This window comes from Spirosoma radiotolerans, from assembly GCF_000974425.1.
GTDB lineage: Bacteria > Bacteroidota > Bacteroidia > Cytophagales > Spirosomataceae > Spirosoma > Spirosoma radiotolerans.
In genome coordinates this window covers 6,356,691-6,587,376 of the sequence record NZ_CP010429.1, presented here as the reverse complement: position 1 = coordinate 6,587,376, position 230,686 = coordinate 6,356,691, and the positions used below count along the sequence as shown (strand labels likewise).

Genomic DNA, 230,686 nt, shown 5'->3' with positions numbered 1-230,686 from the left:
GGCCCAAAAGCTGGTCGACGATTTTGTGAATGAAAATAAGGTACCGGCAAAAGGGACGGTGGTTTAATAGTAGTAGGAGCGAGGAGCGAGAATGGCTGGCGCGTTAAGGGCTTAGCGTACATTTTTTCTCCTCGCTTCTCGCTTCTAATACTTGCTATGAAAATCGGCTTATTTTTTGGCTCCTTCAATCCCATTCATGTTGGTCACCTGATTATTGCCAACACAATGGCCACGACGACTGATCTTGACCAGGTTTGGTTTGTGGTGTCGCCCCAAAATCCTTTCAAAAAGACCAAAAGCCTGTTGCATGAATTTGACCGTATGGATATGGTTGAACGGGCTATTGCGGATAATAGTCGCTTAAAAGCAACAAACATCGAGTTTTCGATGCCTAAGCCCAGCTACACCATCGACACGTTGACCCGGCTTAATGAGAAATACCCACAGCATACATTCCGGCTTATCATGGGTGAGGATAACCTCGAGCAGTTTGCTAATTGGAAAAACTACGATAAGATTCTGGAATATTACGGCTTGTACGTATATCCGCGACCGAAAAGTAAAGAGAGTACGTTTAAAACGCACCCAAATGTTCGGTTAGTCGAAGCGCCCTTATTGGACATTTCGGCGACGTTTATTCGGGAAAGTATCCGGGCCAATCGTTCCATTCGATACATGGTGCCAGATGTAGTCGAGGAGATGATCGAGCGGAAAAAGTTTTATATATAATGTACCCATGGGCTTTAGCCCGCGTTTTTATGTGTGCAAACACGGGCTAAAGCCCGTGGGTACATAAGTTCCTTTCATGGAATCCCGTTCTGGAACGTAATTTCGGTGGCCAGACCAATGGCACTCATTCGAATGGCCACTGACCGGCTCATTGATTTGCCGCCGGGTTGATCGCAATGGGGACCTTTTTCGAGAAAATAAACGTAGAATTTCTGATTTCGGTCGGCAATCTGATTAACATCGGGCCGGCCGAGTAATTCGCCAATCGTATTTGCTGTTTTCCCTTTTAGGTTTTGAATCTCAGCCCTAAAATCGGGTTCAAGGGTTCTTCGGACACCAGTACATCCACCCCGGTCGCCACGCCATTTTTTTAGATTTAGCTTACCAAACTGGTCAGGAGCTGGCGAACAGCCACTAACTAGTGCAGCCGCAAGTAGTACGTATAAGAATCTCATAATCTGTTCATGCAGCAGAAAGGCCCCGATCAATCGGGGCCTTTCTGGTTAGTATTACTGTTCGTTATAAAGCACCTGAAGCAGCGTTTGACCGACCGCCTTAAGTGTCCCCCGATCAATGTTGCTCATGTTGTCTTCAGCGGTATGCCAGGCGGGGAAGAAACCGCCCGTACCGATGTTTGTGTGAATGATGTCAATCATCGGAATCTTGGCAATGGTGTTCGGCGCTACATGGTCGTCCGTAATTTGGCCACCGGGCGAATCAACGAAATACTGGCTATATCCCGCCCGACTGGCCGTTTGCCAAACGTTGTTCACAACCGTCGGCGCGAACTGCACGGAAAGACCTTCTTTCGCAAAAGTGGCTCCCTTAGCACCAACCATGTCTAGCAAAATACCGTAATAGGCCGAATAGCCGGGCTTATGCAGGTTTTTGGCCCAGTAGCGTGATCCCAGGCAAAACCCAATGTAGTCGAACTGGTTGCCGCTCTCTTTCTCAAAATCGTTGCTGGCTTTTTCTCCGTTTCCCCAGTCTTCAGCATCGAAGAAAACGATGTCGATGCCCACGGTTGGCTTTTGCTGGCTTTGCTGGATGGTGCGGGCCAGTTCGAGTAAAACACCAACACCACTGGCTCCGTCATTGGCCGCCGTGACGGGTTTCTTTTGGTCGGCCACGTCGGCATCCTGATCGGCATGCGGGCGCGAATCCCAGTGCGAGGCCAGAACAATACGCTTGGTTGCTTTAGGATTGATACTTCCAATAATGTTTCGGGCGTTCAGTTTCTTACCATCCCAGGTAGTTGCCACAAACGATTGCTCCGTTACCTCACAACCAAATTGCTTCAGCTTAGCCGCCAGGTAATTTCCCGTTTGTACGTGAGCGGGCGTATTAGGCACTCGCGGCCCAAAGGCCACTTGGCGATCAACATAACTATACGCAGAATCGGCGTTAAAGGCCGGGGCCGAGACAGTAGCTGTGGCCGGTTGCTCCGTCGTCTGCGTGGCGTCGCTTTGCGATTGCTTGGTTCGACAGGCGCCTGCCGACAGCAGCAACAAGGCTGGAATAAGAAAATAATACGATTTAGTCATTCAAGTAAGTCTGGGCCAATCTCCAGATTAACCCGTCATTTTTCTACTTAGGCCAGGCTGGAGCTTGGCCCAGACGCTACTCTTCGTAGGCCCAGTCAATCTGATGTTTCATGTCTTTGATAGCCAGTCCCTGCGCTTTAAAATACGAACGAATCTGGTCTACCTTGTCGTATTGCCGCTGTTCCTTATACTCGCGATACAGAGTCAGCAAGCCTTCCAGCACAGGTTGATTATCGGTACCTTCTTCGAGTAAGCCAAGCACATCGTGCATAAACGTGATAAATGACTCCTTCAGTAAAGTAAAAACCTCTTCGCCTAGAGCCGACGCCTGAAGCTGATTGAGGTAAAGCATGTTGATGTACTTCAGCAAGGTAAACAACTGCGCAATGCCGACGGCCGTGTTGAGGTCGTCATTCATGGCATCGTAAAACTGTTGAACAGCTTGCCGAATGTCCTGCTGTTTGGCGCTGTCAACGGCTCCTTCACCAGCTTGAAAGGTCATCGCTTTCACAACTCGCAAGCCATTGGCTAACCGCCGATAGCCCTTCTGGGCTGCCTTAAGAGCGTCGTTCGAAAAATCGAGTGTGCTGCGATAGTGCGACTGTAGCATAAAGAAACGCACCGTCATGGGGCTATAGGCCTGTTCGAGCAGGTAGTGGCTACCCGCGAAAAGCTCCGCCGGTAAAAACGAATTGCCCAATGACTTCGACATCTTCTGGCCATTTACGGTCAGCATGTTGGAGTGCATCCAATACCGGACCGGATCATGTCCGGTAAGGCCATCACCCTGCGCAATTTCGCACTCATGGTGCGGAAACTTGAGGTCCATGCCACCCCCGTGAATATCGAATTGTTTGCCCAGGTATTTCGTACTCATGCAGGTACACTCCAGGTGCCAACCGGGGAAGCCTTCGCCCCAGGGGGAGTTCCAGCGCATCAGGTGCTCGGGAGATGCCCGTTTCCAGAGAGCAAAATCCAGGGGGCTCCGCTTCTCCGACTGACCATCCAGCTCACGGGTCTCGTTCAATAAATCGTCCAGAATCCGGCCCGAAAGTTTCCCGTAATTACCGCCCCGCTTATTATATTCTTCAATATTAAAATAAATCGAACCGTTTGATTCATAGGCTAATCCATTGGCCAGCAATGTCTGAACGGCTTCGATTTGCTCAACCATGTGTCCTGTGGCTGTTGGTTCGATACTAGGCGGAATGGTATTGAACTGTGCCATCACGGTATGAAAATCATTCGTGAAGCGCTGTACGATTTCCATAGGCTCGACCTTTTCTAGCTTGGCCATCCGGCCAATCTTGTCTTCACCCTCATCGCCATCGCCGACCAGGTGCCCTACGTCGGTAAGGTTGCGGACGTAACGCACTTTGTACCCAATAAATGTTAGGTAGCGATACAGCGTGTCGAAGGTCAGAAACGTGCGGACGTTGCCCAGGTGAACATAGTTATAGACAGTAGGGCCGCAAACATACATGCCCACATAAGGGGCGTTGAGAGGCTCGAACAGTTCTTTTTTGCGCGATAGGGTATTGTATACCTGAAGTGGCTGCATTCTCTTTTTAGTCATGTTTTCCATTCGCCTGATCCGACGAAGGAAGAATCTTTTTGCCTTTTCTTGTCTATTTCTGAATGGGATTCCTCCGTTTGACGGACCCGTAACAGATAAAAACGAGTGCCCAAAGTTAGGGATTGTTCGTTGGAAAACGGTAGCCCGAATGGTTTTGGCTATATTCGCGTTTTGTTTTGATAATAGACCCGTTCCGGTTCTGAAATGCAGGTAGTTGAGGTAGGCGAAAATGCCCGGTATAAGAAAGAATTCATTCAGTTTCCCGTACGTCTCTATCGGGCTGACTCCTGCTGGATCAGGCCACTGGATACCGATGTCGAAGAAGTGTTCGATCCCGTACGCAATAAGCGATTTGAGCATGGCGAATGCGTTCGATATTTACTGCTGAACGACAAAGGGGAAACCATTGGCCGGGTGGCCGCTTTCATTGACCATGAAATTGCCAATCTCGACAATGATCAGCCTACAGGAGGATTAGGTTTTTTTGAGTGTATTGACGATCAGACGGCCGCTTTCAGGCTATTCGATGCCGGGAAAGCCTGGTTGCAAAGCCGGGGTATGGAAGCTATGGATGGGCCCATCAATTTTGGCGACCGTGATCGCTGGTGGGGGCTGCTGGTGGATGGGTTCGACAGAGAACCCAACTATTGTATGCCCTATACCAAAGCCTATTACATTCCTTTCTTCGAGAGTTACGGGTTTAAAGACTATTTTAAGCAATACACATTTGGTATTCCGACCACCTGGTCGAAACTAGTAGATATGTCGCAGGCCGTAAAAGACCGGGCCCAGCGTATTTTTCAAAATCCGGATTACAGCTTTCGTACGATTGATAAAAAGCAACTGCCCGCAGCCGCTGAACAGTTCAGGCATATTTATAATGCCGCCTGGGGTGGTCATAGTGGCGTAAAAGAAATGTCGGCTGCACAGGCGCAGTTACTTATGCAGAAGCTGAAGCCGGTCATCGACGAAAAAATTATCTATTTTGCTTATTATCAGGGCGAGCCCGTTGCTTTCTTTGTCTGTTTGCCCGAACTCAACCAGGTATTCAAACACGTAAACGGTAAGCTGGATTTAATAGGCAAGCTGAAGTTTCTGTGGCATATGTTGCTAAAAACCAACCATAAGGCTTTTGGCGTTGTGTTTGGTGTGGCGCCAGAGCATCAGGGGAAAGGGGTTGAAGCCGCTATTGCCTTGCGAATGCCTCACGAAGCCGATAACAATCCCAACTTCCAGTATACGGAGCTGGAAATGAACTGGGTAGGTGATTTCAACCCGATCATGGTGCGGTTTGTGAGTCAATTAGGCTCAAAAATTGTGAAGACGCACATTACCTATCGTAAGTTATTCGACGAGACCAAACCATTCAAGCGCTGTCCTGTCATTGGGCGGAAGAAGTGAAGTTAACCAGTTTGTGATTTTTTGTTCATAATCAGGGCAGATAGCCACAAACCACAAACCAAAATCTGTAAAAATGAGCTTACTTACCGTTGGTTCCGTCGCATTCGATGCCCTGGAAACCCCATTTGGCAAAACCGACAAAATTATTGGTGGAGCCGCTACCTACATTACCCTCTCGGCTTCGTACTTCACGAAAGACAATAATCTGGTGGCTGTCGTTGGTGACGATTTTCCACAGACAATGATCGACGACCTCAATCAGCACGGAATCAATACCGAAGGGTTAGAAATCCGGGTAGGGGAAAAGACATTCTTCTGGTCGGGTAAGTACCATAATGACATGAACACCCGCGATACGGTGGAAGTGCAACTAAACGTGATGGAGGATTTTGATCCGAAAATTCCTGAATCGTATCAGGACTGCACGTATTTAATGCTGGGAAACACAGCTCCGTCCATTCAGCAAATGGTTATTGAGCGCTTAAACGAGCGACCTAAATTAATCGTGCTGGATACAATGAACCTTTGGATCGAAATTGCCAATCCTGACCTGATGAGCCTGCTTAAGCTGGTCGATGTGCTGGTTGTTAATGACGAAGAAGCCCGCCAGCTGACGCGGGAATATTCGCTGGTAAAGGCTGCAGCAAAAATCCAGACAATGGGTCCTAAAACCGTCATTATCAAAAAAGGTGAGCACGGAGCGCTCTTGTTCAGTGAGGGCAAAACCTTCTTTGCTCCAGCATTGCCACTCGAAGAAGTATTCGATCCAACCGGCGCAGGCGATACGTTTGCAGGTGGTTTTATCGGCTACCTGGCCCAAACGGATGATATTTCCTTCGACAACATGAAGCGGGCGATCATTTATGGCTCAGCGATGGCGTCGTTTTGTGTCGAGAAATTTGGTGCTGAACGAATCATGAATCTGACGAAGGAGGAGATCAACCAACGCGTGAACGAGTTCGTGACCTTGTCTGCCTTTGGTTTGTAGCTTCTATTTTATAAAAGCCAAGAAGCCGCTGATCATCTGACCAGCGGCTTCTTGCTTATAGAGTATTCGTGTCCGTTAGGCCAGGAAAGGCGTAACAAGCGCTAGAACGTCAGATTTGCTGAGCGGTTCATCAAACGCCTGGCTAACCATTTGAGCCGTGACGCGCGAATCGCCAGCCAGTGCTGTTGCCAGGTTTACACCAGCCTGCGTCAGGTTTTCCTCACCTTTATAGTTGCCTTCTACAACTAAAGGAAGCCCTTGCAAAGCGGCAGTGCCACCCGTGATCCATCCTTTCTGACCCCGCATATACCGTACGTTTGCTGCGTGAGCGGCTTCGGTAGCGTGAATTTGAAGCGCAACCTGCAGAATGGCGGGTGCTGGCATCAAGTTAGGGGCCTGACCTTTGTAAGCGCGAACGCCTGTATCTTCCAGTGTCTGAGCAATGGCCGAGAACGTAGCGAAGTTGCTGAACGTATCATTAAATGTGCCTTTAGCCGAGAAGTCAAACTTAGGTTCCGCTACGGCATCAGCGCCAAGAACTGATTTCAACAGACGTACGTGTACTTGTTCGTGCTGACGGATCAGTTCAAACGCAGCTTTGTAGTCGTTCGGGATCATCGACAAGTTACGACCTGCGTCATAAAAGCGGTACTCCAGATATTCTAAAGTAAGCGCGAAGTTGAGTACGTCTTTTACGCCCTGTGGTAGTGAACTCGACTGGCCATAAGCCTTCGTCAGTGCAGAAGCCATAATGGCTGGAGCAGCTGCGGCAATGGTTTTCTTTGTTAGGGAGCTAAATAGACCCCGACGCGAGACGTGGGCTAAGCGATCAAAAATCTCGCCATCCACTTTCTCAATTTCGCTAAGTATGTTCTGTAAGTTCATTGGAGTTGAGTGGTTTATGCGAGGCTGCTTACTAATGCGCTTGCGTCGATTGTTTCAAAGATGTATTTCTGTGCGATTGGCAATACGAACGTTGGCTCGTAAGCAAGGTGCAGACCGGTATCGCTCGTAACGATCGTTGGGCCAGCAAACGCATCTGAATGAGGGTATTGCAATTCGCGCAGGATTGAATGGTGGCGAGTCTCAACCGAAACGATTTTACCGGCCAGCGTCAGATAATCTGCATTTTTGATGTACTTACCAGCGCCGTTATAAGCACCTACGCCTACTTTCTCGAACGCTTCAGCAGCCCCTAATACAGAGGCACGGCTGTTAAAGTCGATGCTCGAGAAGTCGAATGTCAATTGTGGTACCAAGGCACCAACCGCAGCTTTGAAAAGGGCGCGGTGGATAATTTCATGGCCACGGATATCCATCCACAACATCTGATCCGCCGATGACATGTTTGGGTAAGGTTTGGCAAGCACCATTTCGTAGAAAGCAGCCTCAAGCTGTTCCAGTACGTAAGCAAAGCCAAGGATACCATTGTCTCCTGTTGGTAATGAAACCATTGGACCAGCGGCACGAGCGCCACTAGCAGGTACTACAGAAGTTTGATCCGCATTGGAGCAAGCTGTTAGCAAGCCACCTGTTACGGCTGCTGCTCCTGCTACTCGCAGAAACGACCGACGGCTGGCAGCGGCCTCCGAAGTTGTCGTCTCAGGCCGATTTGTAACGTTTTCCATTGAGTATAACTAGTTAAGTGTAAGCCTGGCTATTTGTCAACCAAGACGCTCATATCTACGCGAACCATGAAACTAAAGATTTTTAATAATAGACAAACAAATTTTAATACTAATGAATGTTATATCATTACATTGAAAATCAGCAGGTTGTGTTGTAAATATTTGAAATATTCATAGAAAAAGACAATCTGTAAATTTATAAAACAATAGTAGGTGTCTACTTAAGAATGGTGCTAACAGCTAGTAGTGTTGATGATTATTGTTCAGAAAAATCAATAGTGAAATTTTTAGGAAAATATTCATTAGTTATAAAATACTGTTAATTTGAGCGTGAACTACCGTTGACGAAGCAACAATAACATGTCGGATTTTACAAAGCAGGTTGCCTTCATTACGGGGGCTGGGTCAGGCATTGGACGAGCAACGGCACTGGCGTTCGCAAAGGCTAAGGCCCGCGTAGTGGTTGCCGAAATAAACGAAACGAATGGCCAGGAAACAGTTAAGCAAATGGAGCAGTTGGGAGCGGAAGCGCTATTTGTTCGGTGCGATGTGGCCGATCCCGCCCAAATCGAATTCGCTATCAGGCAAACCATTAAAGCCTTCGACCGACTGGATATTGCCATTAATAACGCGGGTATTGGAGGGAAATACGGGCGATTTGTTGAGCAAACGCCGGACGATTTTAACCAGATGATGGCCGTTAACGTGGGTGGGGTATTTTATGGTATGCAGATTCAAATACGGCAGATGCTTGCTCAGCAAGCCGCCGAAAAATCGAGAGCTGGTAGGTCTATGACCAGCGGCAAAATCGTGAATGTGTCCAGTATTGCAGGAGTTCGGGGAATGCCAATGGGGGCACCTTACAGTGCTGCCAAACACGCTGTTATTGGATTGACCAAAACAGCCGCCCTGGAATACGTACGGCAAAACATTCACATTAACGCCGTTTGCCCGGTATATACTCATTCTACCATGTTCGATGAACTCATCACGACCGCACCCGGCCTGGAAGAACGAATGCGCCGGATGATTCCTATGGGCCGCTTTGGGCAGCCGGAAGAAATTGCCCAGACAATTTTGTGGCTTTGTTCTACTGAAAACACCTTTTGTACAGGTCAGGCGATTCAGTTGGATGGAGGTATGACGGCGGGTTAAATGGTTGCTTTACAGCCTGTTTCCCTGCATCAGCTACTACTTTTCCTTACAACATTTGCTGGAGTTGTTTTAACCATTCATCTTCTTTGGCGCGCATTTGGGCTTCTTCTCCATCGGTTTTGTCGCCGTAACCGCACAGGTGCAACATGCCGTGGGCTAGTACTCGATGCATTTCCTGCTCGGCTGTAACGGCTAACTGGCTGGCATTGTCGGCAACTCGATCAACGCTAATAAAAATATCGCCCTCTAGTATGTCTTCCTCTTCGCTTTGATCAAAGGTGATAATGTCTGTGTAATAATCGTGTTGCAGGTAATCTCGATTAACCTGTAGCACATGCTCGTCGGAGCAAAAAATGTAATTTAAGTCCCCAACTTGATAGCCTTCCTGTTCTGCCTGCTTTTTCAGCCATTGAGAAATTACCCGCTTCTGAGTGAGTTTGTAAGGAACGTCTTCGTTAAAAAAACGAATCATAAGAGATAGTCGTTGTCTATGTAAGTAATGTATTTATAGCTGGCCACACATACCGGCAGGCGTCTGATTGACCGCCATCCGGACTTTCCAGAGAAACCAGTTCCTGGTTAACGGCACCTAACTTTTCGTAAAATTTTCGGGCACTATGGTTTTGCGGTAATACCCACAAATAAAAACCTGAATTCGGGTTTATAGAGGACGCCCAGCGAGCCGCCGATTTGATAAGATGCGTGCCAATTCCTTGTCCTTTCAGGTTTTTAAGAACGTGCAGGTTATCGAGTAACGTTCCCCAAACGGCGTCATTGTCTACATATACGCAGGCGAATCCACAAATTGATTGGTTAGCTTCCGCAACAATAACATGCTGATTAGCCGCTGGCTGGCTCAGGCGGTGCTGCCAGACCGAGCGCCGATTTTCGAGTACATTGCCATCCAGAAATTCATCTTTCCAAATACCCCTGTAGTTTTGCTGCCAGCTCAGGCTATGGAGCTGGGCAATAGGCTCCGTATCATCAATACTTGCCTTTCGATACGTTATCATTATCGACTTACGTTGTTTAATCTGCACAAAAGTCAGGTATTTCGTTATAAATTCATCTCCTAGTTTACGCATCAGCTCATGAAAGCAATTTTGCTTGCCGAAAAGAATCAGCCAGTACAACGTATTGATGCACCCATGCCCACGGCTGGGCCCGGTGAAGTCCTTGTGAAAATAGACGCAGCGGCTTTAAATCACCGCGATGTATTTATTCAGCAAGGGTTATATCCAGGGATCAAACTGCCCGCTATTCTGGGTTCCGATGGCGCAGGTACCGTGATGGCCGTTGGCGAAGGCATGGATACGGCCTGGCGTGGACAGGCCGTTGTTATCAATCCAGCTATGCATTGGGGCGATAATCCACGATTTTATGGGCCTGATTTTCGGATTTTGGGTATGCCTGATCAGGGCACATTTGCCGAATATATAGTGGTCGGGAAGGCCTATATTCACCCTAAGCCTGCGCACTTGTCGTTCGAGCAGGCGGCTGCTCTGCCGTTGGCGGGGCTGACTGCCTGGCGGGCACTCATGACGCGGGCGGCCCTGCATACATCTGGCACACCCGAAAAGGTACTCATCACAGGTATTGGTGGCGGAGCGGCCTTATTTGCGTTGCAATTTGCCGTTAGTGCAGGCGCCGAAGTTTGGGTAACATCAGGGTCTGAAGAGAAGCTGGCAAAGGCGAAGGCACTAGGGGCTACGGGTGGCGTCAATTACCGCGACCCAGACTGGGCTAAAACGCTTATGTCCCAGGCGGGCGGAGCTAGCAGCAATTCAGTGATGAGTGGCTGTTTCGACGTTATTATTGATAGTGCTGGTGGCTCAGGCTTCGCTAAGTTGATCAATGTGGCCGCACCGGGAGGGCGGATCGCGTTCTTCGGAGGAACAACCGGAAATATTACCGACATTCTTCCACCCAAAGTGTTTTTCAAGCAACTGTCTATTTATGGGTCAACGATGGGCACTGAACATGAATTTGCCGACATGCTTTCGTTTGTCGATACGCATAAAATTGTGCCTGTTGTGGATGAGGTTTTGCCGCTCGATGAGATTGAAGAGGCCATGAAAAAAATGGATTCCGGTAAGCAGTTCGGAAAAATAGTGCTTAAAATCAATGGCTAGCAAGTTGATAAGTTAATTTGTAAATAAGTTTTGGGCCTAATTCGTGTACATTTTTTGGCGAATAAGTCTTTATTTCCTAGTTATCCACAATTAGATTGTGGATAACTAGGTACTTACGCACATTTTCGTGATTGATGGTAAATTGTAGTCAACCCTTCCTGTGTGCGTTTTACCTTTGTGGCTATGCTTATAGGGACACGCTCAATAAACCAAACCTTATCAGAACGAATAGCAGCTTATCAGCAGGCGGGTTTGCTACGGCAGCTCCGAACGGCTGATGAATTTGTCGACTTTTGTTCCAACGATTACCTGGGTTTCGCCCGATCTGCATCGCTCAGGCAGGCTATTCAACAGGCGGATCTACACAGCGATGTTTTCCGTACGGGTGCCACGGGTTCGCGATTACTGGCGGGCCAGTCAACGCTGGCCGATGAGGTGGAGCAGGAGCTAGCTCAATTTTATCGGACAGAAGCAGCTCTTATTTTTAATTCAGGCTACGACGCCAATATTGGCTTGCTGGCCTGCCTGCCGAAAGCGGGTAATACGCTGCTGACGGATGAGCTGATCCACGCCAGTATGATCGACGGAGCACGGCTTAGCTATGCCACACGTGATCGATTCAAGCACAATGATCTGGCCGATTTGACCCTAAAGCTTCAACAGGCAGCCCGGCAGGATGGCCAGATTTTCGTGGCCGTGGAGTCGGTTTATTCGATGGACGGCGACAGGGCTCCGCTAACTGACTTGGCTGACCTCTGTGATCAGTACGGAGCGGCTTTACTTGTCGACGAGGCCCACGCAACGGGTGTGTACGGGTCCGGGCCAAATGGCCAGTGGGGAGAAGGATTAGTGGTGGCGATGGGCTTACAGGACCGTGTCTTTGCCCGGGTGCATACCTTCGGAAAAGCCCTGGGCGTGCATGGGGCGGCTGTCGTCGGACCGGCTATACTTCGGCAGTACCTTATTAATTTTGCCCGGCCTTTTATTTACACCACTGCGCTACCTCCTCATAGCCTGCTGGCCATTCGCTGTGCGCATGCACACGTAGAACAGAATCCCGGTGCTTCGCATCAACTCCACAAACAGCTTGCTTATTTTCGCCAGCGTGTAGGAGAGGTGTTACCCGATACAACCTGGACCGATAGCCAGTCGCCGATTCAATGTCTGCTCATTGCGGGAAATGAGCGGGCTCGGGCTGTCGCTGCTGAAGCGCAACGAATCGGGCTGGATGTACGGGCTATTCTGAGCCCTACGGTTCCGGCAGGACAGGAGCGGCTGCGCCTGTGTATTCATGCGTTCAATACAACAAACGAAATAGATAACCTGCTGGCTATTCTAAAAAAGGCCTTAGCAGATAACTCAACCAATGACTAAGCAGACATTAATTGTTGCCGGGATTGGCACGGAGATTGGGAAAACCATTGCTTCGGCGGTGCTGGTTGAAGCCCTGCAGGCCGATTACTGGAAACCAATTCAATCGGGGGGGCTGGATGATTCAGACACGGATACGGTGCGCCGGCTGATCAGTAATCCAACGACGTATTTCCATTCGGAAGCGTACCGACTTACGCAGCCATTGTCGCCCCATGCTGCGGCTGAGATAGACGGTGTCACTATTGAACTGGAAAAGCTTACTGTTCCGGAAACCCAGAATGCACTGGTTATCGAGCTAGCCGGTGGCCTGATGGTGCCGCTTAATAACCACGACCTATCGATTGATTTGGTGCAGAAACTAGGTTTGCCCGTCGTACTCGTATCGCGAAATTATCTGGGTAGCATCAACCATACACTCCTATCGGTTGATGCCTGTCGAGGTCGCAACATTCCGCTGCTGGGCATTCTGTTCAATGGTCCGACCGTTCCGGCTTCAGAAACGTTTATTTTAAATTATACAGGTCTACCCTGTCTTGGCCGCATTGGTCAGGAAGCGCACATAACGAAAGAAACGATACAGAAATACGCCCGGCTTATAAGGGATTCCTTTGAAGAAGATCCCTCTAAGGTCTAAGCATTACCAGGTTTTCACTAGCTCATCGAAGCGTTCCAGCAAAAATTTAGCTTTTGGCCCAACGTAGCCATCACCAATGGTCAAATCACCAATTTGAGTGATGGGCAGCACTTTTTTGGTCGAACTGGTTGTAAATGCTTCGTCGGCGTCGTAAAGTTCAGACAAAAGTACGGGTCGTTCATCGACCTGAAAATCGCTTTGTGCGAGTTGAATGACCGTTTTTCGGGTAATCCCATGCAGGATGTGCCGGTCTGGCGTAATGAGCCGATCACCTTTCACAATGAAAAAGTTGCTTCGGCTCAATTCGCTGATTTCACCGCCTTTCTGGTACAGCAAATCGGAGGCTCGGGCGGCCCGAATGGCTTCGGCCATAAGAATAACCCGTTTATAATCAGTACTTTTTACTTCGGCCATCTCCCGAACATACTCATCCAGAATCACCTTGATACCCTGCTCATACTGAATAGTGGGCGTTGGATGAATCATTTCCGCCAGAATAAGTAAGTTGGGTCGTACCACACTGATGCTATCGGCTGAGTATCCGCCGGTCAGGATAAACCGAAAGGCCAGATCATTGAGGCTGGTCAGACCGGTTTTCAGGCTCGCTTCGTTGCTACGCTCCACCAAATTCATGACGATGGCGTATGTTTCATCCTTGCTCAATGGCAGGGGCAAATGCATCCGAGAAGCAGAGTTCTGGAACCGCTCCCAATACCAGTCCCACTGAAACGGGCGACCGTTATAAGTCAGAAAGTAATCAAACAGCCCATAGCCCCGAAGCAGACTGAGATCAGTAACGCCAACGGCAAGCTGGTCAGTAGGGGCAATCGTACCATTAAAATAGCCGTAATACATGGGAGATGGGTTGGGTAAACTCATGGTCAAAGATACACGAAATGAACTAACTGCACCGGTGGTAAGCTGGATTAGCCGTTTTTAGCCTACGTCTTTAACAACCAATTGCACCGTGTAGCGGCTTTTTTGTTCCAATAATAATTTTTTGTTGGGTAGCACGCGCTCGATGGTTCCCTGGTCGTAGTAGCGAATGGTAATCAATTCAAGCCCATCGTTATAGCTGACCCGAAAGTCTTGTTTTAGCAAATCCAGTAAAGCGGGCACCCGATCTGGATTGTTATCGACAACGACCGAAAAGCTAATGGCCGTATTCTGCATCAGATTTATTTTGACGCCTGCCTGAGCAAATCGCCCGAAAATACGGCTCAAATTGTCTTCAGCTATAAACGAGAAGTCGTTCGGGTGAAGCGAAATTAACACCTGATTGACCTTGAAAATAAACGACGGAATAGTAAGGTGACGTTCGTAGTTGCCAATAACGGTTCCGGGTGCACCAGGCTTCAGAAACGACTTGACATAGAGCGGAATACCCTTGTTTTGCAGGGGCTTGATGGTCTTCGGATGGATGACTGTGGCGCCGTAATAAGCCAGTTCAATAGCGTCCTGATAGGTAAGCTTTTCCAGTAAAACAGTCTCATCGAACCATTTGGGGTCGGCATTTAACACGCCGGGTACATCTTTCCAGATGGTTACACTTTCTGCCTGCAGACAATAAGCAAAGATGGCGGCTGTGTAATCTGACCCTTCGCGGCCAAGGGTCGTGGTTCGATTATCGTCTGTTTGCCCAATAAACCCCTGGGTTATATGAATCCTGTTTTTGCCAACGGCTTCTTTTATCCGTCGATTGGTTACCTCCCAATTCACGCGACCTTCCCGAAATGTCGTATCCGTTCGTATCAGCTGCCGGGCGTCGAGCCATTGTGCCGATAGTCCCGTTTGCTTTACATAAGCGGCAATAATTTGGGTTGACAAGAGTTCGCCCAGTGAAACGATCTGATCGTAAACTTCATCATAGAGGCCACCGACAGGTTGCTCAACGTAGGTTTCGAGATGAGCAAATGTCTGGTCAACCGCGCTAAAGTCGCCCGTTAACTCGCTCATTATGGTGTAATGATAGGCCTTCAGGCTCTCAATCTGGCGATGAACACTGTCTGTGTTGCGGTCCGCATAAGCGCGGACGATGCTTTCCAGGGCGTTGGTTGTCTTTCCCATTGCGGAGACAACTATTACGGCATTCTGACCCTGTGATCGGACGATTTCAGCCAGATTACGCACACCGGCGGCATCTTTTACGGAAGCGCCACCAAATTTGAAAACTTTCATAAACGCTACACGATAAAAACGCGGGTTAAACAGATTCAGCAGATGTTGGCGGATAGCTAGTCCGTTTCGATCCTTTAAATCTGTTTAACCCGCGTTTTAGTAATTTAAATCGTTACCGTCCGACCTGTAAAAAGCAGTTGACGAACGGCATCAGCGATGCCCTGCGGATCAAATCCACACTCGTGGTGTAACTCAATTTGTTCACCATGCTCAATAACGGCATCCGGAATACCCAGCCGCTTAACACGAGCCATATAACCGTGATCGGCCATAAACTCTAGTACGGCGCTACCAAATCCACCCATGACACAACCATCTTCAACCGTTAGGACTCGGTCGAAACGGCTAAAAATCTGGTGTAGTAAGGCCTCATCAAGCGGTTTCACATACCGCATATCGAAGTGAGCCGGTTTGATGCCTTCTTTCGCCAACATGCGCGTGGCTTCAACGGCGTAATTGCCGATATGGCCAATTGTTAGGATCGCCACTTCTTCGCCATCAGCAATCATCCGGCCTTTGCCGACAATCTGTTGCTCAAGTGGGGTGCGCCAGTTAGGCATCACGCCCTCGCCACGGGGGTAGCGAATGGTAAAGGCCTGTTTGCCTTGTTGAATCGTATCGGATTGGGCTGTAAACATCATGTTGCGAAGCTCCTGTTCATTCATGGGAGCGGCCACAATCATGTTTGGTATACAGCGCATATAAGCCAGGTCATAAGCACCGTGGTGCGTAGGGCCATCGGCCCCAGCAAAACCGGCCCGATCAAGGCAGAAAATAACCGGCAGTTCCTGAATACAGACGTCATGAATAACCTGATCATAGGCCCGCTGCATGAACGTCGAGTAGATGTTACAGAAAACCACTTCGCCCTGCGTAGCCATACCCGCCGAGAAAGTAACGGCGTGCTGCTCAGCAATGCCCACATCGAAAGCCCGCTTTGGCATGGCCTTCATCATAATATTCATTGAAGAGCCGGAGGGCATGGCGGGCGTAACGCCGACAATGCGAGGATTCTTCTCAGCCAGCTCAACGAGGGTATTACCAAAAACGTCCTGATATTTAGGTGCCTGTGGCGTATCGTAAATTTTCTTCTGGATAACCCCCGTCACTTTATCAAACAGACCCGGCGCGTGCCATTTAGTCTGGTCTTTCTCGGCAGGCGCATAGCCTTTGCCTTTTACGGTAAGAACATGCAGCAGTTTTGGGCCGGGAATGTGCTTCATATCGTCCAGAACACTGACCAGATGATCGATGTCATGGCCGTCGATCGGTCCAAAATAGCGAAGGTTAAGCGATTCAAATAGATTGCTCTGTTCGAGCAGCGAGCTTTTAATACCCGACTGAACCTGCGAGACCAGTTCCTGGGCCGTTTTTCCCAGCTTATCCATTTTCCCGAGCAAGTTCCAGACTTCATCTTTCACCCGGTTATAGGTTTGCGAAGTCGTAATGTCGGTCAGGTATTCGCGCAGGGCACCCACATTAGGGTCGATACTCATGCAATTGTCATTGAGTACAATGAGCAGATTGCTATCCGTAGCACCGGCGTGATTCATTCCTTCAAAAGCTTCGCCAGCGGTCAACGCTCCATCGCCAATGACGGCAATGTGATTTCGTTGCGAGTTGCCCTGTAGCTGTGAAGCAACAGCCATGCCTAATGCTGCCGAAATTGATGTGGACGAATGCCCAACGCCAAAGGAGTCGTATTCGCTTTCTTTCCGTTTCGGAAAGCCGGAAAGTCCTTTATAGAAACGGTTTGTATGGAATTTCTCCCGCCGACCGGTCAGGATTTTATGGCCGTAGGCTTGGTGACCTACATCCCAAACCAACTGGTCATCCGGGGTATTAAAGACATAATGAAGGGCAACGGTTAATTCTACCACCCCCAGGCTTGCACCAAAGTGACCACCAAAAACAGATACATCGTCAATGATAAACTGACGCAATTCATCGGCGACCTGAGGTAAGCGGGATTTATCGAGTTTACGAAGATCTTCGGGAGTAGTAATGGTGGCAAGGAGACTGCCGGGGGTAATCAGCATGGTGGTAGCAGATAAGCGTCTGTCTTACAACAACACACGTATATAAACCTTTGTTCTATTGGCAGCTTACCAACAGTATTTTTACAACGAAGCTACTACAAATTTTAGTAATTATAAAAAATCTAAGCCCGCAGTTGCCTATATACATACGTAGGCACTCAAGGCTTAGATTTTTAAAGGAGGGGTAAGTACTTTTTTCAGAGCGTACCCTGTATGTGTAAACGTATAAACAACTAGCTGCCAGCGTTACTTCATTTGTTAATTCCGCTGGCTAGCCCGAAAAAGCTTCTGTTTTTCTTCACGAGTAAGGCTTTCATAACCAGATCGAGAAATTTTGTCCAGAATGGTATCGACTTCATCCTGATCGGGCGTCGAGGCCGTCGAAGCGGTAGATCCAGATGGCGATGCATATGTACTAGCTTGGGTATTGGCGTTGCTCCGTTGCCGATACGACACCTTGACGGCTGGTTTAGGCCTTAACAAATTACTCCAGCCATCAGCAAGCCAGTAAATTGGTCGCCCAAGGTCAGTGCCATTCTGTAATAATTTGACGTAGGCAAATCCCATAAATGCGCCACCTAAATGGGCCAGATTACCACCTGCGTTGGTCCCGGCTGATTGGGCAACGGACAGAATAATAAAAAAGAAAACGATGTACTTAATACGTACCGGACCGAAGAACAACAAATGGAACGTATAGTTTGGTAATAGCGTCGCAGCACCAACGGCTACGGAGAAGGCAGCCGCGGAAGCGCCGAGCATCCGGGCGGTATCGGCTTGGGCCTGAAAAAAAGGAACCAGGGTATACATGGCCAGATACAGAAGGCCACCGGCTATCCCACCCATAATGTACAGGCCCATAAGCCGACGATTACCGAGATACTCGTCAATTAGCCGGCCAAACCAGTACAGAAACAGCATGTTGTAGAGAATATGAAAGATCTCTTCATGCGTGAAAAAATACGTAAACAGCGTCCAGGGTTTGTGCAAAAACGCATTTACATCACCTGGAATCAATAATTGTGACATGATGAAGCCATATCCTGAATTCTGGGCCATTGTCAAGCTGACTTTGGTCACCAATAGAACCAGAAATATGACGACATTGACTAATATCAATTGCACCAACGTGTTGTTGGGCTTATTGAATTCGCTCCGAAAATCATCGAACAACCCGCTCATCCCTAATAAAACGTTTTTCGTTGTGAACCCCAGTATTTCACCAATATAAATGCAAACAACATGCCACCGATATGGGCGAAATGAGCAACGTTGTCAGCTTGTGCCCGATAAACTCCCGAGTAAATTTCAAGGGCTCCGTAAAAGATAACGAGATACTTGGCCTTCACCGGTATAGGTGGAAACAATAAAAACAGTTGAGTGTTCGGAAACAATAAGCCGAAACCCATAATCACACCAAAAATTGCGCCTGATGCCCCGACCATTGGTTCATCGACTTGGTTGGTGAAGATCCGATTGATAATGGTTACGCTATCCTGAATGTTGTTACTATCGGTTGGATAGACCCTGAATTTTTCAATAAATGGCGCCAGTCCATCGTAGTAGGATCCTGCATGCTGATCCACAAACGACAGGAAGCTCTCATAACCAGGGTTCGCCCGATAGGTCTGAACTGTTTCATATACGTCGTGCATCTCGAAATAGTTTACACCGGAAAATAATAATGCCGCACCTAAACCCGTAAAAAAGTAAAAGAACGTAAACCGCTTGGGTCCCCAGTACCGTTCCAGCATAGGGCCAAACACGATCAAGCCAATCATGTTGCTGAAAATGTGGTTGAAGCCACCATGCAGAAACATATGTGTTAATAACTGAATCGGATTGAATTTATCAGACAGAAACGAATGTAATCCAAATAGTTGAATTACAGACTCGTTTGTAACAAAAAAAACCAATACGTTTATTATTAACAGAACGCGAACTACCGGAGTAAGTGAAAACATGTTGTATTGACAAGTTAGGCTGATTAACTCAATTATCAGCGAAAAAGCCCCGCAATTTTATCCAACGATAACACAACCGTCACAGGTTCACCAGTTGGTGTATAACTTGGATTTGCAGAGGCAAATAATTGATTGACTAAAGCTTTCCGTTCCGTTGGGCTCAGGCGGTTTACATAACGCATAGCTGACCGGCGGGCCAGCGAACGCGCCATCGACTCAACACGATCTAACTTAAGTCGGCCTGTATCTGCCCGCAGTTGAGCCAGCAGGTTGGCAAACAGTTCTTCTTCATTTTCGCCCATAATCAGGGCCGGTACACCCCGAATAACGAAGGTATTAGCACCCAGTTCGTCGAACTCAAATCCCAGATTTGTCAGATCATCACGCAACTCAAGGGCCAGTTGAAAATCGACCGGCATCAGCGTAATTGTTTTTGGAAACAATAGCTGCTGAGACGCGCCATTCCGCTTTGTCAGGGCTGCGTGAAACTGATCATACAAAATACGTTCATGCGCACGCCGTTGGTCAATCAATAACATACCAGACTTGATAGGCGCCAGTAAGTAACGATTTTGAATCTGAACAATGGTATCATCATCAACGAATACGGGTATGTCTTGTTCGGGGAGTTCCAGACTAACTTTTAGTTGGTTGGCCCGGCTCCCCAATGTAATCGGCTCACCGTCGGTCGATACCTGTTCTGGCAATGGGGTGGCCTGAGTTGTCTTTCCTAACCAATCGCCCCCTGCTTCGGATGGATCGGGCGAGGTGACTGATCGGTCGCTGGGAGTAGGTGTGGCAATGCCGTCGTATAAGGCCTGCCAATTATTGACAGAAGGTTTTTTGGGAATGTCAAAACTATGGCCGGCGGCTTTATCCAGCGAGTCATTGCGCGATGCGCTTCGCTCATTAGTCGGTTGGGGCCCGCCAGATGCCCATGATGGGGTCATAGGCCGGGCATTTGCTGCTGACTGAGTTGTTGACAAAACGGGACTGTCTGCTTTACTTTCTGAAGCCTCAGATTTGGCCGTACCCGGACGAACACCGGCCAGAAAATTCACATCTGAGTCAAAATCGAGCGAAGGGGAGAGGTTATAGAGGCCTACCGCTTTCCGAACAGCGGCCATCATGATCGCATATACCGACCGTTCGTCGTCAAACTTTATTTCTGTTTTGGTCGGGTGAATATTGATATCGATGTGCGATGGATCAATATCGATAAACAGCACATAGAACGGATGGCTGCCTTCGGGCAAGGTGCCCTCGTAGGCACCAACGACCGCATGGTGCAGGTAGTTATGCCGGATGAATCGGTTATTGACAAAGAAGAACTGCTCATTTCGGGCTTTCTTGGCCGATTCCGGCTTACCAATGTAGCCATGTACGGTTACGTAAGGTGTTTGCTCCTCGCAGAAATTAAGCTGTTCACGGTAACTTTTGCCAAACATGTCAACAATCCGACGGCTTAGTTTCCCGGCCGGAAGGTTATAAATTTCCTGGTCGTTATGGAAAAGAGAGAAAGCGACTTCCGGGTTGGCCAGCGCTACCCGCTGGAACTCGTCGATGATATGCCGCATTTCTACCGAATTCGACTTCAGAAAGTTACGCCGGGCCGGTACATTGAAGAATAGATTTTTAATCAGCAGGTTTGTGCCGGGTAGGCATGATATGGATTCCTGCGCTTTAATATCTGAGCCCTCAATCCGGATCAAGGTACCTAGTTCCTCTTCAGCCCGGCGGGTTCTCATTTCAATTTGGGCAACCGCAGCAATAGAGGCCAGGGCTTCGCCCCGAAAGCCCATCGTTCGGATACGGAACAAGTCGTCGGACGTGCGAATCTTAGACGTTGCATGTCGTTCAAAACTCATGCGCGCGTCGGTTTCAGTCATGCCGAGGCCATCATCCACAATTTGAATCAGATTACGACCAGCTTCGCGAATAATGACCTGTACTGACTTCGCTTTAGCATCTACCGAATTTTCGAGTAATTCTTTTACCACCGAAGCTGGTCGCTGGACAACTTCGCCAGCGGCTATCTGGTTAGCAATCGAATCGGGTAGTAGCTGAATGACATTTTGCATAACGGATAAAATCTCCCTGAACGGCTGTCTGCCGGACTAGACAATATACAAAATAACCCCTTAAAAGCCCTTATAATTCAACAGAATCTGAGGGAAATTTACCAGATACAAAATGCCGCCAGTGCGAAACGGATTAGGTCTCGTACTGGCGGCATTAAAGGCCTTTAGCCGGAAATCGTTAGACTTTGATTTCTACATCAACACCACTAGGGAGTTCGAGCTTCATCAGCGCGTCTACCGTTTTAGCACTGCTGCTGTAGATGTCTACTAACCGCTTGTACGTGCAAAGCTGGAACTGCTCCCGAGCTTTTTTGTTGACGTGGGGCGACCGCAGTACGGTGTAGATTTCTTTGTTCGTTGGCAGAGGGATGGGGCCGCTTACGATAGCACCCGTTGATTTAACCGCTTTCACGATTTTCTCAGCCGACTTGTCAACCAGCATGTGGTCGAACGACTTTAGCTTAATGCGAATTTTTTGACTCATTGTGTTTTGGTTCGTTATGTGAACAGGGCCGCCGAAAGAACCATTTACTCCGACGACACAAAAAAAAGGTAGTCGACCGGTTCTGACCGACTACCTAATATCGATTAAGACGTATTACTTGCTACCTTTCTCTTTCGCTACAACTGTATCCGAGATGTTCTGCGGTACCACTTCGTAGTGAGCAAATGTCAGGTTAGCTGTAGCACGACCCGACGACATGGTGCGTAGGTCGGTTACGTAACCAAACAGTTCAGACAGAGGAACGTCGGCTTTAATTACCTGCGAACCGGCTTTCGTATCCATGCCTTTCATCACACCCCGACGACGGTTCAGGTCACCTGTGATTGGGCCTGTGTATTCTTCTGGTGTCAGCACTTCAACGGCCATGATTGGTTCGAGCAATTTCGGACCAGCCTGACGGGCTGCTTCACGGAAGCCTAAACGAGCGGCCATTTCGAACGACAGCGCATCGGAGTCAACATCGTGATACGAACCGTGGAACAACCGAACTTTCATGCTTTCGAGCGGGAAGCCAGCTAACGGACCGTTTTTCAGCGACTCGTCAAAGCCTTTCTGAACGGCTGGAATAAATTCACGGGGAATAACACCACCGACAATGCCATTCACAAACTCTAAGCCTGGCTGAATCACACCCGTTTCGTCTTCGCTCCGTGGTCCAAGTTCAAACACGATGTCCGCGAATTTACCGCGACCACCCGTTTGTTTCTTGTACACTTCGCGGTGCTCAACGTTTTTGGTCAGCTTCTCTTTGTAAGCTACCTGTGGAGCGCCTTGGTTTACTTCAACCTTAAATTCACGACGCATCCGGTCGATGATGATCTCGAGGTGAAGTTCGCCCATACCCCGGATAATGGTCTGGCCGGTTTCTTCATTCGATTCAACTTTAAGGGTTGGATCTTCTTCGATCAGTTTACCAATTGCTTTCGAGAAGTTGTCCTGGTCGGCTGATTTCTTCGGCTCGATTGCATAACCGATAACGGGATCGGGGAATACCATCGACTCCAGAACGATTGGGTTCTTTTCATCAGACAGCGTATCGCCCGTCTTGATGTCTTTGAAACCAACCACAGCACCAATGTCACCGGCTTCCAACCGCTCGATCTGGTTTTGCTTGTTGGCGTGCATCTGGAAAATCCGCGAAATCCGCTCTTTGTTGCCTGAACGGTTGTTCAGCACATAAGAACCTGATTCCAGAACACCTGAGTATGAACGCACAAAGCAAAGACGACCAACGTAAGGATCAGTGGCAATTTTGAATGCAAGGGCTGAAAATGGCTCGGTTGATGAAGGTTTCCGGGAAATCTCTTCACCTGTGTCCGGGTTCGTTCCTTTGATGCTTTCTTTGTCCAACGGCGATGGCAGCAGAGCCATTACGTAGTCGAGCATCGTTTGTACACCTTTGTTTTTGAAGGACGAACCGCAAAGCATTGGAACGATTTTCATCGCGATGGTTGCTTTACGCAAAGCCGCCAGGATTTCATCTTCCGAGATCGATTCTGGATCTTCAAAATATTTTTCCATCAGCGAGTCGTCGAATTCGGCAACGGCTTCAAGAAGTTTTTCACGCCATTCGGTGGCTTCGTCCAGCATATCGGCCGGAATAGGCACAACCTCGAAGGTCATGCCTTTATCGGTCTCGTTCCAGACAATGCCCCGGAAATTAACCAGATCAACTACCCCTTTGAAGTTTTCTTCTTCGCCGATTGGCAACTGAAGAGGAACAGCGTAGCTTCCCAGCATTTCCTTCACCTGCTTGCACACGTTCAGGAAGTCGGCGCCAGAGCGGTCCATTTTGTTAACGAAGCCCAGACGAGCGACGTTGTAGTTATTTGCCAGACGCCAGTTGGTTTCTGACTGAGGCTCAACGCCGTCAACGGCACTGAACAGGAACACCAGACCATCAAGTACACGGAGCGAGCGGTTCACTTCAACGGTGAAGTCAACGTGGCCTGGCGTGTCAATAATGTTGATGTGGTACTTATTCTCGCGGTAGGTCCAGTCAACAGTTGTAGCGGCTGAGGTAATGGTGATACCCCGCTCCTGCTCCTGCTCCATCCAGTCCATCGTGGCGGCACCATCGTGTACCTCTCCGATCTTGTGGCTTACCCCTGCGTAATAGAGAATTCGTTCGGTTGTGGTCGTCTTACCCGCATCAATGTGGGCAGCGATACCGATGTTTCTCGTGAAATTTAAATCGCGAGCCATTAGCTTGTTATACTGATAGTTATGTTTTTCTAAAATCGAAGGAAGAAGCCACTACAGTTGGCAGAGGGCTCCTTTGCGAATCAGGACGCAAAATTACTGAAAGTCAACCACAAATCAAATTGAAACTCAAAAGAATATAGTAGCCGTGATTGCTTGTAGTATCAGGATAGTATACTAATTTCGTTAACTTAAAGTATACCGTAACTTGAAAATCATGAAAAATCCGTATGTAGCTCTGCTGCGTACTGCCTGGACGTATGCCCGGCACGAAAAACGCCAGTATGTATTTGTTTATTTTCTATTTGCACTGGCCAACATTGCGAATGCCGCAAATCCGCTTCTGTTTGGTTGGTTTGTTGGCAAGTTGCAGGAGCAGCATACCGATATACCGAAACTCATCTGGATGTATGTCGGCGGCTACATGGGGCTGATGTTGCTGGAATGGGCCTTTCACGGCCCGGCGCGCGTTATGGAACGTCGGCTGGCGTTCAACCTGAGTCGCAATTTTTTGGATGAGCTGTTTCACCAAACCCTGCATTTACCGGTGGGTTGGCACAAAGATCATCACAGTGGGGCTACTATCAACCGGATCCGGAAGGCCTACGATGCGCTAAAAACGTTTTTTCAGGGCGGATTCGTGTATTTGCATGCATTCTCGAAACTGATATTCTCGTTCGGGGCGATGTTGTATTTTTCTCCTCTGTTCGGTTGTATTGGTCTGGTGTTAGGTGCGCTGACTGTCTGGGTTATTCTTCGCTTTGACCGTCCGTTTATCAAAGCACTGGACGAAACCAACGAGCGGGAACATGTCGTTTCGTCGACTCTTTTCGATAGCCTCTCGAACATCATCACAGTAATCACCTTGCGGTTGGAGCAACGGGTTCAGGCCAGTTTCGCCCAGAAAGTAGCCACTGTTTTCCCGCCCTTCATGCGGCAGGTGCGAATCAATGAATGGAAATGGTTCGTAGCCTCTACCCTGGTCGCGCTCATCTACATCGTTCTGGCAACGGGCTACATTTACCAGCACTATGTTCCGGGACAGGTTTTCCTGATTGGCGGCCTAGTGACGTTACTGGGTTATGTCAATCAGTTTACGAGTGTGTTTCATGACGTGGCCTATCAGTACACCCAAATTGTGCAGTTTAATACCGATGTACAGACGGTGCGTAATATCAGCGACGCCTATGCACAGCACGAACGCCCGGAGGACGAACTAATGCCTGCCAACTGGCAAACCATTGATATTGCCAATCTTAATTTCTCACACGGTCGACTTCAGAATACGCGGCATAAAATTCCTAATCTGAGCAATTTGCGGATCTGCCTGAACCGGGGCAAGCGGGTGGCGTTTATTGGTGAAAGTGGTTCGGGTAAAAGCACACTATTGACGCTCTTGCGGGGATTGTATCAGCCAGAACCAGGCCTGACCGTATGGATCGATGGGAAGGAGTCGCACGATTTAAACGCTGTGACGAACACCGTGACGCTCTTTCCGCAGGAGCCGGAAATTTTTGAAAATACGATTGCCTACAACATTACGCTTGGCCTACCTTTCAGTGATGAGGCCATCGACGAGGTTTGCCGGGTAGCCCATTTCAACGATGTTGTTCGGCATCTGCCAAATGGTCTGGAAACAAATATTCAGGAAAAAGGGGTGAACCTGTCGGGTGGACAGCGCCAGCGGTTAGCGCTGGCGCGTGGTGTGCTGGCGGCCCGCACCAGCGATATTGTGTTGCTGGATGAACCGACAAGCAGCGTAGACCCCAAAACAGAACTAGCGATTTATCGGGAGTTGCTGCATGAGTTTTCCGATAAAGCGGTTGTCTCGACGTTGCACCGGCTTCATTTATTACCCATGTTCGACTACATCTATATTATGGAAAAAGGCAGAATTGTGGATGAGGGCAGTTTTCCCGAACTACGTCACCGAAGTGTCATTTTCCAGGAGATGTGGGCGCACCAAAAAGAAGTGATGCATCAGGAGGAACTGGTTGTTGTGTAAACCAGACTTTATTACGTAAAACGGCCGGGCTATTTGATTGAGTAGCCCGGCCGTTTTGTATACTATAAGTTCTTATTTTCCTATTCCACAGGAGCTTCCACAATGGCCACAATTTTCCAGAGCGCCCGAATATCCTGCAACGGAACAGTTACATTGCCGCCATTGGGGTTGTCGGAGTGAAGCGTCAGGTATTTACGGGTCAGGAGCTCATTATCCCGAATACGTTTGACAACAAAATAATCCCGGTACATAACAGCATACACCCCGCCTGACTGGTATTCCCAGTTGTTTTCACTAACGGGTATCGCCAGTACTTTGGCACCGTGGGTTAGTTGAGGGCTCATACTGCTGCCCGAAATCTCCAGAACAACACCATTCTTGTGTCCTTTCATGATGGGTTTTCGAACACGAAATGACTCTACATCATTCATGCTAATGCCATCACTGAAACTCTCGACGAAGCTGGCATAAAATTTTACTGGCACAAAAGGCACCTCAATCGTATCATCGTCTGAAGGCATAATTCGGGCGTTTGCCTGCGGAGCATTCAAAACAGGCATAATACCCCGAATCAGGTAATCGGCACTGATCTGAGGATAGCAGGCCAGCAAACTCATGATGGTGTCATAAGAGGGCTTGGCCCGGCCGTTCAAAATATTATAAAACTTTGATGGGTTTTCGCCTAACTCCTTGGCAATCTGATAGATGGTTATGCCAAGGGCATCAAAAACCTGCTTAAGTCGATCTTGGACGGTCACGGAGCTTAGATTTTCATTTAGACAATTTTTAACCATTGTCGTCTGGATAAGTAGTATATATAATACAAGTAAAATATATTGCGCTTGTATTACAGCAAACATAGTCAAAATATAAACGAGTTCATGTGCCTGAGGGTACTTTCTTACCGAAAAATTAATGAACCATAATCGACTCTCTACCCATACACTGCCAACCGTTCTGTTTGTAGATATGAACAGCTTCTTTGCTTCCTGCGAACAGCAGGACAACTACTGGCTGCGTGGGCGGCCGGTTGGGGTATGCGTTTATACGGGGCGGAAGGGTTGCGTTATTGCTCCATCTATAGAAGCAAAGTTACGCGGTATAAAAACGGGTATGCGGCTGGACGAGGCCATGACGCTGTGCCCGGAACTAGTCCCTATAGAAACCCATCCGGCGCGCTATCGGGAGTACCATGTCAAAATCGTTGATGTGCTGCGTACATTCTCGGAGGATGTTGTCCCGAAAAGTATTGATGAGGCTGTCGTTGATTTAACAAATTATCAATTGGTCTATAAAGACATGCAGCAGACAGCCCTGGCGATTAAACAGGCTATCAGGCAAAAGGTGGGTGATTGGCTGCGTTGTTCGATTGGTATTGCCCCGAATGTTTTTCTGGCTAAACTGGCATCAGATATTCAAAAGCCGGATGGGCTGACGGTTATCACCCCCGAAACAATCGACCAGGTATTACAAACGCTCCGACTAACGGACTTGCCGGGTATTGGGCACCGCATGGCCGAGCGGCTTGAGGCAGGGGGCGTACATACTCCGCTTGAGCTTAGGTATGCTGCGCCAGAGCACCTCCGGGCTGTATGCAAAAGTATTATTGGCTGGCACTGGCACCTCCGGCTCAACTTTGGTGGCGAGGTGGATCTGGATACCAACCCCGATAACAAAAGTATGTCGGCCATGCGCACCGTTTCGGCCGATCAGCGCAACACCAGCGAACGTCTGGAGGAATTAGTCCAGTCACTCTGCCTTACTCTCGAACGACGAATGGTACGTCAGGGCGTTTTTTGTCAAGATATGTCCTTTTCCTGCCGCTACCAGAACGGGAAAACCTATAATTACGAAGTGCATTTTTCGGAGCCAAAGCAGGATGGCCCTGAACTGTTTACCCTTATTATGGAGCGTTTGGTAAAGTTTCAGAAGGCGCATCAGTGCGAGCCTGTTCTGAACGAGCACTTGCGTAGTGTGTCCGTAGCCGTGTTTCGATTTATACCGTCGGAAGTGGTGCCGCTACGTTTGTTTGGAAACGATACACGGAAGGATAAATTTCGCAAGGCGCTTTATGACTTGAAGACAAAATTTGGCTCCGATAAACTACTCCGGGCTACCGAACTGCGTGACAATCCCGCTTACCGGGACGTCATTGGCTTCGGAAACATAAAAGACCTATAACGTCAGGGCCAAACCCAGCGTTTAGCCCTGACACACTACTTAATTTAGAACACCCATTTTGCCCGCTTGAAAATCGCTGAAGGCTTCCATAATTTCTTCCCGGGTGTTCATCACAAACGGGCCATATACGGCCAATGGCTCCCGAATGGGCTCTCCAGCCAGAATAAGTACTTTCATCCATGACGTAGTTGCCAGATTAACGGTGTCGCCATCAATTTCTGTGAGAATCACCTGACCACGCTCAATTGGTTTACCATTGATTGTTCCCAGACCACTCAATACATAAACCATCAAACTATGATTGGCGGGAACCGTAATTGGTTCGGCCTGGCCATCGGTTAAGGTCAGATCGGCGACAATAATCGGACTGAACGTGTTGGCTGGGCCTTGTAAACCAGCTAGTTCACCCGCTATAACGCGTAACTGACCACCGTTGGATAGCGTACCAGTCGGAATACGTGAGGATGCAATATCCTGATAACGCGGTGGGCTCATCTTGTCCTTGGCCCGTAAGTTGACCCACAGTTGAACAAAGTCGAGCTTGCCTCCCTGCTGGGAAAACGCCCGTTCGTGTTTTTCTTCGTGAATTATACCCGAGGCTGCGGTCATCCACTGCACATCACCAGCAAACAGCTTTCCGTGATTACCCGCCGAATCACGATGCTCCAGAGCACCGTCATAAACAATGGTTACTGTCTCAAAGCCCCGGTGGGGATGCTCATCCACCCCTTTCGGCCGATCAGAAGGCTGCACCTGCATAGGCCCATGATGGTCTAATAATAAAAACGGATTGAATGGCCGCGATCCCTGCGGATGAAAAGCATTCAAACCAATGAAACCATCCCCAACGCTGTTAGGGGTGGCAGTGCGTATATCGGAAATTGTACGTTGCGTTGCCATAATACGTGTAGCTACATGTAATTTGAAAACCAACTTATTTCCCGACTAGTTCATTTCGGTATGGGTTGCTGCCAATAGCCGCTTAGCGGAGCTCAAAGCTGCGGAAGACGTTGTTCGTTCGGACAAAAGAAGGTTGTTCGGCCACCCACTACGGAGCGTTCGATGCGGGTATGGCAACGGGGACAGAACTTGTGTGCTTCAACGTCGTCGTAGGGAGAATCGTCCCACTCCCGAACATGGATCAGAAAGCTATTCGGAAAATCACGATAGGTAGCTTCGTAGCGGATTGCCGTCTCAAGAACAAGCCAGATAGCGTTGTGGAGCGCGGCCATCTGCGCATCCGTAAGGGTGTCGGCTCGCTGTTCGGGGTGTATGAATGCCTGAAAGAGTACCTCATCGACAATCCAGTTACCTAATCCAGCAACTACACTTTGGTCAAGTAGAACGGGTTTGATAAAGGCTTTTTTACGTCGTACCCGATTGGTTAGAGCGTCCAGTGAGATGGCCAGACCGTCTTCTCCAATCTTTTTACGAACCAGAAACGTAGGTATATCGTCTACTAAGCCGACACGTTCAAATTTACGAGGGCATAGAAAGCCAAGATTGAAGCCGTTGGTGAATTCAAAAACGATGCGGGCAAAGCGGGGCCGATCGAGCGAATTGTGGTAATAGGCCAGATCACCTGTCATACCAAAATGCATGTGTACGATGGTGTCGGGTGCGTCGGTCAGAACAAACAGGTTCTTGCCGACACGTTGTGTTGCTGTAAATTGCCTACCGATTAGTGCAGTTTGGAGCGTCGATAAATCGGTTGTCAATAGCTTTTTGTCTTCAACCTCAATATGGCTTATTGGCTGATAGAGTGATGATGTCTCAAGGTATTGGCGTCGGATTTCAACTTCTGGCAGCTCTGGCATCGTTGATGAGTTTGGAAAACAACCGTTGGTTAAGAGGAGTTGTTTTTCACTATTTATTCGCCAAGATAGGTGGAGTGATTAGCATTGTTAAAAAAAAGTATTTATTTTGCGGTGTATTTGTCTGATAGTCAGAAGGTGTTTTTGGTATAATTAGGGGTTAGATTAAAAACATTTCTAGAGGGCTATACGTTGTAGGAAGGCAATAGGTTAACCTGGTTGACGTTCAGTAAAAAACATAGGCGGGCTTAGCCCTCGTTTACATAGCCGACTTTTATTTTCTTGTTTACTTAAAAATCTCAGATGTAACAACCTCTACACAACCGCGGAAGCGGCTTTTTTTACAAGTCTGTGCATGTTCAATTGTTAAACTGAAAATTTTCAATGGAAAATAATTCGCAAAGGTCCAAAACAAACGGCGCTCTTCTGGCAGCTCTCATCATTATGACTGGCCTGGCTGGCGTATCGAGTTATCTGTACTTCGATCAGAAAAAAGTCTCTGAAAATCAAGAGGTAACCATCTCCGAGCGTGTAGAAGAACTGTCCACAACCCGTGTCAAGCTGGATTCGATCTCAACGGCTCTGGATGCCAAGATTGCTGAAGTACAAAAACTGGGTGGCGACGTTTCGGAACTGGAAAAAATGAAAGTGCAGTTGGAGCAGGACAAAGCATCACTGCGCAAAGGAAACCGGATCTCTATGGCTAAGTACGAAGCTAAAATCAAGCAGTACGAAGCGTTTCTGGTCGAAAAAGATACGCTCATCGCTAATCTTCAGCGTGAAAACGTAACCCTGGCATCGAACGTAAAGGTGCTGGATGAAGAGAACACGGGCCTTAAAACGGAGCGTCAACGCTTGACCGATTCCGTCACAACGGTTGTTTCTCAAAATCAGGAACTCTCTACCAAAGTTACCCGGGCGGCTGCATTGAAAGCGCAAAATGTGAAAGTGTTTGCGGTCAACGCTAAGGGTAAGGTTAAGGAAGACGATTCTTACAAAGCCAAGCGGTTAGATAAAATCAAACTGGTTTATACACTGCTTGATAATCCTCTGACCAAAGAAGAGCCTAAAGATGTGTTTGTTCGGGTACTTGATCCATCGGGCGCTGTTGTATCGGACATGGCTAATGGATCGGGCACATTCTCTGTAGATGGTAACGAAACTATCTACACCACCAAACAAACGGTAAATTATACCAGTAATGGTCAGAATGTTGAACTGCTTTATACCCGTGGCATTCCATATAAGCCAGGTAAGTATACGGTAGAACTATATTCAGAAGGATTCCGCATTGGCTCAGGTGAGTTTGCGGTTCGCTAATACCACATTGCTCTTACTAAAAAAAGCGCGGTACCCAATGGTACCGCGCTTTTTTAGTAAGAGCAATGTTCTGTCGTTTATTCGCATTTGTAAGCTGAAAACGCCAGGGGGTATTTATTGCTTTACACCGGCAAAGGTGAGAAAATCCTGCGAATCGCTCTCTACATCAATGCGCAACAACTTGCCCTGCTTTTCCATACCATTGTCAGTAAAAACCCGGTCGGTTTGCAAGGTGCCGATGTTCGCATTGGCAAGCCGTAACTGAACACCGTTAGCCTGACGGCTTAGGCTGACATTCTCAATTAAACGACTGGTTTTAACCGGAGAGAGCCTGGTATAAACCAACGTAACCACGCTGTCCGACTGTGCTTTCAGTTCAGCATACGGCATTTGGCCGGCCGAAATGGCCACGCAGGAAGGGTCGAGGTAGAAGTTGGTTCGATAAGTGCCGACTACTTCACTGGCCAACGAGGTCGAATTAGGTTGAATATCGCCCTCGTGCTGGCAGGCAGTCAGCATTCCTAGCAAAGAGCAGAAAAGCAGTCGTTTTTTCATAGGTATTAGCTATTTAATTAGGAGACCCAGCTGAGTTTGAAAGGGTTGGAGCCTCATTCGCTTTTTTTTCATTCTCCGCAGGCTCTACATGAACGGCGTCGACCCAGACGTTCATATTATTCAATGTCATTTGACCAAACTGAGTTGTAAAAGCCACATCGGCGGCATCGCGCCCATAAGCCACCGTAATGCGATTCCCTAACGGTTTTGCCTGTGTAGCATCGAACGTAAACCAGCGGCCATCTACATACGCTTCGAACCAGGCATGAAGATCCATGGGATTGAGCTGATACAAATAACCAACAACCATGCGGGCCGGAATATTCAACGCCCGGCAAAGTGATATGCCCAGATGCGTAAAGTCCCGACAAACGCCAATTCGGCTAGCGGCCGTATCGACTGCCGATGTACTGGCATTGCTGGTTCCGTACTGGTAGGTTATCGTTTCATGGATCCATTTCCGGATCGCTTCGGCCTGGTCATAGCCTGACGCCACATTTTCTGTAATCTGGGTGGCTAATTCCCCCAACTGATCTGACTGGCAATACCGGCTTGGGAGGGTATAATGCAACACATCATCGGGTAATTCTTCAACTGGCGTATAAGGCGCACCGGGAGCTGTATCAATCAGGTCGGCTGTTTGAACCGTTGCCGAGAAATGAATCGAAAATGGGCCTTCCGGGGCCACTACCCGTTGGCAAAGGTTACCGTACATGTCCGTAAACTCAGTAACATTGACCGCAGGCGTAATTTGGTATTCTTCCCGGATGATCCACTGCCCCGCACCGGATCGGGGACGAAGCATTAAGATAAGCGGAGTTGGAGTTTCGGCAAAAAAAGAAAGTTCGCAGCCGGCATTAAGTTGCATTTCTGGTAATAGTAAAATGGATGGGGAGTTCGTTTGACATATAGATTAACTCACAGTGAGGATGATAGTTAGTGAATCGTGAATCTTTATTTACTCACTTTCGTACAATCACAAACTCTACACGTCTATTTTTCTGGCGCCCTTCGTCGGTGTCATTTGTGGCAATAGCTTTCGATTCGCCAAATCCCTTACTGGCTACCCGGTCGGGTTCAATCCCTTTGCTGATGAAATACTCGCGGACGGCGTCAGCCCGATCCTGCGAAAGCTTGGCATTTATTTCGTTGGAGCCGGTGTTGTCGGTATGGCCACGCACTTCAATAACCATTTTCGGGCTTTCATTCAGCGTTGTCACAAGCCGGTCGAGCTCCGGTCCCGACTCCGGCCGAAGCTCCGATTTGCCAGTGTCGAAAAAGATGTTGTTCAGGCGAACAACGCTTCCGCTCACCAGGGGAATCATGTTGAGTTGCTTGCCGGTAATCTCCTGAAACCCCTTGGATTGCGTTAGGTCAATGTTATCACCTTCGGCAACGAAATCTTTCGCGATTGCCCGCATCGTGTATTTCTGGCCATACGGCAGCACAATCTTGTATTCACCCGTAACAGGGTCGGATGTAGCTTCGCCCACTTCGGCACCATCGGGTAAGGTTTGGTAAATAATTCGGGCCTCTACAGGCTTACCCGTCGTCTGATTAATGACCTTGCCGCTGATGAGCGCGACGGGGTCAGGACGAGGAGCCTCCGTTTTGTTAGCCACATCATCGCCACCGCCACCCAGTCTGCCAGGTTGATTAGCAGGCTGGATATCGCTGAGCTTGACACGAACAATATCACCCTTTCCAAGCGTGTTCTTGAATGTGGTTAGATAAGCGTAATCACCTGACGCACTGAGTGTATAATATGCATCGTACCCATCCGTATTGACTTTTGGGCCGAGGTTAACCGGCTTCGACCAGTGCTTCCAGGTTTTGTCTACGCGCTTGCAGACATAGACGTCATTGCTGCCCAGGCCGCCTTCCCGATTGCTTGAGAAATACAGCGTAGCGCCATCGGGAGCCAGAAAAGGCGTTGTTTCCGTAAACTTCGTATTCACCTCAGAACCAAGGTCCATTGGCTTTGTCCATGACCCGTCTTTCTGCCGAAAGCTGACGTAAATATCATCTTCTTTACTATTTTTCTTCTCGCTAAACGCCATGAGAAGTACCTTTCCATCAGCCGACATAAAGCCGCAGTCAAACTGGCCTTTGCTCATGTTGACGTAGCTGGGAATATCCATTTTTTGCGGAGGTGACCAGCCGCCGGGTGTTTTCTTACTCAGCGAAAATCCCCGGGTTTCGTAGGTTCCGTTGTTGTATTGCCCTTTTATGAGCATACTGTTGCCGTCGGGCGTAATGCTGTAAGCGCAATTGTATTCGTCTTTATTGAGTGGAAAACCCATCCGTCGGGCGGGCCCCCACTTACCACTGGCTGGGTCGAGTTCGGAGTACCAGATATCCTGACTGCCTTTGGTGCCGTGTGTGTTGTTTGGATGGCTGATTCGGGCAAAGTAAAGTGTTTTACCATCCGGTGAAATCATCGGATTAATCTCGTTATACTCCGAGTTAACCTGGTTGCCCAGGTTTTCGACCCCCGAATTTGTACCAGCCGTTTGGGTTGAGTCTACCTTGGGTTGCCCGTTTGTACACAACGAGATATGCAGTAAAAAACAGGCTACAAAAGCGCCGGAAACATTCATGGATCTAACAAGGGACAGTGGGGTGCTTATAGAAAGAACGCTGGTGACAGCCGGTTTTGTATGAAACCGGTTCTGCTACACCACCCGCAACTTTGCAAAGCTAAGTAGCAGCACTTTTTCGCCTGCTTTCTCAAAGGCAATCGTCGCTTTTCGCTCGGTTCCATTCACATCTACAGCTTTAACCGTGCCAAAACCAAACTTGGCATGTTCAACGCGCTGGCCAGCCGCCAGATCAGCTGTGCTGCTTGGCGCAAAATCGGCCGAAGGCGTATGCGATACCAGTGGCTGTGGCGCCTGCGAACGAGCCGTTTTCTGCGCCAGTGACCTGACAAAGCTCATCGAACCGGTTGATGTACTTTCACTCCGATCCCGTTCCGGCCGGTCAAAGTCCATCCGGCTGGGCGCCGACCGCTGTTTGGACATCTTCAGGTATTGCTGGTCCATTTCCATCAAAAAGCGGCTGGGTTCGCACATCTTCAGGCGACCATAATGGTAGCGCGTTTCAGCATACGACATGGTCAGGCGTTTTTCGGCCCGAGTGACGGCTACGTAAAACAGGCGTCGTTCTTCTTCCAGGTCGTTGCGACTTTCGAGCATCATCTGGCTTGGAAACAGATCTTCCTCCAGACCTACAATGTGTACATTCTTGAACTCCAGCCCTTTGGCTGCGTGAATAGTCATCAACGTCACTTTGTCATTGTCGCCATCATCCTCTTTCTCGTCGGCGGTGGTGAGCAGCGATACCGATTGCAGAAACGCACTCAGACTCTTCTCTTCGTTGTCTGGATTATCGACAAATTCCTTGATCGCATTCAGCAATTCCTGTACGTTCTCGTAACGGGCAAGTCCCTCAACGGTTTTGTCGTCATACAATTCCTTGAGTAGTCCCGACGCTTTGGCAATGTGCGAAGCTACTTCGAACGCATCTTTCTGATCGAGCAGAAGTTTGAAGCTTTTGATCAGATCGGCAAACGCTTCAATCGCAATCGCCGACCGACCAGCTACGTGCTTCGTTATTTCGGCGACAATTTCCCAAATCGAATCCTGTTTCTCGGCCGCAATCACGCTAAGCTTGGCAATGGTCGTATCACCAATACCCCGTTTGGGTAAGTTGATGATTCGTTTAAACGCTTCTTCGTCCTGTTGGTTGACTGTAAAACGCAGATACGCAATTAAATCCTTGATTTCTTTGCGCTGGTAGAACGACAGGCCACCAATAATGCGGTACTTGATGCTCACTTTGCGCAAGGCCTCTTCAAAAGCCCGCGACTGGGCGTTGGTTCGGTAAAGAATGGCAAAGTCGTTGTTGACCAGCGAACCGTTCATTTTGGCTTCAAAAATGGACGAAGCCACCAACCGTCCTTCTTCGTTATCGGATGATGCCTTGATTACATCAATCAGCGTACCGTCTTCATTATCGGTGAAGACGTGTTTCTCCAACTGATTTTTGTTCCGGGAGATAATGGAGTTGGCCGCCTGGACAATCGTTTTGGTGGACCTATAGTTCTGCTCCAGCTTAACGATCTTGACGTTTTCCTTCCCATAGTCGCGCTGGAAGTTAAGAATGTTTTCAATGTTGGCTCCCCGGAACGCATAGATGCTTTGCGCATCATCACCGACAATACAAATATTCTGATGAACAGCGGCCAGCTTGCGGGTGATAAGGTACTGAGAGACGTTCGTATCCTGAAACTCATCGACCATCACGTGCTGAAACTTGTGCTGGTATTTATTCAGAATATCCAGATGATCGCGGAATAAGACATTTGTGTTAAACAGCAGATCATCAAAGTCCATGGCGTTGGCCGCAAAGCAACGTACCGCATACTGCTTATAAATCCGGCCAATATGGGGCATTCGGGCTGCCTCGTCATCGGCCAGAATAACCGCGTTGTTCAGGTAGTCTTCCGGACCGATGAGCCGGTTTTTTGCACCGGAAATACGGCTAAAAACACTGTTAACCCGATACACTTTATCATCGAGCCCCATCTCTTTAACAATACTCCGCAGCAGCGACTTGGAGTCATCGGTGTCGTAGATCGAGAAGTTACTGGTGTAACCAATGGCTTTGGCTTCGATCCGTAGAATCTTGGCAAAGACCGAGTGAAACGTACCCATCCAGATGTTGCGGGCTTCTGTGCCAACAACTTTCTCGATACGGCTCCGCATTTCGCCAGCCGCTTTGTTGGTAAACGTCAGCGACAGAATCCGAAATGGGTCAACCCCGGTTTCAATCAGGTGAGCAATCCGGTAAGTCAGTACGCGGGTTTTCCCCGAGCCGGCTCCGGCTATAATCATTAACGGGCCGCTGCCGTGCATAACGGCCTCCCGCTGAGGGTCATTTAATCCAGAAATATAATCAACCATTCCGCTCGTTTCTCTTCCTTCTATAACAAGTAAAAGTAAGAAAAAATTTTGTCGAGACAGCCAGGAAGACGACCAATACTCACACCATCGGCCCCAGATCAACGCCCATCAGATCTGATACTGACGAAGCCGTGGCTGCTCCACCATCGCCTTTGCGGTAACGGAACCACTCGCGGCTCTTGTAGTTGTAAACAAAGCCTTCGAGAATGCCGTAGTCGTCGTCCTCAATTAACCGAATGACTTTTTTCAAGTCATTATTGATACCTCGATTGGTGCAAACTTCAATAATGACCCGAGTCTGCTCCATCTCCTCATCAAAAAGGATTACATCAGGTACGGGAAAACCAGGGCCCTCGTCCAATGGCGTTTCTGGTAGCGGAATGAATTTTATTGTCTTTTTATGATAATACAATACACCCAGTTCGACAGTCAGTTTGCTAATGATGCGCTGATGGCCAAATGGCGAATTGGCACCATCGTCATGCACCAGAAACGGGGAGTTGTAGTTTTGTTCGTACATGAGCCGTGAGCGACGTTTTCCTGAAAAATACCTTGCCTTAAAGAAACTCATTTAGATGGATCGGATCCCCATCAATTCGGATACCGATGAGGTTGTGGCTACTCCACCATCGCCTTTGCGGTAGCGGAACCACTCGCGGCTCTTGTAGTTGTAAACAAAACCTTCAAGGATGCCGTAATCGTCGTCCTCAATAAGGTGAATAACTTTTTTTAGGTCGCGCTGGGTGGTTCGTGGTTGGGCGACTTCTATAATGATGCGGGTCAACTGAACCGTATTATCAAATAATAAAACGTCGGGAACCTGATGCCCCGGCCCTTCGCCCAGCGGTGTTTCCGGCGAAGGCTCAAGGGTAATGAGTTTTTCCCGATAAAATAAAACGCCTAGACCGACGGTCAGCTTACTGATTACCCGCTGGTGTTCGAGGGGCAAATTCGTGCCATCATCTTCCTGAACCAGAAACGGCGAATTGTATCGTTGTTCGTACATAGGCATCAGACGGATTTATCTCCCTAAGTTACAGAAAAACAGCGTGTAAGCAGAGCGTCGGCAAAAACGTTTAAAATTTCTTAATTATTGTGCAACGTTCTTTATTTTCCCGTCTCTTTCTCTCGTTAACAGACTAAACAACGCTGAGACGCTGAACCTGTTGGAACCAAATCAAAATCGCAACGGCGCACCGGTCGGGCCGCCATATCCAGACCGCCATGCCGACCTCGTCAAACGCTGCCAACAGGGTGAGCGACGAGCGCAGTATGACTTGTATCAGCAGTACGTTAAGGCAATGTATAATGTTTGTCTGCGAATTGTAAACCACGAGGCCGAAGCTGAAGATGTGTTGCAGGAGGCTTTCATGGATGCCTTCAGTCACATTAACTCATTTCGGGGCCAAAGTACGTTTGGCGCGTGGTTGAAACAGATTGTTGTCCATCGGGCCATTAACCATCTTCGTAGTAGACGGTTGGAACTGGTAGATATTGAAGCGCATCGGCTGGGCGAAGATGACGGCCTCGACTATGCTGATACGGAGCCCTACGATGAAGAAACTACCCAACTGGAGGTTGAGCGGGTTAAACGGGCCATGCAGCAACTGCCGGAGGGCTATCGGGTAGTGTTATCGTTATACTTGTTTGAAGGCTATGACCATGAAGAAATCGGTAACGTTCTGAACATAAGTGAGACCACATCGCGAACACAATATTTGCGCGGTAAAAAACGATTGCTGGAATTGTTATAAGTCCAGTGTGGACAACAGTAAAAAAGAGTACAACTAACAAATACGAACGACGAATCAACAGATTCGACACCATAAAAATGAAAAAAGATAATCTTGAACGCTTCGTCCGCGATAACCGCGAAGCCTTTGACGACAAGGAGCCACCCAATAACTTGTGGCAACGGATAGAAAGTGGGCTGGATAAGCAACAACCCAGTCGGGAATCGCCGTTTCTTCAGATTCATAAAAACCCGGACCAAACCCGAGCATCTGAGGGAAAAGGGTCGCGGGTGAGCGGTCGGCAGATTGGCTGGCCCACACTCGATTGGCGTGTAGCGGCATCCATTGCCGTATTACTCCTGGCCGGCGCTTTCATATACATGAATCAGCAGTATGGCGTTACGCACCAGCCCGATGTAGTAGCTGCCAGCCCTACGTATGCTAAAGAAGTTGTGCAATATACCCGTATGATTGATGATAAACGGGCTGAACTGAAACAGATGACCGAAGATAATCCGGCGCTCTATCAGGAGTTTGCGACCGATCTTATTCGGCTCGAAAAGTCATATAAATCGTTAAAAGCCGATTTGCCTCAAAACCCGAATCAGGAAATGCTTATTCAGGCCATGATACAGAATTTGCAACTCCAGATTAACCTGCTCAATGAACAGTTGCGCGTTATTCAGCGCATTAAACAACAAACTCATGAAAATCCTGTGTAGTCTATTGTTGTGCTTGCTACCAATGCTTACCTGGGCCGAGGAACAAGTAGGGTTTAGCACAATTGAAAAAAAGAAAACCATTATCAAGCTGTTCGACGTGAGCAGCAATGATAACTTATTGATTGATAACCAATTCGGCCAGGTATCGGTTGGATTATGGGACAAGAGTGAAATTCGCGTTCAGATTACAATCGTTGCCAATTCCGATTCCGACGAACGCGTTCAGAAATTCATAGACGCCGTTACAATTGAAGAAAAACGTACGGGCAATCAAATCATGGTTCGTACAAACTTTAGCCAGAGCAGCGTTTCGAACTGGAGTTTTGGCAAGTGGAAAGACGGCGGAGAACGCAACTTTGTCAAGATCAACTATGAAGTGATGATGCCCCGGCAGAATGCGCTAAGTGTGCGAAACAAGTTTGGCAATACGAACATCCCGGCGTTTCAGGCTCCTTTAACGGTCTATAGCCGCTACGGTAACTTCAGTGCTGATGAGCTTACCAGCCGTCAGAACGATATTGACGTGGCCTATGGAAAAGCCGATATTGGTAACTTTGGTCAGGGTAAGGTGGATATGGCGTATGGCGATCTCGAGCTCTCACGAGCCAACGTACTGGTACTGACTAATAAATTCGGTAAGATGAGTATTGGTGATGTAGGAAAGCTGGATGCCGACATCAATTATTCGGGTGCCAAAATTGGTACGTTGCGCGAATCAGGTAAAATCAAGATTGAGTTTTCGAGCGGCTTCCGAATCGATCAATTACCCAAAACGGCCGAGAATCTAAACATCCAGGCTGCCTATTCGTCTGTTGGCTTACCTCTGGATAGTGATAACGACTGCGACTTCGATGTGACGGTAAGTTACGGCAACTTCAATTACGGATCAGGTTCGGCCATGCACTTTACTTCGCAGCCCAGCGATAATGATAGTCACCGTGGTCCACGGCTCACCAAGCAATACATTGGCAAAGTAGGAAGTGGCTCGGGCACCAAGGTACGGGTTGTCTCAAAATTTGGAAACGTAAGTTTTAGGTAAGGTCTGAACCTGGATGTATGAGATTATTCTGATTGATTCGCTTTCGTAGAATACTGGCTGGCAAAATCAGATCAATCAAAAGAATCACATGTATCCAGGTTTAGCTAACTTCTCAATTACCTGCCTGTGTTGTGGGAATTCATGAAATAAGTCTTCCTGACTGGCCATCTCAAAGTCGGTAAAGTCGAAGCCGGGAGCTACCGTGCAGCCTACCAAAGAGAAGTCGGTGCCCGGCGCAGGCTTTGAGCCAAACCAGCAACCCGCTGGCACAACAGCCTGATATACCTCACCCTGTTCTGGCTTGTTACCTAAGCAAATAACGCTTAATTCACCAGTTGGGGTGATAACAAAAATGTCAAGCGTTCCTCCAGCGTAGAAGTGCCAGATTTCGTCGGAGGCAATGCGGTGAAGAGCCGAAACGTGGTGGCTTTCAAGGAGGAAATAAATAGCGGTGCCAAACGAACGCGCGCCACTGAACCGGCCGGGCAACGCGGCTTTCGGAATTAACTCGGCAGAACGATACGTTTCAACAAAGTAACCGCCCTCAGGATGGGGCTGCATGGAAAACTTATCGACGTAATAAGCAGCTGTCATGATTAGTTTTGGATAATAGAATGCCTGAATAATTAAATAGGTACATACTCCAGCTATTCAATCATTCAGGCATTCTATCATCCAACATTAAAGTTTATTGCGCAGCTTTCACTACAGTCAGAAAATCACGGGATTTGAGGGAGGCTCCGCCAATGAGGCCGCCATCCACATCGGGGCGAGCGAAAAGCTCTTCAGCATTTTGTGCGTTGGCGCTGCCTCCATACAAAATCGTTGTATCCTGCGCTACCGTGTCACCATATTGGCTGGCAATATGCTGACGTAATTCAAAGTGCATGTCCTGGGCCTGTGCTGACGAGGCCGTCAAGCCAGTGCCAATAGCCCAGATTGGTTCGTAGGCAATAACGATATTGGCAAACGACTCCGCCGAAAGATGAAAGAGACTTTCGGTAATCTGGTCTTTTACAAAGCCGATGAAATCGCCGTTCTCGCGCAGATCGCGGGATTCTCCGCAGCAGAAAATAGGCTTCAGGCCATTCTCAAGAGCTACGTTTACTTTCTCCGCCAGTTGTGCATTCGTTTCGTTAAAATATTGCCGCCGTTCGCTATGACCCAGAATAACGTATTCAACGCCAATGGATTGGAGCATAGGCGCCGAAATTTCGCCGGTGTAGGCACCCGATGCTTTCTCATGGCAGTTTTGGGCACCCAGCGCAACCTTGCCACCTGCTGTTACGTATTGCCGGGCAGTAGCCAGGTATAAAGCTGGAGGACATAGTACGACTTCCACATCGCCCGTAACCTCATCTTTCACCATATTGATTACTTCCGATAGCAGCGCTTTCGCTTCTTCGGATGTCTTGTTCATTTTCCAGTTGCCAGCAACGATTTTCTTACGCATAGATGATTAATAATGAGGTCAAAATCAGATTCTTAAACCCACTAGCAGCATTGCTTCATGGGTATTTTTAGGCGAAATTAGGGCTTTTCAGTCGAACACCTTCCCCCGAAGACACTAAATTTTGATTACCTATTAATAAGTATAAACCGCTATCTGAAGAAAGCCTAAACTAACTTTATGGTTATTGTGTTATTTGGATAAAAAAATGAGTAATTTTAATGTAACAAATCTACTGTATGAAAACGCTGGCATTGATAATCGGGCTATTAGGCATGTGCGCCGTTGCCTGGGGAGATGATCAGGAGCGCAGAGCCGCCAAAGCGAAGGATCGTACACCGGATAAGGAGCGTTATGGATTTTTCATTGCCGACAATCGCTCCTGGACGCGAATTCCGTTTCAACTCCATTCGAACCTCATTATCGTTCCAGTTAGTGTCAACGGATCGGATACGCTCCGATTCATCCTGGATACGGGCGTTAGCAATACCATTATCACTGATCCTGGCGCTTTTCGTAAAAAGCCGCTCACACTGACACGCAAAGTCAAAATCAGTGGAGCCGGAGAGGGAGGGAGCCTAACAGCCTCTATTGCTATTGATAACGTATTGATGATGGGTGGCCTACGGGCAGCACACCATAACCTGGTAATTCTGGATGAAGATATTCTAAGGTTATCGGAGTACGTAGGGACGCCTGTCCACGGCATTTTTGGCTACGAGATCTTCGCCAACTTCGTCGTAAACGTGGATTTCCAACGGCGCGAAATAACCTTGATGAAGCCGGAGAAGTATAGCTACAAGAAGCGTAAAGGTGACCGGTATCCAATCACTATTCAGGATACAAAAGCCTACACAGATGCGCTGTCTGTATTTGACGGGGAAAAGAATCTGCCGCTACGGGTTGTGCTGGATACAGGCGCCGGACATGCGCTGTTGCTTGATCGCTCGCGGAGTACGGCCTCTATGCCCATGCCTGTAAAAAGTATTCGGGCACAATTGGGGCGGGGCCTCAACGGCGTCATTAATGGCGTCATGGGACGAATTCAGAAAGTCCGGTTTGGTCGCTACGAACTGGATAATATTCTGGCATCGTTTCCCGATAGCCTCGGATTTGGTATGAAGCTGGTCGATATGCCCGAGCGACAGGGAAACGTGGGCTGTGAGTTACTCCGCCGTTTCAACGTCACCTTCAACTACCCAGATCGTTATATCGTCATGAAGCCCATCAAGCGGCTTTTGAAAGAGTCCTTCGAGCATGACATGAGCGGCATGGAGCTACGTGCCAAAGGCGAACGGTTCCGTAATTATTACGTAGATAAAGTTGTGGCGGGGTCTCCTGCTGATCTGGCCGGTTTAGTGGAAGGTGATGAAGTATTATTTGTCAATAACAGCTCCGCCAATGAGTTGACCGTTAGTGACATCTATAAAATACTTCAAAAGGGAGAAGGCAAAGAGGTGTCTATTCTGGTTCGGCGCAACGGCCAGATTATCGTGACCAGCTTTGTACTAAAGCGACTGATCTAAGTTCGGTTAGTCCATCCGTTCCAGCTTAAACCGGAATGTGGTGCCGCGATCTACTTTGCTCATCACGGAAATCTTGGCTTTATGGGCGTTTAGAATATGTTTGACGATTGCCAGGCCCAGGCCCGTGCCGCCCCGATCTTTAGAGCGGCTCTTTTCAACCCGGTAGAAGCGTTCGAAGATACGGCTCAGGTGTTCAGGCGGAATACCGGGCCCGTCGTCGCGGATGGATACAAGTATAGACTTTTTGTCGTCTTCGAAATTCACCTGAACCCGGCCGTTTTCATTGCCGTATTTTACTGCGTTTTCGATCAGGTTTGTCATTACCTGCGTAATTCGCTGTGCGTCGGCTTTTACCCATACGGGTCCAGCGTGAAAGCTTTTTAACTGAAGCGACGTCTGTTTAGCATGCGCAAACTTCTCTAACTGCTCAAAAATATCCTGCGTAATGTGCGTCAGGTCGACCCGTTCGAAGTTCATGCGCACTTCCCCCGTTTCCAGTTGGGAAAGGGCGACCAGGTCTTTGACCAGCGCATCGAGACCATCGAGGCTTCTGGCGGCTTTGGCCAGAAACTTGTCCCGCACTTTTTCATCGTCTACGGCCCCGTCGATCAGGGTATGAATAAAACCCTGAGCGGCAAAGATCGGCGTCTTTAATTCGTGCGATACATCGGCCAGAAACTCCCGCCGGAAGAGTTCCAGCCGCTTTAATTCGTCAATTTCCTTTTGCTTCCGGGCCACATACACAAAAATTTCATCGTTGAGTTTCTTGAACGGATTTGTATTCTTGATGATCGACTTCCGGGAGATGTTAAAGTCGCGAATTTTTAATTTATGAATGGTCTTGTACATCTTGTTGACTTCCCGAAATACAAGGAGTTCAATGGCGTAGAAGACCAGAAAAAAAGAAATAATAAACGACGAAATACCTACCACAAAGAGCATGGTGCTGGTAACGCCCTCCACAAACGTCAGAAACGCCAGGGTCAGTGCCGAAATCAGGCAGGCCAGCAACAGTGCAATCAGGCGGGGACTTAGGGACATGAGGTAAAGATAAAAAGGTGAAAGAGCGAAAGAGTGAAAGAGCGAAAAACATACCGGTGTAATTCGCTCTTTCACTCTTTCATTCTTTCACTCTTTATTCAGGTTGGTCGGTAAACATATACCCAACGCCCTTCAGGGTACGAATGTGGGTATCACCGATTTTTTCGCGAAGCTTACGGATATGAACGTCTACCGTGCGTTCGAGCACGTAAATATCGGCACCCCATATTTTTTGTAGCAACTCCTCCCGGCTACAAACTTTATTGGGATGTTGGGCCAGAAAAAACAGGAGTTCAAATTCCTTCTTTGGCAAAATCACCGATTTGTCATTCTGACTAACGGAATAATTTTTGCGGTTGATCAGCAGATCGGCAATGGCAATCTGTTCGCCGGGGTCGGCTTTCTGCGCTTCGCGCCGGAACAGCGCGTTAATGCGGCTCATCAGGGCACGGGGCTTAATGGGCTTGGTAATGTAGTCGTCGGCACCCACATCGAAAGCAGCTACTTCGGAATATTCCTCCGAACGGGCTGTTAAATAAAGGATGAACGTCTGACGCAATTCGGGTATATTGCGCAACTGGCGTCCGGCTTCAATGCCGTCCATATGGGGCATCATAATATCGAGTAGAACCAACTCGGGCATATATGTCTTGGCGATTTCAACGGCTTTGCGGCCGTCGGTTGCGGTACGGACGTCATAGCCCTCCTTGTCTAGATTATATTCGAGCATCTCCACAATATCGGCGTCGTCGTCAACGACTAAAACGCGGTGTAGAGGTTGAGCAGCCTTAGCAGCACTCATACAGAACTGGTTTGGTAAGAATGGTTCACCTTGTTGAAAGGTTACCGAATGATCGGTAGCCCGAAGTTACGTGGCTTATCCGCAACGTTACGAATCAGGAATGCATACTTAACAAAAACTTAACACCTTCGGGCGGTATGTTTCTGTGGGTTTCGAATTGAAAACGAGATTATTAATTCCTAGCAGAGAACCAACTTTATGTTGAACAAATACGAAATTTGTAGGTTGGTTACATCAGTCCACAAATCAAAATTAACGAAAATAACGGCTAAAATTTGCGCTTGTCTCTACTTATATCATGAATATTCGCTCGCGGGAAATTGAACTCCCTTCCTACGCAAAATTAGTCTGCGTACTCTTGTCACTTGTCGTTATTGTTTACGGTCTGCACATACTGCAAGGATTATTAATTCCTTTAGTTTTTTCAATTCTGTTTGCCGTCTTATTATTTCCGCTGGCAAATCGGCTCGAAAAATGGCGTGTGCCCAGAGTATTAGCTATCATTTTGTGTCTGCTACTGACGTTGGGTGTGTTAACCGCTTTGTTTTGGGGGATTTCCATACAGATCAGTAACTTTTCTGAGGTTATCCCAAAGTTTGTTACAAAAGGTACTGCTTACATAAACAGCTTGCGAACCTTTGCGGATGAGAAACTGAACATTGATCGGCAGCGGCAGGTATCGGAAATTCAAAAGTACCTGAATCAGGCTCTGGCTGAGGGAGGAACCATCCTGACAACAACGTTACTGGCGACTACCAGCATTATTACGAACCTCTTTCTGATCTTGCTATTTGCCTTCTTTTTCCTGCTTTACCGTGATTTCTTTCGCTCTTTTTTCTACAAAGTATTTGAAGATGCGCGTCGGTCGAAGATTGACGATGTCATGAGCCGGATTTATGAGGTGGTAAAAGATTACCTGGCCGGTCTTGTACTGGTCATCCTTATTATTGGTACGCTGATGACGGTCGGGCTGCTCATTCTTGGCGTCGACTACGCTGTGTTTTTTGGTTTCTTCGGAGCCTGCTTGGTGCTTATTCCCTACTTTGGTATCTCAATGGGTTCGTTGCTCCCGGCGGCCTACACCCTTGTAACGCAGGATAATCCCATCAAGGCATTGGGCGTCATTGGGGTTTTTCTGTTTGTGCAGACCTTGGAGGGAAATTTCATCACTCCTTATATCGTCGGTTCGAAAGTCAGTATTAATCCGCTGGCGGCCATCATCGTCCTGATCTTATGGGAAAACGTTTGGGGGCTTCCGGGTCTTGTGCTGGCCTTACCCATGACGGCCATCCTGAAGGTTATATTCGACTCGGTTGAGGCACTTAAACCGTATGGATTCCTGATTGGCGAAGCCGAGAAGCCACGCCCGCCCATCAAGAACTTTCATGAATTTACGGAACAACTGCCCAGGCGAGCTAAGAAGGTAGGGAAAGTGGAGGAGAAAAATTAAAGAGCGAAATCGGACCGCCGATGCGGAATGAATAAGTGAAAGAGCGTCCTATTTAACCTCTCTTTCACTTATTCATTCCGCATCGGCGGTCCGATTTCGCTCTTTAAAAATTAAGCGGGTCAAGATTCTTAAAATGGCCATTCATTCGAATGCGTTGCTTGGTGCGTTCCATATCCGATACCACCGGCAACACATTATTGAGGTGTTGGATCAGGAAAAGCTGGCGTTCGGCTTCGGTTTCGAGGGTCAACAGTTCATATTCCTGCTCGATGGATAGGCCAACTTTGTGGGCTACACGGTAAGAGAGGTTCTCCATTGAGGGACCGTAATCCGTTTCAATTTGCAATAATTCATAAAGCCGCTCAAGTCGCTCGATCAGGGCCGAAGAATGTGCACTAAAGCTGTCGCCTGGTTCGATTAATTCCACTTCGCCACCCGCATAGAGCTTTCCAGAAAGGGGGTTTTCGAAGTTCACCAACCGAAAAACACCCAATCCTTTCGATTTAATGTCCATCCGGCCATCAGGATATCGTTTGTGCAGTGTTGTCACGTGCATCTCAGTGCCATAACCGGGCAGTTTATTATTCAGAAAGGCGGGGATGCCAAAGGTCTTTTCTTCCTCCAGACACTCGTCGATGAGTTGGCGGTAGCGTGGTTCGAAAATATGCAGGTTTAAATCCTCGCCCGGATAAACGATCAGATTAAGCGGGAACAGCGAAAGCGTCTTTTCCATAGAGCCGAAAAGATACAGGTTTTTACTAAAAATAATCTCCTTAACGGCGTCTAAAGCGATGAGTGATCCGAAAAAATGCTGACTGACTCAACAAAACGCACTTGTCTGGTTCGTGCTTCGGCATAAATTGGATCGGCAAGGTGGCCTAATCCGGTTACATCCGACATGCAGTCGGTCACGACAACGAGCTTCGCTACTAGTTCGGGAGCCACATCCAGAAGTTGCTTAAGGCTATTGGCTACACAGTGTGATTTAGCTTCACCCATAAGGTAAACGGTATCGAAGCGGGCTAAATCAGCAATGAGATCCGTGTTGAGTTGCGTTTCCGGAATGGCCGGGTCCGGTACCTGTGCCCGAAAAATACCGAAATGTTCGGTCAGCGGATATAATCCTTTTTGTACGGCCACATAATCGAGATCCCGCTGACTGGACCAGTCCTTAAGGGCATCGAGTAACGTATCGTGCAGGGCTGCGCCACGGGAGCCGATCAAACAATGTTCGGGCCAGATAAAATGCATAAACTGGCCATCGGCTTCAAGGGCATGTACGTATTTGCGGGCTTTTTCTGCCGAAAAACGGGGTGTCCAGCGGTCAGCATCCACATCGGCGGCCGTAATCTGGGTAAATGGGCTCGGGTGCTTCCCGTCGGCATCATGCCAGAACAGGGGATGAGCAATATCCAGCACATGATGTGTATCGAGCGTAACCACGATATGGTCAATCTGATGGGCGTGTTTCCGAATCAGGCCTGCCATGCGCTCAACATCCTGCTCAGCCCCCGGCACAAACAAGGCACCATCTGGATGACAGAAATCGAACTGAGTGTCGATGATCAAAAAAGCATTCGTCATAAATTCCGCGGCTCGGTTTACCCAAAAATAAGGGTGGGTAAGTTGTTGGGTCCAAAATTGCAAATCAACGGGTGAAAGTAAACGGGAAATGTTCAGAAAATAAGCCAAACCTCGGTCGCTTTCTCATTCGATTAGCCAGCGCTTGGGCCTTTTTCGTTACTTTGATGTATGAACTATAGTGAACTTCAATTGCGCCTGTCGCCCGATTACACCGACATCCTTACTGCCGAGTTGGCAGAGCTTGGTTATGAGTCATTTGTGGAAACCGATGAAGGGTTAAACGCTTATATTATCGAGGCTGCTTTTAATGAGCAGGCCGTGCAGGAATTGATTGGTAAATACGCTGCGCAGACAGCAATAGCCTATGAAGTCAATTCGTTAGAAAAACGGAACTGGAATGCCGAATGGGAGCGTAGTTATGAACCAATTGAAGTAGGCGTTGGGCCGGAGTCATCTGTGCGGGTACGGGCGTCTTTTCATACATCGGAAAGTACCGGCGGCTCGGGTCCATTCCGGTACGATATCGTCATAGATCCGAAGATGTCGTTTGGAACGGGCCACCACGAAACCACTGCTATGATGCTTGAACAGCAGCTCGGCCTTGATTTCGAGGGTAAAGCGGTACTCGATGTGGGCAGTGGGACGGGTATTCTGGCGATTCTGGCGGCAAAAATGGGGGCACGCGACGTGCTGGCGTTCGATATTGAAGAATGGGCCGTTGAAAACGCCCGCGAAAATGCCGAACTGAACGATTGTCCGCAAGTGAAGGTGTTTATGGGCACTATTGCTAATGTTGATCCGGCCAGCCAGTACGAAATTATCTTAGCCAACATTAACCGAAACGTGTTGCTGGCCGAAATTCCCACCTACACCCATTTATTAACCGAAAACGGGCATCTGGTTGTCAGCGGTTTCTATGAACAGGATGCCGCTGATATTGAACAAAAGGCCGTTGAGGCTGGCTTGGTCATGACCAAACGGCTAATAACAAATCAATGGACATCTTTATCATTTTACAAACGTTGACAGAAACACGGAGTAAACGAATGTATTTCCTGTCAGCTATCGGATGAATATGAATCGCATACAGTACAGCCTGATCGTAACGCTTCTTACCCTAACCACTGCTCTGGGGCAGGCGGTTCGGCTTTCCGACAAGCCCGATCAATTTATGGCCGAAGTGCAAAAGCTGATGGCAACGGGTGGACCAGCGGCCGTTCGGGCCGGGACAGACCTTCAATCGCTCTGGTCGGAGAGTAAGCTATCGGCACCCCAGCAGGAGCGTGTGATGGCACTCAGCCGGAAAATGAACCAGAAGCGGCTTCCGGCGGCTAGCCATTTTGTGCCCTTTTATGAGGCACTTTACCAGGCTGCCAATGCGCCACAAGCGGGACCGGCTACCGTCGATGGTATTTTAACGATAGCCGAAAAGCTTTTTGATGCCAATGATCCTAAGGTGTTTGCTCGTAGTCTGGAAACGGCCCGACGGTTCATGGAACGGCGTGAACTGTATGCTAGTACCTACAATAAACTTTATGCCCTGGGCGGCACTTATCAGTTTCGGTATGTAGACGGGGTGCAACCTGTGCAACCGGGAGCCGCTCAAACGCCCGCCGATTCAATCGCTGCGGTTAAAGCATCCGTTGAACGCTCACGGTTTGATGGCTGGGATACACCCGCTTCGACCGATTCGACGCAGCCCCGCCAGCTTGGACCTCAATACATTCCACAGCGTCGGTCAATGCCAGCCGTTGCGGGCGTGGTTCTTAGCCTGAAAGACGTTTCGCTAGCCATCAAAGCCAATGGTGACTCGGCCATTTTGGCCAATACCAGCGGTGATCTGATGCTTAAAGAGGGGATGCTCGTCGGGCAGGGTGGTAAGTTTACCTGGGAAACGGCGGGTCGACCCGATATTTTCGTGACGTTGAGCGACTATGCTATGCCCGTGATGACCCCGCGTCTCCAGGCCGACGATGTAACGCTGACGTATGGTACGAGCAAGCCCGTAAAAGGCGTTTTTGAATACGTCAGTAAGAAAAAAGGGGGTCCTGTGACGTATCCGCGCTTCATGTCGTGGCAAAACGACGTGAAGCTACCTGATTTGGGTCCCGATCTGGAGTACCGGGGTGGATTGGCGTTGTCGGGTACGCAGATGGTGGGTGCATCGGCCAGTGGGCAGCCCGCTCAGATCATTGTGAAATACAACGGTAAACCGGCTTTTAAGGCCAGCAGTCGTCGATTTGAGTTCGGCCTGAGTGACACAACTCGGAATGTCACCACCAGCTCGGGGGCGGTTCGTCCTGATTCAACTCAGGCCGGGTTGGCTCAGTCGGGCTTTAACACGGTACCTGAACCTACTAAAACGGCTGGGGCCAGTGCGCGATCTATGATTTCGGCAACGTCAGCTGCGTTTGTGGGCTATGTCGATGCGGATTCAATCTCGCATCCATCGGTGATGTTCCGGTACGACAAAAACCAGCGCATTGCCTGGCTCGACCGCGAACAACGGACGGATTATGCCCGGGTGCCCTATGCCGATTCGTATCACAAGTTTTACATCATGCCCGAAGTGGTACGCTGGGATTTGCCCCGTCGGAAAGTCGATTTCTATCAGGTGGGTGCTAAGCGTGAAGTGCCCGTTCGTTTCGAATCATACGACTACTTTCAGCCCCAGCGTTACGCCGATCTGACCGTTGACTATGGTTTCCACCCGCTGCAAATTGTGGCGAACTACATCTCGACCAAAAAACAGCAGACCTTCCTGGACGACGACATTGTCCAGTTCGCGAAAAATGTCAATGCGAAATCGTTGCGGGGCGCTCTTAATCGCATGGTGTTAGAAGGGTATATTGACCGTGACCCGAACACGTCTTTGATGCGACTAAGCCGGAAAGGGTATCTATATGTGTTGGCGTATACCCAGAAACGCGATTACGATAACTTCCAGGTGCAGTCGCTGTTTGCCTCAAACGACAGCATCAAAAACGCGACCATCAACCTCGATGATAAATTGCTGACGATTCGGGGCGTTGAGCGGTTTGTTTTGTCTGATTCATTAAAAATCGTCGGTTTCCCGTCCGACAAAACCCTGCGGGTGGGCAAAGGCCGGGCCTTTACACTGAATGGTCAGCTGAAAGCGGGTAATCTCCGTTATGCCGGTCGTGATCTCAAATTCGATTATGACAAGTTTGGCATGACCATGAACAAAATCGACTCCATTACCTTCTCGTCGCAGAAACTGGCGGCCCAGGGGAAAGAAGGCGAAATTGGGGGCGATATTAAATACGAGAATCCCGGAACGGTTTATTTGGGAAGCGCCGACAATAAATCGGGCCGGATTGCGGGTAAGAAAACCACCCAGCGCCTGGTGATGCCCGAAGGGATGACGGTTTATTTCAACCAGCCTGTTCGGGGGAATGTGCTTTACAATCAGAAAGTCTACTTCAAGATTCCGGCCATCGACAACGATAGTCTTGGCAAAGGCGACATCTCGTTTATGGGCACGTTTTATTCCGATGGCATTTTCCCGCCCTTCAAAGCCGAGCTCAAAACGATGCCCGATAACACGCTTGGGTTTGTACACAAAGCACCAGCCACGGGCTATCCGGTGTATAGTGGCAAGAAAGGAGCTTCACCATCGACGGTCAAATTCACCGGTGAGTTGACCATGGACAAGAGCGGACTTCGGGCGGAAGGCGTGCTAAATCACCTGACCGCTAGCCTGAATACCAAGGGAATTCTATTCATGACCGATTCGCTGCTGGCTTCGGGAGAGAAAGGCGAAATTAAAGAAGGGGTGATCGGGAAGGGTTATTTTCCGCAGGTTCAGCTCAATAATTACAGCCTGAAATGGTGGCCCAAAGCGGACAGCATGGTCATTACAACCCAGAAGAATAACTTCAATTTTTATAACGCCACCACCAACCTCGAAGGTGGACTGGCCCTCCGCTCGTCGGGCTTGTTTGGCAACGGAACCCTGCGCCGGAAAGATTCCGAAGCGATTTCGGGCAGCATCAAGTTCAACAAGGAAGGCTTTGTCGCCATAAATGCCCAGTTCAAAATCATCGCGGATAAGGAAACGCCGGGAACGCCCATTGGCAAACCCATTTTGCTGGGCAATGGCATCGACGTCGATTTTAACCAGACAAAAGGAATTGTCGGGTTGGTTATCAATAAAAAGGAAAGCCTTGACGATACGGTCAGCGCGAGCATGGAGTTTCCCTTCGCAGCCTACAAAACCAGCATTAACCGGGCAGTATGGAACATAAATGCGAAGACGATTGCCATGAAAGGCGACGTGAAAACATCAACCTTCACCGCTACAGCCGACGAGCAGGAAAAACTGACCTTCAATGGATCGGCGGCCTTATACGATGTGGAAAAACGGATGCTTAACATTAGCGGTGTGCCCTATGTTACCTCTGCCGATGCCCGCATTTATCCCGAAAAAGGCCAGTTAACGATCCGCCGAAATGGCGAGATGCTGCCCCTGAAAAACGCCCGGCTGGAACTGGATACGATTAGTCTGTTTCACCGCCTGAAAAACGGGAATATTCAGATTCTATCCCGCACGCGTTTTGCCGGTGATGCAACGTATCAGTTCGCGACGGCTAAAGGCGACACAGCCAGTATTAAGATGGGCAGTTTCGAGTTGAAAGAAGCCCCCGCTGTGGCACCCGCAACCCTGACTGCCGATACCAAGAAAGCGCCTAAAGGCCGACGGAGTAATGCGAAGCCATCAGCAACAACGACGTACTTTACCGTTGCCCGCGCTGAAGTCGATGAGGACGATAACCTGCAACTCGCCCCAAAAATGCTCTTTAAAGGAGCCATCACCATGCAGGCGCCTGCGCCCGACCTGGCGATGGATGGTTTTATAAAGCCGGCCTTGAAAAAACGGCAGGACCTGGTTGGCGGCTGGATTCCATTTAAGGAGAAGGTTGAGGAGCGGCTGGAAGTAAAAGTAGATAAGAACTTAAAGAACGAAGGCGGACAACCGTTAGTCGCTGGTATCCACTTCCGACTGGGTGGCGCGGGTCTTTACCCAACGTTCTTATCGCCGAAAGAAGATTCGAAAGACGACGATCTGTTTACGGCAACGGGTATTATGCGCTACGACGAGAAGGATAAAGTATACCGAATCGCGTCGAAAGGCAGCGACCTCGCTGCCGGAGAACCCGTGGCCGCAGCTGCCAGTGCGCCGGATAGCGTTAAGACGAGCCCGATGAAAACGGATAACACGAAGGCCGACAGTACAAAAACCGACATTGCCGTTGCGGTTGTTGACGAAGAGGTTGAAAATGCATTTACGTTCAACGATGCCCGTGGCCTGATGACGTTTAAGGGCAAGTTGAATTTGTTGAATGCCGCTCCGCACGAGTACCTGCTGGCATCTGGATCGGCGCGGGTGAACATCGATAGCAGCCAATATCGGTTTAATACGTTACTGGCATTTGCGTTTCCTGCACCTGATCCAATCACCAGCCTTATTTCGGATAAGATCGTCAAAGCAAATCTGGAAGAGAAAAATGATGAAGCCGCCGATGATGACCTGAACCGGTTGTCGGATAAACTGCTTCCGCTGATTGGGCAACAGGCCGTGGATGCCTACCGGGTCAAGGCGCAGAACCAGCACGCACCGCTCAATCAGGCATCCCCCAAACTCAACGCGATGCTGGTACTGGCAAACGCTAACCTGCGCTGGTCTACGAAATACAATGCGTTCTACAGCACGGGTCGGTTGGGCGTATCGAACATGATGGCGACAGATATAAACGCCCAGATGGATGGCTTCATCGAAATTCGGAAAGGTGCCAACGGCGACGAAGCAAGCATTTACCTGGAAGCGTCGCCAGATGTGTGGGTATTCTACGATTATAAACCGGGCAGCACGCCAACGGCGCTTGGGCAATTAGCCATCGTGACGTCGGAACAGGAGATTAACGACCGATTACTGGCCGGTTCCAAGAATTCGTCGAAGGCTACGCTTGAGGTCGTTGCGGCCACGGCGGATGAGAAAGCTCTCTTTGTGGATCGGTATCTGGATCAGTACAAGACGAAAGCGAAGGCGGCTCCCAAGCCTAAGCCACAACCGGGTCAAAAAGTGGTGAAGGAGGAGAAAAAGAAAGACGAAAAGAAAAAAGACAAAGAAGCGGAGAAAGAAGGATTTTAATTTCTGTTTATTTGCTCTAGCAAACTGATGGCTAGCGATATGGATATTTTAGTAAAAGTGCCTGTCAATAAAGTTGAGTTTTTTATGGAACTGGTATAGAATCTGTCACTCCTCCTGCGTCGGAATGGCAAAAAACGCCTTTTGTTAACCCATTTTAAGATCTAAACAGCTTCATTGTAAAGTTGCTTTTGTAGTAGAAACGACAGATTGTACGACCCAAATAGTAAGTGAAAGCCTTATGGCGCGATTTGCGCACTCATCTTCGCGCCGATTTCCGACCTAACCTGTATGGGGCTACGGCTCTCTGGGTGACCTTGCTCATTGCTGTCAATTATTACGTTGACCTCGAAGATGCGTATATCGACTCGCATCAGGGGAAACCCATCTGGCCATTTCTGTACTTTTGCCTGTATGCCACGGCCTATTATGGCAGCGTTTGGCTATGGACACATTTCCATCAACGGCCCGACATCTGGCGCAACCGGGCATTCTGGCTTCGGAGCGGAACGGCCTTAGTTTGTTACTCCATTTACGCCGGTTTTTATGCACATAGTTACTGGAGCCGACAGTTGTTTGATGGGCAGATTTATGTATTTGCCTACTATTGCCTGCACAATTTGCAGTCGGTACTAACCATTGTATTACCGCTTTTTTTATTCTATAAATTCCTGGATCCCTATCCAAGCTCTTTCTACGGCATAACCCCGAAGCAAAAGGGATTGGTGCTTTATGCGATTCTGCTGGGACTAATGATTCCGCTGATCACGCTGGCGTCGTTTCAGGCCGATTTTCTTCAAGCATACCCAACCTACCGCGACACAAATGCCAACGAGTTTTTTGGCGTGCCTGAATGGGTAACCGCGCTCGCTTATGAACTGTGTTATGGGTGGGACTTTGTCCCGACGGAATTACTCTTCCGGGGCTTTCTCGTAATTGGTATGCGTCAGGTCCTGGGCCGTGGAGCCGTGCTGCCGATGGTTGTCTGGTACTGCACCGTTCATTTTGGCCGGCCTTTGGGCGAAGCTGTTTCGTCGCTGTTTGGTGGGTATTTGTTGGGTGTTCTTGCCTTAAGTACCCGGAGCATCTGGGGCGGACTTCTCATCCACATTGGCATTGCCTGGGGTATGGAAATCGCGGCTTTTTTGCAGGGTGCAAGTCGATGAGACGATCGCTTAAACTATTGAATCATGAATTCCAGAAAGACCTCTACTCCGTCCGTCATTCCACCCGGTAAAAAATTTGATGCCATCGTTGTTGGTTCGGGTATTAGCGGAGGCTGGTCGGCGAAGGAGTTATGCGAAAAAGGGCTCAATGTACTGATGCTCGAGCGTGGTCGTATGATTGAGCACGTTTCAGATTACCATACGGCTACCATGAACCCGTGGGATTTTCCCCACCATAACCAGGCTGTACCGCTTGAGGTTGTGAAGCAGTATCCCGTGCAGAACCGGACGGGCTTTACTATTACCGAAGCAACACACCAGCATTTCGTTAATGACCTGGAGAATCCGTACGTCGAAGAAAAGCCATTCGACTGGATTCGCGGGTATCATGTTGGGGGTAAGTCACTGATGTGGGGTCGGTACTCATTCCGGTTTTCGGATCTCGATTTTGACGCCAATGCCAGAGAAGGCATCGCTACCGATTGGCCTATTCGGTATAAAGACATTGCGCCCTGGTACGACTATGTCGAAAAGTTTGCAGGCATTGCCGGAGATCGCGATGGATTGCCGCATCTGCCCGACGGCCAATTTCAACCCGCTATGCCCGACAATTGCGTAGAAGCACATTTTCGGCAAGCCGTAAACGCTGGTTTTCCCGACCGTAAAGTGATTTCGGCGCGGGCTGCTCACCTGACTGCCCCTACGCAGGAGCAGACGAACCTGGGCCGTGCCAAGTGCCAGTACCGAAATCTGTGTATGCGTGGTTGCCCCTATGGCGCTTATTTTAGTACCCAGTCAGCAACGTTACCGGCCGCCCGCCGAACCAAGCGACTCACAGTTCGGCCGCATTCCATTGTCAATTCAATAATTTATGATGAGAAGACGGGTAGGGCAACGGGAGTTCGCGTAATCGACGAGCAAACGCACCAATGGCACGAGTTTCAGTCCAGTATTATTTTCCTGAATGCGTCGGCATTGGGGTCGACCTATATCCTGATGAATTCTACATCGAAGCGGTTCCCAACTGGCATGGACGACAGTGGGCAATTAGGGCGTAACCTGATGGATCACCATTTCCATGTCGGTGCGACTGCCGATTATGAACATGATCTGGATAAATATTACTATGGGCGGCATCCGGCGGGTTTATACATCCCGCGCTTTCGGAATCTGGAAGGTCAGGAGAAACAAGCGTTCAAACGGGGATATGGGTTTGAAGTATACACAAGCCGGGAAAATTGGGAGCATGCTTACCACGAAGATGGGTTTGGGGCTGATTTTAAGGAGAAAGCTACCCAATTTGGTAATTGGAAAATCACGCTGGATGCGTTCGGCGAATGCATGCCTTATGAAGATAACCGGGTTTACCTGACCCGCGATGTAACGGATAAGTGGGGACAGCCAGTTCTGAAAATGGATGTGCACTATCGGGATAACGAAACCCTGATGCGAAAAGACGCCCAGGAACAGGCCGTACAGATGTTGGAAAAAGCCGGTTTCTCGAACATTAACGGCTTCGACGCTCAGGCACATCCTGGCTTAAGCATTCATGAAATGGGCACAGCTCGCATGGGTACATCGCCCAAAAACTCAGTCTTCAACAAGTTCAACCAGCACCATATCGTAAAAAACGTATTCTGTACCGATGGCGCAGCCATGACTTCGTCGCCCTGCCAAAACCCTTCGCTTACCTACATGGCCTTGTCAGCTCGTGCCGCCGATTATGCGGTAAAGGCATTGAAGCGGGGCGATTTGAAGCGGTAAGTAAAGACAGGGCCGTTCGTTGCTCCTGCTCAATCCTCGCGTACGCGAATATTGGCTTGAACAACCGATGCCGTTTTACTTCGAACGGCGGAGGTGATAAAAAAGCCCGTCGCCTTTCGTCCGGTCGCATTGGTGTTGATGATATTGGTGGGTACATTGACGGAGGGAGTGGCAAACAGCCCCCCGTTTGTGATCTGGGTGCGCAACGCCTGCCAGAAATCAAAGGCATCGGCCGTGAGAGACTGAAGCTCTACTTTCACGACATCATTCAGGGCATACAAACTATCTGGGTTGATCGATCGTCGGATGGGCGCAATAAACGTTAGACCATCGGTCACGTTATTAACCCCTCTAAACCCACCATCCTGCGAGGTAATTATGTTTTCGGGTTTGTTTTGCAGCTCGCCATTTCGAAAAAACCGGATGCGGTAATAATCAACGGAACCGGGAAGATCGACCGCGTAAAATTCGCCCCGGTAGCCTTCTGTTTTCGAGAATGGATTCAGCTTCCGTTTAACAAAAATGATCGAGTCGATGGGCGGTAGCCGATTCATCTTTGAACTGGCCCGATACGTGTCGCCCTGATACGCAATGGTGAGCTGGTACGTCCGCCCGATGTGACCCAATGTGTCTTTACCCGTTGGCTGCCAAACGTAGTAGCCGTCATTATCCGGGTCCGAAAACGGGTATGTCTTACCGGCATCATCCGAAACCGTCACTGTTGCGCTGGTGGCAGGCGTCGGCTGACTATTGTCAAAATAAGCCGCTGTTTGGGTGAGACGAATGGTTTGCTGGCCGGGCTGATCGGTCAAAGTTCCATCAACCGATAGCTGGATTGGGCCTGTATCCAGTTTGGCATCAATCACCGTGGTGCAACTGGTCAGAGCCTGAACAGCTACGGCGATAAATAAAACGAAACGCGTTGATTTCATGCTAGTTGTGCCGCTCTTCCGGACCGGCTGTTACTTAGTGTATTGGCGAACCTAAAGGTTGTTATCACTAAAATTTAAAGTTGTACGTTACCGAAGGAATCAGGGTCGCAAAAACAGAGTAGCGAATCGCTTCTGTTATGCGGGGATTGTCGGTGTTGGGCTGGAAGTACACCGAAAATGCGTTTTTCCGGGCGTAGACATTGTATACCGAAAAGACCCAGTTATCATCTTTCCGTTTGCCCGGCCGTTTGCGACCTTGCAAAGTGGCTGCCAGATCGAGCCGGTGATACGCCGGAATTCGGTAGTTGTTTCGGGAATTATCGGTGTTTTGGGGAACCACAAACCCTTCATATTCAAATCGGTTTGTTGGAAAAGTGCCGGGTGTACCGCTGGCCAGTGTGAACGTAGCCGAGAAACTCCAGCGTTTGGCTTGTGGCGGATCGAACAGCAGTACCGATGTCAGGGTGTGCCGTTTGTCGAAACGCGTTGGATACCAGTTGTTATTGTTGATGCCGTTGACCTGCCGCTCGGTTTTGGCCAACGTATAGCTAACCCAGCCGTTGACAACGCCCGTATTTCGTTTGATGAAAAATTCGGCTCCGTAGGCACGTCCTTTGCCACTCAGTAAATCGCCCTCCAGGTATTTGTTCAGGATCAGGCTGGCTCCATCGATGTAATCGATCTGGTTCTGGAGCCATTTGTAATAAACCTCGACCGAGGCTTCGAACTCGCTGCCTGCGCCGTTTGAGCGACCGAAATTTTTGAAATAACCACCCGCGACCTGATCGCCAATTTGTGGTTTGATGTTGTTGGTTGATGGCGTCCAGATATCCAGTGGCGTCGACGCAGTTGTGTTGGAAACCAGATGGATGTACTGAGCCAGTCTATTATAACTGAATTTGAGCGAACTATTGCTGGTTAGATCATACTTGGCCGAAAAGCGGGGCTCCCAGTTGCCGTAGGTTTTAATAACCTCTCCACCCCGGTAGTCCACCGTTGTGATCACTTCGCGCCGAGTGCCTAGCGGTACATCTGTCTGGAATGTATAGGCTTCGCCCGGTCCTGTATAATTGAACAATGAATAACGCAGCCCATACTGGAGTTGCAATTTCGATGTCAGCTGCTGTTCGTTGCCAATGTATAAAGCGGCTTCGAGCGCGTGTTTATTGGCAATGCCGAATGTGCGAACGCTGCCCGAGCTGGCGGCTGTGGCCATACCCGGCTGGAAATCATGGATAATTGCCTGACCCCCGAAGGATATCGTGTTCTTGCCAAGAAACAACGAGAAATCTGGCTTTAAGCTATAATCGACAATACGGGAATCGGTGCGAAAAAAGTCATTTGGTCGTTTCTGCTTCAGGTCCGAATTTAGAGAGTAATCGTAATTACTGTAATAGGCGGTGGTATTCAGGAACAGCCGGTCGCTGAATACGTGATTCCAGCGAGCCGACAGAGTTGTATTCCCCCAATTGAAGCCAAAGTCAGACCCAAATACATCGCGGCCCAGATAGCCCGATATAAATACTGTATTCTTGTCGTTAATGTGGTAATTAGCTTTCGCTGTGAGGTCGTAAAAATAGAATTTTGCGCCTTTCAGATCACCGGTCAAAAATGGTTGCGCCAGAATATCGGCATAGGAGCGCCGGGCAGCGACAATGAAAGAGCCTTTTCCCTTGAACAAAGGCCGCTCATAAGACAAACGGCTGAAAATAAGGCCGATGCCACCATTGAGTTCAGCTTTCTTGGCGTTACCTTCTTTTAGCCGCACATCCAGAATCGATGAAATACGCCCTCCGTAGTTTGATGGAATACCGCCTTTTATCAGTTTCACGTCCTTCACTGCGTCCGGATTAAATACCGAAAAGAAGCCAAACAAGTGAGACGAGTTATAGACCGGCGCTTCGTCGAGTAGCACTAGATTTTGGTCGATACTCCCCCCGCGCACGTTGAAGCCTGTCGCGCCTTCGCCTACGGTCGAGACGCCCGGCAGCAGTTGAATACTGCGGATTACATCGACTTCGCCCAGTAGCGCAGGAATCCGCTGCAGCGTTTTCACGTCGATGCGGTTGACGCTCATTTCAATATTTTTTACATTGTCGTCGTCGCGCGTGGTTGATACAACAACTTCCTGAAGCTGTTTGCCTTCCTGGCTCATTTCAAGATCAAGACGGACGTTCTGATCGGTCAGCGTAACCGTTTTACTTTGTTTTGCGTAGCCAACATAGCTGATAACCAGGTTGTAATGGCCGGGCTGTAAAGTAATGGCGTAAAAGCCATAGCTGTTTGTTACGGCTCCTGTACCCGTTTCTTTAACGTAAACAGAGACGCCAATCAATCCTTCCCCATTCCCTGCATCCTTAATATATCCACTGATAGTCAGGCCTGCCGATCGAATTCCTTTTTCGGATGCGTTGCTACGGGCATTGGTCAACTCCTGAGCTTTAGTGGCCTGTAAGGGTATTAAGTATATGAGAAGGCCCAAGATCCAAAATGGTATCGTGTGTTTCATTGCGTTATCAATAAGCCACACATACGAACGATGGTGGTTCAGGTTGCTAACGCAAAAGTACGTTTGGGTATAGTAAGGCTGGGAAAAAAATAGATGAAGCCGCTAAATAACGGGGTGAACGGCAGTCTATATAGGATAAAACCAATAATGGATACGCCAAGCAGTGAAAAGACCTGCTATTGGCTATCCTGTTTCTTGATTTGATTAATCAGCTTCTTCGCTTCCTTATCGTCTGTTTCTGGAAAACGCACGGGCAGCGATTCAAGAATTTCGGTCAGAATAGACGCAATGATCAGCTGCTGATTCACGCGGTCGTCGCTCGGAATCACATACCAGGGATTCTGTCGGGTAGCTGTTGCGTTGACGGTATCTTCATAAGCCTGCATGTACTGGGGCCAGAATTTTCGCTCTTCCAGGTCCGTTGGACTTAGCTTCCATTGCTTTTCAGTATCTTCCAGCCGGGCAATGAGCCGCTTCCCCTGCTCTTTTTTGTCGACATGCAGGTAAAATTTCACGATGGGGAAGCCATTTCGAAACAGATAGTCTTCAAAATGGACTATGTCTCCAAAACGTTGTTTCCAGAGTGTCTTCTCGTTAGTTGGTAAAAGGTTTTTGGGAATAGACTGCTCCTTAAGCCGCTCGGGATGCACGCGCAACGCAAGCACTTCTTCGTAGTAAGAGCGGTTGAAAACGCCAATGTTGCCGCGCTCAGGCAACTCCTGCCAGAAACGCCATAAGAAATCGTGCTTTAAGTCGCCTTTGTCCGGCTTCTTGAACGGCGCTATTTGAAAACGGGACGGGTTGACACCCTTAAATATCCGACGGATGCTACTGTCTTTGCCGGCGGCATCCATGGCCTGAAACACAACCAGCAGCCCATAATGCTCGTCGGCATGCATTTTATTTTGTGCCTGGTCCATGCGTTCGGCTAGCGCATCCAGTTGCCGACTTTGATCGGCCTCGTCGGTATAAAATGGATCGATGCGAGTGGCCGTCTCCTTGCTTGAAAACGGCCGTTTCTCATCGTATTGGAAGTCTTTCGCGTTTATTTTTTTCATTACGTAATGTGGTGGAGCCCATCGTGGTGGAGCCGAAGATTGAGGTAAAATGGCGGCTTTCCCGTACGACGACAGATTAGCCGCGTTATTATTGAGCTTGAATAACCGGAATCAATTTCTGTAAGGCCTTGAAGCGTTCATTATCTGGCTCGGGCTCGGTAATGGGCAGTTTTTTGAGTTCATCAATAATAACTCGACCGACCAGCAGCCGCATATTTTTCTTATCGTCGGCGGGAATCACGTACCAGGGCGCTTTATCGGTGGCGGTTTCACGGACGCAGGTTTCATAGGCATCCTGATAGTCGTCCCAGAAGTCGCGTTCTTTTACGTCGCCTTCTTCGAATTTCCAGTTCTTTTCCGCATCCTCAATACGGGCAATAAGCCGCTCGCCTTGCTCTTTTTTGGATACGTGTAGGTAGAATTTGACTGTTGGGAAGCCGTTTCGGTACAGGAAAGTCTCCATGTCCCGAATGGCTTCAAAACGATGCTTGAACAGTTTATCCAGATCCTCCGTTATTTTTTCGGGCAGCCGCTGGCTTTCCGTCAGAATCTCGGGATGGACTTTGGTTACCAGCACTTCTTCATAATACGAGCGGTTAAAAATGCCGATGGTCCCTCGTTCGGGTAATTCGCGCCAACTGCGCCACAGGAAATCGTGGTCCAGCTCCTGATCGGTCGGCCGTTTAAACGAATAGACCCGGACGCCTGCCGGATTAGTGCCCGTAAATACATGCTGAATAGTACCGTCTTTTCCGGCCGCATCAAGAGCCTGAAAGACCGTGACTAACCCAAAACGGTTGTGGGCAAACATACGCTCCTGCCATTTGTCGATCTCGGCTGCCTGTTGCCGAAGCAGGGCTTCATAGTGTTCGTCGTCTTCGTAGAGGTCATCTACTTTGGTAGGTGCTTTTTTTAGTTTGAATGGCTTGTCGCCATCGTAGCGGAAACGGTCGGTGTCGAAGTCTTTCACAGGCGGGGGGCGTAAACTTTACGCATGACAGTTATGTTAAACAATCAGGAAAATTAACCTAATTAAACCTATAAGGTTTGAGAAACCCGTTGGGTAGCTCAGCTTGCAGGTTTATAGAAACACGATTTATGACCACAAATCAATCGGCCAATCTGGCCAAAGCGACTTTTGGAACGGGTTGTTTCTGGTGTACAGAAGCCTTGTATGAATCGCTCGACGGTGTTATTGGCGCCGTCTCTGGCTATGAAGGTGGCCAAAAGCCCAATCCTACCTACAAAGAAGTATGTACCGGCACTACAGGCCATGCAGAATGTGTTGAAGTCACCTATGACCCAGCCAAAATTACTTACCAGGAACTTTTAGAAGCTTTTTTCCGCAGCCATGACCCAACCTCGCTCAACCGCCAGGGCGAAGATGTTGGTACGCAATATCGGTCGGTGATTTTTTACCACAACGATGAGCAAAAACAACTGGCCGAGACCGCTAAAGCTGAATTAAACAAAGCGGGCGCCTATGATCGCCCGATTGTGACGGAGATCAGCCCCGCCGAAACGTTCTATGAAGCCGAAGCGTATCATCAGAGTTATTTCGCTAACAACCCCAACCAGGGCTATTGCGCTTATGTGATCGCACCTAAGGTCGACAAGTTCCGGAAAGTATTTAAAGAGAAATTGAAGCCCGAAGTGGCCAATTCATAGAATTTTCATTACGGCAGTAAACACAAAGGGACAACTCAGGCGGGTTGTCCCTTTGTGTTTATTACGGGTGGCTAATAAACAAACAAGAAATGAGTATCTAAAAGTAAACTTTTTATGGTAAATCCGTTACTTTACTGTGAGTGCGAAGTCTACGACGATGTATATTTACTTTCCGTAAGAATATATGACCGAATAATAAGTGGGTCTTCTTTTTGCTTGGTAGCCCAACATATTCGCATTTACTTTGTCTCAAATTCTAACATAAATCAGTTTCGTCACATGAAAAAAATTCACTTTTCTATTTTACTTGTTCTTGGATTGCTAGCCGGAACGCAATCGTTCGCACAGCTTGCCGTTGACAAGGGCACTAAATTTATAAACGTCGGAATTGGCGTAGGGGGCTATTCCAGCGCAGGTGGTATTGCCTTTGGTGCCGCAGCCGACTTTGGTGTAGCACCAAACATTACTGTAGGTGGCCAGGTAGCTTACCGTAGCTTCAATTATGGCTATGCAGGGTTTAATGACAAAATCAATTATCTCTATTTTGCCGCTCGTGGCTCTTACCACTTCAATGAGATCCTGAACTTAAGCACCGATAAGGCTGACCTGTATGCGGGTATTGGCTTAGGCTACGAGAGCGTTTCTTATAGTAATAGCATATATGGAGGTAGCACCTTCGGTAGTGGTATCTTTGTACCTATCCACTTAGGTGGTCGTTATTTCTTTAGCGAGAAAGTAGGTGGTTTTGCTGAACTAGGAACGGGTATTGCTCCCCTCTTGTTAGGCATAACATTCAAGCTATAAATAATTTCCTGCATATAGCCAAAAAGGGCCGCCTGAACTTCAGGCGGCCCTTTTTGGCTATATGCAGGAAATTATTTACTCGCTACTTCTTTTAAGCTCTTGATACCCATATTCCACAGAATAAAGGAATAGATGTCGGCGGCCGTTTCAATGTTCTTTTTGGTATTGCTGGCTCCGTGGCCGGAGTTCGTGTCGATCCGGATCAGTACTGGATTGGCTCCCTTATACATTTCCTGTAGCGTAGCCGCGTATTTGAACGAGTGAGCCGGTACAACCCGGTCGTCGTGGTCGGCGGTGGTGATTAGCGTGGCCGGATAGTTGATGCCCGGTTTGATATTATGAATGGGCGAATAGGCGTAGAGCGCCTTGAATTCGTCGGCATTGTCGCTGCTGCCATAGTCGGCAATCCAGTTCCAGCCGATTGTGAACTTATGGAACCGCAGCATATCCATAACGCCCACCTGCGGAATCGCCACCCGGAATAAGTCGGGGCGCTGGTTCATCACCGCACCAACCAACAAGCCGCCATTCGATCCACCCTGAACGGCCAGTTTAGCCGGGCTGGTGTATTTCTGGGCGATCAGGTATTCTGCAGCGGCAATGAAATCGTCGAAAACATTCTGTTTTTTGAGCTTCATACCCTGCTCATGCCATTTTTCGCCGTATTCGCTGCCGCCCCGCAAATTGGCCTGCGCATAAACACCGCCCTGCTCCAGAAACGGAATCCGGAATGGGCTGAACGAAGGGGGCAGGCTAACGTTAAAACCGCCATACCCGTAAAGCAGCGTCGGATTTGTACCGTCAAGTTTCAATCCCTTCCGATAAGTCAAAAACATGGGCACTTTCGTGCCGTCTTTACTGGTGTAAAATACCTGCTTCGTTTCATAGTCCGATGGATTAAAGTCTACCTCGGGCGCGCGGAAAACGGTGCTTTTATGCGTTGCAATATCATACCGATAAATGGTTGGCGGGAAAGTAAAGGACGTAAATGTGTAAAAGACAAATTTGTCGTCTTTTTCGCCCCCAAAACCACCTGCCGAGCCAATAGCGGGAAGTTTGACTTCGCCTTCTGATTTTCCGGCGTAGCTGAAAACCTCAATTTTCGAGGTTACGTCTTTGGCGTATTCAATAAATAATTTACCCCCAGCCGCATTAACACTTCGTTCGGCAATGGGCTCTGGCTTTTCGGGAATTAGGGTTGAAAATGCCTTCTTTTTCGTGTCAAAGGCAACAACTTTGCTATTGGGTGCTTTTTCGTTGGTCAGGATCAGGAGCCGGTCGCTGTCGTTATCTACTACGCCATAACTGAAGTCGGTAATCTCGGCCACAACCGGTACGAACGTTTTCTGGGAAGAAGTGGCGTCCATAAACAGAAGCGAGTTGCCATCTTTCCCTTGTCCCCGGTCGCTAATGGATAGCAAGGCAAATCGCTCATCGTCGGTTGTACTGACAATATGAAACCGTTGCGGATGCTTCGCGTCTTCGTAGACTAGCCGGTCGGCCGATTGGGGCGTATTCAGCTTGTGGAAAAAAACCTGATGATTTTCGTTTTTTGCTGCCAGCGCGCTGCCTTCGGGTTTCGGGTATCGACTATAGTAGAAACCGTCGCCTTGCCAGGCGGCTCCCGATACTTTTACCCATTCGATTTTGTCGGATAAGTACGTCTTGGTCGCCAGGTCCATAACCTGGTACTCCTGCCAGTCGGACCCGCCTTTGGACAGGCCGACAACGGCATATTTTCCATCTTTTGAGAGCGAAAAAGCGCCCAGACGCGTTGTGCCATCGGCCGATAATTTATTAGGGTCAATTACTAGCTCAGGTTTCCCCTCGAGACCTTTCTGACGGTACAACACGGCCTGATTCTGTAAGCCATCATTTTTCGAGAAGTAAAACCAGTCGCCTTTTCGGCTGGGTGCCGAGTATTTGGGGTAGTTATAAACCTGTTCGAGCCGATCCTGAAATTGTTTCCGGTAGGGAATTTGTGCCAGATAATCGAACGTGACTTTATTTTCGGCTTTAACCCAGTCGGCGGTTTCCGGCGAGCGGTCATCCTCCAGCCAGCGATAGGGATCAGCGACCTGAGTGCCATGATAATTGTCGACCTGATCGGTTTTCCGGGTCATAGGGTACGTTATAGGGCTTGTTGACTGACCCAGTACGACAGACGAACTTAACATAAACGATAAGCGGATGAAGTTAACAACGTGCATACATTGGCATGATTAAGGCGAAGACGAAATGAATGACTAATTACGGTTACGAGCCTGAAAACCAAATGACCAGTGGTGGGCCGCCCATGCCCGTCAGAAAACGTTCAGCGTCGGTATCTCGCACCAAGGAATCCGGTGTCCGACTAACGAGTATACTCAATTCTCGTATTGAGCCGGGGAATTAATCCTTGCGAATCATGGCGCAGCAGCATCTCAAACAGCAAAACCGTGGCAGCCGCATCGCCCTGAGCACGGTGTCGACCGCTCAATGGAATTTCGAGTGAACGGCAAAGTTTGCCGAGGCTATAAGATGGGTGGCCCGGCAACAATTTGCGGCTCGTGCGAACGGTGCAGAGGGTGCGCCGTAAATAATCGTGGCCCAGCCAGTTCAATTCTTTCTGAATAAAACCGAAGTCAAAGCCAACGTTATGAGCGACGAAAATCGCATCTTTTGTAATATTCAGTACATCATCGGCAACCTCCGCAAACGTAGGCGCATCCTGAACCATCTCATTGGAGATACCCGTAAGATGCCGGATAAACGGTGGAATGGGGCATTCCGGGTTCAACAGGGAATGAAACGAGTCAACAACCTGCTGTCCGTCGTGGCGGAAAATGGCAATTTCAGTAAGCCGGGTCGGGCCTTTTACACCCCCCGTAGTTTCAACGTCAACGATGCAATACACATATAAAAAGTTTACGGCCGCAGCTTGACTACTTCAGTACCTGGTTCGCCAGGGCCTCAACAGGCCTTGACTTGCGTTTTGTATCGTACTGAGCATTGTAAACTAAGAACCGAATACCCTATAAAGGTACGGTTTTACCGCGAAGCCTGCAACGCCCGGTTTCGAATTGGTTGTTTATCGACGCCCGGCCGAATCACAATGCCCTCCCGAATGAGTCGAAGCGTATAGTCCAGTATATAATCCCGGTTGTTCATTAGGTCGTCGAAACTGCGGGTAACAATAAAGTCAGGCTCAACAGTAAAGCCATTTGCCCGCTCGGTTTCAACGGCATGCGTTAGTTTTTTGAGCGGGATGCGCACCTGAAGCCGGGAGTTGGGTAGGGTTATCGTTTTGAAGTGCCCGGCAAAGTCGCCCCAATAGGCACTGCCACTCGCTTCGCCGACATACGTGCCCAAACCCGCATCCAGCGTTTTGGCCAGTACGGTTGTAGTCGCTGAAAACGATGCGCCATTGACCAGAAAATACAAATTGCCCGAAAAGGAATCCCGATGCCGGGGCCGGTAGCGCCGGTTGGACGAACGGCTGGCAAATCCACCGCTGTTATCGGCCCTATATTGCAGGCTGAAATTAAGCGCCGAAAACGGATTCCATCGGGTAACGAGTTCCGTACGGGCGGCCCGTTTCATTTCTTCATGGTCCATGATGCGGAAGGGTTTCTGCATCCAGTACCGAAGCAAACGGGCGGAATTGACCACAATGCCTCCGCCATTTCCCTGCATATCGATCACCAGATTTTGTACGTTCTCCTGGCGTATTTGTTTGAATGCCCGCTTTAGCCGCCGATTGAAGCCCCACTGAAACGGATCTTTCTTCTTGGTGCCCATAAAGGTGGAAACGCGTAGCACGGCGGTATGCGTAAGCGTGTCTACCGTGCGCACCGACAGGTTTGGGCGTCTGTCCAGCTCAACACCGTATCGGCGCTGTATGCGGGCCCGGAAGCTGTCCAGTGTTAGGCAACGTAAGCGCGTTTTCCGAACGAGGGAATCACCGATAAGCTGGTACGTGATCTGAATGGAATCTGCCGAACCAAACCAGGCTGCATAATAGTCGGCAAATTGAACCATACTCCACTGCCTGCGACCGGTGAGGTTGTCGCCATCGGAGCCGGAGTGGTCTGCGTTCATTAGTTCGCGATGCACATCGGCAACGGGCCGACCGTTGATGGTCAGTAGTTCGGTGCCCCGCTGGAGCGTAGTATCCGACGATACGTTGTGGCTAATGAAATACTGGGATTCGACTAGCCGAATGTAAAACGGCAGGAAGCGGGTGTACTTACCAATGTAGTTTTTACGGTGGTTCAGGTTGGTGTGTCCATCTTTGATAGCGGCTACCAATGGGCTGATGTGGTGATAAAACGACAGGTAGTCGGTTGGCGAGTTTAGGTGGTTATACAACGAATCGTATAACTGCTCCATCCGGGCCTGGGGCGTATAGTAACCCATACCCGGATGGAGCAAATCGAGTTTCCGCTTGAGGTAGCTTAAATCAGTACGGGTTTGAGCCGGTGTGAGCACCTGGGCCAACGAAATCTGGTAACTTAAGCTAATAAATAAACTTACTAGACGCAGTGTTGCCTTAATCTTCATCGTTTCACGTTACGGTAGGAACTACTCCTATGGAGTTTCCATTAATTCGTTCCGTGAATATAAAGTTTAGCGTAACTATAATCAATAAAAAATGTTTAATGCGTTATTAAAATTTTGTGCGGTACCAGTTTGACGGCTTATTTTTAATCGTCTTTCCGATGCGGGATCACCGTCCAGTGTTTAGCGCCTGACAGATGATCGGCAACAATTGCTGCAGCAACTTCTTCTAAATTTTCTTCATTCGTGCTGAAAAACAGGCTTTTAGTATCTCCGTCAGCTTGTGTTACCCGCACTTCATAATACTCGTTGTGGTGTTCAATCGCGTGTTTCTCGACAAGTTGGTATTGTGCCATAGTAGTAAATTGGTTTGGTAACGATAACTGCTAATTTGAAAGATAGTTAACCCAGCGTCGAAATTAGTATAGCGCCTGCCACCATAATACCCGCTCCGATCAGCTTTCGGATAATTCCACCTTCCCTGAAAAAGTGATAGCCAAACAGTACACTGACCAGTGCTGAAATCTGAAATAAGGCTAGCGCGTAGCCAACGGGCATATTGGCGAGGGTAATATTGCTGGCCATCTGCGTGAGTCCAACTGTTAGACAGAGAGCCAGATATGTCCTTTTCTGCACAAGAAGCAACCTCGTTTGGGCACGCCACGTAAGACGAATGGTGAACAAAATCCAGATGAAGGTAAATCCGAAACCCAATACACACCAGTAAAAAAACGCAATGGTGGGTGTCGAAAGAATAATGGCCTTTTTGAGAAAAGCACCATCAATAGCCGAAAACACCAGGGCGGCCAGCCGTAGTTTGACCTCTGGCCGCTGAAACAGGCGAAGGGGGGATGCTTTTCCGAATATCTGTTCTGGCTGTCGCCTGTCGTTGAGAACCATATAGCTGCCTGCTATAATCAATACCAAACCAGCCAGTCCCCACCAGCCCGGAATCTCATTTAGCAGAAAAATGCTGACCAGCATACCCACAACTGCTTTGTAGGCGTTGATAGGCCCCAGCACCGATAAATCACCGAGGTGCATGGCCTTTACCAGAAATACATTGCCAAGCATAGCAAACAAGCTGGTAATGAGCATACTGTACCAGAACTCAGGTAATAAACCAGTGAATTGAAGTTGCGGCCAGAATACCAGGCAAACCAGTACTAGCAGTCCATAGGTTGTCGCTGTCACGAATAAAGGGTTGGCCGCCCGTTGGGTCAGCTGTTTCTGGAAGACGTTTGCGAGCGGATTCGCCACAATACGAACCACGATAGCCAGCGAGAGGAAGGGTAGACCCGATAAAAGCATAGGCAAAAACGTATTCAAACCCGGTTAGCTCGCTTACCAAAAGGCCAGCCTAACGGAAATGTACCGAACAAAGTCCAGTATTTGGTCTGTCCGACAATTCCTGGAAAGCTTTTTTTTACGCATCACTTTCCTGATTAACAAACGTTTCGTACCTTTGCGGTCTTATTCTTTGAACCGGGCCACCGGAGTGGAGGAGATACGAGGTGAATACATTACGCGCATACGACATCCATATCGTTGGTCTTGACAACAAACGCTACGAGTACGATTTTACATCGGACAGTTCGTTTTTTGCCGCCCTTGAGCAGGACTTGATCAAAGCGGGAAACGTTAAGACCCATGTGGTGCTCGAAAAGTCGGAGACGATGATTCGTCTGGACTTTCACATCGTCGGTACAGTTGAGCAAACCTGCGACCGTAGCCTCGATGAATACGATGAACCGGTCGATACGCAACAGACAATGTTGCTGAAATTTGGCGACCACAATGAAGAGTTAAGTGACGAGATCGAACTCATTGAACGGAACACCGCGACGATTAACGTAGCCCGTTACATTTTTGAGTTTCTGAGTTTGTCATTACCGATGAAGCGGCTTCATCCCCGCTTCCGGAACGAGGAAGATGAGGACGACGACCAAGAGGTAAAGCTTATTTACAGCTCGGGGTCGGGTGCCGAAACTGATGACGGTGAAGCAAATGACCAGCCGGACGTTGATCCACGCTGGGCCGCTTTGCGAAAACTAAGTGACAACTAATTTTAGTTGTAGAGTGATACGATTGTAAACGGTTCGCCGTGGTGGTCATTCAGGTAATGACTGATACGCAATCTGCCAGCTCGAAAACTAGGTGACTATATAACTTTATAACTATAAGACTGAATCATGGCACACCCCAAACGACGCCACTCCAGCACCCGGCGCGATAAGCGCAGAACGCACTATAAGGCTACGCCTGTGGCGCTTTCAACCGACGCCCAGACTGGCGAAGTACACGAGCGGCATCACGCCCACGTTTTTGAAGGCAATCTGTTCTATAAAGGGCAAATGATCATTGAGAATTACGCGAAAACAGCCTAAATCTCATTTATTTTTGAAAAGTATTTCGTTGACGTCTTTCCGAAGATGAACGCGAAATACTTTTTTATTGCCAGCCACCTCCCTATTTTTACGCGTATTTAGTTTAAAAACCAGCTTAACTGGGGAGATATTGAACAAACGGAGTCAATGAAAATTGCAGTGGACGCAATGGGTGGCGATTTTGCTCCCGACGCTATCGTGGAAGGAGTATTGATGGCCGCTGCTGAATTGCCGGAAGATGTTACGATCGTGCTGATTGGCAAGCAGACTGTTGTGCAGGAGTTAATCCAGAAGCACACGGCTCATCCAGTTGCCAATATTGAATTGGTAAATGCCGACGACGTTATTGAAATGAGCGAACACCCCACCAAGGCGCTCTCGCAGAAACCCAATTCCAGTATCGGGGTTGGGTTTAAACTTTTGAAGGATGGTAAGGTTCAGGCGTTTTGTAGTGCAGGGAATACCGGCGCTATGCACGTGGGAGCCTTATTTAGCATAAAGGCGATTGAGGGCGTTTTGCGGCCCTGTATTGCGGGTTTCGTGCCGCAACTTACGGGCGGCTATGCGGTTATGCTCGATATAGGTGCCAATGCCGATTGCAAGCCCGAAATGCTGGCTCAATTCGGCCATATCGGCTCTATTTATGCACAATCGACGTTCAACATTGCTAAACCGCGTGTAGCACTGATGAATATCGGCTCGGAAGAGCAAAAAGGATCATTGGTCGCTCAGGCTGCACACCAACTCCTGAAAGATAATAATCGGATTAACTTTGTGGGTAACATGGAAGGGGGAGACTTCTTCTCCGGCCTAGCCGACGTTATTATAACCGATGGGTTTACCGGCAACGCCATGTTCAAATTGGGCGAGTCATTCTATAATGTGGCCACACAACGAGGCATGCGCGATGAATTTCTGGATAAAACCAACTACGAATCGGTTGGCGGAAGTCCAATTCTGGGGGTCAATGGAAACGTAATTATTGCCCACGGTATTTCATCGCCTTTAGCGATCAAAAATATGATTAATCTGGCCATTCGGCAGGTTGAGTCCGACGCATACACTAAAATTGCACAGGCACTCAGTTAAGCAGGCACTAGTATCAGTGAAATAATAAGCGCTTTTTATCCATCTGAATTCACTGATACCTGTTCACTGGCTACTGTTTACTGATAACTGTACTATCATCCTATGAGTAAAGCTGCCATAACTGGAGTTCATGGTTATGTTCCCGATTACGTGCTCACCAATGCCGAATTGGAGCGCATGGTGGATACGAACGATGAATGGATTACGAGCCGTACGGGTATCAAAGAACGGCATATTTTAAAAGGCGAGGGCATGGGCTCTTCGCACATGGGGGCAAAAGCCGTGGCAGGTTTGCTCGAAAAAGTAAATACTAAGCCTGAAGACGTCGATCTACTGATTTGCGCGACGACTACACCCGATTTTGTTTTTCCCTGTACCGCCAACCTGATTTGCGATATGGTGGGCATTCGTAATGTGGGGAGTTTCGACATCCAGGCGGCTTGTTCCGGTTTTCTGTATGCCATAACGGTGGGTTCGCAATTCATCGAAACGGGTAAGTACAAAAAAGTAGTTATCGTTGGAGCCGATAAGATGTCGGCAATTACGGATTACACCGACCGCACAACCTGTGTTTTATTTGGCGACGGAGCCGGGGCCGTTATGCTTGAACCCAACACCGAAGGACTTGGTATTCTGGATTCTATAATAAAGTCGGATGGCGTAGGGCAAAACCATCTTTTCCAGAAAGCCGGCGGTAGCCGCTACCCACCCACGCATGAAACCGTTGAAAAACGCTGGCATTACGTCTATCAGGACGGTCCATCGGTGTTCAAATTCGCGGTAAAGAATATGGCCGATGTATCGGCTGAGATTATGGAACGAAATCAGCTCTCTGGCGGTGATGTTGCCTGGCTGGTGCCCCATCAGGCAAACAAACGCATTATCGACGCTACGGCGCATCGAATGGGTATTCAGACCGATAAGGTCATGATGAATATCCATAAATATGGTAACACGACGGCTGCTACCATTCCGCTCTGCCTGTTCGACTATGAATCGCAATTGAAAAAAGGTGATAATCTGGTTCTGGCTGCCTTTGGTGGCGGCTTTACATGGGGAGCCGCTTATGTAAAGTGGGCGTACTAATTTTATATATGATGTATGATATATGAGGTATGAATGTACCCGTAAATTATATCATACACCATACATCGTATATCATACACAATAAAGCATGGCAACGACCGCAGATATCCGCAACGGATTGGTTCTTAATTACAACAACGATCTTTTTCAAATTACTGAATTTCAACATGTAAAGCCGGGGAAAGGCGCGGCTTTTGTACGAACTAAGTTGAAAAGCCTGACAACGGGCCGGGTAATCGATAACACTTTCAACTCAGGCGCAACAATTTACCCCGTGCGGGTTGAGCGTCGGAAGTTCCAATACCTGTACAAAGACGAAGCGGGCTATAACTTTATGGACCAGGAGTCGTTCGATCAGATTAACCTGGATGATAAACTTGTCGAAGGGGCCGATCTGATGAAAGAAGGACAGGAAGTCGAAATCCTGATTAACGCCGATAGCGATACGCCCCTTTCGTGCGAATTGCCGCCCTTCGTTGAACTGGAAGTGACATATGCCGAACCAGGTATTAAGGGTGATACGGCCAACAGCCCTAAAAAACGAGTCGAAGTAGAGTCGGGCGCAAAAATTATGGTTCCGCTCTTTATTGAATCAGGTCAGAAAATCCGGGTCGATACGCGCACCCGTGATTATGTAGAACGAGTGAAATAAATGTTGACAGATGAAATATAAACGAGAGATGCTCTCGATTTAATCAGTCATCATTTCCAATTCAGTATTGCTCCGACGCCCGTTATCATCAAAAACTATGAATACAAAAGACATACAGCAACTCATCGACTTCATCTCGCAATCGGGTTTAGACGAAGTCAACATCGAAACGACTGATCTGAAAATCAGCGTTAAGCGCTATGGAGCTGGTGCGCCAGCCGCTGCGGTTGCACCTGCTGCGGCTGCTCCTGTAGCCCAGGCACCCATTGCCCAGCCACAGGCAGTTGCTGTACCAGCAGCGCCGGTCGCGGTACCGGCAGCCGCTCCCCAGGCCGATGCTTCGAAGTATATCACGATCAAATCACCAATGATCGGAACGTTCTATCGCTCGGCTAACCCGGACTCGCCGATGTTCGTTGAAGTAGGCGACAGCGTGACCGAAGGTAAAGTGGTTTGTATCATCGAAGCCATGAAACTGTTCAACGAAATCGAGTCGGAAGTATCGGGCCGTATTGTGAAGATTCTCGTCGAGAATGCGACACCTGTCGAATACGACCAACCGCTGTTTTTGGTAGAACCCATTTAATTTAAAGAGTGAAAGAGCGAAAGAGCGAAAGAGTGATTCTGGCACCTTCGCTCTTTCGCTCTTTCACTCTTTCGCTCTTTAAATTATGTTCAAAAAAATCTTAATCGCCAATCGGGGAGAAATTGCCCTGCGCATCATTCGGACATGTCGCGAAATGGGTATCAAGACGGTAGCCGTTTATTCGACCGCCGACCGCGATAGCCTGCATGTGCGTTTCGCCGACGAGGCCGTTTGCATTGGCCCACCCATCAGCAAACAATCGTATTTAAGTATTCCAAGTATTATTTCGGCTGCCGAAGTAACAGGTGCCGATGCTATTCACCCCGGCTACGGATTTCTGTCCGAGAATGCTGAATTCTCGCAAATCTGCGCCGATTACGGCATTAAATTCATTGGTGCCACGGCTGAGCAGATCAACGGAATGGGCGATAAAGCGACGGCTAAAGCAACCATGCGGGCAGCCGGCGTTCCTGTTATTCCGGGTTCAGAGGGCTTACTGGAGTCTGTTGAACAGGGTAAGAAACTATCGGCAGGCATGGGCTATCCGGTGATTGTGAAGGCAACTGCTGGTGGTGGTGGTCGCGGTATGCGCATTATTCGGTCAGAAGATGAGTTTGAAAAAGCCTGGAATGACGCCCGCACCGAAGCTGGCGCTGCCTTTGGTAATGATGGACTTTATCTGGAAAAATTCGTTGAGGAGCCCCGCCATATTGAAATTCAGATTGTAGGGGATCAATACGGCAAAGTTTGCCACCTGTCGGAGCGGGATTGTTCAATTCAGCGTCGGCACCAGAAGCTGGTCGAAGAAACGCCGTCGCCGATTGTTTCGCCCGAATTGCGGGAGCGCATGGGCGAAGCGGCCATTAAAGGCGCTCAGGCAATTGGGTACGAAGGGGCCGGAACGGTTGAATTTCTCGTCGATAAGCACGGAGATTTCTACTTTATGGAAATGAATACCCGGATTCAGGTAGAACACCCAATTACGGAAGAGGTAACGGATTTCGACCTGATCAAAGAACAGATAAAGGTGGCCGCCGGGGCCGAAATTTCGGGCCGGAATTACACGCCTAAACTCTATGCGATGGAGTGCCGGATTAATGCCGAAGATCCGGCAAATGGATTCCGTCCATCACCTGGCAAAATCACGAATCTACATTTTCCTGGTGGGCATGGCGTTCGGATCGATAGCCATGTATATAGTGGATATACTATTCCTCCCAATTATGATTCCATGATTGCCAAATTGATCGTATCGGGTCAGTCGCGGGAAGAGGTTATTACCCGGATGAAGCGGGCGCTTCAGGAGTTTGTAATTGAAGGAATCAAAACGACGATTCCGTTTCATATCAGACTGATGGATGATGCTAAATTCCGCTCGGGTCAGTTTACGACTGCTTTCCTGGAAACGTTTGATTTTAGTAAGATATAGTTGAATGGCGGGTTTGCACCCGTATTACATTAAAAAAACGGGGTGTCTTGCTTTAGTGACAAGACACCCCGTTTCTTTATACTTACCGCATGAATCACCTCGCTACGGCCGACTACATCGTTTTCTTTATTTACTTTATCATTGTCGTTGGCTACGGTTACTGGGTGTACCGGCGGAAACGCCAGGCCCAGATGAACACAACCGACTTTTTTCTGGCCGAAGGATCGTTAACCTGGTGGGCCATCGGCGCTTCGTTGATTGCGTCTAATATTTCAGCAGAGCATTTCATCGGTATGGCGGGTTCGGGCTTCGCCATGGGGCTGGCTATATCGTCGTATGAGTGGTTTGCTGCGGCTACGCTGATTATTGTGGCTGTATTTTTCATTCCCATTTACCTTCGAAATCACATTTACACCATGCCGCAGTTTCTGGCGCAGCGGTATAGCGATACGGTTAGTACCATTCTGGCGGTGTTCTGGCTGGTCGTTTATGTGCTGGTTAATCTTACATCTATTCTGTATCTGGGCGCCATCGCCATCGAATCGCTGGTCGGTATATCCTTCACAACCTGCACCATTGGGCTAGCTTTGTTTGCCATTTTCATTACGCTCGGCGGGATGAAAGTAATTGGCTATACCGATGTTATTCAGGTCGTTGTGTTGATTTTTGGCGGGTTGGTCGTTACGTATTTAGCTTTGCAACTCGTTGCACAGGAAACGGGTACGGCGGGTGTCTGGAATGGATTGCTGGCTATTCATAAACAGGCCGACAGCCATTTTCACATGTTTTTTCCGAAAGGGCATCCTCATTATGAAGTATTGCCAGGAATGGCGCTGGTAACGGGCGGCATGTGGATCAATAATCTTTCGTACTGGGGCTGTAATCAGTACATCGTTCAGCGGGCGTTGGGTGCCGACCTGAAGACTGCCCGTTCGGGTATTCTGTTTGCCGCCTTTCTGAAACTATTGATTCCTGTCATCGTGGTTATTCCCGGTATTGCCGCTTTTGTGCTGTACCAGAACGGGCCTTTTCGCGCGGCCATGACCGATGCGGCAGGTGTGGTCAAACCTGACCATGCTTATCCTGTTTTAATGAATCTGTTGCCTATTGGTATGAAAGGGCTTGCCTTTGCCGCGCTCACGGCGGCTGTGGTTGCCTCTTTGGCCGGGAAATGCAACTCCATCTCAACAATTTTTACGCTTGACCTGTACAAAAAATACATTGACAAATCAGCGTCAGAGCAAAAACTGGTGAATGTTGGGCGTTGGGCCATCATCGGATCGTTTGGCGTCGCTATTTTGTTGGCGCCTATGCTTCGTTCGCTCGATCAGGTGTACCAGTATATTCAGGAATACACCAATTTTATCACGCCGGGCGTATTCGCCATTTTTCTGCTTGGCTTCTTCTGGAAGCGGGCCACAAACCGGGCCGCCATGACGGTGGCCATCCTGACAATTCCTTTTTCAACCTTACTTAAGTTCTGGCCTGAGGTGATGGGGCTGCTCAACGTTCAGGTCGACTCTATTCCCTTCCTGCATCGGACAACCCTGGTTTTTTGTATCGATATGGTGCTCATGGTCATTGTGTCGCTCACCGATCCGGCGGGATATGCCACGGGTAAAAGCATCGAGGTAGATCAGCGCCTGTTCCGTGTGACGCCTTCATTTGTGGCTGGTTCGGTTGGGATCTTTGCCATTCTGGCTGTCCTCTACACTATGTTCTGGTAAAGCAAATCCTAGGCATCCCAAACGAGCAGATATGCTTGCGCTGCATGACCTGGCCGAGTGAGTAGATTATAGAATAACTTTTGGTCTATACCACTGGTTAACAGCAATAAATTTTTAATTTTGCCTCCTAAATTTATTTGGCTATGATGAGTGAAACTGCCCCCCTTGCCAGCCTCGACCAATGGGAAGATGACGTGCTGAGTCGCTACCCTGAACCCGAGCATAAGTCGAAAGAAGACTACCGGAACTACGATTCGCCGGAGCGCGACACTGTTCGGGAGTTCTACCGGCTAAACCATACATACCAAACGTACGATTTTGTTCGGGAGAAGGAACGCGAGTTCCTGGCTTTCGACAAGAAGGAGTTACCCGTTTGGGGGGCAATGGAGTTTTTGAATACGCTGGTAGACGACTCCGACCCAGACACGGATCTTGACCAGCTTCAGCACCTGCTCCAAACAGCCGAAGCCATCCGGGCCGACGGTCACCCTGACTGGTTTGTGCTGACGGGGTTTTTGCACGATATGGGTAAGGTATTATGCCTGTTCGGCGAGCCACAGTGGGCCGTTGTTGGCGATACATTCCCGGTGGGCTGTAAGCATTCTGACAAGATTGTTTATTCTGAGTATTTTGTCAACAACCCAGATGCGCACGACGAGCGCTATAATACCAAATATGGTGTCTATGAGCCTAACTGTGGTCTGCGCAACGTGCATATGTCATGGGGGCACGATGAATACCTGTACCAAATCATGAAGAATTACATGCCCGAACCGGCTTTGTACATGATGCGGTATCATTCATTTTACTCGCAACACCGGGAGGGAGCTTACGACCACCTGATGGACGCTCATGACCATGAGATGTTCAAATGGGTTAACAAGTTCAACCCCTATGATTTATATTCCAAGAGCCCGAAACCGCCGGTCGTCAGTGAATTGAAGCCTTACTATGAGGATTTAATCGCCAAATATTTGCCAGCTACGTTGCGTTTGTAACTAATTTACTTTATGATTGTATAAAGGAAGTGTAGCCACCGATGACGAACATTGTATGTATTTGGAAGAACGCATCGAGCAGGTTGAACGGCAAAATGCAACAACTGCACGAGCCGTCGCTGATTTAACAGTTGATGTCCGTGTTATTCGCCGGGATATGACGGAAGGGTTTAAGCAAGTTAATACCCGGCTTGACAACCTGGAAGCGGACGTCAGCATCCTAAAGCAAGATGTGAGTATCCTGAAGCAGGACGTAAGTGAGCTTAAGCAAGATGTGGGGACAATTAAACAAACCTTACAGCTTGTACTCACTTATCTGCACGAAAAACTGCCATAAATAGGCGGCTAAGATGTAATTTGAAGGCACAATGTATGCAAAGACTAGTCTCTGCATACATTGTGCCTTCTTAGTTAACTCCCCGCCAATGCTTCTCTTTTTTATAACACTGTATTTACTCTCCAACGTCGCGGTTGGCGCTTGGGCTGCCCGGCGCGTAACAACTTCGCAGGATTTCGTATTAGCGGGGCGTCGGTTACCATTGATGCTGGCGGCTTCGGTAACGTTCGCTACCTGGTTTGGCTCCGAGACAATTATGGGAGCACCGGCTATGTTTGTTGAAGGGGGTTTTCTGGCCGTTATCGAGGAGCCGTTTGGATCGTCTTTGTGTCTGTTTCTGGTGGGCGCATTTTTTGCCCGGCCGCTCTACCGGCTCAACATCACAACATTCTGCGATTACTTTCGCATCCGATTCGGCCGGTCGGCCGAGTTGTTATCGGCGATCATGGTCATCCCGTCCTACTTTAGCTGGATTTCGGCCCAACTGGTAGCCATTGGCATCGTGCTGAGTGTAGTAACAGATATTCCCCGTGAATACTGCATCATCGGTAGTGCCACTATTGTTATGGCGTATACACTGTTGGGCGGTATGTGGTCTATCTCCGTAACGGATTTCTTTCACAACCTGATTATCATTCTGGCGCTGGCGGTCCTGGGAGTCATGCTCTGGAATGACGTAGGTGGCTGGGAAACAATTGAAAAACGAACACCACAAGGCTTCTTCCGTTTTCTGCCTCAGTCAACTACAAAAGACTGGCTTGCCTACACAGCAGCCTGGATAACCATTGGGCTCGGCTCTATTCCCCAGCAGGATGTTTTTCAGCGCGTCATGGCCGCCAAGACGGGAAAAACAGCTGTTCGGGCTTCATTCCTGGCATCAGGTATGTATTTAACCGTAGCGATGTTGCCTCTGTTTATTGCGCTGAGCGCCAAACTGCTTCATCCCGACTTGCCGAAAGACAATCAATTGATCATTCCGAACATGGTTATGCGACATGGAAGTCTACCGCTGCAAGTCTTATTTTTCGGAGCCGTTACGTCAGCCATTTTGAGTGTATCAAGTGGGGCGATACTGGCACCAGCAACTGTTTTTGGGGAGAACGTGATGAAGTTTTTCCGGCCGGATATCAGCGATCAGGCTCTGTTAAAAACCATTCGGTGGGTTGTCGTACTCATTACGGTCATCTGCGTCGGGATGAGCATCACCCGCGACGCCAACATTTTCGATCTCGTTGGTGAATCTTCCGCCTTTAGTCTGGTCTCGTTATTCGTCCCGTTGACGGCGGGCATCTATTGGAAACGTGCTAACCTGACAGGATGCCTATGGTCCATGCTGGTTGGCTTTGGCGTTTGGCTTATCTGTTTATGGCTGGATACCACTTATTCGCCAATGCTGTGGGGTTTGTTGGCTAGCACGGTAGGCATGGTTGGAGGCAGCTTACTGAGTCGCTCTGTTCCAATCACGCATCCAGCAACCGCCGATGGTAATTGATCTGGCCAAGGTGATACGTCAAGTGTGTAGCTAAATGCACCAGGAAATAGCCCGTTGACGTTTTCTCCTCAAAGACCAGCATTGGGTATTCTTCCTCAAGCTGCGCTTCGGTTAGCGTACTCAGCGCATTATCGACAACAACTATGGTGTCGTCTATTTTCTGTAAAAGTTCAGCTCTGGGAACGTCCTTCAGGGAAAATTCCAGCTCCCGATGCCGGACATAGCCAGTTTTGCCAAGTTCTGCGCCCAGATATGTATTCAGATTGCCAGCCAGATGCAGGCATAAGTTACCCGCTGAGTTGGCAATATTTCGTTCAGTATGCCAGATCACGTCCTCGTTTTTATACTGGTCAATCTCTCTTCTTAGTTTTTCGAGGTCCCGGCGGAAGAGTTTCTTGAGTGTTTGAATCAGCATGTCGTTCGGTGGGGGCACTTGTATGGGATAGACTTCAGTGTGTTCTCCTTTACCCAAAATACTGTTGCTCAATTCGGCCAACGTAGCCTAGGTAAGTGGCGCTACTAAACCAGGGCTGAAGTTTAGTCCCAATATTTGGATAAAGATTGAGCTTGTTCAGGTCGGCAACGGGAATCCAGACTAAATTAAGCGCGGTTGTCTCGGTGGGATTTAAGGTAGGCTCGCCCTGAAGGTTGCGAGCCGCAAAAACCACATGCAGTACATCATCGTTGCGTTGCGACAGAAGCATTTCGCCCGCCAGAATCATCTCGCCCAACTCAACGGATACGCCCAACTCTTCCCGAATTTCACGGATAACAGTCTCTGTCAGAATTTCACCCCGTTCAGGGTTGCCGCCGGGTAAAGCGTAAACGTCCTGCCCACCATAAGAATAGCGCATAAGCAGTACTTGGGTCTGGCTCTCAGATTGACGCCAGATAAGCGCCGACGGACGAACTTTCATAAGCAGTGGGTTAGTGGCAACTCTGCGCCAAACTAGCAATCGCAGGAATAATTCCCATAGCCAGGGTAGCGGGGCGACAACTTACCCGAAATACTAACCACACGGTCGAGGGGAACTAGGTCGCCCGTGGCTAATTCCAGTACATCGGCGCCATCCTGACGAAGAAGTTGCTTAATGGTGACGTCAGTTTTTATAAATTCATTGAGATCGGTCAGGTATTCGAGCCGCACAAATTTGCCGGGGATGATCGCCGACCGGAAGGCGTTTTCATCAACAATAGAATCGAAGTTATTCAGATTTGTTTCCATACTCATGGAACAAGTCCTTAATACGAAACGTGCCCTGATTGAAACCGGGGCACGTTTCACGTTTTTTATTGACGTAAGGAAGCATCTTAAGGTATACTGGCAAACGTAGCAGGGCATCTTAAAATGCTTCCTTGCGTCAGCATGATAAAGAAAACGTTAGTAGCCTGCTGTTTCCAGATCCTTCTGTAGTTCGCGAAGGATGGTTTCCTTCATCGCGATCTTCCGTTTCTGGGTATTGATCTTATTCAGAATTTGTTTGTCTTCGTCCTTGTTAGGATCGAGTCCGTCGGCATCCTGCAAAGCGAACTGCAAATCGTTCTTTTCACGCTTAACGAGGTACTCCATCTCCCGGATTTTCGTCCGAATCTGCTCCGACTTACTCTTAAGCTCAAAGGCTGGATATTTCCGGGTGAGTACCCGACCAAGGTAGCTCAATTCAAAAATCTTATCGCAAGCGGCCCGGAACCGTTCGTTTACCACTTTATCCTGAAGCTTGAACGGTACGCGAATCTCTTTCCAACTGTTCAGAAGTACTTTTGCCCGTTCGGCAGCCGCGAAGATGTCCTGCTGTTTCGAGAGCTTTTCCACTTCATCAGCCATTTTCATCTGCTGCTCGATACGTGGGTCGATCTTCGGAACGATAACGATGCCCTTCGCGTCGTTGTACTTGGCGTAGAACATGGTGGTTGCTTTCTTAAACTGCTTGTACAGCTTACCGCTTTTCTTGATCGGTACTTCACCCACTACTTTCCAGGCGTTGTTGAGTTTTCGAACCTCCTGAAAGGCAGCGTCCAAATCACCCAGGCGGTTGGCCCGGAAGGCCAGGCGGATAAGCTCGTCGTATTTGTCGAGCCGTTCCTGAATGACTTTGTTTTGTTCGTTGAAAAACTCGCGCCGTCGGGTAAAAAATCCGTCCAGAAGCGCCTGAAAGCGGCCCTCAACCTCGGTTTCTGCTGCTTTATCGACGGGCCCCGTCTTAATCCATTTTGTTTTAATCTCTTGCAGAACATCCGCTGTTTCACGCCATTCCGTGCTATCAACAACAGCTTCCGCTTCGGCAATAAGTGCCCGTTTGATCTCCAGGTTTTTGAGTTGATTGACCGTAATCAAATCGGCCAGTAACTTCTCCTGAGCATCTAAACGGTCAAGCAGGGGCGGGAAATCACCTAACGCATCGAAGCCAAGCAGCTTCTTGCGCAGTTGGACCAGTTTAGTCAGATAGGAGCCTTTATTCTGGGCTTCTTCGATGTCTTTCTCTAACTGGCTTACTTTGTTTTCGGCGATGATGAAGCGATTTTTGAAATAATCGAGCGCTTCCTGCTCGGTTCGTTTGACTTCGCCGATCTGGCGGTCTTCGTAATTCAGGTAGCCTTTTAAAAATACCTTTCCGTCTTTGACGTAACCGTATTCATCTACCAGTGAAGCGTTTTCCATTACTGTGCTTGGTTAAGGCTGCGCTGTGGGTTAAATTTGAGGGTAATTGCCAACACAAATCTATCAGAAATTAATGAGTCAGGAAACCATAATTTTCTCAATGGCGGGCGTGAGTAAAAATATTCCGCCTAACCGACAAATCCTAAAGAACATATACCTTTCCTTCTTTTACGGCGCTAAAATTGGTGTTTTAGGGTTGAACGGTTCCGGTAAATCTACTTTATTACGCATCATTGCCGGTATCGACAAAAATTACACGGGCGAAGTGGTCTTCTCGCCGGGCTACTCGGTGGGTATGCTTGAGCAGGAGCCGCAGTTTACGCCCGGTCGTACCGTTCGCGAAATTGTTGAGGAAGGTGCTCAGGAAGTCGTCAATTTACTGAAGGAGTTTGAAGAGATCAACGAAGCCTTTGGCGACCCCGATGCCGACTTCGATAAGCTGATTGCCCGGCAGGGCGAAGTGCAGGAAAAGATCGACCATTTCAATGGCTGGGAACTCGACCAGAAGCTCGAACGAGCGATGGATGCCCTGCGTTGCCCGCCATCTGATGCGCTGATCGACAACCTTTCCGGGGGCGAAAAACGCCGGGTAGCGCTGTGTCGCCTGCTGCTTCAGCAACCCGATGTCCTGCTGCTCGATGAGCCGACCAACCACCTGGACGCCGAATCGGTGTTGTGGCTCGAAGAGCATTTACGGCAATATACAGGTACTGTTATTGCCGTAACCCACGACCGCTACTTCCTGGACAACGTAGCGGGCTGGATTCTCGAACTGGATCGGGGAGAAGGTATTCCCTGGAAAGGAAATTATTCGTCCTGGCTGGAGCAGAAGCAAAACCGCTTGGCTAAGGAAGAAAAAACCGAATCGAAGCGCCAGAAGACCCTTCAGCGGGAGCTGGAGTGGGTGAAGATGGCCCCCAAGGCACGTCAGGCCAAATCGAAAGCGCGGTTGGGCGCTTATGAAAAACTCCTGAATGAAGACGCCAAACAGCGGGACGAAAAGCTTGAAATATTCATTCCGGCCGGGCCACGGCTGGGGTCGAAAGTGATTGAAGCGGACGATGTTGCTAAAGCCTTTGGTGATCGGCTGCTATTCGAGCATTTGGGCTTCCGGCTGCCACAGGGCGGAATCGTTGGTATTATCGGGCCAAATGGCGCTGGTAAAACAACCCTGTTCAAACTGATTACGGGCCGTGAAAAGCCCGATGCCGGTACGTTTGACGTGGGAGAGACGGTTAAAGTCGCTTACGTTGATCAGGAGCACGATGGTCTCGATCCGAACAAGACCGTATTTGAAACGATTTCGGGGGGAAACGAGTGGATTATGATGGGCGGCAAGCAGTCGAACGCCCGTGCATATGTGAGCCGCTTTAATTTCGCTGGAGCCGATCAGGAAAAGAAAATCGGGACTTTATCGGGCGGTGAACGGAATCGGGTTCATCTGGCCATGATCCTCAAAGAAGGCGCTAACCTGCTGCTGCTCGATGAGCCAACCAACGATCTTGATGTGAATACATTACGGGCGCTGGAAGAAGGACTGGAAAATTTTGCGGGCTGCGCCGTCGTCATCAGCCACGATCGCTGGTTCCTGGATCGCATTGCTACTCATATTCTGGCCTTCGAAGGGGACTCACAAGCCTACTGGTTTGAAGGTAACTTCTCGGAATACGAGGAAAATCGGCGCAAACGTCTAGGTACCGACGCCACGCCAACCCGCATTAAGTATAAGAAGCTGGCTTAAACGAAAAGAGGGAAGATGCTATATCTTCCCTCTTTTCGTTTAAGCCCTTATTAAAACTTGGGGCAGGGTAATTTCTTATCCCGTCGTTTTACGCCTGCCCGTCGGCCTTCGGGTTTCTCGAAAATATAGGACAGAGACAACTCATGGGAGCCTCCGCTGTTGCCAAGGGTCGAAATGGTCACGTCGTAACTGTAGCCAATCGAGAACTTCTCCATGCGCCAGCCAACCAGTGCCGCAACGGCATCGTGGTTGTTTAATGTCTGATTGTACTTTTTGAACGGAATTCCCCGGTAATAAGCACCAATCGTCAACGGTGCATACGTTAGGTATGCGCCTATGTCTAACTGGTCGTATTTGCCCTGATGCTTGTACATAATCACAGGCGAAAGACTAATCTCGCGGTCCTCTTCATCGGCCAGGCCGGTGAAGCCCCCCAACGGAATGCGAAGACCTGCCTGAATACTGGTTTTCATGGGGAGCCGCTCCCGGTTACCGGCAAAGAACCCCTGGTCGGGTCTGTTGATGTGGTGCGCCGAGGCACCAACCCAGAACCAATCAGAGTAGAATAGGCCTCCTGTCGAAAAATCTGCGTATTTTACTGCTGGCAAGCCACCCTGTAGGGTAGGGTCGCCCGAAACGCTGCCGGTAATGAAGCCCCGGTCGGTAAACTGATCGCCCGTTGTTAAACCAAAATAGTTAATACTTCGGTTTACGTAAGAACCCTGTAACCCTAAACGTACAAAAGAGGATTCACTTACCTGAAATTGGTATGCATATTGCAACCCTATGTCTGTTGATTGAATCCTTCCCTGACCCTGATTGTCGCTCTGGATCATCAAACCAATGCCGCTATTGTATTTTTCGATGAAGTGATCGACCGCGACCATCGTTGTTACATAGTTGGTAATGGCGGGCCATTGATTACGGTAGTTGGCGGTAACGCGTGGAGCCAGTGCTGACCCGGCAAAGGCTGGGTTCAGGTACATCGGAGCTGCGTAGAATTGAGTGAACTGGGGGTCCTGAGCGAATGCAGTTCGGCCCACCGTCAGTGTCAATATTAGTAATATGTATTTATTGAGCATAATAGCAAAACAAGGCAAAGACTGGGCCAATATTATTGTTGCAACGCTGGTAGGTTAAACGAAGTATTTAGGCGTACAACAACCACTAAAATTAGTTGGAATTTAGGGGCTTTTGTGGCTGTAGGACGATAAAATTTTAATTGAACACCATCGTTTATACTAACGTAATGCCCCGATTGTTGTTATGTCGAGAATCGAATTTGCGTAGGTGGGCTTTATTCAGCGTTTCTTCATGTTAACTTTTAATAAGCATATTCGGGTAGTTGGACTTTTGGCCACGCTGTTCTTGCTGGTTGGGTCAATTACAGCCTGGGCGCAAGGCTTCAAAGTCAGCGGCAAAGCTTGTGTTCCTGATCAGGAATGTAAAGCCGACTCTCTCACATTTAGTGACAGTGTACTAACAGGTGTTACGACCCGTGTCTGGGATTTCGGGGATGGGACAACCGTAACCACGCAACGGGATTCTGTTGAGAAGCACGTATATCTACAGGCAGGTACATACACAGTTACTCTGAAGCGAACAGTCAATGGAATTGTACAAACGGTTTCTCGCCCACCAGTTTTTGTCGGTAACCGGCCACAATCATTTACTAATTGGCGCACAGATACAACTATCTGTAAAGGTGAAGTAATAACGCTGGACCCCTATGCAGGTGGTCCCCCCCAATCAGGACTTCGCTACCTTTGGTACCCAAAGGGAGATACGACTCAAAGTATAAAAGTCGATAGTTCGGGCTGTTATTCGGTTGAAGTAATAAACTCAGTCGGCTGTTCTTATCAGGATCGCATCAATGTCGATGTATGTGGCGAAAAGAAAGAGTCGCAGGGCGTAAAGTGGTATTTTGGGCAAAATGCGGGACTCGACTTCAGTGGCGGAGGAACACCAAAACCCATTACCGATGGTAAGCTGAATACCATCGAGGGATCATCGTCCATTGCGAATACAAAAGGAGTTCTGCTTTTTTATTCCGACGGGATTACCATTTATGATAAAGATGGTAAGCCCATGAAGTCACTCGTACCGGGTGACACCCTCGCGACACAGAAGCCACTGGACGGCAGCACACACTCAACGCAATCGGCGCTGATCGTGCCGAAGCCTACGTGCCGGGGTTGCGAATACCTTTATTATGTGTACACAACCTCCGAAATACGCGGGCAGAAGACACTAACGTATAGCGTAGTGGATATGCGTCAGAATGGGGGCAAAGGAGCCGTTGTTGAAAAAAATATTCCGTTGTCCAATCAGGGTACGGAGCAATCGGCGTCGGTAGCTAATACCCGTGACTCCACGTATTGGGTTATTACCCGAAAATACGGAACGAATCAATTTGAGGTCCGTCACTTAACGCGTAGTGAAAACGTCGATCCTGTTACTTATACAGGAGGGCAGGTAATCGATTCGTTGACAAATGCCGAAGGCTATATCAAAATCGGGCCGGCTGATACCACGGGCGGAAACAAAGGCAATCGTCCGATGGCCGTTGTCATTCCGGGACCACCCAAAAATTCGGTCGATCTCTATACCTTCAATGACTCAACCGGCGTCCTCAAATTTGATCGAACGCTCGATCTGGGACCAGCGCCCCCCAAAGCCTACGGGGTCGAGTTTTCTCCCGACGGCGAAAGTTTATATGTGACGATGCTGGCCGATACCAATGCCGACGGTAGTCAGAAAGGATCATCGTATATTTTAAAATACGACCTGAATCAACGAGACTCGCTCCTGACAAAGTCGAAGACCGTTGTTGACAGCAGTACAACCAGGCAATACGGTTCGCTTCAGATCGGCCCCGATGGCCGGATTTACGTCGCCATTAAGGGTAGTAGCTCGCTCGGGACCATCGAAAATCCAAATGGTGGTTTGCTGGATAGCCTGATTTATAATCCGGCCGGTCAGCCGCTCGGTGGACAGACAAGCCAGTTGGGTTTGCCAAACTTAGTCGCCAACTTCAATGACAATTCGAGCGGCCCTGGCCTAACCTATGGCGATACCTGCGTGAATGCCCCAACAGTATTCCAGATAAGTCCGAACTGTCCCAAATTAAAAGAAGCCTATACACTGGATTTTGGTGATGGAAGCCGGCCCTCGTCGACCACCTCGACCACGCCTATTACGCACGCCTACAAAACGCCCGGTCAATACTTTGTGAGTCTTCGAATTATTACAAAAACTAGTACCGGAGGCATTTGTAAAGACACACTAATTAAAGATACCCTAACGATTGTTGAAACACCGCCCGATATAAAGCTGGGAGCTGACACAGCCATTTGCAATAAGCGAGGTATTACGCTGGATATAAAAGTGCAGGCCAAAATGTACGTCTGGCTGGTGAATGGGGCGCTGGTCAGTAGGCAACGAACCTTAACACTGACCCGGCCGGGCTATTACATTGCTGTGGCCTTGGCGGCTAATGGCGAATGCTTCAAAAGCGACACGATTGAAGTTCAGATCAAGCCGGTGCCATCGCTCGACTTGGGACCTGATACGCTATTTTGTTATCGATCAAAAGTCGATATAACCGTGCCTCAAAAAACCTGGACCCAATTCCAGTGGAGTAATGGAGGAAACACGGGTACCATCTCTGTCGCCACGGCTGGCGTATATTCTGTAACGGCTCAGGCAACGGTAAACGGAACAACCTGCACAAACTCGGATACCATTCGGGTAAGCGAACTGCCTAAGATTCGCTTACAGGCTGCTTTGACAGGACCCAAAGCCTGTACATCGGCCGATGGGTCCATTGTGCTAACAACCACGCCGGCCGGTACCTATACGTATGCGTGGACCGGCTCCGATGGAACGGCCCGCCCTGCTGACAGCACAAATCAGTTGCTGGGCCTTGTCGAGGGAGGTTATAAAGTAGCTGTAACAGATACGCTTCATGAATGTAAAGTCGATTCATCGTTTATCCTGAAATCGCCGGCCAATCAACTCCGCTTAACGCCTAATGTGAAGGATGCCTTATGCAGCATACCCAATAGCGGCACCATCACTTTGACTGTTGCGGGAGGAACAGCCGCGACGTACGCCTGGCGGGATCAAAACAATAATGTCGTTTCGACAACGGCCGTATTTGGGCAGGCCTCGCCGGGGCTCTATACCGTTCAGGTCGTTGATATAAATGGCTGCAAAGCCCTGTCAGACAGTATCAAGGTTGGGCTCGACAGCACTGGATTTGCCCGACTTGGGCCCGATACGCTCAAGTGCAACGGCCTGGCCGTATCGCTGGCGCCCCGAACGGGCGACATTCCGGGGAACGTGTACCAATGGAGCAATGGGGCCACGACGCCGTCGATTTCGGTTACCGAACCGGGTACATATAGCCTTGTCTTGCGAAACACTCAATCGGGTTGTGTGGGACGCAGTAGCGTTCACGTAGATAATCGACCGCCACCAAACTTTTCCTATACTCAACAGGCAGCCCTTTGCGAAGGCGATCAGGGAACAACGATACTCTCAGCCAACGGGGCCACCGGCTTAAAGTATCTGTGGGTAACGCGAAGTGATACGACTAAGACCATAACGGTCCAACGCGCTGGCGACTATCCTATCCAGGTAACAGATCCATTAGGCTGTACAGCTACAGGTGTGGCTCGTGTCTTGAACCTGTGTGAGCCGCGCGTGAATGTGCCGGATGCATTTACGCCCAATGGCGACGGTACCAACGACCTGTTGCAGGTGTTTACAGCCTACATAACCGATTATGAATTCCGGATTTATAATCGTTGGGGAGAAGTCATCTTTGCCAGTAATAATCCCGAGCAAAAATGGGATGGTACCTATCGGGGATCGATCTATCCGGCCATGATTTACCCCTATGTCGTCGTCTTCAAAAGCCAGTATTTTCCTGAGCGTGAACGGGTTGTAAAACGCGGATCGGTGCTCTTGATTCGGTAGTATTTGTCCTCTTTTTTGCGTAAATTTGAAGTAAACGACTTCGCTGAAATCACCTGTTTTTGGGGTGTATTTAACGCGGGTTTGTACCAATCAAAACCATGCGAAACGACTTTTTGAAAGGTTCAGGAGACGGGATGACCACCACGGATAAAGAGATTGAGCGGGCGCTCCGGCCGCTTTCGTTCGAGGACTTTACGGGGCAGGCTAAAATTCTCGATAACCTCGAAGTGTTTGTGAGAGCGGCTATGCAACGGGGCGACGCCCTGGACCATGTGCTGCTACATGGCCCACCAGGCTTGGGCAAAACGACGCTATCGCACATCATCGCGAACGAACTTAATGCGGGTATCAAAATGACCTCTGGTCCAGTGCTCGACAAGCCCAGTGATCTGGCTGGTCTGCTGACGAACCTACAGCCTAACGACGTACTCTTCATTGACGAGATTCACCGGCTCAATCCCATTGTAGAAGAGTATCTGTACTCGGCAATGGAGGATTACAAGATTGATATTATGCTCGACTCCGGGCCCAACGCCCGAACCGTTCAGATTAAACTCAATCCATTTACGTTGATTGGCGCGACTACTCGCGCTGGTATGCTCACTTCGCCGTTGCGAGCCCGTTTTGGCATCAGTGCCCGGCTGGAATATTACGATGCTAAACTGCTAACCAGTATTGTACAGCGTTCGGCGGCTATTCTGGGAACGCCCATTGATGAAACAGGGGCCTATGAGATTGCACGCCGGAGCCGGGGCACACCACGGATTGCCAACAATTTGCTGCGCCGAACCCGCGACTTTGCGCAGGTTAAAGGAAATGGCTATATCAATGTAGAAATTGCCGAGATCGCTCTTAGCGCATTGGAAGTGGATCAGAACGGACTCGACGATATGGATATTCGTATTCTGACGACTATTATCGAGAAGTTCAAAGGGGGGCCGGTTGGCCTGTCCACCATTGCTACCGCCTGTGGAGAAGAGTCTGAAACAATCGAAGAAGTATACGAGCCGTTTTTGATTCAGGAAGGCTTTTTAAAGCGGACCTCTCGTGGCCGTGAAACAACCGAGAGAGCCTATATTCACCTGGGCCTTACACCACCTTACAGGCCGGGGGAATTATTCTCCTAAGAGACACTAATACTAGTTTGAAAAAAGGTACTAAAGGGCTATGAGAATGGCTTCTTTGGTACCCTTTTTCTGTTGATTTATAGGCATCAACTTAGTTGAGTATCTTGCTCTTATAGATACAATCGATTACTTCCGCAACCGCCGAATCGACCAGAAAATAGTAAATATTTTTGCCGCTTCGCCGGATATCGAGAATGCCCTTGTCGCGCATATTGATCAGGTGATGGGAGATAAGTGACTGTTCTGCGTTCAGGTTTTTGTAGATCGCGGATACATTTAGTTCTTTGTTTTCATTCAGCATTTGAATGATTCTGATACGCAACGGGTGCGCCACAGCTTTGAGTACATACGCGGCTTTATCAATCCGCTTTTCATCATCAATTACTTTGTCAGTTGCCATAATAACGTGATTTCTTTTATGAGGTATAGTGAATGAAAGGTAAGCTTTAATAATTACTAAGGTGCTGAAAGTGAGTTTGAATTTATTTAATGGTTGTTTTTTAAATCCTATAATATAATGATAATGTTTTTATGTGTCCAATTGGTAACTTTTTGGTAAGTAAAAGAGGGACGTTTTTGAGTATAAATACTTAAGGTTTGGGTTACTAGTTACATGCTATTTTCCGCGCCAGCCGATAAGAAATACGCCAGCTAATACCAAAAAAGTGCCCGCTACTTGTGCGTAACTAATCGTCTCATGAAGCACTGTGGTCGACAGGATGATGGTAAAAATGGGGCCAACACTGGCAATAATAGATGCGTTGCCTGACCCCACTCGTTTAATGCCTTCGGCAATCATAAACGTTGGTATCACGGTCACAAAAATAGCCATGCCAAGTCCCAGAAAATAAACGGGTACAGGATAATGAGTCAACTGTAAACCGTTGTGTAAGGCGCAATGCAAAACGGTTGGAATCGTAGCTGCCATCATCGCATAACACGTGTATCGTTGTGAGCCAACCCAATTGATCACCCGGTCGCTGCCCACTAAATAAATAGCATACACAAGTCCACTCAAAACGACCCAGAATGCTCCCAGGGCAACATTTTTTTGTATTGAGCTTTCAACGTTACCCCAGAAGGCCAATACAATGCCAGCATAGGTAAGTGCCAGTGCGATAAGTTGTAAACGGGTCACCCGTCGGCCAAAACCGATGGCGTTCATCAACAGCACAAACGTTGGGTAAACAAAAAGAAGAATTCGCTCCAGACTGGCTGTAATGTAGACCAATCCGAGAAAGTTGAAAAAACTGGCAAGATAATAGCCTGTTATTCCCAGCATAGCCAACGTCGCCCATTGTTTTGTAGTAAGGTGCAGAGGTGGCTGTGTACGAGCCAACTGAATGGAAATGGCTATATAAAACGGCAAGGCGAAAAGCATTCGCAGCGTCAATAGCGAAATGGCATCGATCGGATACTGATAAGCGAGCTTGATTAAAATGCCCTTCATGGCAAAACAAAAAGCCGCTAAAAAGACTAAACCGGCGCCAAGCCAGTAGCGAGAGCGGGCGGGTTGCAAAGCCATAGAGAAATCAGTATCGGTTAGAAAATAAGAAAAGGCCAGAAAGTGATTGATGCATAAGTGTTCATGCATCAACTTCCTGACCTTTTCGGCGTACACAAATCCAGATGTGTTACGTTGAGAAGTTGGTACGGCTGGCCGTTTCTACTAACAGAAGCCAATAAACCGAGACTCACCTGAACATAACCTTATTTCTGTCGGAAAAAGACTGTAATCGGGACACCTGTAAAATCGAAGTGCTCGCGAAGTCTGTTTTCCAGGAACCGCTGATACGATTCCTGAACGTACTGAGGCAGGTTACAGAAAAATATAAACGTTGGGGAAGGCGTAGGGACCTGTACCATGTACTTGATCTTTACGAATTTCCCTTTCATACTTGGCGGAGGAAACTTCTCAATTTCTGCCTGCATAGCCTCGTTTAATTTTGAGGTAGCAATTTTCTTGGTTTTGTTTTCATACACTTCCATCGCCTTTTCCATGACCTGGAAAATTCGCTGTTTCTCATGAACCGAGGCAAAAATGATGGGCACATAATCGATCGGCATCATCCGCTGAATCATCTCTTTGCGCAGCACATCGGCCGTGCGGTGATCCTTTTCAACAGCATCCCACTTGTTGACCATAATCACGACACCCTTTTTGGCTTTTACTGCCTGGCCAATGATGTTGAGATCCTGAGCTTCCAGGCCTCGCGTAGCATCGAGCATGATGATACATACATCCGAGTCTTCCATAGCTTTGATGGAACGCAGAACCGAGTAGAACTCAATGTTGGAGTCAATTCTGGCTTTCCGCCGAATACCGGCCGTATCGGTCAGAATAAAGTCTTTTCCGTAAGCTTTGTAACGGGTATTGATCGCATCGCGGGTGGTTCCGGCAATATCCGTGACAATACTGCGCTCCTGTCCGGTCAGGACATTCAGGAACGATGACTTTCCGACGTTCGGACGGCCCAGAATCGCGATGCGTGGAATACCGGCATCGGGATCTTCGACGCCGTCGCTCTGAAAGTGTTTAACAACTTCGTCCAGCAAATCGCCCGTACCGGTTCCGGTTTGCGACGAAATGGCATACGGATCGCCCAGGCCCAGCGCATAAAACTCTGCCGACGCATGGGCGCGTTCAGCCGTTTCAGCCTTGTTGGCGACGACATAAACCGGCTTTTTTGACCGGCGTAGCACGTCGGCGAAGTCTTCGTCAAGACCGGTAATGCCCGTCTGCGTATCCACTACAAATAACAGGACGGTAGATTCCTGAATCGCCATTTCGACCTGTTCGCGGATGGACTCTTCGAAAACATCTTCGGAGCCAACGACATAGCCACCGGTATCGATGACGGTAAAATATTTGTCATTCCACTCGGCCGTGCCATAATGCCGGTCGCGTGTAACGCCACTTTGGTTGTCCATGATGGCCTGTCGCTGTTCCGTCAAGCGGTTAAACAGCGTGGACTTGCCCACGTTTGGGCGGCCAACGATTGCAACGATGTTTGCCATGATTTTTTTAGTGGTTACTGATTCGTGCCAGACCGCCCTTGCGGTTGGCTGCTGGTGACAGGTTAGGTCAACACCAGCTAGTGATTACCAGCCACTATTCGTCATACCCCAGCCGCTTGAGCATACGCTCTTTTTGCCGCCAATCGGGTTCTACTTTAACGAATTGTTCCAGATATACTTTTTTGCCAAAGAAGCGTTCGAGCTCTTCGCGAGCCATAATGCCTGTCTTCTTTATCATTCGGCCACCTTCGCCGAGCAAAATTGCCCGCTGGGTAGCCCGTTCAACCAGAATTTCGGCCTGAATAACGATAATATCGTCTTTCTCATTAAATCCTGTTACAACAACTTCACTACTGTAGGGTACTTCTTTCTTATAATTCAGGAAAATTTTCTCCCGAATAATTTCTGAAGCAAAGAACCGCTCGGGTTTGTCGGTCAGTTCGTCTTTCGGAAAATAAGGGGGATGCTGGGGTAGCCGACTCATAACGGCTTCAAAGACACGGTCGGTGTTAAAGGCATTCAGCGCTGAAATCGGAATGATTTCCTGGGCGTTGAAATGCTCCTGCCAATAGTCGATTTTTTCGTTTACCTGTGCCTGCGTAGCCTGATCAATTTTGTTGATGATCAGGACAACAGGTACTTCCGATTTCTGGAGCCGTTCAATGACATCATTTTCGTCGTGCTGCTCAAAAATATCGGTTACGAACAACACCACGTCAGCATCTTCAATAGAGCCGCGTACAAAACTCATCATGGATTCATGAAGTTTATACAACGGTTTAATGATACCGGGGGTGTCAGAATAAACGAGTTGGAATTCCTGTCCGTTGTGGGTTCCGTTAAGAATACCCATAATGCGGTGCCGGGTGGTCTGTGCCTTAGCGGTAATAATCGACAACCGCTCCCCGACGAGTTGATTCATCAGCGTTGATTTGCCTACATTGGGCTTACCGACTATACTGACGAAGCCAGCCTTATGGTCGGCTGGGAAATTGGCAATGATTTCTGTATTCATTCTTAGGTGATCCCGCTGGCTGATTACCAGTGGCTTTAGGAAACAACTCTCTCTGGGAAAAAATCGTTTCGGTTGTGCTAAAAACTTTTTTACAAAGGTAGTTGGATTTCTATAAAATTGTTGTACTTTTGCAAACCAAACACCGCGGGATGGAGCAGTTGGTAGCTCGTTGGGCTCATAACCCAAAGGTCGCTGGTTCGAGTCCAGCTCCCGCTACTAGATAAGTCCTTAAATAACTGTATAGCAGTTGTTTAAGGACTTTTTGTTTTAGTTGGGGCTGGAAAGCCTACTTTCAGGTACTACGCTAAGGCTTTTGATTCAATTTATGAATTTTGTCTGAGTACCATAAATAAGGCTAATCAACAGTATACGGTTCAGCTATAAACTACTTGGAGTAACAACAGGAATAAAATGACTAGTGTGATTTATCCTCAGTAGTGACTGAAAGAAGTGGTAAGGTGACAGTGAACCATTTGTCGTCCATTTCCACCTCGACAGGCTGGACAGGCCATTGGCGATATTTTGCCCTTAGATTGGCCAGGTTGTGGGGATAAATATTTAACGTTTTCTTCTTAGGCTGAAGCGTGTTAGTCACACGGATAGAAGTTTCGCCAATGAGACTCAGCTGAATGAACAATGGCCGATTGGTTGTCATCAGGTTGTGTTTCATTGCGTTGTCGATAAGTGTTTGCAGACTAATAGGAGGAAGGCACCCTTGTATAGAACATGTTAAAGGTGGCAATGTAATTTGGATTGATTCACCATATCGAGTCTGTAAAAGTTCAGCGTAGGTCTGGATAAAATTCAGTTCATCGGCAAGGGGTACCAATGGTTGGTTACCCGTCTTTAATAGATACCTGTACACTTTTGCCAGATTGTCTACAAAGCGTTCGGCCAAAGCTCTGTCCTCCCCGATTAGAGCGGAAATCGCATTTAGGCTATTGAACAGGAAATGGGGGTTAACCTGCCATTTTAAGGCATCATATTGCTGTTGAAGGGCATGATGTTTCAGTTGTTCAATTTCCGTTTGCCGCTCCTGCCATTGCGAGTAAATGTGGACCAGGCCAATCGCGAGACATAAGAAGAACACAAAGGCGCAGCCAAACAAAACAATCAGTTTTAACCGCTCAACGGAAAACACAACGCCACTTCCAGGAATGATACTGAACACCCATAGATCAAAAACAGCCATAATGAGCATAACAACTTCCAAAATCAGTACCATAACAGCCAGGCGCTGGCCAGCCTGTCGTTGTTCAGGAAACTGCCGGATGACCCATCGACCAGCCAGGTTGAATCCAAAGACGCCTACCCAATAAATGAATATACCCGTAGGCGTACCTACCGCAAACGTCTGTAGATCATGGTAGTACCGATCACCCATAAACAAATAGATTCCGGCTGGGAAGTCTAAAACCATGAGTATAGTATAGAACAACCACTCCCGCTCTGAGAAAAAAGCAGGGCGGAATTTATCCAGGAAACGTGCGAGCGATTGATATGATGGGAGTATGTTCATCATGAGCAATGGTCTTCCACCTCCATACTTGTTCTGAGTTAAAGCAGTGCCCCGATGAGAAGGTAGTAGTAGCTAGAAAGATAGCATATCCATTAATTATTTGTGGTCACTATTCCCGGGGAAAAGTTATATCATTATTTAATTACATCGTAAGTGGTTTTATAATTCTACAGCTACGCCTGGCTTCAGCGCTGAAACCCCGTAGCCTGCCTTAACAAATCCACCGAATTGCTCATTGAAATAGTTTTTTTCGTATGTTAAAGTAGTCTACAAAGACACCAATGAATGTGGTGAATGTCGGATATGAGCTGATTTTGTCACTTCTTGAATCACCAGTAAGGTGATTAGGCCATCTCGATATGAATGGGCGCGTGTCTTATTTACCCATCCAGACTTTAAAATCAGAAACCTTTTCCCGGCTTACCAGCGCTTCTTTATCGAAAGCTGGTTTTAGCGTTAATGCCAGCCGATTGCCAAAATAGGGTTGAATCTGCTCAACCGCGCCGTGCGTAAGAATAAGGCCCCGGTTTGGGCGGAAGAATTGCACCGGGTCAAGCGAATCGGCCAGTTCGTCGAGCGTATAATCGACCAGAAATTTCTGGTTTGTTCGGGTTCGGAAAAAGCTGAAACGTTCGTCGGTGTAGAAATAAAGAATGTCGCCAACTTCGACCGACAGTAGTTTTTGCCCCTGTTTCACCAGAAAGCGTTTCCGATATTCTTTGGTGGATGAACTACCCTGACCCTGAAGTTCCCGCAGAAGCTTTTCAATGTTTAGCGGCTGTAACTCCAGGTCTGATGAAGCCTGCCCGCTAACCTTGGTCAGATCGTGGAGTTTTTTCAGACTTCGCTGTAAATCTTCCCGTTGTATGGGTTTCAACAAATAATCAATGCTGTTGACTTTAAAGGCCTGCAACGCATACTCGTCGTAAGACGTCGTGAAAATAACCCGGCTACGGATCTCTACTTGCTCAAATATTTCAAAACTTTGTCCATCCGCCAGTTCGATATCCATGAAAATCAGATCGGGGGGAGTATTTTCCCGTAACCAACTGACAGAATCTTCAATACTTGCCGTTACACCCTGCACGATCAGGGTGGGATCGACTTCGGCAACTAGTTTGCGGAGTTTACGTACCGCTAGTTCTTCATCTTCAATAATGAGTACGTTCATAATCGTATTGTATTTAAAAGGGGGAGGATAACTGTAAAATAGCCGTCTGTTTCGTCGATACGAATTTCTAGTGGCATTGTATAATGTTGCGCCAACAGGCGGTACCGAGCCTGAATGTTACTCAGACCAATTTGATTGCTCAACACCCGGCGAGTAGGTTTTCGCTGAAGGTTGTTCCGTACAAGCAGTTGGCCATCGGGTGTCGATTTAATTTCAATCGTCAATGGTTTACTAACATGAATGACGTTATGCTTCACCGCATTTTCAATCAGCATTTGTAGCGAAAGTGGAGGTAATAATCGGATTTGATCACTTTCGTTAACCGCAATAGCCAATTGTATACCTTGCCCGTAGCGAGTCTTGAGCAAATGGAAATACGAATGAATAAAGGTCAGTTCCGTACCCAGAAGCGTTAGCTCGCCATCACCAGTAGCCGAAACGTCGGTCGTAGGTAAACTAGTCGAATTAGTCTCCACGCCCCGGTTAGTCTGGAGAAGGTAGCGATACACTTTGGCCATCTCGTTCACAAACTCTTCAGCGCGTTCTGGTTCATCGGCAATGAGCGAAGAAAGTGAATTGAGGGTGTTGAACAAAAAATGCGGATTCACCTGATTCTTCAGGCTCTCATATTGACTTTGTAGATTCACTTTTTTGAGTTGCTCTTTTTCAAGCATATTCTCGCGCCATTTAGTCAGTGAATAGATGCTTTCATAAGCTGCCACTGAAATCAGATTGACCACTACGTTAAAAAGCAAAATATGTCTCACAACTCCCGGCTGATATACATACGCAAACAGGTGGAACTGTGTGTAAAACCATAAAGCACTTAGTATGATAAGCAACGAAATGCTCATGAAAGCTACTAGCAACAGTATTAGTCGGGTAGCTGTTTGCTTAAGACTCGGATATTGATCCGTAATCCGTTTGGTAACCTGATCGAGAATCCACTGGCAAAAAAAACCTAGGGTGGCATTTAACCCAGTGGCCCCAACAAACGTAGACCAGTCGCTCAAGTAGTGGGGCCCCAGCAGCAGGTAAGTTACCAGCGGGATAAACCAGGGAAATAATAATATCATTTGCCACCACACCTGTTTCGATGGCCAGTACCAAGGCCGGGCAACGCCAGGTCGTATGGATGTATCGGGCAGAGTGGGACTATTTATCGACATCATGCAACTTCATAACCTAAACTAAGAAAATCAAGCTAACTTACTGTAGGTAGGCCCGACCTCCTAGTCAATACTGATTCAACCGTTATTTGGATCGCTTGGGGTGTCTGAATTTGTGTTGGAATTGGCGGGCGTTAAAATCAGGTTTGAATGGGTTTGGTAGCCAGTTAAGAGAGGTATCAATCAGGATCGAATGCGGCAGGTTTGTACCTCTTGATCGGTAACCATCGGTCGTACACCTATCGAAGGGATGATTACCCACCAGAAACAGGACCGGCATCATCAGAATATGATGCCCGAGTTCACGGCATATGAGGAGTTGTTTCGATGGAAGCCAGTCGATCATGAATAGTAGGCAAATCTGGTAAAATCTGATCACTTCGGCAGGATCAACTTAAAATTAAGGGTTCGGCCTGCATTCGTCGTGCCATACCGGAATGAATTGCGGTAGGTCATGCCTGAATTGAGAAAATTTACGTATGAATTGTAATGGGATAGCAGGCCCGTTACTGCTTGGAATTTAACCCTCGGCCAGCAGCGGGAGCGAAACAATGAAGTGAGTTGGTGATTCCTCAATAATGGGCTCGGGCAAATTCAGCCGGCGGTAGTTGTTCATTACCGTTGATAAGCCCGTTGAACTCGTTTCTACACGGATCGTCTTTCGCTGGAGCGTATTGCTGATTATCAAGAGATCTCCATCAGTTCTAACATCGATAATCAGCGGTAGGACAGGCGTCATGATATTATACTTAATAGCATTATCGATCAGAGTTTGGAGCGTTAGGGGAGGAAGTTGCCCTTGTCGACAACCGGATGAAATGTATGATGTCAAATGGATCGAACTGCCGTAGCGCATACCCAGCAGACCGGCGTAGATTTCCACAAAATTTAGCTCATCCTCCAGCGGTATTAAGGCCTGAGTATTGGCTCGAAGCATATACCGATACACCATCGATAACTGATCGACAAAGCGTTCGGCTTGGGCGGTATCTTCACCAATTAGTAACGACACGGAATTCAGTGAATTAAATAAAAAGTGTGGATTCACACGGTCTTTCAACGCGTCGTACTGTTGCTGAAGGGCCTCCCGTTTCAATTGCTCATTTTCGGTTTGTCGATCTTGCCACTGCGAGTACATATAAAACATGCCTAGTGCTAAACAGAAAATGGGGCTAGCCACGCTGCCGAACAACCAAAGTGGCACCACAGCGTCCCATGAGAATTGAACGCCAGTACCCGGAACCAGACTAAACAACCAAAGATCGAGCACAGCAGTAGCGGCCATGATGAGACCGACAGATAAAAGCATACTCACAAATCGAATACCCGCCTGCTGAATCAGGGGAAACTGGCAAATGACCCAACGAACGGCCAATGTAAAAAGGACTACAGTATACCAGTAAACAAGCACATTCACGAGTGAACCAACCGTGAACGTGATGGGATCATGAAAGTAACGCTCGCCCATGATGAAATACGCGCCGACAGGAAGAAGTAACGGCATCGACCCTAAATGGAACCACCACTCAACATGGGAGAATAAAGCCGGGCGATGCTGCTCAACAAAACGGGCGAATTTCTGAAATAGACTGGGCAACGTCATAGCGGATAAAAACCGAAAATAAAGGCTAAATCCGAGAAAACCGATTGCATCATTGGTAATCCGTCTTCAGTTAAGCGCCTGGAAACGGATTACCAATGACTACTTACAATTTGTAGAGGCTGGCTTGTGCATTGCTCGTAAACGTATTTACCGAATTGGCATCGGCGTTGAGCGTGGCATCGGAGGTGTACATTATTCCATAGCCTCCGCTGTTGCTGATACGACTGTTTTTTACCGTTAGCGCGGCACATCGTCCTCGGAGAAAATTCATGATAAAGAAATTAATAAGATTATGAGATAAGAAGAATCAGAATGATTTTCTATTCTCGGGCAACGACCGTAAGCCGACCGCTTACCGACATCGTTTTATGCTCGTTGACGGTGCAGGTTTCTGCGTTGTAACTATGCTTGGTCACAACGCGTCCGCTTAGTTGAAGAATTACTTTTGCTGTGCCATTTGACCGTTCAACTTTAACCACCTGAATGGCACCTGATTCGGTTTTCGGAATAAGACAGGTCGAATAAATGGATGATCCTTCTAATTCGTCTCCTTTACCCGCTCCATTCAGAACACTGATTGAAGTGCCTTCCAGAAGTTCTAAGTCATTTGAAAACGGATGCGCCCCTATTGAAAGGCTGTTCAGAAACAGGGATATACTGCCGCTTTTGCCTGTCGAATCGACGCCCGTAGCCGTTACCATAAGATGCCCATTGATAAAACCTCCGCTTGGCGTTACGTTGTCGTATGAGTGACCATTTATCACTAAGTTACTTTCACCAACCACCTTAATGGTAGAAGATAACAGCAGTTGAGCGTTGTTAGGACCTTCTAACTGTACGGTAACAATGACCGGATTAGTGGCCGGTACTTTATCACTGGGAGCAGTATACACCACTTTTAACGTCTTGGAGTCGTACGTGAAGCCTACTTTACCATCCTTGGATTTGGCTTGTTCCGGGTGTGAATAGCTGTTCCCATTTAAGAGCACATCCCGCACATTTCTGATCTCCGCAGGGCGGTTATACAGTTCAACATTTACGTCCTTGATGTCTGTATTACCCCAAGGCTCTTTATCGGTACATCGATTGAGTGTCAACTCCCGTACTTGTCCCAGATAGACTGTATCCTGAACAGGAGTTAACTGATAGTAAGTTATCAGGGCAGCCCACCGGTCTAATCGCTTGGCTTTACTGGTAATTGTGCGGTTCGTTTTGTCAACTACCGCCGACTGTTTTACTGTCCAGATGTGCCGATCATCCTGTCCGGCCAACCCAAGCGCGTCTGGAGTAGTTCCGACTAATTCGTTCTCATTGTAGTGATATACAAAGGTAATGGGTTGATTCAGCGTTAGGGTATCTGGGCCAAACTGGTACCCGATCCCAATGCCATTAATAGCCTTGTTTTGAATTGGTTGAACCGTAATTGGCGTTTCTTTGGCGAGTGCCCCGACAGGAAAGATGAGTGTTAACTTGCCATCAGGCGTTGAAATCGTTCCGCCAGACTTTCCTATTGTTTTTGTCGTGGGTGTCCCTATGGGTTGGCCTACTTCAGTTGGTGTTCCGGTTGATGTGTCGGGTTGACCTGGGGATGGACCATCAGGGTTAACCGCATCCGTTGGCTTCTGGCAGGAGAGAAAGCTGCCTAGTAGCAAAATAAGTAAAATATGAATTGGCTTCATGGCTAAAAATAGGTACGTAGAATGGTCGTAAGAGCGCTGTAGATTGATGCTGGTTGGTATACCCCTCCGCTTATGCTATTGCAGCGTAGGGTTGACTTTGTTCCTAAGAAATTTGTCGTAACTGACTGTTGGTAAGCACTATTATTGATAAAGCCCAAGGCATTGCGAATCAGAGTCGGGGTTAGGGCCAGTGCGATTCCGTTGAAAAGCGGGCTCGTTACTAAAGTGAGGGTATGTTTATTTTTATAGCCTTTGTCTACACCACAAAAATGGGCTTTCAACCTGGCGTGCTTCAATAAAGACAAGTATCGATGGGTAAATCGGAGAAAAGCGTAACTGGTTTGTAGTGTGATGTTTTGTTACTGTTCCCCGATTAGTCTTTTACGAACGTACTGACACAAAAAATAACTCAGTACCGTTACAGAATGCTATAACGGTACTTCCTATACGTTTAGTTGTTGTCGTGTAACCTACTGGCGTTTTTTTACAGAATTGGTGGCTGTTGGTTGAACCTGTGCCGATGTATTTCGCAAGGGCCTGTAGATGGCCCCGGTAGCGAAGTCAACAACTGCTCCTGGCCAGAATAAAAGCACATCGGCGATAAGTGCACCTACTCGGACTTCGCGTTGTGTTTCACCAGGTAGTGGCTTACGTTTTTGATGATCTGTAACGCGCCCTCCGAATACGGTTGCGCAACTGGTTAATGAACTGGATACTGTGATCGCTGCCAACGCCAATACAGTGATCTTCTTAATAGATTTCATAAGTACTTGTTGTTTTTGGTTTAAAAAGTGGATTTCACTAGAATGGAATGTCCAGTTGAGGAAGTGAGAAATTAATTAGAAGTATTCGCTCTCTGGTGATACAAATGTTGCCTACTATTCAGGTCAATTGAAGTAGCGAATGAGCTAGCTGTCATAAATGCTGTATCAACCGTGATTCTCGCTTGCTGAATTGACTTTAATAGACGGCAAATGGTACACGAGTTAATCACTGCAAGGGCATGTCCAGACTCGCATTACCAGCTAGTAGTTGAAGATGCAATCAGGCAAAAGTTCGTTTTGCCGAAGCGACCATTTCCCAGCTGAATTTCCGTAGATGGACGAGGTTATTTAATCGTTGGCAATACGTTGAAGCGCAAAACGCCCCGCGTTCTTTTGAACAGAATGAATGGGTTTAGCGAACATCCTGAAAGAGACTTATATAAAAGTTGATCAGCTGCCAGTCTACATGTTTCCTGGCTTTTAAAAGCAAAGATGTTCGGTAACTGCAGTTTATAAACGGATAATAGCAGTTCAGGCAGTTTAACTCCCGGCTCAAACACCAAGCCTCTGGTGGAGGGAGGCAGCGCTCTTAAGTTTGTGGCTGTAATCACATACAAAACTCAAAAACGACAAATAACTATGAAAAAATTATTGCTATTCCTGTTTGTTGCTGTGGCATTCACCGCCTGTAAAAAAGGCAGCGAAGTTGCTCCCCAACCCAATACGGTACTTGCCGATAAGTTTGTGGGCAGCTATAAACTTACCTCATTCCGCTATACCGATTCACAAACGGACCTTGACTTGCCGACCCTACCGACAACCAGTAACGGAAAAATGGTATCGGGAACAGTAACCCTGACGAAAATATCGGATACGAAAGTGAATATGAAACTGCTGCTGAAAACATCCGGGCTAGACGATTACGCGCAGGACTTTGGTGATCTGGATATTAAGCAGGAAGGTTCTGAATATGGTCTGTTTTCCGGCACTACACGCATTGCTGATGCAGAGGGGAGTACCGTTATTTTTAACTACTCGGAGACCGACCAGTCTACAAACGAAACAATGGCGATGGCTTTTGTGGCCAAGCGATAGTACCTGTAGCTTTTACCAACAATAAGCCGACTTCTTGATAGGGGTCGGCTTATTGTTGGTAAAAGCTACAGATCGACGGTTAGTAAATACTAGGTAATTTGTCGTTGGGTATATTGATTATTCATTTGCTAGGTTGATTCAAGATGACTACTTCCCGTTTACTAATCGTTGTGTGAGCTATTTGATCCTGTTTTCAGTATGCTAGCTATACTTCAACGACTATTAGTTAATAGTAACCGGAGACATGGTTATGCTACAGGCGTTTTGTTTTACAGTCATTCCAAGTCCTGGCGTTCTGAATGGGTTATTTAGCGTTTAACTACTTATTCAGGGTATAAAAGCGTATAAATATAGAGGGGAGCCGTTGGAGAAGGATCAATAGAAACGAATCTTTACAAATAGGGCGGTATTAATAAAAGGGATATCAAAGTTGCCAGTAGCACTAGCAATGTGAGTTGAGCAACGGTAGCCGAACGGTGAAATGATCGTCTTCTTCCTGAATAATAATTTCTCTCGGTGTTAACATGCGGTATTTGGCCATAATATTGGCCAGACCAACGCCATTACTGAGCGCACGGATATGTTTGCGTTGAAGATTATTCCGAACTTGTAATTCACCGGCTTTCGTCGTGCCGATTTCAATTAATAAGGGTCGATTAACTAAGACGATGTTATGTTTAACGGCGTTTTCGACGAGCAGTTGTAACGTTAACGGTGGCAGTGGACTCGCCAGCTGATCTTCTGGAACGGTCATTTTTACGCTAACCCCGCTGCCATGGCGCGTTTGGAGCAAGTGGGCGTATGACTCAATGAAGGCTAATTCGGTACGTAGTGAAACTAGTTCCTGGTCGTTTGCCTGGAGAAGATATCGATACATTTTGGAGAGTTCGTCGACAAACTGGCTTGCTTGTGCTGGCGATTCTTCAATCAGAGCTGACAGGGCGTTAAGTGAGTTGAACAGAAAATGAGAATTAACCTGTCCCTTTAGCGAATTGAACCGGGTCTGCCACTGAATTTTTATGAGCTCTTCTTTTTCCTGATAGGTGCGATTCCATTGGCTTAGCAAGTAGTTGCCTTCGTAAATACTGATGTATACGACCTGGTAAAATAACTGGATGCCCAGTGACGTCACATAGTCGACCAGGCCGAGCCAAAGTGTTGGCCGAGAACCTAAAAGCAAGTGAAGTAAAAATCGGAAAAAGACAGCCCCGTTTACAGCTATGGGTGTCAGGACCAACAAGAGCCGAAGTCGCTTAGTCGTTCGCTCCAGACCCGGATGCTGGCGTTGTAAATAACGAATAATAGCACGGTTTAGCTGCCAGAATAAACAGCCAGCCCCTAATCCAACAACTGTTGAGTGGATGAGTGCGAGGGGATTGGCCTGTAGCCAAAAAGCGAGCCGGAAAAATATATTTCCGAACAGAAACAGGCCAATGGGTCCAAGCCAACGAAGACGGGAGTCGTTGGCAAAGATCATAGCTTAAAGCAAGAAAAGACATACTGGTAGCGTAAGCAAATTAATCTCATTCTCGACCAGGAGCTATGAAATTGGGAGATTGGTCCTTTTAACAGGACGAGTTGTTGCATACAGGCCTTTCTATAAACTTTTGTAGGGAAGGTAGTTGTAATCGTCGTCAAATGGGGGGCGTATTAATCGATAAGGCAGCGAATTAGTGACAGTAGCCAAAATAACCAGATGACCTTTTTACTAATTGTGGTTGAATAAATGAATCATTCGGGATTAACAATTGAGGTAGCCAGGTAAACTTAATCGCTCTATTGTTAATCCCGAATGAAACTAGCTAAAACGTGATTTTTACTAAGGTACCGTCACCCAAGCTGGTCAGGTAAGCCGTATGGCTATCGACTACTTTTAAGTCCGTTGGCATATTTAATGCATCAAAAATGATGTCGCTGCTACTACCCTTTGCCCGCAGCAATCGGCCTGTTTTAGGCGTGAAACCCGTTGGGCCGAACACGGCAAATTCAAGGGCCAGGTAGTTGCCATTTCCATCATTCTCAATATCGACCAGGCTATTGAAGGTCTGTTGAAATACACGGAGCTTTCCTGTTAGATCCATCTGATAAATGAGCGCTTTGCCAGCCGGAAACGGAAAGCCAAGCAAGGTACTGATAGCAAACTGCTTTCCATCATACGTAATCCCCGTGGGTACCGATTCGATAACTGGTGGTCCTGGAGGAGGGCCAGCTGGGTTTGGATTGGCAATACCCGGCACGGCTGTCACAACACTCAACTGGCCAGTTTTCGATCGACGAATAATTGCATTAGCGGCTGCATCCGAAAAATAAAGCGCACCATCGGGGCCAAGGGTCATATTGTACAGGTGTGATTCGCCCGTGTCCTCAGTAAAAGCGTAGTCTATTACAAACTTCTGAATGTTCTCGGGCGTCATACTGGACGCTGGAATTGGTGCATCCCCTGTTTTGAATGAGGTAAGATCGAGGGTGTAAAGGCCTTTAGCATTCAATACATAAAGCATGCCGTTAGCCGCCAACAGGTGATCCGTAGCGTCCAGTTCACCGTCTGGGCGTTTGAATGAATACATCCCTGTAATTAGTGGGTGTGTTTTCCCATCAGGGGTGATTTCCAACACACGGGCATCGTTATTTCCAGTGCCTTGCTCGGTTACGAAAATGCGTCCACTCGCATCGGTCTCCACGCCAATTGGCGCTATTAAACCCGTTGTCAGTGTTGTTATTGTAGGCTGAACAGCAGTTGGAATTCGGTGATCCTGACATCCTGTTAGCAGACTGCCAGTTAGAAATAAAGCTAGGACAGGTAGTTTGTACTGCATCTTATGCGTTGTTTGACGGGAAATGACATTAATTAGTTTTAAACGTGGCACCCCTTGTATGACTGATCGTTGACTTAGCGCGTTTTCCAGGTTACTATTGCCGCTGAGGACGGCCCTTCCTGGCTACTGATCACCTTTACTTTAAGATAATTATCGGCGGCATCGATGATCTTCCAGGTCGACGTTTTGTTATTAATTGCATTGGTAATGATCAGACTGTTGGTCGCCTTGTCGTAACTCCAGTTACCTGGGTTTGGTGTACCAGACGCAGATTGTCCATCGCAGTTGAGGTTGCCTTCGTCAACGGACACCGTGCCATTTGGCTCGAAGACAATCGTATTGTCCAGATCACAGGGTCGTAGAAAGCTCATCAGATTAGTATCGAGGTGGCCATCGCCATCCAGATCGATATCCTGACCGAGTTTGAAATCGGCCATCTGCCAGCGCGTGCCAACAAGCAAGGTCCCAAGATCGGTCGAATGGCTGGCTTTAGGCGAAACGGTATCGGTCTTATAACCGAACGAAGTTGTCAATAAGAACAGTCCCGAAAGGGCTGCGAACACGGTGAAAGTTGCTAATTTGTTCATGGTATTTGTTGTGATAAAAAAGAGGACTGATTGTCAGGCTATTTCCAGAGCGGCATGTACTTTCGTTAGGCGCTCCAATGGTAGTTCTTCTTTGGCCAGTTGAAGGAAGCTGTCAAATACGAATGCGGGTGCAGCATGTTTGACCCCCGATAGCCACTCAATTATTTCGTTATCGTTAATTGAGCGCATCATCCAGCGGCTTTCGGCCATAAGCGTTTGGGGCGAGATGGCTTGTATGATCTCGTGCTCCATCTGTCGGATTTCGGCGTCGGTGTAATGCTTCCAGAGCAAATGAATCAGCTCGTTCTCTTCCTTGTTCATGTGGTAGAGGTTAAAGGCGATGAACTCGCTAAAGCCGAAGTGAAGACGTTGACCAATGGCTTCCAACTGATTCGCTGATGTAGCCGCTTTCCATTCTTGGATTTGATCAAAAAGCGTTTGCGTTAATCGGTGGTCGATCTCATGCTCTTTTTCCAGTTCATCAATGAGTTGCGCGTTGTGCTTTTGGATGTGCGGCAGAATAAATCGATCCTCATGCTCAGCGTGTTCATCGAAAAACAGGAGAACCTGATTTAATTGATCAATCGTTTCGCTAGCTTCTGCCTTCGAAAAATGGGTTTGCTGTACACGGATAGCTGTTTCATACAGCATGCCCCGCAAACCTTTATGAATTTGATTAAATACATTGTAACGCTGATTTTGCATGAGTTTTTGAACGTTTAGAGGATGTTATAAAAGATGAATAATTGGAAACCGGTGCAATAGGTCCAGATTGCAGAGGTCGCGCCTGGGCGTCAGTCTGATTACGGGTGCCTAGTTGTTTACGAAGGCACAGCTCGCAAGCCCCGGTAGAGTGTTGGGTGAGTCGGCACATAGACGGATTTACTTGACGGCTATTGTGTCGGTTTCAACCCTGGATTGCTGAAATGCCCGTGTTTTCACTTCGATCAGGGTGCTACATAGTAAGGAACTAGCAGCCTGAAGCCGACTAATTACCTCACTGTATACGGCAAAAATCTGCTCAACCGAAATCTGGTAATGGCTCAGGCGCACCACCTTTTTCAAGGAGTGTCCGGCATAATGCCTGATTGTAGTTTGGTTGTCGAAGCACAGACCGAATGGCTCGGCCTTCTTGCCTTTAATGGGTTGGCCGTTTGCATTCAGGGCGGCTTGTCCAGCACAAAACAATGTGGGGCTAGCGTGAGGGTTTTCCATGGCTCGGGCATTGCCTAATCGATCTTGCCATTGCCAGGGGTTAATTACTGTTTTGTTCATGAGCACTGTTGTTAAAAAAGAGTAATGGTGTTTGATTTCGTGTTATTGTCTTGAGAGTCAGGGCTTTTGCTGGATCAGGCAGGTTAAGCCGATGAGTTTTCTCTGCGAATCCGATCGGTAACAGATTGACTTCAAACGAATACAACTGGTGTAGGATCTCATTAACTCCGCAGGTGAATTGAACCCGGCAATAACTTAGCCTGGCCTGGGTGTTCGAGAAAAGCCAGGTACGACCCTCTTTAGCCAGAATAAAAAGCCCGTTATCATCGCCCAGCGCATTGAAATCAGCCTGAGGTATCGTTTTACCAAACTGCTTTACGCAAAAACGGCGTTGAATCTCGCGGGATGTGTAGGCAACATCCTGAGTCGGCAGCCCAATTTCGCTAATACCTTGAAATAGTTCTGGCAAGGTTAGATTTGGGTCATTCAGGTCAAGATCGGTGCGGGCAATGAATTCCAGTAGATTTCCGCAAGGATCATAGAAATAGCAGGCTTTGGCGCGCCAGTCTGGAAAGTAAGCAATAGTTTTCCCAGGCCTTTGTGTCGACAGGTAATCTAGATCATAGTAGTACATGAGCACATCAAGCGAGTCATAAGGCACGTTGATCGCAACATGATAGGGCGCCACTGGCTGATCGACGAGCTGGAACGTGAGCTTGGAATAGCCCACTAACACCGTTAGATGAGTGACGGAACGGCTTAATAAAGGCAGGCCAAGGCGACCGACGTAGAAAAGGCGAACGGCCTCCAGATTATTCGTGTATAAATCAAGTTCAAGGATTTTCATAAAAAAGTGGGTTATAGGGCGGACGAATAATGACTTGAGATTTGCTTAGTTGCTGAGTCAAAACTAGTTACCTCAATTGCCTGAATACAGGTGATCATGTATGAATTGCCAAAAGCCGTGCATGAATTGTTTGCTGATTGGTTGTACTGTTTGTTTAGTATCAGGGCTCAACGCTTCTATTTTGCCAACCAATCAGGCTTGTTTTATACTACTATTTGCACGGTCGACGGCTAGCCCCAGTGAATTCGCTACTTCAATGAGCGGAAGTATTGGTAGAGCGATGCTAACTCGTTGTCACTATAAGCAGCGGTCATTTTCCAGGGCATATGCTCATTATTAATCTGATGCCCGCCCGGCGTTTTACCGGTGCGTAACGTATTGACAAACTGCGCCAGCGTCCATCGTCCAGTGGCACCAGTACTGGTCAGGTTAGGGCTAGGGGGGAATCCAGGCGCTACGGGGTCACCGCCTTTTAGATCGGGTTTATGACAGCCAGTGCACGTTATGGACAGATACTTACCTTGCCCAATTCCCAACGATGTATCAGCACGGGCAACCATCGGTTTTTGATGGTTAATCATTTCGACGGGTAACAGCGGCATTTTGCCTAAATAGGTCATTATCTTGGCTACCGGCCCAACGTCGTGGTCCGGTAGTTCGTTGTCGACAGAAGGAACCTGCTGGCAGTAGGCAATTAGCGCCTGGAGGTCTGGCTCGGCCAGTACTGTGCTTTCGTGCGAAGGCATAAATAAAAGTGGCCGACCAGTACGGTCAACACCGTGGCGCAGGGCCATTAGCCAATCGGATGTGCTATAATCGGCTGGCCGACCACCTTTGCCACGGGTCAGATTCGAAGCTACCAGCCTGCCCACAGCCCCATCATTCAAGAAAATTTTCCCGGCCAGATTCTTGCCATGGCAATCGGTACACCCTTTGATGGTAGCTAAGTGCCCACCTCGCTCTAGCATAGCTTTGTCATGCGGGATAGGCAGGGTTTCGGCCGAGAAAGCGTAGTGTTTCTGGATTCGCTGATTGATATTGTGCGAGATCAAAAAATAGCCAACGAGTAGTAGAGCGATCAGGGTCAGGAAGATACCACCGATCCATTTTCCAAGGGTATAAAGTAAGTTCATGTGAGGATTTATTACAGACCGATACAAAAGTGGCGAGGCTATGAGGCCGTTTGAAAGTATCGATGAATGAGCTGGCCAATTAGCTGTATGAACTGGAAGAATAGCTGGCTGAATGGTAATCGTTACGCCGAGGCTAATTGTCCGATTAGTAGCTAGTAGAATGGCGCAGTTAATCAAGATTCCCTGCGCTATGGGGTAAGCCGTACTAGTTGGATAAACCCGCGCCGTTTCGTTCCGCAACCTTTATTATAAGCCTGATTTTTGCAACAGAGTCGCAGGGTGCATTTACATGTCCGTTACGTCGATTACTAACTGGTAGCGATCAGAACCTGTAAGAATGGGTTCGAAAACGCCCATCGTGGCTGCATTGTACCCTTTGTCGTAGTAGTAATTTTTAACGGCCAATGATTTGTTCGTGGATAGGTCTCTTGCCGTGATTTTGTATTGGCCTATAGGAACATTGTAGGAATACAGCCAGTCGGGACGTGCTACCTGCGTTTCGCCCGTACTCCCATCGACTAGGGGGCCAACCGGTTCCAGCGTGACCTCGATATTGGGGAAATGCGAATTCCGGGTGTGATTATCTACTTCAATTGTTCCGCCATACCAGCCACTGTCTCCAAAATTAGATCGTTGGCCTGCAATGGCTAGTTTTAGGTTTTTTACGGCCCCTTCTTCGGGCGAAAATGCGCTATCGTCTTCAACAAACAGGGCAAGTTTGAAGGGGTAATTCAGGTAGTTGACCGTAACGTGTCCCCGCACGTAATAGGATCCAATTAATGGGCCTCCACCAGTACTAAGCTTTATTTTATAATTCCCATTCGCATCAGAATAGCCAATCAGATTGTTGACGACTCCACCCGTATTGTTGATTGTGATCTCAGCACCTTTGATCGGTTTTCCCTGAGCGTCGTAAACAGTACCCATGGCGTAACCCGCTTGCGGAGTAGTAGGTGGTTGGGGGGAGATGGATTCGCCCGAGTGCTTTGAGCAGGCAGCCATACAGATTAGGCTAGCTATTAGTAAAATGCGTTTCATCGGTTTCATTTGAGAGAGAATTTGTTGCTTACATGATTGAGGTAGCTACGCTGTAAATAATTGTTTTGTAATGTGCCAGCGATAGCTTGAATTAGTGTTTTCTATTAATGCCCTTAACACAGGCCTGGTCATCAACTCCATAGTTGGAGTGGTACTATTGTAGATTTTTGACTTAAACTTTTCGCTGGCATTGGTTTTAATTCATCGCAAAGGTGATAGATAGGTGACGGCCATTTGATTCAAACTGTCATGAACTATCTGTTTTGCTACCTGAATTCGCTTAAACCCTGTTTTAATTGCCAATACAACCCTACGGCCTCCGACGCTTACCAAATGCATGTCCGCCTTTCAGTTTAACATCAAGCAGTAAATCTTGAATCATGCTGTATCTTCGTTTTGGTTGAGCCATTTCCTTTAGGCGCTGTATGATTCATAATTTTTATCTGGGTGCAGTGAGCACAATCGTCCTGTTAAACGCCGTTCAGTGGAGCTTTTCACGAGACTGGGTACATGGACTCTTTACCCTGCATCCGTTAATTTGGCTTTTACTGGCTTTAATGCAGGGCCTACCGCTTACCGAGCCTTATTTTCTGGCTTCACACACGGGGGGAGATGGCCTGGCCCTGCTCATTTATGTGGAGATAATCCACCGCATGTTCGACCAGAAACAATATCACCGCCGAGTTGAGCGATGGTTTCGCTGGGTTCAATTAAGCATACTGACGTATATGGTAATCGAAGTTGGTCTGTTGCTGATCATACCGGAACGCTGGCTATCGACGCTGATTTATCCGTATGCTTCCCTTCTCTATTGGAGTACACTAACTGGGTGTTGTCTAGTGGGTTTCGGTATTGCATCACGGCATCAGAATCCCATCGGATGGTTCTTTATGATTGGTAGTTTTTTGCTGATGCTTAACGAAGCCCAGAGTGTATATTACTTCTTCACCCGTCTGTTTATGCATGGACCGGCCGCTCTCTCCCGGGATACCATGCTCCTGATTCAACAAATCATTATTGGCGGATTCATTCTTAAGTTACTTTGCTTCTCACTCTGCTTAGTATTCTGGCAGCGGAAGATGGCCGTGGCGAGGGCCGTTGCTCAAGCCCGCACCAAAGATCGATTAGAGCAGGAGCGCTTACAGGCTCAGTTAAGCCAGCAGCGGCTTGAACAGGAGAACACGGATATGCAACTTCGGGCATTACAAGCCCAGGTCAATCCTCATTTCCTGTTTAATAGCCTGAACTCCCTGTCTTCATTGATTGACGATGAGCCTGAGCGAGCTGGTCAGTTTGTCAACGAATTAAGCGTTGTATACCGGTATCTGCTGCGTGCCAACCAGATCGCTGAGCCACGTAGTGACGGACAGCGTACGAACCCTGATGCCGGGGCGCATCAACTACTGACAACCTTGGCCAACGAACTTGCCTTCATTGAGTCGTATTACCACTTGCTTAAAACACGCTATGGCGATGGACTGTACCTGACGGTTCATGTAAGTGATACTTACCAGCACTATCTATTGCCGTCTCTGACATTGCAGTTACTGGTCGAAAACGCCGTCAAGCATAATAGTACGTCGTCAAAGCACCCTCTTACGGTCGAGATCACCGTTGATGCTGGTGGCTACCTGACTGTCCGCAATAACCTGCAACGCAAAAAGGCGCGCGTTTTGTCAAACGGCGTGGGCCTATCTACCATTGCGGCTCAGTACCAAAAGCTTAAGCAGCCTGTTCCCGAGGTTAGTGAAGAGAGGGACTGGTTTATCGTTTGTTTACGATTGATTGTCCCACCATCCGATGTTACTGTTTCTGCGGAGTTGAACGGATTAGCAGAATAAAAACCGGGGACTTTGTGGTTTATCTGCTATTTCGACAGGATCATTTCTTTGATCTTATCCGACACGAAGTGGCCGTAAGGGGGCTCCGTGTTTGACAGGATAATTACGGTATAGCCACTATAGCGATACATATTCAACTCCGTGCAAACACCAATATAGCCACCACTATGGCCTGTGACCACTTCCCCGCCTAACGCCTGATATTCTTGGCCAAGGCCCCAATCGGGTGTATGCTCGGTTAAAAACTGCTCCTGAGTTTTCTTTTTTAGCAGTTTCCCCCTTCGGATCGCCTGCGCAAATTTGTAAATATCCGAGCTGGTAGAGAAGCCGCCCCCGGCTCCACTGTCAAGGCTTGTCTGGTGCATTCCGGCGGGCAAGAGGGTATTTTTATTGACAAAGTCTGCAAAGCTGGAGCCGGTTACTTTTTCAATGAGCAGCCCCAGTAGTAAGAAACCCGTATTGCTATACCCAAAAGCAGCACCAGGCCGAAATTGCGGCTTATCGTTTTCAATGGCTGGCAGGAATTCCTCACGGGTAATCACTTTGCCCGCTTCTGGCTGATAAGCCGGGTTTTCAAAGAAATCGCCCATGCCACTGGTATGGGTAAGTAGTTGGCGTATCGTTATTGAATGGAGGGCTTTATTCTTTATTTCGGGCATAAACTTTCCGACGCTGTCGTTGAGCGAAAGCTTACCTGAATCAACCAGTTGCAATATACTAATTGAGGTGAACAGCTTACCCAGGGAGGCCAGATTGAACGGCTGGTCCTTGGAGTTGGGCCTTCCCTGAGGATTATTACCACATGATTTCGCATAAATGACCTGATTGTTGCGGGCGATGAGGACATTTCCGGCAAATACATGTTTGGATTGCAACTTAGTGATATAGGTGTCGATACCGGTCAGGATCTGCGTTTCCGTAAGCTTGGCTGAACTCAGTCCTTCACTTGAAAGGCGGACCGGCCACATATGGTGCTCCTTGAAATGGTTCGTGCTATCCGTGAGTACAACTAGTTTCCACCAGGAATCATAGGCATTCGTTTTAAGCAGCAGCTCAGTTCGCGTTGGCGATATGCCTACTGTTTGCCTGAGTTGCACCGGCCCAATCTGGGCAAACTCCCGGTGCATTCGGTGACTGTTGGCTGTGATCTGAGCCTGATCGGCAGTTAGGCCAGCAAAATATGTCTTAAAGTTGATAGAATCGCCAGTATTATAAACGGCTACCAACTGGTTTGTAAACCGTGTGGTAGCCGTTTCTGTTGGTGTTTGTGCGACGGCTGAAATTCCCAGGAAAAGCAACAAGATTATTTGACGAAACATGGCCTGAATTGGTTTGATGAAGGCCAAAATTGATTCTATTGCCTTTCAAGTAGTAGGGAACTATGTATCGGCTGCCGTATGATCGTACTGACCTGACTAAATGAGGGGGTGAATTGTAGGGCTGGGTGCCTTTTATTACGATACTACTGCAGGAAATATCGCCATTGTTGACATGATAGTAGGGCTTGGAGCGGATTCCCTTGTCTTGCTCACACCCGGAAAGACGAGCTTTTCACCTCATCGAAGGAAAGGTACGCTTTCAGATCGGTAGAATTTTACACTAGTGGCCCCCTCTTAAGCGCCTGATTCCTATTAATCTATATTTATTTATCCTTTTCGGTATTGGTTGACAAGGGAAGTCTTACGGTGAACAGGCCGTCGCCCTCCTCAATGCTGGGCTGGGGTAGATTCAGCATCTGGTACTTGGCAACAATATTCGTTAAACCCACACCATTCGAAGCAATGCGAGCCTCGCCGGGCCGCGTGGTTTTGCGTTGCAGCGTGTTTCGAACCACCAACTGACCCCGTTCGTCGATAGTAATGTCAATCATAAGCGGACGTTTGGGCGATACAACATTGTGCTTAACTGCGTTCTCGACCAGAAGCTGTAATGTTAACGGCGGAATCTGGCCCTGACGACGGCTTTCATCGACCGTTACCACCATGGCAAGCCCTTGACCATACCGGGTTTGCAACAAAAGATAATAGGCGTCGATGAATTGGAGTTCAGCATCCAACGTGGTCAAATGCTGCTCATTGGCCCGTAATACGTACCGATAAACCCCGCTTAGTTTATCCACGAATTGTTCAGCCTGCTGGGGAGCCTCACTGATAAGGGCCGAAAGAGTATTTAGTGAATTGAACAGAAAATGGGGGTTTACCTGCTGTTTCAGTGCATCGAGCTGGCTTTGCATATTGGCAATCCGCAATTGCTCCTTCTCTTTCTCCGACTGAATGAGTTGCTTTTGATACAGTAGGGAGTCTTGTCGGTAAAAGAACAATTCGTAGATGATTAGGAAGAAAATAGCGATGGTCATGCCATGAATAAAATCCATTCCATAGGCGCTCATTCGGATCGTAACGCTCCCCAAGCCAAGGCTAACCACCCGGCCATTGGGTTTAAAGCTGGCAAAACTTCCCTCAATTATACCATAGCGAAAAGCATCGTAAAGCCAGGAAAATGCAGTAGTGGCCAGTAAGCAACTCAGAAAGCTAACAACGATGCGCTGACCGGGGCGGTGCCGGCTGGCAAATACGGATCGGAATCGGGCAATAATAGCTCGGTTCAAGTACCAGAGCAAGCCAATGTAAAGGCCTTTGAGCCCCATTGTTACCAGCACCAGGCCAGTCAAGGGTTGCCGGATTATATCATCACTCAATAGTGATATAGCCGTCAACAGGCTAATACCCACCACTCTCAATCCTACATCATTAATCCTTAAACGGCTCATTTCATTTACTCATCATGACCTTTAAAATTACTGACTTTCTCATAACCTAGCGCGTTCATTTTTCTATTAAGCCAATAGATCGTTTGAATAGCAGTTCTTTACCCGCCTGTAGTTCATTAAAATGGGTTGCCACTTGTTTAATTACGTTCTGTTGACACGCAGAATAGTCATTCGCTACTTGATATACGCGATGACTGCGGATCATGGCAAAGCGCTATCCAGGATAAATCAGTAATTCAGCACGAAGGGTTCGGGTTTCTACATTCCAACTGGGGCAATTGCCCGTTATCCAGTACGTCGTCACGCCCAGTGAACCCCGGTAGCAATCCGAGCTCATAAGTACAAGCCACTATCACCGAAGGTTGACCGGGTGCCAGCAATGGCCAGAAGCAGGTTTTTTATGGCCCTCGCTTCGGGCGAAAACGTGTTGTCATCCTCCACAAACAAAGCCAGTTTGAAAGGATAATTCAGGTAGTTGACCGTAACGTGTCTCCGCACATAATACGAGCCGCTCAGTAGACCGCCACCCGTACCGAGCTTGCCAAAGGCGTCGGTATAGCTGAATAGGTTATTGACCAGACCACGCCACCCGTGTTATTGATTGTACTTTTGGCCCCTTCGATGGGCTTGTTCTGCCAATCGACCACCCGGCCCGATGCGTAACCCCATTGAGGATTTGGGTCATTGAATACAAGGACAACCCCTTCACTCGCCGGCGTGGAGCAGGCTGCCAGACTAATAAGGCTAGCGGCTATACATAAGCGTGTTAGAGAATTCATGGGATAATTAATAAGTTGGTATTTACTGTTGTGGATCGCTCCAGCAAAATACCAGAAGGATTGAGGCATTTTTTTGGTAACGATATAGTATATACGTCGAAAGGGAGATGTTTGTGCTGGGTAAGCTTTAGCGAACGACCGTAGCTTCAATTTCGATGGTGAGGGCCGGATACGCCAGAGCCTCTACCTGAACCAGCGTACAGGATGGCGTTACCCGGTGCGCCTGTAACCAGGCCATGAGTGTCCCATAAGCTGCGAAGAAATCCGGAATCGAGGTGGTGTACAAATTTAAACGGATGATGTGCGCCGGGTGGTAGCCCGCTTTATTGATAACGGTTTCTAAATTTTGCAGACTAAGCTGCACTTGTTCGGTCATGCTGCCGCCCACCGGATTGCCGTCGGCATCTATTGCCGCCTGGCCTGCACAGTATAAGGTACCCTGATGCTGAGTGATTTCTACGGCTTGGGCGTAGCCAAAATTATTTTGCCATTGCCAAGGGTTGATTGTTTTAAGGTTCATGATTGTTGTTGGTTTTTGATGCGTAGCAAGGCTACCTGAAGTTGCTTAAATTCGATTAGAATAGGTTCTTGGCCAGACGGTTAAACTTGCGCCATACTTGTCATAAGGGCCTTCTCGACCAGATATCCCGCCGTTTTGTAGGCCTGCTGCCGAATGGAATCTAGTTGCGGATGGAGTAATTGGCCATTGCGCTTAACGGCTTTCCCCGCCACAAATACCGAATCGACATTACCTGCGTTAGCTTGTGAAACAATGGCGGCTATCGGATCGGCCATGGGCGAGAGATTCATCTTGGTAGTATTCAGCATAATCAAATCGGCCTGTTTGCCCGGCGTCAACGAGCCCGTTTTCCGGTCTAAATTCAGGGCTTTGGCTCCGTTGACGGTAGCCCATGTTAAGGCGTCAGCCATAGTCAGGGATATGTGCTGGGGCATTTCGCCAACGCGTAGAAGCCCATCATTGGCCAGGGCCCGTTCGGTTTGCAGCGCTATCCGCATTTGCGTGAACAGATCGCCACTGACGCCGGAAACCACATCCACACCCAGCGAGGGGGCTATTCCACCCGCCATGGCCCTGCCCGTGGCCGGAAAACCCAGGCCCATTTGCATTTCCACTTCGGGCGTAATCGACACCGAACAACCGTTGTCGGCAAGCCGGGTAAAATCTTCGATAGTCAGGTAATTACCATGGGCAATATTCAGATCTGGTCCCAGCAATCCAGCAGTGGCTAATTGCTGAACAGCCTGATATTTACCGGCAAATGTGCCACAACCCGCATGCATCGAAATAGGTAGATTAAGCCGCCGGGCCATGGTTATATCCTTAACAGCCACGGCAAACTCGGAATATTCCGGTCCCCGAATGGCCATCGCTGGGGTAACCAACTGATCGGAAGAATTAAAATGCTGCTGACACAGGCGTTCGATATCCGTTGGGTGCGTGAGCTTGCTCTCATAAAACCACTCCCATACGGAGGTGCCGGGCGTTCCATACCCAAACACGGCTCTGATGCCCGACTCCTTCAGACCGGCAATGGCACAGTCGGCATGGTCGGGCGAGTTCATAATGTGCGACCAGTCAAACAAGGTGGTAATACCCGCGTCCAGGGCTTCAAGAGCGCCTAGTAAATTGGCCGTGTAGACATCCTGCGGCCGAAACGAAGCAGCCAGCGGTCCCAGAATATGCTGCAGATATTCCATGAGTGAATAATTACCTGCGGTGCCACGAATTACACTCTCCCAAACGTGGCGATGTGTGTCAATGAAACCAGGCATAACAATCTGGTGGCTGGCATCAAGTACAACGCAGTCGTCGGCGTCAATATCTGGCTGGATTGCTGTAATTTTTTCGCCGGTAATGAGTACATCAGCGCATTTAAAAACGTGGCCTTGCTCGTCCATGGTGACGACGCAACCCCCTCTTAACAACGTTTTAGTCGTTTTCATGTTTATCTGAATGTGTATTTGCTGTGAAAAAGTAGACATAGTGGTTCTGGCTGACCTTTTGAGTCAGAAAACCTGGAATTGAAAATTGAGAATCTACAAAGGTTTGATGTGCAGACTGATCCAATGTTCAGCCTGGACTAAACTTTCAAATAGGATGGTCGGCACCTGCCAAGATTTCTGCTGTTGCAAGGCTACCGACGACAATTTTGAGAACAGATCAGGCGAGGTGATACTGAGGTTATAGCGTAAGCCTGCCTGATAACAACGGGGAAACATGTCGTTGTTGATCCAGTCAACAACGCCAACCCAGGCTCCCTCGATTTCCTTTGTGTCGTGGACATGAACGCGGCAGTTTTTGGCAACGCCCTCACTCTGTTGCCAGGCAATCATCTTCATCGAAGCTTGCTTCACTTCATCTTCAGAGGAGTAACCCACCCACTTCATCAGCAGGTAGTTTTTGTTGGGCTCGTAGCTCAGAATCGCGTAGATGTCGCCAGCCGCGTTTTTTATCCGTTCGACGGTTACCATCTGTTTGGTTTTTGGTTTAAAGGTAGCCGAAAGAGAGTTTTCAGGCAAGGCAGAACGAGTGGAACAAGGCTGCATAGACCAACAACGTTTAATTTGTTTTGCGGTGCTTTGGCTGCCGTTAGACGGCCATTTGGGGCAGATAAAACGCAACTTCGTGCTGAGGAGCCAGTCGCAAAAAATCGGCCACATCCAGATTGGCAAAATCGGGCACCTGCGTCAGATCGGGGATGTCCTGTGCTGATGCGACCGGTTTACCAACGGCCCGGAAATAAGCCTCTAGTTTGCCCGGCATAGCAATCGTCAGCAGTTTCCCTGTTGTAGCACCCACGTTTTTGTAGGTATGCAGCGCATGAGCCGGCACGCGGACAACGGCCCCCGTTGTGGCAGGAATTAGGTTATTAGGTTCGTGAAGCATAAACTCAAATGAGCCGTCGATGATATAGAAAATCTCTTCGTCGGGGTGACTGTGGGGTGGTGGACCGGCCAGCGGTGGTACCATCTCTTCCCAAACCGCATATCGACCTTCAGTAGCCGCAGTCGGAATCTGCAGGGTAATCAGGGTAGTCAGCACAATAAGCTGCTCGTGGTTTTGGGACACTAACGTGTTTGTGTTGTTCATGTTGTTTTTTGTTTTTGTTGATGCAAAGTAAAGGCCGTGTCGGGTCTTCTCTATTTGATTCAAATCACAAAAGCTGCTGAAATCTTAAAAAAGAGTTGCAAAAGCTCCGTTGAGATAAATTATTGATAATTAGCCATTTGTTGTTAAGTTGGGTGATGAGTCATTCAATAAAATGAATGGATTCTACAGTTCATTCAGCAATTTCAGCAATTCATACAGGGGGGGTGGGACAGATGAATCAGATATCTTATATTTAGGATTTCACGGACCCATACCATTTTATGCGCGTCTTATTTAACATCGAGCGACTAATTAATCCATCGGCGGAAGAAAAGGCCGCTTTGGCGAATGTGCTGCACACCCGACTGGTAAAAAAGGGAGATCATTTTCTCAAAGCCGGTGATGCCTGTACCAGTATTGCCTTTATTGAGAGGGGTTCCGTTCGCTCGTACTACCAGCTCGAAGATCGGGAGGTATGCAAAGATTTTATATTTGAAAACGGCCTCGTCGGTTCGTTTGCCGGCTTCTTCGCTCAGGAACCTTCGGCCTTGTATATTGAAGCCCTGGAAGACACCCAATTGATCGAGCTTTTTTATGACGATGTATTGTGGCTCTATGATCATTTTCCTGCCTGGCAAAAGCTTGGGCGGATCATCGCCCAAGATCAATTTATTCGGGCCGAAAAACGTGAAGCGGCATTTCTCATAGACCATCCGGAAGTGCGCTTCCGGGCTTTAGTCGATGAGCATCCTAAAATTTTTAAACGAGTTCCCCTGCAATACATCGCCAGTTATTTGGGCATAACGCGTGAAACCCTAAGCCGGTATCGGGCAAAACTAAAGATCGCCTGATATACAAAATAGGGCGTTATTTTAAATACGGCTACTCTAAATTGACGTTTTTCTAAGCAATTTAGAGTAGCCGTATTTAAAATAACGCCCGAATTACGGGGTGCGCAAAGCCATCTTTGTCCCATGCCGGAGCCTTTTGTGAGAATAAGTAGTGCACAGTAACTAAGAAAGCTTAAAAAAGCGTTGACTTTTGGGTAGCGTTCTGTCCGAACCGTTAAGATGTCTGTTTCGATGATCACTACCTGACCAGCCTAGTCAACCAGTCCCTTTTTGAACCCGAGTGGGGTGAGGCCCACTTCCTTTTTAAAGAGCCTTGAAAAGTAAGAGGGGTTATCGAAACCCATCGTATAGGCGATCTCCGAGATACTTAGTTCGTTCTGCTTGAGCCGATTCTTCGCTTCATTAATCAGGCCAATGTGAATCAGTTCGATGGCCGTTTTGCCAGTCTCCTGCTTGAGCAGATCGCTCAGGTAGCGGGACGATACATTCAATTGAGCGGCCAACTGCTGTACCGTTGGCAAGCCCTCGGTTTGCAGTAAGCCATCCCTGAAATAAACCCATAACGCTTGGTTGAACTTCGACACCGTTTGGCCCGATAACTCGGTGCGGTTGATAAACTGACGCTTGTAAAAGCGCTGGTCATACGTCAATAGCGAGTCCAGGTGGGTCAGGATAATCAGCCGACTGTACTCATCCGGATTACTGTAATACTCGGTTTCGATCTTCATAAATAGGTCCCAGATGATCTGTTCTTCCCGCGGAGAGAGGTGTAGCGCTTCGCTCACTTCGTAATCGAAATACGAGTAGCGGCCAATTCGTTCGTGCAGCGGATGACCCAAAAAGTAATCCTCATGCACAAACAACAAGAAACTATCTTCCTCGACCTCCAGGTTACGAAACTCAATTCGTTGCCGAGGCTTCACAAACGACAGCGCGCCGTTGGCATGATCATAGACTGTACGCCCATACAACATGACGCCGGCTTTGAGTTTTTTGAACATGATTCCGTAGCAATCGGTCGTAAAGGCTTCTCCATCCAGAGGGCATCGTTGCAGCCCCCGTTCCAGGGCCAGTTGAGGATGCTCGGGCGGAGTGAGGCCCAGCTGACGGCGCATGGCGCTTAGGGTGTTGAAATGAAGCATGTGTCAGGTATAGAAGTCAATAATCCGGATAAATCTACACCGAAAATCGGTGTAGATTTATCCGGATTTGTTTGTTAATCGCCATGTGCGGCCGTAGCGACCTGTTCCCAGGCGTCCCATTCGGCAAACCGACTATCGTAGCCTTGTTTAACTAAGGGGTAGGCAAGTTTGCCAAGCAGCAGCCGCAGCGGTGGTTGCTCACTCTCAATAAGCTGGATAATCGCAGCAGTAGTAGCTTCGGGCTGACCCACGGAGAGGTCGGCATATGAGGCCTGTAATCTTGCTTTTAGGGGGGCATAAGCTGCTAAAGGTTGGGTGATTACGGCCGAGGAGCCAGCATAGTCGGTGGCATAGGGGGCTGGCTCCACCAGGCTAACGTGAATGCCAAAGTCGGTTACTTCTGAAGCTAGCGTTTCGCTCAGGCCTTCAACGGCGAATTTGGAGGCATTGTAAAGCCCCACATTAGGCCAGGTGATCAGCCCCAATACGCTGGATACCTGAATGATGTGGCCATAACCTTGCTCACGCATGATGGGCAAGGCGGCCTGGGTCAGCCAGAGCAAGCCAAAAAAGTTGGTCTCCATCAGATCGCGCGCCTGTTGTTCACTGGTTTCTTCGACACTACCAAAGAGGCCATAGCCCGCGTTGTTGATCAGTACGTCCAAGCGGCCAAACTGCGTCTTGGTTTGCTCTACGGCCCGGCTAGCCGCCCCTCGGTCGGTCACATCCAATTGAATGGGTAGCAATTGGGGACCAAACTGAGCTTTCAATTTGTTCAGGCTGGCCAGGTTCCGAGCGGTGGCGGCTACCTGATAGCCTTGTTGCAGAAAGGCTTTGGTCCACAGTTGGCCAAAGCCACGAGATGCACCGGTAATTAGAATGGTTTTGCTCATCTTTATTGTAGTTTAAATGATGAGGCAAAGTTTGAACAAGAGCGCCGGTCTGAACTGATACAAAAGTGGGAAAATCTGACACATTTTGACAATCAGTCTATCTGTTCGGGGGCTAGCTTAATGCTATTAGATGATGTGTCAATCCGCCTTAGCAGTCATTATCCCTGAGCTTGCCTATTTTAGTCGCTAAAGTGTCTCCCTAAACGCCCCAATATTAATGCTTCTCGTCTCACTTGGGTGCCTTATTTGAGATAGACTAACATCAGCTACAACCTTAAGAAGAACCGTATTTATAATGAAAAAAAGCCCTGACCTACTGCCTGAGCGTTTTTTAGTTAATCCTTAATTAGCCAGCTTACTTCTTCTCAAGAAGTTGCCTAACGAGTTGCTCTAATTGAGTAATTCGTTCGCCCTGTCGCTGCGCTTTTTGATCCTGTTCAATGCTATACAACGTTAACTCCTCTACCTTTTCCAGCAAGGTAGCATTCATCTTGACTAGATCAACCCCTTCCTTGATCACCTGTTCTGCCGAAGGGACACCGGGCAGGTGACCATGTTGACCAACATAAGCAGCCACCGCTGACAAGGTACGCAGACTATAGCCCGAACTAAAGACATGGTCGCTCCACTCACTGACCTGGTTGATGCGTAGTTGATACTTTGCTTTGACTACTTCCCCCCGTTCATCCACTGTTAGAAACTCATCGGTGGTGCGCTGGGTAGGGCTGGCAGTGGTCAGCTTAGTCAGACGAAGACCGCTTTTGTCCGCCGATGGACCCACCACCTCCAGGCGGTCGGTTGGCGCTGAGGTACCAATGCCTACATTCACCCCATTACCCAGGATTAGGGCATTGCTGCTGGCTACCCGGCTATTGGAACCGATGGCAATGCCATTGAAAATACCATCCTCAGCCTGACTGTTGTAACCCATCAGTACGTTTTCGCTGCCATCGGTAATGGCCGTTCCGGAATTAGGGCCTACAATGATGTTGTGGCTGCCGGTGGTAATGTACTGGCCAGCTTGGTGGCCCACTAAAGTGTTGCTGGAGCCTGTTGTATTGCGATAGCCCGCCCCGGCGCCCACAAAGGTATTCTGACTGCCCTGCGTATTACTACCCCCGGCAGCTTGGCCCAGGAACGTATTTTGCTGCCCCGTATTGTTCTGTGACCCCGAGCCGGTGCCCACAAAGGTGTTGTTGGTTCCCGTCTGGTTACTGTTGCCGGCGGAGGCTCCTAAGAACGTGTTGGCCACGCCTGTGGTATTGTATAGGCCAGCCCAGTAACCTATGAAACAGTTGCTGCTGCCAGTTCGATTCGAGAGCCCCGCGGAGCTACCTATGAAGGTGTTGCTGCCCCCAGTGGTGTTGGCCGCCCCGGCCCCCTCCCCAATAAATTGGTTGTTAGACCCGCTGGTGTTAGCCACCCCGGTGGAGGCTCCAATAAAAATGTTGTAATCGCCTGTATTAATCAGGCCCGCCTGATAGCCAACAAATAGGTTGCGATGACCGGCACTGCTATCGCCTGTCTGGTAGCCGATCAAGACATTGTCATAGCCTGAGGAGTGTTGACCGGCTTGAGGGCCAATGAAGGTGTTGTTGGTGGCGGGCGCAGTGGCATTGGCCACATTAGCGACATAGTTAGTGGGTTGAGCCCAAAGGGCACCAGGGAGCAGGCAAATCAACCAGTAGGCTACCCCGCGCTTCCCAATGTGTGATAACCAGGGTTGACTAGACTGATTCTGCCGGTTTGTTTTGGATGGAGTTCGGGCGTTAGCATAGCTAAGCAGGTAAGCTAAAGGAGCAAGGTGAGATGAAGACATAGTACCATGGAGTTTAGTAGTTCGTCAGATTGGTCTGGCGAATTAATCATACATCGTCTTCAACAGCAAAAGGTAAGTAGGGATATCCCTGCGGCTCGTTTCTGTCTTGTGTTTCCTGGGACTCCTTTTTTGCTAAGCCGTTGCTGGATAGCGGCCCTGTGGCCACTGGCAAGCACTAGCGGGCCTGGGTTATAAGTAAGCGTCAGGTCTACTCGTCTGACGAACTATACCTAGCGTTGCTGGGCAAGGGTCTTGTCCAATTTTCATAGAATGATTAAATTAAAGTTAACGGCTCTATTTGATAGGCTGTAACTGGATTTGGAAAACGACAAGTATTAACAGCCGATTAAACGGTTTTAAGGGCAAGCTGGTATCGTTACTATTGAATGGTTTTGATAATTGTTAACTGTAATTCGTAGCATACGATAATTGACAGATAATCGGTAAATTGCTCGCCTATTGAAACCTAGCCTAGCGTTATTTTCATTTCTCAAATCCTGACAACTCATGGCAAAACCATTCCTTATTTTACTGCCCAGTCTATTAGTTAGCCTGACTTTTTTGGTTCAGGCCCAATCTGTTGAGCTAAAGCCTGTTTGGGAAAGCGATACTACGCTCCGCACACCCGAAAGCGTTTTAGTTGATCCCGGCCAGAAGGTCCTGTATGTAGCCTGTATCAATGGCGGTCCAGCCTTGGAGAACAAAAGTAGCTACATTGCCAAAGTAGGTCTGGATGGTAAGGTGATTCAGTTGAAATTTACGGACAACCTCAATTCGACCAAAGGAATGGGTATCCTGGGGGATAAGCTGTACGTGACCGAAATGACACAGGTTGCCGAAATTGCCCTGGCTACGGGAAAGATTCTGAACCGATATCCAATTGAAGGCGCTAAATTTCTCAATGATATTGCCGTTGACACCAAAAAAGGGGTGGTGTATGTCACCGACTCAAACGACAGTAAAGTGTGGGCCATAACCAATGGAAAAACCAGCCTTGTTTTAGCTGGTGAACCGCTCAAAGGTACCAATGGACTCCTGTTTGAGAACAATCAATTACTAATTGGCAACGGTGACGGCACCCTGTTGAGTCTAAATCCTGTGACCAAACAACTCAGCACGATTGCCAAGGTTTCGGGCGGTATTGATGGGATTGTGGCCCTGGGAAACAAGACCTATATAGTGACCGAGTGGGCCGGAAAAGTCTGGTACATTCATGCTGATGGCAAGTCTGAGCTAAAAATGGATACTTCCACTCAGAAAATAAACTCGGCTGATATTGGCTATAGTGCAGCGACAAAAATGTTGTTCGTGCCCACCTTTTTTCACAACACAGTTAAAGCTTACTCGCTCAAATAAGTTGGCCATACACTGATTACTTTCTTTTGAGCTAAGGTTATTGCATCACTAAGTACTCTTCAGGTATCATCGCCTATCCAGATGATAGCTGCCTAAAGGCAGCACATCATCTGGATAGGCGGATGGCTAAAACCAATCGTAAGCAGAACTAGCTACATGACGATCGATGAGTGGTGGACATTACTTCTTATCGATGCGATATAACCTTCCCTGGTCAGTAATCGCGTATAAGGCTCCGTCGTTACTCTGGGTTATATCCCGGAAACGCTGATATTGATCCGCTAGCAGCCGTTCTTCGCCGACTACTTTGTTATCCTTAAGGATAAGTCTTAGAACGTGCATCCCACTTAAGGAACCAATGAAAAGATTGTTTTTCCATTCCGGGATACGATCGCTGCTATAGAACGTCATGCCACTTGGCGAAACGACCGGGTCCCAATAATAGACCGGTTGTTCAAGACCTTCTTTTTGCTGAATGGCATTGCCTACTTTTTCGCCACTGTATTCGATCCCATACGTAATGGTTGGCCAGCCGTAATTCTTGCCGGGTTGAATATGGTTTAGTTCATCCCCTCCTCGTGGCCCGAATTCGGCTTCCCACAAATCGCCTGTTACCGGGTCGAAAGCCAGGCTTTGTACATTCCGGTGCCCATAAGAGTACAGTTCAGGTCGAGCACCGGCCTGGCTGGCAAATGGATTACCCGCAGCGGGTTTGCCTTCTTTCGTTATCCGAATGACTTTTCCCAAGCCTGAATTGAGCGACTGGGCTTGTGGCCGGGTAACCAGATCCGAACGCTCTCCGGTGCTGATAAACAGATTGCCGTCTGGAGCAATAAGTATACGGCCGCCGTAGTGCAGATTCCCTTTGTAAGCGGGTGTGGCCCGATAAATGACTGTTGCACCCTCCATCTTTTTTTCGTCGGCAGACAATTTACCTTTGGCAACTGCCGTCAGATTTCCCTCAGGGCTTGGTTCCGAAAACACCCAGTAGACCATTCGATTCGTCTTGAAAGCCGGGTCAACGCGAATTCCCAACAGGCCTCCCTGGCCGGATGAATTAACTTTTGGAAGTCCCGCAATAGCTTCTCCCACCTTTCCCGCTGGCGTGACGATGCGCATCGTCCCTTCCCGCTCGGTAATGAGCAGCCGACCATCGGGTAGGGTTGCTATTCCCCATGGAAATTTTAGCGCTTCTGTAAGTATTTTGCCTTCGTAGTTGGTGGTCGACTTCACGCCAGCGATCCGGGTTTGGCCCGCAAAAGCAGGTTTATAGTCCGAGTTAGGCTCTTTGGTTTCTACGGGACTCGTCTGCCCAGAAGCCGTTGTGTTTTCAGATGTAGTTTGGCCACAGGATGGCAACGCCAGTAAGGCACCCGCTATGAATAGCAGAGTTTTGGTTTTCATGTTCGATTCAGCTAATTATTGACGGTGAAAGTTAAAGACGTTTATCTGACAAAAGAACTCCATGTATTAAAATCCTACTCGGCTTCATGGCCTACCAAGGCCAGTGATCAGGGCATTCGCTTGTGGTGCATCAGCCCAGACGAACTCAACCCCTTAATTGCAAAAGTAAAAATGAAGGCAATGTTGTGGAGTCAACCGGGTCAATTTGGTAATTAGTAGAAGGGTTGCCTTTCTTTTCAAATCGCTATGGCTTTGAGCCGCTTCGGGCGATTAGTCGTCTTACCCACGTCAATCTCAATAAATTTAGTAGTCAAATTGTGCTTATTATACAGCTAAACATTAAACCAGAGAGTTTACGGAATAGAATTGGTTACGCTCCTGCTAGCTATCTATGTGAAAGAGTCGCTTGTACAACAGGTGTGGCTATATTGTCGCCACCAACTTGAGTCCTCTAATCTTTCCGGCAACTAATAGACGAAGTGTTTACTGGAAAACGTAGACCACACCAATCTTTGATGAACTACTGGAGCTATCTCGTTTGTAGAGGATTTACGACGACACAAGAACTTTATATAATTTAATCTAACTGTTAGCCCCTTATGAATGATGCCCCACTGACCCGACTTGATTTGGGCGACCTGATCCGCGCCGTGACGACCAACTATGCGAACTTCTCGTTAACTACCGTTAATGACCATGTGGTTAAGTTAAGTGTGATGACTCAGCCTTATTACTGGCATTATCATCCCAACTCAGATGAGACATTTATCACGATTGAGGGTATTTTACTGATTGATCTGGAGAGTGAAACCATTGAGTTGGCTCCCGGTCAACTTTTCAGTGTTCCTAAAAACGTAGTCCATAGGACCCGGCCCAAGGGGGAGCGTTCGGTTAACTTAACTTTCGAACATAGCCAAATTGAAACAGTAACAATTACTGTTTAAACGTACGGGTAAGGTATGCCTTTTTCTTAATGGGCTTCCGACATGGCTTGAGCCGCTAAAGCTACCTCCGCAGCCGATTTCTTTTTGGTCCGCAGGAAATAAACCAAGGGCAGAATGGCCAGGAAGAAAATACCCACTAGTCGAAACGTATCCAGGTAGGCCAGCAGGTAAGCCTGTCTATCCACCGTCAGATCCAGAATTTTGTAAGCCCGCTGACTGGCTCCACCCAGCAAATTGAGTCGCTCTGTGAGCAGGGGGTTAGAGGGGTCGAGATTACTGACTAAATCGTACCGATGCTGGGCATAATCGCGGGTGACGAATGTGTTGGCTAAGGCAATGCCAAAAGCCCCGCCTAATTGCCGAATCATATTATTAAGAGCGATGGCTGAGGGGAAGTCCTGGGGCGGTAAGCCCGCGACGGCCTGATTAATGAGCGGTAACTGCAGCATCGTTACGGCAAAGACACGCATCAACTGCGCCCAGAAAAAGTCCCATTGATTGGCCTGCCCGTTCAGGGTACCGCTATAGAAGCCGAACACCACAAACGTACACATACCCACAATAATAAAAGGGAGTGGAGAGGCCCCTACTGAAAGTCGTTTACCAATCAGAGGGAACAGAGGAATACCCACCAGGGTTGGCCAAAGCAAGGAAATACCTGTCATCGTAGGCGTGAATCCATTGATGCGCTGAACCAGCACCGGATACACAAAAACGGAGGTAAACAGCCCAAGGCCAGCTACAAAGCTAAAAATAGTGGACACCCCAAGCGTGCCCTTACCCAGCACCCGCAGGTTGACCACCGGATGGTCGGTGGTCAGTTGCCGCCAGACGAATCCGACCAGCCCTACCACGGCCGTTACCGTCAGCAGCATAATGGTTTGTGAATCAAACCAGTCATCCGACTGCCCTTTCTCAAGTACATATTGCAGCGAGCCCACGCCCACCGCCAATAATAAGATTCCCGGGTAATCAATCTTTATCTGGTGCTTGCGAGTGCCCTCGCCCGGCTTTTTAGCGATGTAAAGTAGGGTTAGAATGGTAGCTATAATGCCAATGGGCACGTTGACGTAGAAAATATACGACCAGTGGTAGTTGTCGACAATCACACCGCCCAGAAATGGTCCCAACGTTGGCCCCAGGATAATGCCCATACCAAAAATACCCGAAGCGATACCACGTTTTTCCGGCGGGAAGGCGTCAAAAATAATACCTTGCGAAGTCGATAACAGCGCTCCTCCACCCATCCCCTGGATAAATCGCCAGAACACTAATTCCCACAAATTAGTCGAGCTGGCGCAGAAATAGGAAGCAATGGTAAACAGAATAATGGAGGCCACATAGTACTTCTTGCGCCCGAAATAATCAGCCAGAAAACCGGTCATGGGAATAATGATCACGTTGGCGATGGCGTAGGAGGTAACTACCCAGGCCACATCTTCGATCGTGGCACCTAAGGCACCCGCAATTTCATTCAGGGCTACATTGACTATAGTGACGTCGATGAGCTCCATAACAGCGGCCGATATAGCCGTAATAACAATAATAACCCGGATTAGGCCGGTAGGAATGGCAGGGGATGTCGCAGAAATGGCCGGTTGCATAAACGAATCAGGTAGACAATAAACTAGTGACTCAACGAGAGGGTAGTCAATTTGGTTTACTAAACATTATAAAAACAGGATACTCTTCAGAGAAGAGACTAATCCATCCAGGATGGCTAAAACGGTCGGCACATTAATGAACAGGAAATGGACAGGGTAGAACTATATAGTTACTGCCGTTCGCCGAATAGTGCGTGAGAATTGGGTCTCTCACCAGTTTGACTACAAGATTCGCCAGTTTGACTACGGGCCGCAAGCATTGGCCAAGGAGCTTTGTATCTCTAAAAAAGAACGAAAAAATGACAAAGACCATTTTTATTACTGGAGCTTCGGCAGGAATTGGTAAGGCAACAGCAAAACTGTTTGCCAATAAAGGCTGGAGTGTGATTGCGACCATGCGTAAGCCGGAAGATGAGAAAGAGTTAAATTCGTTGGATAATGTAACCCTGCTGCCACTAGATGTGACCGACAGAGAACAGATTATAGAGACCACACAAAAAGCACTGGCGTTGGGCCCTATAGACGTCGTGTTTAACAATGCAGGTTACGCACTGATGGGCGCCTTGGAAGCCATCACCGACCAACAACTGGTTCGTCAAATGGAAACCAATTTCCTGGGTGTTGTTCGTGTTACGCAGGCTTTTATTCCCTATTTCCGGGAGAAGAAAGCCGGACTTTTTATAACCACTGGTTCGTTAGCTGGTTTGATGGGTTTCCCTGTCAGTTCCATGTACGATGCCAGTAAATGGGCGCTGGAAGGCTGGAGCGAAAGTCTGTCGTTTGAATTGAACCAATTTGGCATTGGCATCAAAACCATAGAACCCGGTCTGGTGGCTACCGAAATAGGGACTAAATCAGTGATTGCTTCGCATCCGGCTTACGAAACCTTGTTGAGTAAGTTTCTGGCTGCCACCGCTCCTGATAAAATCGTTTCTACCGCAGAGCTGATTGCAGACGTCGTGTACCAGGCCGCTACTGATGGCAAGAACACGTTGCGCTATGTATGTGGCGAAGATGCAAAAACTATGTATGCACAGCGCCTTGCCGTAGGTGATGAGGCTTTCAGAGAAGGCATTAAGCAAATGCTGGCTGATGCATAACCGGAATTCTAAAAATACTTTGCCGGTACATATTGGCACAATTTGTACCGGCAGTAACGTTACATAGCCATGAAAGGAGAACCAAGAAACAAACCACGCATCTATCATTCTATTACAGAAATGCAACGGGCTTTTGGTTTGCCGCAGCCTCTGCATCCACTGATCAGCCTGCTCGACTACAGCAAAGTGAAAATCACCAGCGAAATGCTGGCCCCCACTTTTGCAATGGACTTTTACAACATTACTTACAACGACTCGGCCGGTTGCCGAATGAGATACGGACAAACTACGTATGATTTTGATGAAGGTGGTATGTTTTTTACATCGCCTGGGCAGCCGTTAACCGGACTTGAAATCTCAGATTCAAGCTCAGGTTTTACTTTACTGATACATCCCGATTTTTTGCGGAGTTATCAGCTGGATACCAAAATCAAAAATTATGGTTTTTTCGCTTACTCGGTTACCGAATCGCTACACGTATCGGATAAAGAAAAGACAATCATTACCGCTATAGCTAAAAACATAGGCGACGAGCTGGAAGCGGCAATCGATGACCTCAGCCAGGATGTATTGATCGCGCAACTGGAACTGCTGTTGAACTATAGTCAGCGCTTCTATAAACGTCAGTTTATCACCCGAAAACCTATGAATAATGCGTTGCTGGGAAAAGTAGACTTATTGCTACACACCTATTTTAACGATGAAACGGCCTTAGTGAATGGATTGCCAACGGTTCAGTTTCTGGCAGACGAATTACATGTTTCACCAAGATACTTAGGCGATTTGTTGCGGACACTAACCGGACAGAATACGCAGCAATATATTCACCATAAACTCATCGAGAAGGCAAAGGAAGTTTTAACAATCAGTAACCTGACGGTAGGCGAAATAGCTTATCAGTTAGGCTTCGAGCATCCGCAATCGTTCAGCAAATTGTTTAAATCAAAAACGAATTTTTCTCCTCTGGAATTTAGAGCGAGCTTCAATTAATGGTGTAACAAAGAATTCAGGCTGGCTGATGTTCCAACCACCTCCTTATTCGCTCCGTAATGACTTCACCGGGTTCATCAGAGCCGCCTTCACGCTCTGAAAAATCACCGTGAGCAGCGCAACGACTCCCGTTGCCAGCAAGGCCAGCAGAAAAATGAAAGGGCTGAGCGAAATCTTATAGACAAAATTGTTCAGCCAGCCACTCATCACCCACCACGCCACAGGGGCAGCCAGAATGAAAGCCAGGCCAATCAGTCGCACAAGCTCCCGACTGAACGGCCACAGAATACTGCCCATACCAGCCCCTAAAACTTTGCGTACGCCAACCTCTTTAGTTCGCTGCACGACCATGAACAGGACGAGGCCATACAAGCCCATACAGCCGATGAACAAGGCAATGCCGAGACCAACTAGTTAAGGCTGGCAATTCTATCTCCGGCCATTCCCTACTGTAAAGAAGAACGATCGTTCTGCAACACCCCTATTGAATCAGGTAAGGATTTACAAGATCACCATGAGGCCTAACCCTGGATTTAGCCAATTGCCAACATATCTATTGAAAACGGATAAAAGCCTAGCTTTAGTTGTCATTTTTGCCCATTGGCTTACTAGAATTTGACTGATTTACTGACGCAGGTTATTTATTCACATAATAACAAGAAAAGTAGCCGCTTACAATAATGTAGGCCCATTGGATAAGGTATACGCTCCACTTAACAGTTCCGCTGCCGTGTTAACCGATTTATTGGGTATGTTTACAGTTGCTTCATTCATGTATTAACATCAGATAGTGTCCTTTTACTTTACTTTATGTCTGTTCACTCCCCACCTGTTGTCTGGATTGTAGACGACGATGAAGACGATCAATATCTGTTTGAGATCGCCTTCAAAACCTTGAAGCCACCAGTTAATGTCAGGCGATTGAATGATGGTGAGGAACTGCTGCCCGCTCTTGATGAAAGTGATATTAAGCCCAGTCTTATTCTACTTGATTTAAATATGCCTCACCTGAATGGGTTTGAAGTCCTACAGCAATTGCGAGCTGAGCCAGCCTATAAAAGTCTTCCAGTAGTGGTTTTAACGACGTCAAGCCATTATGAAGATGAAGCGAAGGCTATGGAGTTGGGAGCCAATGCCTTTTTAACTAAACCTGGGTCATCTGGAAAATTATTGATGTTGTTTGGCCAGTTGGTTCAACAATGGAAAATCAACTAATTAACTGATCAGCGGTTCTTATGTGACGTATATTCTTATGTGTTTATAACATATTTCGTATCCCTGCAGTTTATTCCATTTGACTTTCATAGTAGTTGTCAAGTGGCCACCATCGAAAAAATAATTACCAGACATTGCCAGATCGGTTGTTTGATGATGTTCGCAGCATCGGCCGCAATGGCACAAGCAACCAAGCCCTGGCCCGCGCAGCCAGGTATTTACTTTCCACAATCACCGCCGGCAACTAAGTGGCGAAGATCTATCGGGGCCGTATTTACAACTACACCACCCGAGTTAACCGAAGAGGTCCGTGTTAGTGTACCGGCCATTGATTTCAACATTCAGCGAGCCCTGGGCAGGCACTTATACGCAGTAGGCCGTATACAAACGCAACTCGTACAAAGTAACCTGGGTGTAGGCTTACGGTGGGCCACGCCCATCACCAATCGGCTGTCGGCATCCGTAGGCTATGATCTACACGGCTGGTTTGGCGCATTGCTAATCAAAGACGTATTCAACAGCCAGGCGTATGGGATCGAAACGTTCCCAAATTTATCGGTGGGGTATCGACTGACCAGAGACCTGCAGCTAACGGTTCGATCCGAAGCGATTATTGACCTGTATTATAAATCGCAGGTAGGTTCACTGGCGGTCGAATACAATAAACGGCAAATAAACGGCGTGGCCTTCACAGCCGTTTTGGAACAGCCTTTTTATAATAAAACCCACGTTTCTGTTGGCATACGGGCGGCTTACTCCAATTTTAACTGGCAGTTGTGGTCGCTTTATGACACGTTTGATCGGGACCTGTTCTATCCTCAACTTATTTTCGGCTTTATCCTGTGAAACTGATCCATTTCATTGGCCTGGGGGTAGTCCTTATAGGCTTCAATAGTTGTCGAAAAGATTACGAAGCACCCGTTCCGTATACCTTTACGAATACACCTGGCTCGGGCCGGTTTGTGCCTTCCGTCAGGCAGGCAATGGAAGGCGTATATACCGTTACGGCTGGGTCCAGCCAGTTTGGCGATCAGGTGGCATTAAAGTGGACGTACCTCCTGAATGGGTCTGATACAACACACTACCTATCCATTTTTACGGGACTTGATGCGGGATTTTTTAACCTGGAAGTTGGTACTCAGACAGATAGTTTAGTAGTGAATGGCTATTGGCGTAAACTAGTCAATACGGCTACTGGGTTGACCAGCCTAACCCTTAAAGCCCGGCATAACGGTCAGTTACAACCCTTTTTGGGCCAATTAGCGACGGGCGACACGCTGGTACTGACGGGGTTATATGGCGAAAAGACGGCTCAGCCTGCTACGCCTTTAATCCTTACCTATAAGCGTCCCCTGAATCAGCGACCTTTTGCCATTATGGCCCACCGGAGCGGAGGCCGCACATCGGATTTGTTGCCAGCCTCCGAAAATTCGGTTGAGATCATCAAGCTGGCGTCACGCTTAGGGGCAACCGGGATCGAAATTGATGTGCGTTATACAAAAGATGGCGTTCCAATTTTGTACCATGATAATACCCTCAACCTGCGGCTTATTCAAAAAAGTGGTTTAACCGGCCCGGTGGAAAACTATACTTACCAGCAGCTGAGTTCGCTGGTCCGACTGGTCAATGGCGAAAAAATCCCAACTCTGGAAGAAGCCCTGGAAACAGTTGTCAGTAATACGGCTCTGAGTTTTGTCTGGCTCGATACCAAATACATTGGCCCCATGGATAAGGTACAGGCTATTCAGCGAAAGTATCGGCAAAAGGCTTTACAGGCCGGACGGAACCTGCGCATCGTAATTGGGCTGCCAAGCACCGATGCTGTAAAATCCTATGAGGCTCTGGCCGATAAAGAAAATACGCCGATCCTGTGTGAGTTAGATACGGCCATCACACGCAGTTTGGGCGCCCGAATATGGGCACCCCGCTGGACGCTTGGTCCGCAAACGGAAGAAGTTGCCGCCATGAAAGCCGAAGGGCGGACCGTGTTCGTCTGGACGCTCGACGAAACGGAGTTTATTCGCGAATTTATCAGCCAGAATAACTTCGACGGTATTTTGTCTAACTACTCGCCAGTCGTTGCTTACTACCATTATGTTGAACAGCAGTAATCCTATGCGAGTTTGTTTACAAACTATAGCGTTAATCATCTATCTGTTTGCTGGCCATCAGTCAGCCAAAGGTCAGCCAACTTACATGCCCGATTCAATAGCTACTCAACGTGGACCTTATACCATTGTGGTGACCGCAGGGGGCGGCCTGTCGTATTATGCAACGCACCTTGGTGTGCCAAATACAATCGAACAAAAGCACTTGAGTCGGTTTGGGGCGCCTGGGTCACTGCGGGTCATGTGGTATCCGGATCACCGCCTGCGGGTGGGTCTGGAAACGGGATGGACAACGATGTATAGTTACCGGGGGCGGGTGGCCAATGACCCAGTTCATTTGTATGTGTCGGCAGTTCCGGTCCTATTGGTCTTTTCAATGCCGCTGGCCTGGCTGAAGGGTACAGATCGGACATTGACCCGACGCCTGGCGGTGACGGCCGGAACAGGAGCCTATTTTAATTACTCCCGGTTGGATTATGTGGGTACTGTTACTGCCAATACAACTAGTTTGGGCTGGATGGCCGCAGCTTCATACACGTATCCGATTGGTCGTCGTTTTAGAGTAGCCGGTGAATTGAAATGGTTTGACGCCGTAGCTGCTCAAAATGCGGCATTTACGGCCGAAGTCCAGCTCGTTTGGCGGGCGTTTTCGTGGTAAGTTGTTAGTAGAACGTTATGGAACAGGAAGTTAATCAACGAGATATATTTTTTTTAAGCGATACGCAGGCACCCATGTGGGTAGAGCGTCTGGTATTGCGCACCCACCAGAATACCAAGGCAACGACCACCATTTTCAATGAGATTGTTCGCCTGAAACCCGCCGTTCTTTATTGGCTGGGCGATATTGTTTCGCTGGGTTACCGGTCGAATAAGTGGCGGGTTATCGACCAGTTTCTGGCTAGCTGCACGGCCGTAGGAACGGCTGTTTATGCCATCATGGGCAATCACGATGTAATGGGCCGCCCGCGCAAAGGGGCTAAAAACTTCCAGCTTCGTTTCCCGGAACACAATCCGACCGGTTATGTAAAAATAACCGATGCGATTGCGGTTGTTATGTTGAATTCTAATTTCAGTATTCTCTCCGTAGCGGATTTAGTGAAACAGCAGACCTGGTATGAGCAAACGTTAAAAGACCTGGATGAAGACCCATCTGTGAAGGTCGTTATTGTCACTTGCCACCATGCGCCTTATTCAAACAGTAAACTGGTTGGCTCATCCAAGCTGGTCCAGCAGCGGTTTGTTCCGGCTTATGTGCGGTCGCAGAAAGGGCGGTTGTTCATTACGGGCCACTCCCACGCGTTTGAGCGCTATCAGTTTGAGGGCAAAACGTTTCTGGTCATCGGTGGGGGCGGAGGGCTCAAACAACCTCTAAATGTGTCACCCAGTCGATTGCCCGATCTGGCGACAAACTACAAGCCGTTGTTTCATTACCTGTCTGTTCGTCGGGAAGGGGAGGGCTTGTCATTAACCTCGCATTGCTTAAAAAACGATTTTTCCGGATTTTCCGTAGGGTATCAGTTTGAGATTCCGGCCGGAGAAACGGTTACAGAATAATAGTTATTGCTCCTCTACAGTACCAGCACCCAAGTCCGAAAACAGGGTTTGCCAGTATTGGGTCACGGCCGGATTGTTCTGCTTAACCGACGCATTGGGTTCAAAGGGCAAAATCATGGTGATGGTGGGGCTGCCAATGGTGTAACGTTTCAATTGACCCGCATCGGCTTTGGCCCACTCATCAGCCTGAGCATTGTCTTTGGGAGGCTTCACCTGAAAATTCCGTCGGGTGGGGCCTTTCACGCTTTCGATCATGTCGCTTAGGTAATACACATTCACGGTAGCCCCCGATTCGTTTGCCTTGGCAATAACGGGCAGGCTGGCCCAAATGTCGGTTTCCTGATTGGACGCGCCTGCGTTTTGTGCCCCCAATTGTTGGAATACCCGCTGGCGTATTTGCGCTTTTTCGCGGCTGAGCGCCAGGTCAAATTCGGTTTCGGCCGCTTCGCGGTCGGTGGCGCTGGCAGCTGATACATCTTCCATGTCGGTGCGGGTCGTAATGGTCAGTGCGCGGGCTTTCGAGGTATTTTCGTGAATGAAATAGACCTCGAGTTTGTCGCCTTTATGCCGGATGTTCTGCTCAATAATTTCATTCAGCGCCTGCTGATATTTCCGGGCAACAAACGCATTGTTGACGTTAACGCTGCGTGTTTTATCTAAAAAGATGAGCGTATAAATCGGCTCGTCGGTACGGGTTTTGGTCTTGTCGCCATCGCTGGAACAGGCTGATAAAAGGAACAACAGAAAAAGGGCAATGTATTTAGTCATGAGCCTTTCGGGGCGTAACCCGTCGATACGTTAATTATTGGTTCCGTATAGTAAAGTGTGCTTAACGGGGCAAAAGTTCGGTAGTTTCGCTTATCTTACAACTGTTTAGCTGAACGATCTTCTTCAACATGGCCAAAATTTATACCCGACTGCTCTTTTCGGTTAGTGTCGTATTCTTCACCTTTTTCGGTTCATTTGCTCAAGTCGAGAAGTCGCCTGCCCGCCATGAAGGCGATGGTCCGTTCGGGAAACTCATCATTCGGGGCGTCACGCTGGTCAACAGTACAGGCGCTCCGCCCTACGGTCCCGTCGATATTGTGGTGGAAAAAAACCGAATCGCCCAAATCAAGCAAGTTGGCTATCCGGGTGTTCCGATTGATCCTAAAGGACGTCCGCAAGCGGGCCCCGGCGATAAAGAACTGAACTGCGAGGGAATGTACCTGATGCCCGGCTTTGTGGATATGCACGGCCACATTGGTGGCCAGGCGCAGGGCGCTAATGCTGAATATGTGTTCAAGCTCTGGCTTGGTCATGGTATCACTACGATTCGGGACCCATCCTGTGGCAACGGCCTCGACTGGGTACTGGAGCATCGGGCTAAAAGCGAACGTAACGAAATTACGGCTCCGCGCATTAAAGCCTACACGGTATTTGGTCAAGGAGCCAAAGAGCCCATCAGCACGCCCGAACAGGCGCGCGCCTGGGTGCAGCAGAACGCCAAACGTGGCGCCGACGGAATCAAGTTTTTTGGGGCTGAACCGTCTATTTTTCGGGCAGCCCTGGAAGAAAACAAGAAGCTTGGCCTGCGGTCGGCCTGTCACCATGCCCAACTGGAAGTGGCTCGCATGAACGCGCTGGCAACGGCTAAAGCGGGCCTGACCTCGCTGGAACACTGGTATGGCCTTCCTGAAGCTCTTTTCGACGATAAAACCGTTCAGGATTACCCCGCCGATTATAATTACAATAACGAACAAAACCGGTTCGAGGAAGCGGGCAATCTCTGGCAACAGGCCGCCAAACCCGGCACCGACCGCTGGAACAAGGTGATGGATGAACTGATCGCCCTTGATTTTACCCTTGATCCTACTTTCAATATCTACGAAGCTAACCGGGAGCTGATGCTGGCCCGGCGCGCCGAATGGCACGATGACTACACGATGCCGAGCTTGTGGCGTTTTTATGGGCCAAGCCGGATTTCGCATGGGTCGTATTGGCATTCGTGGGGAACGGAGCAGGAGGTGGCCTGGAAAAAGAATTATCAGCTTTGGATGACCTTCATCAACGAATACAAAAATCGGGGCGGGCGTGTTACGGCGGGGTCTGATTCCGGGTTTATTTATCAGCTTTACGGATTTGCCTATATCCGTGAACTTGAACTCCTGCGGGAAGCCGGGTTTCACCCGCTCGAAGTTATCCGGGCCGCCACCCTAAAAGGGGCTGAGGCTCTGGGTATGGCTGACCAGATTGGATCGGTTGAGGTTGGTAAACTCGCTGATTTCGTCATTGTCGATCAGAATCCACTCGCCAATCTGAAAGTTCTTTACGGAACGGGGGCCATCCACCTCAGCGACAAAAATGAAGTGGAGCGTATCGGTGGGGTTACCTACACGGTGAAAGACGGCGTGGTGTACGATGCCAAAAAGCTGCTCGCCGACGTTCGCAAAATGGTGGCCGATGCCAAGCAGAAAGAGAACTTTGAGATTACCCAACCGGGCGTCCCGGCTAGGGCCGGGAAAGTAAGTGGAGGGAAGAACTGAGCAGGAAAAGGCCGTCTTTATCTTATGAATTGTACTGAGCCTGCAAACCTCGCTCCCGTGTCCTGCAGTGACCATACGCTTGTCGCAATTGATCAACTTATACGTTTACTTACCTTGCGCTGGATGAGTATAGGAATAAGCAAAAAGCTCAAGCTGGAAAACAGTAGTGAAAAGCCCGTTTGAGCTGCATGAAAGAAGGTTGCCAGCACAACACTCGCCGTTTTGTTCATTCCATAAAGCATTAGTACCCGACTGACCAGAAAATGATAGGTGCCCATCCCACCCTGCGTTGGGACGGCTATTCCACCTAAAGAACTTACAGTTAAAATGGTCAGCGCAGCCGATGGAGGAAACGCACGGGTTTGTGTAGAAGCGAAAAAGAGGATGTACGTAGTCAGAAAAGCTAATAGGTAGCCAGCCAGGGTGAGACCGATAAATAAGCCAGGTTGTTTCAGCTTTCGAATGGCCAGAAATCCTGTACCCACATTGCGACCAATAGCACCAATTCGTTTCGCCAGGGGATGTTGACGAAATGATTGATTGTTAAATAACCCGTAACCGATTCCTGTTAACAGGACTATTATAACCAGCAAGCCGATGAGAATTGGCCTGGATTGCCCCCCAGAGGTGATGCGTGTAAGGGTAGGCGTAAGTAAATCTGCGATGTATTGCCCGACTCGCTTGAACTCAAGAAAAAGTGTCAGACCGATCAGGACACCCAGCATCAGTAAATCAATTACCCGCTCGGCTACGACTGAACCTAATCCTTGTGCAATTGGGATATCATCTGTTCGTTGGAGAGTGCCGCAACGGGTAAGTTCGCCCGCACCCGGAATGATCATGCTGGCCATTGTACCTGCCAGTAAGGCCACTGTTGTACGGAACAGAGAAGGACGGTAGCCTAAAGCCTGTAAGGTAAGTTGCCATCGGGCCGCCCGTGTGAGATGATATAAACTAATAACCAACCCGACAACGATCAGCCAGCGATAGTTAGCCTGACGAAATTGAGCGCCCAGTTCGGCCAGGGGAATATCTTTTAGAACGTACCACAACAAGCCAGCGGCCAGAATAACCGGCAAAGCCTGCCGCACAACTGCCTTCTTCATTCGCGGAAATTAGTTATTATGAGAAAGACAATACAGGGCTGTGGTAAATTTGGCATGGTATTAGTAAGTTTGATTAGGTATTAGCAAATACCAGTCCAAGCCCATACTATCGATCTCCGTAGTCGAACTCATGTCGAAAAAAAGAAAAGGCCCGCCTGCCACTGCTCCCTCCGGCCCGGTTATTAAGCAAGCTAAGCCAGAAACCAGAATAGACCCGTATCAGCCAGTCAAAGCGCCTAAACCTGCTGTTTCCCAATCGGAGGTGATGCCAGATGAACGGCCTTTTGAACTAATTCGGTTCGATAGACGAGTGAAATGGTTTCTGGGAATCTGCGTGGGATTGTTTATCCTGCTAACGCTGGCCAAGATTAATTACTCGTCGATAGGGATGTGGAATACCGTTATTCCTGACGGTTCGGATGCCCGTCGGGGAATTATTTCCGGTACGCCCAAACCGATACGGATGGATGAATGGGCTATTTTGGCCCCGTTTATGCTCTCGCAGGCGAACCAGGGGTTTCCCCTTGAAAATCCGGCCATTGGGGGCGAAAAAGTTGCGCTAGTGGGCTATTTCCCCATCAACCACTTCGTCTCGTTTTTTCGTCCTGACTATTGGGGATTTTTCCTCTTTGATGTTGAGCATGGGTTTGCCTGGCGCTGGAATTTTATTCTTTGTTTCGGTCTTATCTCGGTCATGCTGGCGTTTATGCTTCTGACGCGTAACCAGTTCTGGTTATCGGTATTAGGTGCTTTCTGGCTGGTTTTTTCGCCGGGTTTAGCTTGGTGGTCGTTCTTCCTGCTCACCAGTATCTATGCCGGATTTGGTATGCTGGTGGCATCGGCGTATATGTTCTTTTCAACCAAAACCCGGACCATACTCATCGCGGGTGTCCTGTTCTTCTGGTGCTTTTCCATGTTTGCTCTAACCCTGTATCCACCCTATCAGGTACCGTTGGGCTATTTATTGTTGTTTCTGCTGGTAGGATACACCTGGCGGCATTACGACAAACAATTGCTGTTAAGTAAGGTAGGCATGAAATTGGGCGTGTTTGCACTGGCTTTTGCCCTGATGGGGGTAGTCTTCTATACCTATTATATGGATGCTAAATCAACCATCGACGTGATGTCCAATACGGTTTATCCAGGCAAACGCAGCGAAACCGGTGGTACGGGCTTTATTGCCAACTGGTTTTCCGAATACTTTGCCGGCTGGCTGCTCAATGATCAGGTGTTTCCTAAAAGCTGGCTTAACATTTGCGAGTCTTCCCACTTCATCACGTTTACGCCGGTCATTACCGTTTGTACGCTGATTTATTTTGTCCGTACCCGAAAAGTTGACCCACTGCTGGCCATTATTCTAGGCTACGTACTGATTTTGCTAATCTGGATTGAAGTTGGTTTTCCTGAATTTCTGGCGAAGGCAACCCTGCTCGACGTTAGCCCAACCCGTCGAACACAAATTCCGTTTGGTATTGGCAATGTGGTGCTGGCTGTACTGTATCTGAGCTATATCCATGCGAAGAAAATTACGCTTACCGGTTCGGTAGCGGCATTGCTAAGCGCTGGCGTGGTGGCGTTCATGATTTATGCCGCCTGGCTGAACCTGAACGATGCCGATGGGATTTATAAATCGCATCAATTATTTCTGCCGACACTCTTTTTTATTGGGCTCAATTTCCTGCTGCTGCCCATTTCCACATTTCGCTATAAAGAAGTAGTCATTGCAGGCGCTATTGTCCTGTTTACGCTGCCCAATCTGAAAATTAACCCCGTTGGCAAAGGCATGGTACCCATTACTCAAAACGCCTTGTATCAGAAAGTGCGGGAAATTCATCTACAGGACCCTAAGGCCCGCTGGGTTGTGCTTGGCAGTCAATACCTTACTTACTTGGTTACCGCTACGGGCGTGAATCAATTGAGTGGAGTGAAAAACCAGCCTGATTTTAAAACAATGCACGTACTGGACCCAACGGCCAAACGAGACTCGGCCTACAACCGGTATGCACATGCCGTATATGGTAGCTATATCGACCCGGCTCATCCCGATACGGTTATCATTCAAAATGGGTATGAAGATGGGTATCAGGTTGCCCTGGATCCCTGCTCGCCTAAGCTTAGAAAACTCAATGTGCGCTACATTATGTTCGACCGAACTCCACAACCGGTAGAGATTCGGTGCATGAAGCAAGTGGCGAAAATGGGTAATATTGAAATCTACCGTACTAATGACTGACCAGATTTTCATTCTGATACCTTCCTTCAATGAAGGTAAGGTCATTCGCCAGACTATCCGGGCGCTGGGTAACCAGTATCAGATTGTACTCATCGACGATGCCTCTACCGACGATACGGCCAATGCCGTGCGCGATTTGCCCATCTATTACCTGCGCCACGACATCAATCTGGGGCAGGGAGCCGCTTTGCAAACCGGCATGGACTTCGCGCTTCAGCAGGGAGCCGATATTGTGGTTCATTTCGACGCCGACGGGCAGCATAACCCGGCCGATATTGATCGGTTTGTTGGGGTCCTTAAAACTCAAAAAGTTGATGTGGTGCTGGGGTCACGATTTATGCGGCAGGAAGACCTTCTGGCCATTCCGCGTCTCAGACGGTTGTTGCTGCGGGTTGCCCGACTGGTTAACGGCCTGCTGACAGGCTTGTGGCTTTCCGACGCTCACAATGGCTTCCGGGTTATGAATCGGCAGGCGTTGCGAGTTATTCAACTGAAGGAAAACCGGATGGCCCACGCATCCGAAATACTGATGCACATTCGACGGCAGAAGCTGCGTTATGTCGAATGTCCAACGCATATTGTTTATTCGGAGTATTCCCAGGTGAAAGGGCAACGTTGGCAGGGCGCTATCGATATCTTAATCGATGTATTTATCAATAAATATTTTCGCTAATGACGGCTGACATTCAATTTACACTCACGCCTATTCAGCTTTTGCTATCGGCTTTATTGCTGGTCGTGGCAATTGCTTCGCTTCGCCTGTTCCGAAATCGGCTGCTATACCGCCTGTTTTTTATCGGGATTGTCTTCGCCGGGATTTTGTTCGTAGCTGTTCCTATCCTGCCCGTTTATCTGGCAACGCTGATGGGTGTTGGCCGGGGTGTCGACCTGGTCTTTTACTTGTTATTTACCGGATTCCTGCTCTTAATTGCCATATTATATCGCCGGTTGCTACAGCACGATATAATTTTGACGCAGATTATCCGGCAGAATGCCATCAAGAATTGCCGTAGGCTGGCAACCAATCCTGAGGTGAACGCTTAGGGAGAACCAGCGTGTTTAAAACAAACTTTTGACATACACGTCGCCGAAAAGCGTTTGCTCAAACGTTTGAGAGTTAATGTGTTCTTTGAACTCAGGCAACGGAATGAACGACGGCATCGCCATCCGCATACTTTCGCCGGGAGAATAATTGAACCGTACATCTGTTGCAAGAGAACTGAGCAAGTCGATGGCGGCAACAAGGTTGTTTTTGGCCTCAGGTACGGCATATTCGAGCGAAAGCATCGGAATTGGCTGCGTTAATCCCTGCAACACCTGCAATTCGAACCCTTCTACGTCAATCTTACAGAAAGACGGTACGCCATAGGCCGCAATCAGTTGGTCGAGCGTTGTTACCGGAACGGTCAGGGTTTCCGTCCATTTGTAACCAGCAAATCGGTCCTGCACAGTATCAATCCACTCTTCCGAAAAGCTCGATAAAGTGCTATTACTGCCGATGTGTATTGGTAACTCGCCCTCTTGGGCTCCCAGCCCTTTGGCTATAACCGTAATTCGATCCTTAAATCGGCGGGTTAAGCGCTCAACACAGGCGGGCTGCGGCTCAACGGCAACAACCCGTGCATTGAGCGCAAGAAAAATGGCCGTTCGATTCCCAATGTTAGCCCCTACATCGAAACATAAGTCGCCGGGATGGATTAGGGTTCCGTAAAACTTTTTCCGGCGACCAGCCATCATTCGGTCATAAAATGTATGCCAGTAAGGTGCAAGGGCCTGCCGAATCATAGAATATGAGCGTTAAGTTATACCGTAATCCAGTGAGAAGGCGCAACCGCAGGCTGAGTTAACCGGTTAACCGCAAACCACTGTTGAGGAGCCACAACAATACGATTCAGGTCAGGGTTCAGCCAGGCTCCCCACCAGCTAAATGAACTGTTGGCCACAATGGCATGGCGGCATAAACTCATCAGATACATGTCCTGCCAACTATCGACGCCTGTGTTGTGCTCAACAAAGATAGCCGGGCTAAGCAAAGCGCCCAATTCGCGTTTGACCCAGGCCTGATCATCGGAAAAGACAAAAAACTGAATATCAGAGGCTTGTTGATGCAGGTATTCGACCGCCCTGCGGTAGTAGGCTTCACCGCAAACGCCATGGTGCCGATTCGCCTTAGTATTGGTTATATAGTCGCCCCGGCGGATGTGGACAAACGTAGCGTTTGCAGATGAAAAAATTGTTTCGGCCATACGCAGAGTCAGATTGGAGAGCGGCTTTTTAACTGTCAGTTGTTGCCGAAGAGCTACTTCAACTGGTTTAAAATAACTTTCTGATTGCCAATAGCCGACACAAAAGGCATCTTCCAACTGGGTATCAGACTGGGTCAACGACGTTAAGGTTGCTGGTGCCGATTCGCGCAGCAGAACGGCCTGTTGACCAGGAAGCAGTGTTCGACTCAGGCAGCGCAGGGTATCATAAAGCGAGGAATCCAGTTGGTCAATCCCAAAAACACTCAATTCATACTGGCGGGGCGTATAGTTCCGCAGCCGGGCCAGCGTCCGGCTTTCCAGTAGATGACGTTCCAACCGGAGTTCGGTTTTGCGTTGTTGGGCAAGGCTGAACCCGAATGCATACTGAAATAACTGATTGCCTAGTCCACCCGCAAGAACAGAAATTACCATAACGCTAGGTCGGGGATAAGCAGGCTGCTTATTTGCGTTCAGCCAGAAAATTAACGGTTACGAATATTTCGAGAAACTCAGAGTACGCATCAATCCGGCGAAGGCCATTTCCAACAATCCGGTAGAGGGTGTAAGTAGGCGAAAGCAGGTTCCAGAAATCCCGAAAATAAGTGCGCGAGTCGATACTCGTTCCCCCAAATTCGAATTGAATAAATCGGATTCGCTGCTCCTTAATCATTCGCTGTGCCCCTTTCAAAACCGCCAGTTCATGCCCTTCTACGTCAATTTTCAATAAATCGATTTGCTGAATGTTCTGATTTTCCGAAAATCCATCGACCGTATTGAACGTAGCTACTTCGTGCTGGGCAAAGGATACGTTGATGTGCTGCAAATCTCGCTTATAAACCGAGGTCATGCCTGACTGTTCAGCGTCGGTGTACAGAGCCAGTTCACCAGCCTCATGACTCAGCCCGATGTTATGCTTTTTGACGTTTGGCTCAGGAATATTGGCGATCAATGTCTGATGGGTAACCTGCGACGGCTCAAAGCAGTGGATAATAGCTTTATCGCCAAACTCGTTTAGCAGCATACGGGCGTAGGTGCCTACATTGGCTCCCACATCGAAAATCATAGCCGGACCGGGTTGGCCTGCCGTTTTTTGTGCAACATGCCGAACCACGTGCCGCTCTCCGCTATCGTCGGTAAATGAGCCACCCCCATAATTCATAGCATAAATCGTAAACAAATACAGTTTTTCGTAAACCGGCTGTAGTAGCGTAATGCGAATTGGAGCTAGTAGCCATTGTAGAAATCGTTTCATAAGATCAGTCAATTCGTCGAGTCATCTCAAAAATTCCACAGCCATAACTACAGCCAAAATTACGTTGAGCGGCATCCGAACGGCAGTCAGCATCCTCTATGAATTGTTCATTGTCATCGATATATGAAAAACGCTCGATCGTATAATGTGGCTCAAACAAGGCCACAAGATAACCAACTGAAAACACGCGATGGGCATTATACACAATTCCCTGCGGGCCAATGGGCGACGAGAAATAGAACGTACCACCTGGCTTAATAATCTGTCGAATATTATCCAGAGCTTTAATATGGCCATTGGCGTCAATGGGGTCGCCATAACGACCGAGGCCAAAGTGTTCGATAGCGTGCAGGGCTGAAATGGAGTCGGTCGAGCGAATCAGGTCGGCGGGCAGGTTCATCAAATCGGCCTGCCGAAAGCTGACGTTGCGAATGGATCGGGTCAGGGGCCTGATGTCAATAATTTCGATGGGCCGGTAAGCCGCCACGTGCCCGACAAATCCGTCGATACGGGAGCCAATATCTACGTGTTTGATAGGGTTGTTTTTGAAAATGCGCTGGGCTACATACAAGTCCTGAAGAAAATAATGCTTTATCAGTTCACCGCTTTCTGCGTACCGGTCGAAAATAGCTGGATAATAACTGCGGATTGGGAAGTCGGAATGCCCGTTTAACTGTTTCTTCAGCGCAAAATAATCACTGACGTAGGCTGGTATGGCTTTCACGCCACCCCAAACGATTTGGGAGCCGATTTTAAGGATGCGTCCGATCATGGTTGATTAGGCATTAATTAACTGACGGGCCTTATTCATTGATTTGATAAGCATAGGTTCAGGAAACAGGTTAATGACCCATGTGATAGCCACTATTTTAAGCTGGTGTATCCAGGGGGGCGAGTAGCCAAACTCATGAACAAAAGCTTTTTTAATCGCTACATTACTGCGCCATTTGGTCCGCAGATTGGTGAATACGGTATTCGTCGTGTGAACCCGGTAAGCAGTCAACGTTTCGGGCAGATTATATACGCGATAACCTTCCTGAAGTAACCGGAACAAACTGTAATAATCGTTGAAGTGAGGAAACCGAATCTGGTATAAATCCTCACTCAGATCATTTCGATACATAATGGCGGGGTTCGCTATCGGGAAGCGAAGGTAAAACTCGTTGTAAATTTCCTCATGCGTGAGCGGGTACAGGCGGGTACCCGTAACTTGGCCTCTTTCGTTGATAAGCGTCAATTGACTACCCACCAGAAACACATCGGGATGGTCCATCAGATAGCCTGCCTGTTTAGCCAGCCGATCTGGTGTGGCAATGTCATCGGAATCGAGTTTGGCAATAAATTTCCCCTTTGCCTGCTTTGTCGCTATGTTACTGGCTACTTCGCCCCCGTAACCCAGCGGGTTTGGTTCATGCAATAACCGAATCCGGCTGTCGAGCCGGGCAAAATGAGATAGCAGGTCAGGTGTTCCATCGGTCGAGCCATTGTCCAGAATCAGCAGTTCAAAATTTGTGTATTCCTGCGCCAAAATACTTTCTATCGCTTCGGCAAGGAAGCGTTCGCCGTTATAAACCGGCATGATAACCGATATTAAAGGTAAGTCATTTTGATGCATCAGGGTAGAGTCGGCAATTATCGGGCCACAATATTGGTAACTTATACCGGAGTTTGCACCTTCTGCCGTAAATTTGAGTTTTCATTAAAACGAAAAGGTGGTCGATTCAGGCATGAAACTAAAGCTTCAACAAACAGACATATTTGAAGACCGTCATCACGGTCAGACTGACACGGCTCTGGCCGACATGCTCCAGACCATTGGGGCCGAAACCATCGACGAACTGATTGGTCAAACCGTACCCGACGCTATTCGACTGGCAACGCCACTGAACCTCCCCGCACCCAAGTCAGAAACCGCTTTTCTGACTGATTTTAAAAAGGTGGCCGGGCAAAATAAAATCTTTAAATCATACATCGGTACGGGGTATTACGATACGCTGACGCCAAACGTTATTCTTCGCAATATTCTCGAAAATCCAGCCTGGTACACGGCCTATACGCCTTATCAGGCCGAAATTGCCCAGGGACGGCTCGAAGCGCTGCTTAATTTTCAGACGGTCGTATCGGACCTGACGGGCATGGATCTGGCCAATGCATCCCTCCTCGACGAAGCCACCGCTGCCGCCGAAGCGATGCACATGCTGTTTGCCATGCGTCCGGCGCAAAAGAAAGCCGCGACGACATTTTTCGTTTCGGATCGGTGCCATCCCCAAACTATCGATGTACTGCTGACACGGGCCACGCCCATTGGTGTTACCATCCTGGTTGGCGACCACCGCACGGTTGATCTCACCAGTGGCCAGATCTTCGGCATGCTGCTGCAATACCCGGCTTCGGACGGTGAAGTATTCAACTACACCGATCTGATTGCTGCTGCTCATGAACTGAGCATTACGGTGGCTGTTGCTGCCGATTTGCTGGCGCTCACCTTGCTCACCTCACCCGGCGAAATGGGCGCTGATGTTGTGGTTGGCTCATCGCAACGGTTTGGCGTACCTATGGGCTACGGTGGTCCGCACGCGGCTTTCTTCGCAACCCGCGATGCCTTCAAACGGCAGATTCCGGGACGGATTATCGGTGTATCTCAGGATGCCGAGGGCAAACCTGCCCTGCGGATGGCGCTCCAGACGCGCGAGCAACACATTCGTCGGGAAAAAGCGACCTCGAACATCTGTACCGCACAGGTGCTGCTGGCCGTTATGGCCGGAAGCTATGCTGTTTATCACGGTCCACAACGGCTGCGCGCCATTGCGGAGCAGGTACATGCACTGACTAAGATTTTCGCAACGGCGCTTCGCTGGAACGGCTACGAGGTAAATACAGAAAATTACTTCGATACGGTTACGGTAAAGGTGCTGGACACCGAATCGCTGAAAAAATCGGCAAAGGCTGCTCAGATTAACCTGCGTTATTTTGACGATGAAGAGCACGTAGGCGTCTCGTTCGATGAAGCAAAATCATTACACGACGTAACCGAATTGCTGACTGTTTTCGGCATCAAAGCCGATATGGAGGCTATTCTGGAAAGTCTGGAAATTACCTGGCCTGAGCCACTCATCCGGCAGTCGGACTACCTCACGCATCCGGTATTCAATACGCACCATACGGAACACGAAATGCTGCGTTACCTAAAATCGCTGGAAGAAAAGGATCTTTCGCTGGTTCATTCGATGATTTCGCTCGGTAGCTGCACCATGAAACTGAACGCGACGGCCGAAATGATTCCGGTTACCTGGCCTGAACTGGGCAAACTGCATCCCTTCGCGCCGAAAGACCAAACGACCGGCTATCAGCAGATGTTTGCCGAACTAAATGCCTGGCTTTGCGAGATAACGGGCTTTGCCGCCATGTCGCTGCAACCAAACTCGGGCGCTCAGGGTGAATACGCCGGATTAATGGTTATTCGGGCGTATCACGAAAGTCGGGGCGATGCTCACCGGACTATTTCGCTTATCCCACAATCAGCGCATGGAACCAACCCCGCCAGCGCTGTTATGGCTGGTATGAAGGTGGTCATTGTCAAATGCGATGAGCGCGGCAACATTGACGTAGCTGACTTGAAGGCGAAAGCGGAGCAGTACAGCAATGACCTGTCGTGTCTGATGGTAACGTACCCATCGACACACGGGGTATTTGAAGAAAGCATCAAAGAAATCTGCTCCATCATTCACGAACATGGTGGGCAGGTCTACATGGATGGTGCGAACATGAACGCGCAGGTTGGTCTGACGTCACCAGCTACGATTGGTGCCGATGTGTGTCACCTGAATCTTCATAAAACATTCTGCATTCCGCATGGCGGGGGCGGGCCAGGCATGGGGCCAATTGGTGTCGCTCCGCAGTTGGTACCGTTCCTTCCCGGTCATGCCGTGGTGCACATTGGGGGCGATCAGGCCATTCATGCTGTTTCGGCGGCCCCCTACGGCTCGGCGAGTATCCTCACTATTTCGTATGCCTACATTGCGATGATGGGGGGCGAAGGATTAACGAATGCCACGAAACGAGCTATTCTGAACGCCAACTACATCAAAGCTCGTTTGGAAGGGCATTACGACACGTTGTATACAGGTACGAATGGTCGTTGCGCGCATGAAATGATTCTCGATTGCCGTCCGTTCAAAGCGACATCTGGCGTTGAAGTTGAAGACATCGCCAAACGATTGATGGATTATGGCTTCCATGCGCCAACTGTCTCGTTCCCAGTGGCTGGTACGCTGATGATCGAGCCAACAGAATCGGAATCAAAAGCTGAACTGGATCGCTTCTGCGAGGCCATGATTGCTATCCGAAATGAAATTCGCGAAATTGAAGCAGGAGACGCCGACCGGGCCAGCAATGTACTGAAATACGCGCCACACACCGCTACGGTTGCCTTGAGCGACAACTGGACGCGCCCGTACAGCCGCGAAAAAGCAGTGTATCCGTTGCCACAGGTGCGGGCTCGTAAGTTCTGGCCAAGTGTGAGTCGTATTGATTCGGCCTATGGTGACCGGAACCTGGTTTGTTCCTGCATTCCGACGGATGCCTATGCAACGGAAGTTGCTGAGGAAATGGGCGTGGGGCAACAAGCGTAAGAAACCTGTTCATAATTAAAACGGGTGAAAGCCCGTGCTTTGGAATCCTTAAAACAGATTCGTACAAAGCGCGGGTTTTCACCCGTTTTTACTGTGAAACAATCCTCAATAAAAACCAATTGTAATCGTTAAAAGTAAGACCCGCCCAAATTTGCATTATCTTGGGCGAGAATCAGCGATTTGCTTTTTTAGTCCTATGAAAACCAATACGTTATCTGTACTGCTCGTAGTGTTAGGTCTGGCCAGCGGACTAACGGGCTGCAATTCAGCCATGCAGGCGTATAAGAAAGGTGTCCGTCACTATGATGCTGGCGAATATAATCTGGCACTAACCCAGTTTCAGAAAGCAGCAAAGGGCGATATCGACCCGGCCCGCCTGAATTATTATACCGCTGAATCCTACCGCTTATCGAACCGGTTTGGTGAGGCCGTCCCCTTTTATCAGAAGGCCATTGAAGCGGGTACCAAAGAGCCCGACGCCCACTTCAATTACGCGTATGCCCTAAAATCGCAGGGAAACTATGCCGCAGCCCTGCAGCAGTTGCAGCAATACCTGGCCAATGCGCCAAAGACAGCCGCAAAAGCTACGCTCGACAAAGCCAAACGGGAAGTAGAAACGCTGAAGGCGATTGATGCTATTGCCCAGAACAAATCGCTCATCACGCTCCGCAACATGGGTAACCTGAACTCGCCGGGGGCTGAATTTGCACCAGTCGTTCGGGGTGAGGACTTGGTATTTACGGCCTCCCGGAAAGAGACTGTGTATAAGAACAATGGCCAGCCTATGCTGGGGTTATATAAAACGAAGCTAAGCAAAGCGTTGCCCGACCAGAAGCCCGACGAGACCGGAAATCCGGGTGGTGCTTCAGGTACGCCCGAGGTGTTCAGCAACAATGTCTTTCAGGGCGACGTGAACGAAGGGACACCGGCTTTCTCAAAAGATGGGAAAACCATGATCCTGGCGCGGGGTAACAATGGCAAACGGAAAGGTGGCCTCGATGTCGACTTGTACATTAGCCGCCTGGGCGACAACAACACCTGGAGCCAGCCACTGCGTTTGCCCATCAGTGATTCGCTGGCCTGGGACGGATCGCCCGCGTTTTCGGCCGATGGAAAAACGCTTTACTTTGCTTCAAATCGGGCCGGTGGTGCTGGTGGTATTGACCTGTATCGGACCAGTATTGATGCATCCGGCCGCTTCAGCCGTCCCGTCAACATGGGCCGCGATATCAATACGCCCGGCGACGAGATGTTTCCCTACGTAGCGCCCAATGCAAAATTATATTTTGCTTCGGATGGTCATCCGGGTTTAGGAAAATTAGACGTGTTCGTGGCTACGCGTTCAGGGGGCGTTACACGGGTTGAAAATATGGGACAGCCCATCAACTCGCCCGCCGATGACTTCGGCCTGATTTATACCGAAGCCACCAAAGGCTATATGGCCTCGAACCGGAGCGGAGGAAAAGGCGATGATGACATTTATTTCTTCCAGGAAGGCCCACCAACCGATACCACAACGATTATCGTGCAAACGCCACCACCGGCCAACGCTCCCAAAATCGTTCGCTATTTCATTGCTGGAACGGTTTTGGCCAATGAGACACCCACTGCCCCGCTCGATTCGGCACGCGTTCGGATTCTGGACGACGCAACGGGCCAGCCAATTGCCGAAGTCGTAACGGGTCAGCCCGGAACGTTTGGGAAATATCCATTAACAGAAGGCAAAGACTATACACTTCTGGCCGAACGAAAAGGTTACCTGACCCGCCGGGAGCCGTTTACGATGCAAGGTAGAAGCATTCCTGCCGTCTTCCTGACCAAACCGCAAACCGATACAACATTTACTGTCGATCTTTTGCTCGATCGGTCGCTGCTAAACAAAACGTTTGTTCTCGAAAACATTTACTACGATCTCGATAAATACAACATTCGATCGGATGCTGCGCCGGAGCTTGACAAAATCGTTGTGATTTTGAAAGACAACCCAACGCTCAAACTCGAACTTAGCTCACATACGGACGTTCGGGCGCCTGATGCATACAACATGAAGTTGTCGCAAAATCGAGCCAAAGCTGCGGTGGATTACATTGTGTCGCAGGGTATTTCGGCCGACCGGCTGGTGGCCAAAGGGTATGGCGAAACGCGGTTGGTCGTTAAAAATGCCAAGACCGAAGAGGAACACCAGCGCAACCGTCGGACAGAAATTAAAATTCTGGAGTTATAACGCTTCCCCTTCGGGAAACACTAGCTTGAAGGGCTTGGTTATCAATTGGTAACCAAGCCCTTTCGTTTTATGCAATCCGATAAACTACGTCAGTTCTTTGTCATGTTCAGCATCATCACGCTTATTGTGATGAATTACCTCTCCAACACGGGAGCTTTTGGGGGACAAACAAATAAGGTAATTTCCGACAAGTACCACACGCTGATTACGCCGGCGGGTTATGCCTTTTCGATTTGGGGAATCATTTTTCTAGGCCTGCTGGGTTTTGCCATTTACCAGGGCCTGAGCGCTCAACGAGAAAATCCCCGCTTCCGGGCGATTGGCTGGTGGGTAGTACTCAATGCGTTTGGGAATGCAGCCTGGAGCCCGCTTTTTAATAACGAGCGTATTGGCATTGCCTTGCTGGTTATTCTGGTGATGCTGTTCTCGCTGGTGGTCATTGAACAGCAACTGCTCGTTCGGCGTGGCTTACGGGGAGCTACAACGCCCCTGGTTGATACGGACCCGGACGCTACATTACCTGAATCTCCAGCTTCGGCAACGGAAACATGGCTGGCCCGGATTCCGTTTTCAATTTACTTCGGCTGGCTTACCGTGGCTACGATTTTAAACGTAACAGTGTTTTTAAAATCGACAGAGTTTAGTCTGATGGGCCTGAGCGAACAGTCATGGGCAATGGCCATACTCATCGTTGGACTGGTTGTAGGTGCAATCGTTTTCAACCGTTACCGGAGTGTGGCCTATATTCTGGTGTTTACCTGGGCTTACGTGGCGATTGCTGCCGAACAGAAGGGCTATAGCCAGGTTCAGTTAATTGCCGGAGCCGGAGCGATTGCTGCCGTGGGGCTGGCCATTTCGGGACTCATTTCGAAGAAGACGCCCGCCTATAGTTGAGAAACATTAAACGACATACCCCGCCCCTGAATCAGGGGCGGGGTATGTCGTTTAATGTTGTTATCAGTTTATACTAATCTTCCAGCACTGTGATGCTGTTGATTTTGTCACCCTGCTGAATCTGGTCGATTACGTCCAAACCGTCGACCACTTTGCCAAAAACCGTGTGGTTCCGGTCGAGGTGAGCGGTGTTCTGGCGGTTATGACAGATGAAAAACTGTGAACCGCCCGTATTACGCCCCCGGTGAGCCATGGATAAAACACCCCGATCGTGGTACTGATTCTCGCCAGTAAGTTCACAATCAATAGTATAGCCTGGTCCACCTGCGCCGGTACCCGTCGGATCGCCCCCCTGAATCATGAAATTTGGGATTACGCGGTGAAATTTAACCCCGTCATAAAAGCCCTTCTTGGCCAGGGTAATAAAGTTATCGACCGCCTTAGGAGCATCTTTCTCGAAAAACTCAATGAGCATTGTGCCCTTGTCGGTATTCATTTGTGCCTTTGGCATAACTGAAATCAATTTTGTTTAGCACAAAATTACGACGATTTCTGCTTTAACCTTACTACCAAACGGCGTTACTGTAAATGCACTACGAGCTTTCTATTTTCCTGCAAGGTGGTTGGACATTAGAGAGAATAGACCCAAATATGTATTTTAAAGAACCGAATAATTGATTATATAAACATTATGTTATAAAAAAGCCAAAATATATTAAATTGTAGACGCATTCTAGAGAATTAAAGCGGTTAATACTATACTCGTGCTGCTCCAATTACATTTTATGTCAATTTCCCTGTGTCTGTATGGACACAAGAGGCTAACACGAAGCTTATCTATACATTGGAGAAATACTTATTTATCGCCGAAAAAGGTCTACTGAATCATATATAATTAGCAATATAACAATCAGGTTGTTCATCAAACTACGCTGGCTCGCCAGTTATATGAATCATGAATCAACGTAATGGAAGTATAGATGTTTTTCGGTTTTTAGGCGCTTGTCTAGTTTTTTTATGTCACAGTATCTACTCAGAGTATCGCCCTACGCTGAGCTTATTGGGCGTGTTAGGACGATGGGTAGTCCCATTCTTTTTTATGGTTGCAGGCTATTATTTTCAGAAAAGCTATGCTGTCCGGCCGGTTCAGGCTTTTACTAAAACAATTAGAAATCTATTGTTTGTCACGCTGTTCGTCAACCTATTTTATTTACTGTTTACTTTACTTACTGAAGGAACGATCAAGCCCCTGATTACCTACTTTACATTATTAACGGGCGTTTATTTTCATCTGTGGTTTCTCACCTCCATGATGCTGGGTTATCTGGCGCTCTGGTTCCTGTTACATTTTAAATTAGACAAGTTGTTGCCTTTTGTGGTCGTGGTTAGTCTGCTGATTATCCTGATTTTCATACCTTACAACTCCCTGCTGGGCCTTGGACCTCACCCAATTTATGCCCGCTCTTTATTATCCGTTCCTTTTTTATGCATTGGGTTTTTAATTTCCAAGCATGCGTTAGATAGACATGTATCCAGACTGACTGCCTACATACTAATTGCCCTTGGTATTGGCCTTCAACTAGTTGAGGTGTCGTTCTTGTCAAGCTTTATGCCCAGCGCAGCCAAGGTAAACTTTCTCGCAGGCACCTTACCGCTTTCGGTTGGTATCTTTCTATTATCATTACGACTATCTATCTCTCCGGAGTATCCGCTTAGCTACTATGGCAGACGGTACTCCTTACCGCTTTATTTATACCACCCTGTTGTCAACCTTGTTTTCCATCGAATCTTCGCAAAATCAATCGTAACGGGCGGATTTTTTCATCTAATGAGCCCCTTAATTGGTCTGGGTATTTGCATGCTGCTAATGGTAGTCCTTGATAAATACGCGCCAGCTGTATTTCGAGCATTATGTGGTGATTTCAGTCGGCCTAAAGTTAGCGTAGAGGAAAAGTCGGCTAGGGTATCTTCTACACAATAAGGTAATAAGATGGGCTTGTTTGAGTAAGCCCAACCAGGCCCGATTACCCAGTGAAATCGTATTAATGAACAACAGGCCAGTCTACCACTGAAAGTTAATCCTCAAGCTCCTGTATTACACCGCACGCTTCTGCCGGTGTGAGTAATTTATTCTTCGAATAATTCAATTAGTGCAATTCATTTTTTAGAATAATACAACTAAATTGCCTAGTGTTAAATGGGTTTTGTTGGCGCACGAGCGGTGCTTTCTCGTTTTTACATATCTAGAATCGATGTAATTGCTGTTATTGGAAAGTAATACGCTTGAATGAGTTTGTGTTAATAAATCCCTTTTGTCTGTCCTGTCACTTTAGCCTACGTGGAAGCTCAACCGATTCCGTACTACGATAATTTGCCGGATTTTTTGAAGGCCGTCAAGTCGATTGACGCTACCAACCGCTGTTTTGGCATTTTCCCGTTTGAGCAGTTTGGTGGGCCGGGCGAAATAATTCCCCCTTTTCGAAGCAGTACCTATGTAGCCGCTCTGGTAACCGAAGGAACGGGGACCATTCACTTGGATGGAGTACCTTACCGCGTTCAGCCGGGTACGCTGTATTTTCTTCGTCCCTGGACAGTTCGATCCATTCACAAGGAAGATCAGTGGCACGGCTATGTGCTGATGTTTACAGCAGAATTCGTAACTAAACGGTCTATGCTGTCGGACCCCATGCATGAATATCCCTTTTACCGGAAGGGGGCTCAGCCGTTGATTCATATCAAGTCAGATGAGGCCAATGAACTAGCGCATCAGTTTGAACTCATTGTTACGGAAGCCAGCCATCCCACGCGCTCTAAATCGGATCGGCTGGATTTGATTTACCATTTACTTCAAGCATCTCTGATCAAAAGCCGACAGATTTACCGTCAGACGCTTTCGGCTATTGAGTACTCGCAGCCTGTATCGCTGGTTGAGCGGTTTCAGAGTTTGTTGCAGATGTACTATCTACCTGATCCTACGCGGGAATCGACGGTGCTGCTGACGGTCCATGAAGCCGCCAACCGACTGCACATACACCCGCACTACCTCAGCGATATACTCAAAAAGTATACGGGTAAAACAGCGCTGCAGCACATACGGGAGCGGACGGCGTTTGAAGCTCAGAATTTGATTCGGAATACGAACCTCACCGTAGCCGAAATAGGCTATCAGCTTCATTTTGATGATCCCTCCAATTTTACAAAATTCTTCAAGAGTATAACGGGTATAACCCCTCGTGCCTACCGCGAACAACACTATGCATTAGCCGCATAGAACAAGGATAACTGGTAATTTTTATATCCCAGGTTTTAGTATCTGCACTTTCTACCAGTGAATCTACAAAACATACCTGTTCTGCTGCCTGGCGTAGCCCTAATTTTGACCCGTTGCGTAAGTAGCCCTGATGCTTAACGCAGTAGCTGCTAATTACTTACTTGATTCATCATGTGGATTGTTCGCCTGGCACTTGAAAAGAAATATACCATCGCCGTGATGGCGCTGCTAATCATCATTATGGGCGGGCTGTCGGTCACACAAATGCCAACCGATATCTTTCCCCGGATCAATATCCCGGTTGTTTCTGTGATCTGGGGCTACAGTGGCCTTTCTACGAATGAAATGGAGAAGATGATCACGAACTTCTCCGAAACCTCCCTGATCAACAACGTTAGCGATATTCAGCGGCTCGAATCGCAAACGTATAATGGTACGGCTGTCCTAAAGATTTTCTTCCAGCCATCGGTTAAAATAGAAGAAGCGCTGGCGCAGGTTACAGCTATTTCGCAAACGATTCTGGTTCGGATGCCGCCTGGCACGCAGCCTCCTCTCATTGTTCGGTATAACGCGACTGATGTACCCGTACTGCAACTTGGTCTGTCATCCGATAGCCTGACCGAAGCCCAAATTACTGACTATGCTCAAACGCGGGTCCGGCCGCAGATTTCGACGGTGCCCGGAAGCCGTCTCTCCCAGGCTTTCGGCGGAAAAACCCGGCAGATTGCGGTCGATCTGGAGCCTGACCAACTGGTGGCGTACAACGTTACCCCCGAGGAAGTAACGAACGCCGTAGCAGCCCAGAACCTGACACTGCCTGGTGGTTCGTTGCGGCTGGCCGAACGAGAATACAACGTCCGTCTGAACTCCAAGCCGGATGTGATTACAACCCTCAACGATATTCCGATCAAGACGATTGGCAGTACGACCGTGCACATGCGCGATGTTGCCAACGTACACGATGGAGCTGCCGTGCAATCGAACATTGTTAAGCAGGATGGAAGTAAGGGCGTGCTGATGCGGATTGTGAAAACGGGTAACGCATCGACTACCCAGATCGTCGATAAAATCAAGAACCAGATTTTGCCGACCGTTCGGGCGGCTGCTCCATCAAACCTGCGTCTCGAAGCCTTGTTTGATCAGTCCGTTTTTGTGCGGGCGTCTATCAAAGGCGTATTGGTAGAAGGAATGATAGCTGCCCTACTCACAGCAGGCTTGATTTTACTGTTTCTGGGAAGTTGGCGCAGCACACTGATCGTTGCTATTTCGATTCCTTTGTCGATTCTGGCCTCGCTGATTGTGCTGTATCTGATGGGGGAGACACTCAACATTCAGACATTAGGCGGGCTGGCTCTCGCCATTGGTATCCTGGTTGATGATGCCACGGTGACGATCGAAAACATTCACCGGAATGAAGAGTTGGGTATGCCCTTGCGGCAGGCTATTCTGGAAGGAGCCCAACAGATTGCGACGCCAACGCTGGTATCGACGCTAACGATCTGTATCGTATTTACATCAGTTCTGTTTCTGGAAGGCCCGGCGCGATTTCTGTTTGGCCCACTCGCCGAAGCGGTGGTGTTTGCCATGCTGGCGTCTTATATACTCTCGCGGACACTGGTTCCTGCCCTGGCCGATCTGATGCTGAAAGGTGAGTCGCAGCATGGGCATGAGACGGCAAAACGGCCAAATGCCTTTGCGCGCTTTTATAACCGGTTTAACGAGGGTTTCGAGCGGTTTCAACTACGCTATATCCGGGCGTTGGAATGGGTACTCAACAACCGTCGGGTGGTGTTGGGTGTGTTTCTGGTAGTGATTGTTTTTACGGGCGTATTGTTGCCCTTTGTCGGGCGTGATTTCTTTCCGCAGGTCGATGGAGGGCAAATTCGATTGCATCTGCGCGCGCCAGCCGGAACAAGGCTTGAATCGTCGGAGCAGATAACGGCCCAAACCGCCGAGATTGTGCGGGAGGTGATTCCGGAAGAGGAAATAAGCTCGGTTATCAGCAACATTGGTCTGACGTCGGAACGCTATAACTTTTTCTTTTCCGATAACTCATCCGCCAGTTCGGCCGATGCAGAGTTGTTGATTTCTCTTGGTGAGGAGCGGTCGCATCCAACCGCGGACTATGTGCGGGAGTTGCGGGCCCGGTTGCGCGAAGAAATGCCCGATGTTACGTACTTTTTTCTGCCCGCCGATATTGTTAGCCAAATCCTGAACTTTGGTCTGACGGCCGCCATCGACGTGCAGGTGTCCGGCTTTGATCGGGCAAATAACCTGAAAGTTGCCCGCGAGCTGGAAACTAAAATCGCACAGGTGCCGGGCGCGGTGGATGTACACTTACACCAGGTACTGGATGCCCCCGAACTCTTCCTGAATGTTGATCGGGAACGCGCCGGGCAGTTTGGCCTGACGGAGCAACGGGTGGCCACCAACTTAAATATATCTTTAAGTGGAACCGGGCAAACCCGCCCCAACTTCTGGCCCGATCCGGTTAGTGGTTTTCCGTACATTATTGCCGTGCAGACGCCCCCTTACAAACTGGATTCCTACGACAAGTTGCTGCAGACACCGATTGCTGCGGGACAGGCCGATCGGGCTACCCCGCAACTGCTCAGCAACGTAATGACCATGAAGCGTACCACAGCGCCGGTCATCATCAATCGGGTCAATACTCAGCCGACTTACGACGTGTATGCATCAGTCGAAAAAACCGATTTGGGCTCTGTTGCCAAAGCGCTGGAAGAAATCACGGCTGAATACAAGACACAGCTGAAACCGGGTAATGTCGTCTCGATTCGGGGACAGGTCGAAAGCATGGAGAGCGCGTTTAGCCGACTGGGCCTGGGTATTGTTTTTGCGGCTTTACTGGTTTATCTGCTCATGGTCGTCAATTTTCAGTCGTTTCGTTATCCGTTCATCATCATTACGGCTTTGCCCGGCGCCTTGTGCGGCATGGTCTGGATGCTGTTTCTGACGGGAACAACTTTTAGCATTCCCTCGCTGATGGGCGCAATCATGAGCGTTGGTGTGGCCACGGCGAATAGTATTTTGCTGGTCAGTTTCGCTAAAGATCATTTGCCTGAAGTCGGTGGAAATGCCTACGAAGCGGCTCTCGAAGCGGGACGAACCCGGCTACGGCCAATCCTGATGACAGCTATTGCCATGATAATCGGTATGCTGCCCATGTCGTTGGGTCTGGGTGAAGGAGGGGAGCAAAACGCGCCATTGGGCCGCGCTGTTATTGGCGGTTTGCTGCTGGCTACGTTTACTACACTGTTATTCGTTCCCGTCGTCTTTAGCTATCTGGCCCGGAAGCCAAAACCTATGTAATTTTTTGTCATTCCGACGAAGGAAGAATCTTAAAGTTGCCTGACAGGAGAGTATAAGATTCCTCCTTCGTCGGAATGACAAAAACCAATATTATGAACTTGATTTATCATATCGTTTCAGCCGCCGACTGGGCAAGGCAGGAAAGCCAGCCCAGTTACGAAGCCACCAGCCTGCAGACAGAAGGGTTTATTCATCTGTCTACGAAAGAGCAGGTGGCCGGAACGTTAAGTCGCTATTATCAACACGTGCCTGACTTGCTGCTCCTGCACGTTGATACCGATAAGCTAACCAGTGATTTGCGCTATGAACTGGCCACGAATCAGGAACCATTCCCCCATTTGTACGGGCCACTCAATAAAGAGGCCGTCGTGCAGATAGACACCTTAACCGGTCAATCATCCTTATGAAAGCACTCCGTATACTCATTCCTTTGCTACTGCTTATCGCGGTGTTTGTCTTTTTCGGTGTACTGCCGCGCATCCGCAATACGCAGGAATTGAAAGCCGCTGTCTCGGAAGAAAAGAACCGTGATCCGATTGTGAACGCCGTGCCACTGAAGCACTCGTCCGATACAACCGGGCTGACCTTGCCGGGGCAAATTCAACCCTTTCGGCAGACACCTCTGTATGCGCGGACACAGGGTTTTTTGCGTCGCTGGTATGTCGATATTGGCGCGAAAGTAAAGCAGGGACAATTGCTGGCTACCATTGATGCGCCGGAACTTGATCAGGACATTGCCCGCGCTAAAGCCGACCAGCAACTGGCGCAGGTCAACCTGGACCGGTTGCAGAGCGTTCAACTGCCCGGTGCCATTGCACGGCAGGATATTGACACCCGCAAGTCGGCCGTGACCGTGGCGCAGGCCAATCTGGGTCGGCTCGAAGCGTTGAAAAACTTACAGCAGATCCGGGCACCCTTTAGTGGGATCATCACCAGCCGGACCGCTGAAAACGGAACCATTGTCTCGCCGGGCGTTGGACAACCGCTATTTACCTTGTCGGAAGTCGGGTCATTGCGCGTTTTTGTCGATGTGCCACAGACGTATTACCAATATATGAAAATTGGCATGCCTGCTACGGTCGTTATTCCTGAATTGAAAAATCAAGCGTTTAAGGGGACGGTTATGCATACGTCCGGGGCGTTGCGGAGCGATTCCCGAACATTATTGGCCGAAGTCGTTATTCCAAATCCGAAACAGGGGTTACCTTCGGGGCTGTATAGCCTGGTTAAGTTCGATATGATCAGCGCTCAGGCACCCGTTCTGATTCCGGCAAACGCCTTACAGATCACCGCCGAAGGGCCGCGTGTCGTGGTGGTTGATGCGGGTCAGCGCGTTCACTTTGTGCCGATTACGCTAGGACGCGACTATGGAACAACGCTTGAAGCCGTGAATGGTCTGACGGGCCAGGAACTTGTTGTTACAAATCCTAATGACCGGTTACGGGATGGTCAAAAAGTAAGATTTCGAAAGGCCGCAGCCGGCAAAACAATAGCTCAGCGATGATCAAATTTTTCAGTAGTGTTTTCTTTTTTAGTCTGTTCGTCGGCCAGGTCAATGCACAAACGGCTCCCCTGAATGCTCCAGGTGGCTCCGTTACGGTTCAACCCAGCGCTGGTCCTGCCAATGCACCGGGTACAGTGCAGCCACAGGGGCCTACTCCAGCCGGTAATGCCGTGCCGGGAGCAACCGTTACAGCTCTTGATCTAAGTCCAACCTTAACCGTTAGTGGTTTTCGTCGGTTTAGCGACCCCACGCTGGAATCGCTGATTCAATTGGGTTTGGATAATAGTCCTAACCTGCGGGCTGCCTTGAGCCGCCTGGAAGAGTCGCGGATTCGACTGCGAGTTGCCCAATCGTTTTTGTCACCCTCCCTGCGAAGCTCGGCCTTGGTAACAACCCAGAGTTTGTCTGAACGCCGACCGCTCTCTGTCGCCAATCAGTCGGATTTGCTGCCGCGTTTTCAGTTGAACACGTTTCAATTGCTGCCAATTGATGCCAGTTATGAACTGGATTTATTCAAACGCATCCGGGGTGGCATAACGGTCGCCAATTTACAGGCGCAGGCCAGTGATGCAGACTACCTTTCTTTCCGGCTCTCGCTGGCGTCTGATATTGCCCGGACGTACATGCTCATCCGGGGTAATGACGCTGAGCAAGCCGTTTTTCGTCGGAATATCCAATCGCGGGATACCACATTATCCATTCTTCGGGAACGCTTCCGGGTTGGGTTAATCAACCAGATCGATGTGCAACGGGCCGAAACCGATTATGCTGGTTTACAGGTTACGCTCAAAGGTCTGGAACGGGCTCGTGTCGAATTAGTGAACGGACTGGCTCAACTATGTGGTCAGGATCCCACTACATTTTCCATTCCGTCGGGTGCGTTGCCATCTACAGTGCCAACCTACCCCTACGCCAGCGTCACCGCCGACCAGCTTCAGCGCCGACCTGATCTAGTCCAGTATATCCGGCAGAATCAGGTGGCTGCAGCCCAGGTTATTCTCCAGCAAGCAAGCACGCAGCCACGGGTTACGCTTATTGGCTCTGGCGGTATTTTATCGGGTAAAATCGGCTCGTGGTTTACGCCCAGTGCAGCTACGTACATTGTAGGCGTCAATGCGTCCGTGCCGATTTACGAAGGCCATCGGGCCCGGCAAAACATTGCACTGGCCCGGCAGCAAACGCAAACAAATCAGCAAATTTATTTACAGGCTCTCCAACTGGCCCAGCGGGATGCAGAAACCGCGCTTGACAACCTGACACTGCTTCGTCAGCAGCTTGATTTACAGGCGCAAACACTGACGCTAGCTCGCCGGACGGAGCAATATAACCGTGAATTGTATGTCCGTGGACTGGCTACTTATCTGGAAGTACTCGATGCGCAACGAACCGTTTTGACGACAGAACAGCAGTTGGTACAGCTTCGTAGTCAGGAAGTTCAGTATGCCGTTGCTCTCCTTCGAACAATTGGGGGCGACTATTAGGTTGTATAGGGTGTAATCAATGTGTTGGTTTATTTTGTATACTATAGGTTTTATTTTTAAACTTTATGGATACTTTTAGTTGTGAAACAAAACTGGCACTTCGTAAATTAACTTTATAGTGGCATTTTTGTCATAAATTAGTCTAGCATCCATGAATCATACCTACGTTGTAATCATGGCGGGGGGCGTCGGAACGCGCTTCTGGCCTTTCAGTCGCACGAGTTATCCCAAGCAATTCCACGATGTGCTCGGTACGGGCCGAACCCTGTTGCAACAAACCGCTGATCGTTTCGATGGCGTTTGCCCTCCCGAAAATATTTATATCGTTACCAGTTCGCTTTACAAAGACCTTTGCCAGAAGCAGCTTCCGCAACTTTCTGACGATCAGGTATTGTGCGAGCCCATTGCGCGGAACACCGCTCCCTGTATTGCCTATGCCTGTTATAAAATTGCACAGCGCGACCCGCAAGCAAACATCGTTGTTGCTCCCGCCGACCATATTATTCTGAAGGAAGAAGAGTTTAAGCGAACAATCCAGTCGGCTCTTGATGCGACCAAAGATCAGGATATTCTGGTCACGCTAGGCATTCAGCCGAGCCGCCCGGACACGGGTTATGGCTACATTCAGTACATTACAGAGTCGGAAAATACCAACAAAAATTCGGCTCCACGGCGAGTAAAAACGTTTACGGAAAAACCACATCTTGAACTGGCGCAGCAGTTTGTTGAAAGCGGTGAATTCGTCTGGAATGCCGGTATTTTCGTCTGGAATGTACAATCCATCATCAAGGCGTTTGAAACCTATCTGCCCGAAATCGCCGAGATTTTTGCTGAGGGAAGCGACACCTATTATACGGAACGAGAAAAAGCTTTTGTCGATAAAGCGTACTCACTAACCGGTAGCATTTCCATCGACAACGGGGTGATGGAAAAAGCCGACAACGTTTATGTTGTGTTAAGTGATTTTGGCTGGTCGGATCTCGGTACCTGGAAATCGCTTTACGAGGTATCCGATAAAAACGATGACCTCAATGTGATCGACGGGCATATTATGTTATACGATACTAAAAACTGCATCATTAAAACGCCGAAAGATCGGTTAGTGGTTGTCAATGGTCTGGACGGTTACATTGTGGCCGAGTATGATAACGTACTGATGATCTGTCGGAAAGAAGAAGAGCAAAAAGTGAAGAGCTTTGTGGCCGATGCCAAAGAAAGAGGCATGGAGTTTGTTTAGACCTTTTTTATCGGCTTCTGTTTATGGCTCCGGCTACCCAATCCGATCATCGGGTTGAGCAGCCGGAGTTGCTATAAAAGACAGACTCCGTTCAACGAACGAAGCAATGGTGAAAGCCTTGTGTTCGTTAAGCTAACGAACAGCTACTTACCTCGTGAAAAAAACACTCTACCTTAGTTTGGCTCTGCTACTGGCGAGCCTTCTTATCGACTGTAAGGATACGGCGACCAGTTTCTCTCCGGGACCGGGCGATTCCCGTATTACGGGCACCTGGCGGTTGGTAGAGCGTTACTTCTCCAAAGATTCGGTTAAATCGGTCCTTACCGAAGTCCTCGTTACCCAGCACGATACTGTTTCCGTGACGGTAGGCGGTCAGGTCATTAAGAAGGATTCACTCATAACCGAGAAGGATACCGTCTTTGTCAAACGCGACACATCGTTCTATACCACAAAATATTATACACCCACGCCCGCCCAGACCCTTACCTTCGGTGCCGATGGCCAGCTAACGCACAGTGGGAGCGAGATGACGTATTATGCGCCAATCAAGTATTATCGGGTCGATGCAACCTATCCCGACAGCCTTTTCATTAACTTTTTCATTAATACCAACCGGGCTACAATTCCCTTTCAGCAGCGGATGGTGGTGCAGCAGGATATGCTGATGCTACTGACAAACTGCAACCAGGCACAACCTTGCTATTCGAAATTCGTGCGGGTTAAATGAGGAAAGCTGCGGATTTGACTGCATTTTTGATCTTACGATCATCAAACGTCTTTCTGTAGATATGGGTTTAGCACAAGGTAAAGCTGTAGTTCTGATTCTGAATTTTCTTTGTTTATTGACGCATTGGCAATCGGTGTCTGCTCAACCCCGGCTGACAATGCCTCAATTACGTAAACAAATAGAGCAGGAGTTGAGCAAACAACCCGGCGTTTTTGCGGTGGCCTTCAGGGATTTAGCCACGGGAAACGAATTGCTCGTTCGAGAGCGGGACGTGTTTCATGCGGCCAGTACCATGAAAACGCCCGTTATGATCGAAGTTTACAAACAGGCTGCTCAACATAAACTGGCGCTGTCGGATTCCCTGACAATCAAGACCGAGTTCAAAAGCATTGTCGATGGGAGCACCTACAGCCTGCATGCTACCGAAGACAGCGATACAAACATCTACAAAGCCATTGGGACGAAGCGTACACTGGAAGCCCTGGTGTATGACATGATTATCGTGAGCAGCAATCTGGCTACAAACATGGTCATTGAGCGGGTCGGGGCGCAAAACGTAACCCAAACCATGCGCGACCTGGGGGCTAAGGACATTCAGGTAAGGCGGGGTGTAGAAGATAGCAAAGCGTTTGCACAGGGGCTTAACAATACGGTAACGGCTTATGATTTGATGGTGATTTTTGAGAAGATCGCCATCGGGAAAGCGGTGAACCCGCAGGCCTCAAATGCCATGATTAAGACGTTGCTCGATCAGAAATTCAACGATGCTATTCCAGGGAAGCTACCCCGCGATGTGAAGGTAGCTCATAAAACAGGCTCAATCGCTGGCGTCCGGCACGATTCCGGCATCGTTTTCCTGCCCGATGGCCGAAAATATGTTCTGGTACTTTTATCGAAAGACATCAAAGATGACAAGGCTACAGTAGCTACGATGGCTACCGTGTCGGAATTGATTTATACCTACGTTAAGCAGGGATAGTGTACCCACGGCTTCAATATACCTTCGCCAGCGCCCGCACCGGAAATGTGCCGACTCCTCTGAACTTGGGGGGTGTAGCACTGAAGGTAAAGCCTGTTGTTGGTAGCAGTTCCAGATTGCACAGGTGTTCAACAATCAATATATCTGCGCCTAATAATGTCGTGTGTACCGGACGACTTTTGCCTGTTGTATCATCAATGTTGTGCGAATCGATGCCCACTAGTTTGGCGCCACAGTCCCGTAAATACAAAGCGGCATCGGCAGTCAAAAACGGATGATGTTCGTAGTAGGCTTCTGTATTCCAGAAGTCAGCCCAGCCAGTATGGATCAGAACGGCCCGGTTTCGGATTTCGTACTGTTGCAGATGCTTTTCCGTAATTGCCAGTGTATCTGTGTGTGGTACATGAATGACGGTTCCTTCCAGATCGGTGAAGGCGTCAAGGCTAACCTCCGACAAATCCTTTCCTTGTTCGTACCGATGAAAGGGGCAATCCAGGTAGGTGCCGGTATTGGTTACCATCTCAATTTTGCCAATCTGAAACTCCGTTCCCGCTTCATAAAGTTGACGCGAGTTTTCCCGGCTTAGGTAATCACAGACGATGGGAGCGGGTAAGCCTTTATAGGTGATAAGCCCGTTTTCAATTATATGGCTCAGGTCAATCAGCTTACTGCGTTGGCCGGACGATGATGCTACCGGCTTTCGCTTATGCGCTTCGGTAATGATTTTTTTGTTGAAAATACGGGTTTGTCCAACCATTAGCAGGCGTAAATCGGCGATGACATAGTCGGCTAATGCCTGGTCAGAAATGTCTTCACCGTCAATATCCAGCCGGAAGTCCTGACCAGTCAAACTGCCGCCATTCGTAAAATAAAACTCAAAATCGAATCGAACCCGCTTCTGCATTTTTTGTCTGAGGTAGAACTTGGTTATAGAAAAAGGCGTAAAACCGCTGGACTGATTTACTCGAAGTAATAAGCCGCCTGAATACCTGTCTTTTTCATTGCAAATCAATGAGCCTGTTCCTACCAATTAATTTAATCCGCAGCTGTATTCCAACCCTGGGCACGAATTGGTGTCTGCTGCCCGGCCTTAGTGGCCAACACGATTTGTGATGGCGTATCGGTCAAATAGCCAATGGCGGTGATTCGAGCGTTCGTGGCTAGTTTTTCGAATTCCTGCGGCCGAACGGTAAACAGGAGTTCGTAATCTTCGCCCCCGTTTAAAGCTGCCGTAATGGGGCTGATTTTAAACTCGTCAGCGGCCAGATGCGTCTGGTCATCGATGGGTATATTTTCGTCAAAAATTACCGCTCCGGTCCCGGATTGGTGGCAAATGTGAAGTAGTTCAGAAGCCAGACCGTCCGAAATGTCGATCATCGCCGTCGGGCGTATACCAAGGTCACGAAGTTCGTGAACCATGTCCGTGCGGGCGTCGGGCCGGAGTTGACGCTGGACCAGGTAAGCCCGCTCTTCGGAAAGATTAGGCTGCATATTGGGATCGGCCAGATATACTTGTTTCTCTCGTTCCAGCAGTTGCAGACCAAGATAGGCTGCGCCTAAATCGCCGGTAACACACACAACATCGTTGGCTTTGGCGGTGTTGCGATAGGTGATCAACTCTTTCGGGACCTTACCCACGACGGATACCGAAATAATTAACCCTGACCGGGATGCGGTTGTATCACCACCCACCAAATCGACATTATACGCGTCACAGGCTGCCCGGATGCCTTCATATAATTCATCGATGGCTTCTACCGGAAACCGACTGCTTAGGGCAATGCTAACGGTGATCTGAATGGGTAGTCCATTCATGGCTGCAATATCCGAAACGCCATACGTGACAGCCTTATAGCCCAGGTGTTTCAAGGGAACATACGTCAGATCAAAATGAATGCCCTCAACCAGCATATCGGTAGAGAGCAAACCGTAATCCGTTTCCCAATCGAACACAGCGGCATCATCGCCAATACCCCGAATCGTTTCTGTATGCGTTGGTGCCGTTGTGGCCTGCCGAATACGCTCGATCAGGCCAATTTCGCCAAGTTTATTTAGGTCAGTCATTATCACTCTAAGTAATTAATAAGCATTGGGCAAATTTATTAACCACGTCGGACCGCCGAAGCAGAGGCACGGAGATTAAAACAGCTAAAAACGATAGTTTACAGCTCTGTGTTCTCCATGCCTCCGCTTCGGCGGTCCGACGTGGTTAAATTAATCTTATAGAACCAAAAAGCCGCTCCGATTGACATACGGAACGGCTTTCAGGTTGAATTGGTTTACAGAAGCCTTACGGATTCGTCAGCGTGTAATCATTTAAGGTACCGCCGGTTTTCTGGCTTGTGGTTGTGCGCGACAAACTCAGGTTGTTGTCATCAATTGAGTTAATGGTAAACTCAATGGTGCCGGTAGTAAGACCAGTCGGTACTGGGTTCAGGTCAGTCAGTACAAGGCGATTATCGGTTGGAAGCGAGTATTTCCCCACGAATGTGTTCCCGTCGAACTCTGTGTATTTTACGGTTGGAGCCTGACTCAAATCCAGTTTGAACGATGTGTAATTACGAACATTGGAGGCTCCCCCTTTGGTGTAGACCGTTATTTTGTTCTCGTCTACTTTACTGGCCGTCCAGATTTTGGCAATACGTTCTGAAACGGGGGCTGGCTTGTTGCCACTACAGCCCATAAGGGCACCCAAAAAAACTAAAAGTGAAAGAAAAGCGATGTGATGAGTCTTTCTCATGGTTAAACAAATGCAGTAGGAACAGAAGTGGCTAAGTTACGCTAATTTTGTCGTTACTAACAAAAGCGATACTTAATAATTATCCTTCTTTGACTGATCGGATACGATGCCCGTAAATAATCCATCACTTCCTGTATACACCCGTTCACAATTAGCCCTCCGTAATGGCCAGGACCGTGATGAAATCTGGTGTGCTTATGAAGGAGTCATTTACGACCTGTCGGCGTCCCGGCTCTGGCGCAATGGTAAACACTATGAACATTGGGCTGGTCAGGATCTCACCGATGAGCTCAGTGATGCTCCGCATACCAACGGCGTTTTTGCCCGGTTTTCTGCCGTTGGGAAATTAGTTTAGGGCTATCCCAGATCGTAATCCGTACTATATTTTATGTTTTTAATTGCTGATAGTGGATCGACAAAAACCGACTGGCGTCTTGTCGATACAAATACGGGTCATTCCCTTGCTATTCAAACGGATGGCTTCAATCCATATTATCAAAACGCCCAACAAATAGCGGCAACATTGCAGGCACAATTACTGCCGCATCTGAAGCAGGCCAGCTTAACCAAAGTGTTCTACTACGGAACCGGCTGCACAGGCCCGTCGGTCAATTACATCATAGCCGATGCCCTGCACCTGGTGTTGCCGGGCTTACAGCTTGTTGAGGTCAATAGCGACATGCTTGGTGCCGCCAGAGCGGCCATGGGCCATCAGTCGGGTATCGTGTGTATTCTGGGAACAGGAGCCAATGCCTGCTGTTATGATGGGACTACTACTATTTGCGGGATTCAGTCGCTGGGCTTCTGGCTTGGTGACGAAGGGAGTGGGGGGTATCTTGGCAAAACACTGGTTCGCGATTTTTTTCAGGACCGCCTGCCCGCTGAACTTCAGGAGGCCTTTCAGAATCAATACGCCCTCGACCGCCCAACATTGCTGGAAAACGCTTACCAAAAGCCGTTTCCTAACCGCTATTTTGCTTCATTTACGCCCTTTTTGTTCACTCATTTAACTCATCCCTACATCGCCCAGTTGGTTACCGATGCGTTTGTTTTATTCCTGACAACGTACGTTAAGCGCTTTCCGGAAGCGAGCCAGTGGCCGGTTCACTTTGTCGGGTCTATTGCCTACTATTTTTCTGATTTGCTGCAACAGGCGGTAAAACAAACCGGTTTAACAATGGGTCGTAGTATTAAAGCCCCTGCTGATGAGTTAGTTGATTTTCATAAAAATGGGTAAGTTCCCAGTGTTCACTTGTACCTTTGTCGGAAAGAAGTCAATTAAATAAAACGGGGACTAACGAAAACAGAGCCGCTACAGCGGACATAATCTGCCGGTCGCGTAGGTCTGCTCGATTGGTTCGCCCGGTAGTGAAAGACAACCTGAATAGTAATGGCAAATCGGTATTTTTTAAAAGTAAAAGACGTCAATCGGGAAACGAGCGACGCGGTAACCATAAGTTTCTGGCATCCCATCAGCGAGGAAATTCGCTACCAGCCGGGCCAATTTCTGACATTTCTGCTCAACATAAACGGTCAAAAAGTTCGTCGATCTTATTCCATGGCCTCATCGCCCCATGTCGATGTGTCTTTATCGGTATCTGTAAAGCGTGTACCGGGTGGACTGGCGTCCAATTATCTCCTCGACCGCATTAAGCCGGGCGACATTCTTGAAACGCTGGAGCCAATGGGCACATTTGTGCCAAAACTCGATCCGCAAAGCCGCCGGACTATTGTCTTGATTGGCGCGGGTAGTGGCATTACACCCCTGTTTTCGATGGCTAAATCGGCCCTTCACGTGGAGCCAAACAGCCGCGTGTGGCTTATTTACGGCAACCGCAACGAGGAGTCAATTATTTATAAAGCCCATCTGGACGCCATGGAGCAGGCCTACGGCAAGTCGCGCTTTCAGGTAACCCACGTGCTGAGTCAGCCATCGGCTGGCTGGGCAGGAGCCGAAGGGCGCTTAAACCAGCACACGCTTACCCGATTATTCGATCAGTTGCCTAAAGCCGATCTTCAGAATGCGAGCTTTTACCTCTGCGGTCCCGATGGTATGATGGCCGAAGCCCGTTCGGCCTTGTCGCTGGTCGGTGTTTCGGCGGAGCGTGTCCATAAGGAAAGCTACGCGACGGCGCCTGTTGCGGCTGGTGAAGTTGTGGAGGAACCACTAACTGCGGGCGATAGTGGTTCGCCTGAAGTGACGGTACTGTATGAGGGCAGCGAGTATAAATTTGCCGTGGCGCCCCATCAAACCATTCTGGAAGCTGCTTTGGATCTGGATATTGATCTGCCCTATTCGTGTCAGGCGGGCATGTGTACCGCTTGCCTGGGCAAATGCATTTCGGGAAAAGTTAAACTGGACGAAGAAGACGGCCTTTCGGAATCAGAATTAAAAGCCGGATATGTACTTACTTGCGTGGCACACCCCGTTGGCCGCGATGTCGTGATTGAAATCGACTAATTATAAGGTTTGTCCGTGGTCCGTGTCCTCACGGACCACACAAGCGCCAGCCAAGTCTATAGGCCGTGAGGACACGGTCCCGTAGACACAATACATAAGAATATCGTACCAAGTAGGCAGGAAGCCATCAGCTTCCTGCCTACTTGTTTTTATTTAGTGAACTACGGCCGTTCGGGGACTGGTGGCAGCGCGGGCTTCGGAGTTGCCATTCTTCGGCCTCGTATGGAAGTTGCCGGGACCGCAGGTGTTGGTGCCAGTGCGGGAGCCGCCGGGGCTGGCTTTGGAGCGGGTATTGCACGCACTGATGCCGCTGGGGGGATGGGGGCGGCTGGTGCAATGACTCCCCGTGGAGTATGGATGTTGGCCTTCGGTGGTTCCGGGGTTTCAAGTGCTTCAGGCGTTAATCGGATTATCTGTTCTTCATTTATTCGGATAGAGTCTCTTAATCGTCTCAATCGCTTAAACGTTTTAGACAAACTGTCTGAATACGGGTTAATCTCCTTGTAGGTAAATTCATTCAGTCGTTTACGGGCTTCTGATAGATTACGTTCGGCAGTGGCCATTTCCGCTAAAAGCGCATCGTTGAGCGTACGGAAGTCGGCTCTGGAAGCTTGTTTTTGCAAGTATGCCATCTCCTCCTGTAATTTACGCTGCTCCAGATACAGGCGTTGGCGCTGATTTGAAGGTTCCCTCATTTTCGCAATGTAATCTTCCATCGCCTTTTCGTTCGCAGTTAACTGGCTATGTAATTGATCGTATTTAAGCTTGAGGTCCAAGAACTTGTTATGGAATTCTTCGGGAAGAGAATCCGTATCAAGCAGACGCTGATTGAGCTTATCGTGAGAGTCGGACAGAGCGTTTAAGGTCGGTAACGATGCAAATGCATTATTGATGATCGAATCATAATCCACCTTAGCCAATCCCTCCACAGTTCCATCTGGACTAAGGGGGACGTTTTTCAAGGCTGATGCGACAATGTTGCTGTAGTCAATGTGGCTTAAGCCTTCTGCTAATGCCTCCATGCCTTCCTGATGGCCCTGATTCGTTTCTATTATGGTGAGCAGAATATCCCGATCAGGTTGTTTTACAGCATCAAGCGAAAGTTGGCCTGACATAACCAGGTCGAATTGCTTTTGCAATCGGGCAATGCGGCTGGCTGGTAGTTTCTGGCCTTTCCAGATAATGTAATCGACCTTTTTGTTGTCGATCATGCTAAACTCACTCCCATTGCCAGTCTTGTGCCGACGGGTTGACGGTGATGAACTCTTGGTGGGCTTGGGCTGATTCTGTTTTTGCATTGCATAAACGGATATGCTCATCAACAGAATCGTTGCCAGAGTTAAACCGGCCAAACTGCCGTTGGAAACGAACGGACGGGTTGGAACACCCAGCATTCGTTGAACCCGGTGTAGTAACTGTTGCCGGTTGGTTGTTAGGGCCATGGCCAGCGCCGGAGCTGAGGGTGCCGGAGTTAGCCGGAGTTCTTCGACATGCGCCAGAGCCTGCGCCAGAATGCGACCGTCGCCACCGCAGGCCTGCACCGCCAGATCGTCACAGCAATGTTCGCGTTCTTCCCGCACCCGCGCCGACAGCCACCATAGAGCCGGGTGGAAGAAGTAAAGTACTTCTACTACCGATTGAAGCAGGTTAACGGCGTAATCATGGCGTTTGATGTGCGCCAATTCATGCGCTAAAACGGCTTCTATTTCGCGCGATGTGAGGTTGGTAACCAGGCCAACTGGCAGTAGCAGAACAGGCTTCAGGACACCAACGACCATAGGAACGGTAGTGCGAGCTGATTCCCGTACCTGAACGACGATCTTGATAGCCAGCGTCGACCGAATGCGGTTGGCGAGTTGCAGACATATGGACGCAGCGGGTTGGGTAGCAGTTTGGGTGAGTCGTTGTAAGTATAGCCAGCCACCAGCCAGCCGTAGTCCGAAAAGGGCTACGCCAATCAGATACATGAGCACAAACTGGCCCAGGTGGTTCGCCAAAAACAACTGCATTTGCTGATGCCAGGGTAATGTTTGTGCAACAGACTGCCAGCGAACGGGCAGTGCCTGAACCGTCATCATCACAGACGTCGAGGAGTGGATCGTAGCTACCGGCGTATAGCACCAGATAAACGTAGCGGTCGAAACCAGCAACTGGCTGAGCAGCGTAAACGTGCCGATTCGGTAGCGCAGGGCGCTCGACCGGCTCCGCAGCAGATGTAAGGCCACCGCTGCGGGTAGTACCAACGCAAACCCTTGCCAGACCGCGTGAAGCAGGGTCCAGCCAAGCGCGTCGGCAACCGGACTTGATAGAAAATTGAACGAGTTCATAAACGTGTTGTCTGTTGGTTTAGCAAATCAAAGTGTGGTTTCCACGGATGATCGATCAGTTAGGTAAATCAGGGAAGATCCTACGAATCGCGGTCAAGATCGTTTAGTAGTCTTTTTATTTCGTCCAGCTCCTGACGCGATGCTTTATGATGCCCCAACACCTGCATGATCAGTTTCGACGCTGATCCGCGAAAGGCCGTTTCCACAAAGCGATCAACCAGCCCCCGTTGGGTATCTTCTTCGCTGACAAGGGCTGCATACGTGTGTGAGCGGGCGTCTTCCTCGCGTGATAAGAACCCCTTTTCATGCATAATCTGCATCAGTTTCAAGGCTGTTGTGTACCCAATGTCGCGGCTTTGGCTCAGTTTCTCATGTACTTGCCGCACGGTGCTGGGACCGTTTGCCCAGAGTACATGCAGGATTTCCAGTTCAGAGTCGGTTGGCTTCATATCTATCTACGAATAATTTCGTAGTAAACATATACGAACGTTTTCGTAGTTGCAAGTTTATGAACAAAAAAGTTTCATAATGACTTACAGTAACGTAGCTTTTGACCCATATAAACCCCGTAAAACGTAAGCTAAAATCTAGCCACGCTACGTAACAATACTTATGACAGCAAATCAAACCCTAAACCTGCCGGCCCGGCCAACACGCTCATTCATTGGGGAAACCATTGAACTAAGCAGTTGGGATGATGTAAAGCCGCTTTATGAAGAACTGCTGGATCGCTCGATTGACAATGCCGAAGAACTGAAACAATGGCTGATTGACCGGAGCGAACTGGAGTCGTACTTATCCGAAAATTTTGCGTGGCGGTACATTCGCATGACTTGCGATACCGCCAATGAAGATTTGGTGGATAAACTGAATTTCTTCATTTCAGACATTCAGCCACCCATGACGACCTATGGAAACGAGCTGGACCTGAAAGCCGTGAACAGCCCGTTCCTAAGCCAGCTAACCGACGATGGCTACGATGTAATGGTGCGGGGAATGAAGAAGGCTATTGAGATTTACCGAGATGAAAATGTCCCGCTCCAAACCGAACTTCAGACCGAAGAGCGCAAATACGGAGCAATCGTTGGGGCGATGACTGTAACGATTGACGGCCGCGAAATGACCCTTCCCGAAGCCAGTGACCGACTTCAATCGACGGACCGGGCTGTGCGGGAGGAGGCTTGGCGCAAAATCTGGGAACGGCGTTATCAGGATCATGAGGAGCTTGATCAGCTTTTCGACCGGTTGCGCGATCTGCGAAATCAAATTGCTCTGAATGCTGGCTTCGATAACTTTCGCGATTACGCGTTTGCGGCTCTGGGTCGATTCGATTATAGTCCGCAGGACTGCTTTGATTTTCATAACTCCGTAGCGCAGGCCGTTGTGCCCTTCGTGAACAAGCTCGCCGAAGAACGCAAACTAAAGTTACAGGCGTCTGATCCTTCAGTTGACCCGCTCCGGCCCTGGGACGCCAAGGTCGATTTAGAAGGTCGCGCGCCGTTGAAACCGTTCTCGACCGGAAGCGAACTCCTCGAAAAAGCAATCGAGTGTTTTGATCGGCTTGATCGTGAACTAGGTGACGACCTGCGCATCATGCGCGCCATGGGTCACCTTGATCTGGAGTCGCGAAAAGGGAAAGCACCGGGCGGATACAACTACCCACTCGAAGAAATTGGAGTGCCGTTCATTTTCATGAATGCTACGTCAAGCCTGCGTGATCTGGTCACGATGGTACACGAAGGTGGCCATGCCGTTCACTCGTTTCTCACGCGTGATCTGTCATTGAAAGCCTTTCGGAATCCGCCCATGGAAGTTGCTGAATTAGCGTCTATGAGTATGGAGTTATTATCGATGGATCATTGGGATGTATTTTTTGATAATCCGGATGAACTGCGTCGCGCCAAACTTCAGCACCTCGAATCCATCATTGAGACGCTGCCCTGGGTAGCCACGATTGACAAGTTTCAGCACTGGATTTATGAGAACCCGACGCATACGGACGCTGAACGAGGTGAAAACTGGGTCCGGATTTACAATCAGTTTGCCGATACGGTTACCAGTTGGGACGGCTTTGCGTTTTACCAGGAATACATCTGGCAGCGGCAGTTACACCTGTATGAAGTGCCATTTTACTACATCGAATATGGTATTGCCCAATTAGGTGCCATTGGCGTGTGGCGCAATTACCGGCGCGACCCAAAGGCGGGTTTGGCCGGCTACAAGAGTGCGTTAAGTCTGGGTTATAAAGCGCCCATTCGGGAGATATATGCAGCCGCCGATGTGCCATTCGACTTTTCCTATGAGCATATCCAGGAGTTAATAGGTTTTGTCTGGTCAGAAATTGAACGCCTGAAGAACCCGGCCCACTGAGTGATCGTATCGGTGATTCCACCAGCCTGGACAAGAGTCTATTCGTTAGAGCTTGCCAAACCGGTCGAAAAAATAAACGTATCCTATCTCAGCGCGGTAAGAACTGAGTATTCTTGTTTGGAAACCTAAGTGGTCTAACCTATTTTTGCCGAATCAATTCGTAATCAAGTGGCTATGAAACGCGTACTAAGCATAGGTTTGTTGGCTGTAGCGGCCTTATCGCTGACATCCTGCGACTATCAAAAATATAACTCAATCCGTCAAAAGGATTTCCGGGCCGACGACTATCGGGCTGGCTATCGGGCGGGTGACCCAGAAGTATATGGCGCTGGTAGAGACTCGGCGGCTGTGCAGACAAAATACAAATACACGCCTAATCCAGATCTAGATGCCCGGACGCAGAAGATCCGTCAAAAACTATTTGGAGCTGGTACAATAGGTCAGGGTGCCTAATTTTCCTGATCACTCAATTGACATAACGACAGCGATGGATTGGCGAATAGACGCTGATTCCATCGCTGTCGTTTTTCCGCTTGCTAAATTGCATCCTCTGTTTGCTTAAATAGGACAATAAAGGGAATGTAAGTCTGGATTTTTGCGTTACTTTGTTCAGTCAAATTCTTGAAAAATAGAATTTTTTGAATAGGGAACTTTCACTACGACCTGAAAACGATATGAAAATTGCATTAGTTACGGGATCTGCCGGTTTGATCGGTAGCGAAGCGGTGGCCTTCTTCGCGGATAAATTTGATTTAGTTGTTGGTATAGACAACAATATGCGGCAGTACTTCTTTGGCGCCGATGGCTCAACAGAATGGAACCGCAACCGCCTGGCCCAAGCGTATACCAATTACCAGCACCGGTCCGCCGATATTCGGGAAGTAGCTCAACTGGAAACAATTTTCCAGGAATTCGGCACCGATATTAAACTGGTGTTACATACGGCCGCTCAACCCAGCCACGACTGGGCCGCCCGTGAGCCATTTACCGACTTTGGCGTTAATGCTGTTGGGACCCTCAACATGCTGGAGATGACCCGCCTGCACTGTCCCGAGGCTGTGTTTATTTTTACATCGACGAATAAAGTATACGGTGACAACCCTAACTTTTTGCCGCTTATCGAAACCGAAACACGCTGGGAAATTGATCACGACCATCCCTATTTCGAAAACGGGATCGATGAACACATGAGCCTCGACCATACCAAACACTCGGTTTTTGGTGCATCGAAAGTAGCAGCCGATATCATGGTGCAGGAATATGGTCGGTATTTTGGAATGAATACCGGTGTGTTCCGGGGTGGCTGTTTAACCGGCCCAAATCACTCCGGCGCCCAGTTGCATGGATTTCTGTCGTATTTGATGAAATGCGCCATTACCGGAAATCAGTATACCATCTTTGGCTATAAAGGCAAGCAGGTTCGGGACAACATCCATAGCTGGGATCTCGTGAATATGTTCTGGCATTTTTACCAGAACCCGCGTCCGGGCGAAGTCTACAATGCAGGCGGTGGCCGGTATGCGAACTGTTCCATGCTCGAAGCCATTGCGCTCTGCGAGACAATTTCGGGCAACAAGATGAACTACCAATATTCGGAAACCAACCGCAGCGGTGACCATATCTGGTATATTTCCGACCTGACTAAGTTCAAACAGCACTATCCCGGCTGGGACTGGACATTTGATCTAAAGGAGACAATGTCGCAAATCCACAGCAGCATGGTTTCCCGCTTAGCCCCAACGATTTAATAAACGTACCCATCATCTTCCGACCGTGTCACTATAAAATACGGCCGGAAGATGGTGGGTATTTAACCTTATAGAAGACCTGATCCGAATGACCTGGCAAAAGCAAGGACTAGTTTATAAACCCGACGGTTCGAAACCATTTAGCCGCACCCACGCGCAGGTTCCCTTTGGTTATCCAATGGCGGATAAAGTGCGGGTCTATTTTTCTACCCGCGATGACGAAGTTGCGTCGGCTGTTTCGTTCGTTGAACTGAATCCCGATAATCTGTCTGAGGTGATCTATATTCATGACAAACCGTGCCTGACAAAGGGCGCTGTTGGCATGTTTGACGAAACAGGAACCATGCCTTCCTGGTTCTTACCTGTAGGTGACGAAATCTGGTTGTATTACACGGGCTGGAACAAAAGCGAAACGGCCAGTTATCGGCTTTCCATTGGCCTGGCTATTAGCCGTGACGGGGGGCTGACCTTTGAACGGAAATATACGGGACCAATTCTTGATCGGTCCATCTATGACCAGGTCTGGATTGCACAACCCTGCGTTATGCGAGAAGAGCAGGCCGATGGCTCCATCCGGTGGCGGATGTGGTACCTTTCATGTACAAAGATCGAGGTGATCAATGGTCATCCCGAACCTTTTTACGACGTGAAGTACGCCGAGTCGAACGATGGACTCAATTGGAAACGTACCGGCCACGTTTGTGTTGGTTACGATCAGTTTACGGATGCCATTGGTCGGCCAACGGTGTATAAAGATACCGATTCGAGTGGTGACGATTTGTACAAAATGTATTTTTCGTATCGCAATGCGACCAACTACCGGACCGATGTTCAGCGGAGTTACCGAATTGGGTACGCCGAATCGAAAGATGGCATCACCTGGGAGCGCAAAGATGATCAGGCGGGAATCGAACGGTCAGCAGAGGGCTGGGACTCAATGATGATGGACTATTGCCACATTTTCAAACAGAACGACCAGTGGGTAATGTTGTATAACGGAAATGGATTTGGTGCATCGGGATTTGGCTACGCAACTCAGCCCGCAGGCTGATGAAAATCAGTATCGGGAGGGTTGTGTTTTCCCCAGATACCGCCCTACTTTGTGACACAATTTAAATAAGTAAAAACAGCCGCGGGTAGTCGCGCATTTATACGTTTTTTGCTATGAAAGAAGTTGCAAAATACCTGATAAAAATTGATGCGGAGTTCAAGGACGGCAGAATCGTTCCTGAAGTTCCCTATGAAGAAGTGATGCGATTGGTCAATGAGCCAAACATTGTTATCATTAAAACGGGCATTCCGGAGGAGACATTGCGGAGCGTTATCAGGACAACCCACGAATGGGCCTCTAAAACGCCGTTAGCCGAAGGTCCTGACCCATTTGACAACAATCAGCATAAGCAGCGGCTGCACATTGCCAAGATTCAGCAGGCACCGCAATTGTTTCATGACCATACCTTCGATGCCATTCTGGATCTTGAAGAGCCAACGCAGCAACAGCTTATGCAGGTTTTCACGCCAATGCGCCAATTCTGGAATGACCTAACCGGAAATAACGAAGAATATGGCATTCGCAAAGGACAGCCTTACTTTCACCCGCAGGTAACGCACTACCCCTTGGGAGGAAGCTTCTTCGGTCGGCACTGGCACCCGCTCAACCCGCAGAAAGTAGGCACGATTCTAGCGCTGAATCAGTACGGAAAGGATTACACATCCGGTGGAACCGGCTACGTTATCAATGACCATATCGTTGAAACAGAAGGTTTCCAGGATATTGGCGATTTGATCCTGTTCCGGTATGATTTACCGCACTGGGTTAGCCCATCAAGTTTTGCTGATCGCTTTAGCTGGGATGATCCTGCCGGACGTTGGGTGGCTATTCTACCATTCTATGATCCCTGGGCAACACCCGCCGATAAAGAAGAACCACAGGGTTGGAAAGCGCAGATTCAGACGGCTAAAAACGCTACGTCGGAGGCTGTTGTTTAGTTTATAGCTTACGGTTTATAGACAAAGAAGCCGCTTTAGCGGTTGTTTATAAACCGAATCCCGATTGTTATGCTAAAAGTTAGTGTCCTGATTATTACCTACAATCAGAAAAATTTCATTCGCCAGGCCATTGACAGTGTTCTGGCTCAAAAGACTACGTTTCCAATCGAAATCTTAGTCGGCGATGATTTTTCAAGCGATGGTACACGGGAGATCATTCAGGAATACGAGCGCCAGCATCCCGGCTTAGTGAAAGGGGTGCTTCACCCGCGTAACATGGGTAAAAATGGCGGGATTAACTTTCTGGAAACGCTAAAGCGGGCGACCGGCGAATATTATGCGTTGATCGACGGCGACGACTATTTGACTGATCCCCTGAAACTACAAAAACAGGTCGATCTGCTGGACGCTCACCCCGATTATTCGATGGCTTTTCATAATGCCCTGATCACGTATGAGGATGGAAGTCCGTCACACGTGCTCAACGGGCCTGATATGAAGCCCTTCTATACGATAGAAGATTTGATTGGGGAAGATGAAATCTGGTTTATGGCTACCTCCAGTACGCTGTATCGGAATTCTATAAAAGAATATCCCGCCTGGTTTAGTGAATCAGTCAGTGGCGACATTCCCCGGTTGATTCTGAAAGCCAAGATGGGAAAAATCGGGTATTTGCCGGATGTCATGTCGGTCTACCGGAAAAACAGCAATGGCACCAGCTTTACGGATAAGTATGATGACGCCGTTTTTCTGCAAAACCGGATTGATATGTACAGCAATATTAACCGCGAACTGAACTACCAATATGATCGGCTGCTGAGAAAAAACATAGCCCGTTATTATCGGATGATGTTGAAGAGCAGGCAGTTCCGTGGTTCTTACCTGGGAAAGTTAAAACTGGTTACTCAGTATTACTCGCTGGCGAAACCAAATTGGCCCGATTTGAAAACGATTGTTTACGACCATTTAACTCCGCCTGTTCTACAGCGTGCTTACGGCGTAGTGGCTATCGGCCTACACCGTATTCTAAATAATTGAGTAACTCGGTTACCCGCATTTGGGCAATTGTTACACTTTTCCTATTTTGTGAACTAAATAACGAAACTAAAGAGGCTATGAATTTTTTTCAGCAAGTTGCCTATACAACGCCGGAAGAAACGATTCAGAACGTAAAAGAAGCCGTTCAGAATAATAAACTGGTTTTCCTGTCTGATTTCCGTGAAGACCTGCCCGTACACGATTTCTACAGCAAACTATCGGAAACGGTTGGCCGTATTCATGCTGCCGACGAAGATCTGGCTACGGGTAAGATGACTGGAAATCGCTGGATTGACATTACCTACGATCCACAAATTCCTGATCGCTACCGGTCTAGCAATACCCGCCAACCCTTGCACACAGATGATTCATATGTTGAGTTAGGGGGCGAAGAGGCCGTTAACTTCTTTTATTGTGCATCTAACGCAAAAATCGGTGGGGCAACTACCTTCTTTGATTTACCCAACTTGATCGAGTGCATGAAGCTGGATGGCGAAGACGCTTTACTGGAAGAGTTGATGAGCACGGACGTTGTCCATTCCAAAGGGGGCGCTCGCAAAGTGCGGAAGATCATTGATAAAGACGGAGAAGGTTATCTGGCCAACTGGAACTACTTCTGTCTGTCGCGAGAAGAAAATTCACCGGAAGTGCTGGACATGTGCGAGCGTTTTCACCAGTTCCTCGAAAGTCGGATCATGAATGCCGGTATTATTTTGCCTGTTCAACTGAAGAAAGGCGAGGCCGTATTCTTCCACGATGACCGGGTTATGCACGGGCGTAATGCATTCTTTGCTGAATTCCCAGGTCAGCGCAGCCTCATCAAAGGGAAAATTATTATCACGCCGGCTGCCGACGCCGTTTATTAATTTTACATAAGAATATGCTTAGGCTATTCTTAGAGTAGTCAAGCTTATTCCTATAGATGCAGTCTGGTATTGGTTGAATGAAGCGACTTTGCTGGCTAATTCAACCAATACCAGACTGTTCGCTTACTATGAGTGTATCCATAAAAGAGCAGCTAACATCTCGACTGGGCTTCGGTACCTGGCAGTTTGGCGGGCCAAATGTTGTAAATGGTAACCCAACCGGTTGGGGCGAAGTGGATAAAGCCGATGCCATTCGGGCGGTGCACAGCGCCTTGGAGCAGGGTATCAACTTCTTCGATACGGCTGACAGCTACGGCCGCGGCCAGTCTGAACGGATTTTGCAGGAAGCTTTTGCACAAAAGCCCGACTTAACTAAACTCGTTTGCACAAAATTTGGGAATCGACAGTTGCCGGACGGCCAGCCGACTCAGGATTATAGTGCAGCGTATCTGGTCGAAGCCGTTGAAGGAAGTCTGAGCCGGTTAGGTCTAGACACGCTCGATCTTCTTTTACTGCATAGCCCTCCTGATGCGTTCGATTGGGCCAACTACGACCCAACCCCTTTTGAAAAACTAAAACAGGCCGGAAAAATTCGGGCTTACGGGGTTAGTTCACGTTCTGTATATGGAGCCAAGCGCGTTCTGGAAGCTGGTTTTGGTAGCGCGCTGGAGGTAATTTATAACGCGTTGGATCGTCGGGCGGAAGAGTTGCTATTTACCGCTTCTAATGCTGGCGATTACCTGTTTATAGGGCGGGTGCCCCTAGCATCGGGTTTCCTGAACCCAGCTTACCTGACACAGGATCCAGTTTTCCCGCAGGATCAATACCGGTATTATTTACCCGACCGCGACCGTGACTGGCTGTTAACATCGGCCCGAAAGCTAGCTTTTCTGGATGAACAGCCTGGTGGTCTTGCCACTTCGGCCTTGCGATTCAGTTTGTCTTCTGAAGCGGTAGGCGTCGTAATTCCCGGTATGCGTAACGAGAAACAGGTTTTAGCGAACCGTCAGGCTGAAAAACTAGGCCCTTTATCCCCCGATTTACTGGCTCGTATTCGTCAGGCGGTTCCCGACGTGGCTGATCACTGGAAACCAAAAAGCTGATTTTGACATAGTTCTTTTTACTTTTGTTTATGAAACTAAGCGTCGTCATACCTGCATACAATGAGGAAGAGTCGTTGCCGCCAACGCTCCGTATCCTTTACCAGACATTGGCCAAACACGGGATTCCGCACGAAATCTGTGTGACGAATGATAACTCGAAAGATGGTACGCTGGCTGTCCTCGAACGCCTGGCTGCAACGGAGATTCCGACGCTTGTCTATTACACCAATCCCGGGCCGAATGGATTCGGGTACGCTGTACGTTATGGCCTGGAACGATTCTCCGGGGATTGCGTCGCCGTGTTTATGGCCGATCTTTCGGATGACCCCGAAGACTTGGTGCGGTTCTACAACAAAATGCTGGATTCCAATGTAGATGCCGTTTTTGGCTCCCGTTGGGAAAAAGGCGGTAAAGTGGTTGATTATCCAACCCTAAAAAAATTCATTAACCGAATTGCAAATTTTATCGTCCGGATGGTGATGGGCATCAAATACAACGATACGACCAACGCTTTTAAGCTCTATAAACGGGAAACAATCGAGGGTATAAAGCCTTTTCTGGCTCCTCATTTCAACCTAACGGTCGAACTCCCATTGAAGGCCATCGTCCGGGGTTATTCATATGCCGTAGTGCCGAACAGTTGGACAAATCGGAAGTATGGCGAGTCGAAACTGAAGATCAAAGAAATGGGCAGCCGCTACTTCTTCATTTTGATGTACTGCCTAATCGAAAAATATTTCTCTCAAGGCGATTTTCGCAAAAAAACAGCTTCTGTCCCACAGACCGTGAGCCGATAAGCCCCGCTTAACCAACGACCCCTTTTAATCCGGGAATCAGATAAAAAAACAGGGTCTGAACAATTGCCCATAGAACAGCGCTAACCAGCATAGATACCAGTACGCGCCCTCGGTTGACCCCAAACGATAAGGCCAGAATTGTGCCGCCAATTGGTGTTAAAATCAAGGGCGTTAGAAACGCGATACCATTCATACCAAAGCGTTTCCAAATTCGAATAGCCATGCGTGTTCGCCGGGTAAACCGCTTGGGAGGGGCCGACCTGAACCGTTTGACAAGGGCTTGTATCGCGGCTCCCGCATAGGTAACCAGAACGACACTAATCATCATACCCAGCATGGTACAAATGGCCGTTTCGATCCAGGTCAGGCCCAGCGCGGCTCCTGACAAGGGACCACCGGCAAATTTGATTGTACTGGCAATGGTGACGGAAAGATATTTTGCGAACTGCATTGCGTTGATATGTTCTGAAACAACGCCATAAAAGTATCCGTTGTTTACCAATATGCCACTTATTCCGTCTACTTATCCTGGCCCACCTACTTATCAGTATAACGGTCACCTACAAACCATCATGCCAAGCCTGGTGCGAAAGGTGCTGGGCGTTGTGTATCAACGCGAACGGTTAACCCTGCAAGATGGTGATTTCGTTGATTTAGACTGGCTGGAAAACGGAAAAAATCGACTGGTCATTTTAACGCATGGCCTGGAAGGCGACAGCAATCGGCAATACATTCGAGGCACGGCCAAACTGTTTGCCGAACATAATTACGATGTACTGGCCTGGAATTGCCGTTCGTGTAGTGGCGAAATGAATCAGGCGTTTCGGCTGTATAATCACGGTGAAATTGGCGATCTGAACGAAGTTATCACCCATGCACTTCGCCGAAAACGGTATGACGAGGTTGTCCTGGTTGGCTATAGCATGGGGGGCAATATTACGCTGAAATACCTTGGGGTTCACGGCCGTCAGCTGCCTGCTGTGATTAAAGGTGGAGTAGCAATTTCGGCCCCCACCGATCTGGGTGCCAGCGCGGTTTTACTGGATCGGCCGTCAAACCGATTCTATCGAAACCGGTTCAGGCGGAAGTTAGTCCTTAAAATTAGTCAAAAGGCGGCCCTATTTCCCGGTCGGCTGGACATGACCCGGTTAAAGGATGTAAAACAGTGGCGGGATTTCGACGAGTTTTTTTCGGCACCAGTCAATAACTATCGGGACGCCAACGACTTCTATACTCAGGCATCAGCCGTCAATTTTATGCCCGGCATCAGCGTACCAACCCTGCTCCTAAACGCTCAGAACGACCCACTTCTGTCGCCGGAATGCTCACCTGCCTGGCTTGCGGAAACGCATCCCTATATTTTTCTGGAAACGCCCTCAACCGGCGGCCATGTTGGTTTTCAGGTAGTTCGTGACGCATACACCTACGCCGAACGACGAGCTCTTGCCTTTGCCCAGGCAATAGCCTAGCGCAGGGCTTCACTTTCGAAGAAATCGCCGGTCAATTGCTCGAAATACGCATCAATTCGTTAATCTGATTGATGATGGCTGTGTTTCCCGGAGTCTCTATATCCTGGCCAACGACCTGATAGCCTGTCAGAAGTATTTGTGAGTTTGGGAAGGCCTTCGCCATTCGATTGACAAAGGGTTGCACTTCATGATTGGCCGGAACCGACGTCAAGACCGTAAAAATATAATCGGGCTGATGGATCTGATGGGCGAATACCAGCTCATTTAGCGGCAGGTTCTGCCCAAGATAAATTACTTTGTTGGATCGCGAGCGAATAATGTAATGGGCAAACAGAAGACTAATCTCATGGAATTCGCCCTCTGGTAAAAACAGCATGTACGTTTTGCCGGGCTTGTCGGGCGTGCCTCTCAGCCCATCAATGGCCACAATGATTTTTTGCCGGATCAGGTTCGTAATAAAATGCTCCTGGGCTGGTCCAATGGAGCCCGTTACCCAGAGCGTACCAATGCGGCTCAAGAATGGGTAAATAATGTTCACCATTGTGTTCTCAAAGCCCGACTGAGCAATGTTAGCGCTAATAATTTTTTCAAAGCGCTCTTCGCTCAAATCCAGCATCGAGATGGTCAGTGCATGAATCTGATCTGGATAATTCAGCTGTCGTTCCGAAATCTTGACAACTTCACGATTTAACTCATCAGAAGAGAGTTTTGCAATCTCAGAGATCTTGTAACCATGGTCTTTGAGCAATGAAATGTTAAGAACCCGTTTCAGGTCATCGTCACCGTAAGTACGAATGTTCGTATCCGTCCGATCAGGCGAGAGAATGGCGTACCGCTGTTCCCAAATGCGTAAGGTATGCGCTTTTATGCCTGAAAGTTGTTCTAAATCTCTAATTGAGTATGTACTCATGAATTGAAGAAGGCAAGGACTTTCGCTTAGACCAGTTTACTGGTTCAACATCTCAGTTTTAAGCTCTAAGTGAACGTGCTAAGGTATCACAAATTACAACTACTAAACGACAAAAAAAACTTTTTTGTTTAATAGAAATCAAAAATACTTAAACAAAATATACGAATTTTTTAAGCATATGGATTTAGTTTAGTGCAAATAGTTGCATTCAGGGCTATGATGTCATACCGATACTACAATGCGAAAGACCTAAAACAGCCAAACGTCTGATTCTGAATATAGATTAGGAGAGAAAACAAAAAAGGCCTTGAATTATCAAGGCCTTTACTGTGAAGGGTGAAAGACGGGGCTCGAACCCGCGACCTCCGGAACCACAATCCGGCGCTCTAACCAACTGAGCTACAATCACCGTTTTAGGAGTGCAAAAGTAATAATGATTTGTGAATTATGAGTTATAAATAATGGTTTTTTTGCAGGTCTAATCAACAAAACCCATCATTTATAACTCACGATTCGTTGTTTGTTAGGCTTGTTTGCCTTGTTGATACCGTTTTTCGGCAGCGGCCCAGTCAACAACATTAAAATAAGCGGCAATATAATCGGGCCGACGGTTCTGATATTTGAGGTAATAGGCGTGTTCCCATACATCGAGACCAATGATTGGAAATCCTTTCGCTTCGGCAATATCCATCAAGGGATTATCTTGGTTTGGCGTTGAGGTAATGGCCAGTTCACCCTCTGGCGTAACAATTAACCAAGCCCAACCTGAACCGAAACGTGTTGTAGCCGCCTTTGTAAATTCTTCTTTAAAGGCATCAAACGAACCAAATTTCTGCGTGATAGCTTCAGCCAGTGTACCCGTTGGCTGACCACCGCCACTACCCGAAATCGTGTTCCAGAATAGGGTGTGATTATAGTGACCACCACCATTATTACGGACAGCAACAGGTGCGGAGCCCACGCTGGCCAGTAGATCCTCAATGGATTTATTCTCCATATCAGTGCCAGCAATGGCGTTGTTCAAATTCGTCACGTAGGCATTGTGGTGCTTATCGTGGTGAATTTCCATTGTCTGCTTATCGATATTCGGTTCGAGCGAATCGCTTGGGTAAGGAAGTGGGTCTAGTACAAAAGCCATTATTGCTAATTAGTTAGATGGAAGATTATTCGGTTGAGTTAACAACCCTACGGCGAATTATGTTCTTAAGCGATTAAAAAACTTCATCAATAACGCCTGGCTTTCCTCGGCGAGTACGCCTGTTTCGAGCCGGGTTTTAGGATGTAGTAGAGCAGATCCAAAGCGGCTATAGCCGCGCTTTGGATCACTGGCCCCAATCACCAAACGGCCAAGCTGCGCCCAGAAAAGAGCCCCTGCACACATAACGCAAGGCTCTAAAGTTACATATAGGGTGCAATCAGGAAGGTATTTACTCCCCAAGTAGTGTGCAGCCGATGTTATAGCCATTAGCTCGGCATGGGCTGTCACGTCAACTAATTGCTCCGTCTGGTTCCGGGATTTGGCAATAATCCGATTGCGGCAAACGACAAGTGCACCGACCGGAATTTCTCCGTTGTCGGCAGCGTCTTCGGCCAATGCCAGTGCCATCTCCATGTAATACTCGTCGGGCATGTGTGTGGGCAATCGGGCAGGGTTTACTGTTTCATTATTTTTCGAACCGTTTGCCTATCCCCAACCTGTATGCGCATAAAGTATACACCACTCGGCTGCGAGACAAGATTCAATTCATTCCGTTGGTTACGTGTCGCCTGCTGTAAAACAGGCTTTCCGGTTAAATCCGTCAGGGTTACTATAGCCGGGTCACGCGTTAGGGGTAAGTTTAATTCAAGGATCAGGATCGTTTCTGTAGGGACCGGATAGGCTTTCACCAATGGATCGAGTGAGTTGTCATCAACGCCCAGCAGCGGTAATACTGAAACGACGGCTGTGCCAGAAAGAGTACCGTTGCCACAACTATTGCTCACGCTCGTTAGCCGATAGGTCGTTGTGCGAGCAGGCCGTGCTTCGACAACATAAGGGCTACTGGTCACCGTTAACGGGTAGCTGCGCAGGCTGTCGGCATAGATTACATTCCAGGGGCCATCTCCGCCAAACGTAAGGGTCAAGTTTGCCGGTATACCTTCATAAATGTTTTGCGTACCGCTAAGGGTGGCCGTTGGCAGTGAACGAATGGTGAGGATAGTAGGGCTGTTGCTGCCTGTAATGCCTATTTCCGGATTATCGGCTTTTACCCGAACGTAATACTGGCCTCCCGGCAACGTTGTTGGTAACAAGGTGGTAACCGGCGAGTTATTGGCACTTGTCGAAGCTGCGTACTTCTTTGTCGTGTCAGCTAGGCTAACCACCTCGATTCTAAACGCATTGCCCGGATTAAACTCGCCAGTTGTAGTAAACGGAACTGAAAGGGATGTGCCTGCGCATAGTGTTGTTGCGTTTAAGTTGCTGGTCGATACGGTCGGTACGCGGACCGATACGGTTGCCGTGTTGCCCGGTAGCCCTGTTCCACAGCCATTGACGACAGACGTTACCAGGTATGATGTGTTGCCGCGTGGTAACACGGAAATCGTTGTGTCGCTGCGTGCGGTACCGGAATAACCGCCGGTAAGGCTATAACTATAGGGCCCCGATCCTGTAAATTTGAGTTGTAAAGGCGTTCTCTGTCCCAGGTTGACAGTGGTTGTTGGCGCAAATAATGACAACGTTGGGGTGGTATTGACCACAACACGAATTGTAGACCGAGCGCTGTAACAACCATAGGAGGCAATTTGATAGACATAAAATGGGTCGCCCTGAAGCTGCACATTTGTGTTCAACGTCGATGGGGTAGGAGCGTTATTAGTTACATTACCATAGGGGTCAACCCATCGTAGCTGGCTTCCTGTTTCACCCGTTGCTTCTAACGGTACAGCTTTGTCGTTGATACAATACGTGACCAACGACTTTGGCGTAGCCGGAGCGGATGGCGTTAGAATAGTCGCCTGAATTTCTGCTTTATCGCTCTCACATTCATTAATGGTCTGGCTAACCAGGTATTTTTGGGTACCAGACTGATTAATACTGGGAATAGGAGCACTGGAAAGCAACGAGCCGGATGGCGTATACCATTTAAAGCCTAACCCGGTAACGTTGGCGGCTAACGATGTAATATTCTGTTGTGGCTGGTCCTGTTGGGCCTGGCAATAAACTGGATTTGATACGCCGGGCTTGTCGGGGATAGGTTTTATGGTAACGGTAATCGTTGCTTTCGGCCCTTCACAACTTTCAATTGTTTGAGACACTTTAAAGGTCTGGCTTCCCACGGCATCTGAACTGGGTGTCGGTGCTCCTCCGTTCAATAGATTATCCGACGCATCATACCATTTTAAACCCGCACCCGTAGCAGTTAGTTGTTGCGTCTGGCTTCTATTACAGAAACTAGGTGAGTTTACACCCGGTGCGCCGGGCGTCGCTTTCACCCGAACATTAAGTGTAGCGCGGGGACTCTCGCAACCGGATACTGTTTGACTGACGTAATAAACCGTAGTACCGACGTTGTTATTGGCAGGTACCGGCGCTGTGGGCGATGCCAGGCCACCTGATGAATTTGTGCCATACCAATTGGCAGTCGCGTTCGCTACCAGTGTAGCCGATAAGGCAGGTGCACCCGTTCCCTGACAAAAGTCAATGGACGAGGTGCTGGGTGCGTTTGGCGTATCTTTCACCTGCACCGGTATAGTCTGAATGCTGCTGGTACAGCCCGAAACGGTTTGGGAAACGTAGTAATTTTGGGTACCAACGAAGGATGCGCCTGTTTGTGGTCTGGTTGCCGATGTGCTGGGGCTACTGGTTGAATCAGTGCCATACCAGTTCAGCGTTCCGGTGGTTGTTGCTGCCAGGAGATCGGCAGTTTCGCCTTCACAATAGACGCGTGGTGTGGTAAACGATGGGCGATCGGGTGTTTTGTTTACGGTAACGGTTATGACTGCCCGGTTTTCACTTTCGCACCCTTTATCGCTGGTCTGGCTTACGTAGTACAGGCTCGTTTTTGCCTGGTCGGTTGGGGGCGATGGGGCCTGAGCGCTTGCGCTGCCCCCTTTATCCTTGTCGATGGTACCGTACCAGTTTAAGGTAGCTCCATTGCTAGCACTTGCCTGCAATGGCCGTGTTGGCTTGCCCTGACAATAAATCACGGGGCTCGAAACGGTCGGTATGGCCGGTAGGCTATTGATCGTAACCGTTATACCCTTTCTGGCGCTGGAGCACCCGCCCACTTTATCTACCTGACTGACGTAGTACGTAGCCGTTTGCGTATTACTTACAGTAGGAGCCGTTGTGGTTGAGCTGCCGCCTGAAGCAGACGTTCCCCACCAGCGTAATTCATAATCAGACGACGTTACGGTGGCGGTTAATGAGCCAACGGGCGAGCCAGCACAAACAGCCGGGGGAGCCTGAACGGTGGGCTCGGTGGGCGTTGCCACGATACTAACAGAAATGGGCGACCGGGTGGCGCTTTGGCAGCCATTGTTGTCAACTTGGCTGACGTAGTATGTGGCGCTGGACTGATTGTTGGGGCTGGGAGCCGTTGTGGTTGAGCTGCCGCCCGATGCAGACGTTCCCCACCACAAGAGCGAGTTCGTGCCCGTAGGCGTTGCGCTTAATGGATCAGTTGTTACCCCTTGACAATAAGAGAGGTTTTTTACAGTTGGGGCGCTGGGAAGATCGATGACCTGAAAGACAACGGTTGTCCGGTCGCTTTCGCAATCCGTAGAATTTGACTGACTAACATAATAAGTTGAGGTGATTGATGGTTGTGGCGCTGCTGCTAATGGGGTACCACCAGATGAAGCAGTATACCATTTTAGCTGCGTACCGCCATCGCTTAATGTCGCTGTTAACGATTTCGGGCTTTCACCCTGGCAGATTGTTTGTGGCGATTTAGCGGTTGGTGCATTTAACTTATTTCTTACCGTAACGGTAATGGAAGCCTTGGGACTTTCGCAGCCGCTAATTGTCTGGCTAACGTAGTAAATGGTATTACCAATGGCCGCGGCTGTTGTGCTGGGCGTGGGCGCTTGCGTTGATGTGGCTCCGGTTGTCTGATTGGCTGCATACCAGTTTAGTGTTCCCCCTGCCGATTTGCTTGCTGTTAATTGGTCAGCCAGAGCGCCTTCGCAATACGTGAATGGTGTTGTCACACCTGGCGCAAGTGGTTGACTAAGTGTAAGGGTTGCCCCTGAGTTTGCAAATGTGCCGCTACTTGCTCGTACCTGAATCCTATACCCTGAACCGATAACTGCCGATGAAGGAATTGTCGCATTAATTGGGGTCGCCGTTCTGCTTGTAACGCTCCCGATAACGGTTGTGTATGTCGTACCAGTAGCATCCGACAGATAAGCGGTGAATACATTACCAGCAGCAAAAGAAGTGCTGGTTGTATAGGAAACCAATAGGCCGGTACTGGTACCCGCACAGGCAGAAGAAATAGGGAACGTGACATTAGAAATTGTCTGGGAAAAGCTAAGCGTGCTCAACCCAGCCATAAAAAGCGAGAAAAATAAGCAGGAGTAGATAATACGTCCCTTCATAAAATAGGAGAATAAAGCAGTTGAAAGCCTAAAGTTAGCGCATTTATAAACGATATGCAGAAGTCGGTGGCAGGTCTTGTGTTCAGAAGAACTTGGCTAGAAATAGCTCGTTTTGTGTATTATTACTAAGATCAATGAATAATAGCGTAACAATTAGCCAGATTAATCTAATTAATTAACCATACATAGCAATAAAAATGCCACTTCTACTCAGAAGTGGCATTGAACAATGAGATAGCTACTTATTCAACCTGTCGTAAAATAGCCGGGCCGTCGATGATTATTGAACAGCCGAATAAATTACTTCGTGAATACGCCGACGAAGCTTCGTTGTGTTAATGGAATTGTTACCGGCCGTCGGATAAATACGGTTAGAGAGGAAAACAAAGATCAACTCCTGATCGGGGTCAACCCAAACAACGTTTCCGGTAAAACCCGTGTGCCCGAACGAACGGGGGGATACTTGTTGTGCCATATAAACGCTGCTGGCACTTTCCGGATTAGGCTTATCCCAACCGAGCGCCCGGTGGCTGCGGTTACTGAGCGTTTGGGTAAAATAAGGTACTGTCATTGGCTGGAGAATCCGTTCGTCGCCATATACCCCTTTCTGAAGGTTCATCTGCAGAAGCGTAGCAATATCATGCGCGTTGCCAAATAATCCCGCATGTCCGGAGATACCGCCCTGCACGGCCGCCATCTGATCATGGACGGTACCGACCAGAAGCTGGTTCCGATAATACGTGTCCTGTTCGGTTGGGGCACATTTGGGGTTAGTAAGCCGCTGCAAGGGCGTGAAACCAAGTTGATGAAGACCTAATGGCTTATATACGTTATCCGTAACGAACTTATCCAATGGCTGCTTGCTTACCCGTTCGACTACCTTTTGTAAGGTCAGGAAATTAAGGTCGCTATACACGAAAGCGGGTCTGCCCGCTTCGTCATTTTTCTTCGACATGGGCGATTGAACCACCCATTTCCAGACCGAATCCCGCAATGCCGGAACACCCCAGAGCGTTGGGGCAATCTGAAGGGTGTGCAAACTGTCGTGCACGGAGGCATAGTATTCGGCTTTCAGGCCCCCGCCGGGCAGCCGGGTGCGATCCCAGGTGGTTGGGTAAAACGAAACCATGCCCGATTGATGCCAGAGTAAATCCAGAAGGGTAATATTTTGCTTATTCGTGTTCTTTAATTCAGGAAGGTAGAACGACGCTTTCTGCGTAAGATCGATCTGTTTTCGGTCGTAAAGAACCATAACGGATTGTAGAGTTGCCAGGACTTTTGTCAGCGAAGCCAGGTCATACAGCGTTTCATCCGTTACTTTTTCGGCGTTGGGTGAGTAGGTCAACGCGCCAAAGTTCTTGCTGTACACAATCTTGCCCTTACGTGCGACCAGAATCTCGCAGCCGGGCACGACATGATTTTTTACGGCTCCCTGCGCGATGGCATCAATCTGGTTAAGCACCGTCGACTTCATACCCACGCTTTCCGGTGAGCCAACCGAAAGCCGCCCTTCAGGGCCCAACGTTAGGCCCATGCCCACTTTCATGTCACCAATGGAAACCGGTAGCATGCCTTGTGATCCTAACCCGCCAAACAATATCTGAGGTACGACACGCTGCATATCCTCAAGCTCCTGGTAAGCACAAACCAGCGCATCAGCTCCGGTGAACTGTTGCAGGCTATAAGGCGAGCCAAAGGCGGTCACAATTACTTTCGCTCCACGCTGTTTCAAGCGGGTAATTAAGTCAAGCGATGGTTTTGTGATGCCGTATTTTCTGAGCGCCGACTCGCTCATCCGATGGAAGCTAACCACAACCGTATTCGCATCGCCAACCTGCGCCAGAATATTAGTTAGATCAGCTTCCGAAACAGGTTTTTCGGGGTAAGCAAGCGTCTGGAAAGGGGCGTATTGATTCAGCGTCTTCTGAAAAACGTTGCCTGGCTCGGCGCCAATGGCAACCGACGCCAAACGCAGGGTATCCAGGTGCTTGAGCGGTAACAGACTATTCTTGTTATCGGCGACCGTTACCGACTGCTCACAAAGTTCCTGTTTCAGCAACTTGGCTTCGGGCGAGTTGAGGTCCGTCGATAAGCCCGCCAGGTTAATGGGTTTATATTGAGCCAGGCCAGCCCAATATTTGGCCCGAAGAATCTTCTTGACTTTCTCATCGATCAGTTCCTGCGAAATAACGCCCTGCTGAACGGCATTCATGATGTTCGTCGTTGCCTCCCGCACGTTTTCAGGATACAGAAGAATGTCATTTCCGGCCATTAACGCCCGTAAATTAACATCCATTGCCTTAGGCGACCGGCTGATTCCGCCCATATTCAGCGCATCGGTAAAAACCAGTCCGCGAAAACCCAATTCTTTTTTGAGGAGTTCCGTAACGATTTTTTCTGATAACGTGGCAGCTAAAGCAGGCGTATTATCCATCACGGGTACATGCAGGTGGCCCGTAACAACGCCCATCAAACTATCGGCAATAAGTTTCCGGAACGGATACAGGTCAATTTCCCGCATCTGCTCCGACGACCGGCTAACGGTTGGCAACGTGTGGTGCGAGTCGACGTTGGTGTCACCGTGACCTGGAAAGTGCTTGGCTGTAGCAATAACGTGTGTGCCTTGCAATCCCCGCATGTAAGCCGAGGCCTTCAAGGCCACATTCTCTTTTGATTCACCGAAAGACCGTACCCCAATCACTGGATTGGCCGGGTTGCTGTTGATATCCGATACCGGAGCAAAGTTGATGTGAATGCCCAGGCGCTGGCACTGGCGGCCAATTTCAGCCCCCATCCGGTAAATAACTTCATTATCCCGGATAGCACCGAGTGACATTTGTTTTGGGAAGTCCATGGTGCTGTCTAATCGCATCCCAAGTCCCCATTCACCATCAATGCCAATGAGCAGCGGTACTTTCGATTCGGCCTGGTAGCGATTCGTTAGAACGGCCTGCCGGTAAGGACCACCCTGGAAGAAAATCAACCCGCCAATATGGTTCGTTTGAATGAGGTGATCGATGTATTGATAGTGATTGTCGTGACGATTCGAAAACGTGGCCACCATGAAGAACTGCCCGATTTTCTGTTCGGGTGTCAACGTGTGAAAGACGCTATCAACCCAATGCTCGCCACTGTCAGACATGGCGAACACCTCTACGGGCCTGGCAGCCGGGCCAAATTTGTAAGAAGCAAGGGCTAGCCGATTGGCGTTGGCGGCTGCTGTTCGTTTGGCCGCTGCTCGAATCGCTGTTGTCCGAGCAAGTTTCGCCCAGAAGTTACGACCGGGCTTCATTAAGCCAAAAGCGGTTAACAGGCTGACGAGTAAGAGGCCAACAAGTAAAATAGGTCGTACAACAATATTCCGCATGGGCACTCAGTAAATAAAAAACAGTTGTCAGTTGACGGTAATTTTGGGCAGACCATAAAAATAGCCAAAGCCTGTCGTAAACCACAACTAATCATTGAATTGTCTAACTTTTTAACGAAATAATTTAGATAAATCGTTCTGCTTAGTGGATTAATACAAAATTAAATTGAATATAAGGTCAGGCTTTATTCAGATAATCAATAAGTTAAATGGACGAGCCCAGGTTAAAAACCTACAAAAATGAAGCCATTCGTCTGGTGGACGAGGACACAGCACAGTTAAAAATACCCAGTGTATTACCGAAACGGAGTGATCTAGAATAGCAAAAGGATAATCAGCAAGGAACGGATACGGTGCGAAGGCGTGTAGTCAAATTGGTACAAAACGAAAAAAGCCCGTAGACGGGCAAATGGAAACCAGCGCAGCGGATCCTGACCACTGGTGAAGCAGAAAGAGAAGGTGACTACTCTAATAAGGCCGGGCGGGGCGAACGTTCATCAAAGCCGCCAGAAAACGTTCGCCGATGACGGCTTTCGTTTCCTGAACCGTTTGCTGCCAGCAGGCCGTAGCTGTTGATTTTGTTTTAGCAACTGAAGCTGCTGTTTTCGACCGCAACTGTTTCCGGGCAGCAAACATGTTATGGGGATGCCCCATGCTAAATGCCTGTCCACTAATGCCCAAAAGTAAAATGCCGACAACCAGGAGAGTTTTCATGACCGCTTATGTCTAATAACAATACAAAGATATAGGTTTAGTTTGGTATCTTGCAATACATAGTACTAAATTTTTTAGAATATTTTTTCTGTTTATTACAGGAGCAGCGTAAATCTAGAACATCGAGTCCCTAATTTGCTTGTTTTTGCCATTCCGCACCGGCGGACCGGTTGGAATGACAAAAACAAGTTGGTTTCTTTAATCAATCACAATCCGTTTTACGGCACCGTCTTCATTCTGGGTGACGGTGATGAAGTAGGCACCCTGCGCTTTTTTACCCAGATCAATTTGCCCAACAAATTCGCCCGAGAAGTCTTTGATCTCTCGTTTGGCCACTTCTTTTCCCTTTGGATTGGTGACCGTGATGGTTACATCTCCTTTAGCGGGAGCTGTAAAACGAACATTCAACTGGTCGTGATCGGGGTTATTGGGGAATGCATCCAGTCCACGAATGGTCGACGCTTTGCCGTTGACATTACGCGCCCAGTCTTCAAACGGCCGAACGAGCTGCCGGTCAAAATCTCTTGGTATCTGAAACTTGAATCGATTGAGCTGATCGGTTAGTGAGTCGGCTCCGCGCCGAAATTCATAACGCCAGTTTGGGTTGTTCCAGAAGTCCTGATTTGCATCGCTCCGCTGCAGTTTACCGCGTTGTACGTAGGCATCGGACGGAGCGCGTCGTCTACCTGGCATGATCCGTTCGCGATTTACCGTCCGATCGCCGTCCGAATCGTCGATAATAATGGTCATCTGGCGTTTGCCGCCGTCTTTGCGGGATGCTTTGAGCGAATCAACCAGTTTCATTACCATTTTATCACGCTGAGGATCGTCCATGCCATTTATGTGGTATGTCCGTTCAATTTCACGGACTTCATCGCCATTGCGCTCGATGATCCGTACGTTTACATCGCCCTTCCCGGTTTTTGTTGACGGGCTGGTTTGTTTCTGAGCCAGGGCAGCTCCGCTGAACGTGACGGCCACCAGCATGGCCGACACGAACTGGTATCGGGCAAAAACTGTTTTTTTCATGGTACTAGTTAGTTGCAAACGAAGGAACGATAAGTTGCTAAACCAATTGATACAGGGGTTGTTAAAGTTTGTTAACGAGCCAATTACTAGCTAACTCGGTTCGTACTTTTACTAACCCTTGCGACTGGTTTCTTATAGATGGGAAAGTTGGTCGAAGGTTGCATGAGCGAGTAAAAAAATGTCAAAACAACGCATACGCTGGATTGTGGCACTGATGGCGATTGGGCTATTGGGGCTGGTAGGGCTGCAGGTCTATTGGATCAGTAGCGCTTTGCAGTTGCAGCGGGAACAGTTCGCCTATAAGGTAACCGATGCCCTGCAGGAGGTTGTACGGGCGTTGGAACGGCAGGAGATTTTTTACCTGACCAACCAGCGCGTTCAGGCCCGTGAACACCAGAATCGGTTGATGGCCATTGCTAAAAAGGAAGGCCGGTCGGTTAAAAAAGCCGACGCTGAACAATCGCTTGTCGCTACAAAATCAATCCGTTTGAAGGAAAAACAACAGCTACACCTGCCACCGTACGATCAACTGGCGGCCCGGCAGGTAATTCCCTCCGGAATGACATCTGTGGGGAACATCGTTGTGCAGTCAGATGTATTACACCCGATTGTCCGTCCGCTATCGCCGGAGCAAATGGCGGTTGTCGAAGAATTTGTTCGTCAGCAGGATGAACTGATGGCGGTTGGCGATTGGCAGACGCAATTAGCCCAGCAGCAGCAGTTTAATCAGTGGGCCGAAAACCTGATGTACACAGAACTGAACAAGATCAATAATCAGGTCAGGCAAGATTCGGCCATGAGGGCCATTAAAAATAAGCTTCGGCGAGCAACGCAGCGTCGAAAGAATCAAACCGATAACGCGCTGGTATCGACTAAACCCGGTTCAGCAACGAATACGGCCAACGCCAGTCAGCATCCGGGACTAGCAAATTCGGGTCGGACAGAGGAGCAGTCGCACATGATCAAGGATGTGCTCAAGGGCCTGCTTCTATCCGACCGGCCGATAGAAGACCGGGTCAACCGGTTGGCGCTCGACACCTTACTTCGGCAATCGTTGGTCGAACGGGGCATCAGCATTCCCTTTGCCTATGCCGTTCGAACCAGCCAGAAGCCCCGATTCCTGTTTACATCCAAGGGTATCGAAGCGCAGCAGTTCGATGTAAATGGCTACAAGGCCGCTTTGTTTCCCAACAACCTGATGGAAACGGGGAACTATGTGTATGTTTATTTTCCAACTCAGCAGGAGTTTATCCTCAGCCGCCTGGGCTTCACATTGGGCGCATCCGTCGTGCTGATTCTGGTCATTCTGGCCTGTTTCTACATCGCCATCAGCACGATTGTTCGGCAGAAGAAACTAGCCGATATAAAGAATGACTTTATCAATAACATGACGCATGAGTTCAAAACGCCAATTTCAACCATATCGCTGGCGGTAGAAATGGCGCAGGAACAACTGCAGTCAGACATGGTGGCCCAGCGTTCGGCGGCATTAGTGAATGGGGGAGATGGTAGATTTGGCTCCCGATCCGGCTCGCTCAATAATGAAACACCAGATCAGGAAATGCGCGAACCGAGTGTGCCAGATTCTCGGCTAACACGCTACATGAGCATCATTCGGGATGAAACCCGGCGATTGGGTTCGCACGTAGAAAAGGTTTTACAAATGGCGTTGCTGGATAAGGGAGAAATCAAACTCAACATCAGCCCCGTCAACGTGCACGATGTCATTGAGAAAGTGCTTAATAACCTGAGCTTGCAAATCGAGCAGCGCGGGGGCGAAGTCGATCTTCACTTTGATGCCGACCGGGAAGTTGTAGAAGCCGATGAGCTTCACCTGACCAACATTGTGTACAATCTGCTGGATAACGCGCTGAAATATTCGCCCGAAAGGCCGCACATTACCATTACTACGCGTAGTCTCCCCGATGGAACCATGACGAGTGGATCCTCTATACCCGGGGTCAGTATTACCGTTTCGGATCAGGGATTGGGTATGAACAAAGAGCAGACCAGCCGCATTTTTGAAAAATTCTACCGGGTGCCTACCGGCAACCGGCATGATGTAAAAGGCTTTGGCCTCGGGCTTAGTTATGTGAAGAAAATGGTTGAGGAACACCACGGTCAAATTCTGGTTGAAAGCCAGCCCGGAAAAGGCAGTTCATTCGAAGTGATCTTACCGTATAAAATTTTGAATGATTGAGTGATTGAATCAATAAGGCTGGCGCATCCAGCAAAATAGTTGCTCAGTTAGTCATTCAATCACTCAATTATTCGCTCTTTATTTCTTATGCCAACCATTTTACTTGTTGAAGACGACCCGAATCTGGGTCTTTTGGTGCAGGAGTACCTGACCATGAAGGGATACCAAACCGACCGGGCCACCGATGGAAACCAGGGCCTGCAATTGTTCATGGCGGGCCATTACGACCTGTGTATCTTCGACGTGATGATGCCTAAGAAAGACGGGTTTACACTGGCGAAGGAAGTTCGAATGGATCATCGGGATGTGCCCATCATTTTCCTGACCGCCAAGTCCATGCAGGAAGACACGATTCAGGGGTTCAAGGTGGGAGCCGATGATTACATGACGAAGCCATTCAGCATGGAAGAGCTGCTACTCCGAATTCAGGCTATTCTTCGTCGGTATCAACGCACTACAGAGTCCGTCGAAACGACCACGTATCAAATCGGCTCCTTTTTGTTCGATTATCCGCACCAGCTTCTTTCCCGAACGGCGGACGGGCTGTCGGCTGATCCTGCGTCCGTACAGCCTCAAAAACTAACTAGCAAAGAGTCGGAGTTATTAAAATTGCTGGCTCAGAACCTGAATCAGCCGGTCAGTCGTAGTTTTGCCCTGAAAATGGTTTGGGGCGACGATTCGTACTTCAATGCCCGAAGCATGGACGTGTATGTAACAAAACTGCGTAAATATCTAAAAGAAGACCCAGCCGTTCAGCTCGTTAATGTACACGGCGAAGGATTTAAATTGATTGTTTAATGGTTTCTGGTTTACAGAATACGGTTTATATGGCTTACTAACTCCAGGAAGCCATCATGTAGTAAACACAACAAACCGTAAACCAAATACCATAAGCTAGAACGCATGAACTTAATACGCCGTCCGCGCCGGAATCGCCAATCGGCTGTTATCCGCGACATGGTGCAGGAAACCCGCCTGTCGGTCACTGATTTTATTTTGCCGGTCTTCATCATGGAAGGCCAGAATGTTCGCTCGGAAGTTTCCTCTATGCCGGGCATTTATCGGTATTCACTGGATTTGTTGCTCAACGAAATCGGGGATTGTGTTGATCTGGGCGTCAAAACGTTCGATCTGTTCCCTAATATCGCTGAGTCGAAAAAAGATAAGTATGCTACTGAAAGCTACAACCCCGACGGCCTGTACATCCAGACAATTCGGGCGATCAAAGACCGTTTTCCCGATGTCATGATTATGACCGATGTGGCCATGGACCCATATAGTTCAGATGGACACGATGGCATTGTGGAAAATGGGAAGATACTCAACGATCCGACGCTGGAGGTATTGGGTAAAATGGCTCTTGCTCAGGCTCAGGCTGGCGCCAATATTGTTGGACCTTCCGATATGATGGATGGACGCGTTGGTTATTTGCGGCAGGTGCTGGATGAAGGTGGCTTCCACGACGTAGCAATCATGTCCTACGCAGCCAAGTATGCGAGTGCTTTTTACGGCCCTTTCCGCGACGCACTTGATTCGGCGCCCAAGTTTGGCGACAAGAAAACCTACCAGATGAACCCTGCCAACAGCCGTGAAGCGCTCATTGAAGCTCAACTTGACTACGATGAAGGGGCCGATTTTCTGATGGTGAAGCCTGCGCTGGCGTATCTGGATATTATTAAATTACTGAATGATAACTTCCATCTGCCCATTGCAGCCTACAACGTCAGTGGGGAATACGCCATGATCAAAGCGGCTGCGCAAAACGGCTGGCTCGACGGCGAACGCGCCATGATGGAGTCGCTGATGGCCATAAAACGGGCCGGAGCAAATGTCATTTTGACGTACTTCGCGAAGGAAGCCGCCCGAGTATTAAATAAATATTAAATTAAAGTAGATCTATTGGGTATTTATACTCAACTAATTGCATAATTGATTAAGTTTATAGATAAAAAGCGTATTCACTTATCAATTATGCAAAAAAGTTTACTTGCTGTTTTATTTATTGCACTTCTGTCAAATTGTACACGTACTACACTAGAGCCCAACGACCCAACAGTAGCGTCAGCATTCGCCGTTAATGTTCAAAGCGCCAGAAAACCGTATATACAAACCATTGTTATCCTTGGCTCTTCTACAGCGTCAGGGGTAGGTGCATCAGCCTATAAATACTCATGGGCAGGTTTGCTTACCAATCAACTTGTACTTAATCATGTTGTCAATTTAGCTAAGGGGGGGTACACCACGTATCAGATTCTACCGACAGGGTCAATTCATGCACCAAACAGACCAGCTGTAGATACATTACGAAATTTAACCGCTGCCCTCAAAGAGAAACCTGCTATATTGATTGTCAGTATGACAACAAATGATGTAGCTAACGGGTATTCTGTAAGTGAGATCATAGCGAATCTCATCCTTATTAAAAATAAAGCAAAAGAGGCTGGAGTCAAGCGCGTTATTATCACGACTTCTCATCCTCGTAAAATTGATACAACCGCTACAGAAAAGTACATGCTACAACGTGATCAGGTTATGAACACCTTTGGCACGTCTGCTGTCAATTTTTTTGACCCTGTGGCTAATGAGGATCATCTATTCAAATCAGAATTACTATTTAAAGACGGAATCCATCCCAACGACAAGGGCCACCAAGTGTTGTTCGAGCAGATTCGTAAAACGCTCAAATACTAGGTATTCACCCCGAATGATTACCCAGAATCCAGCGAAGGCGGGTTTGATTAACCAATTTTACGAATAGAAGAGTACTGACATACACCAGTACAAAGCGCAGAATGGAGGTGCCTGCCATTTCCCAGCCTGTATACTGTGGCTGATAACCGAGAAAGGCTAGCGCAGGTATTAGGGTTACTGACTTCGTGATGAAACTTACGAAGAATGTATGATATAGGTAAATACCGAATGACTCTGCCCGAGGATTGACGAAGGGAAGCTTATGCAAAAAGTTAGCACGCAGAAGACATAAGAATACCACAAGCGAAAAGACTTGATTTGATATGCGCAATGTGTTTCTGGGATCAATCGAATTGAGCTGCCAAAGAAGGACACTCTCTATGGCCGCTACCAGAAAGATAACCGCTAAAAAGAGCCCTAACCAGCCAATTGAAAAGCTCTGCACCCATTTAATATAGTGATCGTGCCGGGAAAGCCAGACGCCTAGGCATATATAGAAGATGAAAGCGGGGAAAGCAAACGTATGGCGCGGCTCTATCCAGTTCGTATATACATTGACCGCGTAAAACAACGTGGCAAAAAAAGATAGGATAGTTATTGTACGTAAGCCCAAATAGCGCCAGCCAGACAGCATAAGGGCTAAGGAAAGTAAGAAGACGAAAATAAACCAGTACGAAGTGGTAAATAAGAGTTGCCAAAATTGGTCAACCAGTTTTGGCAAAGACTCTATAAAAGAGCCAAAACGGCCCACTATAATGCCATAACCAATCGATTTAAAATAAAATAACAAAAAAGCAATAAGAAAAGGAATACCAACGACAGCTAACCTTTTCTTATAATAAGCAAAGGCTTGTTGGGTTGATTTTAGTTGTTTTCCAAGTAGAAAACCTGATATAGTAAAAAAGCATATGGTGCCAAATTTCAACGGTTGAGATATCCACAAAAACGCTTCCTGTTGCAGCTGAGTCATAGCTGTGAACGAGTTGAAGTGTACCATATCCGGTTTTCCCTCCGGTGCAACTAAACTATGCTCATAAACGATCGAGAACATGGCAACGAATCGAATCCAATCAACGAATGGATAGTGTGATTTACTTACAGACGGGTTCGATAACGTATGAGTAGTAATGTTTTCAACTTTTTGCATACTAACCCTGGAAATGAAACTACCTTTTGTCGCTATGTTTGTAAGGATAAACGGTAGTAAACTCAGTTGAGCAATGAAAGAAAGAACGTTTATTGCTGAATTGTATTATAGATAAATCTAATTTATTATTGGATAGGCGCTTAGAGGATGAGTAAACTGTTAATACGTAATGCCAGGTTAGTAAACGAAAATCGTATTATCGAAAGCGATTTATGTGTTGATCTAGGTATAATTACTAGAATTGATACACACATTCCGGATGAGGGCTCTTACAAGGTTATCGACGCGAAAGGCAAGTATTTACTGCCCGGTGTTATTGACGACCAGGTGCATTTTCGGGAGCCTGGCCTGACGCACAAGGCCACAATTGCGTCTGAAGCACGGGCGGCTGTGGCCGGGGGCGTTACCAGTTTTATGGAAATGCCTAATACCGTTCCCAACGCGCTGACGCAGGACTTACTGGCGCAGAAATATGCCATTGCGGCCAATACATCGCTGGCCAATTACTCATTTTTTATGGGTGCCTCGAACGATAATCTTGATGAAGTCCTGCGGACGAACATAAACGACGTTTGTGGGATCAAGGTATTTATGGGCTCCTCAACCGGCAACATGCTGGTTGATAATGAAAAGGTACTGGATCAGCTATTTAGGGAAAGTCCTATGCTGATTGCCACCCACTGTGAGGATGAAGCCACGATTCGGGCCAATACCGAGCATTACAAAGCCGAATACGGTGAGCATGCCACGGCAGGCCTCCATCCTCTGATTCGAAATGAGGATGCCTGCCTGCGTTCTTCGTCTATGGCTGTCGAACTCGCCAAACGGCACAACACTCGCTTACACATTCTACATATTTCTACGGCTGATGAACTGGCGCTGTTTGATAACAGTATACCCCTTACCCAAAAGCGCATAACGGCTGAAGTTTGTGTGCATCATCTGTGGTTCGATAGTGAAGACTACGCACGATTAGGCAACCTGATCAAGTGCAACCCGGCTATTAAAGCGCCTTACCACAAACAAGCGCTACTGGCTGGCCTTAAGGACGACCGGCTGGACATTATTGCCACCGACCATGCGCCCCACACCTGGACCGAAAAGCAACAGCCTTACTGGCAGGCTCCGTCGGGTTTGCCGCTCGTGCAGCATCCGCTTTTGCTCATGCTCGATTTTGTAAAACAGGGTAAACTATCGCTCGAAACGCTTGTCCGGAAAATGTGTCACGCGCCCGCCGACTGTTTCCAAATAGACCGGCGTGGTTATATTCGGGAAGGGTATTGGGCCGATCTGGTTTTGGTCGATCCAGCGCAACCCATGACCGTTTCTGCCGAAAACATTCTGTATCAGTGCGGCTGGTCGCCCCTGGATGGCCATACATTTGGTGCCAGCGTCACTCATACGATTGTTTCGGGGGAGCTGGTTTACGAAAACGGTCGCTTTGTGACCAACCGACCGGGCGAACGTTTGTCCTTTATCCGGTAGAATCGAAAAAAATTAGGACAAAATCTTGTGCAATCGGGTTCTAGACCCTTATCTTTGCAATCCCAATACGGGGAAACGCGCTGCCGAAGTGGTGAAATTGGTAGACACGCACGTTTCAGGGGCGTGTGTCTTTACGGACATGCGAGTTCGAGTCTCGCCTTCGGCACATAGTAAAGCCACAATTAGCTGTATATAAGCTGATTGTGGCTTTCTGTTTTTCTAAGGGGACAGAATGGCTGGATGGGTTGGGTCGATTACATTTGGTGCTGTAAAATGAACGCTATAGGTTTGTTTGCCTACAAATAGTACGCGGCCTAAGTGAGTCAACCTTTATCGTTGAACGGTAATGATTGGTCATGGATTAGGTTCCGCAAGTTTTTATGCGACCTATCGCTGATTATACATTGCGCTAACGACAGGCTTAAGTGTTGGCTATAAATTGGTTAATCGTGCTAATCGAGCCTAGCTGGAAGTGTAATCCTGAGTAAATCAACCACTTCTATCGGGCCTCTGTTGAGTCTGCAATCAGAGGCTTACATGAATCCTACACTGGCTATTAGAATCGAGATATCCGAACGGTATATTCCTTTTTTAGACGTATCCCTATTTCGTACCGCTTCTGGCCATCGTCGGTTGCCAAACGGAACCGGTTAATAGTCAATACATACTTCTCTTCCATCTTGCACTTGATGCCTTTCTTTTAGCCAGCGGAAAGACAGTTATTCAAGCGAATAATAGTAAACTACTAACAGATACCTTAACGTATAGGCCTACTGACTCGGGGACTCTTGGATTAACAATCGGGGTATTTGATACGGCATGTCAACAACGAGGCACTACCCTCACATTGGCGGTTGCGAAGTAATTCACGCTATCCTTTTTCAACTCGTTATTTACCAGAAATCCAATCCGGTTTAGTATTGATAGCAATTACTTCTTGATAAAGTAGCTAAAGAAAAATAGTCCCCTATCTCCGTTTCATGCCCACTAGTCTGATCAATACACCCGATTGACCGAAAAGGTCATGTATGTCCAAACTATGCCTAAAAATGATTTTAATAACGTGTATAGTGACTCATTGATTGGCTGAAACGTCTCAGCGATTTTTTAATTACTAAAATTATTTTCAATCACCTATACTATGCACCAACTTTTAAAAGGCGTTTTTATCCTGTTTGTACTGCTACCTAATATTGGATCTGCGCAGATCACAATGCCGACCTCTCGGATTGTCTTTCAGCGGGGAAATAACAATCGGGCCTCCGTTCCCATTCAAGGCAATTGTCCCTCATCGGCCAATAGCATTCAGGTCAAGGCGACAGCCATCAATGGAGGCTCCAGCCAGGACTGGACAACCATTGGCACCACGGCCAATGGTGTCTTCATGGGTTCGCTGAGTCTGTCGGGGGGCTGGTATTCACTTCAGGTGCGGGCCCTGGCAAATGGAAGCCAGGTAGCCATGTATTCCTTGGACAAATTTGGGGTAGGGGAGGTGTTCGTCATTGCTGGGCAATCCAATATACTGGGTTCCCCTTACGCACGTAATCTTTCGGCTTCCGATGACCGGGTATCAACCGTCAATTACCGGGGGTATCCCGACGGTAATATAAACGAAGGAGACCTACCGACTTCATTCATTAATGCAGCTAACAATTCGCCTATAGGGCCGGAAAATAATATGCTTTTCTGGGGTGATCTGGGCGATAAGCTCGTTGCCCGGCTTGGGGTTCCGGTCCTGTTTCTGGGTGGCGCTTACGGTGGAACATCGGCGGCAAACTGGGCCGATGCAGCGGTGAATGGCACCTATGAAATGAACACCCAAGGCGGCCGTATCCTCAAAAACGCCCCATATAGGCCGTTGGGCATTGCGCTCAGCTATTACATCAAACGAACGGGTATTCGTAGCGTAATCTGGCATCAGGGGGAAAGCGACCCCTATACCTCCCAGGGGGATTATGTCAACAGCATTACTCAGCTAATCAACAAGTCCCGCTCTCAGACGGGGCTTACCCGGATGAGCTGGATGATTTGCCGGGCTACCTACTTTCAGGGCATCACCAATCCAAATGTCATCAATGCCCAAAACCAACTGGCCGATGCAAATAATAACTGTTTTCCCGGTCCGGCCACTGATTTTATGTCCGGTTCCAAAGACTGGCGCTTCGATGATGGCCATATCAACGATGATAAGTACCCCATTTTCGAAGGATTGTTTTACGACCTGATGACAACAGATTATTTCGCCCGGTCTGAGCCCTCTCTGCCTGCCTATATTCCCTCTATTACAACAGGGTATATCTTTCCGCACGAACGTAATGGGGGCGATCACATTCAGGTACCCTTCATGGCCACTGCGCCGGTATTGGGGGATAACCAGTACGTAGTGCAGTTGCTGAGCGATAACGGCGAAGTGCTGGCCAACCTGGGAGCCGGGTTTCGGGTGGGCAACAACCTGATCGATGTGCAACTGCCGGTCTGGGCTGATGGCCGGGTACGGGTGCGGGTCAATTCTACGTCACCTGCCCGAAATGGAGAAGTTTCCGAGTTTTTCATCGCTCACAAAACAGGCGATCGGCCCTCCGCCAGTCCCATCGTGACCAGTAGCTATGCGCCCGTAACACTCACCCTTGGTACAGCTGTCAATCTTTTACTGCCCGCTAATTTCAGCGATCCTTCGAATTTACCCCTTACCTATTCGGTTCAGAATCTGCCAGCGGGACTTTCTGCCAACGGGCTAACCCTAACAGGTACCCCTTCTGGTAATGCTGGCCCGTATACAGTAACCGTTATAGCGACCAATGCACAAAATCTGTCGGTAAATGCATCGGTTGTGATCAACTATGTCAACGGGGGAACAACGACCCCAACCGGTCCCAATACTTCATGTGGTTATGCAGATGGGCAGTTCTTGCTCAACTGGTATGGGGAATCCATTTATGCCCATTATGTGAACGGCTATCTGTACGCATCCTATCAGAATAGTAATGAGGGCTTCAAGCCCCAAAGCTGGCTCAAAGCCACCGGGTTGATGGATGCCTCGAAAGTAAGCTGTTTTGCAACCACCGATCCGCACATGTTGGCACCCACTACACCTACATCCCCCTCTACTGGAACCACCAACACAGTCAGTGGCCGATTCGAAGGGTATGTCGATGTCCGGAACTGTTCAGTTATTGCTGGCTGGGTATACAATGGGAATGTACCCAATGAGCCGGTTATGCTGGAAGTACTCAAAGAGGGCACACTTATTACGACAGTTGCGGCTGCTCAATATCGATCCGATCTGGTGAGCGCAGGTAAAGGCAACGGCTACCATGGCTATGTATTCGATGTGCCAGCTTCGCTGAAGACGGGCGGATCGGTACCCGTAACGGTACGGGTCCAAAATACGGGCTATATCCTGAATGGAGGCACCTTCAATTTGACCTGTCCGGTAGGCTCCCGTCTGGCGATTCCCTCAGCCGAAGTCTTGGCGGGTACCTTCCGCGCCTTCCCTAACCCCGCCACCGACTACATCACGATTAGTATACCATCTGCTTACCAAAGAGCGAAACTTTCCTTCGGATTGGTGTCGATGGATGGCCGGGAAGAACCGCTGGACGCCCATTCGGACCGGGTAGATACTTACAAAGCAAACATAAGCCCGATTAAAATGGGTCTTTATGTCCTGCAAATTTACGCTGACGGGCTGCCAGTGTCTTCACTTAAAGTGCTTAAGCAATAGCACTAGACTGTTAAACAATACTCGCCTGCCTGGGCGGGCAGGCGAGTATTGTTTAGATCATTCATTTATGTTCCACTTACACAGAACTCGGTGTTGGTCTGCCTCACTGCCCCGCTTTCTTATCTAAGTTTTCTTTCAGGGATGTTTACGAACGTGGCCAGAACTTTACCCATACCGCTGTATTTTCGAACTTTCATATAAAGCTTACCATGCTACTAACAAACTATCTTCTGAATGTTTTCTATAGTTGAGGACGTTGTTTTCATGCTTTTTATATAATTTATTTTCTTCAACATTATTTTAAGTACTTACCAACATCGCTTTCATATGTGAAGCTACCTATCACTTAATATGAATTATAAATAGGTCTATTGGCTTTGTAATTTTCCATACTGTTAACAACTTTGTGTGTTGGTGACCGTATCTTATTTAATTATTCTATTTATTCTATAGGGTATATACAAATAACGGCGGGTTATTATCGATTCCTTGTCAACTGCTGGATGGGCCGCTTTGTAGGTTGGTAGACAGCAAGCAGATAAAGGTAACGGCACCCATCAACGGACAAGCATGATGCGCCATTCTAAAATTTAACACCGTTATGATCTCCAAAAAAGCGAAATATGCCTTTAAGGCCTTGAAAGTTCTTACCGAGGAGTATGGACGAGGGCCAATTTTAATTGCCCATATCTCCGCCAAGGAAAACATTCCTCAGAAATTTCTGGAAGCCATTCTGCTGGATCTTCGCAACCATGGCTTGTTACAAAGTCAGAAAGGTAAAGGGGGCGGCTACATGCTACGACTGGATCCACAGCAGGTAAATCTGGCACAGGTATTACGTATCATTGATGGGCCCATTGCGCCAACACCCTGTGTGTCAAAGCATTTTTACGTGCGTTGTGACGATTGTGTCGACGAAGAAACCTGCGTTATCCGGCCCTTGATGGTACAGGTACGGGATGCTAATCTGGCTGTTTATGAACAGGTTACCTTGCGACAGTTTGCACTGGCAAATGGTCAGCTAATCTAATAATGGGTAGGTAGGTTGCCATCAACCCATCTGAATGCTGCCCCAGGTCGTCTTTTTGTACTGCTGCAAAAGAACCAAAAACAGAGCAACAGAAAATGGCAGGGCTATCCAGGTTCCGTAGGGCAAAATCGTCAGGCCATAGTGAGAGAACCCGACAATACCCAGAACAAGGCTGGTGAGCAATCCCCGGGCTGTATTGTTTTGCTTTAAGGTATCGGGCGCTACCGAAAACGGCATGAAGCGAATAGACAATAACGCCGTGCACAGCAGCATAACCAGCGAGTTGCTAAAGGCTAGCAACACATCGCTGATTTTGTCGAGGCCGTAGCGATATAGAATGTAACCCGACAACAGGGCGTAAAACGGCAGAAGAAGTTTAATGATCAAGGCTTTCAAGGAACCAGAAAGAACATCTCCAGGGAGTCTGATAGGAGTGCTTCCGTACACCCAAGCCGCCCGATAATTGTCGGAAATACCCAGTTGATACTGGGCAACCATCACGTAGAGTCCCGCAAAATAGAGCGCGAAGAGGTAGAAAAAGCCACTCGAGCCAAGGCTGCCTCGCTGAAAGGACATGGCGACGACATAGGCAAACCCAAAGCCCAATTGAGGGTAGGTTTTAAGTTTGAATTTACGGTCACGGCCAGTCACTCGCCAGGTAAATGTAAAGGCGGCTCGTTCGAGCGGATTGGTTGTAAACCAACTGGATAGTACGTCAAGCCAGTTGGTTTGGCCCGATTGCGTTCGCTGGCCCGTAGTGGCCGAGGCCTCTGGGACGCTCTCCCGGTCGATACGACTTAATTTTTGGGTAAAGCCCGCGGTTAAAAACCGATTCATAAACCATAGGCCACCGAATGGCATCACGACTGCCAGCGTCCCATAAATCAGGTGAGTGGTATCTAGTATAGGGCGAATTAGCATATCGACTGTGCCCGCCATCCACATCGGTGGAATCAGGTAATGCCACCATTGATGGACGATGGTTTGGGCCAGCATGTCCTGCGAATTAAGCAGCCGGGGCAACAATTGATAGCCGCCGTAGAACAGAATAGCCATCACAATCTGAAAATAGTTGATCACCTCACGCAATTTCTCTTCGCTGATGAACCGCATCAGAATCAGGTAAAACACGTTGGTCAGAAAGACCATCAAAACGGCCGACAACAAGCTCATTGCCAAGAAGACCAGCCCTACAACAGCATCAAACTCATACGCTAGAAACAAGATGCCTCCTATCGATAAGGATAGCGCAATGGCGAACAAATAGGTGGTTATGTGGACAATCCGGGCCAGCCACAGGGTACGGTTATCAACGGGGCGGGGCAAAATAATCTGGTTGTCAGAAGAGTCCATAATGACCGACGAAAAATCGGTAATAAGCGTCATGGCGCATAAGGCCATGATGTAGGAAAACTGTAATGTAAGTGGCAAAAACAGCTTGTCATGCTCGGATATGGCCAGCATACTCACGCTAATCAGGCTACCAATAATGGTGTAGATGATTAGAACACGGGTAAAATTGCTGTTGTTTTCTGCCGAGGGCTTGCCATATCGCCCCAGACTAACGAAACTCCGGCGGTTATCCATTATTAGTTTTACCTGTACAATGGCCCTCAACTGGCCATAGTCAGCTCCCAATAACCAAAATAGTGGTTTCACCCGGTCAAGGAGCCATAAAGTAAGACTTGTCATCCTGATTAATTTTTGAGGGCGTGAACAAACTCTTCAGCAATACCCGACTGGCCATCGCTTCCAGTTAATTGAGCAAACAGTTGTTCGAGCGACTCGGGGCGCTGGTGCTGTAGCTCGGCAAAGGTGCCATCGGCAATAATCTGGCCCTGATTAATGATGACGATTCGATCCGAAATCTTCTCGACCACGTCCATGATGTGCGAACTATAAAAAATGGTTTTGCCATCATTTACCAATTGCCGCATGATTTCCTTAATCAGCACAACGGCATTGGCATCCAGGCCCGAGAGCGGTTCATCCAGAAATATAACGTCCGGGTTATGCAGAAGGCCCGAAATGAGCAGTACTTTCTGTCGCATTCCCTTCGAGAAAGTTGTCATGCGGGCATTGGCATGGTCGCTGAGCTGAAACAGACGAAGCAACTCCAGTGCTTTTCGCTCAATGTGGAGTGGGTCCAGGGCATACAATTGACCAATAAACTGAAGATACTCCAGCGGGGTCAGGGTGTCATACAGGGCCGCGTTTTCGGGTACATAACCAACCCGGCGCTTAATTTCGAGCGACTGGGTCTTTACGTTCATGCCCAGCACCGTGGCTTCTCCGCTGAAATCGGGGAGCATACCAATCAGAATCTTGATGGTGGTTGACTTCCCGGCACCATTGGGGCCAATGTAGCCCACAATTTGTCCCGCCGACACGTTCAGGTCAATGCCTTTTAAAACGGGCGTTGCCTCGTAGGATTTATAGATATTCTGGAGTTGGATGACGGACATTTCAGGTGTAGGGAATAAATTTCTCAAGGAGAAAACCTAAATTAAATCTACGCAAAAAGTCCCGTTCAGCAACCAGCTAAACGGGACTTTCGATAAGAAACCAGGAAGAATGGTTACACAGCGACGGCTTCGCTTTCAACCAGGTTATGCTTCATTAAGTATTCGGCGATCTGTACAGCATTGGTTGCGGCACCTTTCCGGAGGTTGTCTGCCACAATCCACATATTCAGTGTTTTTGGTTGGCTTTCGTCACGACGAATACGACCGACAAACACCTCATCTTTACCATGGGCCGTCAGCGGCATTGGGTAAATTTTATTCGCTGGGTCGTCCTGCACCACAATCCCTTCGGCCTTGGTCAGTAAGTCAACGACTTCGCTGACCTCAAACTCATTTTCAAATTCAACGTTGACCGCTTCCGAGTGCCCACCAATGGTTGGAATACGAACCGTAGTCGCCGTAACCTGAATAGAATCATCGCCCATGATTTTCTTGGTTTCGTTGACCATTTTCATTTCCTCTTTGGTATAGCCATTGTCGAGGAAGACGTCGATATGGGGCAACACATTCAGATCGATAGGGTGCGGGTATACTTTTTCAACGTCCTGCTGGCCTGTCCGTTCAGCAAAAAGCTGATCGACGGCGGCTTTCCCCGTACCCGTAACTGACTGGTATGTAGAAACCACCACCCGCTTAACAGTAAAACGATCATGGAGCGGTTTCAGGGCAACGACCATCTGAATGGTTGAGCAGTTTGGGTTGGCAATGATCTTGTCTTCGGGTGTCAGTGTATTGGCGTTGATTTCAGGAACGACCAGTTTCTTGCTGGGGTCCATGCGCCATGCCGACGAGTTGTCGATAACCGTAATACCGGCTTCGGCAAACTTAGGTGCCAGCGAAAGTGACGTACTGCCACCCGCCGAAAAAATCGCAATGGCGGGTTTGGCAGCAATGGCATCCTCGAAGCTAACGACCGTGTATGATTTACCCTTGAACTCAACCTGTTTACCAACCGACCGCTCGGAAGCGACGGGAATAAGTTCTGACACGGGGAAGTTGCGCTCGGCGAGCACCTTCAGGATTTCGCTACCGACCAAGCCAGTAGCCCCAACGACTGCGATTTTCATTGTTTTGATGCAGATGCCCCGGCGTCGCCCGTGCAGGCTGATGCCGTGAAATCCGCTTTATTTAGTTAATAAAAACGGGTCTGTTGGTATGAACCAACGCCCGCGTGCTAATTGGCCTGCAAAAATAGGGTAAAACTTTGACGGACAGGAATTATCATTTAAAAAAGTTAGAAGTGCCCAACCAGACCCACACCTGCATTAGACCAGGAGGAGTAAGGCGTGAGCCGCCAGGAGACACCCTGTTGCCGTAAGGCTCGGTTATAATACTGCACCGATCGACGCAAATGCTGCCCGGGCATGTTTAATCCCCAGCCAATTCCGGCCAGTATAGCTCCACCTATCATAAAAACTCCGCCCTTAGCGTAAGAATTTTGCCGCTGACTGTCCGTCACTGTCTGGTAACCGGCAATACCTCCTCCATAAACGGTACCGCTGATGCCAGTTCCACCACAAGCGTAGCCCGTCGGGCAATAGATAGGTTGTTGCATTGTGAACTTTCCATCGCTTCCCGGTCCATTGGAGCCCATAATAACTGCCCCGATAATAGCCGTAGTAATGCCACCTGCAATGAGCCAGCCACCCGTATGTCGACTGCTAATATAGTGGTTGAATTCACGAATGGCGTCGGGATTGCCAGATGCATAAATGTACTGGCCCAAATCTTTGGCGTGTCGAACATCGAGGCCATCATAGGTGTACTGCGTTTTTACCTGCTGGCCATACCGACCATGGTACGAAGGGATTAATTCGCTGTCAATAGGTTTGAGATTTTCGGTCTGGACCGGGGGCGGTATTGTAACTTGCTGTGCCCAAAGATGGTATGAGCAAAATGAGAGTATAAGGAGAAGTCTTTTCATGGTCGTTGATTCTTTTAAGAAAGGTATAAAGAATCAGCAGTCGAGCCAATTAAAAAATGAATAAATATTGATTAAATAGACTTAATTAAAGATGCTCGTTTGAGTAGGGGAGATGCAAACGTCCAGTTTTACGTCGGTGTATTCAAGGTCATCAATCTGTTCGACTGGCTCAAAAAGCGACAGGCCAATTTTGAGACTATGCGGTACATCGTTGGCCAGAAAACGGTCATAATAACCACCGCCATAGCCCACACGGTGACCAGACTGGTCGAATACCAACAAGGGCACTAAGACAATGCTTACTTGGGTAAGGTCCGTTTCATACCGGCTGCCAATGGCGGGTTCAGGAATGCCCAGTCTACTTTCTACCAGCGCCGTAGATGGAAACAGCGTATAATTAATCAGTTGGTTCGTATATTCATCGGTGACCGGTACACTAACCTGGATATGGGGGAAGTTCGTCCAGATCTGATTAATAATAGGCCAGGTATCTACTTCGTTACGTCGTTTAATCGGTAGAAATGTATGCACGACTGCCAAGCTATCATCGAGGTCATGCTGCTCAAGATAGGTAAAGAAGTTATTGGCTATGCGTTGGCTGTCTCGGCTAACTTCGGCGGCTGTAAAGGCTTTCCGTTTAGCTAAAAACGCCTGACGCAACTCAGCTTTGGTCATAAAATTAGGTGGGTGCTACCTGCTTAAATGTTACTCCAGGCAGAGCTGCATTTGATAATTAAATGGATCAAAGACTGACATCATTTTTTGCAGGAACTGCCGGTCATTCAGGTAAAACGTCAGGAAGTTTTCACTCCGCTCCTGAAGTCCTCCGTTTGGGAAAAGGTCATTTTTGACAGCCAGCAACTGCCGAATCCCCGTTTCCTGATTACGCTCTTCGGCTCGGCGCATTTTCTTTTCGAGTCCGGTAACCGCGTTGGCAAATCGTTTGGTTTCGGCTAAAACCGCCTTTTCGAGCGTTGGATCAACCATTTGCGCTTTGTGCAGGATGGCATCGAGCGCTTTATTAATGGTTTTATTCTCGTTATCGAATTTTAAGATATGCCGGGTGTGGGTTTCGATAAATTCCCGCTTGAGGGCGAGTGTATCCTGAAATAGTTGTTCGGGTGTGAGGCCCAGTTTGCGAATACGTTTAGAGCTTACAGCCGAAACGTACATAGCAAAATTCCGTGGCATCAAAATCGGGAAGGCCGTTTTGTACTGTTCGAACACGCTCTTTAACTGCAACCAGTAGGGCACCTCCGATGGGCCGCCAATGTAGGCCAGGTTAGGCAGAATAGTTTCCTGATACAAAGGACGTAGCACTACGTTTGGGCTAAACTTCTCTGGATGCTCATCCAGCAGAGCTAACAATTCGCTTTCCGAAAATTTTACTTTCGTGTGAAGTACCCGATATGTTCCGTCTTCCTTGCGCTCAATGCGTTCCCGAATCTGGTCATCCAGATAAAACAGATTGATATCACGAGGTGCAATAACCGTTTTGTACCCTAGTTTTTCAAGCTCTTTGGTTCTTGTTTGCACCAATTCACCCGATTGCTGATGGATAATCTCATCCCGCATAACGGGGACAAAAATCCGTTTCAGCGCTGCATCGTCAGCATCCAAACAAACCAGCCCTTCGGCTCCGAAAAGCTCATTTACGTAATAACGAGCTGCGTCGGCCAGGGTAGTGTGTTTCAGGTAAGCCGTTTCAAAGAGAGACAGTTTTTCGGGAATTTGGGCAAAAAGAGTCTTTAATTCCTGCGGATTCATCCGGCCAACCGCTCCACGCTGTTCTGTTTGCCAGGCATAATTGTTGCCCATCAGCGAGAAATGGTTTATTTCGGCAAAGTCGTGATCTTCGGTAGCCATCCAGTAAACCGGCACGAAATTGTAGCTGGGATAAGCTGCTTTGAGCTTTCTGGCCAAATTTATCGTCGTGATGAGTTTATAAATGATGTAGAGCGGCCCGGTAAAAATATTAAGCTGATGTCCCGTAGTAACCGTAAATGTATTGGGCTGGAGAAGTATGGAAAAATCCGGTTTGTTCTCGAACGACTGGTACTGCCGCTCGAGAGCATCGACTAAAACTTGCCTGTTGGACTCACTAAACGTTTTCTCGTCAATCTGTCCCTTGAAAGCTGCAAGGTCAGGAAAGCGACCATAAAAAGGTTTTAAGCTGTCTTTATTGGAAATGTAATCAAGGAAAAGGGAAGAAAACTGGCCGGTTGAGGCAAGCGGCAGGTACTGACAGTCCATGCGGTAGGCGGGGGTTGCGTTTACCGGATTTTAACAACGAAAAATCCGGCAAGGTTCGATGGGAGTTTGCCGGATTAACGTTTCAGATTAGTTCTGAATTATAAAGTCCTAACAATACGAATTAATAATGATTTTAACTTTGGCATGTCGTCGGTAGTCACATCCCATACGAGCGCTGGATCAATCCCAAAATATTCATGTACAAGAATGTGTCGTAAACCTGTTATTTTACGCCATTCCACTTCCGGGAACGTATCCTTTACCGATGAATCGACGTGATTACAGGCTTCGCCAATAATTTCTAGTTGCTTAACACGGGAAAATCGCATCATTGAGTTTTCCTGAAACTGGGCATATGTGTGGTTCAGCACATACGTTTCAATTTAAGTTATGGCATCGAGGGCATGCTCGTTGCTTGTCACCGAACCTCCCTCTCATAAATTAGTTTTTTGTCTTGGTCAATGAAGGGGCTGATTCGGGGCGATAACCCATGGGTAGATACTAAGTCGACGGCTTTATTTAGCTGTTCTTCCAGATCAAGTTTCATCCCAACGAATTGCAATCCAATCGGCTGGCTGTAATCGAGTTCTACCAGTAAATCAAGGTCGCTCTGCGTATCCGCTTCGTCATGAGCGTAGGAACCGAATACATACGCTTTTACAACAGGCTTATCCTGCAAATAATGGTGTATAACCTGTAATTCGCTCGGCGTCAGTTTCATAGACTGGACATTAAACGACTTCTCCGTACAAATCAAACTCCTCCGCCCGGTCAATACACACGTTAGCGAAATCGCCCAGCCGGACGTATTGCGTAGCAGGAACCAATACTTCGTTATCAACTTCGGGTGAATCGGCTTCGGTACGCCCGATAAAGTAGCCCCCTTCTTTCCGGTCGAATAGTACCTTGTATGTATTCCCGATTTTCTGCTGGTTCAGTTCCTGCGAAATGCCCTGCTGCACTTCCATCAATTCATCCACGCGCTCCTGCTTGATCTCGGCTGGAATATCGTCGGGCATCGAAAACGAGTGGGTATCATCTTCATGCGAATAGGCAAACACACCCAGTCGATCAAAGCGCATCCGTTCAACAAAGTCGTAGGTTTCCTGAAACATAGCCTCCGTTTCGCCGGGGTGACCCGCAATGAGGGTTGTACGGAGGGTAATACCGGGAACACGTTCGCGAATTGTATGGATCAAGCTTTCGGTTTTCTCCCGGGTAATTCCCCGACGCATAATCTTCAGCAACTCCGTAGAGCCAGTTTGCAGGGGCATATCCAGGTAGTTGCAGACGTTTGACCGCTCGCGCATCACGTCCAGCACGTCCATCGGGAAGCCTGATGGGTAGGCATACTGTAACCGAATCCAGTCGATACCCTCAACGTCGGCCAGTTTATCAACCAACTCGGCGAGGTTACGTTTTTTGTATAGATCGAGTCCGTAGTAAGTCAAGTCCTGCGCAATCAGAATCAGTTCTTTCGTACCGCGTCGGGCAAGAGACCGGGCTTCGGTCAAAAGCTCCTCAAACGGGCGAGATACGTGACCACCCCGCATGAGCGGAATAGCACAAAACGAACAGGGGCGGTCGCAGCCTTCGGCAATTTTGAGATAGGCAAAGTGAGCCGGGGTGGTGAGCAACCGTTCGCCAACGAGCTCATGCTTGTAATCAGCCCGGAGCGTTTTCAGCATTCGGGGTAACTCGTTAGTACCAAACCAGGCGTCAACGGTTGGCATTTCTACTTCGAGTTCGTCTTTGTAGCGGTGCGAAAGACAGCCCGTCACATAAACCTTATCGACGATACCCGCATCCTTCGCATCGACATAGCGCAGAATGGTATTGATGGATTCTTCCTTGGCGTTGTCAATGAAGCCACACGTATTAATGACAACGATGTTAGCGTCGTCTTTTTTTGATTCGTGGGTCACATTCATGCCGTTACCCTTGAGTTGCGTAAAAAGCACCTCCGAATCCACCAGGTTCTTTGAACAACCGAGCGTGACAATATTGATTTTATTGGTACGTATTCCTTTGGTTTTCATTTTGTAACGCGGACATCCTGTCCGCAGTATTAGGCAAATAAGGGCGGACAGGATGTCCGCGTTACTCAAAATACAGCCTGGTGAGTAATGGCCACCGTTACTGTAACCGACTTGTTTCTCTGAACGCTGACCGGGAATATGTTATTCTTACTGTCGGACAGGTTGGCATACAAACCCTTTTCTTCTCGAACCATGACGGTGTATTGCCCAATCGGTAGGCTTACACAGAATTTGCCGTCCTTCCCAGATTTCACCGTTTTTACGGGCTTTGCTTCGCCAACGGAATTGATGAACCCATTTTCACCAGCTTCTATCTGGCTTCTATTTAACAACGGAAAAATCAGCACTTCACGCTCAACCGGCGCTCCGTCAGGATTTTGCCGGGGCGAGTCGGGGCTAGGCATATAATTCCCCCGTTTCTCAACAACAATGCCACATATGCCCTGCTTGCTAACCAGTTTAGCCACTTTCCGATGGGGAGCTTTCTGGGCCGAAACGGTAGATGATAGGCAAAACAGAAGAAGTACCAGGTAAACAAATGATTTACTGTTCATTTCTTGAAAAACGAATCTACAAACTCCATTTTATTGAACGTCTGGAGATCATCAATTTTTTCGCCGACACCAATGTATTTGACCGGAATCCTGAACTGGTCCGAAATGCCGATCACAACGCCCCCTTTGGCCGTACCATCCAGCTTGGTGATGGCTAGTGCCGTTACCTCCGTTGCTTTGGTGAACTCGGTTGCCTGGATGAACGCGTTTTGTCCGGTCGAACCGTCGAGAACCAGCAGCACTTCATGCGGTGCATCGGGCGTGAATTTTTGCATCACGCGCTTTATTTTGGTTAGCTCGTTCATCAGGTTAATTTTCGTGTGCAAGCGTCCGGCAGTGTCGATGATCACAACATCGGCACCAATCTCGGTTGCTTTTTTCACGGCATCGAAAGCAACGGCTGACGGGTCGGTATTCATGCCGTGCGAAATAACCGGAACGCCCACCCGATCACCCCACAGTTTGAGCTGATCAACGGCGGCTGCCCTGAACGTATCTCCTGCACCCAGCACCACTTTTTTACCGCGCTTGTGAAATTGAGCCGCCAGTTTACCAATAGTCGTCGTTTTACCAACGCCATTCACGCCCACCACCATGATTACGTAGGGCTTTATGCCAGCGGGTAGCGAAAAGTCGTCTGTTACATCAACCGTATTACTGTCTGATAGCAAACCTGCTATTTCCTCGCGTAGAATCCGGTCCAGTTCTTCTGTCCCCACATATTTATCACGGGCAACACGTTCTTCGATTCTACGGATAATTTTAACTGTTGTTTCAACACCCACATCCGACGAAATGAGCACGTTTTCGACTTCGTCCAGAACCTCTTCGTCGACAGTGGACTTTCCAACCACGGCCCGGCCGAGTTTAGAAAAAAAGCTATCTTTTGTTTTCTCTAAGCCTTTGTCGAGCGTTTCTTTCTTTTCCTTTGAAAATAAACCAAATAGGGCCATAAGGTAGAGTCAGTGAATTGGTCAGTTAATAGTCAGATAGAATGGCGTTTTTCCGGTAAGCTGTAACTGGTAGTGCCGTTACCTGACTTAACTATTTTTTAATAAAAAAAAGTCCCACAGAACCGGTGAGGGCTGTGGGACAAATATCTTCGTGCAGGAAGCTGACTTTTCAATGCCTAGCTTTTCAGCGCAGCCTGTACTTCGTCAACCGGGACCATTTCTTCTTTGAAGGTATAGGCGCCAGTTTTAGGCGATTTAACGGCTTTAATGATTTTAGCGAATGCCTTGCCGTTGTCCTTCGTTTTCAGGGTTGCAACTACCTTTTTTGCCATGTCGATTGTTTAGTTACGGTTTACGGTTATCAATTTTCGGATGCGGTGTCAGACGTATTCGACCCACCGTAAACGGAATACTATAAACCAGAAACCTATTTAATTTCTTTGTGCAGCGTTACTTTCTTGAGGAACGGATTATACTTTTTCCGCTCGATACGAGCCGGCGTGTTCTTCCGGTTTTTCGTAGTAATGTACCGGGACATGCCGGGAACACCGCTGTCTTTCTGCTCGGTGCATTCCAGAATAACCTGGATTCTATTGGCGCCTTTCTTTGCCATTGCTAAAGTTCGTTTTCTCGATAAGGAGCGCAAAGGTACGCAATGGCTTTCACTTGACAAAGAGCTTGTTAGAAAAAAATAGGTGTTTTTCGGTAGATGACTTCAGAAAAGCGTACTGACGTTTGGCTTTCGAGCACTCACTTTCGACCTTTGGGGTAGCTATATACCAAACAGCATCTTGCTGTTCAGTACTGATAATGACGACACAAACAATACAATACGAGTACGCACCAGGACACTTTAAGGCATCGGAACCGAGTGTTTACCAACCCGAAATGCTTGATGAGGGCGAAATGATTCTGAACATGGGGCCACAGCATCCGTCGACCCACGGTGTGTTGCGGTTTGAAGTCGTCACCAATGGCGAGATCATTGTTGATGTGGTACCGCATTTGGGCTATCTGCATCGCTGCTTTGAAAAACACGCCCAGTCGCTTCCGTTCAACCAGACCATCCCTTTCGTTGACCGGCTCGACTATCTGGCTGCTATGAATTCCGAACACGCTTTTGTGATGGGCGTAGAGAAAATGCTTGGGATTCAGAACGATATTCCTAAACGAACCGAATACATCCGGGTGCTGGTCGCGGAACTGAATCGGATTGCCGCGCATTTTGTCGGCATTGGTACTTATGCGCTCGACATTGGTGCCTACACACCTTTTCTGTGGCTCATGCGCGACCGGGAACATATTCAGCGCCTGCTCGAATGGGTTAGTGGTGCCCGAATGCTCTACAATTACATTTGGGTGGGTGGCCTTTTTTATGACTTGCCCGTTGGCTTTGAGGAGCGGTGCCGGGAGTTTATTTCCTACCTGAAACCTAAGCTGGTCGAATTGAAGCAACTGGTCATTGAAAACGAAATCTTCGTAAAACGCACGGCAAACGTGGGTGTTTTACCCCTGTCGGTGGCTATCGATTATGGCTGCACGGGTCCCATGCTGCGAGGGTCGGGGTTGCGGTATGACCTCCGCCGGGTAGACGGCTACTCGGTGTATCCCGAGCTGGACTTTGCTATTCCCATTGGCGAAGGAAAAATGGGGACCGTTGGCGACTGCTGGGATCGGAACAATGTTCGCGTGCTGGAGTGCCATGAGTCTATCCGAATTGTGGAGCAATGCCTCGATCAGCTGCTCGGCGATCATAAACGTACCCGCGAGTATGATCCACAGGCTGTAGTGCCCAAGAAAATTCGGCCAAAGGCGATGGACTTCTACGCCCGTGCCGAAAGCTCCAAAGGCGAACTGGGTTTCTTTTTTCGAACCGATGGGAAATCTGATGTACCCGTGCGCTGCAAGGCCCGGTCATGCTGTTTTCACAACCTATCGGTCATTAGTGAAATCAGTAAAGGAGCCATGCTGGCCGATTTAGTGGCCATTATTGGTTCCATTGACGTAGTTATGGGCGAAGTGGACCGGTAACAGTGGTAGACGTGAGAAGCCATCCGGGGCAACCAGAGCGCCGGACCGCGCTCGCGTCAGCAACTCCTCACTCCTCAGAAAGAACAAATACATCCTGCGTGTTCCGGCCCAGGCCGTCATAATCAAGCCCATAGCCCAGCACAAATCGGTTTTCGATCTCGAAACCAACGTACCGTAAGTCGAGGGCTTCTTTAAGGGCGGTTGGCTTAAATAATAGCGTAGCGATGGAAAGTGATGCCGGGGCTTTCTCCCGAAGCTGGGCACAGACCTGGCGCAAGGTCAGACCTGTATCCACAATGTCTTCGACAACAATCAGATCACGGCCTTCAAGGGATTCACTCAATCCCAAAATCTCTTTGACCTGACCGCTGGATTCAGTGGCCTGATAAGAGGCTACCCGAATGAAGGTGATTTCGCAGGGAATCGTCAGGTGTTTAACCAGGTCGGCTGCGAAAAGAAAAGCACCGTTGAGAACGACCACAATGAGTGGTTGTTTATCGGCATACTCCTGATTGATTTGCTTGGCTAATTCCTGAATGCGGTCCTGAATGGCATCGGCGGGAATAAACGGGACAAATGTTTTGTCTTTGATCGTTATCATATCGGCGTCTTGGCTCGTCAAAGATACGCTGATGCCAGGTTAGCGGACAAAAATTTGCCGAAAAATAAGCGTAGGCAAACGGACTGACAGCAGATTGCGTTCATATACTACTAACGCTAAACTGAACGAATGAATAAGATATTGTTGACGGTATGGCTACTCGGTATGGCCTCTTTAGTGCATGCCCAGCTCTACGACCCGTCGGCGTTTGATAAAAAATACGATGGGCTGCTGAAACATCCCGGGGTTCAGATTGAGTCGGCGGAGGCCATCAATCTGATGTATAACTATAAATTTTACGAAGCAGACAAAGAGTTCAGGTGGCTGCGGGTGCGTTATCCCAAGCATCCAATGCCGTACTTTCTGATGGGCTTGGCCGAGTGGTGGAAAATTGTGCCGAATACGGACATAACGGACTACGACAGCCAATGTATTGCTTACATGGATACAACCATTACGCTGGCCGAGAAGCTTTATGACGACAGTGAAAACAAATTAGAGCCCTCATTTTTTCTGGCTGCGGCTTATGCGTTTAAGGGGCGTTTATACTCCGAACGTAAAAAGTGGACGAAGGCGACGTTCGCCGGTAAAAACGCGCTTAAGTATTTCGAGAAGTGCAAAGGCAACGCCGATTTTAGTCCCGAGTTGCTGTTTGGCGATGGCATGTACAACTACTACGCCCAGTGGATTCCGGAGAATTACCCGCTGCTGAAGCCTATTCTGATGTTTTTTCCCAAAGGCAATAAAGCAAGTGGGATCAAAGAACTGGAGAAGACGGCCAATACGGCCTTCTACACACGTGTGGAGGCCCGGTATTTTCTGGTTCAGATTTACAGCATGGAGAACCAGTACGATAAGGCCTATGAGATGTCGAAATACATGTACGAGCAATATCCCGACAACCCATTTTTCGAACGATACTATGCCCGATCGGCCTTTGTGACGGGGCGGCTGGCAGAAGCTGAACGGATCTCTAAAGATATTCTGGCAAAAGTTGACCGCACTCAGTCGGGTTATGAAGGCGTAAGTGGGCGCACAGCCGCTTATATTCTGGCTTACATTAACCAGTTGTTTTACAAGAACATACCGGAGGCAAAGGTAAATTACCAGAAGGCGGTTGAGTATGCCAAACAGACCAATGCCACGAATGCAGGCTATTACTTGTCGTCGCTGGTGGGACTGGCCAAGATTGCGAACGATGAGAAAAATTACGATCTCGCGCAAACGTATTTCAAGGAAGTGCTCGATAAGGCCGAGCGAAAATCCAGTCAGTATAAAGAGGCAAAAAAGGCGCTGGACGACGCTAAGAAATCAAGACGCGAAGAACGGAGAAAAAGAAAAGAGTAAGTCTAGGTAGGTATGTATGATATATGATATATGGTGTATTTTTTTCTCATATACCATACGTCATATATCATACATCACACGTATTAAGGAATTGGCAACACTTTGCTCTCCTTGAAGGTAGACATGATCACCATCGTCTGTGTGCTGGCTACCTCATCGATTTCGTTAATCACATCAAGCATCAGCCCCTGATAAGACGAAATATCTTTCGCGATTACTTTAAGTAGAAAGTCGCCCGATCCGGTAATGTGGTGACACTCTATGATTTCGGCGATTTCGTTAACTTTTTCGACAAACGACATTGTGGTCTCTTTCTTATGACCGACAAGCGTAACCATAACAAATGTTGTTACGCCAAGACCGATTTTCTCGCGGTTTAACTGAGCATGGTAGCTCTGAATAATGCCCGATGTTTCGAGCTTCTTAACGCGTTCGAGAGTTGGTGCGGGCGAAAGGCCTATTTCTTTAGAAAGCTGAGCGTTGGTGATTTTAGCGTTTGCCTGGAGAATTTCTAATACGTTTCGATCTATCTGATCTAATTTCTGGCTCGACATAAATGATGCAGTCTATTAATACTGTGTTACAGGATGGCGCAAAGCTACCACCTTTTGAAATAGAAAATTCTTAAAACTTATTGGATTGATTCAAATCACAGAACAAATAGTGCCAATAATGTTTTAAATCGGCACAAAAGTAAGTATATTAAGCCAGATGCCAAATCAGGAAGATTACCGTTTACTAACCTTGTTCAGGGAAATTGCGCGCTGTTGAGCTGACTTGAATCGGGCATCTGTAACCGCTGATAAAGTTACGTGTTTCGTCGAACGTCCTTGTACACGCGCCCGCCATCTCCGCCACGAGGCCTGTTTTAACTCCCGACGCATCAGGTCGATAACGTCCTGTTCGGCCAGACCAAATTGCGCCTGGATAGCCTCGAAAGGAGTCCGGTCTTCCCAGGCCATTTCTACGATGCGGTCAATATCAGCGTCTGATAGGAGTATACTTGTTGTTGGTGATTTCATAATAGTAGCACTATAAATAAATTAAAATGCCTGATAGTATACAGATCTCGATTGAATTAGCGAAACCACATGCTGGGATCTGACCCAATGAGGTTTCTCAAAACTAACCAGTTCGGCAAATAGACCGAATGGCATGAACAGGATGATACTGGGTGTGGGTCTGTAAAAGAGCACTAGCCTTCACAACGTGCATAAGTCAAAAAACTTGTTGCGGAAGACAAATGTTCTTGCTGTATGAAAATGCGTAAAAAGACAGATTTGCCAACGAAAATATGCCCCGTATGCAATCGACCGTTTACCTGGCGCAAAAAATGGGAGCGTGACTGGGATAACGTCGTATACTGTAGCGACGCGTGCCGGGCAAATGGAAAAAGACAGAATTGACCGTAAAGTAGGCTAAGGTGTGCCCGACTATCGTTAATTTTGGCAGTTAACCTACACTGCCCAATGCGTCTGATTGCTTACAGTAGTCTATTGTTTTTCATTCTCCTTGTCACTGGTTGTCGGCACGCCAAGCCCGTTGTTGTGACAAAGAAGCCTGCCCCTAAACCCGCGCGTCCTGTTGTGGTTGTGCCAGCTCCCGAAAAACCAGTTGCTGTAAAACCACCTGCCCCCAAGCCTGTTGTCCCTAAGGTTCTTGTTGCTCCGGCTGATACACTTCCTTTTGATGAAGTAACTGACCTGACACCCGCGCCCCCAAAACGGGAGTTTCGGGCGGTATGGATTGCGACGGTTAATAATATTGACTGGCCAAGCAAAAAAGGATTGCCCGTTGCCGATCAACAACGCGAAATTTTGTCTATGTTCGATCAGCACCAGCAAATGGGCCTTAATGCGGTTGTTGTGCAGGTGCGGTCGGCCGCCGATGCGTTTTACGCCCGAAGTTCAGAGCCCTGGTCGGAGTGGCTGACGGGGCAACAGGGATTACCACCTGAGCCTTTTTATGATCCGCTGGAATTTATGATTGAGCAGGCGCACCAGCGCGGACTCGAATTTCATGCCTGGTTTAATCTGGACCGGGCCACGTTCGGCAAAACGGCCAGCATTGCGCCAACAAACATCATTTACCGTAAACCGGAATGGATGTTGAATTACGGCGGCAAAAAACTTTTTAACCTCGGCCTGCCAGCCGTTCGCTCCTACATTGCGGGTATTGTGGCGAACGTTGTTCGCGAATATGACGTAGACGGGATTCACTTCGATGATTATTTTTACCCATATGCCGAACCAGGTCAGGTGTTGCGTGATGATAGCACCTACAAAGCGAATTACAACGGCATGACCAAGGCCGACTGGCGACGCGATAATGTGACAAAACTCGTCAAGGAGTTGCGGGATTCCATTCGGGCAAACAAGCCCTGGGTAAAGTTTGGCATTAGCCCGTTTGGCATCTGGAAAAACCAAAGCAGTGACCCGGATGGCTCTGCCACCAACGGCGGACAATCCTATTATGAAATTTATGCCGACACCCGAAAATGGGTGCGTGAGGGGCTGATCGACTATATCGTGCCTCAGGTTTACTTTAGTTCAGAGTTCAATAGAGCCCCCTATAAAACACTGGTGGAATGGTGGACACGAAACTGCCCCGGTAATTGTCATCTGTACATTGGGCATGGTGCCTACCGGGTCGGGCGAGGTTCTGAACGGGACCCCGGTTGGTGGCGACCCACGGAATTTCCAGATCAGATGCGCTATAACCGGCAGCAGCAGGTCGTAAAGGGAAGCATATTCTTCAGCGCTAAAAATTTACAGATCAACCCACTCGCCATTCGGGATTCGTTACAGACAAATTTCTACCGGCATCCGGCACTTGTACCAACAATGACGTGGCTGGATAGTATTCCTCCCTTGCCACCCCGCGATGTAAAGGCGGCCATGACAGCTGAGGGTGTTGAATTATATTGGGAGCAATCGGCCGAAGCCAGCGATGGTGACGAGGCCAGTGCTTATCTTATCTACCGATTTGAAGGACGCCGACCGCGTTTGCTCACCAACGACCCCCGCTATATATTGGGGAGATGCACCGGCGAATCATCTACCCGCTTTCTGGATAAGACGGCTGATCCTAAAAAGAAATACACCTACGTACTCACAGCTCTCGATCGGCTTCAGAACGAAAGCCGGGAGGTGTCAATAAAAGTGCCTTAATTTACTGCACAAACGCCCGAACAACGTCCTCTACGGGCCGGGCCGTAGGGAAAAAACTCACAAGCTTGAACAGAATACCTTCAACAACCGCGTCGGGGCAGGAGGCTCCACAGGTTAATAGGACCGTAACTGGGTTGGATAATGGGCTATTTAGTTCAGAACCATTCGGTTGGGGAATGAAGTTTTCGGTTACGATTTCCTGCTTGGTATGCCCATCGAAGTGACGGATCAATGTAGCCGATAAAATCTTCTGTTCCGATTCAATAAAGTAAGTCGGCAATTTCTGTTCGCAGAGTTCAACAATGTGCGATGTATTGGAGGAGTTGTAGCCCCCCGCCACGATGGCGAAATCGGCCGGGTAGTTCAGTAGTGCGTAGGTGGCATCCTGATTATCGTTGGTAGCGTAACAAAGCGTATCGCGTGTGTTAGCGAAATGAGCCTCTACCGTGTCGGCTGTTAACGAATACTTCTGGGTCATTACCTGCTTCAGATAATCGGCAATGCTCTGTGTATCAGAAGCCAGCATTGTCGTTTGATTCACAACGCCAATACGTTGTAAGTCGCGGGTTGGGTCGAAACCAACAGAGAACTGGCCGTCAAACTCAGTGTAGAATTCTTCGATGGGTAACTCGCCTGTGATGTATTTGGCCAGCCGTTGTGTCTGGGCCATGTCCTTGACCACAACCGTAGGAGCCGCTTCTTTGCTGTGGGAGAACGTGGCGCGGGTTTCTTCGTGACTCGGCTTCCCGTGGACAATCACGGTATAATTTTTCAGACCAATCTGACTCGCCTTATTCCACACTTTTTCGACAAAAGGGCAGGTCGTATCGTATTTCTCAATATTGAGCCCTAATGCCGACAGTTGACTTTGTGTTTCCAGCGTTGTCCCGAAAGCCGGGATGATCACCACATCCTCTGGTGCTAGTTCCGACCATGGAATGAGTTGCCGCCCGCTTGTATCCATAATAAATCGGACGCCCCTGTCCTGCAAATCAGCATTGACATCGGGATTATGGATCATTTCACTAAGCAAAAAAATGCGCTTACCTGGGTTTTCTGCAATGGCTTTATATGCAATCTCAACCGCGTTTTCGACACCATAGCAGAAGCCGAAATGCCGTGCGATCAGCAGCCTGATTGGCCCAAAATCAAGTAGGGTAGGGGTGAAATCCCGTTTCAGTTTGTCCTGCTTCCGCCTAAACTCTTTCAGGGGGGTAATAATGCTGCTGCGGTAATACTCAGGTATATCGAACGATTTCATTGACACAAAAAGCGAACGAGTGAGAAGCAAAGTACGCCTGTCAACTCAGTAAGGATCATTTACGTAGAGAACAACAGAGCAAAAGCCTTCGTTCGATGCAAAGGTAACGACGAACGGCATTGGCCTGTAGCGGACAGAGTTGGCTTTTGTTATATTTGAGAAACACGGCACCATCACCGTCAAACGTATTTTAACTATACATGACAACTTCGTCTACTCAATTGGTTACTGCCTGGACCGGATGGGCCAAACTCCTCTTTCGCTTTAGCTGCATTTATATCCTTCTGTACATGTCTCCCCTGGGTTGGCTGGGCGATATTCCCGGCCTAAATCTACTCGGTGACTATTACGGTAGGGTGGAGGATTGGCTAGTCAGACTGAGCAATGAATACATCTTCCATATTAAGGACGTACTGGTGCCGTTAAATGGCAGTGGCGATACATCCTACGGATATGCCCAGTTATGTTTCTTTCTATCGGTGGCATGTCTGGGTACCATCATCTGGACAATCATTGATAGACGTACAAACTACAACACTGCGTATTACTGGTTGTTGGTGTTGGTTTGCTATTACATTGCCATGGTGGCCTTGCGCTATGGAATAATTAAACTGTTTGGTTTTCAGATGGTATTTCCACCGTTGAGTGCATTGGCTACTCCGTTGGGCGATCTTCTACCCATGCGATTTGCCTGGTATTTTATTGGATATTCAACACCTTACCAATTTTTTTCGGGCGCGGTTGAGGTGGTCGCTGGCGTGCTGCTGCTATTCCGTCGTACAAGCACATTAGGAGCTTTCGTAGCGGCCAGTGTGTTCTTGAATGTAATGATGATGAACCTCTGCTACGATATACCCGTCAAAATATTCTCTATTCACCTGTTTCTTCTGAGTAATTTTTTGCTAATCGGCGATGCCAAACGCTTGTTGAACTTCTTCGTCTTCAACAAACCAACGCAAGCCGCTCCTCGATTGGTATTGTCTAAAAAATGGATGAAAAGAAGTCAACTGGCGTTGAAAATCGCGTTTGTACTCCTGTTTTTCGTACTGCCGATCAGCCAATTTTTTTCTTCTTCCGACCAGGGACCTGCGCCTAAAAAACTGGCTACCGGATTCTTCACCGTCGATCAGTTTCAGGGTACTCCCGTCGATAGTTTACGCTGGAAGGATGTTGTTTTTGAAGCAAATAACTCAGGCAGTATTCTCACGGCAGATACGTTATTTCGGCAACGTTACCGTCGGGGTTATTTCAGTTATAAGCTCGATTCGGCAGCGCATACGATAGCGTTTAAAAAATTCGCCACAGATACAACCGCGCTATTTACCATGGCCTACACGATGCCCGATACGAATCAAATTCAGCTGCGGGGAAAAATTCGGAATGATTCAGTTGTTATCGGGCTCAAACGACAAAACCGCCATTTTCAACTGGCCGAACGGCAATTCCATTGGTTGTCTGAAGCGAACCGGTAATGCTACAAGATAGGCTGCCAGCGAGAGCGACCTCTACACGTAAACAAGACCCCATGCCCAGACGCCTGTTAAAATACAAAGACTACGACGTGCACAGCGTGACAACGATAGCCAATGGAAAGCGGAACGCGAACATCGTTACCTGGCTTACGCAGACAGATATGGGCAATAAGGTGCTGGCCGTCGCGCTGTATAAAGTCGATTATACCATTGAACTGGTTCGGGAAAGCGGTATCTTGAACATAAACTTACTGGCCGACGATCAGCCGGGGTTGATTCGTAAACTTGGCCAGCAGTCCGGGCGCGACAAAGACAAGTTCAAAAACCTGCCTCATGCCCTCGATGAACGGGGTTGTCCGTACCTGACGGAAGCCATTGGGTATGTGCAGTGCCGCGTGATGCACAGCACTGACGCCGGTGATCACGAGTTATTTATCTGTGACGTAATCAAACAAGTCGTGCTGAATCCAGACAAAACGGTGATGACGAACTCGTTTCTAAAAGCGAAGAAGCTGATACGCGGCTAATGTGCGTTCAACCTGAATGAATCAGCGAATCACTGATCATTCATAATTCATCATTTCCTTCAAAATATCGTCCAGATATTCGCGCGAATTAGCCAGCCGGGGCACTTTATGCTGACCGCCTACTTTGCCCCGGTGTTTCATCCAGGCATAGAATGTACCCGCTGGTACGACATGAATACGGGGGCGTTTGAGCACCATGTCATTGTACCGTTTGGCGTCGTAGTCAGAG

207 protein-coding genes and 3 tRNA genes (2 of these 210 only partly in view) are annotated in these 230,686 nt (G+C 48.4%); 92 read left to right on the top strand and 118 right to left on the bottom strand.

From position 1 onward, the window contains the following. Both gmk and nadD read left to right on the top strand, forming a co-directional pair. A protein-coding gene (gene gmk / locus SD10_RS26870; protein ID WP_046580206.1) for a guanylate kinase crosses the window boundary here: on the top strand, positions 1 to 67 show its 3' end. Its footprint begins 533 nt before the window's first position; only the last 67 of its 600 coding nucleotides appear in the window; its start codon lies beyond the left edge, outside the window; it ends in the stop codon at positions 65 to 67. Between the two features lie 89 nt (positions 68 to 156). After that, on the top strand, positions 157 to 729 hold the full coding sequence (gene nadD / locus SD10_RS26865; RefSeq protein ID WP_046578341.1) for a nicotinate (nicotinamide) nucleotide adenylyltransferase: 573 nt from the start codon (positions 157 to 159) through the stop codon (positions 727 to 729). Between the two features lie 74 nt (positions 730 to 803). On the opposite strand, the gene SD10_RS26860 is transcribed toward nadD, so the two are convergent. From SD10_RS26860 to cysS, 3 genes are all read right to left on the bottom strand, one after another. Continuing rightward, a complete protein-coding gene (locus tag SD10_RS26860; protein WP_046580204.1) occupies positions 804 to 1,184 on the bottom strand; it encodes a hypothetical protein in 381 nt (126 codons plus the stop codon). 54 nt (positions 1,185 to 1,238) lie between these two features. Further along, positions 1,239 to 2,273, bottom strand: coding sequence for a M28 family peptidase (locus SD10_RS26855; RefSeq protein ID WP_046578340.1), 1,035 nt, complete (start codon positions 2,271 to 2,273; stop codon positions 1,239 to 1,241). Between the two features lie 76 nt (positions 2,274 to 2,349). Beyond that, positions 2,350 to 3,834, bottom strand: a complete 1,485-nt coding sequence (cysS, locus tag SD10_RS26850; protein ID WP_046578339.1) for a cysteine--tRNA ligase — start codon at positions 3,832 to 3,834, stop codon at positions 2,350 to 2,352. A gap of 219 nt (positions 3,835 to 4,053) precedes the next feature. On the opposite strand from cysS, the gene SD10_RS26845 reads away from it, so the two are divergent. Together SD10_RS26845 and SD10_RS26840 are read left to right on the top strand one after the other, a co-directional pair. Then, positions 4,054 to 5,250, top strand: coding sequence for a hypothetical protein (locus tag SD10_RS26845; protein ID WP_046578337.1), 1,197 nt, complete (start codon positions 4,054 to 4,056; stop codon positions 5,248 to 5,250). A 73-nt stretch (positions 5,251 to 5,323) separates the two neighbouring features. Then, a complete protein-coding gene (locus SD10_RS26840; RefSeq protein ID WP_046578336.1) occupies positions 5,324 to 6,238 on the top strand; it encodes a PfkB family carbohydrate kinase in 915 nt (304 codons plus the stop codon). 75 nt (positions 6,239 to 6,313) lie between these two features. Here SD10_RS26840 and SD10_RS26835 read toward each other — a convergent pair whose 3' ends face one another. Both SD10_RS26835 and SD10_RS26830 read right to left on the bottom strand, forming a co-directional pair. Further along, positions 6,314 to 7,123, bottom strand: coding sequence for a ferritin-like domain-containing protein (locus SD10_RS26835; RefSeq protein ID WP_046578335.1), 810 nt, complete (start codon positions 7,121 to 7,123; stop codon positions 6,314 to 6,316). Positions 7,124 to 7,137: 14 nt separating this feature from the next. Then, entirely contained in the window at positions 7,138 to 7,866 is a 729-nt protein-coding gene (locus SD10_RS26830) for a ferritin-like domain-containing protein (RefSeq protein WP_046578333.1), read from the bottom strand. 360 nt (positions 7,867 to 8,226) lie between these two features. Here SD10_RS26830 and SD10_RS26825 point away from each other — a divergent pair, with 360 nt between their 5' ends. After that, positions 8,227 to 9,021: an SDR family NAD(P)-dependent oxidoreductase gene (locus tag SD10_RS26825; RefSeq protein WP_046578331.1), complete on the top strand. Its 795-nt coding sequence runs from the start codon at positions 8,227 to 8,229 to the stop codon at positions 9,019 to 9,021. 46 nt (positions 9,022 to 9,067) lie between these two features. Here SD10_RS26825 and ybeY read toward each other — a convergent pair whose 3' ends face one another. Together ybeY and SD10_RS26815 are read right to left on the bottom strand one after the other, a co-directional pair. Beyond that, positions 9,068 to 9,493, bottom strand: a complete 426-nt coding sequence (ybeY, locus tag SD10_RS26820; protein WP_046578329.1) for an rRNA maturation RNase YbeY — start codon at positions 9,491 to 9,493, stop codon at positions 9,068 to 9,070. 16 nt (positions 9,494 to 9,509) lie between these two features. Continuing rightward, positions 9,510 to 10,106: a GNAT family N-acetyltransferase gene (locus SD10_RS26815; RefSeq protein WP_227699079.1), complete on the bottom strand. Its 597-nt coding sequence runs from the start codon at positions 10,104 to 10,106 to the stop codon at positions 9,510 to 9,512. Positions 10,107 to 10,112: 6 nt separating this feature from the next. Between SD10_RS26815 and SD10_RS26810 the strand changes: the two genes are divergently transcribed. From SD10_RS26810 to bioD, 3 genes are all read left to right on the top strand, one after another. Then, complete coding sequence (locus tag SD10_RS26810; protein ID WP_046578327.1) at positions 10,113 to 11,153, top strand: quinone oxidoreductase family protein; 1,041 nt, start codon at positions 10,113 to 10,115, stop codon at positions 11,151 to 11,153. Positions 11,154 to 11,336: 183 nt separating this feature from the next. Next, positions 11,337 to 12,527 carry an aminotransferase class I/II-fold pyridoxal phosphate-dependent enzyme gene (locus SD10_RS26805; RefSeq protein ID WP_046578325.1) on the top strand — a complete coding sequence of 397 codons (1,191 nt, stop codon included), beginning with the start codon at positions 11,337 to 11,339 and terminating at the stop codon, positions 12,525 to 12,527. Continuing rightward, positions 12,520 to 13,161 carry a dethiobiotin synthase gene (bioD, locus tag SD10_RS26800; RefSeq protein ID WP_046578324.1) on the top strand — a complete coding sequence of 214 codons (642 nt, stop codon included), beginning with the start codon at positions 12,520 to 12,522 and terminating at the stop codon, positions 13,159 to 13,161. The genes SD10_RS26805 and bioD overlap by 8 nt, the downstream gene beginning before the upstream one ends. A gap of 3 nt (positions 13,162 to 13,164) precedes the next feature. Here the strand turns inward: bioD and SD10_RS26795 are convergent, their stop codons facing one another. From SD10_RS26795 to fusA, 8 genes are all read right to left on the bottom strand, one after another. After that, complete coding sequence (locus SD10_RS26795; protein WP_046578322.1) at positions 13,165 to 14,016, bottom strand: aminotransferase class IV; 852 nt, start codon at positions 14,014 to 14,016, stop codon at positions 13,165 to 13,167. Positions 14,017 to 14,097: 81 nt separating this feature from the next. Continuing rightward, entirely contained in the window at positions 14,098 to 15,339 is a 1,242-nt protein-coding gene (locus tag SD10_RS26790) for an aspartate kinase (RefSeq protein WP_046578320.1), read from the bottom strand. 104 nt (positions 15,340 to 15,443) lie between these two features. Then, positions 15,444 to 17,378 (bottom strand): 1-deoxy-D-xylulose-5-phosphate synthase, encoded by a 1,935-nt coding sequence (dxs, locus tag SD10_RS26785; protein WP_046578318.1) that lies wholly within the window; start codon positions 17,376 to 17,378, stop codon positions 15,444 to 15,446. Positions 17,379 to 17,636: 258 nt separating this feature from the next. Continuing rightward, complete coding sequence (locus SD10_RS26780) at positions 17,637 to 18,560, bottom strand: rhomboid family intramembrane serine protease (protein ID WP_046578316.1); 924 nt, start codon at positions 18,558 to 18,560, stop codon at positions 17,637 to 17,639. Positions 18,561 to 18,562: 2 nt separating this feature from the next. After that, on the bottom strand, positions 18,563 to 19,342 hold the full coding sequence (locus SD10_RS26775; RefSeq protein ID WP_046578314.1) for a rhomboid family intramembrane serine protease: 780 nt from the start codon (positions 19,340 to 19,342) through the stop codon (positions 18,563 to 18,565). A gap of 35 nt (positions 19,343 to 19,377) precedes the next feature. After that, positions 19,378 to 21,423 carry a DNA mismatch repair endonuclease MutL gene (gene mutL / locus SD10_RS26770; RefSeq protein ID WP_046578312.1) on the bottom strand — a complete coding sequence of 682 codons (2,046 nt, stop codon included), beginning with the start codon at positions 21,421 to 21,423 and terminating at the stop codon, positions 19,378 to 19,380. A gap of 178 nt (positions 21,424 to 21,601) precedes the next feature. Next, positions 21,602 to 21,907, bottom strand: a complete 306-nt coding sequence (rpsJ, locus tag SD10_RS26765) for a 30S ribosomal protein S10 (RefSeq protein ID WP_012930032.1) — start codon at positions 21,905 to 21,907, stop codon at positions 21,602 to 21,604. A gap of 114 nt (positions 21,908 to 22,021) precedes the next feature. Beyond that, the gene (gene fusA / locus SD10_RS26760) at positions 22,022 to 24,133 is read right to left on the bottom strand and encodes an elongation factor G (RefSeq protein WP_046578309.1); all 2,112 of its coding nucleotides are present in this window, start codon (positions 24,131 to 24,133) and stop codon (positions 22,022 to 22,024) included. A gap of 214 nt (positions 24,134 to 24,347) precedes the next feature. On the opposite strand from fusA, the gene SD10_RS26755 reads away from it, so the two are divergent. Beyond that, the gene (locus tag SD10_RS26755; RefSeq protein WP_046578307.1) at positions 24,348 to 26,135 is read left to right on the top strand and encodes an ABC transporter ATP-binding protein; all 1,788 of its coding nucleotides are present in this window, start codon (positions 24,348 to 24,350) and stop codon (positions 26,133 to 26,135) included. 80 nt (positions 26,136 to 26,215) lie between these two features. On the opposite strand, the gene SD10_RS26750 is transcribed toward SD10_RS26755, so the two are convergent. Further along, positions 26,216 to 26,929, bottom strand: coding sequence for a LexA family transcriptional regulator (locus SD10_RS26750; RefSeq protein ID WP_046578306.1), 714 nt, complete (start codon positions 26,927 to 26,929; stop codon positions 26,216 to 26,218). 121 nt (positions 26,930 to 27,050) lie between these two features. On the opposite strand from SD10_RS26750, the gene SD10_RS26745 reads away from it, so the two are divergent. Then, on the top strand, positions 27,051 to 28,316 hold the full coding sequence (locus SD10_RS26745; protein ID WP_046578304.1) for a DNA polymerase Y family protein: 1,266 nt from the start codon (positions 27,051 to 27,053) through the stop codon (positions 28,314 to 28,316). A gap of 39 nt (positions 28,317 to 28,355) precedes the next feature. Here SD10_RS26745 and SD10_RS26740 read toward each other — a convergent pair whose 3' ends face one another. Next, positions 28,356 to 29,216 carry a pirin family protein gene (locus SD10_RS26740; protein ID WP_046578302.1) on the bottom strand — a complete coding sequence of 287 codons (861 nt, stop codon included), beginning with the start codon at positions 29,214 to 29,216 and terminating at the stop codon, positions 28,356 to 28,358. Positions 29,217 to 29,308: 92 nt separating this feature from the next. Next, a complete protein-coding gene (locus SD10_RS26735; RefSeq protein WP_046578301.1) occupies positions 29,309 to 30,133 on the bottom strand; it encodes an Fpg/Nei family DNA glycosylase in 825 nt (274 codons plus the stop codon). A gap of 381 nt (positions 30,134 to 30,514) precedes the next feature. On the opposite strand from SD10_RS26735, the gene SD10_RS26730 reads away from it, so the two are divergent. Then, positions 30,515 to 31,450, top strand: a complete 936-nt coding sequence (locus SD10_RS26730; RefSeq protein ID WP_046578299.1) for a hypothetical protein — start codon at positions 30,515 to 30,517, stop codon at positions 31,448 to 31,450. A 114-nt stretch (positions 31,451 to 31,564) separates the two neighbouring features. On the opposite strand, the gene SD10_RS26725 is transcribed toward SD10_RS26730, so the two are convergent. The 6 genes from SD10_RS26725 to SD10_RS26700 all read right to left on the bottom strand — a co-directional run bounded on the left by SD10_RS26725 (position 31,565) and on the right by SD10_RS26700 (position 37,978). Next, positions 31,565 to 32,005 carry a hypothetical protein gene (locus SD10_RS26725; protein ID WP_046578297.1) on the bottom strand — a complete coding sequence of 147 codons (441 nt, stop codon included), beginning with the start codon at positions 32,003 to 32,005 and terminating at the stop codon, positions 31,565 to 31,567. A gap of 13 nt (positions 32,006 to 32,018) precedes the next feature. Next, positions 32,019 to 32,873 carry a transglutaminase domain-containing protein gene (locus tag SD10_RS26720; protein WP_046578294.1) on the bottom strand — a complete coding sequence of 285 codons (855 nt, stop codon included), beginning with the start codon at positions 32,871 to 32,873 and terminating at the stop codon, positions 32,019 to 32,021. Positions 32,874 to 32,967: 94 nt separating this feature from the next. Further along, positions 32,968 to 34,605 (bottom strand): OmpA family protein, encoded by a 1,638-nt coding sequence (locus tag SD10_RS26715; protein ID WP_046578292.1) that lies wholly within the window; start codon positions 34,603 to 34,605, stop codon positions 32,968 to 32,970. 75 nt (positions 34,606 to 34,680) lie between these two features. After that, positions 34,681 to 36,972, bottom strand: coding sequence for an ATP-dependent helicase (locus SD10_RS26710; RefSeq protein WP_046578291.1), 2,292 nt, complete (start codon positions 36,970 to 36,972; stop codon positions 34,681 to 34,683). A gap of 79 nt (positions 36,973 to 37,051) precedes the next feature. Continuing rightward, on the bottom strand, positions 37,052 to 37,492 hold the full coding sequence (locus SD10_RS26705) for a hypothetical protein (protein ID WP_046578289.1): 441 nt from the start codon (positions 37,490 to 37,492) through the stop codon (positions 37,052 to 37,054). 51 nt (positions 37,493 to 37,543) lie between these two features. Beyond that, the gene (locus tag SD10_RS26700) at positions 37,544 to 37,978 is read right to left on the bottom strand and encodes a hypothetical protein (protein WP_046578287.1); all 435 of its coding nucleotides are present in this window, start codon (positions 37,976 to 37,978) and stop codon (positions 37,544 to 37,546) included. A 160-nt stretch (positions 37,979 to 38,138) separates the two neighbouring features. On the opposite strand from SD10_RS26700, the gene SD10_RS26695 reads away from it, so the two are divergent. From SD10_RS26695 to SD10_RS26685, 3 genes are all read left to right on the top strand, one after another. Continuing rightward, the gene (locus SD10_RS26695; RefSeq protein WP_046578285.1) at positions 38,139 to 38,726 is read left to right on the top strand and encodes an RNA polymerase sigma factor; all 588 of its coding nucleotides are present in this window, start codon (positions 38,139 to 38,141) and stop codon (positions 38,724 to 38,726) included. A gap of 77 nt (positions 38,727 to 38,803) precedes the next feature. Further along, a complete protein-coding gene (locus SD10_RS26690; RefSeq protein WP_046578283.1) occupies positions 38,804 to 39,427 on the top strand; it encodes a RasGAP domain-containing protein in 624 nt (207 codons plus the stop codon). Continuing rightward, complete coding sequence (locus SD10_RS26685; RefSeq protein WP_179945480.1) at positions 39,411 to 40,466, top strand: DUF4097 family beta strand repeat-containing protein; 1,056 nt, start codon at positions 39,411 to 39,413, stop codon at positions 40,464 to 40,466. The genes SD10_RS26690 and SD10_RS26685 overlap by 17 nt, the downstream gene beginning before the upstream one ends. An 84-nt stretch (positions 40,467 to 40,550) precedes the next feature. On the opposite strand, the gene SD10_RS26680 is transcribed toward SD10_RS26685, so the two are convergent. Then, a complete protein-coding gene (locus SD10_RS26680; protein WP_046578279.1) occupies positions 40,551 to 41,060 on the bottom strand; it encodes a cupin domain-containing protein in 510 nt (169 codons plus the stop codon). Positions 41,061 to 41,154: 94 nt separating this feature from the next. After that, the gene (gene tpiA, locus SD10_RS26675; protein WP_046578278.1) at positions 41,155 to 41,919 is read right to left on the bottom strand and encodes a triose-phosphate isomerase; all 765 of its coding nucleotides are present in this window, start codon (positions 41,917 to 41,919) and stop codon (positions 41,155 to 41,157) included. A 236-nt stretch (positions 41,920 to 42,155) separates the two neighbouring features. Between tpiA and SD10_RS26670 the strand changes: the two genes are divergently transcribed. Further along, positions 42,156 to 43,442, top strand: coding sequence for an aspartyl protease family protein (locus tag SD10_RS26670; RefSeq protein WP_046578276.1), 1,287 nt, complete (start codon positions 42,156 to 42,158; stop codon positions 43,440 to 43,442). Between the two features lie 6 nt (positions 43,443 to 43,448). Here the strand turns inward: SD10_RS26670 and SD10_RS26665 are convergent, their stop codons facing one another. Both SD10_RS26665 and SD10_RS26660 read right to left on the bottom strand, forming a co-directional pair. Further along, a complete protein-coding gene (locus SD10_RS26665) occupies positions 43,449 to 44,483 on the bottom strand; it encodes a sensor histidine kinase (RefSeq protein ID WP_046578274.1) in 1,035 nt (344 codons plus the stop codon). 94 nt (positions 44,484 to 44,577) lie between these two features. Further along, positions 44,578 to 45,285 carry a response regulator transcription factor gene (locus SD10_RS26660; RefSeq protein WP_046578271.1) on the bottom strand — a complete coding sequence of 236 codons (708 nt, stop codon included), beginning with the start codon at positions 45,283 to 45,285 and terminating at the stop codon, positions 44,578 to 44,580. Between the two features lie 298 nt (positions 45,286 to 45,583). On the opposite strand from SD10_RS26660, the gene SD10_RS26655 reads away from it, so the two are divergent. Then, entirely contained in the window at positions 45,584 to 46,735 is a 1,152-nt protein-coding gene (locus SD10_RS26655) for an AI-2E family transporter (protein WP_046578269.1), read from the top strand. Positions 46,736 to 46,838: 103 nt separating this feature from the next. On the opposite strand, the gene SD10_RS26650 is transcribed toward SD10_RS26655, so the two are convergent. Continuing rightward, positions 46,839 to 47,468 carry an LON peptidase substrate-binding domain-containing protein gene (locus tag SD10_RS26650; protein WP_046578267.1) on the bottom strand — a complete coding sequence of 210 codons (630 nt, stop codon included), beginning with the start codon at positions 47,466 to 47,468 and terminating at the stop codon, positions 46,839 to 46,841. A 50-nt stretch (positions 47,469 to 47,518) separates the two neighbouring features. Further along, the gene (locus SD10_RS26645) at positions 47,519 to 48,319 is read right to left on the bottom strand and encodes a cysteine hydrolase family protein (protein ID WP_046580200.1); all 801 of its coding nucleotides are present in this window, start codon (positions 48,317 to 48,319) and stop codon (positions 47,519 to 47,521) included. Between the two features lie 168 nt (positions 48,320 to 48,487). Here SD10_RS26645 and prmA point away from each other — a divergent pair, with 168 nt between their 5' ends. The 4 genes from prmA to SD10_RS26625 all read left to right on the top strand — a co-directional run bounded on the left by prmA (position 48,488) and on the right by SD10_RS26625 (position 57,418). Then, positions 48,488 to 49,345 carry a 50S ribosomal protein L11 methyltransferase gene (gene prmA / locus SD10_RS26640; RefSeq protein ID WP_046578265.1) on the top strand — a complete coding sequence of 286 codons (858 nt, stop codon included), beginning with the start codon at positions 48,488 to 48,490 and terminating at the stop codon, positions 49,343 to 49,345. Between the two features lie 49 nt (positions 49,346 to 49,394). After that, positions 49,395 to 54,491 (top strand): hypothetical protein, encoded by a 5,097-nt coding sequence (locus tag SD10_RS26635; protein WP_046580197.1) that lies wholly within the window; start codon positions 49,395 to 49,397, stop codon positions 54,489 to 54,491. Between the two features lie 227 nt (positions 54,492 to 54,718). Further along, entirely contained in the window at positions 54,719 to 55,654 is a 936-nt protein-coding gene (locus SD10_RS26630; RefSeq protein ID WP_046578263.1) for a CPBP family intramembrane glutamic endopeptidase, read from the top strand. A 24-nt stretch (positions 55,655 to 55,678) separates the two neighbouring features. Continuing rightward, positions 55,679 to 57,418 (top strand): GMC oxidoreductase, encoded by a 1,740-nt coding sequence (locus SD10_RS26625; protein ID WP_046578261.1) that lies wholly within the window; start codon positions 55,679 to 55,681, stop codon positions 57,416 to 57,418. 29 nt (positions 57,419 to 57,447) lie between these two features. Here SD10_RS26625 and SD10_RS26620 read toward each other — a convergent pair whose 3' ends face one another. From SD10_RS26620 to SD10_RS26605, 4 genes are all read right to left on the bottom strand, one after another. Next, complete coding sequence (locus SD10_RS26620) at positions 57,448 to 58,350, bottom strand: DUF4249 domain-containing protein (protein ID WP_046578260.1); 903 nt, start codon at positions 58,348 to 58,350, stop codon at positions 57,448 to 57,450. Between the two features lie 67 nt (positions 58,351 to 58,417). Continuing rightward, the gene (locus SD10_RS26615; protein ID WP_046578257.1) at positions 58,418 to 60,859 is read right to left on the bottom strand and encodes a TonB-dependent receptor; all 2,442 of its coding nucleotides are present in this window, start codon (positions 60,857 to 60,859) and stop codon (positions 58,418 to 58,420) included. A gap of 176 nt (positions 60,860 to 61,035) precedes the next feature. After that, positions 61,036 to 61,917 (bottom strand): PPK2 family polyphosphate kinase, encoded by an 882-nt coding sequence (locus SD10_RS26610; protein WP_046578255.1) that lies wholly within the window; start codon positions 61,915 to 61,917, stop codon positions 61,036 to 61,038. An 88-nt stretch (positions 61,918 to 62,005) separates the two neighbouring features. Further along, positions 62,006 to 62,887, bottom strand: coding sequence for a PPK2 family polyphosphate kinase (locus SD10_RS26605; RefSeq protein ID WP_046578253.1), 882 nt, complete (start codon positions 62,885 to 62,887; stop codon positions 62,006 to 62,008). A gap of 128 nt (positions 62,888 to 63,015) precedes the next feature. Here SD10_RS26605 and msrA point away from each other — a divergent pair, with 128 nt between their 5' ends. Beyond that, positions 63,016 to 63,585 (top strand): peptide-methionine (S)-S-oxide reductase MsrA, encoded by a 570-nt coding sequence (gene msrA, locus SD10_RS26600; RefSeq protein WP_046578252.1) that lies wholly within the window; start codon positions 63,016 to 63,018, stop codon positions 63,583 to 63,585. Positions 63,586 to 63,864: 279 nt separating this feature from the next. Continuing rightward, positions 63,865 to 64,389: a hypothetical protein gene (locus SD10_RS26595; RefSeq protein ID WP_046578250.1), complete on the top strand. Its 525-nt coding sequence runs from the start codon at positions 63,865 to 63,867 to the stop codon at positions 64,387 to 64,389. A gap of 71 nt (positions 64,390 to 64,460) precedes the next feature. Here the strand turns inward: SD10_RS26595 and SD10_RS26590 are convergent, their stop codons facing one another. From SD10_RS26590 to SD10_RS26570, 5 genes are all read right to left on the bottom strand, one after another. Further along, positions 64,461 to 66,566: a prolyl oligopeptidase family serine peptidase gene (locus SD10_RS26590; RefSeq protein WP_148562574.1), complete on the bottom strand. Its 2,106-nt coding sequence runs from the start codon at positions 66,564 to 66,566 to the stop codon at positions 64,461 to 64,463. Positions 66,567 to 66,742: 176 nt separating this feature from the next. After that, positions 66,743 to 67,285, bottom strand: a complete 543-nt coding sequence (locus tag SD10_RS26585) for a 3'-5' exonuclease (protein WP_046578245.1) — start codon at positions 67,283 to 67,285, stop codon at positions 66,743 to 66,745. Positions 67,286 to 67,419: 134 nt separating this feature from the next. Continuing rightward, on the bottom strand, positions 67,420 to 68,931 hold the full coding sequence (locus SD10_RS26580) for a S41 family peptidase (protein WP_046578243.1): 1,512 nt from the start codon (positions 68,929 to 68,931) through the stop codon (positions 67,420 to 67,422). 143 nt (positions 68,932 to 69,074) lie between these two features. Beyond that, on the bottom strand, positions 69,075 to 69,284 hold the full coding sequence (locus SD10_RS26575) for a hypothetical protein (protein ID WP_046578241.1): 210 nt from the start codon (positions 69,282 to 69,284) through the stop codon (positions 69,075 to 69,077). A gap of 46 nt (positions 69,285 to 69,330) precedes the next feature. Then, the gene (locus tag SD10_RS26570; protein WP_046578238.1) at positions 69,331 to 70,239 is read right to left on the bottom strand and encodes a DMT family transporter; all 909 of its coding nucleotides are present in this window, start codon (positions 70,237 to 70,239) and stop codon (positions 69,331 to 69,333) included. A 203-nt stretch (positions 70,240 to 70,442) separates the two neighbouring features. On the opposite strand from SD10_RS26570, the gene SD10_RS26565 reads away from it, so the two are divergent. The 11 genes from SD10_RS26565 to SD10_RS26515 all read left to right on the top strand — a co-directional run bounded on the left by SD10_RS26565 (position 70,443) and on the right by SD10_RS26515 (position 80,711). After that, on the top strand, positions 70,443 to 70,994 hold the full coding sequence (locus SD10_RS26565) for a YceD family protein (RefSeq protein WP_046578236.1): 552 nt from the start codon (positions 70,443 to 70,445) through the stop codon (positions 70,992 to 70,994). 126 nt (positions 70,995 to 71,120) lie between these two features. Beyond that, positions 71,121 to 71,315 (top strand): 50S ribosomal protein L32, encoded by a 195-nt coding sequence (gene rpmF / locus SD10_RS26560; protein WP_012929722.1) that lies wholly within the window; start codon positions 71,121 to 71,123, stop codon positions 71,313 to 71,315. A 147-nt stretch (positions 71,316 to 71,462) separates the two neighbouring features. Then, the gene (plsX, locus tag SD10_RS26555) at positions 71,463 to 72,404 is read left to right on the top strand and encodes a phosphate acyltransferase PlsX (RefSeq protein WP_046578233.1); all 942 of its coding nucleotides are present in this window, start codon (positions 71,463 to 71,465) and stop codon (positions 72,402 to 72,404) included. Positions 72,405 to 72,506: 102 nt separating this feature from the next. Continuing rightward, positions 72,507 to 73,490, top strand: a complete 984-nt coding sequence (locus SD10_RS26550; protein ID WP_046578231.1) for a beta-ketoacyl-ACP synthase III — start codon at positions 72,507 to 72,509, stop codon at positions 73,488 to 73,490. 88 nt (positions 73,491 to 73,578) lie between these two features. Beyond that, positions 73,579 to 74,142 (top strand): elongation factor P, encoded by a 564-nt coding sequence (efp, locus tag SD10_RS26545; RefSeq protein WP_046578229.1) that lies wholly within the window; start codon positions 73,579 to 73,581, stop codon positions 74,140 to 74,142. A gap of 97 nt (positions 74,143 to 74,239) precedes the next feature. Further along, entirely contained in the window at positions 74,240 to 74,728 is a 489-nt protein-coding gene (gene accB, locus SD10_RS26540; protein WP_046578226.1) for an acetyl-CoA carboxylase biotin carboxyl carrier protein, read from the top strand. 85 nt (positions 74,729 to 74,813) lie between these two features. Further along, a complete protein-coding gene (gene accC, locus SD10_RS26535; RefSeq protein ID WP_046578224.1) occupies positions 74,814 to 76,157 on the top strand; it encodes an acetyl-CoA carboxylase biotin carboxylase subunit in 1,344 nt (447 codons plus the stop codon). 89 nt (positions 76,158 to 76,246) lie between these two features. Beyond that, positions 76,247 to 77,884, top strand: a complete 1,638-nt coding sequence (locus tag SD10_RS26530; protein WP_046578223.1) for a sodium/sugar symporter — start codon at positions 76,247 to 76,249, stop codon at positions 77,882 to 77,884. A 143-nt stretch (positions 77,885 to 78,027) separates the two neighbouring features. Continuing rightward, entirely contained in the window at positions 78,028 to 78,882 is an 855-nt protein-coding gene (locus SD10_RS26525) for an inositol oxygenase family protein (RefSeq protein ID WP_046578220.1), read from the top strand. A 55-nt stretch (positions 78,883 to 78,937) separates the two neighbouring features. Then, positions 78,938 to 79,219 (top strand): hypothetical protein, encoded by a 282-nt coding sequence (locus SD10_RS26520; RefSeq protein ID WP_046578218.1) that lies wholly within the window; start codon positions 78,938 to 78,940, stop codon positions 79,217 to 79,219. An 88-nt stretch (positions 79,220 to 79,307) separates the two neighbouring features. Then, the gene (locus SD10_RS26515) at positions 79,308 to 80,711 is read left to right on the top strand and encodes a sodium:solute symporter family protein (protein ID WP_046578216.1); all 1,404 of its coding nucleotides are present in this window, start codon (positions 79,308 to 79,310) and stop codon (positions 80,709 to 80,711) included. Here the strand turns inward: SD10_RS26515 and SD10_RS26510 are convergent. The 4 genes from SD10_RS26510 to SD10_RS26495 form a co-directional block, all read right to left on the bottom strand. Then, entirely contained in the window at positions 80,680 to 81,126 is a 447-nt protein-coding gene (locus tag SD10_RS26510) for a DinB family protein (RefSeq protein ID WP_046578214.1), read from the bottom strand. The genes SD10_RS26515 and SD10_RS26510 overlap by 32 nt on opposite strands. A 49-nt stretch (positions 81,127 to 81,175) precedes the next feature. After that, positions 81,176 to 81,628 (bottom strand): NUDIX domain-containing protein, encoded by a 453-nt coding sequence (locus tag SD10_RS26505; protein ID WP_046578212.1) that lies wholly within the window; start codon positions 81,626 to 81,628, stop codon positions 81,176 to 81,178. 32 nt (positions 81,629 to 81,660) lie between these two features. Continuing rightward, positions 81,661 to 81,942, bottom strand: coding sequence for a hypothetical protein (locus SD10_RS26500; RefSeq protein ID WP_227699078.1), 282 nt, complete (start codon positions 81,940 to 81,942; stop codon positions 81,661 to 81,663). Positions 81,943 to 82,092: 150 nt separating this feature from the next. Further along, positions 82,093 to 83,370, bottom strand: a complete 1,278-nt coding sequence (locus SD10_RS26495; RefSeq protein WP_046578210.1) for a DUF349 domain-containing protein — start codon at positions 83,368 to 83,370, stop codon at positions 82,093 to 82,095. Positions 83,371 to 83,443: 73 nt separating this feature from the next. On the opposite strand from SD10_RS26495, the gene ettA reads away from it, so the two are divergent. Beyond that, the gene (gene ettA / locus SD10_RS26490) at positions 83,444 to 85,111 is read left to right on the top strand and encodes an energy-dependent translational throttle protein EttA (RefSeq protein ID WP_046578208.1); all 1,668 of its coding nucleotides are present in this window, start codon (positions 83,444 to 83,446) and stop codon (positions 85,109 to 85,111) included. 50 nt (positions 85,112 to 85,161) lie between these two features. On the opposite strand, the gene SD10_RS26485 is transcribed toward ettA, so the two are convergent. Beyond that, the gene (locus SD10_RS26485; protein WP_046578206.1) at positions 85,162 to 86,193 is read right to left on the bottom strand and encodes a PorP/SprF family type IX secretion system membrane protein; all 1,032 of its coding nucleotides are present in this window, start codon (positions 86,191 to 86,193) and stop codon (positions 85,162 to 85,164) included. A gap of 232 nt (positions 86,194 to 86,425) precedes the next feature. On the opposite strand from SD10_RS26485, the gene SD10_RS26480 reads away from it, so the two are divergent. Both SD10_RS26480 and ruvB read left to right on the top strand, forming a co-directional pair. Beyond that, positions 86,426 to 90,094 carry a T9SS C-terminal target domain-containing protein gene (locus tag SD10_RS26480; RefSeq protein WP_046578204.1) on the top strand — a complete coding sequence of 1,223 codons (3,669 nt, stop codon included), beginning with the start codon at positions 86,426 to 86,428 and terminating at the stop codon, positions 90,092 to 90,094. A gap of 98 nt (positions 90,095 to 90,192) precedes the next feature. Further along, positions 90,193 to 91,221 (top strand): Holliday junction branch migration DNA helicase RuvB, encoded by a 1,029-nt coding sequence (ruvB, locus tag SD10_RS26475; protein WP_046578203.1) that lies wholly within the window; start codon positions 90,193 to 90,195, stop codon positions 91,219 to 91,221. A 91-nt stretch (positions 91,222 to 91,312) separates the two neighbouring features. On the opposite strand, the gene SD10_RS26470 is transcribed toward ruvB, so the two are convergent. The 4 genes from SD10_RS26470 to era all read right to left on the bottom strand — a co-directional run bounded on the left by SD10_RS26470 (position 91,313) and on the right by era (position 95,254). Continuing rightward, the gene (locus SD10_RS26470) at positions 91,313 to 91,621 is read right to left on the bottom strand and encodes an ArsR/SmtB family transcription factor (protein WP_046578201.1); all 309 of its coding nucleotides are present in this window, start codon (positions 91,619 to 91,621) and stop codon (positions 91,313 to 91,315) included. 216 nt (positions 91,622 to 91,837) lie between these two features. Beyond that, positions 91,838 to 92,842, bottom strand: a complete 1,005-nt coding sequence (locus SD10_RS26465; RefSeq protein WP_227699077.1) for a DMT family transporter — start codon at positions 92,840 to 92,842, stop codon at positions 91,838 to 91,840. Between the two features lie 89 nt (positions 92,843 to 92,931). Further along, positions 92,932 to 94,239, bottom strand: a complete 1,308-nt coding sequence (gene der, locus SD10_RS26460; RefSeq protein WP_046578198.1) for a ribosome biogenesis GTPase Der — start codon at positions 94,237 to 94,239, stop codon at positions 92,932 to 92,934. Positions 94,240 to 94,333: 94 nt separating this feature from the next. Continuing rightward, positions 94,334 to 95,254: a GTPase Era gene (gene era / locus SD10_RS26455; protein ID WP_046578195.1), complete on the bottom strand. Its 921-nt coding sequence runs from the start codon at positions 95,252 to 95,254 to the stop codon at positions 94,334 to 94,336. Positions 95,255 to 95,397: 143 nt separating this feature from the next. Here era and SD10_RS26450 point away from each other — a divergent pair. Further along, positions 95,398 to 95,470 (top strand) — tRNA-Met (locus tag SD10_RS26450). A 199-nt stretch (positions 95,471 to 95,669) separates the two neighbouring features. Here SD10_RS26450 and SD10_RS26445 read toward each other — a convergent pair. From SD10_RS26445 to SD10_RS26420, 7 genes are all read right to left on the bottom strand, one after another. After that, complete coding sequence (locus SD10_RS26445) at positions 95,670 to 96,674, bottom strand: sensor histidine kinase (protein ID WP_046580195.1); 1,005 nt, start codon at positions 96,672 to 96,674, stop codon at positions 95,670 to 95,672. Between the two features lie 475 nt (positions 96,675 to 97,149). Then, entirely contained in the window at positions 97,150 to 97,944 is a 795-nt protein-coding gene (locus tag SD10_RS26440; protein ID WP_046578193.1) for a LytR/AlgR family response regulator transcription factor, read from the bottom strand. Continuing rightward, positions 97,941 to 99,020, bottom strand: a complete 1,080-nt coding sequence (locus SD10_RS26435) for a sensor histidine kinase (RefSeq protein ID WP_227699076.1) — start codon at positions 99,018 to 99,020, stop codon at positions 97,941 to 97,943. Before SD10_RS26435 ends, SD10_RS26440 begins: the two co-directional genes overlap by 4 nt. 613 nt (positions 99,021 to 99,633) lie before the next feature. Then, positions 99,634 to 100,716 (bottom strand): sensor histidine kinase, encoded by a 1,083-nt coding sequence (locus SD10_RS26430; protein ID WP_052731304.1) that lies wholly within the window; start codon positions 100,714 to 100,716, stop codon positions 99,634 to 99,636. A gap of 103 nt (positions 100,717 to 100,819) precedes the next feature. Further along, positions 100,820 to 100,987 (bottom strand): hypothetical protein, encoded by a 168-nt coding sequence (locus SD10_RS29765; protein WP_158500599.1) that lies wholly within the window; start codon positions 100,985 to 100,987, stop codon positions 100,820 to 100,822. 49 nt (positions 100,988 to 101,036) lie between these two features. Further along, on the bottom strand, positions 101,037 to 102,395 hold the full coding sequence (locus SD10_RS26425) for a hypothetical protein (protein ID WP_046578192.1): 1,359 nt from the start codon (positions 102,393 to 102,395) through the stop codon (positions 101,037 to 101,039). A 470-nt stretch (positions 102,396 to 102,865) separates the two neighbouring features. Beyond that, the gene (locus tag SD10_RS26420; protein ID WP_046578190.1) at positions 102,866 to 103,159 is read right to left on the bottom strand and encodes a hypothetical protein; all 294 of its coding nucleotides are present in this window, start codon (positions 103,157 to 103,159) and stop codon (positions 102,866 to 102,868) included. Between the two features lie 639 nt (positions 103,160 to 103,798). Between SD10_RS26420 and SD10_RS26415 the strand changes: the two genes are divergently transcribed. Next, positions 103,799 to 104,254 (top strand): hypothetical protein, encoded by a 456-nt coding sequence (locus SD10_RS26415; RefSeq protein WP_046578187.1) that lies wholly within the window; start codon positions 103,799 to 103,801, stop codon positions 104,252 to 104,254. 442 nt (positions 104,255 to 104,696) lie between these two features. On the opposite strand, the gene SD10_RS26410 is transcribed toward SD10_RS26415, so the two are convergent. The 8 genes from SD10_RS26410 to SD10_RS26375 form a co-directional block, all read right to left on the bottom strand. Then, the gene (locus tag SD10_RS26410; RefSeq protein ID WP_046578186.1) at positions 104,697 to 105,731 is read right to left on the bottom strand and encodes a sensor histidine kinase; all 1,035 of its coding nucleotides are present in this window, start codon (positions 105,729 to 105,731) and stop codon (positions 104,697 to 104,699) included. A gap of 325 nt (positions 105,732 to 106,056) precedes the next feature. Further along, positions 106,057 to 107,070: a ScyD/ScyE family protein gene (locus tag SD10_RS26405; protein WP_046578183.1), complete on the bottom strand. Its 1,014-nt coding sequence runs from the start codon at positions 107,068 to 107,070 to the stop codon at positions 106,057 to 106,059. 74 nt (positions 107,071 to 107,144) lie between these two features. Continuing rightward, the gene (locus SD10_RS26400) at positions 107,145 to 107,657 is read right to left on the bottom strand and encodes a lipocalin family protein (RefSeq protein WP_046578181.1); all 513 of its coding nucleotides are present in this window, start codon (positions 107,655 to 107,657) and stop codon (positions 107,145 to 107,147) included. Positions 107,658 to 107,690: 33 nt separating this feature from the next. Then, positions 107,691 to 108,362, bottom strand: a complete 672-nt coding sequence (locus SD10_RS26395) for a hemerythrin domain-containing protein (protein ID WP_046578179.1) — start codon at positions 108,360 to 108,362, stop codon at positions 107,691 to 107,693. Positions 108,363 to 108,539: 177 nt separating this feature from the next. After that, positions 108,540 to 108,932 (bottom strand): Rid family hydrolase, encoded by a 393-nt coding sequence (locus tag SD10_RS26390; protein WP_046578177.1) that lies wholly within the window; start codon positions 108,930 to 108,932, stop codon positions 108,540 to 108,542. Further along, complete coding sequence (locus SD10_RS26385) at positions 108,913 to 109,719, bottom strand: VOC family protein (protein ID WP_179945479.1); 807 nt, start codon at positions 109,717 to 109,719, stop codon at positions 108,913 to 108,915. The genes SD10_RS26390 and SD10_RS26385 overlap by 20 nt, the downstream gene beginning before the upstream one ends. Positions 109,720 to 109,967: 248 nt before the next feature. Then, positions 109,968 to 110,852 (bottom strand): c-type cytochrome, encoded by an 885-nt coding sequence (locus tag SD10_RS26380; protein ID WP_046578174.1) that lies wholly within the window; start codon positions 110,850 to 110,852, stop codon positions 109,968 to 109,970. A 285-nt stretch (positions 110,853 to 111,137) separates the two neighbouring features. Continuing rightward, complete coding sequence (locus SD10_RS26375; RefSeq protein WP_148562516.1) at positions 111,138 to 111,854, bottom strand: Ig-like domain-containing protein; 717 nt, start codon at positions 111,852 to 111,854, stop codon at positions 111,138 to 111,140. A 461-nt stretch (positions 111,855 to 112,315) separates the two neighbouring features. On the opposite strand from SD10_RS26375, the gene SD10_RS28950 reads away from it, so the two are divergent. Next, positions 112,316 to 113,731: a sensor histidine kinase gene (locus tag SD10_RS28950; protein ID WP_052731303.1), complete on the top strand. Its 1,416-nt coding sequence runs from the start codon at positions 112,316 to 112,318 to the stop codon at positions 113,729 to 113,731. A gap of 26 nt (positions 113,732 to 113,757) precedes the next feature. Here the strand turns inward: SD10_RS28950 and SD10_RS26365 are convergent, their stop codons facing one another. The 8 genes from SD10_RS26365 to SD10_RS28945 form a co-directional block, all read right to left on the bottom strand. Beyond that, positions 113,758 to 115,050: a serine hydrolase domain-containing protein gene (locus SD10_RS26365; RefSeq protein WP_046578168.1), complete on the bottom strand. Its 1,293-nt coding sequence runs from the start codon at positions 115,048 to 115,050 to the stop codon at positions 113,758 to 113,760. A 323-nt stretch (positions 115,051 to 115,373) separates the two neighbouring features. Continuing rightward, positions 115,374 to 116,501: a sensor histidine kinase gene (locus tag SD10_RS26360; RefSeq protein ID WP_046578165.1), complete on the bottom strand. Its 1,128-nt coding sequence runs from the start codon at positions 116,499 to 116,501 to the stop codon at positions 115,374 to 115,376. 333 nt (positions 116,502 to 116,834) lie between these two features. Next, complete coding sequence (locus SD10_RS29760) at positions 116,835 to 116,999, bottom strand: hypothetical protein (protein ID WP_158500598.1); 165 nt, start codon at positions 116,997 to 116,999, stop codon at positions 116,835 to 116,837. Positions 117,000 to 117,013: 14 nt separating this feature from the next. Next, positions 117,014 to 117,280: a hypothetical protein gene (locus SD10_RS26355; RefSeq protein ID WP_148562515.1), complete on the bottom strand. Its 267-nt coding sequence runs from the start codon at positions 117,278 to 117,280 to the stop codon at positions 117,014 to 117,016. A 127-nt stretch (positions 117,281 to 117,407) separates the two neighbouring features. Then, a complete protein-coding gene (locus tag SD10_RS26350; RefSeq protein WP_046578158.1) occupies positions 117,408 to 117,800 on the bottom strand; it encodes a RidA family protein in 393 nt (130 codons plus the stop codon). A gap of 80 nt (positions 117,801 to 117,880) precedes the next feature. Beyond that, entirely contained in the window at positions 117,881 to 119,245 is a 1,365-nt protein-coding gene (locus tag SD10_RS26345) for an amidohydrolase family protein (RefSeq protein WP_046578155.1), read from the bottom strand. Positions 119,246 to 119,338: 93 nt separating this feature from the next. Further along, positions 119,339 to 119,848, bottom strand: a complete 510-nt coding sequence (locus tag SD10_RS26340; RefSeq protein WP_227699075.1) for a hypothetical protein — start codon at positions 119,846 to 119,848, stop codon at positions 119,339 to 119,341. A 43-nt stretch (positions 119,849 to 119,891) separates the two neighbouring features. Then, positions 119,892 to 120,392, bottom strand: a complete 501-nt coding sequence (locus tag SD10_RS28945) for a cupin domain-containing protein (RefSeq protein ID WP_052731302.1) — start codon at positions 120,390 to 120,392, stop codon at positions 119,892 to 119,894. Between the two features lie 281 nt (positions 120,393 to 120,673). Between SD10_RS28945 and SD10_RS26330 the strand changes: the two genes are divergently transcribed. Next, positions 120,674 to 121,243, top strand: a complete 570-nt coding sequence (locus SD10_RS26330; RefSeq protein WP_052731301.1) for a Crp/Fnr family transcriptional regulator — start codon at positions 120,674 to 120,676, stop codon at positions 121,241 to 121,243. 251 nt (positions 121,244 to 121,494) lie between these two features. Here the strand turns inward: SD10_RS26330 and SD10_RS26325 are convergent, their stop codons facing one another. From SD10_RS26325 to SD10_RS26315, 3 genes are all read right to left on the bottom strand, one after another. Further along, on the bottom strand, positions 121,495 to 122,385 hold the full coding sequence (locus SD10_RS26325; protein ID WP_046578152.1) for a helix-turn-helix domain-containing protein: 891 nt from the start codon (positions 122,383 to 122,385) through the stop codon (positions 121,495 to 121,497). Positions 122,386 to 122,459: 74 nt separating this feature from the next. Beyond that, on the bottom strand, positions 122,460 to 123,278 hold the full coding sequence (locus SD10_RS26320; RefSeq protein WP_046578151.1) for an SDR family NAD(P)-dependent oxidoreductase: 819 nt from the start codon (positions 123,276 to 123,278) through the stop codon (positions 122,460 to 122,462). A 355-nt stretch (positions 123,279 to 123,633) separates the two neighbouring features. Next, a complete protein-coding gene (locus SD10_RS26315) occupies positions 123,634 to 125,097 on the bottom strand; it encodes an autotransporter outer membrane beta-barrel domain-containing protein (protein ID WP_052731300.1) in 1,464 nt (487 codons plus the stop codon). Positions 125,098 to 125,604: 507 nt separating this feature from the next. Here SD10_RS26315 and SD10_RS26310 point away from each other — a divergent pair. Continuing rightward, positions 125,605 to 126,453, top strand: a complete 849-nt coding sequence (locus SD10_RS26310; RefSeq protein ID WP_046578150.1) for an SMP-30/gluconolactonase/LRE family protein — start codon at positions 125,605 to 125,607, stop codon at positions 126,451 to 126,453. 180 nt (positions 126,454 to 126,633) lie between these two features. On the opposite strand, the gene SD10_RS26305 is transcribed toward SD10_RS26310, so the two are convergent. Beyond that, on the bottom strand, positions 126,634 to 127,857 hold the full coding sequence (locus SD10_RS26305) for a PQQ-dependent sugar dehydrogenase (protein WP_046578149.1): 1,224 nt from the start codon (positions 127,855 to 127,857) through the stop codon (positions 126,634 to 126,636). Positions 127,858 to 128,456: 599 nt separating this feature from the next. Here SD10_RS26305 and SD10_RS26300 point away from each other — a divergent pair. Next, complete coding sequence (locus SD10_RS26300; protein WP_046578148.1) at positions 128,457 to 128,801, top strand: cupin domain-containing protein; 345 nt, start codon at positions 128,457 to 128,459, stop codon at positions 128,799 to 128,801. Between the two features lie 26 nt (positions 128,802 to 128,827). On the opposite strand, the gene SD10_RS26295 is transcribed toward SD10_RS26300, so the two are convergent. Continuing rightward, positions 128,828 to 130,405: a DHA2 family efflux MFS transporter permease subunit gene (locus SD10_RS26295; RefSeq protein WP_046578147.1), complete on the bottom strand. Its 1,578-nt coding sequence runs from the start codon at positions 130,403 to 130,405 to the stop codon at positions 128,828 to 128,830. Between the two features lie 299 nt (positions 130,406 to 130,704). Here SD10_RS26295 and SD10_RS26290 point away from each other — a divergent pair, with 299 nt between their 5' ends. Together SD10_RS26290 and SD10_RS26285 are read left to right on the top strand one after the other, a co-directional pair. Further along, positions 130,705 to 131,505, top strand: a complete 801-nt coding sequence (locus SD10_RS26290; RefSeq protein ID WP_046578146.1) for an SDR family oxidoreductase — start codon at positions 130,705 to 130,707, stop codon at positions 131,503 to 131,505. Between the two features lie 69 nt (positions 131,506 to 131,574). After that, on the top strand, positions 131,575 to 132,495 hold the full coding sequence (locus tag SD10_RS26285; RefSeq protein WP_046578142.1) for a helix-turn-helix domain-containing protein: 921 nt from the start codon (positions 131,575 to 131,577) through the stop codon (positions 132,493 to 132,495). Between the two features lie 45 nt (positions 132,496 to 132,540). On the opposite strand, the gene SD10_RS26280 is transcribed toward SD10_RS26285, so the two are convergent. Continuing rightward, positions 132,541 to 132,873 carry an ABC transporter permease gene (locus tag SD10_RS26280; RefSeq protein WP_046578141.1) on the bottom strand — a complete coding sequence of 111 codons (333 nt, stop codon included), beginning with the start codon at positions 132,871 to 132,873 and terminating at the stop codon, positions 132,541 to 132,543. Between the two features lie 432 nt (positions 132,874 to 133,305). On the opposite strand from SD10_RS26280, the gene SD10_RS26275 reads away from it, so the two are divergent. The 5 genes from SD10_RS26275 (at position 133,306) to SD10_RS26255 (ending at position 137,372) form a co-directional block, all read left to right on the top strand. Beyond that, a complete protein-coding gene (locus SD10_RS26275; protein WP_046578140.1) occupies positions 133,306 to 133,710 on the top strand; it encodes a response regulator in 405 nt (134 codons plus the stop codon). 177 nt (positions 133,711 to 133,887) lie between these two features. After that, positions 133,888 to 134,556 (top strand): hypothetical protein, encoded by a 669-nt coding sequence (locus tag SD10_RS26270; RefSeq protein ID WP_227699074.1) that lies wholly within the window; start codon positions 133,888 to 133,890, stop codon positions 134,554 to 134,556. Further along, on the top strand, positions 134,553 to 135,821 hold the full coding sequence (locus SD10_RS26265) for a glycerophosphodiester phosphodiesterase (protein ID WP_046578138.1): 1,269 nt from the start codon (positions 134,553 to 134,555) through the stop codon (positions 135,819 to 135,821). Before SD10_RS26270 ends, SD10_RS26265 begins: the two co-directional genes overlap by 4 nt. Before the next feature lie 85 nt (positions 135,822 to 135,906). Then, positions 135,907 to 136,476, top strand: coding sequence for a hypothetical protein (locus tag SD10_RS26260; RefSeq protein ID WP_227699073.1), 570 nt, complete (start codon positions 135,907 to 135,909; stop codon positions 136,474 to 136,476). 17 nt (positions 136,477 to 136,493) lie between these two features. Beyond that, complete coding sequence (locus SD10_RS26255) at positions 136,494 to 137,372, top strand: metallophosphoesterase family protein (protein ID WP_046578137.1); 879 nt, start codon at positions 136,494 to 136,496, stop codon at positions 137,370 to 137,372. A 3-nt stretch (positions 137,373 to 137,375) separates the two neighbouring features. On the opposite strand, the gene SD10_RS26250 is transcribed toward SD10_RS26255, so the two are convergent. After that, the gene (locus tag SD10_RS26250) at positions 137,376 to 138,140 is read right to left on the bottom strand and encodes a hypothetical protein (RefSeq protein ID WP_046578135.1); all 765 of its coding nucleotides are present in this window, start codon (positions 138,138 to 138,140) and stop codon (positions 137,376 to 137,378) included. A gap of 128 nt (positions 138,141 to 138,268) precedes the next feature. Here SD10_RS26250 and SD10_RS26245 point away from each other — a divergent pair, with 128 nt between their 5' ends. Beyond that, entirely contained in the window at positions 138,269 to 139,897 is a 1,629-nt protein-coding gene (locus SD10_RS26245) for an amidohydrolase family protein (RefSeq protein ID WP_046578132.1), read from the top strand. 92 nt (positions 139,898 to 139,989) lie between these two features. On the opposite strand, the gene SD10_RS26240 is transcribed toward SD10_RS26245, so the two are convergent. Continuing rightward, positions 139,990 to 141,003 carry a lysylphosphatidylglycerol synthase transmembrane domain-containing protein gene (locus tag SD10_RS26240; RefSeq protein ID WP_046578130.1) on the bottom strand — a complete coding sequence of 338 codons (1,014 nt, stop codon included), beginning with the start codon at positions 141,001 to 141,003 and terminating at the stop codon, positions 139,990 to 139,992. 130 nt (positions 141,004 to 141,133) lie between these two features. On the opposite strand from SD10_RS26240, the gene SD10_RS26235 reads away from it, so the two are divergent. The 3 genes from SD10_RS26235 to SD10_RS26225 are packed head-to-tail and all read left to right on the top strand — an operon-like array spanning position 141,134 to position 144,280. Beyond that, positions 141,134 to 143,236 carry a DUF7657 domain-containing protein gene (locus tag SD10_RS26235; RefSeq protein WP_046578128.1) on the top strand — a complete coding sequence of 701 codons (2,103 nt, stop codon included), beginning with the start codon at positions 141,134 to 141,136 and terminating at the stop codon, positions 143,234 to 143,236. Further along, complete coding sequence (locus SD10_RS26230) at positions 143,229 to 143,909, top strand: glycosyltransferase family 2 protein (RefSeq protein WP_046578126.1); 681 nt, start codon at positions 143,229 to 143,231, stop codon at positions 143,907 to 143,909. Before SD10_RS26235 ends, SD10_RS26230 begins: the two co-directional genes overlap by 8 nt. After that, complete coding sequence (locus tag SD10_RS26225; RefSeq protein ID WP_046578125.1) at positions 143,909 to 144,280, top strand: DUF2304 domain-containing protein; 372 nt, start codon at positions 143,909 to 143,911, stop codon at positions 144,278 to 144,280. The genes SD10_RS26230 and SD10_RS26225 overlap by 1 nt, the downstream gene beginning before the upstream one ends. A 15-nt stretch (positions 144,281 to 144,295) precedes the next feature. Here the strand turns inward: SD10_RS26225 and SD10_RS26220 are convergent, their stop codons facing one another. The 5 genes from SD10_RS26220 to SD10_RS26200 are packed head-to-tail and all read right to left on the bottom strand — an operon-like array spanning position 144,296 to position 148,313. Further along, positions 144,296 to 145,021, bottom strand: coding sequence for an FkbM family methyltransferase (locus SD10_RS26220; protein WP_046578122.1), 726 nt, complete (start codon positions 145,019 to 145,021; stop codon positions 144,296 to 144,298). A gap of 17 nt (positions 145,022 to 145,038) precedes the next feature. Beyond that, positions 145,039 to 145,914 carry an alpha-1,2-fucosyltransferase gene (locus tag SD10_RS26215; RefSeq protein WP_046578120.1) on the bottom strand — a complete coding sequence of 292 codons (876 nt, stop codon included), beginning with the start codon at positions 145,912 to 145,914 and terminating at the stop codon, positions 145,039 to 145,041. A gap of 28 nt (positions 145,915 to 145,942) precedes the next feature. Beyond that, a complete protein-coding gene (locus SD10_RS26210) occupies positions 145,943 to 146,734 on the bottom strand; it encodes an FkbM family methyltransferase (protein ID WP_046578118.1) in 792 nt (263 codons plus the stop codon). A gap of 4 nt (positions 146,735 to 146,738) precedes the next feature. Next, the gene (locus SD10_RS26205; protein WP_046578116.1) at positions 146,739 to 147,506 is read right to left on the bottom strand and encodes a DUF268 domain-containing protein; all 768 of its coding nucleotides are present in this window, start codon (positions 147,504 to 147,506) and stop codon (positions 146,739 to 146,741) included. Between the two features lie 6 nt (positions 147,507 to 147,512). Next, positions 147,513 to 148,313: a glycosyltransferase family 2 protein gene (locus tag SD10_RS26200; RefSeq protein WP_082111698.1), complete on the bottom strand. Its 801-nt coding sequence runs from the start codon at positions 148,311 to 148,313 to the stop codon at positions 147,513 to 147,515. Positions 148,314 to 148,461: 148 nt separating this feature from the next. Between SD10_RS26200 and gcvP the strand changes: the two genes are divergently transcribed. From gcvP to SD10_RS26185, 3 genes are all read left to right on the top strand, one after another. Then, entirely contained in the window at positions 148,462 to 151,365 is a 2,904-nt protein-coding gene (gene gcvP / locus SD10_RS26195) for an aminomethyl-transferring glycine dehydrogenase (RefSeq protein ID WP_046578112.1), read from the top strand. 196 nt (positions 151,366 to 151,561) lie between these two features. Further along, on the top strand, positions 151,562 to 153,589 hold the full coding sequence (locus SD10_RS26190; RefSeq protein WP_179945478.1) for an OmpA family protein: 2,028 nt from the start codon (positions 151,562 to 151,564) through the stop codon (positions 153,587 to 153,589). Positions 153,590 to 153,658: 69 nt separating this feature from the next. Beyond that, positions 153,659 to 154,483 carry a tryptophan-rich sensory protein gene (locus SD10_RS26185; protein ID WP_046578111.1) on the top strand — a complete coding sequence of 275 codons (825 nt, stop codon included), beginning with the start codon at positions 153,659 to 153,661 and terminating at the stop codon, positions 154,481 to 154,483. A 73-nt stretch (positions 154,484 to 154,556) separates the two neighbouring features. Here the strand turns inward: SD10_RS26185 and SD10_RS26180 are convergent, their stop codons facing one another. After that, on the bottom strand, positions 154,557 to 154,994 hold the full coding sequence (locus SD10_RS26180) for a peptidylprolyl isomerase (protein WP_046578109.1): 438 nt from the start codon (positions 154,992 to 154,994) through the stop codon (positions 154,557 to 154,559). 444 nt (positions 154,995 to 155,438) lie between these two features. Here SD10_RS26180 and SD10_RS26175 point away from each other — a divergent pair, with 444 nt between their 5' ends. From SD10_RS26175 to SD10_RS26135, 9 genes are all read left to right on the top strand, one after another. Further along, positions 155,439 to 156,464, top strand: a complete 1,026-nt coding sequence (locus SD10_RS26175) for an acyltransferase family protein (protein ID WP_046578107.1) — start codon at positions 155,439 to 155,441, stop codon at positions 156,462 to 156,464. 357 nt (positions 156,465 to 156,821) lie between these two features. Continuing rightward, entirely contained in the window at positions 156,822 to 157,754 is a 933-nt protein-coding gene (locus SD10_RS26170; RefSeq protein WP_046578106.1) for a helix-turn-helix domain-containing protein, read from the top strand. Positions 157,755 to 157,925: 171 nt separating this feature from the next. Next, positions 157,926 to 161,084: an efflux RND transporter permease subunit gene (locus SD10_RS26165; protein WP_046578104.1), complete on the top strand. Its 3,159-nt coding sequence runs from the start codon at positions 157,926 to 157,928 to the stop codon at positions 161,082 to 161,084. 92 nt (positions 161,085 to 161,176) lie between these two features. Then, a complete protein-coding gene (locus SD10_RS26160) occupies positions 161,177 to 161,491 on the top strand; it encodes a DUF952 domain-containing protein (RefSeq protein ID WP_046578103.1) in 315 nt (104 codons plus the stop codon). Further along, positions 161,488 to 162,588: an efflux RND transporter periplasmic adaptor subunit gene (locus SD10_RS26155; RefSeq protein ID WP_046578101.1), complete on the top strand. Its 1,101-nt coding sequence runs from the start codon at positions 161,488 to 161,490 to the stop codon at positions 162,586 to 162,588. Before SD10_RS26160 ends, SD10_RS26155 begins: the two co-directional genes overlap by 4 nt. Beyond that, positions 162,585 to 164,069: an efflux transporter outer membrane subunit gene (locus tag SD10_RS26150; protein ID WP_046578098.1), complete on the top strand. Its 1,485-nt coding sequence runs from the start codon at positions 162,585 to 162,587 to the stop codon at positions 164,067 to 164,069. The genes SD10_RS26155 and SD10_RS26150 overlap by 4 nt, the downstream gene beginning before the upstream one ends. A 151-nt stretch (positions 164,070 to 164,220) precedes the next feature. Further along, positions 164,221 to 165,306, top strand: coding sequence for a mannose-1-phosphate guanylyltransferase (locus SD10_RS26145; protein ID WP_046578097.1), 1,086 nt, complete (start codon positions 164,221 to 164,223; stop codon positions 165,304 to 165,306). A 154-nt stretch (positions 165,307 to 165,460) separates the two neighbouring features. After that, positions 165,461 to 166,033 (top strand): hypothetical protein, encoded by a 573-nt coding sequence (locus SD10_RS26140; protein WP_046578095.1) that lies wholly within the window; start codon positions 165,461 to 165,463, stop codon positions 166,031 to 166,033. A 157-nt stretch (positions 166,034 to 166,190) separates the two neighbouring features. Continuing rightward, positions 166,191 to 167,012 (top strand): serine hydrolase, encoded by an 822-nt coding sequence (locus SD10_RS26135; protein WP_227699072.1) that lies wholly within the window; start codon positions 166,191 to 166,193, stop codon positions 167,010 to 167,012. Between the two features lie 13 nt (positions 167,013 to 167,025). On the opposite strand, the gene SD10_RS26130 is transcribed toward SD10_RS26135, so the two are convergent. From SD10_RS26130 to SD10_RS26120, 3 genes are all read right to left on the bottom strand, one after another. Next, positions 167,026 to 167,916, bottom strand: a complete 891-nt coding sequence (locus tag SD10_RS26130; protein ID WP_046578094.1) for a cyclase family protein — start codon at positions 167,914 to 167,916, stop codon at positions 167,026 to 167,028. A 131-nt stretch (positions 167,917 to 168,047) separates the two neighbouring features. Continuing rightward, on the bottom strand, positions 168,048 to 169,076 hold the full coding sequence (gene thiL, locus SD10_RS26125) for a thiamine-phosphate kinase (RefSeq protein WP_046578092.1): 1,029 nt from the start codon (positions 169,074 to 169,076) through the stop codon (positions 168,048 to 168,050). 226 nt (positions 169,077 to 169,302) lie between these two features. Beyond that, positions 169,303 to 169,752, bottom strand: a complete 450-nt coding sequence (locus SD10_RS26120) for a hypothetical protein (RefSeq protein ID WP_046578090.1) — start codon at positions 169,750 to 169,752, stop codon at positions 169,303 to 169,305. Positions 169,753 to 169,858: 106 nt separating this feature from the next. Here SD10_RS26120 and SD10_RS26115 point away from each other — a divergent pair, with 106 nt between their 5' ends. The 3 genes from SD10_RS26115 to SD10_RS26105 all read left to right on the top strand — a co-directional run bounded on the left by SD10_RS26115 (position 169,859) and on the right by SD10_RS26105 (position 172,213). Beyond that, positions 169,859 to 170,107, top strand: coding sequence for a cytochrome b5 domain-containing protein (locus SD10_RS26115; RefSeq protein ID WP_046578086.1), 249 nt, complete (start codon positions 169,859 to 169,861; stop codon positions 170,105 to 170,107). Positions 170,108 to 170,140: 33 nt separating this feature from the next. Continuing rightward, complete coding sequence (locus SD10_RS26110) at positions 170,141 to 170,989, top strand: N-acetylglucosamine kinase (RefSeq protein ID WP_046578085.1); 849 nt, start codon at positions 170,141 to 170,143, stop codon at positions 170,987 to 170,989. 153 nt (positions 170,990 to 171,142) lie between these two features. Further along, a complete protein-coding gene (locus SD10_RS26105) occupies positions 171,143 to 172,213 on the top strand; it encodes a ferredoxin--NADP reductase (RefSeq protein WP_046578083.1) in 1,071 nt (356 codons plus the stop codon). Positions 172,214 to 172,374: 161 nt separating this feature from the next. Here SD10_RS26105 and SD10_RS26100 read toward each other — a convergent pair whose 3' ends face one another. Both SD10_RS26100 and SD10_RS26095 read right to left on the bottom strand, forming a co-directional pair. Beyond that, a complete protein-coding gene (locus tag SD10_RS26100; RefSeq protein WP_046578081.1) occupies positions 172,375 to 174,540 on the bottom strand; it encodes a M56 family metallopeptidase in 2,166 nt (721 codons plus the stop codon). An 80-nt stretch (positions 174,541 to 174,620) separates the two neighbouring features. Continuing rightward, positions 174,621 to 174,989, bottom strand: coding sequence for a BlaI/MecI/CopY family transcriptional regulator (locus SD10_RS26095; protein WP_082111696.1), 369 nt, complete (start codon positions 174,987 to 174,989; stop codon positions 174,621 to 174,623). Between the two features lie 163 nt (positions 174,990 to 175,152). On the opposite strand from SD10_RS26095, the gene SD10_RS26090 reads away from it, so the two are divergent. The 9 genes from SD10_RS26090 to SD10_RS26050 all read left to right on the top strand — a co-directional run bounded on the left by SD10_RS26090 (position 175,153) and on the right by SD10_RS26050 (position 184,451). After that, complete coding sequence (locus SD10_RS26090) at positions 175,153 to 176,910, top strand: M3 family oligoendopeptidase (protein WP_046578077.1); 1,758 nt, start codon at positions 175,153 to 175,155, stop codon at positions 176,908 to 176,910. Between the two features lie 174 nt (positions 176,911 to 177,084). After that, positions 177,085 to 177,363, top strand: coding sequence for a hypothetical protein (locus SD10_RS26085; RefSeq protein WP_046578075.1), 279 nt, complete (start codon positions 177,085 to 177,087; stop codon positions 177,361 to 177,363). Positions 177,364 to 177,584: 221 nt separating this feature from the next. Continuing rightward, positions 177,585 to 178,658 (top strand): NAD-dependent epimerase/dehydratase family protein, encoded by a 1,074-nt coding sequence (locus tag SD10_RS26080; RefSeq protein WP_046578073.1) that lies wholly within the window; start codon positions 177,585 to 177,587, stop codon positions 178,656 to 178,658. 88 nt (positions 178,659 to 178,746) lie between these two features. Continuing rightward, on the top strand, positions 178,747 to 179,709 hold the full coding sequence (locus SD10_RS26075; protein WP_046578071.1) for a glycoside hydrolase family protein: 963 nt from the start codon (positions 178,747 to 178,749) through the stop codon (positions 179,707 to 179,709). Between the two features lie 113 nt (positions 179,710 to 179,822). Beyond that, complete coding sequence (locus tag SD10_RS26070) at positions 179,823 to 180,647, top strand: hypothetical protein (RefSeq protein ID WP_046578069.1); 825 nt, start codon at positions 179,823 to 179,825, stop codon at positions 180,645 to 180,647. A gap of 69 nt (positions 180,648 to 180,716) precedes the next feature. Next, positions 180,717 to 181,685 carry a glycosyltransferase family 2 protein gene (locus tag SD10_RS26065; protein ID WP_046578068.1) on the top strand — a complete coding sequence of 323 codons (969 nt, stop codon included), beginning with the start codon at positions 180,717 to 180,719 and terminating at the stop codon, positions 181,683 to 181,685. Positions 181,686 to 181,762: 77 nt separating this feature from the next. Further along, entirely contained in the window at positions 181,763 to 182,551 is a 789-nt protein-coding gene (locus tag SD10_RS26060; RefSeq protein WP_046578066.1) for a TauD/TfdA family dioxygenase, read from the top strand. A gap of 128 nt (positions 182,552 to 182,679) precedes the next feature. Then, on the top strand, positions 182,680 to 183,654 hold the full coding sequence (locus SD10_RS26055; protein WP_046578065.1) for an aldo/keto reductase: 975 nt from the start codon (positions 182,680 to 182,682) through the stop codon (positions 183,652 to 183,654). A gap of 29 nt (positions 183,655 to 183,683) precedes the next feature. Then, positions 183,684 to 184,451, top strand: a complete 768-nt coding sequence (locus tag SD10_RS26050; RefSeq protein WP_046578063.1) for a glycosyltransferase family 2 protein — start codon at positions 183,684 to 183,686, stop codon at positions 184,449 to 184,451. A gap of 7 nt (positions 184,452 to 184,458) precedes the next feature. Here the strand turns inward: SD10_RS26050 and SD10_RS26045 are convergent, their stop codons facing one another. After that, entirely contained in the window at positions 184,459 to 184,902 is a 444-nt protein-coding gene (locus tag SD10_RS26045) for a hypothetical protein (protein WP_046580179.1), read from the bottom strand. A 52-nt stretch (positions 184,903 to 184,954) separates the two neighbouring features. Between SD10_RS26045 and SD10_RS26040 the strand changes: the two genes are divergently transcribed. Beyond that, positions 184,955 to 185,920 (top strand): YheT family hydrolase, encoded by a 966-nt coding sequence (locus SD10_RS26040; protein WP_046578061.1) that lies wholly within the window; start codon positions 184,955 to 184,957, stop codon positions 185,918 to 185,920. 31 nt (positions 185,921 to 185,951) lie between these two features. On the opposite strand, the gene SD10_RS26035 is transcribed toward SD10_RS26040, so the two are convergent. From SD10_RS26035 to SD10_RS26000, 8 genes are all read right to left on the bottom strand, one after another. After that, positions 185,952 to 186,830, bottom strand: coding sequence for a MerR family transcriptional regulator (locus tag SD10_RS26035; protein WP_046578059.1), 879 nt, complete (start codon positions 186,828 to 186,830; stop codon positions 185,952 to 185,954). 334 nt (positions 186,831 to 187,164) lie between these two features. After that, positions 187,165 to 187,240, bottom strand: a tRNA-His gene (locus tag SD10_RS26030). Between the two features lie 113 nt (positions 187,241 to 187,353). Next, on the bottom strand, positions 187,354 to 187,968 hold the full coding sequence (locus SD10_RS26025) for a superoxide dismutase (protein WP_046578057.1): 615 nt from the start codon (positions 187,966 to 187,968) through the stop codon (positions 187,354 to 187,356). A gap of 57 nt (positions 187,969 to 188,025) precedes the next feature. Continuing rightward, the gene (locus tag SD10_RS26020; protein ID WP_046578056.1) at positions 188,026 to 188,460 is read right to left on the bottom strand and encodes a nucleoside deaminase; all 435 of its coding nucleotides are present in this window, start codon (positions 188,458 to 188,460) and stop codon (positions 188,026 to 188,028) included. Positions 188,461 to 188,483: 23 nt separating this feature from the next. Further along, positions 188,484 to 192,413, bottom strand: coding sequence for an Ig-like domain-containing protein (locus SD10_RS26015; RefSeq protein ID WP_046578054.1), 3,930 nt, complete (start codon positions 192,411 to 192,413; stop codon positions 188,484 to 188,486). 280 nt (positions 192,414 to 192,693) lie between these two features. Continuing rightward, on the bottom strand, positions 192,694 to 195,780 hold the full coding sequence (locus SD10_RS26010) for a glycoside hydrolase family 3 N-terminal domain-containing protein (RefSeq protein WP_046578052.1): 3,087 nt from the start codon (positions 195,778 to 195,780) through the stop codon (positions 192,694 to 192,696). 468 nt (positions 195,781 to 196,248) lie between these two features. Beyond that, a complete protein-coding gene (locus tag SD10_RS26005) occupies positions 196,249 to 196,494 on the bottom strand; it encodes a hypothetical protein (RefSeq protein WP_046578051.1) in 246 nt (81 codons plus the stop codon). A gap of 198 nt (positions 196,495 to 196,692) precedes the next feature. Then, positions 196,693 to 197,523, bottom strand: coding sequence for a T9SS type A sorting domain-containing protein (locus tag SD10_RS26000; RefSeq protein ID WP_046578050.1), 831 nt, complete (start codon positions 197,521 to 197,523; stop codon positions 196,693 to 196,695). Positions 197,524 to 197,701: 178 nt separating this feature from the next. Between SD10_RS26000 and SD10_RS25995 the strand changes: the two genes are divergently transcribed. The 4 genes from SD10_RS25995 (at position 197,702) to SD10_RS25980 (ending at position 202,414) form a co-directional block, all read left to right on the top strand. Beyond that, complete coding sequence (locus tag SD10_RS25995) at positions 197,702 to 199,723, top strand: sensor histidine kinase (protein ID WP_046578049.1); 2,022 nt, start codon at positions 197,702 to 197,704, stop codon at positions 199,721 to 199,723. Between the two features lie 87 nt (positions 199,724 to 199,810). Beyond that, positions 199,811 to 200,521, top strand: coding sequence for a response regulator transcription factor (locus SD10_RS25990; RefSeq protein ID WP_046578048.1), 711 nt, complete (start codon positions 199,811 to 199,813; stop codon positions 200,519 to 200,521). Between the two features lie 105 nt (positions 200,522 to 200,626). Further along, a complete protein-coding gene (gene hemB, locus SD10_RS25985) occupies positions 200,627 to 201,607 on the top strand; it encodes a porphobilinogen synthase (protein WP_046578047.1) in 981 nt (326 codons plus the stop codon). 87 nt (positions 201,608 to 201,694) lie between these two features. Continuing rightward, positions 201,695 to 202,414, top strand: coding sequence for an SGNH/GDSL hydrolase family protein (locus SD10_RS25980; RefSeq protein ID WP_046578045.1), 720 nt, complete (start codon positions 201,695 to 201,697; stop codon positions 202,412 to 202,414). A 4-nt stretch (positions 202,415 to 202,418) separates the two neighbouring features. On the opposite strand, the gene SD10_RS25975 is transcribed toward SD10_RS25980, so the two are convergent. Continuing rightward, positions 202,419 to 203,561, bottom strand: coding sequence for an acyltransferase family protein (locus SD10_RS25975; RefSeq protein ID WP_082111695.1), 1,143 nt, complete (start codon positions 203,559 to 203,561; stop codon positions 202,419 to 202,421). 147 nt (positions 203,562 to 203,708) lie between these two features. Between SD10_RS25975 and SD10_RS25970 the strand changes: the two genes are divergently transcribed. The 4 genes from SD10_RS25970 (at position 203,709) to SD10_RS25955 (ending at position 209,800) form a co-directional block, all read left to right on the top strand. Further along, positions 203,709 to 205,046 carry a dihydroorotase gene (locus tag SD10_RS25970; protein WP_046578041.1) on the top strand — a complete coding sequence of 446 codons (1,338 nt, stop codon included), beginning with the start codon at positions 203,709 to 203,711 and terminating at the stop codon, positions 205,044 to 205,046. An 82-nt stretch (positions 205,047 to 205,128) separates the two neighbouring features. Then, positions 205,129 to 205,212: transfer RNA gene (locus SD10_RS25965), tRNA-Leu, on the top strand. Between the two features lie 975 nt (positions 205,213 to 206,187). Next, positions 206,188 to 208,770 (top strand): putative Ig domain-containing protein, encoded by a 2,583-nt coding sequence (locus SD10_RS28940; protein WP_052731297.1) that lies wholly within the window; start codon positions 206,188 to 206,190, stop codon positions 208,768 to 208,770. Between the two features lie 601 nt (positions 208,771 to 209,371). Beyond that, positions 209,372 to 209,800 carry an RrF2 family transcriptional regulator gene (locus SD10_RS25955; RefSeq protein WP_046578040.1) on the top strand — a complete coding sequence of 143 codons (429 nt, stop codon included), beginning with the start codon at positions 209,372 to 209,374 and terminating at the stop codon, positions 209,798 to 209,800. A 21-nt stretch (positions 209,801 to 209,821) separates the two neighbouring features. Here SD10_RS25955 and SD10_RS25950 read toward each other — a convergent pair whose 3' ends face one another. From SD10_RS25950 to rpmG, 13 genes are all read right to left on the bottom strand, one after another. Further along, positions 209,822 to 211,492: a hypothetical protein gene (locus SD10_RS25950; protein WP_046578038.1), complete on the bottom strand. Its 1,671-nt coding sequence runs from the start codon at positions 211,490 to 211,492 to the stop codon at positions 209,822 to 209,824. 5 nt (positions 211,493 to 211,497) lie between these two features. Further along, positions 211,498 to 212,265 carry an ABC transporter ATP-binding protein gene (locus SD10_RS25945; protein WP_046578037.1) on the bottom strand — a complete coding sequence of 256 codons (768 nt, stop codon included), beginning with the start codon at positions 212,263 to 212,265 and terminating at the stop codon, positions 211,498 to 211,500. 113 nt (positions 212,266 to 212,378) lie between these two features. Continuing rightward, positions 212,379 to 213,392, bottom strand: coding sequence for an aspartate-semialdehyde dehydrogenase (locus SD10_RS25940; RefSeq protein WP_046578035.1), 1,014 nt, complete (start codon positions 213,390 to 213,392; stop codon positions 212,379 to 212,381). Between the two features lie 167 nt (positions 213,393 to 213,559). Next, positions 213,560 to 214,249 (bottom strand): hypothetical protein, encoded by a 690-nt coding sequence (locus tag SD10_RS25935; protein WP_046578034.1) that lies wholly within the window; start codon positions 214,247 to 214,249, stop codon positions 213,560 to 213,562. An 81-nt stretch (positions 214,250 to 214,330) separates the two neighbouring features. Beyond that, complete coding sequence (locus SD10_RS25930; protein ID WP_046578032.1) at positions 214,331 to 214,924, bottom strand: 5-formyltetrahydrofolate cyclo-ligase; 594 nt, start codon at positions 214,922 to 214,924, stop codon at positions 214,331 to 214,333. A gap of 30 nt (positions 214,925 to 214,954) precedes the next feature. Next, a complete protein-coding gene (gene bshC, locus SD10_RS25925) occupies positions 214,955 to 216,502 on the bottom strand; it encodes a bacillithiol biosynthesis cysteine-adding enzyme BshC (protein WP_046578030.1) in 1,548 nt (515 codons plus the stop codon). A 98-nt stretch (positions 216,503 to 216,600) separates the two neighbouring features. Then, complete coding sequence (locus tag SD10_RS30570; RefSeq protein WP_394330481.1) at positions 216,601 to 216,831, bottom strand: HepT-like ribonuclease domain-containing protein; 231 nt, start codon at positions 216,829 to 216,831, stop codon at positions 216,601 to 216,603. 89 nt (positions 216,832 to 216,920) lie between these two features. Further along, positions 216,921 to 217,223, bottom strand: a complete 303-nt coding sequence (locus tag SD10_RS25920; protein WP_046578028.1) for a nucleotidyltransferase family protein — start codon at positions 217,221 to 217,223, stop codon at positions 216,921 to 216,923. Between the two features lie 10 nt (positions 217,224 to 217,233). Then, positions 217,234 to 218,541 carry a 30S ribosomal protein S12 methylthiotransferase RimO gene (rimO, locus tag SD10_RS25915; RefSeq protein WP_046578026.1) on the bottom strand — a complete coding sequence of 436 codons (1,308 nt, stop codon included), beginning with the start codon at positions 218,539 to 218,541 and terminating at the stop codon, positions 217,234 to 217,236. 65 nt (positions 218,542 to 218,606) lie between these two features. Then, positions 218,607 to 219,095 carry a hypothetical protein gene (locus SD10_RS25910; protein ID WP_046578025.1) on the bottom strand — a complete coding sequence of 163 codons (489 nt, stop codon included), beginning with the start codon at positions 219,093 to 219,095 and terminating at the stop codon, positions 218,607 to 218,609. Then, a complete protein-coding gene (ftsY, locus tag SD10_RS25905) occupies positions 219,092 to 220,048 on the bottom strand; it encodes a signal recognition particle-docking protein FtsY (RefSeq protein WP_046578024.1) in 957 nt (318 codons plus the stop codon). Before ftsY ends, SD10_RS25910 begins: the two co-directional genes overlap by 4 nt. 176 nt (positions 220,049 to 220,224) lie before the next feature. Continuing rightward, positions 220,225 to 220,380, bottom strand: a complete 156-nt coding sequence (locus SD10_RS29260; protein ID WP_012929818.1) for a DUF4295 domain-containing protein — start codon at positions 220,378 to 220,380, stop codon at positions 220,225 to 220,227. A gap of 95 nt (positions 220,381 to 220,475) precedes the next feature. Then, positions 220,476 to 220,661 (bottom strand): 50S ribosomal protein L33, encoded by a 186-nt coding sequence (gene rpmG, locus SD10_RS25900; RefSeq protein WP_012929817.1) that lies wholly within the window; start codon positions 220,659 to 220,661, stop codon positions 220,476 to 220,478. Between the two features lie 197 nt (positions 220,662 to 220,858). Between rpmG and SD10_RS25895 the strand changes: the two genes are divergently transcribed. Then, the gene (locus tag SD10_RS25895; RefSeq protein ID WP_046578022.1) at positions 220,859 to 222,079 is read left to right on the top strand and encodes an NADH-quinone oxidoreductase subunit D; all 1,221 of its coding nucleotides are present in this window, start codon (positions 220,859 to 220,861) and stop codon (positions 222,077 to 222,079) included. 67 nt (positions 222,080 to 222,146) lie between these two features. On the opposite strand, the gene hpt is transcribed toward SD10_RS25895, so the two are convergent. Next, the gene (gene hpt / locus SD10_RS25890) at positions 222,147 to 222,680 is read right to left on the bottom strand and encodes a hypoxanthine phosphoribosyltransferase (RefSeq protein WP_046580175.1); all 534 of its coding nucleotides are present in this window, start codon (positions 222,678 to 222,680) and stop codon (positions 222,147 to 222,149) included. Positions 222,681 to 222,809: 129 nt separating this feature from the next. Between hpt and SD10_RS25885 the strand changes: the two genes are divergently transcribed. Continuing rightward, positions 222,810 to 224,027: a tetratricopeptide repeat protein gene (locus tag SD10_RS25885; RefSeq protein WP_046578020.1), complete on the top strand. Its 1,218-nt coding sequence runs from the start codon at positions 222,810 to 222,812 to the stop codon at positions 224,025 to 224,027. Positions 224,028 to 224,110: 83 nt separating this feature from the next. Here SD10_RS25885 and SD10_RS25880 read toward each other — a convergent pair whose 3' ends face one another. Then, the gene (locus SD10_RS25880; RefSeq protein WP_046578019.1) at positions 224,111 to 224,581 is read right to left on the bottom strand and encodes an Lrp/AsnC family transcriptional regulator; all 471 of its coding nucleotides are present in this window, start codon (positions 224,579 to 224,581) and stop codon (positions 224,111 to 224,113) included. 174 nt (positions 224,582 to 224,755) lie between these two features. Then, positions 224,756 to 225,049, bottom strand: a complete 294-nt coding sequence (locus tag SD10_RS25875) for a TIGR03643 family protein (RefSeq protein ID WP_046578016.1) — start codon at positions 225,047 to 225,049, stop codon at positions 224,756 to 224,758. 234 nt (positions 225,050 to 225,283) lie between these two features. On the opposite strand from SD10_RS25875, the gene SD10_RS29255 reads away from it, so the two are divergent. After that, positions 225,284 to 225,433 (top strand): DUF2256 domain-containing protein, encoded by a 150-nt coding sequence (locus SD10_RS29255; RefSeq protein ID WP_082111693.1) that lies wholly within the window; start codon positions 225,284 to 225,286, stop codon positions 225,431 to 225,433. Between the two features lie 63 nt (positions 225,434 to 225,496). After that, positions 225,497 to 227,197, top strand: a complete 1,701-nt coding sequence (locus SD10_RS25870) for a glycoside hydrolase family 10 protein (RefSeq protein WP_046578015.1) — start codon at positions 225,497 to 225,499, stop codon at positions 227,195 to 227,197. Position 227,198: 1 nt separating this feature from the next. On the opposite strand, the gene SD10_RS25865 is transcribed toward SD10_RS25870, so the two are convergent. Beyond that, positions 227,199 to 228,458: a 4-hydroxy-3-methylbut-2-enyl diphosphate reductase gene (locus tag SD10_RS25865; RefSeq protein ID WP_046578013.1), complete on the bottom strand. Its 1,260-nt coding sequence runs from the start codon at positions 228,456 to 228,458 to the stop codon at positions 227,199 to 227,201. A 200-nt stretch (positions 228,459 to 228,658) separates the two neighbouring features. Between SD10_RS25865 and SD10_RS25860 the strand changes: the two genes are divergently transcribed. Beyond that, on the top strand, positions 228,659 to 229,930 hold the full coding sequence (locus tag SD10_RS25860) for a hypothetical protein (protein ID WP_046578011.1): 1,272 nt from the start codon (positions 228,659 to 228,661) through the stop codon (positions 229,928 to 229,930). 53 nt (positions 229,931 to 229,983) lie between these two features. Further along, positions 229,984 to 230,457, top strand: coding sequence for a flavin reductase family protein (locus SD10_RS25855; RefSeq protein WP_046578009.1), 474 nt, complete (start codon positions 229,984 to 229,986; stop codon positions 230,455 to 230,457). A gap of 36 nt (positions 230,458 to 230,493) precedes the next feature. On the opposite strand, the gene SD10_RS25850 is transcribed toward SD10_RS25855, so the two are convergent. Beyond that, a protein-coding gene (locus tag SD10_RS25850; RefSeq protein WP_046578007.1) for a GH3 auxin-responsive promoter family protein crosses the window boundary here: on the bottom strand, positions 230,494 to 230,686 show its 3' end. Its footprint extends 1,334 nt past the window's final position; only the last 193 of its 1,527 coding nucleotides appear in the window; its start codon lies beyond the right edge, outside the window; it ends in the stop codon at positions 230,494 to 230,496.

Excerpts from the sequence above, each read along its gene's own strand:
- nadD (WP_046578341.1), top strand. The coding sequence starts at position 157 with ATGAAAATCGGCTTATTTTTTGGCTCCTTCAATCCCATTCATGTTGGT.
- SD10_RS26860 (WP_046580204.1), bottom strand. The coding sequence starts at position 1,184 with ATGAGATTCTTATACGTACTACTTGCGGCTGCACTAGTTAGTGGCTGT.
- SD10_RS26855 (WP_046578340.1), bottom strand. The coding sequence starts at position 2,273 with ATGACTAAATCGTATTATTTTCTTATTCCAGCCTTGTTGCTGCTGTCG.
- cysS (WP_046578339.1), bottom strand. The coding sequence starts at position 3,834 with ATGCAGCCACTTCAGGTATACAATACCCTATCGCGCAAAAAAGAACTG.
- SD10_RS26845 (WP_046578337.1), top strand. The coding sequence starts at position 4,054 with ATGCAGGTAGTTGAGGTAGGCGAAAATGCCCGGTATAAGAAAGAATTC.
- SD10_RS26840 (WP_046578336.1), top strand. The coding sequence starts at position 5,324 with ATGAGCTTACTTACCGTTGGTTCCGTCGCATTCGATGCCCTGGAAACC.
- SD10_RS26835 (WP_046578335.1), bottom strand. The coding sequence starts at position 7,123 with ATGAACTTACAGAACATACTTAGCGAAATTGAGAAAGTGGATGGCGAG.
- SD10_RS26830 (WP_046578333.1), bottom strand. The coding sequence starts at position 7,866 with ATGGAAAACGTTACAAATCGGCCTGAGACGACAACTTCGGAGGCCGCT.
- SD10_RS26825 (WP_046578331.1), top strand. The coding sequence starts at position 8,227 with ATGTCGGATTTTACAAAGCAGGTTGCCTTCATTACGGGGGCTGGGTCA.
- ybeY (WP_046578329.1), bottom strand. The coding sequence starts at position 9,493 with ATGATTCGTTTTTTTAACGAAGACGTTCCTTACAAACTCACTCAGAAG.
- SD10_RS26815 (WP_227699079.1), bottom strand. The coding sequence starts at position 10,106 with ATGCGTAAACTAGGAGATGAATTTATAACGAAATACCTGACTTTTGTG.
- SD10_RS26810 (WP_046578327.1), top strand. The coding sequence starts at position 10,113 with ATGAAAGCAATTTTGCTTGCCGAAAAGAATCAGCCAGTACAACGTATT.
- SD10_RS26805 (WP_046578325.1), top strand. The coding sequence starts at position 11,337 with ATGCTTATAGGGACACGCTCAATAAACCAAACCTTATCAGAACGAATA.
- bioD (WP_046578324.1), top strand. The coding sequence starts at position 12,520 with ATGACTAAGCAGACATTAATTGTTGCCGGGATTGGCACGGAGATTGGG.
- SD10_RS26795 (WP_046578322.1), bottom strand. The coding sequence starts at position 14,016 with ATGTATTACGGCTATTTTAATGGTACGATTGCCCCTACTGACCAGCTT.
- SD10_RS26790 (WP_046578320.1), bottom strand. The coding sequence starts at position 15,339 with ATGAAAGTTTTCAAATTTGGTGGCGCTTCCGTAAAAGATGCCGCCGGT.
- dxs (WP_046578318.1), bottom strand. The coding sequence starts at position 17,378 with ATGCTGATTACCCCCGGCAGTCTCCTTGCCACCATTACTACTCCCGAA.
- SD10_RS26780 (WP_046578316.1), bottom strand. The coding sequence starts at position 18,560 with ATGAGCGGGTTGTTCGATGATTTTCGGAGCGAATTCAATAAGCCCAAC.
- SD10_RS26775 (WP_046578314.1), bottom strand. The coding sequence starts at position 19,342 with ATGTTTTCACTTACTCCGGTAGTTCGCGTTCTGTTAATAATAAACGTA.
- mutL (WP_046578312.1), bottom strand. The coding sequence starts at position 21,423 with ATGCAAAATGTCATTCAGCTACTACCCGATTCGATTGCTAACCAGATA.
- rpsJ (WP_012930032.1), bottom strand. The coding sequence starts at position 21,907 with ATGAGTCAAAAAATTCGCATTAAGCTAAAGTCGTTCGACCACATGCTG.
- fusA (WP_046578309.1), bottom strand. The coding sequence starts at position 24,133 with ATGGCTCGCGATTTAAATTTCACGAGAAACATCGGTATCGCTGCCCAC.
- SD10_RS26755 (WP_046578307.1), top strand. The coding sequence starts at position 24,348 with ATGAAAAATCCGTATGTAGCTCTGCTGCGTACTGCCTGGACGTATGCC.
- SD10_RS26750 (WP_046578306.1), bottom strand. The coding sequence starts at position 26,929 with ATGGTTAAAAATTGTCTAAATGAAAATCTAAGCTCCGTGACCGTCCAA.
- SD10_RS26745 (WP_046578304.1), top strand. The coding sequence starts at position 27,051 with ATGAACCATAATCGACTCTCTACCCATACACTGCCAACCGTTCTGTTT.
- SD10_RS26740 (WP_046578302.1), bottom strand. The coding sequence starts at position 29,216 with ATGGCAACGCAACGTACAATTTCCGATATACGCACTGCCACCCCTAAC.
- SD10_RS26735 (WP_046578301.1), bottom strand. The coding sequence starts at position 30,133 with ATGCCAGAGCTGCCAGAAGTTGAAATCCGACGCCAATACCTTGAGACA.
- SD10_RS26730 (WP_046578299.1), top strand. The coding sequence starts at position 30,515 with ATGGAAAATAATTCGCAAAGGTCCAAAACAAACGGCGCTCTTCTGGCA.
- SD10_RS26725 (WP_046578297.1), bottom strand. The coding sequence starts at position 32,005 with ATGAAAAAACGACTGCTTTTCTGCTCTTTGCTAGGAATGCTGACTGCC.
- SD10_RS26720 (WP_046578294.1), bottom strand. The coding sequence starts at position 32,873 with ATGCAACTTAATGCCGGCTGCGAACTTTCTTTTTTTGCCGAAACTCCA.
- SD10_RS26715 (WP_046578292.1), bottom strand. The coding sequence starts at position 34,605 with ATGAATGTTTCCGGCGCTTTTGTAGCCTGTTTTTTACTGCATATCTCG.
- SD10_RS26710 (WP_046578291.1), bottom strand. The coding sequence starts at position 36,972 with ATGGTTGATTATATTTCTGGATTAAATGACCCTCAGCGGGAGGCCGTT.
- SD10_RS26705 (WP_046578289.1), bottom strand. The coding sequence starts at position 37,492 with ATGTACGAACAAAACTACAACTCCCCGTTTCTGGTGCATGACGATGGT.
- SD10_RS26700 (WP_046578287.1), bottom strand. The coding sequence starts at position 37,978 with ATGTACGAACAACGATACAATTCGCCGTTTCTGGTTCAGGAAGATGAT.
- SD10_RS26690 (WP_046578283.1), top strand. The coding sequence starts at position 38,804 with ATGAAAAAAGATAATCTTGAACGCTTCGTCCGCGATAACCGCGAAGCC.
- SD10_RS26685 (WP_179945480.1), top strand. The coding sequence starts at position 39,411 with ATGAAAATCCTGTGTAGTCTATTGTTGTGCTTGCTACCAATGCTTACC.
- SD10_RS26680 (WP_046578279.1), bottom strand. The coding sequence starts at position 41,060 with ATGACAGCTGCTTATTACGTCGATAAGTTTTCCATGCAGCCCCATCCT.
- tpiA (WP_046578278.1), bottom strand. The coding sequence starts at position 41,919 with ATGCGTAAGAAAATCGTTGCTGGCAACTGGAAAATGAACAAGACATCC.
- SD10_RS26670 (WP_046578276.1), top strand. The coding sequence starts at position 42,156 with ATGAAAACGCTGGCATTGATAATCGGGCTATTAGGCATGTGCGCCGTT.
- SD10_RS26665 (WP_046578274.1), bottom strand. The coding sequence starts at position 44,483 with ATGTCCCTAAGTCCCCGCCTGATTGCACTGTTGCTGGCCTGCCTGATT.
- SD10_RS26660 (WP_046578271.1), bottom strand. The coding sequence starts at position 45,285 with ATGAGTGCTGCTAAGGCTGCTCAACCTCTACACCGCGTTTTAGTCGTT.
- SD10_RS26655 (WP_046578269.1), top strand. The coding sequence starts at position 45,584 with ATGAATATTCGCTCGCGGGAAATTGAACTCCCTTCCTACGCAAAATTA.
- SD10_RS26650 (WP_046578267.1), bottom strand. The coding sequence starts at position 47,468 with ATGGAAAAGACGCTTTCGCTGTTCCCGCTTAATCTGATCGTTTATCCG.
- SD10_RS26645 (WP_046580200.1), bottom strand. The coding sequence starts at position 48,319 with ATGACGAATGCTTTTTTGATCATCGACACTCAGTTCGATTTCTGTCAT.
- prmA (WP_046578265.1), top strand. The coding sequence starts at position 48,488 with ATGAACTATAGTGAACTTCAATTGCGCCTGTCGCCCGATTACACCGAC.
- SD10_RS26635 (WP_046580197.1), top strand. The coding sequence starts at position 49,395 with ATGAATCGCATACAGTACAGCCTGATCGTAACGCTTCTTACCCTAACC.
- SD10_RS26625 (WP_046578261.1), top strand. The coding sequence starts at position 55,679 with ATGAATTCCAGAAAGACCTCTACTCCGTCCGTCATTCCACCCGGTAAA.
- SD10_RS26620 (WP_046578260.1), bottom strand. The coding sequence starts at position 58,350 with ATGAAATCAACGCGTTTCGTTTTATTTATCGCCGTAGCTGTTCAGGCT.
- SD10_RS26615 (WP_046578257.1), bottom strand. The coding sequence starts at position 60,859 with ATGAAACACACGATACCATTTTGGATCTTGGGCCTTCTCATATACTTA.
- SD10_RS26610 (WP_046578255.1), bottom strand. The coding sequence starts at position 61,917 with ATGAAAAAAATAAACGCGAAAGACTTCCAATACGATGAGAAACGGCCG.
- msrA (WP_046578252.1), top strand. The coding sequence starts at position 63,016 with ATGACCACAAATCAATCGGCCAATCTGGCCAAAGCGACTTTTGGAACG.
- SD10_RS26595 (WP_046578250.1), top strand. The coding sequence starts at position 63,865 with ATGAAAAAAATTCACTTTTCTATTTTACTTGTTCTTGGATTGCTAGCC.
- SD10_RS26590 (WP_148562574.1), bottom strand. The coding sequence starts at position 66,566 with ATGTTAAGTTCGTCTGTCGTACTGGGTCAGTCAACAAGCCCTATAACG.
- SD10_RS26580 (WP_046578243.1), bottom strand. The coding sequence starts at position 68,931 with ATGAAGATTAAGGCAACACTGCGTCTAGTAAGTTTATTTATTAGCTTA.
- SD10_RS26575 (WP_046578241.1), bottom strand. The coding sequence starts at position 69,284 with ATGGCACAATACCAACTTGTCGAGAAACACGCGATTGAACACCACAAC.
- SD10_RS26570 (WP_046578238.1), bottom strand. The coding sequence starts at position 70,239 with ATGCTTTTATCGGGTCTACCCTTCCTCTCGCTGGCTATCGTGGTTCGT.
- rpmF (WP_012929722.1), top strand. The coding sequence starts at position 71,121 with ATGGCACACCCCAAACGACGCCACTCCAGCACCCGGCGCGATAAGCGC.
- plsX (WP_046578233.1), top strand. The coding sequence starts at position 71,463 with ATGAAAATTGCAGTGGACGCAATGGGTGGCGATTTTGCTCCCGACGCT.
- SD10_RS26550 (WP_046578231.1), top strand. The coding sequence starts at position 72,507 with ATGAGTAAAGCTGCCATAACTGGAGTTCATGGTTATGTTCCCGATTAC.
- efp (WP_046578229.1), top strand. The coding sequence starts at position 73,579 with ATGGCAACGACCGCAGATATCCGCAACGGATTGGTTCTTAATTACAAC.
- accB (WP_046578226.1), top strand. The coding sequence starts at position 74,240 with ATGAATACAAAAGACATACAGCAACTCATCGACTTCATCTCGCAATCG.
- accC (WP_046578224.1), top strand. The coding sequence starts at position 74,814 with ATGTTCAAAAAAATCTTAATCGCCAATCGGGGAGAAATTGCCCTGCGC.
- SD10_RS26530 (WP_046578223.1), top strand. The coding sequence starts at position 76,247 with ATGAATCACCTCGCTACGGCCGACTACATCGTTTTCTTTATTTACTTT.
- SD10_RS26525 (WP_046578220.1), top strand. The coding sequence starts at position 78,028 with ATGATGAGTGAAACTGCCCCCCTTGCCAGCCTCGACCAATGGGAAGAT.
- SD10_RS26520 (WP_046578218.1), top strand. The coding sequence starts at position 78,938 with ATGTATTTGGAAGAACGCATCGAGCAGGTTGAACGGCAAAATGCAACA.
- SD10_RS26515 (WP_046578216.1), top strand. The coding sequence starts at position 79,308 with ATGCTTCTCTTTTTTATAACACTGTATTTACTCTCCAACGTCGCGGTT.
- SD10_RS26510 (WP_046578214.1), bottom strand. The coding sequence starts at position 81,126 with ATGCTGATTCAAACACTCAAGAAACTCTTCCGCCGGGACCTCGAAAAA.
- SD10_RS26505 (WP_046578212.1), bottom strand. The coding sequence starts at position 81,628 with ATGAAAGTTCGTCCGTCGGCGCTTATCTGGCGTCAATCTGAGAGCCAG.
- SD10_RS26500 (WP_227699078.1), bottom strand. The coding sequence starts at position 81,942 with ATGAGTATGGAAACAAATCTGAATAACTTCGATTCTATTGTTGATGAA.
- SD10_RS26495 (WP_046578210.1), bottom strand. The coding sequence starts at position 83,370 with ATGGAAAACGCTTCACTGGTAGATGAATACGGTTACGTCAAAGACGGA.
- ettA (WP_046578208.1), top strand. The coding sequence starts at position 83,444 with ATGAGTCAGGAAACCATAATTTTCTCAATGGCGGGCGTGAGTAAAAAT.
- SD10_RS26485 (WP_046578206.1), bottom strand. The coding sequence starts at position 86,193 with ATGCTCAATAAATACATATTACTAATATTGACACTGACGGTGGGCCGA.
- SD10_RS26480 (WP_046578204.1), top strand. The coding sequence starts at position 86,426 with ATGTTAACTTTTAATAAGCATATTCGGGTAGTTGGACTTTTGGCCACG.
- ruvB (WP_046578203.1), top strand. The coding sequence starts at position 90,193 with ATGCGAAACGACTTTTTGAAAGGTTCAGGAGACGGGATGACCACCACG.
- SD10_RS26470 (WP_046578201.1), bottom strand. The coding sequence starts at position 91,621 with ATGGCAACTGACAAAGTAATTGATGATGAAAAGCGGATTGATAAAGCC.
- der (WP_046578198.1), bottom strand. The coding sequence starts at position 94,239 with ATGGCAAACATCGTTGCAATCGTTGGCCGCCCAAACGTGGGCAAGTCC.
- era (WP_046578195.1), bottom strand. The coding sequence starts at position 95,254 with ATGAATACAGAAATCATTGCCAATTTCCCAGCCGACCATAAGGCTGGC.
- SD10_RS26445 (WP_046580195.1), bottom strand. The coding sequence starts at position 96,674 with ATGGTTTTAGACTTCCCAGCCGGAATCTATTTGTTTATGGGTGATCGG.
- SD10_RS26440 (WP_046578193.1), bottom strand. The coding sequence starts at position 97,944 with ATGAACGTACTCATTATTGAAGATGAAGAACTAGCGGTACGTAAACTC.
- SD10_RS26435 (WP_227699076.1), bottom strand. The coding sequence starts at position 99,020 with ATGATATTATTATTTCCCTGGTTTATCCCGCTGGTAACTTACCTGCTG.
- SD10_RS26430 (WP_052731304.1), bottom strand. The coding sequence starts at position 100,716 with ATGACGTTGCCCAGTCTATTTCAGAAATTCGCCCGTTTTGTTGAGCAG.
- SD10_RS29765 (WP_158500599.1), bottom strand. The coding sequence starts at position 100,987 with ATGAATTTTCTCCGAGGACGATGTGCCGCGCTAACGGTAAAAAACAGT.
- SD10_RS26425 (WP_046578192.1), bottom strand. The coding sequence starts at position 102,395 with ATGAAGCCAATTCATATTTTACTTATTTTGCTACTAGGCAGCTTTCTC.
- SD10_RS26420 (WP_046578190.1), bottom strand. The coding sequence starts at position 103,159 with ATGAAATCTATTAAGAAGATCACTGTATTGGCGTTGGCAGCGATCACA.
- SD10_RS26415 (WP_046578187.1), top strand. The coding sequence starts at position 103,799 with ATGAAAAAATTATTGCTATTCCTGTTTGTTGCTGTGGCATTCACCGCC.
- SD10_RS26410 (WP_046578186.1), bottom strand. The coding sequence starts at position 105,731 with ATGATCTTTGCCAACGACTCCCGTCTTCGTTGGCTTGGACCCATTGGC.
- SD10_RS26405 (WP_046578183.1), bottom strand. The coding sequence starts at position 107,070 with ATGCAGTACAAACTACCTGTCCTAGCTTTATTTCTAACTGGCAGTCTG.
- SD10_RS26400 (WP_046578181.1), bottom strand. The coding sequence starts at position 107,657 with ATGAACAAATTAGCAACTTTCACCGTGTTCGCAGCCCTTTCGGGACTG.
- SD10_RS26395 (WP_046578179.1), bottom strand. The coding sequence starts at position 108,362 with ATGCAAAATCAGCGTTACAATGTATTTAATCAAATTCATAAAGGTTTG.
- SD10_RS26390 (WP_046578177.1), bottom strand. The coding sequence starts at position 108,932 with ATGAACAAAACAGTAATTAACCCCTGGCAATGGCAAGATCGATTAGGC.
- SD10_RS26385 (WP_179945479.1), bottom strand. The coding sequence starts at position 109,719 with ATGAAAATCCTTGAACTTGATTTATACACGAATAATCTGGAGGCCGTT.
- SD10_RS26380 (WP_046578174.1), bottom strand. The coding sequence starts at position 110,852 with ATGAACTTACTTTATACCCTTGGAAAATGGATCGGTGGTATCTTCCTG.
- SD10_RS26375 (WP_148562516.1), bottom strand. The coding sequence starts at position 111,854 with ATGGCTGCCTGCTCAAAGCACTCGGGCGAATCCATCTCCCCCCAACCA.
- SD10_RS28950 (WP_052731303.1), top strand. The coding sequence starts at position 112,316 with ATGATTCATAATTTTTATCTGGGTGCAGTGAGCACAATCGTCCTGTTA.
- SD10_RS26365 (WP_046578168.1), bottom strand. The coding sequence starts at position 115,050 with ATGTTTCGTCAAATAATCTTGTTGCTTTTCCTGGGAATTTCAGCCGTC.
- SD10_RS26360 (WP_046578165.1), bottom strand. The coding sequence starts at position 116,501 with ATGAGCCGTTTAAGGATTAATGATGTAGGATTGAGAGTGGTGGGTATT.
- SD10_RS26355 (WP_148562515.1), bottom strand. The coding sequence starts at position 117,280 with ATGAATTCTCTAACACGCTTATGTATAGCCGCTAGCCTTATTAGTCTG.
- SD10_RS26350 (WP_046578158.1), bottom strand. The coding sequence starts at position 117,800 with ATGAACCTTAAAACAATCAACCCTTGGCAATGGCAAAATAATTTTGGC.
- SD10_RS26345 (WP_046578155.1), bottom strand. The coding sequence starts at position 119,245 with ATGAAAACGACTAAAACGTTGTTAAGAGGGGGTTGCGTCGTCACCATG.
- SD10_RS26340 (WP_227699075.1), bottom strand. The coding sequence starts at position 119,848 with ATGCAGCCTTGTTCCACTCGTTCTGCCTTGCCTGAAAACTCTCTTTCG.
- SD10_RS28945 (WP_052731302.1), bottom strand. The coding sequence starts at position 120,392 with ATGAACAACACAAACACGTTAGTGTCCCAAAACCACGAGCAGCTTATT.
- SD10_RS26330 (WP_052731301.1), top strand. The coding sequence starts at position 120,674 with ATGCGCGTCTTATTTAACATCGAGCGACTAATTAATCCATCGGCGGAA.
- SD10_RS26325 (WP_046578152.1), bottom strand. The coding sequence starts at position 122,385 with ATGCTTCATTTCAACACCCTAAGCGCCATGCGCCGTCAGCTGGGCCTC.
- SD10_RS26320 (WP_046578151.1), bottom strand. The coding sequence starts at position 123,278 with ATGAGCAAAACCATTCTAATTACCGGTGCATCTCGTGGCTTTGGCCAA.
- SD10_RS26315 (WP_052731300.1), bottom strand. The coding sequence starts at position 125,097 with ATGTCTTCATCTCACCTTGCTCCTTTAGCTTACCTGCTTAGCTATGCT.
- SD10_RS26310 (WP_046578150.1), top strand. The coding sequence starts at position 125,605 with ATGGCAAAACCATTCCTTATTTTACTGCCCAGTCTATTAGTTAGCCTG.
- SD10_RS26305 (WP_046578149.1), bottom strand. The coding sequence starts at position 127,857 with ATGAAAACCAAAACTCTGCTATTCATAGCGGGTGCCTTACTGGCGTTG.
- SD10_RS26300 (WP_046578148.1), top strand. The coding sequence starts at position 128,457 with ATGAATGATGCCCCACTGACCCGACTTGATTTGGGCGACCTGATCCGC.
- SD10_RS26295 (WP_046578147.1), bottom strand. The coding sequence starts at position 130,405 with ATGCAACCGGCCATTTCTGCGACATCCCCTGCCATTCCTACCGGCCTA.
- SD10_RS26290 (WP_046578146.1), top strand. The coding sequence starts at position 130,705 with ATGACAAAGACCATTTTTATTACTGGAGCTTCGGCAGGAATTGGTAAG.
- SD10_RS26285 (WP_046578142.1), top strand. The coding sequence starts at position 131,575 with ATGAAAGGAGAACCAAGAAACAAACCACGCATCTATCATTCTATTACA.
- SD10_RS26280 (WP_046578141.1), bottom strand. The coding sequence starts at position 132,873 with ATGGGCTTGTATGGCCTCGTCCTGTTCATGGTCGTGCAGCGAACTAAA.
- SD10_RS26275 (WP_046578140.1), top strand. The coding sequence starts at position 133,306 with ATGTCTGTTCACTCCCCACCTGTTGTCTGGATTGTAGACGACGATGAA.
- SD10_RS26270 (WP_227699074.1), top strand. The coding sequence starts at position 133,888 with ATGGCACAAGCAACCAAGCCCTGGCCCGCGCAGCCAGGTATTTACTTT.
- SD10_RS26260 (WP_227699073.1), top strand. The coding sequence starts at position 135,907 with ATGCCCGATTCAATAGCTACTCAACGTGGACCTTATACCATTGTGGTG.
- SD10_RS26255 (WP_046578137.1), top strand. The coding sequence starts at position 136,494 with ATGGAACAGGAAGTTAATCAACGAGATATATTTTTTTTAAGCGATACG.
- SD10_RS26250 (WP_046578135.1), bottom strand. The coding sequence starts at position 138,140 with ATGACTAAATACATTGCCCTTTTTCTGTTGTTCCTTTTATCAGCCTGT.
- SD10_RS26245 (WP_046578132.1), top strand. The coding sequence starts at position 138,269 with ATGGCCAAAATTTATACCCGACTGCTCTTTTCGGTTAGTGTCGTATTC.
- SD10_RS26240 (WP_046578130.1), bottom strand. The coding sequence starts at position 141,003 with ATGAAGAAGGCAGTTGTGCGGCAGGCTTTGCCGGTTATTCTGGCCGCT.
- SD10_RS26235 (WP_046578128.1), top strand. The coding sequence starts at position 141,134 with ATGTCGAAAAAAAGAAAAGGCCCGCCTGCCACTGCTCCCTCCGGCCCG.
- SD10_RS26230 (WP_046578126.1), top strand. The coding sequence starts at position 143,229 with ATGACTGACCAGATTTTCATTCTGATACCTTCCTTCAATGAAGGTAAG.
- SD10_RS26225 (WP_046578125.1), top strand. The coding sequence starts at position 143,909 with ATGACGGCTGACATTCAATTTACACTCACGCCTATTCAGCTTTTGCTA.
- SD10_RS26220 (WP_046578122.1), bottom strand. The coding sequence starts at position 145,021 with ATGATTCGGCAGGCCCTTGCACCTTACTGGCATACATTTTATGACCGA.
- SD10_RS26215 (WP_046578120.1), bottom strand. The coding sequence starts at position 145,914 with ATGGTAATTTCTGTTCTTGCGGGTGGACTAGGCAATCAGTTATTTCAG.
- SD10_RS26210 (WP_046578118.1), bottom strand. The coding sequence starts at position 146,734 with ATGAAACGATTTCTACAATGGCTACTAGCTCCAATTCGCATTACGCTA.
- SD10_RS26205 (WP_046578116.1), bottom strand. The coding sequence starts at position 147,506 with ATGATCGGACGCATCCTTAAAATCGGCTCCCAAATCGTTTGGGGTGGC.
- SD10_RS26200 (WP_082111698.1), bottom strand. The coding sequence starts at position 148,313 with ATGCCGGTTTATAACGGCGAACGCTTCCTTGCCGAAGCGATAGAAAGT.
- gcvP (WP_046578112.1), top strand. The coding sequence starts at position 148,462 with ATGAAACTAAAGCTTCAACAAACAGACATATTTGAAGACCGTCATCAC.
- SD10_RS26190 (WP_179945478.1), top strand. The coding sequence starts at position 151,562 with ATGAAAACCAATACGTTATCTGTACTGCTCGTAGTGTTAGGTCTGGCC.
- SD10_RS26185 (WP_046578111.1), top strand. The coding sequence starts at position 153,659 with ATGCAATCCGATAAACTACGTCAGTTCTTTGTCATGTTCAGCATCATC.
- SD10_RS26180 (WP_046578109.1), bottom strand. The coding sequence starts at position 154,994 with ATGCCAAAGGCACAAATGAATACCGACAAGGGCACAATGCTCATTGAG.
- SD10_RS26175 (WP_046578107.1), top strand. The coding sequence starts at position 155,439 with ATGAATCAACGTAATGGAAGTATAGATGTTTTTCGGTTTTTAGGCGCT.
- SD10_RS26165 (WP_046578104.1), top strand. The coding sequence starts at position 157,926 with ATGTGGATTGTTCGCCTGGCACTTGAAAAGAAATATACCATCGCCGTG.
- SD10_RS26160 (WP_046578103.1), top strand. The coding sequence starts at position 161,177 with ATGAACTTGATTTATCATATCGTTTCAGCCGCCGACTGGGCAAGGCAG.
- SD10_RS26155 (WP_046578101.1), top strand. The coding sequence starts at position 161,488 with ATGAAAGCACTCCGTATACTCATTCCTTTGCTACTGCTTATCGCGGTG.
- SD10_RS26150 (WP_046578098.1), top strand. The coding sequence starts at position 162,585 with ATGATCAAATTTTTCAGTAGTGTTTTCTTTTTTAGTCTGTTCGTCGGC.
- SD10_RS26145 (WP_046578097.1), top strand. The coding sequence starts at position 164,221 with ATGAATCATACCTACGTTGTAATCATGGCGGGGGGCGTCGGAACGCGC.
- SD10_RS26135 (WP_227699072.1), top strand. The coding sequence starts at position 166,191 with ATGCCTCAATTACGTAAACAAATAGAGCAGGAGTTGAGCAAACAACCC.
- SD10_RS26130 (WP_046578094.1), bottom strand. The coding sequence starts at position 167,916 with ATGCAGAAGCGGGTTCGATTCGATTTTGAGTTTTATTTTACGAATGGC.
- thiL (WP_046578092.1), bottom strand. The coding sequence starts at position 169,076 with ATGACTGACCTAAATAAACTTGGCGAAATTGGCCTGATCGAGCGTATT.
- SD10_RS26120 (WP_046578090.1), bottom strand. The coding sequence starts at position 169,752 with ATGAGAAAGACTCATCACATCGCTTTTCTTTCACTTTTAGTTTTTTTG.
- SD10_RS26115 (WP_046578086.1), top strand. The coding sequence starts at position 169,859 with ATGCCCGTAAATAATCCATCACTTCCTGTATACACCCGTTCACAATTA.
- SD10_RS26110 (WP_046578085.1), top strand. The coding sequence starts at position 170,141 with ATGTTTTTAATTGCTGATAGTGGATCGACAAAAACCGACTGGCGTCTT.
- SD10_RS26105 (WP_046578083.1), top strand. The coding sequence starts at position 171,143 with ATGGCAAATCGGTATTTTTTAAAAGTAAAAGACGTCAATCGGGAAACG.
- SD10_RS26100 (WP_046578081.1), bottom strand. The coding sequence starts at position 174,540 with ATGAACTCGTTCAATTTTCTATCAAGTCCGGTTGCCGACGCGCTTGGC.
- SD10_RS26095 (WP_082111696.1), bottom strand. The coding sequence starts at position 174,989 with ATGAAGCCAACCGACTCTGAACTGGAAATCCTGCATGTACTCTGGGCA.
- SD10_RS26090 (WP_046578077.1), top strand. The coding sequence starts at position 175,153 with ATGACAGCAAATCAAACCCTAAACCTGCCGGCCCGGCCAACACGCTCA.
- SD10_RS26085 (WP_046578075.1), top strand. The coding sequence starts at position 177,085 with ATGAAACGCGTACTAAGCATAGGTTTGTTGGCTGTAGCGGCCTTATCG.
- SD10_RS26080 (WP_046578073.1), top strand. The coding sequence starts at position 177,585 with ATGAAAATTGCATTAGTTACGGGATCTGCCGGTTTGATCGGTAGCGAA.
- SD10_RS26075 (WP_046578071.1), top strand. The coding sequence starts at position 178,747 with ATGACCTGGCAAAAGCAAGGACTAGTTTATAAACCCGACGGTTCGAAA.
- SD10_RS26070 (WP_046578069.1), top strand. The coding sequence starts at position 179,823 with ATGAAAGAAGTTGCAAAATACCTGATAAAAATTGATGCGGAGTTCAAG.
- SD10_RS26065 (WP_046578068.1), top strand. The coding sequence starts at position 180,717 with ATGCTAAAAGTTAGTGTCCTGATTATTACCTACAATCAGAAAAATTTC.
- SD10_RS26060 (WP_046578066.1), top strand. The coding sequence starts at position 181,763 with ATGAATTTTTTTCAGCAAGTTGCCTATACAACGCCGGAAGAAACGATT.
- SD10_RS26055 (WP_046578065.1), top strand. The coding sequence starts at position 182,680 with ATGAGTGTATCCATAAAAGAGCAGCTAACATCTCGACTGGGCTTCGGT.
- SD10_RS26050 (WP_046578063.1), top strand. The coding sequence starts at position 183,684 with ATGAAACTAAGCGTCGTCATACCTGCATACAATGAGGAAGAGTCGTTG.
- SD10_RS26045 (WP_046580179.1), bottom strand. The coding sequence starts at position 184,902 with ATGCAGTTCGCAAAATATCTTTCCGTCACCATTGCCAGTACAATCAAA.
- SD10_RS26040 (WP_046578061.1), top strand. The coding sequence starts at position 184,955 with ATGCCACTTATTCCGTCTACTTATCCTGGCCCACCTACTTATCAGTAT.
- SD10_RS26035 (WP_046578059.1), bottom strand. The coding sequence starts at position 186,830 with ATGAGTACATACTCAATTAGAGATTTAGAACAACTTTCAGGCATAAAA.
- SD10_RS26025 (WP_046578057.1), bottom strand. The coding sequence starts at position 187,968 with ATGGCTTTTGTACTAGACCCACTTCCTTACCCAAGCGATTCGCTCGAA.
- SD10_RS26020 (WP_046578056.1), bottom strand. The coding sequence starts at position 188,460 with ATGCCCGACGAGTATTACATGGAGATGGCACTGGCATTGGCCGAAGAC.
- SD10_RS26015 (WP_046578054.1), bottom strand. The coding sequence starts at position 192,413 with ATGAAGGGACGTATTATCTACTCCTGCTTATTTTTCTCGCTTTTTATG.
- SD10_RS26010 (WP_046578052.1), bottom strand. The coding sequence starts at position 195,780 with ATGCGGAATATTGTTGTACGACCTATTTTACTTGTTGGCCTCTTACTC.
- SD10_RS26005 (WP_046578051.1), bottom strand. The coding sequence starts at position 196,494 with ATGAAAACTCTCCTGGTTGTCGGCATTTTACTTTTGGGCATTAGTGGA.
- SD10_RS26000 (WP_046578050.1), bottom strand. The coding sequence starts at position 197,523 with ATGAAAAAAACAGTTTTTGCCCGATACCAGTTCGTGTCGGCCATGCTG.
- SD10_RS25995 (WP_046578049.1), top strand. The coding sequence starts at position 197,702 with ATGTCAAAACAACGCATACGCTGGATTGTGGCACTGATGGCGATTGGG.
- SD10_RS25990 (WP_046578048.1), top strand. The coding sequence starts at position 199,811 with ATGCCAACCATTTTACTTGTTGAAGACGACCCGAATCTGGGTCTTTTG.
- hemB (WP_046578047.1), top strand. The coding sequence starts at position 200,627 with ATGAACTTAATACGCCGTCCGCGCCGGAATCGCCAATCGGCTGTTATC.
- SD10_RS25980 (WP_046578045.1), top strand. The coding sequence starts at position 201,695 with ATGCAAAAAAGTTTACTTGCTGTTTTATTTATTGCACTTCTGTCAAAT.
- SD10_RS25975 (WP_082111695.1), bottom strand. The coding sequence starts at position 203,561 with ATGCAAAAAGTTGAAAACATTACTACTCATACGTTATCGAACCCGTCT.
- SD10_RS25970 (WP_046578041.1), top strand. The coding sequence starts at position 203,709 with ATGAGTAAACTGTTAATACGTAATGCCAGGTTAGTAAACGAAAATCGT.
- SD10_RS28940 (WP_052731297.1), top strand. The coding sequence starts at position 206,188 with ATGCACCAACTTTTAAAAGGCGTTTTTATCCTGTTTGTACTGCTACCT.
- SD10_RS25955 (WP_046578040.1), top strand. The coding sequence starts at position 209,372 with ATGATCTCCAAAAAAGCGAAATATGCCTTTAAGGCCTTGAAAGTTCTT.
- SD10_RS25950 (WP_046578038.1), bottom strand. The coding sequence starts at position 211,492 with ATGACAAGTCTTACTTTATGGCTCCTTGACCGGGTGAAACCACTATTT.
- SD10_RS25945 (WP_046578037.1), bottom strand. The coding sequence starts at position 212,265 with ATGTCCGTCATCCAACTCCAGAATATCTATAAATCCTACGAGGCAACG.
- SD10_RS25940 (WP_046578035.1), bottom strand. The coding sequence starts at position 213,392 with ATGAAAATCGCAGTCGTTGGGGCTACTGGCTTGGTCGGTAGCGAAATC.
- SD10_RS25935 (WP_046578034.1), bottom strand. The coding sequence starts at position 214,249 with ATGAAAAGACTTCTCCTTATACTCTCATTTTGCTCATACCATCTTTGG.
- SD10_RS25930 (WP_046578032.1), bottom strand. The coding sequence starts at position 214,924 with ATGACCAAAGCTGAGTTGCGTCAGGCGTTTTTAGCTAAACGGAAAGCC.
- bshC (WP_046578030.1), bottom strand. The coding sequence starts at position 216,502 with ATGGACTGTCAGTACCTGCCGCTTGCCTCAACCGGCCAGTTTTCTTCC.
- SD10_RS30570 (WP_394330481.1), bottom strand. The coding sequence starts at position 216,831 with ATGCGATTTTCCCGTGTTAAGCAACTAGAAATTATTGGCGAAGCCTGT.
- SD10_RS25920 (WP_046578028.1), bottom strand. The coding sequence starts at position 217,223 with ATGAAACTGACGCCGAGCGAATTACAGGTTATACACCATTATTTGCAG.
- rimO (WP_046578026.1), bottom strand. The coding sequence starts at position 218,541 with ATGAAAACCAAAGGAATACGTACCAATAAAATCAATATTGTCACGCTC.
- SD10_RS25910 (WP_046578025.1), bottom strand. The coding sequence starts at position 219,095 with ATGAACAGTAAATCATTTGTTTACCTGGTACTTCTTCTGTTTTGCCTA.
- ftsY (WP_046578024.1), bottom strand. The coding sequence starts at position 220,048 with ATGGCCCTATTTGGTTTATTTTCAAAGGAAAAGAAAGAAACGCTCGAC.
- SD10_RS29260 (WP_012929818.1), bottom strand. The coding sequence starts at position 220,380 with ATGGCAAAAAAGGTAGTTGCAACCCTGAAAACGAAGGACAACGGCAAG.
- rpmG (WP_012929817.1), bottom strand. The coding sequence starts at position 220,661 with ATGGCAAAGAAAGGCGCCAATAGAATCCAGGTTATTCTGGAATGCACC.
- SD10_RS25895 (WP_046578022.1), top strand. The coding sequence starts at position 220,859 with ATGACGACACAAACAATACAATACGAGTACGCACCAGGACACTTTAAG.
- hpt (WP_046580175.1), bottom strand. The coding sequence starts at position 222,680 with ATGATAACGATCAAAGACAAAACATTTGTCCCGTTTATTCCCGCCGAT.
- SD10_RS25885 (WP_046578020.1), top strand. The coding sequence starts at position 222,810 with ATGAATAAGATATTGTTGACGGTATGGCTACTCGGTATGGCCTCTTTA.
- SD10_RS25880 (WP_046578019.1), bottom strand. The coding sequence starts at position 224,581 with ATGTCGAGCCAGAAATTAGATCAGATAGATCGAAACGTATTAGAAATT.
- SD10_RS25875 (WP_046578016.1), bottom strand. The coding sequence starts at position 225,049 with ATGAAATCACCAACAACAAGTATACTCCTATCAGACGCTGATATTGAC.
- SD10_RS29255 (WP_082111693.1), top strand. The coding sequence starts at position 225,284 with ATGAAAATGCGTAAAAAGACAGATTTGCCAACGAAAATATGCCCCGTA.
- SD10_RS25870 (WP_046578015.1), top strand. The coding sequence starts at position 225,497 with ATGCGTCTGATTGCTTACAGTAGTCTATTGTTTTTCATTCTCCTTGTC.
- SD10_RS25865 (WP_046578013.1), bottom strand. The coding sequence starts at position 228,458 with ATGAAATCGTTCGATATACCTGAGTATTACCGCAGCAGCATTATTACC.
- SD10_RS25860 (WP_046578011.1), top strand. The coding sequence starts at position 228,659 with ATGACAACTTCGTCTACTCAATTGGTTACTGCCTGGACCGGATGGGCC.
- SD10_RS25855 (WP_046578009.1), top strand. The coding sequence starts at position 229,984 with ATGCCCAGACGCCTGTTAAAATACAAAGACTACGACGTGCACAGCGTG.